This window comes from Trabulsiella odontotermitis, from assembly GCF_001297775.1.
Taxonomy (GTDB): Bacteria; Pseudomonadota; Gammaproteobacteria; order Enterobacterales; family Enterobacteriaceae; genus Trabulsiella; species Trabulsiella odontotermitis.
The window spans coordinates 1-230,686 of record NZ_LIFX01000003.1 but is presented as its reverse complement, the minus strand read 5'-3'; the positions used below and the strand labels follow the sequence as shown (position 1 = coordinate 230,686).

Annotated in this window: 201 protein-coding genes, 3 tRNA genes, 1 other RNA gene and 1 pseudogene (1 of these 206 cut by a window edge); 68 read left to right on the top strand and 138 right to left on the bottom strand. The window is 55.5% G+C overall.

The window, feature by feature from the left end:
* The 4 genes in view from AOY23_RS04595 to AOY23_RS04580 are tightly spaced (at most 12 nt apart) and all read right to left on the bottom strand, a layout consistent with a single transcriptional unit that may run on beyond the window.
* Positions 1-882, bottom strand: the 5' portion of a protein-coding gene (locus AOY23_RS04595) for a hydrogenase 4 subunit D (RefSeq protein ID WP_054177650.1). It extends 561 nt beyond the left edge of the window; only the first 882 of its 1,443 coding nucleotides appear in the window; it begins with the start codon at positions 880-882; its stop codon lies off the left edge, out of view.
* 12 nt (positions 883-894) lie between these two features.
* A complete protein-coding gene (locus AOY23_RS04590) occupies positions 895-1,845 on the bottom strand; it encodes a respiratory chain complex I subunit 1 family protein (RefSeq protein WP_054177649.1) in 951 nt (316 codons plus the stop codon).
* Positions 1,846-1,855: 10 nt separating this feature from the next.
* Positions 1,856-3,871: a hydrogenase 4 subunit B gene (hyfB, locus tag AOY23_RS04585; RefSeq protein ID WP_054177648.1), complete on the bottom strand. Its 2,016-nt coding sequence runs from the start codon at positions 3,869-3,871 to the stop codon at positions 1,856-1,858.
* A complete protein-coding gene (locus AOY23_RS04580) occupies positions 3,871-4,491 on the bottom strand; it encodes a 4Fe-4S dicluster domain-containing protein (protein WP_054177647.1) in 621 nt (206 codons plus the stop codon). The genes hyfB and AOY23_RS04580 overlap by 1 nt, the downstream gene beginning before the upstream one ends.
* Before the next feature lie 305 nt (positions 4,492-4,796).
* Here AOY23_RS04580 and hypA point away from each other — a divergent pair, with 305 nt between their 5' ends.
* The 6 genes from hypA (at position 4,797) to flhA (ending at position 10,576) form a co-directional block, all read left to right on the top strand.
* A complete protein-coding gene (gene hypA, locus AOY23_RS04575; RefSeq protein WP_054177646.1) occupies positions 4,797-5,147 on the top strand; it encodes a hydrogenase maturation nickel metallochaperone HypA in 351 nt (116 codons plus the stop codon).
* A 3-nt stretch (positions 5,148-5,150) separates the two neighbouring features.
* The gene (gene hypB / locus AOY23_RS04570; RefSeq protein ID WP_054177645.1) at positions 5,151-6,023 is read left to right on the top strand and encodes a hydrogenase nickel incorporation protein HypB; all 873 of its coding nucleotides are present in this window, start codon (positions 5,151-5,153) and stop codon (positions 6,021-6,023) included.
* The gene (locus AOY23_RS04565) at positions 6,014-6,286 is read left to right on the top strand and encodes a HypC/HybG/HupF family hydrogenase formation chaperone (RefSeq protein ID WP_038157553.1); all 273 of its coding nucleotides are present in this window, start codon (positions 6,014-6,016) and stop codon (positions 6,284-6,286) included. The genes hypB and AOY23_RS04565 overlap by 10 nt, the downstream gene beginning before the upstream one ends.
* The gene (hypD, locus tag AOY23_RS04560; RefSeq protein WP_054177644.1) at positions 6,286-7,407 is read left to right on the top strand and encodes a hydrogenase formation protein HypD; all 1,122 of its coding nucleotides are present in this window, start codon (positions 6,286-6,288) and stop codon (positions 7,405-7,407) included. Before AOY23_RS04565 ends, hypD begins: the two co-directional genes overlap by 1 nt.
* The gene (gene hypE, locus AOY23_RS04555) at positions 7,404-8,414 is read left to right on the top strand and encodes a hydrogenase expression/formation protein HypE (protein ID WP_054177643.1); all 1,011 of its coding nucleotides are present in this window, start codon (positions 7,404-7,406) and stop codon (positions 8,412-8,414) included. The genes hypD and hypE overlap by 4 nt, the downstream gene beginning before the upstream one ends.
* Positions 8,415-8,497: 83 nt before the next feature.
* Positions 8,498-10,576 (top strand): formate hydrogenlyase transcriptional activator FlhA, encoded by a 2,079-nt coding sequence (gene flhA, locus AOY23_RS04550; RefSeq protein ID WP_054177642.1) that lies wholly within the window; start codon positions 8,498-8,500, stop codon positions 10,574-10,576.
* Positions 10,577-10,585: 9 nt separating this feature from the next.
* Here the strand turns inward: flhA and AOY23_RS04545 are convergent, their stop codons facing one another.
* On the bottom strand, positions 10,586-10,957 hold the full coding sequence (locus AOY23_RS04545; protein WP_054177641.1) for a nitrous oxide-stimulated promoter family protein: 372 nt from the start codon (positions 10,955-10,957) through the stop codon (positions 10,586-10,588).
* Positions 10,958-11,137: 180 nt separating this feature from the next.
* Between AOY23_RS04545 and AOY23_RS04540 the strand changes: the two genes are divergently transcribed.
* The 3 genes from AOY23_RS04540 to mutS all read left to right on the top strand — a co-directional run bounded on the left by AOY23_RS04540 (position 11,138) and on the right by mutS (position 14,740).
* Positions 11,138-11,659: an NlpC/P60 family protein gene (locus tag AOY23_RS04540; RefSeq protein ID WP_054177640.1), complete on the top strand. Its 522-nt coding sequence runs from the start codon at positions 11,138-11,140 to the stop codon at positions 11,657-11,659.
* 140 nt (positions 11,660-11,799) lie between these two features.
* Positions 11,800-12,051 carry a SymE family type I addiction module toxin gene (locus AOY23_RS04535; RefSeq protein WP_054177639.1) on the top strand — a complete coding sequence of 84 codons (252 nt, stop codon included), beginning with the start codon at positions 11,800-11,802 and terminating at the stop codon, positions 12,049-12,051.
* A 127-nt stretch (positions 12,052-12,178) separates the two neighbouring features.
* Entirely contained in the window at positions 12,179-14,740 is a 2,562-nt protein-coding gene (gene mutS / locus AOY23_RS04530) for a DNA mismatch repair protein MutS (protein WP_054177638.1), read from the top strand.
* Positions 14,741-14,811: 71 nt separating this feature from the next.
* On the opposite strand, the gene rpoS is transcribed toward mutS, so the two are convergent.
* The 12 genes from rpoS to cysD all read right to left on the bottom strand — a co-directional run bounded on the left by rpoS (position 14,812) and on the right by cysD (position 24,516).
* Positions 14,812-15,804: an RNA polymerase sigma factor RpoS gene (gene rpoS, locus AOY23_RS04525; RefSeq protein ID WP_038157575.1), complete on the bottom strand. Its 993-nt coding sequence runs from the start codon at positions 15,802-15,804 to the stop codon at positions 14,812-14,814.
* Positions 15,805-15,865: 61 nt separating this feature from the next.
* A complete protein-coding gene (gene nlpD / locus AOY23_RS04520) occupies positions 15,866-16,996 on the bottom strand; it encodes a murein hydrolase activator NlpD (protein ID WP_054177637.1) in 1,131 nt (376 codons plus the stop codon).
* A gap of 125 nt (positions 16,997-17,121) precedes the next feature.
* Entirely contained in the window at positions 17,122-17,748 is a 627-nt protein-coding gene (locus tag AOY23_RS04515; RefSeq protein WP_054177636.1) for a protein-L-isoaspartate(D-aspartate) O-methyltransferase, read from the bottom strand.
* Entirely contained in the window at positions 17,742-18,503 is a 762-nt protein-coding gene (surE, locus tag AOY23_RS04510) for a 5'/3'-nucleotidase SurE (RefSeq protein WP_054177635.1), read from the bottom strand. The genes AOY23_RS04515 and surE overlap by 7 nt, the downstream gene beginning before the upstream one ends.
* Positions 18,484-19,533 (bottom strand): tRNA pseudouridine(13) synthase TruD, encoded by a 1,050-nt coding sequence (gene truD, locus AOY23_RS04505; RefSeq protein WP_054177634.1) that lies wholly within the window; start codon positions 19,531-19,533, stop codon positions 18,484-18,486. The genes surE and truD overlap by 20 nt, the downstream gene beginning before the upstream one ends.
* A complete protein-coding gene (ispF, locus tag AOY23_RS04500) occupies positions 19,530-20,009 on the bottom strand; it encodes a 2-C-methyl-D-erythritol 2,4-cyclodiphosphate synthase (protein ID WP_054177633.1) in 480 nt (159 codons plus the stop codon). The genes truD and ispF overlap by 4 nt, the downstream gene beginning before the upstream one ends.
* Entirely contained in the window at positions 20,009-20,719 is a 711-nt protein-coding gene (gene ispD / locus AOY23_RS04495) for a 2-C-methyl-D-erythritol 4-phosphate cytidylyltransferase (RefSeq protein ID WP_054177632.1), read from the bottom strand. Before ispD ends, ispF begins: the two co-directional genes overlap by 1 nt.
* 19 nt (positions 20,720-20,738) lie before the next feature.
* Positions 20,739-21,050: a cell division protein FtsB gene (ftsB, locus tag AOY23_RS04490; RefSeq protein ID WP_054177631.1), complete on the bottom strand. Its 312-nt coding sequence runs from the start codon at positions 21,048-21,050 to the stop codon at positions 20,739-20,741.
* 140 nt (positions 21,051-21,190) lie between these two features.
* A complete protein-coding gene (locus tag AOY23_RS04485) occupies positions 21,191-21,514 on the bottom strand; it encodes a DUF3561 family protein (RefSeq protein WP_054177630.1) in 324 nt (107 codons plus the stop codon).
* A 51-nt stretch (positions 21,515-21,565) separates the two neighbouring features.
* Positions 21,566-22,171 (bottom strand): adenylyl-sulfate kinase, encoded by a 606-nt coding sequence (gene cysC, locus AOY23_RS04480; protein ID WP_054177629.1) that lies wholly within the window; start codon positions 22,169-22,171, stop codon positions 21,566-21,568.
* Positions 22,171-23,598, bottom strand: coding sequence for a sulfate adenylyltransferase subunit CysN (gene cysN / locus AOY23_RS04475; RefSeq protein WP_054177628.1), 1,428 nt, complete (start codon positions 23,596-23,598; stop codon positions 22,171-22,173). The genes cysC and cysN overlap by 1 nt, the downstream gene beginning before the upstream one ends.
* Positions 23,599-23,607: 9 nt before the next feature.
* Positions 23,608-24,516, bottom strand: a complete 909-nt coding sequence (cysD, locus tag AOY23_RS04470; RefSeq protein ID WP_054177627.1) for a sulfate adenylyltransferase subunit CysD — start codon at positions 24,514-24,516, stop codon at positions 23,608-23,610.
* Positions 24,517-24,761: 245 nt separating this feature from the next.
* Between cysD and AOY23_RS04465 the strand changes: the two genes are divergently transcribed.
* Positions 24,762-25,796, top strand: coding sequence for an aminopeptidase (locus tag AOY23_RS04465; RefSeq protein WP_054177626.1), 1,035 nt, complete (start codon positions 24,762-24,764; stop codon positions 25,794-25,796).
* Positions 25,797-25,832: 36 nt separating this feature from the next.
* On the opposite strand, the gene cysH is transcribed toward AOY23_RS04465, so the two are convergent.
* The 3 genes from cysH to cysJ all read right to left on the bottom strand — a co-directional run bounded on the left by cysH (position 25,833) and on the right by cysJ (position 30,177).
* Positions 25,833-26,567, bottom strand: coding sequence for a phosphoadenosine phosphosulfate reductase (gene cysH / locus AOY23_RS04460; protein ID WP_054177625.1), 735 nt, complete (start codon positions 26,565-26,567; stop codon positions 25,833-25,835).
* A gap of 92 nt (positions 26,568-26,659) precedes the next feature.
* On the bottom strand, positions 26,660-28,372 hold the full coding sequence (cysI, locus tag AOY23_RS04455; RefSeq protein WP_054177624.1) for an assimilatory sulfite reductase (NADPH) hemoprotein subunit: 1,713 nt from the start codon (positions 28,370-28,372) through the stop codon (positions 26,660-26,662).
* Positions 28,372-30,177 carry an NADPH-dependent assimilatory sulfite reductase flavoprotein subunit gene (gene cysJ / locus AOY23_RS04450; RefSeq protein WP_054177623.1) on the bottom strand — a complete coding sequence of 602 codons (1,806 nt, stop codon included), beginning with the start codon at positions 30,175-30,177 and terminating at the stop codon, positions 28,372-28,374. Before cysJ ends, cysI begins: the two co-directional genes overlap by 1 nt.
* 307 nt (positions 30,178-30,484) lie before the next feature.
* Here cysJ and queD point away from each other — a divergent pair, with 307 nt between their 5' ends.
* Positions 30,485-30,847: a 6-carboxytetrahydropterin synthase QueD gene (gene queD / locus AOY23_RS04445; protein ID WP_054177622.1), complete on the top strand. Its 363-nt coding sequence runs from the start codon at positions 30,485-30,487 to the stop codon at positions 30,845-30,847.
* 44 nt (positions 30,848-30,891) lie between these two features.
* On the opposite strand, the gene queE is transcribed toward queD, so the two are convergent.
* Both queE and AOY23_RS04435 read right to left on the bottom strand, forming a co-directional pair.
* Positions 30,892-31,563, bottom strand: a complete 672-nt coding sequence (gene queE / locus AOY23_RS04440; protein WP_054177813.1) for a 7-carboxy-7-deazaguanine synthase QueE — start codon at positions 31,561-31,563, stop codon at positions 30,892-30,894.
* 54 nt (positions 31,564-31,617) lie between these two features.
* Complete coding sequence (locus AOY23_RS04435) at positions 31,618-32,325, bottom strand: N-acetylmannosamine-6-phosphate 2-epimerase (protein ID WP_054177621.1); 708 nt, start codon at positions 32,323-32,325, stop codon at positions 31,618-31,620.
* A 176-nt stretch (positions 32,326-32,501) separates the two neighbouring features.
* On the opposite strand from AOY23_RS04435, the gene AOY23_RS04430 reads away from it, so the two are divergent.
* Positions 32,502-33,326 (top strand): MurR/RpiR family transcriptional regulator, encoded by an 825-nt coding sequence (locus AOY23_RS04430; protein ID WP_054177620.1) that lies wholly within the window; start codon positions 32,502-32,504, stop codon positions 33,324-33,326.
* A gap of 56 nt (positions 33,327-33,382) precedes the next feature.
* On the opposite strand, the gene eno is transcribed toward AOY23_RS04430, so the two are convergent.
* The 7 genes from eno to rlmD all read right to left on the bottom strand — a co-directional run bounded on the left by eno (position 33,383) and on the right by rlmD (position 42,372).
* Positions 33,383-34,681 (bottom strand): phosphopyruvate hydratase, encoded by a 1,299-nt coding sequence (eno, locus tag AOY23_RS04425; protein ID WP_038157623.1) that lies wholly within the window; start codon positions 34,679-34,681, stop codon positions 33,383-33,385.
* Between the two features lie 81 nt (positions 34,682-34,762).
* Positions 34,763-36,400 carry a glutamine hydrolyzing CTP synthase gene (gene pyrG, locus AOY23_RS04420; protein WP_049850489.1) on the bottom strand — a complete coding sequence of 546 codons (1,638 nt, stop codon included), beginning with the start codon at positions 36,398-36,400 and terminating at the stop codon, positions 34,763-34,765.
* A gap of 226 nt (positions 36,401-36,626) precedes the next feature.
* Positions 36,627-37,430, bottom strand: a complete 804-nt coding sequence (mazG, locus tag AOY23_RS04415; protein WP_054177619.1) for a nucleoside triphosphate pyrophosphohydrolase — start codon at positions 37,428-37,430, stop codon at positions 36,627-36,629.
* 58 nt (positions 37,431-37,488) lie between these two features.
* Positions 37,489-37,812 carry a hypothetical protein gene (locus AOY23_RS04410; protein WP_054177618.1) on the bottom strand — a complete coding sequence of 108 codons (324 nt, stop codon included), beginning with the start codon at positions 37,810-37,812 and terminating at the stop codon, positions 37,489-37,491.
* A gap of 9 nt (positions 37,813-37,821) precedes the next feature.
* Entirely contained in the window at positions 37,822-38,580 is a 759-nt protein-coding gene (locus tag AOY23_RS04405) for a DUF4225 domain-containing protein (RefSeq protein WP_054177617.1), read from the bottom strand.
* 202 nt (positions 38,581-38,782) lie between these two features.
* Positions 38,783-41,014, bottom strand: a complete 2,232-nt coding sequence (gene relA / locus AOY23_RS04400; RefSeq protein ID WP_054177616.1) for a GTP diphosphokinase — start codon at positions 41,012-41,014, stop codon at positions 38,783-38,785.
* Positions 41,015-41,073: 59 nt separating this feature from the next.
* Entirely contained in the window at positions 41,074-42,372 is a 1,299-nt protein-coding gene (rlmD, locus tag AOY23_RS04395; RefSeq protein WP_054177615.1) for a 23S rRNA (uracil(1939)-C(5))-methyltransferase RlmD, read from the bottom strand.
* Positions 42,373-42,429: 57 nt separating this feature from the next.
* On the opposite strand from rlmD, the gene barA reads away from it, so the two are divergent.
* Entirely contained in the window at positions 42,430-45,183 is a 2,754-nt protein-coding gene (barA, locus tag AOY23_RS04390; protein WP_054177614.1) for a two-component sensor histidine kinase BarA, read from the top strand.
* Positions 45,184-45,226: 43 nt separating this feature from the next.
* Here the strand turns inward: barA and AOY23_RS04385 are convergent, their stop codons facing one another.
* From AOY23_RS04385 to syd, 8 genes are all read right to left on the bottom strand, one after another.
* Positions 45,227-46,372 carry a glycerate kinase gene (locus AOY23_RS04385; protein WP_054177613.1) on the bottom strand — a complete coding sequence of 382 codons (1,146 nt, stop codon included), beginning with the start codon at positions 46,370-46,372 and terminating at the stop codon, positions 45,227-45,229.
* 60 nt (positions 46,373-46,432) lie between these two features.
* The gene (gene gudD / locus AOY23_RS04380; RefSeq protein ID WP_054177612.1) at positions 46,433-47,773 is read right to left on the bottom strand and encodes a glucarate dehydratase; all 1,341 of its coding nucleotides are present in this window, start codon (positions 47,771-47,773) and stop codon (positions 46,433-46,435) included.
* A gap of 15 nt (positions 47,774-47,788) precedes the next feature.
* On the bottom strand, positions 47,789-49,129 hold the full coding sequence (locus tag AOY23_RS04375) for an enolase C-terminal domain-like protein (protein WP_054177611.1): 1,341 nt from the start codon (positions 49,127-49,129) through the stop codon (positions 47,789-47,791).
* Positions 49,129-50,484 (bottom strand): MFS transporter, encoded by a 1,356-nt coding sequence (locus tag AOY23_RS04370; RefSeq protein ID WP_054177610.1) that lies wholly within the window; start codon positions 50,482-50,484, stop codon positions 49,129-49,131. Before AOY23_RS04370 ends, AOY23_RS04375 begins: the two co-directional genes overlap by 1 nt.
* 297 nt (positions 50,485-50,781) lie before the next feature.
* A complete protein-coding gene (locus tag AOY23_RS04365) occupies positions 50,782-51,225 on the bottom strand; it encodes a flavodoxin (RefSeq protein WP_054177609.1) in 444 nt (147 codons plus the stop codon).
* 2 nt (positions 51,226-51,227) lie between these two features.
* Positions 51,228-52,022, bottom strand: a complete 795-nt coding sequence (truC, locus tag AOY23_RS04360) for a tRNA pseudouridine(65) synthase TruC (RefSeq protein WP_054177608.1) — start codon at positions 52,020-52,022, stop codon at positions 51,228-51,230.
* Positions 52,022-52,351, bottom strand: a complete 330-nt coding sequence (locus tag AOY23_RS04355) for a YqcC family protein (RefSeq protein ID WP_054177607.1) — start codon at positions 52,349-52,351, stop codon at positions 52,022-52,024. Before AOY23_RS04355 ends, truC begins: the two co-directional genes overlap by 1 nt.
* Before the next feature lie 635 nt (positions 52,352-52,986).
* Positions 52,987-53,532, bottom strand: coding sequence for a SecY-interacting protein (gene syd / locus AOY23_RS04345; RefSeq protein ID WP_054177812.1), 546 nt, complete (start codon positions 53,530-53,532; stop codon positions 52,987-52,989).
* Between the two features lie 68 nt (positions 53,533-53,600).
* Here syd and queF point away from each other — a divergent pair, with 68 nt between their 5' ends.
* The 5 genes from queF (at position 53,601) to xni (ending at position 59,976) form a co-directional block, all read left to right on the top strand.
* Complete coding sequence (queF, locus tag AOY23_RS04340) at positions 53,601-54,446, top strand: NADPH-dependent 7-cyano-7-deazaguanine reductase QueF (RefSeq protein WP_054177606.1); 846 nt, start codon at positions 53,601-53,603, stop codon at positions 54,444-54,446.
* A 114-nt stretch (positions 54,447-54,560) separates the two neighbouring features.
* Positions 54,561-55,925, top strand: coding sequence for a nucleotide 5'-monophosphate nucleosidase PpnN (gene ppnN / locus AOY23_RS04335; RefSeq protein ID WP_054177605.1), 1,365 nt, complete (start codon positions 54,561-54,563; stop codon positions 55,923-55,925).
* Positions 55,926-56,367: 442 nt separating this feature from the next.
* The gene (locus AOY23_RS04330; protein ID WP_054177604.1) at positions 56,368-57,657 is read left to right on the top strand and encodes an HAAAP family serine/threonine permease; all 1,290 of its coding nucleotides are present in this window, start codon (positions 56,368-56,370) and stop codon (positions 57,655-57,657) included.
* A 51-nt stretch (positions 57,658-57,708) separates the two neighbouring features.
* The gene (locus tag AOY23_RS04325) at positions 57,709-59,076 is read left to right on the top strand and encodes an L-serine ammonia-lyase (RefSeq protein WP_054177603.1); all 1,368 of its coding nucleotides are present in this window, start codon (positions 57,709-57,711) and stop codon (positions 59,074-59,076) included.
* Positions 59,077-59,187: 111 nt separating this feature from the next.
* Positions 59,188-59,976: a flap endonuclease Xni gene (gene xni / locus AOY23_RS04320; protein ID WP_054177602.1), complete on the top strand. Its 789-nt coding sequence runs from the start codon at positions 59,188-59,190 to the stop codon at positions 59,974-59,976.
* Here xni and rlmM read toward each other — a convergent pair.
* The 4 genes from rlmM to AOY23_RS04300 all read right to left on the bottom strand — a co-directional run bounded on the left by rlmM (position 59,973) and on the right by AOY23_RS04300 (position 63,022).
* Positions 59,973-61,073, bottom strand: coding sequence for a 23S rRNA (cytidine(2498)-2'-O)-methyltransferase RlmM (rlmM, locus tag AOY23_RS04315; protein ID WP_054177601.1), 1,101 nt, complete (start codon positions 61,071-61,073; stop codon positions 59,973-59,975). The genes xni and rlmM overlap by 4 nt on opposite strands.
* Positions 61,066-61,461 carry a DUF423 domain-containing protein gene (locus tag AOY23_RS04310; protein WP_049850475.1) on the bottom strand — a complete coding sequence of 132 codons (396 nt, stop codon included), beginning with the start codon at positions 61,459-61,461 and terminating at the stop codon, positions 61,066-61,068. Before AOY23_RS04310 ends, rlmM begins: the two co-directional genes overlap by 8 nt.
* A gap of 71 nt (positions 61,462-61,532) precedes the next feature.
* Positions 61,533-62,447: a glycine cleavage system transcriptional regulator GcvA gene (gcvA, locus tag AOY23_RS04305; protein WP_038157671.1), complete on the bottom strand. Its 915-nt coding sequence runs from the start codon at positions 62,445-62,447 to the stop codon at positions 61,533-61,535.
* 347 nt (positions 62,448-62,794) lie between these two features.
* The gene (locus AOY23_RS04300; protein ID WP_038157673.1) at positions 62,795-63,022 is read right to left on the bottom strand and encodes a YgdI/YgdR family lipoprotein; all 228 of its coding nucleotides are present in this window, start codon (positions 63,020-63,022) and stop codon (positions 62,795-62,797) included.
* Between the two features lie 193 nt (positions 63,023-63,215).
* Here AOY23_RS04300 and csdA point away from each other — a divergent pair, with 193 nt between their 5' ends.
* On the top strand, positions 63,216-64,424 hold the full coding sequence (gene csdA, locus AOY23_RS04295; RefSeq protein WP_054177600.1) for a cysteine desulfurase CsdA: 1,209 nt from the start codon (positions 63,216-63,218) through the stop codon (positions 64,422-64,424).
* Positions 64,421-64,870, top strand: coding sequence for a cysteine desulfurase sulfur acceptor subunit CsdE (csdE, locus tag AOY23_RS04290; protein ID WP_054177599.1), 450 nt, complete (start codon positions 64,421-64,423; stop codon positions 64,868-64,870). Before csdA ends, csdE begins: the two co-directional genes overlap by 4 nt.
* On the opposite strand, the gene tcdA is transcribed toward csdE, so the two are convergent.
* Positions 64,861-65,667 (bottom strand): tRNA cyclic N6-threonylcarbamoyladenosine(37) synthase TcdA, encoded by an 807-nt coding sequence (tcdA, locus tag AOY23_RS04285; protein WP_038157676.1) that lies wholly within the window; start codon positions 65,665-65,667, stop codon positions 64,861-64,863. The genes csdE and tcdA overlap by 10 nt on opposite strands.
* Before the next feature lie 10 nt (positions 65,668-65,677).
* Positions 65,678-66,775 (bottom strand): murein transglycosylase A, encoded by a 1,098-nt coding sequence (gene mltA / locus AOY23_RS04280; RefSeq protein WP_054177598.1) that lies wholly within the window; start codon positions 66,773-66,775, stop codon positions 65,678-65,680.
* Between the two features lie 207 nt (positions 66,776-66,982).
* On the opposite strand from mltA, the gene AOY23_RS04275 reads away from it, so the two are divergent.
* Positions 66,983-67,059, top strand: a tRNA-Met gene (locus AOY23_RS04275).
* A 152-nt stretch (positions 67,060-67,211) separates the two neighbouring features.
* Positions 67,212-67,288, top strand: a tRNA-Met gene (locus AOY23_RS04270).
* A 99-nt stretch (positions 67,289-67,387) separates the two neighbouring features.
* Here AOY23_RS04270 and amiC read toward each other — a convergent pair.
* Complete coding sequence (gene amiC, locus AOY23_RS04265) at positions 67,388-68,641, bottom strand: N-acetylmuramoyl-L-alanine amidase AmiC (protein ID WP_054177597.1); 1,254 nt, start codon at positions 68,639-68,641, stop codon at positions 67,388-67,390.
* 229 nt (positions 68,642-68,870) lie between these two features.
* On the opposite strand from amiC, the gene argA reads away from it, so the two are divergent.
* Complete coding sequence (gene argA / locus AOY23_RS04260) at positions 68,871-70,202, top strand: amino-acid N-acetyltransferase (protein ID WP_054177596.1); 1,332 nt, start codon at positions 68,871-68,873, stop codon at positions 70,200-70,202.
* 24 nt (positions 70,203-70,226) lie between these two features.
* On the opposite strand, the gene recD is transcribed toward argA, so the two are convergent.
* The 12 genes from recD to rppH all read right to left on the bottom strand — a co-directional run bounded on the left by recD (position 70,227) and on the right by rppH (position 88,558).
* Positions 70,227-72,062, bottom strand: a complete 1,836-nt coding sequence (gene recD / locus AOY23_RS04255; RefSeq protein WP_054177595.1) for an exodeoxyribonuclease V subunit alpha — start codon at positions 72,060-72,062, stop codon at positions 70,227-70,229.
* Complete coding sequence (gene recB / locus AOY23_RS04250) at positions 72,059-75,604, bottom strand: exodeoxyribonuclease V subunit beta (RefSeq protein ID WP_054177594.1); 3,546 nt, start codon at positions 75,602-75,604, stop codon at positions 72,059-72,061. Before recB ends, recD begins: the two co-directional genes overlap by 4 nt.
* On the bottom strand, positions 75,601-78,486 hold the full coding sequence (gene ptrA / locus AOY23_RS04245; protein WP_054177593.1) for a pitrilysin: 2,886 nt from the start codon (positions 78,484-78,486) through the stop codon (positions 75,601-75,603). The genes recB and ptrA overlap by 4 nt, the downstream gene beginning before the upstream one ends.
* A 123-nt stretch (positions 78,487-78,609) precedes the next feature.
* Complete coding sequence (recC, locus tag AOY23_RS04240; protein ID WP_054177592.1) at positions 78,610-81,978, bottom strand: exodeoxyribonuclease V subunit gamma; 3,369 nt, start codon at positions 81,976-81,978, stop codon at positions 78,610-78,612.
* 12 nt (positions 81,979-81,990) lie between these two features.
* Positions 81,991-82,314, bottom strand: a complete 324-nt coding sequence (locus AOY23_RS04235; protein WP_054177591.1) for a prepilin-type N-terminal cleavage/methylation domain-containing protein — start codon at positions 82,312-82,314, stop codon at positions 81,991-81,993.
* Positions 82,299-82,706, bottom strand: a complete 408-nt coding sequence (locus tag AOY23_RS04230) for a DUF2509 family protein (protein WP_054177590.1) — start codon at positions 82,704-82,706, stop codon at positions 82,299-82,301. The genes AOY23_RS04235 and AOY23_RS04230 overlap by 16 nt, the downstream gene beginning before the upstream one ends.
* On the bottom strand, positions 82,703-83,266 hold the full coding sequence (locus AOY23_RS04225) for a prepilin peptidase-dependent protein (RefSeq protein ID WP_054177589.1): 564 nt from the start codon (positions 83,264-83,266) through the stop codon (positions 82,703-82,705). Before AOY23_RS04225 ends, AOY23_RS04230 begins: the two co-directional genes overlap by 4 nt.
* On the bottom strand, positions 83,257-83,727 hold the full coding sequence (locus tag AOY23_RS04220; protein ID WP_054177588.1) for a prepilin peptidase-dependent protein: 471 nt from the start codon (positions 83,725-83,727) through the stop codon (positions 83,257-83,259). The genes AOY23_RS04225 and AOY23_RS04220 overlap by 10 nt, the downstream gene beginning before the upstream one ends.
* Positions 83,728-83,897: 170 nt before the next feature.
* On the bottom strand, positions 83,898-84,692 hold the full coding sequence (gene thyA / locus AOY23_RS04215) for a thymidylate synthase (protein WP_054177587.1): 795 nt from the start codon (positions 84,690-84,692) through the stop codon (positions 83,898-83,900).
* 7 nt (positions 84,693-84,699) lie between these two features.
* The gene (gene lgt / locus AOY23_RS04210; RefSeq protein WP_054177586.1) at positions 84,700-85,575 is read right to left on the bottom strand and encodes a prolipoprotein diacylglyceryl transferase; all 876 of its coding nucleotides are present in this window, start codon (positions 85,573-85,575) and stop codon (positions 84,700-84,702) included.
* 193 nt (positions 85,576-85,768) lie between these two features.
* Positions 85,769-88,015, bottom strand: a complete 2,247-nt coding sequence (ptsP, locus tag AOY23_RS04205; RefSeq protein ID WP_054177585.1) for a phosphoenolpyruvate--protein phosphotransferase — start codon at positions 88,013-88,015, stop codon at positions 85,769-85,771.
* A gap of 12 nt (positions 88,016-88,027) precedes the next feature.
* Positions 88,028-88,558 carry an RNA pyrophosphohydrolase gene (gene rppH / locus AOY23_RS04200; protein WP_054177584.1) on the bottom strand — a complete coding sequence of 177 codons (531 nt, stop codon included), beginning with the start codon at positions 88,556-88,558 and terminating at the stop codon, positions 88,028-88,030.
* A 684-nt stretch (positions 88,559-89,242) separates the two neighbouring features.
* Between rppH and mutH the strand changes: the two genes are divergently transcribed.
* From mutH to AOY23_RS04180, 4 genes are all read left to right on the top strand, one after another.
* Complete coding sequence (gene mutH, locus AOY23_RS04195; RefSeq protein WP_054177583.1) at positions 89,243-89,932, top strand: DNA mismatch repair endonuclease MutH; 690 nt, start codon at positions 89,243-89,245, stop codon at positions 89,930-89,932.
* A 44-nt stretch (positions 89,933-89,976) separates the two neighbouring features.
* Complete coding sequence (locus tag AOY23_RS04190) at positions 89,977-90,690, top strand: TerC family protein (RefSeq protein ID WP_054177582.1); 714 nt, start codon at positions 89,977-89,979, stop codon at positions 90,688-90,690.
* A gap of 122 nt (positions 90,691-90,812) precedes the next feature.
* A complete protein-coding gene (locus AOY23_RS04185) occupies positions 90,813-91,031 on the top strand; it encodes a YgdI/YgdR family lipoprotein (protein ID WP_038157816.1) in 219 nt (72 codons plus the stop codon).
* Between the two features lie 110 nt (positions 91,032-91,141).
* Positions 91,142-92,182, top strand: coding sequence for an NADP(H)-dependent aldo-keto reductase (locus AOY23_RS04180; RefSeq protein ID WP_054177581.1), 1,041 nt, complete (start codon positions 91,142-91,144; stop codon positions 92,180-92,182).
* A 38-nt stretch (positions 92,183-92,220) separates the two neighbouring features.
* On the opposite strand, the gene lplT is transcribed toward AOY23_RS04180, so the two are convergent.
* Together lplT and aas are read right to left on the bottom strand one after the other, a co-directional pair.
* Positions 92,221-93,414 (bottom strand): lysophospholipid transporter LplT, encoded by a 1,194-nt coding sequence (gene lplT, locus AOY23_RS04175; RefSeq protein WP_054177580.1) that lies wholly within the window; start codon positions 93,412-93,414, stop codon positions 92,221-92,223.
* Positions 93,407-95,566, bottom strand: a complete 2,160-nt coding sequence (gene aas / locus AOY23_RS04170; RefSeq protein ID WP_054177579.1) for a bifunctional acyl-ACP--phospholipid O-acyltransferase/long-chain-fatty-acid--ACP ligase — start codon at positions 95,564-95,566, stop codon at positions 93,407-93,409. The genes lplT and aas overlap by 8 nt, the downstream gene beginning before the upstream one ends.
* Before the next feature lie 423 nt (positions 95,567-95,989).
* Between aas and galR the strand changes: the two genes are divergently transcribed.
* Positions 95,990-97,006, top strand: coding sequence for an HTH-type transcriptional regulator GalR (gene galR, locus AOY23_RS04165; protein WP_054177578.1), 1,017 nt, complete (start codon positions 95,990-95,992; stop codon positions 97,004-97,006).
* Here galR and AOY23_RS04160 read toward each other — a convergent pair.
* Positions 96,967-97,443 carry a GNAT family N-acetyltransferase gene (locus AOY23_RS04160; RefSeq protein ID WP_054177577.1) on the bottom strand — a complete coding sequence of 159 codons (477 nt, stop codon included), beginning with the start codon at positions 97,441-97,443 and terminating at the stop codon, positions 96,967-96,969. The two genes, galR and AOY23_RS04160, sit on opposite strands and share 40 nt — an antisense overlap.
* 203 nt (positions 97,444-97,646) lie before the next feature.
* On the opposite strand from AOY23_RS04160, the gene AOY23_RS04155 reads away from it, so the two are divergent.
* Positions 97,647-98,675 (top strand): LacI family DNA-binding transcriptional regulator, encoded by a 1,029-nt coding sequence (locus AOY23_RS04155; protein ID WP_054177576.1) that lies wholly within the window; start codon positions 97,647-97,649, stop codon positions 98,673-98,675.
* On the opposite strand, the gene lysA is transcribed toward AOY23_RS04155, so the two are convergent.
* The gene (gene lysA, locus AOY23_RS04150) at positions 98,645-99,907 is read right to left on the bottom strand and encodes a diaminopimelate decarboxylase (RefSeq protein WP_054177575.1); all 1,263 of its coding nucleotides are present in this window, start codon (positions 99,905-99,907) and stop codon (positions 98,645-98,647) included. The genes AOY23_RS04155 and lysA overlap by 31 nt on opposite strands.
* 129 nt (positions 99,908-100,036) lie before the next feature.
* Here lysA and AOY23_RS04145 point away from each other — a divergent pair, with 129 nt between their 5' ends.
* On the top strand, positions 100,037-100,972 hold the full coding sequence (locus AOY23_RS04145) for a LysR family transcriptional regulator (RefSeq protein WP_054177574.1): 936 nt from the start codon (positions 100,037-100,039) through the stop codon (positions 100,970-100,972).
* Here the strand turns inward: AOY23_RS04145 and AOY23_RS04140 are convergent.
* From AOY23_RS04140 to AOY23_RS04115, 6 genes are all read right to left on the bottom strand, one after another.
* The gene (locus tag AOY23_RS04140; protein WP_054177573.1) at positions 100,959-101,651 is read right to left on the bottom strand and encodes an aspartate/glutamate racemase; all 693 of its coding nucleotides are present in this window, start codon (positions 101,649-101,651) and stop codon (positions 100,959-100,961) included. The two genes, AOY23_RS04145 and AOY23_RS04140, sit on opposite strands and share 14 nt — an antisense overlap.
* A gap of 512 nt (positions 101,652-102,163) precedes the next feature.
* Complete coding sequence (gene wzz(fepE), locus AOY23_RS04135; RefSeq protein WP_054177572.1) at positions 102,164-103,282, bottom strand: LPS O-antigen length regulator Wzz(fepE); 1,119 nt, start codon at positions 103,280-103,282, stop codon at positions 102,164-102,166.
* A 445-nt stretch (positions 103,283-103,727) separates the two neighbouring features.
* Positions 103,728-104,489 (bottom strand): 2-dehydro-3-deoxy-D-gluconate 5-dehydrogenase KduD, encoded by a 762-nt coding sequence (gene kduD / locus AOY23_RS04130; protein WP_054177571.1) that lies wholly within the window; start codon positions 104,487-104,489, stop codon positions 103,728-103,730.
* A gap of 64 nt (positions 104,490-104,553) precedes the next feature.
* The gene (gene kduI / locus AOY23_RS04125; protein ID WP_054177570.1) at positions 104,554-105,390 is read right to left on the bottom strand and encodes a 5-dehydro-4-deoxy-D-glucuronate isomerase; all 837 of its coding nucleotides are present in this window, start codon (positions 105,388-105,390) and stop codon (positions 104,554-104,556) included.
* A 450-nt stretch (positions 105,391-105,840) separates the two neighbouring features.
* The gene (locus AOY23_RS04120; protein ID WP_054177569.1) at positions 105,841-107,022 is read right to left on the bottom strand and encodes an acetyl-CoA C-acetyltransferase; all 1,182 of its coding nucleotides are present in this window, start codon (positions 107,020-107,022) and stop codon (positions 105,841-105,843) included.
* A gap of 98 nt (positions 107,023-107,120) precedes the next feature.
* The gene (locus AOY23_RS04115) at positions 107,121-108,005 is read right to left on the bottom strand and encodes a LysR family transcriptional regulator (protein ID WP_054177568.1); all 885 of its coding nucleotides are present in this window, start codon (positions 108,003-108,005) and stop codon (positions 107,121-107,123) included.
* A 107-nt stretch (positions 108,006-108,112) separates the two neighbouring features.
* Between AOY23_RS04115 and AOY23_RS04110 the strand changes: the two genes are divergently transcribed.
* The 3 genes from AOY23_RS04110 (at position 108,113) to AOY23_RS04100 (ending at position 110,931) form a co-directional block, all read left to right on the top strand.
* Positions 108,113-108,574 carry a multidrug/biocide efflux PACE transporter gene (locus AOY23_RS04110; RefSeq protein WP_054177567.1) on the top strand — a complete coding sequence of 154 codons (462 nt, stop codon included), beginning with the start codon at positions 108,113-108,115 and terminating at the stop codon, positions 108,572-108,574.
* Between the two features lie 135 nt (positions 108,575-108,709).
* Positions 108,710-109,939, top strand: a complete 1,230-nt coding sequence (locus AOY23_RS04105) for an amino acid permease (RefSeq protein WP_054177566.1) — start codon at positions 108,710-108,712, stop codon at positions 109,937-109,939.
* 125 nt (positions 109,940-110,064) lie between these two features.
* The gene (locus AOY23_RS04100) at positions 110,065-110,931 is read left to right on the top strand and encodes an aldo/keto reductase family oxidoreductase (RefSeq protein ID WP_054177565.1); all 867 of its coding nucleotides are present in this window, start codon (positions 110,065-110,067) and stop codon (positions 110,929-110,931) included.
* A gap of 12 nt (positions 110,932-110,943) precedes the next feature.
* On the opposite strand, the gene AOY23_RS04095 is transcribed toward AOY23_RS04100, so the two are convergent.
* Positions 110,944-111,546, bottom strand: coding sequence for a helix-turn-helix transcriptional regulator (locus AOY23_RS04095; protein ID WP_054177564.1), 603 nt, complete (start codon positions 111,544-111,546; stop codon positions 110,944-110,946).
* 39 nt (positions 111,547-111,585) lie between these two features.
* Complete coding sequence (locus AOY23_RS04090) at positions 111,586-112,287, bottom strand: flagellar brake protein (RefSeq protein WP_054177563.1); 702 nt, start codon at positions 112,285-112,287, stop codon at positions 111,586-111,588.
* 492 nt (positions 112,288-112,779) lie between these two features.
* Here AOY23_RS04090 and AOY23_RS04085 point away from each other — a divergent pair, with 492 nt between their 5' ends.
* The 5 genes from AOY23_RS04085 to AOY23_RS04065 are packed head-to-tail and all read left to right on the top strand — an operon-like array spanning position 112,780 to position 118,511.
* Positions 112,780-113,313, top strand: coding sequence for a fimbrial protein (locus AOY23_RS04085; protein WP_054177562.1), 534 nt, complete (start codon positions 112,780-112,782; stop codon positions 113,311-113,313).
* Between the two features lie 58 nt (positions 113,314-113,371).
* Positions 113,372-114,058 (top strand): fimbrial biogenesis chaperone, encoded by a 687-nt coding sequence (locus AOY23_RS04080; RefSeq protein WP_054177561.1) that lies wholly within the window; start codon positions 113,372-113,374, stop codon positions 114,056-114,058.
* Positions 114,059-114,079: 21 nt separating this feature from the next.
* Complete coding sequence (locus AOY23_RS04075; RefSeq protein ID WP_054177560.1) at positions 114,080-116,683, top strand: fimbria/pilus outer membrane usher protein; 2,604 nt, start codon at positions 114,080-114,082, stop codon at positions 116,681-116,683.
* Between the two features lie 13 nt (positions 116,684-116,696).
* Positions 116,697-117,737 (top strand): fimbrial protein, encoded by a 1,041-nt coding sequence (locus tag AOY23_RS04070; RefSeq protein WP_054177811.1) that lies wholly within the window; start codon positions 116,697-116,699, stop codon positions 117,735-117,737.
* Positions 117,738-117,761: 24 nt separating this feature from the next.
* Positions 117,762-118,511 carry an EAL domain-containing protein gene (locus AOY23_RS04065; RefSeq protein ID WP_072170916.1) on the top strand — a complete coding sequence of 250 codons (750 nt, stop codon included), beginning with the start codon at positions 117,762-117,764 and terminating at the stop codon, positions 118,509-118,511.
* On the opposite strand, the gene AOY23_RS04060 is transcribed toward AOY23_RS04065, so the two are convergent.
* The 9 genes from AOY23_RS04060 to cadC all read right to left on the bottom strand — a co-directional run bounded on the left by AOY23_RS04060 (position 118,481) and on the right by cadC (position 131,389).
* Positions 118,481-120,418 carry a heparinase II/III domain-containing protein gene (locus AOY23_RS04060; protein WP_054177558.1) on the bottom strand — a complete coding sequence of 646 codons (1,938 nt, stop codon included), beginning with the start codon at positions 120,416-120,418 and terminating at the stop codon, positions 118,481-118,483. The two genes, AOY23_RS04065 and AOY23_RS04060, sit on opposite strands and share 31 nt — an antisense overlap.
* A 10-nt stretch (positions 120,419-120,428) precedes the next feature.
* Entirely contained in the window at positions 120,429-121,637 is a 1,209-nt protein-coding gene (locus AOY23_RS04055; RefSeq protein ID WP_054177557.1) for an alginate lyase family protein, read from the bottom strand.
* Positions 121,638-121,651: 14 nt separating this feature from the next.
* Positions 121,652-122,350: an oligogalacturonate-specific porin KdgM family protein gene (locus AOY23_RS04050; RefSeq protein ID WP_054177556.1), complete on the bottom strand. Its 699-nt coding sequence runs from the start codon at positions 122,348-122,350 to the stop codon at positions 121,652-121,654.
* Between the two features lie 29 nt (positions 122,351-122,379).
* Positions 122,380-123,636, bottom strand: coding sequence for an MFS transporter (locus tag AOY23_RS04045; protein ID WP_054177555.1), 1,257 nt, complete (start codon positions 123,634-123,636; stop codon positions 122,380-122,382).
* Positions 123,637-123,848: 212 nt separating this feature from the next.
* Positions 123,849-124,169 (bottom strand): cupin domain-containing protein, encoded by a 321-nt coding sequence (locus AOY23_RS04040; RefSeq protein WP_054177554.1) that lies wholly within the window; start codon positions 124,167-124,169, stop codon positions 123,849-123,851.
* A 146-nt stretch (positions 124,170-124,315) separates the two neighbouring features.
* Positions 124,316-125,785, bottom strand: a complete 1,470-nt coding sequence (gene dtpD / locus AOY23_RS04035; protein WP_054177553.1) for a dipeptide permease DtpD — start codon at positions 125,783-125,785, stop codon at positions 124,316-124,318.
* A gap of 143 nt (positions 125,786-125,928) precedes the next feature.
* The gene (cadA, locus tag AOY23_RS04030; RefSeq protein ID WP_054177552.1) at positions 125,929-128,073 is read right to left on the bottom strand and encodes a lysine decarboxylase CadA; all 2,145 of its coding nucleotides are present in this window, start codon (positions 128,071-128,073) and stop codon (positions 125,929-125,931) included.
* A gap of 80 nt (positions 128,074-128,153) precedes the next feature.
* Positions 128,154-129,491 carry a cadaverine/lysine antiporter gene (gene cadB / locus AOY23_RS04025; protein WP_054177551.1) on the bottom strand — a complete coding sequence of 446 codons (1,338 nt, stop codon included), beginning with the start codon at positions 129,489-129,491 and terminating at the stop codon, positions 128,154-128,156.
* Between the two features lie 365 nt (positions 129,492-129,856).
* On the bottom strand, positions 129,857-131,389 hold the full coding sequence (cadC, locus tag AOY23_RS04020; RefSeq protein ID WP_054177810.1) for a lysine decarboxylation/transport transcriptional activator CadC: 1,533 nt from the start codon (positions 131,387-131,389) through the stop codon (positions 129,857-129,859).
* 240 nt (positions 131,390-131,629) lie between these two features.
* Here cadC and AOY23_RS04015 point away from each other — a divergent pair, with 240 nt between their 5' ends.
* From AOY23_RS04015 to AOY23_RS22785, 8 genes are all read left to right on the top strand, one after another.
* Complete coding sequence (locus AOY23_RS04015) at positions 131,630-131,842, top strand: YdgH/BhsA/McbA-like domain containing protein (RefSeq protein WP_054177550.1); 213 nt, start codon at positions 131,630-131,632, stop codon at positions 131,840-131,842.
* 58 nt (positions 131,843-131,900) lie between these two features.
* Entirely contained in the window at positions 131,901-133,007 is a 1,107-nt protein-coding gene (locus AOY23_RS04010; RefSeq protein WP_054177549.1) for an alkene reductase, read from the top strand.
* 398 nt (positions 133,008-133,405) lie between these two features.
* A complete protein-coding gene (locus AOY23_RS04005; RefSeq protein WP_054177548.1) occupies positions 133,406-135,835 on the top strand; it encodes a DMSO/selenate family reductase complex A subunit in 2,430 nt (809 codons plus the stop codon).
* 13 nt (positions 135,836-135,848) lie between these two features.
* Entirely contained in the window at positions 135,849-136,475 is a 627-nt protein-coding gene (locus AOY23_RS04000) for a DMSO/selenate family reductase complex B subunit (RefSeq protein WP_054177547.1), read from the top strand.
* Positions 136,468-137,244, top strand: coding sequence for a dimethyl sulfoxide reductase anchor subunit family protein (locus AOY23_RS03995; RefSeq protein WP_054177546.1), 777 nt, complete (start codon positions 136,468-136,470; stop codon positions 137,242-137,244). The genes AOY23_RS04000 and AOY23_RS03995 overlap by 8 nt, the downstream gene beginning before the upstream one ends.
* A 68-nt stretch (positions 137,245-137,312) precedes the next feature.
* Entirely contained in the window at positions 137,313-137,906 is a 594-nt protein-coding gene (locus AOY23_RS03990) for a molecular chaperone TorD family protein (protein WP_054177545.1), read from the top strand.
* Positions 137,906-138,451, top strand: a complete 546-nt coding sequence (locus AOY23_RS21510) for a 4Fe-4S binding protein (protein WP_072170915.1) — start codon at positions 137,906-137,908, stop codon at positions 138,449-138,451. The genes AOY23_RS03990 and AOY23_RS21510 overlap by 1 nt, the downstream gene beginning before the upstream one ends.
* 181 nt (positions 138,452-138,632) lie before the next feature.
* Positions 138,633-138,788: a hypothetical protein gene (locus tag AOY23_RS22785; RefSeq protein WP_155483930.1), complete on the top strand. Its 156-nt coding sequence runs from the start codon at positions 138,633-138,635 to the stop codon at positions 138,786-138,788.
* Between the two features lie 208 nt (positions 138,789-138,996).
* Here AOY23_RS22785 and AOY23_RS03980 read toward each other — a convergent pair whose 3' ends face one another.
* The 7 genes from AOY23_RS03980 to yihU all read right to left on the bottom strand — a co-directional run bounded on the left by AOY23_RS03980 (position 138,997) and on the right by yihU (position 146,167).
* The gene (locus tag AOY23_RS03980) at positions 138,997-139,281 is read right to left on the bottom strand and encodes a DUF5339 domain-containing protein (RefSeq protein WP_054177544.1); all 285 of its coding nucleotides are present in this window, start codon (positions 139,279-139,281) and stop codon (positions 138,997-138,999) included.
* Between the two features lie 254 nt (positions 139,282-139,535).
* On the bottom strand, positions 139,536-140,417 hold the full coding sequence (locus AOY23_RS03975; protein WP_054177543.1) for an aldose epimerase family protein: 882 nt from the start codon (positions 140,415-140,417) through the stop codon (positions 139,536-139,538).
* Entirely contained in the window at positions 140,414-141,760 is a 1,347-nt protein-coding gene (locus AOY23_RS03970; protein ID WP_054177542.1) for an MFS transporter, read from the bottom strand. The genes AOY23_RS03975 and AOY23_RS03970 overlap by 4 nt, the downstream gene beginning before the upstream one ends.
* Positions 141,761-141,826: 66 nt before the next feature.
* Positions 141,827-143,254 carry an MFS transporter gene (locus AOY23_RS03965; protein WP_054177541.1) on the bottom strand — a complete coding sequence of 476 codons (1,428 nt, stop codon included), beginning with the start codon at positions 143,252-143,254 and terminating at the stop codon, positions 141,827-141,829.
* A 59-nt stretch (positions 143,255-143,313) separates the two neighbouring features.
* Positions 143,314-144,330: a zinc-dependent alcohol dehydrogenase gene (locus tag AOY23_RS03960; RefSeq protein ID WP_054177540.1), complete on the bottom strand. Its 1,017-nt coding sequence runs from the start codon at positions 144,328-144,330 to the stop codon at positions 143,314-143,316.
* A gap of 33 nt (positions 144,331-144,363) precedes the next feature.
* Positions 144,364-145,251, bottom strand: a complete 888-nt coding sequence (locus tag AOY23_RS03955; RefSeq protein WP_054177539.1) for an aldolase — start codon at positions 145,249-145,251, stop codon at positions 144,364-144,366.
* Positions 145,252-145,276: 25 nt separating this feature from the next.
* Positions 145,277-146,167 carry a sulfolactaldehyde 3-reductase gene (gene yihU / locus AOY23_RS03950; protein WP_054177538.1) on the bottom strand — a complete coding sequence of 297 codons (891 nt, stop codon included), beginning with the start codon at positions 146,165-146,167 and terminating at the stop codon, positions 145,277-145,279.
* Between the two features lie 171 nt (positions 146,168-146,338).
* Here yihU and AOY23_RS03945 point away from each other — a divergent pair, with 171 nt between their 5' ends.
* Together AOY23_RS03945 and AOY23_RS03940 are read left to right on the top strand one after the other, a co-directional pair.
* On the top strand, positions 146,339-147,235 hold the full coding sequence (locus AOY23_RS03945) for a sugar kinase (protein WP_054177537.1): 897 nt from the start codon (positions 146,339-146,341) through the stop codon (positions 147,233-147,235).
* Between the two features lie 39 nt (positions 147,236-147,274).
* Positions 147,275-148,063 (top strand): DeoR/GlpR family DNA-binding transcription regulator, encoded by a 789-nt coding sequence (locus AOY23_RS03940; RefSeq protein WP_054177536.1) that lies wholly within the window; start codon positions 147,275-147,277, stop codon positions 148,061-148,063.
* A 52-nt stretch (positions 148,064-148,115) separates the two neighbouring features.
* Here AOY23_RS03940 and AOY23_RS03935 read toward each other — a convergent pair whose 3' ends face one another.
* The 5 genes from AOY23_RS03935 to AOY23_RS03915 form a co-directional block, all read right to left on the bottom strand.
* Positions 148,116-149,339 carry an MFS transporter gene (locus AOY23_RS03935; protein WP_054177535.1) on the bottom strand — a complete coding sequence of 408 codons (1,224 nt, stop codon included), beginning with the start codon at positions 149,337-149,339 and terminating at the stop codon, positions 148,116-148,118.
* 13 nt (positions 149,340-149,352) lie between these two features.
* Positions 149,353-150,417 (bottom strand): mandelate racemase/muconate lactonizing enzyme family protein, encoded by a 1,065-nt coding sequence (locus tag AOY23_RS03930; protein WP_160316730.1) that lies wholly within the window; start codon positions 150,415-150,417, stop codon positions 149,353-149,355.
* A 76-nt stretch (positions 150,418-150,493) separates the two neighbouring features.
* Positions 150,494-151,504 carry a LacI family DNA-binding transcriptional regulator gene (locus AOY23_RS03925; protein WP_054177533.1) on the bottom strand — a complete coding sequence of 337 codons (1,011 nt, stop codon included), beginning with the start codon at positions 151,502-151,504 and terminating at the stop codon, positions 150,494-150,496.
* Positions 151,505-151,652: 148 nt separating this feature from the next.
* Positions 151,653-152,150 carry a 2-thiouracil desulfurase family protein gene (locus AOY23_RS03920; RefSeq protein ID WP_054177532.1) on the bottom strand — a complete coding sequence of 166 codons (498 nt, stop codon included), beginning with the start codon at positions 152,148-152,150 and terminating at the stop codon, positions 151,653-151,655.
* 13 nt (positions 152,151-152,163) lie between these two features.
* Positions 152,164-152,751: a hypothetical protein gene (locus AOY23_RS03915; protein ID WP_054177531.1), complete on the bottom strand. Its 588-nt coding sequence runs from the start codon at positions 152,749-152,751 to the stop codon at positions 152,164-152,166.
* Positions 152,752-152,986: 235 nt separating this feature from the next.
* On the opposite strand from AOY23_RS03915, the gene AOY23_RS03910 reads away from it, so the two are divergent.
* Positions 152,987-153,238, top strand: coding sequence for a DUF4282 domain-containing protein (locus AOY23_RS03910; RefSeq protein ID WP_054177530.1), 252 nt, complete (start codon positions 152,987-152,989; stop codon positions 153,236-153,238).
* A gap of 101 nt (positions 153,239-153,339) precedes the next feature.
* On the opposite strand, the gene fbpC is transcribed toward AOY23_RS03910, so the two are convergent.
* From fbpC to AOY23_RS03855, 11 genes are all read right to left on the bottom strand, one after another.
* Positions 153,340-154,386, bottom strand: a complete 1,047-nt coding sequence (gene fbpC, locus AOY23_RS03905) for a ferric ABC transporter ATP-binding protein (protein ID WP_054177529.1) — start codon at positions 154,384-154,386, stop codon at positions 153,340-153,342.
* Positions 154,387-154,397: 11 nt separating this feature from the next.
* On the bottom strand, positions 154,398-156,476 hold the full coding sequence (locus AOY23_RS03900) for an ABC transporter permease (protein ID WP_054177528.1): 2,079 nt from the start codon (positions 156,474-156,476) through the stop codon (positions 154,398-154,400).
* A gap of 71 nt (positions 156,477-156,547) precedes the next feature.
* Positions 156,548-157,579, bottom strand: coding sequence for an ABC transporter substrate-binding protein (locus AOY23_RS03895; RefSeq protein WP_054177527.1), 1,032 nt, complete (start codon positions 157,577-157,579; stop codon positions 156,548-156,550).
* Positions 157,576-158,904 (bottom strand): MFS transporter family glucose-6-phosphate receptor UhpC, encoded by a 1,329-nt coding sequence (uhpC, locus tag AOY23_RS03890; RefSeq protein WP_268807185.1) that lies wholly within the window; start codon positions 158,902-158,904, stop codon positions 157,576-157,578. Before uhpC ends, AOY23_RS03895 begins: the two co-directional genes overlap by 4 nt.
* Before the next feature lie 60 nt (positions 158,905-158,964).
* Positions 158,965-160,506: an MASE1 domain-containing sensor histidine kinase gene (locus tag AOY23_RS03885; RefSeq protein ID WP_054177525.1), complete on the bottom strand. Its 1,542-nt coding sequence runs from the start codon at positions 160,504-160,506 to the stop codon at positions 158,965-158,967.
* On the bottom strand, positions 160,506-161,135 hold the full coding sequence (locus AOY23_RS03880; RefSeq protein ID WP_054177524.1) for a response regulator transcription factor: 630 nt from the start codon (positions 161,133-161,135) through the stop codon (positions 160,506-160,508). Before AOY23_RS03880 ends, AOY23_RS03885 begins: the two co-directional genes overlap by 1 nt.
* Before the next feature lie 170 nt (positions 161,136-161,305).
* On the bottom strand, positions 161,306-162,793 hold the full coding sequence (locus AOY23_RS03875) for a tryptophan halogenase family protein (protein WP_054177523.1): 1,488 nt from the start codon (positions 162,791-162,793) through the stop codon (positions 161,306-161,308).
* Between the two features lie 358 nt (positions 162,794-163,151).
* The gene (ompC, locus tag AOY23_RS03870; protein WP_054177522.1) at positions 163,152-164,270 is read right to left on the bottom strand and encodes a porin OmpC; all 1,119 of its coding nucleotides are present in this window, start codon (positions 164,268-164,270) and stop codon (positions 163,152-163,154) included.
* A 175-nt stretch (positions 164,271-164,445) separates the two neighbouring features.
* Entirely contained in the window at positions 164,446-165,894 is a 1,449-nt protein-coding gene (gene ascF / locus AOY23_RS03865; RefSeq protein ID WP_054177521.1) for a PTS cellobiose/arbutin/salicin transporter subunit IIBC, read from the bottom strand.
* Positions 165,895-166,276: 382 nt separating this feature from the next.
* A complete protein-coding gene (locus tag AOY23_RS03860; RefSeq protein ID WP_054177520.1) occupies positions 166,277-167,047 on the bottom strand; it encodes an SGNH/GDSL hydrolase family protein in 771 nt (256 codons plus the stop codon).
* A gap of 10 nt (positions 167,048-167,057) precedes the next feature.
* Entirely contained in the window at positions 167,058-168,098 is a 1,041-nt protein-coding gene (locus AOY23_RS03855) for a porin (RefSeq protein ID WP_054177519.1), read from the bottom strand.
* Positions 168,099-168,510: 412 nt separating this feature from the next.
* Here AOY23_RS03855 and AOY23_RS03850 point away from each other — a divergent pair, with 412 nt between their 5' ends.
* Positions 168,511-169,881 (top strand): class-II fumarase/aspartase family protein, encoded by a 1,371-nt coding sequence (locus AOY23_RS03850; RefSeq protein ID WP_054177518.1) that lies wholly within the window; start codon positions 168,511-168,513, stop codon positions 169,879-169,881.
* 30 nt (positions 169,882-169,911) lie between these two features.
* Here AOY23_RS03850 and AOY23_RS03845 read toward each other — a convergent pair whose 3' ends face one another.
* Positions 169,912-170,796: a MurR/RpiR family transcriptional regulator gene (locus tag AOY23_RS03845; RefSeq protein ID WP_054177517.1), complete on the bottom strand. Its 885-nt coding sequence runs from the start codon at positions 170,794-170,796 to the stop codon at positions 169,912-169,914.
* Positions 170,797-171,062: 266 nt separating this feature from the next.
* Here AOY23_RS03845 and dcuC point away from each other — a divergent pair, with 266 nt between their 5' ends.
* Positions 171,063-172,430, top strand: coding sequence for a C4-dicarboxylate transporter DcuC (gene dcuC, locus AOY23_RS03840; RefSeq protein WP_054177516.1), 1,368 nt, complete (start codon positions 171,063-171,065; stop codon positions 172,428-172,430).
* Positions 172,431-172,446: 16 nt separating this feature from the next.
* A complete protein-coding gene (locus AOY23_RS03835) occupies positions 172,447-174,141 on the top strand; it encodes an NAD-dependent malic enzyme (RefSeq protein ID WP_054177515.1) in 1,695 nt (564 codons plus the stop codon).
* Between the two features lie 63 nt (positions 174,142-174,204).
* Here the strand turns inward: AOY23_RS03835 and AOY23_RS03830 are convergent, their stop codons facing one another.
* The 5 genes from AOY23_RS03830 to mhbT are packed head-to-tail and all read right to left on the bottom strand — an operon-like array spanning position 174,205 to position 179,189.
* The gene (locus tag AOY23_RS03830) at positions 174,205-175,398 is read right to left on the bottom strand and encodes a 3-hydroxybenzoate 6-monooxygenase (RefSeq protein ID WP_054177514.1); all 1,194 of its coding nucleotides are present in this window, start codon (positions 175,396-175,398) and stop codon (positions 174,205-174,207) included.
* A gap of 14 nt (positions 175,399-175,412) precedes the next feature.
* Positions 175,413-176,057, bottom strand: coding sequence for a maleylacetoacetate isomerase (gene maiA / locus AOY23_RS03825; protein WP_054177513.1), 645 nt, complete (start codon positions 176,055-176,057; stop codon positions 175,413-175,415).
* An 8-nt stretch (positions 176,058-176,065) separates the two neighbouring features.
* Positions 176,066-176,767 carry a fumarylacetoacetate hydrolase family protein gene (locus AOY23_RS03820; RefSeq protein WP_054177512.1) on the bottom strand — a complete coding sequence of 234 codons (702 nt, stop codon included), beginning with the start codon at positions 176,765-176,767 and terminating at the stop codon, positions 176,066-176,068.
* A 14-nt stretch (positions 176,768-176,781) separates the two neighbouring features.
* Positions 176,782-177,819 (bottom strand): gentisate 1,2-dioxygenase, encoded by a 1,038-nt coding sequence (gtdA, locus tag AOY23_RS03815; protein ID WP_054177511.1) that lies wholly within the window; start codon positions 177,817-177,819, stop codon positions 176,782-176,784.
* Positions 177,820-177,830: 11 nt separating this feature from the next.
* Positions 177,831-179,189, bottom strand: coding sequence for a 3-hydroxybenzoate transporter MhbT (gene mhbT, locus AOY23_RS03810; protein ID WP_054177510.1), 1,359 nt, complete (start codon positions 179,187-179,189; stop codon positions 177,831-177,833).
* 126 nt (positions 179,190-179,315) lie between these two features.
* On the opposite strand from mhbT, the gene AOY23_RS03805 reads away from it, so the two are divergent.
* Complete coding sequence (locus tag AOY23_RS03805; protein WP_054177509.1) at positions 179,316-180,224, top strand: LysR family transcriptional regulator; 909 nt, start codon at positions 179,316-179,318, stop codon at positions 180,222-180,224.
* A 49-nt stretch (positions 180,225-180,273) separates the two neighbouring features.
* On the opposite strand, the gene AOY23_RS03800 is transcribed toward AOY23_RS03805, so the two are convergent.
* Together AOY23_RS03800 and AOY23_RS03795 are read right to left on the bottom strand one after the other, a co-directional pair.
* Positions 180,274-180,873, bottom strand: a complete 600-nt coding sequence (locus tag AOY23_RS03800) for an NADPH-dependent F420 reductase (protein WP_054177508.1) — start codon at positions 180,871-180,873, stop codon at positions 180,274-180,276.
* Between the two features lie 25 nt (positions 180,874-180,898).
* A complete protein-coding gene (locus AOY23_RS03795) occupies positions 180,899-181,633 on the bottom strand; it encodes an SDR family NAD(P)-dependent oxidoreductase (protein WP_054177507.1) in 735 nt (244 codons plus the stop codon).
* Between the two features lie 107 nt (positions 181,634-181,740).
* Here AOY23_RS03795 and AOY23_RS03790 point away from each other — a divergent pair, with 107 nt between their 5' ends.
* The gene (locus tag AOY23_RS03790; protein WP_200906031.1) at positions 181,741-182,313 is read left to right on the top strand and encodes a TetR/AcrR family transcriptional regulator; all 573 of its coding nucleotides are present in this window, start codon (positions 181,741-181,743) and stop codon (positions 182,311-182,313) included.
* On the opposite strand, the gene AOY23_RS03785 is transcribed toward AOY23_RS03790, so the two are convergent.
* Complete coding sequence (locus AOY23_RS03785; protein WP_054177505.1) at positions 182,276-182,641, bottom strand: helix-turn-helix domain-containing protein; 366 nt, start codon at positions 182,639-182,641, stop codon at positions 182,276-182,278. The two genes, AOY23_RS03790 and AOY23_RS03785, sit on opposite strands and share 38 nt — an antisense overlap.
* A gap of 333 nt (positions 182,642-182,974) precedes the next feature.
* Between AOY23_RS03785 and AOY23_RS03780 the strand changes: the two genes are divergently transcribed.
* Positions 182,975-184,153: a multidrug efflux RND transporter periplasmic adaptor subunit OqxA gene (locus AOY23_RS03780; protein ID WP_054177504.1), complete on the top strand. Its 1,179-nt coding sequence runs from the start codon at positions 182,975-182,977 to the stop codon at positions 184,151-184,153.
* Between the two features lie 23 nt (positions 184,154-184,176).
* A complete protein-coding gene (oqxB, locus tag AOY23_RS03775) occupies positions 184,177-187,329 on the top strand; it encodes a multidrug efflux RND transporter permease subunit OqxB (protein WP_054177503.1) in 3,153 nt (1,050 codons plus the stop codon).
* Positions 187,330-187,396: 67 nt separating this feature from the next.
* Here oqxB and AOY23_RS03770 read toward each other — a convergent pair whose 3' ends face one another.
* On the bottom strand, positions 187,397-187,876 hold the full coding sequence (locus AOY23_RS03770; RefSeq protein WP_054177502.1) for an efflux pump transcriptional repressor OqxR: 480 nt from the start codon (positions 187,874-187,876) through the stop codon (positions 187,397-187,399).
* Positions 187,877-188,178: 302 nt separating this feature from the next.
* On the opposite strand from AOY23_RS03770, the gene AOY23_RS03765 reads away from it, so the two are divergent.
* From AOY23_RS03765 to AOY23_RS03755, 3 genes and pseudogenes are all read left to right on the top strand, one after another.
* Complete coding sequence (locus AOY23_RS03765) at positions 188,179-189,033, top strand: AraC family transcriptional regulator (RefSeq protein ID WP_054177501.1); 855 nt, start codon at positions 188,179-188,181, stop codon at positions 189,031-189,033.
* A 55-nt stretch (positions 189,034-189,088) separates the two neighbouring features.
* Entirely contained in the window at positions 189,089-189,499 is a 411-nt protein-coding gene (locus AOY23_RS03760; RefSeq protein WP_054177500.1) for a DUF2000 domain-containing protein, read from the top strand.
* 155 nt (positions 189,500-189,654) lie between these two features.
* Positions 189,655-189,789: pseudogene (locus AOY23_RS03755) on the top strand (transposase); the annotation flags it as partial.
* 67 nt (positions 189,790-189,856) lie between these two features.
* On the opposite strand, the gene AOY23_RS03750 reads toward AOY23_RS03755, so the two are convergent.
* The 7 genes from AOY23_RS03750 to xerD all read right to left on the bottom strand — a co-directional run bounded on the left by AOY23_RS03750 (position 189,857) and on the right by xerD (position 197,006).
* Positions 189,857-189,930 (bottom strand) — tRNA-Gly (locus AOY23_RS03750).
* A gap of 80 nt (positions 189,931-190,010) precedes the next feature.
* A complete protein-coding gene (gene actS / locus AOY23_RS03745; protein WP_054177499.1) occupies positions 190,011-190,757 on the bottom strand; it encodes an amidase activator ActS in 747 nt (248 codons plus the stop codon).
* Positions 190,758-190,916: 159 nt separating this feature from the next.
* Positions 190,917-192,437, bottom strand: coding sequence for a lysine--tRNA ligase (lysS, locus tag AOY23_RS03740; RefSeq protein ID WP_054177498.1), 1,521 nt, complete (start codon positions 192,435-192,437; stop codon positions 190,917-190,919).
* A gap of 9 nt (positions 192,438-192,446) precedes the next feature.
* Positions 192,447-193,545, bottom strand: a protein-coding gene (gene prfB / locus AOY23_RS03735) for a peptide chain release factor 2 (protein WP_152958428.1) whose coding sequence is annotated in 2 segments (ribosomal slippage) — positions 192,447-193,469 and positions 193,471-193,545 — 1,098 coding nt in all. Because the reading frame shifts where the segments join, the coding sequence is not laid out codon by codon here.
* An 89-nt stretch (positions 193,546-193,634) separates the two neighbouring features.
* On the bottom strand, positions 193,635-195,368 hold the full coding sequence (gene recJ, locus AOY23_RS03730) for a single-stranded-DNA-specific exonuclease RecJ (protein WP_054177496.1): 1,734 nt from the start codon (positions 195,366-195,368) through the stop codon (positions 193,635-193,637).
* Between the two features lie 5 nt (positions 195,369-195,373).
* Entirely contained in the window at positions 195,374-196,087 is a 714-nt protein-coding gene (gene dsbC / locus AOY23_RS03725; protein WP_054177495.1) for a bifunctional protein-disulfide isomerase/oxidoreductase DsbC, read from the bottom strand.
* A 22-nt stretch (positions 196,088-196,109) separates the two neighbouring features.
* On the bottom strand, positions 196,110-197,006 hold the full coding sequence (gene xerD / locus AOY23_RS03720) for a site-specific tyrosine recombinase XerD (protein ID WP_054177494.1): 897 nt from the start codon (positions 197,004-197,006) through the stop codon (positions 196,110-196,112).
* A gap of 101 nt (positions 197,007-197,107) precedes the next feature.
* Between xerD and fldB the strand changes: the two genes are divergently transcribed.
* Entirely contained in the window at positions 197,108-197,629 is a 522-nt protein-coding gene (fldB, locus tag AOY23_RS03715; RefSeq protein ID WP_054177493.1) for a flavodoxin FldB, read from the top strand.
* 9 nt (positions 197,630-197,638) lie between these two features.
* Here fldB and AOY23_RS03710 read toward each other — a convergent pair whose 3' ends face one another.
* Complete coding sequence (locus AOY23_RS03710; protein WP_054177492.1) at positions 197,639-198,049, bottom strand: protein YgfX; 411 nt, start codon at positions 198,047-198,049, stop codon at positions 197,639-197,641.
* Complete coding sequence (sdhE, locus tag AOY23_RS03705) at positions 198,030-198,296, bottom strand: FAD assembly factor SdhE (protein ID WP_054177491.1); 267 nt, start codon at positions 198,294-198,296, stop codon at positions 198,030-198,032. Before sdhE ends, AOY23_RS03710 begins: the two co-directional genes overlap by 20 nt.
* A gap of 246 nt (positions 198,297-198,542) precedes the next feature.
* On the opposite strand from sdhE, the gene ygfZ reads away from it, so the two are divergent.
* A complete protein-coding gene (ygfZ, locus tag AOY23_RS03700; protein ID WP_054177490.1) occupies positions 198,543-199,523 on the top strand; it encodes a tRNA-modifying protein YgfZ in 981 nt (326 codons plus the stop codon).
* Between the two features lie 55 nt (positions 199,524-199,578).
* Here ygfZ and trhA read toward each other — a convergent pair whose 3' ends face one another.
* The 8 genes from trhA to AOY23_RS03660 form a co-directional block, all read right to left on the bottom strand.
* Positions 199,579-200,244 (bottom strand): PAQR family membrane homeostasis protein TrhA, encoded by a 666-nt coding sequence (trhA, locus tag AOY23_RS03695; RefSeq protein ID WP_054177489.1) that lies wholly within the window; start codon positions 200,242-200,244, stop codon positions 199,579-199,581.
* Positions 200,245-200,484: 240 nt separating this feature from the next.
* The gene (gcvP, locus tag AOY23_RS03690; RefSeq protein WP_054177488.1) at positions 200,485-203,358 is read right to left on the bottom strand and encodes an aminomethyl-transferring glycine dehydrogenase; all 2,874 of its coding nucleotides are present in this window, start codon (positions 203,356-203,358) and stop codon (positions 200,485-200,487) included.
* 132 nt (positions 203,359-203,490) lie between these two features.
* A complete protein-coding gene (gcvH, locus tag AOY23_RS03685) occupies positions 203,491-203,880 on the bottom strand; it encodes a glycine cleavage system protein GcvH (RefSeq protein WP_054177487.1) in 390 nt (129 codons plus the stop codon).
* Between the two features lie 27 nt (positions 203,881-203,907).
* Entirely contained in the window at positions 203,908-205,002 is a 1,095-nt protein-coding gene (gene gcvT, locus AOY23_RS03680) for a glycine cleavage system aminomethyltransferase GcvT (protein ID WP_054177486.1), read from the bottom strand.
* A 421-nt stretch (positions 205,003-205,423) separates the two neighbouring features.
* Entirely contained in the window at positions 205,424-206,626 is a 1,203-nt protein-coding gene (ubiI, locus tag AOY23_RS03675; RefSeq protein WP_054177485.1) for an FAD-dependent 2-octaprenylphenol hydroxylase, read from the bottom strand.
* Positions 206,627-206,637: 11 nt separating this feature from the next.
* Complete coding sequence (gene ubiH / locus AOY23_RS03670) at positions 206,638-207,804, bottom strand: 2-octaprenyl-6-methoxyphenyl hydroxylase (RefSeq protein ID WP_054177484.1); 1,167 nt, start codon at positions 207,802-207,804, stop codon at positions 206,638-206,640.
* On the bottom strand, positions 207,801-209,117 hold the full coding sequence (pepP, locus tag AOY23_RS03665) for a Xaa-Pro aminopeptidase (protein WP_054177483.1): 1,317 nt from the start codon (positions 209,115-209,117) through the stop codon (positions 207,801-207,803). The genes ubiH and pepP overlap by 4 nt, the downstream gene beginning before the upstream one ends.
* Positions 209,118-209,140: 23 nt before the next feature.
* Positions 209,141-209,719, bottom strand: coding sequence for a YecA/YgfB family protein (locus AOY23_RS03660; RefSeq protein WP_152958380.1), 579 nt, complete (start codon positions 209,717-209,719; stop codon positions 209,141-209,143).
* Positions 209,720-209,885: 166 nt separating this feature from the next.
* Here AOY23_RS03660 and zapA point away from each other — a divergent pair, with 166 nt between their 5' ends.
* From zapA to AOY23_RS03650, 3 genes are all read left to right on the top strand, one after another.
* Positions 209,886-210,215, top strand: coding sequence for a cell division protein ZapA (gene zapA, locus AOY23_RS03655; protein ID WP_038158105.1), 330 nt, complete (start codon positions 209,886-209,888; stop codon positions 210,213-210,215).
* A 42-nt stretch (positions 210,216-210,257) separates the two neighbouring features.
* Positions 210,258-210,441: non-coding RNA, 6S RNA (gene ssrS / locus AOY23_RS21500), on the top strand.
* Between the two features lie 17 nt (positions 210,442-210,458).
* Positions 210,459-211,064, top strand: coding sequence for a 5-formyltetrahydrofolate cyclo-ligase (locus AOY23_RS03650; protein ID WP_054177481.1), 606 nt, complete (start codon positions 210,459-210,461; stop codon positions 211,062-211,064).
* A 4-nt stretch (positions 211,065-211,068) separates the two neighbouring features.
* Here the strand turns inward: AOY23_RS03650 and AOY23_RS03645 are convergent, their stop codons facing one another.
* The 3 genes from AOY23_RS03645 to rpiA all read right to left on the bottom strand — a co-directional run bounded on the left by AOY23_RS03645 (position 211,069) and on the right by rpiA (position 213,883).
* Positions 211,069-211,677, bottom strand: coding sequence for a DUF2238 domain-containing protein (locus AOY23_RS03645; RefSeq protein ID WP_054177480.1), 609 nt, complete (start codon positions 211,675-211,677; stop codon positions 211,069-211,071).
* 37 nt (positions 211,678-211,714) lie between these two features.
* Entirely contained in the window at positions 211,715-212,947 is a 1,233-nt protein-coding gene (gene serA / locus AOY23_RS03640; RefSeq protein WP_054177479.1) for a phosphoglycerate dehydrogenase, read from the bottom strand.
* Between the two features lie 276 nt (positions 212,948-213,223).
* On the bottom strand, positions 213,224-213,883 hold the full coding sequence (rpiA, locus tag AOY23_RS03635; RefSeq protein WP_038158141.1) for a ribose-5-phosphate isomerase RpiA: 660 nt from the start codon (positions 213,881-213,883) through the stop codon (positions 213,224-213,226).
* Positions 213,884-214,029: 146 nt separating this feature from the next.
* Between rpiA and argP the strand changes: the two genes are divergently transcribed.
* A complete protein-coding gene (argP, locus tag AOY23_RS03630; RefSeq protein WP_054177478.1) occupies positions 214,030-214,923 on the top strand; it encodes a DNA-binding transcriptional regulator ArgP in 894 nt (297 codons plus the stop codon).
* 39 nt (positions 214,924-214,962) lie between these two features.
* Here the strand turns inward: argP and AOY23_RS03625 are convergent, their stop codons facing one another.
* The 8 genes from AOY23_RS03625 to AOY23_RS03595 all read right to left on the bottom strand — a co-directional run bounded on the left by AOY23_RS03625 (position 214,963) and on the right by AOY23_RS03595 (position 223,525).
* A complete protein-coding gene (locus AOY23_RS03625) occupies positions 214,963-215,706 on the bottom strand; it encodes an oxidative stress defense protein (RefSeq protein WP_054177477.1) in 744 nt (247 codons plus the stop codon).
* Between the two features lie 91 nt (positions 215,707-215,797).
* On the bottom strand, positions 215,798-216,433 hold the full coding sequence (gene argO / locus AOY23_RS03620; RefSeq protein ID WP_054177476.1) for an arginine exporter ArgO: 636 nt from the start codon (positions 216,431-216,433) through the stop codon (positions 215,798-215,800).
* Positions 216,434-216,574: 141 nt separating this feature from the next.
* Entirely contained in the window at positions 216,575-217,435 is an 861-nt protein-coding gene (locus AOY23_RS03615) for a small-conductance mechanosensitive channel MscS (RefSeq protein ID WP_054177475.1), read from the bottom strand.
* Positions 217,436-217,581: 146 nt separating this feature from the next.
* Positions 217,582-218,511: an HTH-type transcriptional activator AllS gene (allS, locus tag AOY23_RS03610; RefSeq protein WP_054177474.1), complete on the bottom strand. Its 930-nt coding sequence runs from the start codon at positions 218,509-218,511 to the stop codon at positions 217,582-217,584.
* A complete protein-coding gene (locus AOY23_RS21495; RefSeq protein ID WP_072170913.1) occupies positions 218,411-219,301 on the bottom strand; it encodes an oxamate carbamoyltransferase subunit AllH family protein in 891 nt (296 codons plus the stop codon). Before AOY23_RS21495 ends, allS begins: the two co-directional genes overlap by 101 nt.
* Before the next feature lie 40 nt (positions 219,302-219,341).
* On the bottom strand, positions 219,342-220,604 hold the full coding sequence (locus AOY23_RS03605; RefSeq protein ID WP_054177473.1) for a YlbE family protein: 1,263 nt from the start codon (positions 220,602-220,604) through the stop codon (positions 219,342-219,344).
* A gap of 16 nt (positions 220,605-220,620) precedes the next feature.
* Positions 220,621-222,288 carry an acyl-CoA synthetase FdrA gene (locus AOY23_RS03600; RefSeq protein ID WP_054177472.1) on the bottom strand — a complete coding sequence of 556 codons (1,668 nt, stop codon included), beginning with the start codon at positions 222,286-222,288 and terminating at the stop codon, positions 220,621-220,623.
* A gap of 13 nt (positions 222,289-222,301) precedes the next feature.
* The gene (locus AOY23_RS03595) at positions 222,302-223,525 is read right to left on the bottom strand and encodes an MFS transporter (RefSeq protein ID WP_054177471.1); all 1,224 of its coding nucleotides are present in this window, start codon (positions 223,523-223,525) and stop codon (positions 222,302-222,304) included.
* Positions 223,526-223,852: 327 nt separating this feature from the next.
* Between AOY23_RS03595 and AOY23_RS03590 the strand changes: the two genes are divergently transcribed.
* From AOY23_RS03590 to AOY23_RS03580, 3 genes are all read left to right on the top strand, one after another.
* Positions 223,853-224,755 (top strand): carbamate kinase, encoded by a 903-nt coding sequence (locus AOY23_RS03590; RefSeq protein ID WP_054177470.1) that lies wholly within the window; start codon positions 223,853-223,855, stop codon positions 224,753-224,755.
* 265 nt (positions 224,756-225,020) lie between these two features.
* A complete protein-coding gene (locus AOY23_RS03585) occupies positions 225,021-227,138 on the top strand; it encodes a type VI secretion system Vgr family protein (protein WP_054181222.1) in 2,118 nt (705 codons plus the stop codon).
* Positions 227,139-227,206: 68 nt separating this feature from the next.
* Positions 227,207-230,686, top strand: a 3,480-nt coding sequence (locus tag AOY23_RS03580) for a DUF6531 domain-containing protein (RefSeq protein ID WP_054181314.1), incomplete at its 3' end; no start/stop codon positions are given.

Genomic DNA, 230,686 nt, shown 5'->3' with positions numbered 1-230,686 from the left:
CTGCGGCAGGTACATCATGAAGCCGTAGATCAGCGTGATGGTGGCCATGACGATCCCGACCCAGCCAATCACGTGCGGCACATTGCCACCTTCGATAATGGCGCGGGCGAAGATATACACCCCGACTTTCACCATGGATGCGGCGTGCAGGTAAGCACTCACTGGCGTGGGTGCTTCCATCGCATCTGGCAGCCAGGCCTGCAACGGCAGTTGCGCCGATTTGCCCCACGCGGCGAACAGGATCCCACCGTAGACGATATAGCTGGCACTACCCGAAAGCTGGCTCAGCGCACTCAGTTCAAAGGTGCCGGTGTTGAGGAACAACGTGGCGGCAGCCAGATACAGCCCCAGCGACGCAACGTGCGTGATCAGCAACGCTTTCATCGCCGAACGCTGAGATTTTGGCGTCTGGTAGTAGCCAATCAGCGCCCACGAACAACCGCCGGTAATTTCGAAGAACAGCAGTTGCCCGAGCAGCGTGGATGAGAGCACCAGCCCCGCCATCGCGCCAATAAAGATCAGCAGAAACGCGTAGTAACGGTTGCCGCCATCATGCGGATGTTCACGGTTGCCAGTGGTCAGATAGCCGGTGGAGTACAGGCTCACCAGCAGGCCAAGGAACACGACCGCGAAAACAATCAGCGTGCTTATCCGGTCAATGGTGAAGCCAAAGAGCGCCACACCGTGATAGCTCACCAGCGTTAAGGTTTGTGCAACTTTTCCACCAGCCAGAAACTGCCAGCCGAGCGCCACCGTGCCAAGCGTCGCCAGCAACGCAAATAAAGTACAGACGATGCGCGCCCGGCGCTGCGGCAGGCAGGCCGTCAGCAGTGCGCCGATAAACGGCAGCAGCAGGGTCGTCAGCGCTATTTTTTCCATCATTAGCGGCGCTCCTTACAGACCGGTAAAGTAAAAGACGAAGGCCAGCACCGCGATGCCGAAGACAAGCCAGGTCACGCGATGGGTCAGCAGGAAGCGTCCGCGCGCCAGTGAGTTCTCAATGATGGAGGCCAGCACAAAGACCACCACCAGCTTGATAATCATCACCACCAGCGCCAGTAACAGCGCCGATGCCGAGAGGCTCGCCGCTTTACCAAACGGAATGAACACTGCGAGAAACATCTCGGCGACCACTACCTGCTTGAGGCCAATCCCCCACTTCACCAGCGCAAAGTCTGCGCCGGAATATTCGGTGAGCGGCCCTTCCTGCAATTCCTGCTCGGCTTCCGCCACGTCGAAGGGGATTTTGCCCATCTCGATAAACGCGGCGAAACCGCAGGCCAGGAACGCCATAAAGATAGCCAGCGGCGAGGACCAGCCCTCTGACAGCACCGCACTGATGGTGCCAATGTTGGTGGAGCCGACGATCAGCGCCACCACCAGCAGGCCGAGGATCAGAATCGGCTCAACCAGAATGCCGAGGGTTAACTCGCGGCTGGCGCCAATCCCGGCGAAGGTACTGCTGCTGTCGAGCCCTGAGAGCGAAAAGAAGAAGCGGAACAGGGCGAACAGATACAACAGGGTGATCAGGTCTCCCGCGCCGCCGAACGGCGAGGTACGGGTAAAGACCGGCAGCGCCATCGCCACCAGCAACATGCTGCTGAGCAGCACCCACGGCATGATGCGGAACATAGCGCCGGATTGTTGCGGACCCACGGGCTGACGCTTCATCAGCTTGCTGAGGTCCCGATAGTCCTGAAGAATGCCCGGGCCACGTCGCGACTGCATCCGCGCACGGATCTGGCGGGAAATACCGGTCATCAGCGGCGTCAGCGCCAGCAATACTGCCGCCTGACAGAGCGCAAACAGCCCCATTCCCCACTCTGGCGTTTGTTGGATTAACATCTCATTCTCCTCACAGGGCCACGGTCAGTAACAGAATGACCAGCGCCACCACCACGTACAGGCAGTAGAGGCGGAAGTCCCCGCTCTGCATCCGCTGGATACCGGCCCCCATCCGCTGAACCAGACGCACCAGCGGCCAGATAATACGGTCGTCCCAGAACGGTTCGACCGCCGCGGCCCCTTCAGTCACTTTCGTCAGGCTGCGGTTCAACGCTGCCGACGGATCAAGCTGCTTACGCATGCGGTACAGCGGCGCGAACATCACCCGCAGCGGCTGAGTAAAGCTGCCTGCGGAAGCGGACATTGCCTCTTCCCACGCATAACCACAGGCCCACGGCTCTCCGCGACGACGAAATGCACCGCGATCGCCACGCAACACCCACCACACCGCGAGCGGCAGCACCGGCAGCGCAATCAACAACAGGAAAGAGATCGCCGGAGAGAGCATCGCCTGCGCGCTGTCGCCCGGCTGGAGCAGCATGTTGCTCGCCACGGTCACGTCAGTGCCATGAGTCAGCGAGGTCGCCACCTGCGCCAGCACCGGAGCGACAACAGAAGCACCCACACCCAGCGCGATGCACAGCAGCGCCATCACGATCATCGCCGCCGTCATCGGCCACGGCACCTCGCGCGCATGTTCCGCCTGCTCGCTGCGCGCCCCGCCGCAGAAGCTGATGCCGTAAACTTTTACGAAGCACATCGCCGCCAGCGCACCGGTGATCGCCAGCATGACGATCGCCACCGGTCCCGCCAGACGCATGGCGAAATCACCGTCGTGACTCATGGTGAAAAGAGACTGATAGGTAAACCACTCGCTGACGAAACCGTTCAGCGGCGGCAGCGCAGAAATGGACATACAGCCGATGAGAAAAGCGGTGCCGGTGAGCGGCATCAGCTTCGCCAGACCGCCCATTTTTTCCATATCGCGAGTATGGACGCGGAAGATCACCGCCCCGGCGCCAAGGAACAGCAGCCCTTTGAACAGCGCATGGTTTAAGAGGTGGAACAGCGCGCCGAGCAGACCGATGACCGCCAGCAGCGGATGATGGCTGGCAATGCCGACCATCCCCACCCCGACACCCATCAGGATGATGCCAATGTTCTCGACCGTGTGCCACGCCAGCAGACGTTTGATATCGTGCTCGGCAAGTGCGTACAGCACGCCCAGCACAGAGGAAACGGCGCCAAAGGCCAGCACCAGAATGCCCCACCAGCTCTGGCTCGCGCCGAGCAGGTCAACACCCACTTTGATGATACCGAAGATCCCCACCTTCACCATTACCCCGGACATTAACGCGGAAGCATGCGAAGGTGCCGCCGGGTGCGCTTTCGGCAGCCAGCTGTGCAACGGCAACATACCGGCTTTGGCGCCGAAGCCGAGGAAGGCAAGAATAAAGACGACGGAGGCCATCAGCGGAGTCAGGCTCAGGTGGCGAAACGACTCAAACTCCAGACTGCCGCTTTCGCGCCACATCAGGAAGAAGGCCACCATGATCAACACTGAACCGGCGTGAGCGATGAAGAAGTAGAGCAGACCGGCTTTGATGGACTCTTCGCTCTGGTCGGCGATCACCAGGAACCACGACGCCAGCGACATCATTTCAAACAGGATGATGAACCAGAAGCCGTTGTCCATCACCATCAGGCCCACCATCGAGGCGATGAACAGATTCATAAAGAAGCCCATCGACGCGGCGCCTTTACCGAGATACTCCTCCATATAGGAGAGCGAATAGAGCGCGCAGAGGGTCACCAGCAGTGAAATCACCGTCACCATGAAAGCCGCGAGGCTGTCCATGCGCACGCTGAAGGGGGCAAACGAGAACGGCCCCGTGGCGCTCCAGGTCAGCACCTCTCCACCAAGCAGAACCGGCAGCGCGCTACAAAGCCCGAGGATGCCCCCGGCGATGGCGCACAGCCCGGCGATGCGGATAGCACCCCGCTCGTTATTCTGCAGCAGCAGCGAAATCACCCCACCGATGACATACAGCACTACAGACCACATCAGTAATTGCAGTGAATCCATCAGTTTTGCTCCCCTGTGAGGTAATCCATACCCGGCAGCGCATCCGGCATCGACAGTGCCGTGAGCGCCCTGCGCTGCTGCATTTGCGCGTTGACTGACTCAGGTTCGATAAGATGCAGCGCGTGCGTTGGGCAGGAGCGAATGCAGGCGGGCCCTTCCGGCAGGAAGTGGCACAGGTCGCACTTCACCGCGACGGTGCGGATACCGGCGTTCCAGCTCAGGAAGGGGTTCATCCCCTCCGGGCTTGCCGGGACATCACCGAGCACCCCGGCGGGCACGACGTGTTCATACTGTGCGGGCGCATCCACCGGCGTACTGCCTGACGGCGTAATCGCGCCAAAGGGGCAGACCAGGCCGCACAGCTTGCAACCGATGCACAGGCTTTCGTTAAGCAGAACGCCGCCGTCCTCAAAGGCGATGGCGTTCACCGGGCACACCTGTTTACAGGGCGCGTCTTCGCAATGACGACAGAGCACCGGCGCAGTGCTGCTTTCGGTTCGCGTCATCGCAAGCCTGGGGTGTTGCTGTAACCCCTGCGCTTTGTGGACATCAGTGCAGGCTGCGAGGCAGGTATTGCATCCGATACACCACTGAGGATCCGCAATCACAAAGCGGTTCATGTGTATTCCTCTGAAGCTGAAGAAAATGATCTCGCTTGATTAGCAAATCCCATGCCAGTTACGAATTAACATTAAAATCAAGAAGATAAACAAAAATAAACGCCGGAGCGGCGTGTCATCGACAGTATGACGACGTTTCTGACGATCGCCGTTTGTAGCCGACTGGCGGCCACCGTCATTCGTGGCGACAGATCGTCATAAGTGTCATTTCTGCACTGTCACTCTTGCTCTTCGTTTTAAAAATCAATGTGATAAAAGGTGGTCTGCATTTTGCATTTCTGCGGCGAATGAAAGACGGAGGCACTATGCACGAAATCACGCTTTGCCAGCGGGCGATTGAAATCGTCGAACAGCAGGCCGCGGCGAATGGCGCGAAACGCGTAATTGCGGTCTGGATCAAAATTGGGGCTTTTTCTTGCGTAGAAAGCAGCTCACTTCGCTTCTGTTTTGATCTGGTTTGTCGCGGCACGCTTGCGGAAGGCTGTAAACTGCATATTGAAGAGCAGCAGGCCGAGTGCTGGTGCGAACATTGTCAGCAATACGTTCAACTGCTGTCACAACACGTTCGCCGCTGCCCGCAGTGTCAGAGTGACGCGCTGCAGATCGTGGCGGATGACGGGATGCAGATCCAGCGAATTGAAATTGATCAGGAGTAAGTTATGTGTACCACTTGCGGTTGCGGAGAAGGCAACCTCTATATTGAAGGTGACGAACACAATCCTCATTCGGCGTTTCGTGGCGCCCCGTTCGCCCCTGCTGCGCGCCCTGCGCTAAGCATCACCGGGATCAAAACGCAGGATTTCGCCCCCACACAATCTGAACACGGTGACCTGCATTACGGTCATGGCGAAGCAGGCACCCATGCGCCGGGCATGAGCCAGCGCCGGATGCTGGAAGTGGAAATCGACGTGCTGGATAAAAACAACCAGCTCGCCGCCCGCAACCGTGCACGTTTTGCCGCGCATCAACAACTGGTGCTGAATCTGGTTTCCAGCCCCGGCTCCGGTAAAACCACCCTGCTGACTGAAACCCTACAACGGCTGAACGGTCACGTGCCCTGCGCCGTCATCGAAGGCGATCAGCAAACCGTCAACGACGCCGCGCGTATCCGCGCCACCGGCACGCCCGCCATTCAGGTGAACACCGGGAAAGGCTGCCATCTGGATGCGCAAATGATTGCCGATGCCGCGCCGCGTCTGCCGCTCGACGATGGCGGCATTCTGTTTATTGAAAACGTCGGCAACCTCGTCTGCCCGGCGGGGTTTGATCTCGGCGAACGTCATAAAGTGGCGGTGCTGTCAGTTACCGAAGGCGAAGACAAGCCGCTAAAATACCCGCATATGTTCGCTGCCGCCTCGCTGATGCTGCTCAACAAAGTCGATTTGCTGCCGTACCTCAATTTCGACGTGGAAAAATGTATGGCGTATGCGCGGGAAGTGAACCCGAACATTGAAATCATTCTTATCTCCGCCACCAGCGGCGAAGGGATGGAACACTGGCTACACTGGCTGGAGGCGCAGCGATGTGCATAGGCATTCCCGGCCAGATTTGCGCCATTGACGGCAGCATGGCGAAAGTTGACGTCAATGGCATTCGCCGCGATGTCGATCTCACGCTGGTCGGTCACGTTGATGACACCGGTGCATCGCGCCTCGGCCAGTGGGTGCTGGTGCACGTCGGTTTTGCCATGAGCGTGATTAATGAAACGGAAGCCCGCGACACGCTGGCGGCGCTACAGAACATGTACGAGGTGGAGCCGGATGTCGGCGCGCTGCTGTACGGCGAGGAGAGATAATGCGCTTTGTGGATGAATACCGTGCGCCCGAACAGGTGATGAAGCTTATTGCACACCTCAGCGCGCGCGCCGGACTTCTCGATTACACCGCCGCGCGACCGCTGCGCATCATGGAAGTGTGTGGCGGGCATACGCACGCCATCTTTAAATTCGGTCTCGACCAGCTGTTGCCGGAAAACATCGAATTCATCCACGGCCCGGGCTGCCCGGTATGCGTGCTGCCGATGGGCCGTATCGATACCTGTACCGAAATCGCCAGCCACCCGGAAGTCATTTTCTGCACCTTTGGCGACGCGATGCGCGTGCCGGGCAAAAACGGCTCGCTGATGCAGGCAAAAGCGCGTGGCGCGGATATCCGCATCGTCTATTCGCCGATGGATGCGCTGAAACTGGCGCAACAAAACCCGCAACGCAAAGTGGTGTTCTTCGGTCTGGGGTTTGAAACCACCATGCCCACCACCGCCATCACCCTGAAACAGGCGCGCGAGCAGAATGTCGATAACTTCTTCTTTTTCTGCCAGCACATCACCTTAATTCCTACCCTGCGCAGTCTGCTGGAGCAACCGGATAACGGCATCGACGCGTTCCTCGCGCCGGGGCACGTCAGCATGGTAATTGGCACCGACGCCTACGGGTTTATCGCCAGCCAGTATCACCGGCCATTAGTGGTCGCCGGGTTTGAGCCGATGGATCTGCTGCAGGGCGTCTGCATGCTGGTCGAGCAGAAAATTGCCGCGAAAAGCGAGGTGGAAAACCAGTACCGGCGCGTGGTGCCGGACAGCGGCAACCCGCTCGCACAGGCCGCCATCGCCGAGGTGTTTACCGTCAGAGGCGACAGCGAATGGCGCGGACTGGGGCTGATTAACGACTCCGGCGTCCGCTTAACCGACGACTACCAGCGTTTTGATGCCGAAGCGCATTTCCAGCCAGCACCGCAGAAAGTGTATGACGATCCGCGCGCCCGTTGCGGCGAAGTGTTGACGGGCCGTTGCAAACCGCATCAGTGCCCGTTGTTTGGCAATACCTGTAACCCACAGAGCGCATTTGGCGCGCTGATGGTCTCTTCCGAAGGGGCGTGCGCCGCGTGGTATCAATATCGAAGTCAGGAATGTGAAGCATGAAAAGCGTCCAGATAGCGCACGGCAGCGGCGGCCAGGCGATGCAGCAGTTAATCAACGATCTGTTTATGCAGGCGTTTAACAATCCGTGGCTGGCGGAGCAGGAAGATCAGGCGCGGCTTGATCTGGCACAGTTCACCGCCCAGGGCGACCGGCTGGCGTTTTCTACCGACAGCTATGTTATCGATCCGCTGTTTTTCCCTGGCGGCAACATCGGCAAGCTGGCGGTTTGCGGAACGGCCAATGACGTTGCCGTCAGCGGCGCCATCCCCCGTTTTCTCTCCTGCGGGTTCATCCTTGAAGAAGGGCTGGAGATGGCGACGCTGGAAGCGGTGGTCAACAGCATGGCGCAAACGGCCAAAGCGGCAGACATTGCCATCGTCACCGGTGACACCAAAGTGGTGCAGCACGGTGCGGCGGACAAACTGTTTATCAATACTGCCGGGCTGGGCGCCATTCCGGCGGATATTCACTGGGGCGCACAGACGCTGACGCCCGGTGACGTGCTGCTGGTCAGCGGTACGCTGGGTGATCATGGCGCGACCATCCTTAACCTGCGCGAACAACTGGGGCTCGACGGCGAGCTGGTCAGCGACTGCGCGGTACTGACGCCGCTTATCCAGTCGCTGCGCGACATCACCGGCGTCAAAGCCCTGCGCGATGCCACCCGTGGCGGCGTGAATGCGGTGGTGCATGAATTTGCCGCCGCCAGCGGCTGCGGTATCGAACTCAACGAACAGCAGTTGCCGGTCAATGCCGCGGTGCGCGGCGTCTGCGAACTGCTCGGTCTGGAAGCCCTCAACTTCGCCAACGAAGGCAAACTGGTGATCGCGGTCGCCCGCGATGCCGCCGAAAATGTGCTGGCGCAGTTGCGTTCTCACCCGCTCGGCCAGCATGCGGCGATGATTGGTGAAGTGGTGGAACGCCGTGGTGTTCGCCTGACGGGCCTGTACGGCGTGAAGCGTACGCTGGATTTACCGCATGCGGAGCCGTTACCCAGAATCTGTTAATGCTTTTATTCAAAAAACCGATATTAATCATTAAGTCACAATAAAATTCGTCGGTTTCCCGCGTCATTTTTTGGATGAGTGCAATGTCATATACCCCCATGGGGGATCTCGGGCAGCAAGGTCTGTTCGATATCACCCGCACGTTACTACAGCAGCCGGATCTTACCGCGGTCAGCGAAGCGCTGTTGCGGCTGGTAAAGCAGTCCGCGCTGGCGGATCGGGCAGCCATTGTGCTCTGGCACCCCGGCAATCACCGGGTCTGCTACTATGCCACGCCGGTGGCGGGAAACCCCATCGCTTACGAAGATGAAACCGTGCTGGCGCATGGGCCGGTGCGTCGTCTGTTGTCGCGACCGGATGCGCTGCAATGCAGTTATCAGGAATTCAGCGACACCTGGCCCCAGCTGGCGGCAGAGCCGCTCTATCCGGCGTTCGGTCGTTACTGCCTGTTGCCGCTGGCGGCAGAAGGTCACATTTTTGGCGGTTGCGAATTTATTCGCGACGATGACAGACCGTGGACGGAACAGGAGTATCAGCGTCTGCACGTTTTTACCCAGATTGTCGCCGTCGTCACCGAGCAGATCCAGAGCCGGGTCACCAATAACGTCGATTACGACATGCTGTGCCACGAGCGCGATAACTTCCGCATTCTGGTGGCGATTACCAACGCCGTGCTGTCGCGTCTCGACATGGACGAGCTGGTCAGCGAAGTGGCGAAAGAGATCCACCACTATTTCCGTATCGATGCCATCAGCGTGGTGCTGCGCAGCAACCGCAAAGGCAAGCTCAACATCTACTCCACCCATTACCTCGACGACCACCATCCCGTTCACAATCAGAGTGAAACCGACGAAGCGGGAACGCTGACGGAGCGGGTGTTTAAAAGCAAAGAGATGTTGCTGCTCAACCTGCATGAGCGCGACCCGTTCGCGCCCTACGAGCGTATGCTGTTTGAGATCTGGGATAACAAAATCCAGACGCTGTGCCTGCTGCCGCTGATGTCCGGCAATACCATGCTGGGCGTGCTGAAGCTGGCGCAGTGTGATGAAAAGGTGTTTACCACCACCAACCTGAAGTTGTTGCGCCAGATTGCCGAGCGTATCTCCATCGCCGTGGATAACGCGCTCGCTTACCAGGAAATTCATCGTCTGAAAGAGCGGCTGATGAATGAAAACCTGGCGCTCACTGAACAGCTCAATAATGTCGAAAACGAATCTGGCGAGATCATCGGTCGCAGCGACGCCATGTACAGCGTGCTGAAGCAGGTCGAAATGGTGGCGCAAAGCGACAGCACGGTGCTGATCCTCGGCGAAACCGGCACCGGCAAAGAGCTGATTGCGCGCGCGATCCATAATCTCAGCAGTCGCAATGGTCGCCGGATGGTGAAAATGAACTGTGCTGCGATGCCTGCCGGGCTGCTGGAAAGCGACCTGTTCGGCCATGAGCGCGGCGCGTTTACCGGTGCCAGCGCACAGCGGATCGGGCGATTCGAGCTGGCGGACAAAAGCTCGTTGTTTCTTGATGAAGTCGGCGACATGCCGCTGGAGCTGCAGCCAAAACTGCTGCGGGTGCTACAGGAGCAGGAGTTTGAGCGTCTCGGCAGCAACAAACTGATTCAGACCGATGTCAGGCTGATTGCCGCCACCAACCGTGACCTGAAGCAGATGGTGACCGACCGCGAGTTTCGCAGCGATCTTTACTATCGTCTGAACGTGTTTCCAATCCACCTGCCGCCGCTGCGCGAGCGTCCGGAAGATATTCCCCTGCTGGTCAAAGCCTTTACCACCAAAATCTCTCGACGCATGGGGCGCAACATCGACAGCATTCCGGCAGAAACGCTGCGCGCACTCAGCCGCATGGAGTGGCCGGGGAACGTGCGCGAGCTGGAGAATGTGATCGAGCGCGCCGTGCTGCTGACGCACGGCAACGTGCTGCAACTGTCGCTGCCCGAACTGACCACCGGGATACCCGCTATGCCACTGACCGCCACAGATCAGGCGCAGGATGGCGAAGATGAATATCAGTTAATTGTGCGGGTGCTGAAAGAGTCGAACGGCGTGGTGGCCGGGCCGCGAGGTGCGGCGCAAAAATTGGGGCTGAAACGCACCACGCTGCTCTCACGAATGAAGCGACTTGGCATAGACAAAGATGCGCTGGCGTAGGCGTGCGGATTACTTTTTCGGGCGGTATTTTTCAGGCAGTTCCGGCACCGGACGACGATCATCAATCAGATGACGGATGGTCAGAACCGGATGGCGCCACAGCATCCGCGGCCCCGCCCAGCGCATAATCTGCTTCATCTCTTCCCGTTTTGCCGGTTGATAGCAATGCACCGGGCATTGCTTGCAGGCAGGCTTCTCTTCGCCAAAGACACACTTATCAAGGCGCTTATCGGCATAGTCATTTAGCACCTGATAGTGCCCGGGCTCCGCAGAGGCGTCAGGGCAACGGCGTTCATAGAGCGCAATCATTCTGCGAATAGTCAGCTTCTCACGATCAAGACGTTCACCCACTGCTGTGTCCTCGCAAACAATAAGTTGCATCAATAATACCACTTTGAAATTTTACGCACCAGCCGAGAAAGATTCTGAGAGTCGGCATTCAGGCCGCCTTTTCCTTGAACAAATAATAACCAGAACTTATTATTCTCTCACTTTCCGACAGAACCGATGATTATCGTGTAAGGAATCCCTTTTTCTTCTTTTCTATATTGATGGTTTGTTATGTATTTTAAAAAAATGATCCCTGCAATGGTTGTTATTGCGACATCCATGCTGGCAGGCAATGCCTGCGCTTTTAATTTACCTGCCGAATTAGCATCTATGGATCAATACGTTCCATCGATGTATACACTGCCGTCGCCGAAGGGAAATATTAAAAGCAAAATCCTGTCCCAATATGCAAAATGGAAAGGGACGCAATATCGCTGGGGCGGTCAGTCGAAGAGTGGAATTGATTGCTCTGCCCTGATGCAGAAAATTTTCCGCGGCTCCCTGCAGATGGAACTGCCACGCACCACCGGCGAGCAGATCAAAGGCGGCTACCACATCACGCAGCACGAGCTGAAACCGGGCGATCTGGTGTTCTTCAGAACCTCGCCGGAAGAGCGCCATGTGGGCGTGTACATTGGTCACGATAAGTTTATCCACGCGTCAAAAAGCCAGGGTGTGACGGTGTCTGTTCTTTCTGACAGCTACTGGCAAGACCATTATGAAACCGCACGACGTATTACTGAAAATGTTTAATTCCTGATCCACCCTCTTTTCTTTTTATAAGAGGGTGAAATTCTGGAAAGCGCCTCGCATTTATTCTCCTGAATTTTTCCTTATTTTATTCGACGTTATAAGATTCCCCGGCAATAATTCTGAAATACGCCGGAGAAAATATGCATAATATGAACGTCACCACCAACAACCCTGTTCCGAACCCCCTCCGCCGGTTAACCGTCAGCTATGTCCGTAAACGCCATATCGATCTCGACAGCGGGCGAGCCACCCGTTTGTCATGCAGCCCAAGTCTGGTACTGAGCGGTAAATGGCTGGAAGAAGCCGGCTTTTCCACCGGCACATCGGTCAGCGTTGCCGTGGAGTCCGGTATGCTGGTCATCCGCTCGCTGCCGCAAAAAGAGAGTCGTTAACCGATGTGAATGTGGGGCGACTTTTTAATGCGCCCCACCATTTATTCATGCGACAATACCGGTCATTACGCACAGGTGAACTGAACAGATCTTTTTGATTTTCAATGAAAATGGACATCCGGATTCCATGACCACTATCGACAATTTCGACGCTCACACCCCGATGATGCAGCAGTACCTGAAGCTTAAGGCTCAGCATCCCGAGATCCTGCTGTTCTACCGCATGGGCGACTTTTACGAGTTGTTTTATGACGATGCGAAGCGCGCCTCGCAGTTACTCGATATTTCGCTGACGAAGCGTGGCGCATCGGCAGGCGAGCCGATACCGATGGCGGGCGTTCCGCACCATGCCGTGGAAAACTACCTGGCGAAGCTGGTGAATCTCGGCGAGTCGGTGGCGATTTGCGAACAAATTGGCGATCCCGCGACCACCAAAGGCCCGGTCGAACGAAAAGTCGTCCGCATCGTAACGCCTGGCACCATCAGCGATGAAGCGCTGTTGCAGGAACGCCAGGACAACCTGCTGGCAGCGCTGTGGCAGGACAGCAAAGGCTACGGCTACGCCACGCTCGACATCAGCTCCGGGCGTTTTCGTCTCAGCGAACCCGCCGATCGCGAAACCATGGCCGCCGAACTGCAACGGACCAATCCCGCAGAGCTGTTGTATGCGGAAGATTTCGCCGAAATGGCGCTGATTGAAGGCCGTCGCGGCCTGCGTCGTCGCCCGCTGTGGGAGTTCGAAATTGACACTGCGCGCCAGCAACTGAACCTGCAATTTGGCACCCGTGACCTGGTGGGTTTCGGCGTCGAAAACGCGCCGCGTGGCCTGTGTGCCGCCGGTTGCCTGCTGCAGTATGTGAAAGACACGCAGCGCACCGCGTTGCCGCATATTCGTTCCATCACCATGGAGCGCCAGCAGGACAGCATCATCATGGATGCCGCCACCCGCCGTAACCTCGAAATTACCCAGAATCTGGCGGGCGGTACGGAAAACACGCTGGCCTCGGTGCTGGATCGCACCGTGACGCCGATGGGCAGCCGCATGCTGAAGCGCTGGCTGCATATGCCGGTGCGTGATACCGGGGTACTGGAAGAGCGTCAGCAAACTATCGCCGCATTGCAGGATCACTACAGTGAGCTGCAACCAGTGTTGCGTCAGGTGGGTGATCTGGAACGTATTCTGGCACGCCTGGCGCTACGCACCGCCCGCCCGCGCGATCTCGCCCGCATGCGCTATGCCTTCCAGCAGTTGCCGGAACTGCGCGCGCAACTGGCTGATGTCAACAGCGTGCCGGTACAGCGCCTGCGCGAACAGATGGGTGAATTTACTGAACTGCGCGAACTGCTCGAACGTGCCGTGATTGAATCTCCCCCGGTGCTGGTGCGTGATGGCGGCGTGATCGCCCCTGGCTACAATGCCGAACTGGATGAATGGCGCGGGCTGGCAGACGGCGCGACGGATTATCTCGACAGGCTGGAGATCCGCGAACGTGAGCGTCTGGGGCTCGACACCCTGAAAGTGGGCTATAACGCCGTTCACGGTTATTACATTCAGATCAGCCGCGGGCAAAGCCACCTCGCGCCGATCCACTACGTACGCCGCCAGACGCTGAAAAACGCTGAACGCTACATCATTCCAGAGCTGAAAGAGTATGAAGACAAAGTGCTCACCTCGAAAGGCAAGGCGCTGGCGCTGGAAAAACAGCTGTATGACGAGCTGTTCGACCTGCTGTTACCGCACCTCGCCGATCTGCAGTCGAGCGCTTCGGCGCTGGCGGAGCTGGACGTGCTGGTCAACCTGGCTGAGCGGGCTTACACGCTTAACTACAGTTGCCCGGTATTTAGCGACAAACCGGGCATTCGCATCGAAGAAGGCCGCCATCCGGTGGTGGAACAGGTGCTGAACGAACCGTTTATTGCCAATCCGCTGAACCTGTCGCCGCAGCGCCGGATGCTTATCATCACCGGTCCGAACATGGGCGGTAAAAGTACCTATATGCGTCAGACCGCGCTCATTGCGCTGCTGGCGTATATCGGCAGCTACGTCCCGGCGCAGAGAGTGGAAATCGGCCCCATCGACCGTATTTTTACCCGTGTCGGTGCCGCCGACGATCTGGCCAGCGGGCGTTCTACCTTCATGGTGGAGATGACCGAAACCGCCAATATCCTCCACAACGCCACCGAGTACAGTCTGGTGCTGATGGACGAAATCGGCCGTGGTACGTCGACTTATGATGGTCTGTCGCTGGCCTGGGCCTGCGCGGAAAATCTGGCGAATCGCATCAAAGCGCTAACGCTGTTTGCGACCCACTATTTCGAACTGACGCAGTTGCCGGAAAAAATGGAAGGCGTGGCGAACGTTCACCTTGATGCGCTGGAGCATGGCGACACTATTGCTTTCATGCACAGCGTGCAGGACGGCGCGGCCAGCAAAAGTTATGGTCTGGCGGTTGCCGCGCTGGCGGGAGTGCCAAAAGAGGTGATCAAGCGCGCACGTCAGAAGTTGCGCGAGCTGGAAAGCATTACGCCAAACGCCGCTGCCACGCAGGTTGACGGGTCGCAGATGTCGCTGCTGTCGGTGCCTGAAGAGACATCGCCAGCGGTTGAAGCGCTGGAGAATCTTGATCCTGACTCACTGACGCCGCGCCAGGCGCTGGAGTGGATCTACCGTCTGAAGAATCTGCTGTAAATCATCAGTTACAGCGAAACCAAAGAAAAAGGCCAGTCACAATGACTGGCCTTTTTTTGATGAAAACTCGCTTATTCGCGGAACAGCGCTTCGATGTTCAGCCCTTGCCCCTGCAGGATTTCGCGCAGGCGACGCAGACCTTCTACCTGAATCTGGCGAACGCGTTCACGCGTCAGACCAATTTCACGACCCACATCTTCAAGCGTTGCGGCTTCATACCCCAGCAACCCGAAACGTCGCGCCAGTACCTCACGCTGTTTGGCGTTCAGTTCGAACAGCCATTTGACGATGCTCTGTTTCATGTCATCGTCCTGCGTGGTGTCTTCCGGACCGTTCTCTTTTTCATCGGCCAGGATATCCAGCAGCGCTTTTTCGGAATCGCCACCCAGCGGGGTGTCGACCGAGGTGATGCGCTCGTTGAGACGCAGCATACGACTGACGTCATCAACCGGTTTATCAAGCTGCTCGGCAATCTCTTCCGCGCTCGGCTCGTGATCCAGCTTATGGGACAACTCACGCGCGGTACGCAGATAAACGTTCAGCTCTTTAACGATGTGAATCGGTAAACGAATGGTACGGGTTTGATTCATGATCGCCCGTTCAATCGTCTGGCGGATCCACCAGGTCGCGTAGGTCGAGAAGCGGAATCCGCGCTCCGGGTCAAATTTCTCCACGGCACGAATCAACCCCAGATTACCCTCTTCAATCAGATCCAGCAGCGCCAGACCACGATTGCTGTAACGACGGGCAATCTTCACCACCAGACGCAGGTTACTTTCTATCATCCGACGGCGGGAAGCGACATCTCCACGCAGTGCACGACGTGCAAAATAGACTTCTTCTTCGGCTGTTAACAGAGGAGAGTATCCAATCTCCCCAAGGTAAAGCTGAGTCGCGTCCAGTACACGCTGTGTGGCACCCTGCGATAACAGCTCTTCCTCAGCCAGGTCGTTATCACTGGGTTCCTCTTCATTCAAGGTTTTCTCGTCGAAAACCTCCATTCCGTTCTCATCAAATTCCGCGTCTTCATTTAAATCATGAACTTTCAGCGTATTCTGACTCATAAGGTGGCTCCTACCCGTGATCCCCTGACGGAACATGCAAGCAAAGCCATATTCCGTCGAATTATCGCTGCGGCAAATACTGCAGCGGGTTTACGGATTTCCCCTTGTAACGAATTTCAAAATGCAAGCGTGTTGAACTGGTTCCGGTGCTACCCATGGTAGCGATTTTCTGCCCCGCCTTAACTTCTTGTTGTTCCCGGACCAGCATAGTGTCGTTATGGGCGTAGGCGCTCAGGTAATCATCGTTATGTTTGATGATGATAAGATTACCGTAACCGCGCAGTGCGTTACCGGCATAGACGACGCGCCCATCTGCGGTCGCGGCGATAGCCTGTCCCTTACTGCCTGCGATATCGATACCTTTATTCCCGTTGTCAGAGAATTTCTCGATAATGTTGCCATCAGTCGGCCAGCGCCATGAGGAAATCGGCGAACTGGTAGACATACTGCTTGCAGTCGGTTCGGTAGTGCTTGCAACAGGTGCCGTAACAGGCGCTGTGACCGGGGTCGCAGGCTTATTGTTAGGCAACATTTTGTTAGCACTTTGTTCACCTGAATCTTCAGAATACGTAATTGTTGGTTTAGAAGCAACCACCGAGCCGGAATTTTGTGCAGGTTTTGAGATAAGTCCTTGTGAACCGCTACTGGCCTGTACGCTTGCTTGCGCAACAGGATTGTTGCCTGTGATGGGCTGTCCCGCTGAGTTTCCGATCTGTAACGTCTGGCCTACATTCAAACCGTAAGGTGCAGAAATGTTGTTACGTTGTGCAAGATCGCGGAAATCGTTGCCGGTGATCCAGGCGATGTAAAACAGCGTATCGCCGCGCTTCACGGTATAGGTGCTGCCACCCGTGTAACTGCCTTTGGGAATGTCACCGTATTTACGGTTGTAGACGATATGGCCTTCCGCGTTGGTTTGCACCGGCTGCGACAGCGTTTGTGTCTGCGCAGGCTGCGTCTGTACCGGCTGTACAGACTGAATTTGCGGTTGCGACGGCTGTGCCGTCGAATTTCCCATCTTCGGCGGTGGGGTGATCAACATACCGGAATCGGTGCCGGAAGAGGCACTTCCGCCCACCGAGCTCACTGGGGCTGGTGCGTTATTAGAACTTGTACAACCTGCAAGCCAGACGGAGACCAGCGATAGCGCCGCAATACGGCTTAAGGTAAATTTTGGGCTTCCCGCGCTCATTTATCCCCCAGGAATGTGTTAACTGCCAGTGATTTCATTACCGCGCAACGCGCTGGCTCAGGCACCGAAAATGTGCCTACCCTACGCCCGAACACGCGCCGAATAAACCAGGAAAAGTCCTGTTATTACGCCAGTTCCCCTTTGACCAAAGGCACAAAGCGGACCGCTTCCACGGTATCGATAATAAATTCGCTTCCCCGCCGACGAACCCGTTTTAACCACTGGTGCTCATCACCCACGGGCAAAACGAGAATGCCGCCTTCATCCAGTTGCGACATCAGCGCAGCCGGAATTTCCGGCGGTGCAGCGGTGACAATAATGGCGTCGAACGGCGCACGCGCCTGCCATCCCTGCCAGCCATCGCCGTGACGGGTAGAAACATTGTGTAAATCCAGTTGCTTGAGGCGACGACGAGCGTGCCATTGCAGGCCTTTTATACGTTCCACCGAACAAACATGATGGACTAAATGTGCCAGAATTGCCGTCTGATATCCGGATCCGGTGCCAATCTCCAGCACCCGCGACGCCTCGGTGAGTTCAAGAAGCTCGGTCATTCGCGCAACCATATATGGCTGCGAAATGGTTTGCCCCTGACCTATTGGCAATGCGACGTTCTCCCACGCTTTGTGTTCAAACGCCTCATCAATAAATTTTTCACGCGGTACCTGAGCTATCGCTTCAAGCACATGCTCATTCTTAATACCCTGAGCACGCAGTTGATCAAGAAGGCTTTGTACGCGTTTGCTTACCATTGCGCATCGACTCCCACGCGTTCTAACCAGCCGGACACCACTTCATGCGCGTTATGGGCGGTTAAATCGACATGCAGCGGCGTGAGCGACACGTAGCCTTCATCCACCGCAGCAAAATCGGTGTCCGGCCCCGCATCGCATTTTTCGCCCGGCGGGCCAATCCAGTACAGCGTGTTTCCGCGTGGATCCTGCTGCGGGATGACTTTGTCCGCCGGATGACGACTGCCGCAGCGCGTCACGCGGATCCCCTTGATTTGATCAAGCGGGAGGTCAGGAACATTGATGTTGAGAATGCGCCCGGTACGCAGCGGTTCGCGCGACAGCGCGCGCAGGATCGAGCAGGTCACCGCCGCGGCGGTCTCATAATGCTGATGGCCGTCCAGTGAAACGGCGAGAGCCGGGTAACCGAGATGGCGCCCTTCCATGGCGGCCGCGACAGTGCCGGAATAGATAACGTCGTCACCGAGATTCGGCCCGGCATTGATGCCCGACACGACGACATCCGGCTGCGGACGCATCAGCGCATTGACGCCAAGATAGACGCAATCCGTTGGCGTGCCCATCTGCACGGCAATATCGCCATTTTCAAACGTAAAGGTACGAAGTGAAGATTCCAGCGTCAGGGAATTTGACGCTCCGCTGCGGTTACGATCAGGCGCGACAACCTGCACCACGGCGAATTCCCGCAGGGCTTTCGCCAGCGTCTGAATGCCTGGGGCATGGATCCCGTCATCGTTACTCAGCAATATTCGCATAATCACCTGTTGTCTTGATCAGTTCCCTTACCACACTGGTGGCAAAACTGCCCGCAGGCAGCCAGAAACGTAGCTCAACGGTTACATCATCCCACCAGTTCCAGCGTAGCTGTTGCGGATACAGCAGCATCGCACGGCGCGCCGCCTCCACTTTTTCCCGCACCAGCAGTGACTGTAGCAGCGTCTCCTGCGCCAGCGTATTTTCCTCGAAGGCCAGCGCGGCACGCTGGGTTCCCCAGTCGCCGCTGCCGGGCAAGGCTGCGGTGATCATCAGCTCCCGGTTATCGACGCGCGTCTGTAGTTCGTCGCGCTCGTCTTCCGTCGCCACAAACCAACTGCCACGCCCCGCTAATTGTAGCGCATCGCCGTCAACAACTTGATTAAAGTCTGGTTTTTTTAATTTATCGCTGACAATCTGATTAAACAAGGCACTCCGCGCCGCAGAGAGCCAAAAACTGCGTTTGTTGCGATCACGCACCGGCCCGCCGTTTTCCGCCCAGCGCAGCGCGCCTTGCAGATTGCTGCCGCCGAGACCAAAGCGCTGTGCGCCAAAATAGTTCGGTACGCCGCGCGCCGCGATAGCCTGCAAACGGGCCTCAACGTCATCGCGATGCGAAATCTCACGTAGAATAAGCGTGAAAGCATTCCCTTTCAGCGCGCCCGGTCGCAGCTTGCGTTTATGGCGGGCATATTCCAGTACCTGGCAGCCTTCCAGCACGAATTTGCTGAGATCCGGCATCTCTTTGCCGGGCACGCGGGCGCAGAGCCATTGCTCGGTGACTGCATGCTTGTCTTTTTGCCCGGCGAAACTGACTTCACGGGCGTGGATCTTAAGAAATTTCGCCAGCGCATCAGCGACAAAACGAGTGTTGCAGCCGTTCTTGAGGATCCGCACGAGGATATGCTCGCCCTCGCCGTCCGGCTCAAAACCCAAATCTTCCACTACCAGAAAATCTTCCGGGCTGGCTTTCAGCAGGCCCTGGCCCTGCGGTTGACCGTGCAGGTAAGTCAGGTCGTCAAACGCAATCATGGTTTGACCTTGTGCAGCAACGCCACCGCTTCACAGGCAATCCCTTCGCCACGACCGGTGAAACCCAGTTTTTCCGTGGTGGTTGCCTTCACGTTGACGTCATCCATATGACAGCCGAGATCTTCGGCGATGAACACCCGCATTTGCGGAATGTGCGGCAGCATTTTGGGGGCCTGCGCGATGATAGTGACGTCGACGTTGCCGAGAGTGTAGCCTTTGGCCTGAATACGACGCCAGGCTTCGCGCAGCAGCGCGCGGCTGTCAGCGCCTTTAAAGGCCGGATCGGTATCCGGGAAAAGCTTGCCGATATCGCCCAGCGCCGCCGCGCCCAGCAGGGCATCGGTCAGGGCATGCAACGCGACATCGCCGTCAGAATGGGCCAGCAGCCCCTTTTCGTAAGGGATACGTACGCCGCCAATAATAATGGGGCCTTCGCCGCCAAAGGCATGCACGTCAAAACCGTGTCCAATTCGCATTACGCCTTCTCCTGATAGTCAGATCGGGTGAGGTAAAATTCCGCCAGCGCCAGGTCTTCCGGGCGCGTGACTTTAATATTATCCGCGCGACCCGCCACCAGCTCAGGATGGAAGCCGCAATACTCCAGCGCAGACGCTTCATCCGTCATGGTCGCGCCGTCGTTGAGCGCGCGGGTCAGGCAGTCAATCAGCAATTCGCGGGGGAAAAACTGCGGGGTCAGCGCGTGCCAGAGATCGTTTCTGTCGACGGTATGGGCAATGGCGGTGCCGCCAGGCTCGGCGCGCTTCATGGTGTCACGCACCGGTGCGGCCAGAATGCCGCCCACGCGGCTGGTTTCGCTGAGCGCCAGCAAACGTTCGAGATCGTCCTGATGCAGACAGGGGCGTGCGGCATCGTGTACCAGCACCCATTCGCTGCCTGTGGCGGCGTTGAGCCCGGCAAGCACGGAATCAGCGCGCTCGGCGCCGCCTTCGACAACGGTAATCTGCGGATGCGAGGCCAGCGGTAATGACTGGAAACGGTCATCACCGGGGCTGACGGCAATGATTACACGCTGGACGCGGGCATTGGCCAGCAGCGCGTCCACCGCATGTTCGAGAATCGTTTTGTTACCGATTGAGAGATATTGTTTTGGGCATTCCGTTTGCATGCGGCGGCCAAATCCGGCTGCCGGGACCACGGCGCAAACGCCCGGAGTAGTTGCTGCCATGTTTTAATCCTGGGAGTGTCTATCGATTATTCTGCCCTGAACCCTGATTGCGTTTTGACGCATCCGGAACCAGACGATAGAACGTTTCGCCCGGGCGGGTCATGCTAAGTTCGTTGCGCGCGCGTTCCTCGATCGCTTCCTGACCGCCATTGAGATCGTCAATTTCGGCGAAAAGCTGATCGTTTCGCGCTTTGAGTTTGGCGTTCGTCGCCTGCTGTGCGGCGACATCTTCGCTGACCCGGCTGTAGTCATGAATACCATTCTTGCCGAACCACAGCGAATATTGTAGCCAGACCAGCAAAGCCAGCAATAGCAGCGTTAGTTTACCCATCCTGCCCCCTGAAAAACGGCATCATCATCCCATATCTTGACCGGGTACTCCACCCCGGCGCGGACGATGCCGCGTCATCGCGGGAAATGTACCACATTTTCCCCGCAAATACGTACGCCTCGTTGCCGCAGAGCCGCGGATCACCCCATCAACCACAGGAAAAGCAGGCCGAAAAGCGCCATCACCGTAAGCACGGTAACAGGTAGACTATAGAGCAGTTTGCTGTCGAGCAGTGAGTGCAGCGCCACACCGATTAATACAGCGACCGGCATCAGCGCCAGAAAGAAGGGCCATGTGTAGAGCAGAAAAAACAGCGTATTGCTGCCGTAGATCAGAAACGGGATGCCCAGTGCCAGCAGCCATGCCATGAAACCCACCGCCGCGCCCGGCAGCGTCCATGTGGTTTCCTCACTTTCAGCAAGCGATTTGGTGGAAGTGAGGCTCATGTTTTGGGTATCACGCATATCAAATCCTGTTACCTGACCGGCCGGAAGATGAACGCTTCCGGCGCTGTCTTAGGATCTGATGATATCGTCCCGCCTGAGGAGATCTAATAATTGGTTAACCAAATTTGTTACCAATTGTTCGCCCTTAAGGTGAATCTCAGGCGCTTCGGGGGATTCGTACGCTGAATCAATACCGGTGAAGTTTCGCAGCTCACCGGCGCGGGCCTTTTTATACAACCCTTTAGGATCGCGCGCTTCGCAAATCGCTAACGGCGTGTCGACATGGACTTCATAAAAGCGTCCGTCGCCGATCAATTCGCGTGCCATCTGCCGCTCAGCGCGGTGCGGAGAGATAAACGCCGTCAATACAACCAGCCCGGCATCGACCATCAGTTTCGCCACTTCGCCGACGCGGCGAATATTCTCTTTGCGATCGGCATCGCTGAAACCTAAATCGCGACACAACCCGTGGCGCACGTTGTCGCCATCCAGCAAGTACGTGCTCACGCCAAGCTCATGCAGCGCCTCTTCCAGCGCGCCAGCGACGGTGGATTTTCCGGAACCGGACAGCCCGGTAAACCACAGCACAACGCCACGGTGACCGTGACGTTGTTCGCGTTGTTCCCGGGTAACCGGATGGGGGTGCCAGACGACGTTTTCGTCATGCTGCGCCATTACCGGCCTCCCAGCAAATCACGCGCGCCCCAGTGCGGGAAATGTTTACGTACCAGCGCATTCAGCTCCAGTTCAAACGCGCTGAACTCAGATGTCTGTACCGTGGCTTCGGTCTGCGGTTCATGCACCAGCCCCGCACCCACGGTGACGTTCGACAGTCTGTCGATGAATATCAGCCCGCCTGTTACCGGGTTATCCTGATATTTGTCGAGCACCAGCGGTTCGTCGAAGGTCAGATCCACCAGCCCGATACCGTTCAGCGGCAGCGACTCCACCTCGCTGTGGGTCAGATTGTTGATATCAACCTGATACTGGATGGCATCGACGCGCGCACGGGTTTTCTTACCGGCGATTTTGATGTCGTAGCTCTGACCCGGCTGTAGCGCCTGCTCAGACATCCACACCACATTCACACTGGCGCTCTGCACGGCAGGCAGCGATGCGCTCGCCTTCACCAGCAGGTCGCCGCGGCTGATATCGATTTCATCTTTCAGCACCAGGGTGATCGCTTCGCCCGCCTGCGCCTGCGGCAGATCGCCGTCAAAGGTGACGATGCGAGCGACGGTCGATTCCACGCCTGACGGCAGGACTTTGACCCGCTGCCCGACGCTCACGGTACCGGACGCCAGCGTCCCGGCATAACCCCGAAAATCGAGGTTTGGCCGGTTGACATACTGCACCGGAAAACGCATCGGCTGGCTATCCACCGTACGCAGGATCTCCACCGTTTCCAGCACTTCCAGCAGCGTCGGGCCGCTGTACCACGGCATATTTTCACTCTGGCTGGCGACGTTATCGCCCTCCAGCGCCGACAGCGGCACAAAGCGAATGTCGAGGTTTCCCGGCAGTTGCTGAGCGAACGTCAGGTAATCTTCGCGGATGTCGTTGAAGCGCGCTTCGCTGAAATCCACCAGATCCATTTTATTCACCGCCACCACCAGATGTTTAATACCCAGCAGTGTGGAGATAAAGCTGTGGCGACGGGTCTGGTCGAGCACGCCTTTACGCGCGTCAATCAGCAGGATCGCCAGATCGCAGGTAGACGCCCCGGTCGCCATGTTGCGGGTGTACTGCTCATGTCCGGGGGTATCGGCGATGATAAATTTGCGTTTTTCGGTCGAGAAATAGCGATACGCCACGTCGATGGTAATACCCTGCTCGCGCTCTGCCTGCAGGCCATCCACCAGCAGCGCCAGATCCAACTTCTCGCCCTGGGTGCCGTGACGTTTACTGTCATTGTGCAGTGAAGAGAGCTGATCTTCGTAAATCTGGCGGGTATCGTGCAGCAGGCGACCGATCAGCGTACTTTTCCCATCGTCGACGCTGCCACAGGTCAGAAAACGCAGCAGGCTTTTGTGTTGCTGGGCGTGCAGATACGCCTCAACGCCGCCTTCATCGGCAATTTGTTGTGCAATGGTGGTGTTCATGGCGGCTCCTTAGAAATAACCCTGACGTTTCTTCAGCTCCATCGAGCCTGCCTGATCGCGATCGATAACGCGCCCCTGCCGTTCACTGGTCGTGGAAACCAGCATCTCTTCGATGATCTCCGGCAGCGTCTGCGCCTCAGATTCCACCGCGCCGGTCAGCGGCCAGCAGCCAAGTGTACGGAAACGCACCATCCGTTTTTTGATCACCTCGCCCGGCTGCAGATCGATACGGTTGTCGTCGATCATCATCAGCATGCCATCGCGCTCCAGCACCGGACGCTCCGCCGCCAGATACAGCGGAACAATGTCGATATTTTCCAGATAGATGTACTGCCAGATATCCAGCTCGGTCCAGTTGGAGAGCGGGAACACGCGGATGCTTTCGCCTTTGTTGATCTGGCCGTTGTAGTTGTGCCACAGTTCCGGGCGCTGGTTTTTCGGGTCCCAGCGGTGGAAGCGGTCGCGGAAGGAGTAGATGCGCTCTTTCGCCCGCGATTTCTCTTCATCACGACGCGCACCGCCAAACGCGGCGTCAAAGCCGTATTTGTTCAGCGCCTGCTTCAGCCCTTCGGTTTTCATGATATCGGTGTGTTTGGCGCTGCCGTGGACAAACGGGTTAATCCCCATCGCCACCCCTTCCGGGTTTTTATGCACCAGCAACTCACAGCCGTACGCTTTGGCGGTCCGGTCACGGAACTCATACATTTCGCGGAATTTCCAGCCGGTATCGACATGCAGCAGCGGGAACGGCAGCGTCCCCGGGTAAAACGCCTTACGCGCCAGGTGCAGCATGACGCTGGAGTCTTTGCCGATGGAATAGAGCATCACCGGATTCGAAAATTCGGCGGCGACTTCACGGATAATATGAATGCTTTCCGCCTCCAGTTGCCGCAAATGAGTGAGTCGTTTTTGATCCATTACCGTTCCTTAAGCCTGTCTTTACGTACTTTGCGTATAAAGAGGGACTATAGGGTGCGGCTTAGATCAAATGAAATTACGAAATGGAATGACTAGTTCCTCAAAGGAATAACCCGCCAGGAATACAAATATCAAAAAGTGCTTAACGCCAGCCTTTTCGGGGATTTAAGCGCAAATGAAATTGTGTAAGCCGGGTCACAGTTTCATACTAGTGCGTCGTTTTTTTGCATGTGTAAGGACACGTTATGTTTTCCGCGTTGCACTGCTCTCTGATTTCACTGACGCTCGGTGCATGTTTTGCTTTTCCGGCGCAGGGCGCAGCGTCACCCGCCGGTGATATCGCCAGTGCGCAGGCCCGCCATATCGCGACCTATTTTCCTGGTCGTATGACAGGAACGCCCGCCGAAATGCTGTCAGCGGATTACCTGCGCCAGCAATTCGCACAAATGGGTTACCAGAGCGACATCCGCACCTTCAACAGCCGCTACATCTATACCGCGAAAGACAACCGCCGGAACTGGCATAACGTGACCGGCAGTACGGTGATCGCCGCGCATGAAGGCCAGTCCCGCCAGCAGATTATCGTCATGGCGCACCTGGATACCTACGCGCCGCGCAGCGATGCCGACAACGAAAACAATCTCGGCGGCCTGACACTACAGGGCATAGACGACAACGCGCTGGGGCTCGGTGTGATGCTGGAGCTGGCGGACAACTTGAAAGACACCGCCACGCAATACGGCATTCGTTTTATCGCTACCAGCGGCGAGGAAGAAGGCAAGCTCGGCGCAGAGAATCTGCTCAAACGCATGAGCGCAGAAGAGCGTAAAAACACGCTGCTGGTGATTAACCTCGATAACCTCGTGGTTGGCGACAAACTCTATTTCAACAGCGGCAAACTGACGCCCGCCTCGGTACGCAAATTAACCCGCGACCGGGCGCTGACCATCGCCCGCCGCCACGGCATTAACGCCGCGATGAATCCCGGTCTGAATCCGGATTATCCCAAAGGCACAGGCTGCTGCAACGACGCCGAGGTGTTTGATAAGGCCGGTATTCCGGTGCTCTCCATCGAGGCGACCAACTGGACATTAGGGAAGAAAGACGGTTATCAGCAACGCGCGAAATCCCGCGCCTTCCCGAACGGCGTGAGCTGGCATGACGTGCGGCTGGATAATCAACAGTATATTGATAAAGCGCTGCCGGGCCGCATTGAGCGCCGCAGCCGCGACGTGATGCGGGTTTTACTGCCGCTGATGAAAGAGCTGGCGAAAGCATAAGCGAACCCACTCCCGGACGGGAGTGGGATAACATCACTACCCTTCGTGCAATCCGCACTCGCGTTTCAGGCCAAAGAAACGTGTTTCTTCTTCTGCCATGCCCGGTTCCCATTTGCGCGTGGTATGGGTATCGCCCACCGACAAATAGCCCTGATCCCACAGCGGATGGTATTTCAGGCCGTGTTTTTGCAGATACTGGTAAACCGTGCGGTTATCCCAGTCGATAATCGGCAATACTTTGAACACGCCGCGCTGTATAGCGAGCACCGGCAATGTCGCCCGGCTGCCGGACTGTTCGCGGCGCAGACCGGCAAACCAGGTTTGCGCGTTCAGTTCGCGCAGCGCCCGGTTCATCGGCTCGACTTTGTTGATGTCGTTGTACTTCTCAATCCCTTCAACGCCCTGCTCCCACAGCTTGCCATAGCGCGCTTCCTGCCAGGCCGGACTGGTTTCGGCGCGATAGACTTTCAGGTTCAGGTTGAGCTTCTCCGTCAGCTCATCAATGAACTGATACGTTTCCGGGAACAGATAGCCGGTATCGGTCAGGATCACCGGGATATCCGGGCGGATCTGATTCACCAGATGCAGGCTCACCGCCGCCTGAATACCAAAACTTGAGGAAAGGACGTAGTCGCCGGGCAGGTTTTCCAGCGCCCAGGCGACGCGCTCTTCCGCGCTCAGTTTTTCCAGCTGCCCGTTGGTTTCCGCCAGTGCCAGCACACGTTCGACTTTCGGTAATTCATTGAGCGCATTGAGATCGAGTCTGGACATATATTCCTCACTTTTTTGCCGGGCGGCACGTTGTTTGCCCGGCCTACAAAGCCGTAGGCCCGGTAAGCGCAGCGCCACCGGGCAATATCAGGTTATTCCCAGAAATCCCGGGCGGGATCGAGTACCGGGCGAATGATGCCCGTACGCACGGTGAAGTCGCCGAAGCCTTCCCCTGCTTCGCGCTCCTTCGCCCAGCGCCCGACCAGTTCGTCGATATTGTCGAGAATTTCTGACTCGGTAATATTTTCCCGATACATGCGCGGGATCCGGGTTCCCGCACGGTTACCGCCAATATGCAGGTTGTAACGGCCCGGCGCTTTACCCACCAGGCCAATTTCCGCCAGCATCGCGCGGCCGCAGCCGTTCGGGCAGCCGGTCACGCGCAGGACGATATGATCATCGCCAACGCCATGCTTGCCCATCACTGCTTCAACTTTGTCGACGAATGACGGCAGGAAGCGCTCGGCTTCGGCCATCGCCAGCGGACAGGTCGGGAACGATACGCAGGCCATTGAGTTTTCACGCTGCGGCTTGACCGCATCCATCAACCCGTGCGCACGCGCCAGCTTTTCGATCTTCGCTTTCTGGCTTTCCGGCACGCCCGCGACGATCAGATTCTGATTGGCCGTCAGACGAAAATCGCCTTTGTGAACCTTCGCGATCTCCAGCAGGCCGGTTTTCAGCGGTCGCCCCGGGTAATCCAGTATACGGCCGTTTTCGATAAACAGCGTCAGATGCCATTTGTCATCGATGCCTTTTACCCAACCGATGCGATCGCCACGCCCGGTAAATTCATACGGGCGGATCGGTTCGAATTTGATCCCCGCGCGGCGCTCAACTTCGGCTTTGAAGGTGTCGACACCGACACGCTCCAGCGTATATTTGGTTTTCGCGTTTTTACGGTCGGTACGGTTACCCCAGTCGCGCTGAGTCGTGACCACCGCTTCCGCCACCGCCAGCGTATGCTCCAGCGGCAGATAACCAAACTCGCTCGCGGTGCGGGCATAGGTTTTCTTGTTGCCATGCTCGATGGACAGACCGCCACCCACCAGCAGGTTAAAGCCCACCAGCTTACCGTTTTCCGCAATCGCCACGAAGTTCATGTCATTGGCGTGCAGATCGATATCGTTCTGCGGCGGGATCACCACCGTGGTTTTGAATTTACGCGGCAAATAGGTTTTGCCGAGAATGGGCTCTTCGTCAGTGGTCGCCACTTTTTCCTGATCGAGCCAGATCTCCGCATAGGCACGGGTGCGCGGCAGCAGGTGCTCAGAAATTTTCTTCGCCCACTCATAGGCTTCCGCGTGCAGCTGCGACTCAACCGGGTTAGAGGTACAGAGCACGTTGCGGTTCATGTCATTGGCGGTTGCCAGCGCGTCCAGCCCCACCTCGTGCAGCATCTGATGCGCCGGTTTGACGTTTTTCTTCAGCAGGCCGTGATACTGGAACGTCTGGCGGTTGGTCAGACGAATGCTGCCGTAAATCGTGTTCTCACCGGCAAACTTGTCGATCGCCTTCCACTGTTTCGTGGTGATCACCCCGCCCGGCAGGCGGCAGCGCAGCATCATCGCGATGCGTGGTTCCAGTTTCTGCTCAGCGCGTTCGGCGCGAATGTCGCGATCATCCTGCTGGTACATGCCATGAAAACGGATCAGCAAAAAGTTGTCGCCGTTAAACCCGCCGGTCAGGCCGTCATTTAAATCTTCCGCAATCGTCCCGCGCAGATAATTGCTTTCGGCTTTCATGCGCTCGGCATCGGTCAGTTTGCCTTCGACCACTAAAGGGCCTGGGTGTTTTTCGCTCATTAGTAGACATCTCGCTGATAACGGCGCTCAACGCGCAGCTCACTTAAATATTCATCCGCCGCTTCGGCATCCATCGCGCCAAATTCGGCAATTACGTCCAGTAAAGCCTGTTCGACATCTTTCGCCATGCGATTAGCGTCGCCACAGACATAAATGTGCGCACCGTCGTTGATCCAGCGCCACAGCTCTGCGCCCTGTGCGCGCAGTTTGTCTTGTACGTAGATTTTTTCTTTCTGGTCTCTCGACCAGGCGAGATCGATACGGCTCAGTACGCCCTCTTTGACGTAGCGCTGCCATTCCACCTGATAGAGGAAATCATCCACAAAATGCGGGTTGCCAAAGAACAACCAGTTTTTCCCTTCCGCGCCATCGGCAGCACGTTGCTGCATGAACGCGCGGAACGGCGCAATGCCGGTGCCGGGGCCAATCATGATCACCGGCGTCTGCGGGTTAGCAGGCAGGCGGAAGTTATCGTTGTGCTCGATGAACACGCGCACTTCCCCGTCTTCTTCCACGCGATCAGCAAGGAAGCCCGACGCGCCGCCACTGCGGGTGCGGCCTTCAATGTCATAGCGCACGACGCCCACGGTGACATGCACTTCGCTTTCCACTTCCGCCTGCGCAGAGGCGATGGAATAGAGGCGCGGCGTCAGCGGGCGCAGCAGCCCGATCAGCGCGTCGGCATCCAGTTGTGCTGGCGAAAAACGCACCATGTCGACAATCGGCGTGGTAGCGGCGTAATGCTGAAGCTGGGCTTTATCGCCCACCAGCGGCAGCAGGCTTTCGCTGCGGGTCAGCGTCGCGTAGTTTTCCACGATGTTGCCGGTGTTGACCGTCAGCTCAAAGTGCCACTGCAGCGCCTCGGCCAGCGGCAGCGTTTTACCCTCGACCATTACCGGTTCATCGCCTTTCAGCCACAGCAGTTCAACCAGCTCGTTGACCAGCGCTGGATCGTTCTGATACCAGACGCCGAGCGCGTCGCCAGGCTGGTAGCGTAGGCCGGAATCGCCAAGATCGATTTCGATATGACGCACATCTTTTTCCGAATCGCGGCTGGTGATTTTCTGGTTCACCGACAACGTCGCAGTCAGCGGCGCTTCTTTGCTGTACGGGCTGGTGTGGACTTCATTGACCGCACCGGTCGCCGCAACGGCAGTCTGCGTTGCCGGGGCGACAGGCGCACGCGCTTTCAGAACTTCCACCACGCGAGCGCGCCACTGGGTAGCCGCAGTCTGGTACTCCACATCGCAATCAACGCGATCAAGCAGACGTTCGCCGCCGAGTTCCGCCAGTTTGCTGTCAAAGTCTTTGCCAGACTGGCAGAAAAATTCGTAAGAGGTATCGCCAAGACCAAAGACCGCAAAGGCGGTACCGTTCAGTTTCGGCGCTTTTTTCGAGAACAGGAACTTATGCAGCGCAACGGCCTCTTCCGGCGGTTCGCCCTCTCCCTGCGTTGAGGTGACGACAACCAGCAGTTTTTCTGCCGCGATTTGCTTGAATTTATAATCCCCGGCGTTAACCAGGTTGACGTTCAGTTTTTCCGCCAGCAGATCATCGCGAAGTTGCTCTGCCACGCGACGCGCATTGCCGGTTTGAGAAGCTGAAATCAACGTAATTGTCGGTGCGTCGGCGACGACGGGCGCGGCCGTTGTCACCGTGCCGGGATGCTGATTGAGCATGCCCCAGAAATAGCCGGAAACCCAGGCCAGCTGGGTCGGAGAAAAATCGGTGGTTGCCGCCTGCAGGCGGGCCAGTTGCTCCGGATTAAGCGGAAGCAGACTGGAAGGTGGGGCCTGTGTCGTCATGCGTTGTTATGTTCCAGTATTAAAGCCATCATTTTGCGGAAAAACCCAAACTGAAGGTAAGGTTAACGGCGAGGATAATAACAATTAAAGAAGGGATGGAAATAATAAATAACCAAATCGACTAACCTGTTTTATTCATACCTGTTAACAGGAAAATCGATTAATTAACTGTTTGAATATTATAACGAAAAACATGCTTTCCGCCGTATCATTACCCGACCACGGGGAAGGGGTGTTTTAGTTAATGAGAAAAAATGTGCTTTCCGGTATGATTTTCCGGTTTTTTCGTCTTATTTGAGAGTTCACCATGTCCACCACGTTGTTTAAAGATTTCACCTTCGAAGCCGCTCACCACCTGCCGCACGTGCCGGAAGGTCATAAGTGCGGGCGTCTTCATGGTCACTCCTTCATGGTTCGTCTGGAGATCACCGGTGACGTCGATCCGCATACCGGCTGGATTATGGATTTTGCCGATCTGAAAGCGGCATTTAAGCCGACGTACGATCGCCTCGACCACTACTATCTGAACGAGATCCCCGGTCTGGAAAACCCGACCAGTGAAGTGCTGGCAAAATGGATTTGGGATCAGGTTAAGCCGGTTGTCCCGCTGCTGAGCGCGGTGATGGTAAAAGAGACCTGCACAGCGGGCTGCGTTTATCGCGGCGAGTAAGCTTACGCTGCCGGGTGGGGGTGTTACCCGGCATCATCGATTCGTCAGGCGATATTTAAATATTTGTGCGTCTGCATCGACAGGCGCCAGTTGCGGGCGATGCAGGTTTCGATACACAGTCGTGTAGCGTCGTCTTTCTGGCTGATCGGCTGAAGCGCAATCACCCGTTGCTTATCATCGGTCAGCGTTGCCAGTAACTCATCCAGCGCTTCGATGTCGCGCACGCGACCTACCGGGTGTTTGATCTCATCGGCCCGTTGCAGCGCCTGCGACAGCACGTCATAGCCGCCACGCATATTCACTTTTGGCGATACCGTCACCCAGGTAGTGTGAGAGCAGCGCACTTCATGCGTGCCGCTGGTTTCGATCTGGCAGCTAAAGCCGTTATGCTCCAGTAGCGTCGTCAGTGGGGTAAGATCATGAATGCACGGCTCACCGCCGGTGATCACCACGTGGCGCGCGGTCCAGCCCTGGCGGCCGATGATCGCCAGTAAATCTTCTGCGCTCGCCGCGCCCCATTTATCGCTCTCTTTGGTTTTCGCCAGAATACTGAACAGCGACACTTCCCGATCGGCGAGCTTATCCCAGGTATGTTTGGTGTCACACCACGCACACCCGACCGGGCATCCCTGTAAGCGAATAAAAATAGCGGGAACGCCGGTGAAATAACCCTCGCCTTGCAGGGTCTGGAACATCTCGTTAATCGGGTACTGCATAATCATCTCAGTAAAAGGGGTAAACGATAAGTATCGCAGATCCTGCCGGGAGGATCATGCGCCATCGGTGCTTTGCGCGTGAATTGCCGCCACGAACCGCGCGGTGATCTGCTGCGGACGGGTGATCGCTCCGCCAACCACCACGGCATGCGCCCCCAATGCAAAGCAACGAGCGGCCAACTCCGGCGTCTCGACGTTGCCTTCTGCAATCACCGGTACCGAGACGGCGGCGATCACCTCACGCAGCAGACGGCAATCCTCTTCCGGCAACCGGTGCCCCGCCGTTGCTGGTGTGTAACCGTAGAGTGTTGTACCCACGCAATCAAAACCAAGCGCCTGTGCGGCTTTTGCTTCAGCGACAGTAGAAACGTCCGCCATCAGCAACACTGACGGATAGCGGGCACGGATTTGCGCTACCAGTTCGCTAAGCGTCAGCCCACCGGGGCGCATTCTGTCCGTCGCATCAAGGGCGATAATCTCCGGCGCAACGCGCATCAGTTCATCCACTTCACGCAAGGTGGGCGTGATGTACACCTCGCTGTCGGGGTAATCGCGCTTGATGATGCCAATCACCGGCAACGAAACTTGCTGTTTTATCGCTTCGATATCCACTACGCTGTTGGCGCGGATCCCGGACGCGCCACCCTGCGCCGCCGCGACGGCCATTCGCGACATAATAAATGCGCTGTGCAGCGGTTCATCCTCCAGCGCCTGACACGACACCACCAGCTTACCTTTAAGTCTGTTCAATATTGTTTGCATCCGCGTCGCCTTCCTCTTTTTGAGTTTCATCCATCCGCTTTATTTGAAAATATTTATCACAAATAAAATTTAAGATGAAAATTATCACCAAAAAGGAAGATATTGATCAAACTTTTTCAACAGGGCTGGTATTCTGTTGTGGCTTTCACGATGGCCATTACTCATAAGGATCCTGCATGTCAGAAAAACAAAATCTGCTGCTAAGACTGCGGCAGAGCGTTTCCGGATATAGCCCCACGCAGCAAAAACTAGGGGAGTTTGTGCTGCGCGATCCTGCGAATGTGCTTTATATGACCATCACCGAACTGGCGAGAGAAAGCGGAACCAGCGAAGCCAGCGTGACGCGGCTGTGCCGTGCGCTAGGCTGTAAGGGCTACAACGAATTCAAAATGGCGCTGGCACTGGATACACAACAGCCTTCTTCAGGCCAGCCACCTGCCGATGAGATTGATCATATCGTGAATGAATCGGTGCAGGCGCTACAGGATACGGCGAAACTGCTGGATCGCACGCTGCTCACTTCAGCGGTAGAAGCGTTGCATCAGGCACGTTCAGTGCAAATCTATGGCGTCGCGGCCAGCGCGATCCTGGGTGAGTATTTACATTACAAGCTGCTGCGGCTCGGGAAACCGGCGCAGTTGTTCAGCGACATGCACCGCGCGGCAATGAACGCCAGCACGCTGTCAGAGGAGGATCTGGTGGTCGCCATTTCCAGTTCTGGCTCAACCCGCGACCTGCTTCATGTGGTCAAGCAGGCACGCAAACACGGTGTGAGTGTGCTGACGCTCAGCAACACCCCCAGCAGCCCACTTGCTTCCCTGAGTGATATCCTGCTGGTGGCCGCAAAACCGGAAGGCCCGCTCAGCGCTGGTGCACTGAATGCCAAAGTTGGGGTGATGCTGCTGGTGGAACTGATGACCACCACGCTGGTGGCGCGCGACCCGCGGTATGCTGAGACGAACCAGCTGACGGCCAGTGCGACATTGCCGCTTCTGTTATAAATAGCAGACACAAAAAAACCCGCCGAAGCGGGTTTTTTTCAGAACGAAGAGCAGGATTATGCCTGGCCTTTGATCTCTTTACGACCGTTGTACGGTGCTTTTTCGCCCAGCGCTTCTTCGATACGAATCAGCTGGTTGTATTTAGCAACGCGGTCAGAACGGCTCATAGAGCCAGTTTTGATCTGGCCTGCTGCAGTACCTACCGCCAGGTCAGCGATGGTTGCATCTTCAGTCTCGCCTGAACGGTGAGAGATAACAGCGGTGTAGCCAGCATCTTTCGCCATCTTGATAGCAGCCAGCGTTTCGGTCAGAGAACCAATCTGGTTGAATTTAATCAGGATGGAGTTAGCGATACCTTTTTCGATACCTTCTTTCAGGATCTTGGTGTTGGTTACGAACAGATCGTCACCAACCAGCTGGATTTTGTTGCCCAGCACTTTGGTCTGGTAAGCAAAACCGTCCCAGTCAGACTCGTCCAGGCCATCTTCGATGGAGACGATCGGGTACTGTTTGGTCAGCTCTTCCAGGAAGTGAGTGAATTCTTCAGAGGTGAACGCTTTGTTGCCTTCGCCAGCCAGAACGTATTTACCGTCTTTGTAGAATTCAGATGCTGCGCAGTCCATCGCCAGAGTGATGTCCTGACCCAGTACGTAGCCTGCTGCTTTAACCGCTTCAGCGATAACAGCCAGTGCTTCGGCGTTGGAGCCCAGGTTCGGCGCATAGCCGCCTTCGTCACCCACCGCCGTGTTCATGCCTTTGGATTTCAGTACTTTAGCCAGGTGATGGAACACTTCAGAACCCATACGTACGGCTTCTTTCAGGGTTTTCGCGCCAACCGGCTGAATCATGAATTCCTGAATATCAACGTTGTTGTCTGCGTGCTCACCACCGTTGATGATGTTCATCATCGGAACCGGCATGGAGAATTTGCCCGCGGTGCCGTTCAGCTCAGCGATGTGCTCATACAGCGGCTGACCTTTAGACGCAGCTGCTGCTTTGGCGTTAGCCAGAGAGACCGCCAGGATTGCGTTCGCACCGAAGTTAGATTTGTTTTCAGTACCGTCCAGGTCGATCATGATCTTATCGATACCAGCCTGGTCTTTAGCATCTTTGCCCAGAACTGCCTGAGCGATCGGGCCGTTAACCGCTGCAACAGCTTTGGTTACGCCTTTACCCAGGAAGCGGGATTTGTCGCCATCGCGCAGTTCCAGCGCTTCGCGGGAACCCGTAGAAGCACCTGACGGCGCTGCTGCCATACCGACGAAACCACCTTCCAGGTGTACTTCGGCTTCAACAGTCGGGTTACCACGGGAGTCGATGATTTCACGACCGATGACTTTAACGATTTTGGACATTAGGTTTTCCTCAGTACAAGTTAAACTAAAACTCCAGACAAACAATGCACCCCGTAGGGTGCACTGCTGTTCTAACTTTTCTTACTTCTCCTGACGCTTCTGGTACTCGCCAGCGGCTTTCACAAAGCCGGCAAATAGCGGGTGCCCATCACGCGGCGTAGAAGTAAACTCCGGGTGGAACTGACAAGCCACGAACCACGGATGGTTCGGCACTTCGATGATCTCGACCAACTGATCATCCCCGGAACGGCCCGCAACACGCAGGCCCGCAGCTTCGATTTGTTTCAGCAGCATGTTGTTAACTTCGTAACGATGACGATGGCGTTCGGTGATGACCGGCGTACCGTACAGCTTGCGAACCAGGCTGTCATCAACCAGCTGACAAGCCTGCGCGCCCAGGCGCATGGTGCCGCCGAGATCGCTTTTCTCTGTACGGACTTCAACGTTACCGTCTTCGTCACGCCACTCGGTAATGAGCGCCACAACCGGGTATTTACAGTCTGGCACAAATTCCGTTGAGTTGGCGTTTTCCATACCTGCTACGTTGCGCGCAAACTCCATCAGCGCAACCTGCATACCCAGGCAAATACCCAGATACGGGATATTGTTTTCACGCGCATAGCGTGCGGTAGCCACTTTGCCTTCTACACCGCGGTAGCCAAAGCCACCCGGGATCAGAATCGCGTCCAGACCTTTCAGAATATCAACGCCGCGGGTTTCTACATCCTGCGAATCGATAAGTTTGATGTTGACGGTCAGACGGTTCTTCAGGCCACCGTGTTTCAGCGCTTCAATCACTGATTTGTAGGCGTCCGGCAGTTCAATGTACTTGCCGACCATACCAATAGTGACTTCACCTGCCGGATTGGCTTCTTCGTAGATAACCTGTTCCCATTCGGCCAGGTTTGCTTCCGGACAGCTCAAGCTGAATCGTTTACAAATATAATCGTCCAGACCCTGTGATTTCAACAGGCCCGGGATTTTATAAATAGAATCGACGTCTTTCAGAGAAATAACGGCTTTTTCAGGAACGTTACAGAACAAAGCAATCTTGGCGCGTTCGTTAGCAGGAACAGCGCGATCGGAACGGCAGATCAGAATATCCGGCTGAATACCGATGGAGAGCAGCTCTTTAACAGAGTGTTGCGTCGGTTTAGTTTTGACTTCACCCGCCGCGGCCATGTACGGCACCAGCGTCAGGTGCATATACAGCGTGTGCTCGCGGCCCACTTCAACCGCCATCTGCCGAATCGCTTCAAGGAATGGTAATGACTCGATATCGCCCACCGTACCGCCGATTTCGACCAGCACCACGTCATGGCCTTCGCCACCGGCAAGAATGCGTTCTTTAATGGCATTGGTGATGTGCGGAATAACCTGAACGGTCGCGCCCAGGTAATCACCACGGCGCTCTTTGCGCAGAACGTCTGAGTAGATACGACCCGTGGTGAAGTTGTTGCGGCGCGTCATTTTGGTACGAATGAAGCGCTCGTAGTGACCCAGGTCCAGGTCGGTTTCAGCGCCGTCTTCAGTAACGAACACTTCCCCGTGCTGGATTGGGCTCATGGTACCCGGATCGACGTTGATGTACGGATCGAGTTTCATGATGGTCACGTTGAGGCCACGGGCTTCGAGAATGGCTGCGAGGGAGGCTGCGGCAATGCCTTTACCCAGAGAGGAAACTACCCCGCCGGTCACAAAAATATAGTTCGTTGTCATGCTGAACCTGAGAAGTTAGGTTTAAAAGACGATGGAATAACCAGGACGGGAAAGTAGTATACCCGAACATGGCAGGCGCCACAAACTTTCATTCTCCCTCCTTTTCCTCAGGTTCACACGATACGGGGAGGGAGAAAATAGCTGCTTTTGGCGAAATGTTTTTGACGCAAATCAAGCGCTTGTCATTTTAAAAATCACACAAATTGCGCTTGATAGCGAAAAGTCTTTAGAGATCAGTTTCCTGTTGTTTTACCTGTTGCCAGACGGCTTCCATGATATCGAGATCAACCCCGGTCATTTCCAGGCCACGTTCGGCAACAATCCTTTCCACTTCACGGAAACGACGCTCAAATTTGAGGTTCGCTTTTTGCAGCGCCACTTCGGCTTTTACGCCAAGATGACGGGAGAGATTCACCGTGGCGAACAACAGATCGCCCACTTCTTCTTCCAGTTTTGCCTCATCGATGACGGCCTGCTGCGCTTCGTGCATCACTTCGTCAATCTCTTCATACACTTTATCCAGCACCGGACCAAGCGTGGTCCAGTCAAACCCCACTGCCGAGCAGCGGCGCTGAATTTTATGGGCGCGCATCAGCGCAGGCAGACTTTGAGGAATGTCGTCCAGCGCCGAATGCTGGGCTTTTTCGGCACGCTCCGCGCTTTTGATCTGCTCCCAACGGGCCAGCACTTCCGTACTGTTGCCAGCAGTGGCGTCACCGAAAATATGCGGGTGACGGCGCTCCAGTTTGTCGCTGATGGCAGCGCAAATGTCATTAAAATCAAAGCGCCCTTCTTCCTGAGCCATTTGCGCGTAAAACACCACCTGGAACAGCAGATCGCCCAGCTCACCGCGCAGATCGTCAAAATCCTCACGGTTGATGGCGTCCAGCACTTCATACGTTTCTTCGAGGGTGTAAGGCGCGATAGTGGCAAACGTCTGCTCTTTGTCCCACGGACAACCGTTTTCCGGGTCGCGCAGGCGCTGCATAATGCCGAGCAGGCGGTCGATATTTTTACCCTGGGAGGTCATTTGCAATATCTCCTGACAATGTATGACTGCATGGGGAAGAGTCTGCTCACCCTCGGACTCATAAGCGCCAGACTAATAAACTTTGCAGAATGACAAATATAAGCGCTCCATATTGTACTGAAATATAGCGAGCTAGCCCCATGGATCTTATGAGTTCTATACCATGCCAATGGTAACGCGTTACATCATAAAAAACCACAGTGATTTGCATTACCGACAACATAGCAATCAATAAAATGAATAAAACCCAGAAAAGGTTGTTATTAAGCGAAATAACAATGCGTCGAATATGATATAAACCCAAAAGAATTAAAATTGAGCACAAAAAAAACAAGAAAACTGGCAACCAGTTATTTTGTGGAAACAAAAGGTTATCAATCATAGGACAACCTTATTTATCGACCTGAATAGCAGGCAACACAGATATTACTGTGGTGACATCGCTGACCACCTCGAGTAATAAAGCTGGTTTACTCATTTCTTGTATACCTCGTATGTAATCAGTCTGATGTGATTTTATACCAAAGAGACTCCATGATTTTTCTCTGGGTGTTGGTATATGCCTTGCCAGCCCATACCCGGAAAAAACAAGATCGGCTACCCCATAGGCTGCATCCGCATAAGGGTCTAATCCCATTTTATTAAAAGAATATCGGTATGCTTCTCTTAACGGGCCTGACGCCTCTTCATAAGCCACCAGATAATAACCATTTTCATAAATATTATTGATACCCTGGATAATCATTGCTGTCCCTGTTGCGGCTCCCATGCCTTCAGAGATAATACAAATGCCTGTTCCCGTGGCTGTCTGGCCAAAACCGGCCAGAAACCCGACTATTTTTGTAAATAGCGTCTGAAGTTCTTTCTTCCTTTCCTCTTTGTATGCCAGTTCAGCAAGATGCCTTGAATATATTTTGTTATTAACGACCATTCCTTTTTGGTAACGCAAAACTTGAGCTTTATATTTCAAGACGTTAACCCCACCAGCCAATGAGAAACAATTTCGATGAATATCCTCTTCGACAGATCTAATAACCTCTCTGACCTTTATCATCATCTTTGCTTTTTCAAAGAGAAATGGGTCACTCCCCCATAATTCCATCGAGGCACGTAGATACTCTTTTTTTACTTGCTCAAAATTTTCTTTCATAACATCCCACCTTACGAACCGCCTATTCATAGGAGTAATAATTACGCAACAAATATTTCATTCAGCAATAATAAAAAGACATACCAAATGCATATATCGGATTGTTATACTCTTCATGAAAGAAATTTTAAATATGTATATTCTGGAGCAAGAAATAAAAGTGAACTCTGGTAAAAAATTACCAGAGTTCACTTTTTAATTATCAACCGCCGTGCAAACGGCGGGCGTCGATAACATCTGATACCTGATTCAGTTTACCGAGCACGCGGCCCAGCACCTGCAGGTTGTAGATTTCGATGGTCATGTCGATGGTCGCCAGTTGCTGTTTGGTGTCGCTGCGGCTGGCAACGCCAAGCACATTGACCTTTTCGTTGGCGAGAATGGTGGTGATGTCGCGCAGCAGGCCGCTGCGGTCGTTGGCGATAACCCGGACCACCAGCGAATACCCGGCAGAATAGCTTTCTCCCCACACCGCGTCGACGATGCGTTCCGGTGCGTGGGATTGCAGCTCCGCCAGCTGGTCGCAGTCTGCCCGGTGCACGGAAATCCCGCGCCCCTGGGTGATAAAACCGACAATCTCATCACCGGGGATCGGCTGGCAGCAACGGGCGATATGGTGCATCAGATTACCGACGCCCTCGACCACTACCCGCCCGTTATCTTTACTGCGGGCCTGCGGCGTGTACGTTTTCTGCTGAAGCTGTTTCAGCGCGGCGGCATCCTCTTCCGCCGCACTCGGTTTGTTGAATTGCGACTGCAGGAAGTTGACCATCTGGTTGAGACGAATATCGCCGCCGCCAATGGCCGCCAGCAGTTCGTCAACCTCGTTGAAGTTGTAGCGCGGCAGCAGATGTTTTTCCGCTTCTTTCAGGCTGATACCCAGGCGTTCCAGCTCTTCGTCGAGGATCTGACGACCCGCGAGGATGTTTTTATCGCGATCCTGTTTGCGGAACCAGGCGTGAATTTTCGAGCGCCCGCGGCTGGTCGTGACATAGCCCAGGTTCGGGTTCAGCCAGTCGCGGCTCGGGTTCGGCTGCTTCTGGGTAATGATTTCGATCTGATCGCCCATCTGCAACTGATAGGTAAACGGCACGATGCGCCCACCAATTTTCGCCCCGATACAACGGTGCCCCACATCGCTGTGGATATGGTAAGCAAAATCGAGCGGCGTTGAGCCCGCCGGAAGATCCACCACGTCGCCTTTTGGCGTAAAGACGTACACCCGATCGTCGAAGACCTGGCTGCGAACTTCGTCCAGCATTTCGCCGGAATCGGCCATCTCTTCCTGCCAGGCGATCAGCTTACGCAGCCACGCAATGCGATCCTCATAGCCCGTGCGTGCACCGGCGACCGCGCCTTCTTTGTACTTCCAGTGTGCCGCCACGCCGAGCTCGGCGTCTTCATGCATCTGTTTGGTGCGGATCTGAATTTCGACGGTTTTACCGCCAGGCCCCAGCACCACGGTATGAATGGACTGATAGCCGTTTGGCTTCGGGTTAGCAACGTAATCGTCGAACTCATCAGGCAGGTGGCGGAAGTGAGTATGCACTATCCCCAGCGCGGCGTAGCAGTCCTGCAGACGCTCTGCCACGATGCGCACCGCGCGGACGTCAAACAGTTCGTCGAAGGCGAGGTGTTTTTTCTGCATTTTGCGCCAGATGCTGTAAATATGCTTCGGACGCCCGTACACCTCAGCCTTGACCCCCTCTTCTTTGATAGAGGAGCGCAACTGGCCGACGAATTCGTCGATGTAATGTTCCCTGTCGATACGGCGTTCATGCAGCAGTTTGGCGATGCGTTTGTATTCCGCCGGGTGGAGATAACGGAAGCAGTAATCTTCCAGCTCCCATTTCAACTGGCCGATACCCAGACGGTTCGCCAGTGGCGCATAGATATTGGTACACTCTTTCGCCGCCAGTACGCGTTCATCTTCCGGCGCGTCTTTGACTTCCCGCAGATGCGCGATACGCTCGGCGATCTTAATGACCACGCAACGGAAATCATCCACCATCGCCAGCAGCATCCGGCGCACGTTATCAACCTGCTCTGAGGAAACAGCGTCGGTGTGAGTGGCTTTTAGCTGGCGGATCGCGGCCATATCGCGGACGCCGTGGATCAAATCCACCACCGATTTCCCGACGCTCTCGGTCAACACCTCTTCGCTGACCACATCGCTGTCGACCAGCGGGAAGAGCAACGCCGCGCGCAGGGTATCGATATCCATACTGAGCGTGGAGAGAATTTCCGCCATCTCAACACCGCGCCACAGCAGCAGATCCGCATTCGTCTGTCCCTCGGTGTGTTCACGACAATATGTCCATGTCTCGGCTAAGCGCTCACATGACTGCGGGCTGGTGATCCCCAGACTTGCGATCCACTTCTGTGGATCAAATTCCCCAGCCTTATTTAGATGTGCACTTCGTACCGCAACCATTGTCCTCTCCTTTTGGGACCGGGCCTGACGAATTCGACAAGCCGTAAACTGTCTGTCAGTTATCCACGCACAAACAGCACCATGGATTCCAGGTGCCCGGTGTGCGGGAACATGTCGAGCATTGCCAGGCGCTGGATCTGATAGCCGGCCTGTAACAACGCGTCGCTATCCCGCGCAAGCGTCGCAGGATTACATGAAACATAGACCACGCGCGTCGGCGCAAGTTTGATAATGTGCGCCATTACGCCGGGTGCGCCCGCGCGGGCCGGGTCGAGCAGCACTTTATCAACGCCATGTTTTGCCCACGCCTGGCGGGTGACATCTTCCTCCAGATTTTCATGAAAGAAGGTCACATTCTGTAAATGATTTAACGCGGCGTTTTCACGCCCTTTTTCCACCAGCGCGGGAACCCCTTCCACGCCGATAACCTCTGCCGCATGGTGCGCCAGAGGCAGGGTAAAATTGCCCATACCGCAAAACAGGTCAAGCACGCGATCCTCCGGCTGAACGTCCAGCCAGGCCAGCGCCGTCGCCACCATTTTCTGGTTTACGCCGTCATTCACCTGAATGAAATCACGCGGACTGAACGTTAAGCGTAGACCGTTTGACGTATACCAGGGCGCCTCGCCAGTCACGTGTTCCAGTATCTCGCTTTGCGGTGCCAGATAGAACGCAACGTCATGCGTATGCGAAAAGCATTCCAGTTTTTCTTTATCTGCTACCGGTAATGCAGCCGTATGGCGCAGCACCATCAGCGGGCCGTTATCGGCCAGTACCAGTTCAATGTGCCCCAACTGGCGCGCAGATTTCAGATGACTCAGACAATCGTGCAACGCCGGAAGCAGCGCCTCAAGACGGGGCACCAGAACAGGGCACTGCCGGATATCGACGATATCGCTGGCGTTCGCCTTGCGAAAACCCATCTGTAATTGTTGGGTCTTCGGTTGATAATTCAAGCTCAGGCGCGCACGACGGCGATAGCCCCACGGCGTACCGTCGATAACCTCGTCCACCTCATGCTTCATCATCCGCTGTAACGCGGCGCGTTTACTGCGTTGCTGCAGCGCGACAGAAGCATGTTGCTGCTGGCAACCACCGCAGACGCCAAAGTACGGGCAGCGCGGGGTTTCACGTTCCGGGCTATCATTGAGTCGACGTTTGACCTTGCCGCGGGCATACTGTTTTTTATCCTCGGTGAGCGTGATTTCCGCGCTCTCCTGCGGCAGTAAGCCATTCACAAATAGCGCTTTTCCGTTATGTCGGGCAACGCCCTGACCAAAGGGATCGAGGTCATTGACTGTCACGGTTATGATCTCACGCGTCGTCACGCGTCGTTTTGCAGAGTAGAATTGCGCCATTGTAGAGATTTGTCTCATACGAACATATTGACTCTCATTCTCCCATAACGGAACTCCATGACCAACTACAGCCTGCGTGCTCGCATGATGATTCTGATCCTGGCGCCGACCGTACTGATTGGCCTGCTGCTCAGTATTTTCTTTGTCGTCCACCGCTATAACGATCTGCAGCGTCAACTGGAAGACGCCGGAGCCAGTATTATTGAACCGCTCGCGGTCTCCAGCGAATACGGCATGAATCTGCAAAACCGCGAATCCATTGGTCAGCTCATCAGCGTGCTGCATCGCCGCCATTCGGACATTGTCCGCGCCATTTCGGTCTACGATGAACAGAACCGTCTGTTTGTCACCTCAAACTATCAGCTCGATCCTAGCGAACTCAGATTGCCGAAAGGGGCGCCGCTTCCCCGTAGCCTTAGCGTCTCACGACGCGGCGATATCATGATCCTGCGAACACCGATCGTTTCGGAGAGTTATTCGCCGGATGAATCTCCCGGTGCAGAAGCTAAGCCGCCGTTGAATATGCTTGGTTATGTGGCGCTGGAATTGGATCTCAAATCGGTGCGCCTGCAACAGTACAAAGAAATTTTTATCTCCAGTGTGATGATGCTGTTCTGCATCGGCATTGCACTGATCTTCGGCTGGCGGCTGATGCGCGACGTCACCGGCCCTATCCGCAACATGGTAAATACCGTGGATCGCATCCGCCGCGGGCAGCTCGACAGCCGCGTGGAAGGCTTTATGCTCGGTGAGCTGGATATGCTGAAAAACGGCATTAACTCCATGGCGATGTCGCTCGCCGCTTACCATGAAGAGATGCAGCATAACGTCGATCAGGCAACGTCTGATCTGCGCGAAACGCTGGAGCAGATGGAAATCCAGAACGTTGAGCTGGATCTGGCGAAAAAGCGCGCCCAGGAAGCGGCGCGAATTAAATCCGAGTTCCTGGCGAACATGTCGCACGAACTGCGCACGCCACTCAATGGCGTGATCGGCTTCACCCGACTGACGCTGAAAACCGATCTGACCACCACCCAGCGCGATCACCTGAATACCATCGAACGGTCGGCCAATAATCTGCTGGCGATTATTAACGATGTGCTCGACTTCTCGAAGCTGGAAGCCGGAAAACTGCTCCTCGAAAGCATTCCGTTCCCGTTACGCAGCACGCTGGATGAAGTCGTGACGCTGCTGGCGCATTCGGCTCACGACAAAAGTCTTGAACTGACGCTGAATATCAAAAGCGACGTGCCGGATAACGTGATTGGCGATCCGCTGCGTCTGCAACAGGTGATCACCAATCTGGTGGGTAACGCCATCAAGTTTACCGAGAGCGGCAACATCGATGTGCTGGTGGAGAAGCGCGCCATCAGCAATACCAAAGTGCAGATTGAAGTGCAGATCCGCGATACTGGCATCGGCATTCCTGAGCGCGATCAGTCGCGTCTGTTCCAGGCGTTTCGTCAGGCGGATGCCAGTATTTCACGTCGCCACGGCGGCACCGGGCTTGGGCTGGTCATCACGCAAAAGCTGGTGAAAGAGATGGGCGGGGATATCTCCTTCCACAGCCAGCCGAATCGCGGCTCAACCTTCTGGTTCCATATTAATCTCGACCTCAACCCGAATGTGATTTCCGATACCCCGGTGATGGACAGCCTGGCGGGTAAACGTCTTGCCTACGTTGAGGCTAACGCCGCCGCCGCGCAATGTACGCTGGATCTGCTGGCGACCACGCCGCTGGAAGTGGTCTACAGCCCGACCTTCTCCGCCCTGCCGCAGGATCATTACGATATTCTGCTGGTGGCGATCCCGGTGTCGATGCGGGAACTGAACCTGCATCACGACAGGTTTGAACAGGCCTGCGCAATGACCGATTACCTGCTGCTGGCGTTGCCGTGCCATATCCAGGTCAATGCGGAAGCGCTCAAGCGTAACGGTGCGGCAGCCTGTCTGCTTAAACCACTGACCGCAACGCGTCTGCTCCCGGCGCTAACCGAGTACTGCCGTTTGAACCAACCGGCAGTGCCGCACCTGGTCGATGACAGCAAACTGCCGATGACGGTGATGGCGGTTGACGATAACCCGGCTAACCTGAAACTGATCGGCGCGCTGCTGGAAGATCAGGTGCAACAGGTGGAGTTGTGCGAGAACGGGCAACAGGCGATTGATCGCGCCAAACAGCTACAGCTCGATCTCATTCTGATGGACATTCAGATGCCGGAAATGGACGGCATTCGCGCCTGCGAGTTGATCCGCCAGTTGCCGCATCAACAACTGACGCCGGTAATTGCCGTGACGGCACATGCGATGGCCGGGCAAAAAGAGAAACTGCTCAGCGCCGGGATGAACGATTATCTGGCGAAGCCCATCGAAGAGAGCAAGCTGCGGAGTCTGTTGCTGCGCTACAAGCCCGGTCTGGCGGCACCGGTGACCACTGCGCCGCCGGAACTGCCGGAACCACCCGTCAACCTGAACGTCACCCTCGACTGGCAACTGGCGTTGCGTCAGGCGGCGGGCAAAACCGATCTGGCGCGCGAAATGCTGCAGATGCTGATCGCCTTCCTGCCGGAGATCCGCAACAAGGTGGAAGAACAACTGGTGGGTGAAAACCCGGAAGGGCTGGTGGATGCTATCCATAAGCTGCACGGCAGTTGCGGTTACAGCGGCGTGCCACGGCTGAAAAACCTGTGCCATCTGCTTGAAGGCCAGTTGCGTAGCGGCACGTCGGTGGAAGAGCTCGAACCTGAGTTTCTGGAACTGCTTGATGAGATGGATAACGTGACCCGCGAAGCACGGAAAATGATTGGTTAACACGTATCGGCCTGGCGCCCGCCGGGCCGATAATGTTCAGCATTCAGCCACGCTGCGTTGCGCCGATTTTCACCACCGCGGCAATGTTTCGTGCCGCCATGCGCACGTTGTCACCCGCCTGAGCCAGCGCCTCTTCCAGCGTGCAAATGGTATAGATGACGCTGAACACCGCGTCGATCCCGTGCTGATGCACGACGCCAACGTCCGCCGTCAGACTGCCCGCAATCCCTATTACCGGCACATTATGCCGCTTCGCAATTCTGGCGACGCCCACCGGCACTTTACCGTGGATCGTCTGGCTGTCGATGCGCCCTTCGCCGGTGATCACCAGATCCGCGTCGGCGACCTGCTCATCAAGTTTCAGCGCATCCGTGACGATCTCAATCCCCTGGCGTAAGCGCGCACCGCAAAATGCATACAGCGCCGCGCCCATCCCGCCTGCCGCGCCGCCACCTTCCAGATCCAGCACGTCAATGTCCAGATCACGGGCGATGATCCGGGCATAGCGTTCCAGCGCCCGATCCAGCTGAGCAATCATCACCTCCGTCGCCCCTTTTTGCGGGCCGAACACCGCAGTGGCACCTTCCGGGCCAGTGAGGGGATTGGTGACATCGCAGGCGACATCAATCCTGCAGGTCGCCAGACGACGATCAAGATGGCGAATATCAATGCGATCGAGCTTTTCCAGCGCACCGCCGCCGTGAGCAATTTGCTGCCCGTCAACGGTCAGCAACTGTGCGCCCAGCGCCTGCATCATGCCAGCGCCGCCATCGTTAGTCGCGCTGCCGCCAATGCCGATAATGATTTGTTCAACGCCCGCATCCAGCGCATGACCGATTAATTCACCAGTGCCCCACGAGGTGGTTTTTAGCGGATCGCGTCGGGCGACCGGCACCTGTTCGAGACCGCTCGCGGCAGCCATTTCAATAAACGCGCATTTTCCGTCACCGGAAACGCCGTAAAACCCGTGTACCGTGTCGCCAAGCGGGCCTGTCACATCAACGTCTACCCGCCGCCCCTGCGTCGCGGCAATCATCACGTCCACCGTACCTTCCCCGCCATCTGCCATCGGCAATTTGACGTATTCCGCGTCCGGATAAATCTCCCTGAAACCCTGTTCAATCGCGGTAGCGACTGCCAGCGCACTCAGGCTTTCCTTGTATGAATCCGGTGCGATAACTATCTTCATAGGCTGTCCTTACGGGTCTGTACGGCATACTGCCGCCCCGCCCGGGGCGGCTATTACTGATTAACGCACCATGCACGGGCGTTTGTTATCAAACTTCCAGTTCGGGATCAGATACTGCATTCCCATCGCGTCATCGCGCGCGCCGAGGCCGTGTTTTTTATACAACTCGTTGGCCTGCATGACGCGATCCATATCCAGTTCAACGCCAAGCCCTGGCGTCGTCGGCACCTGCACCATGCCGCCTTTGATTTCAAACGGCTGCTTCGTGAGACGCTGGTTGCCTTCCTGCCAGATCCAGTGCGTATCAATGGCGGTGATATGCCCCGGTGCCGCGGCGGCAACATGGGTAAACATCGCCAGCGAGATGTCAAAGTGGTTGTTGGAGTGAGAGCCCCACGTCAGACCAAAATCATGACACATCTGCGCGACGCGAACCGAACCCTGCATGGTCCAGAAATGCGGGTCAGCCAGCGGAATATCAACCGATTGTAATGACAAAGTATGGCCCATCTGACGCCAGTCGGTAGCAATCATGTTGGTGGCCGTCGGCAGTCCCGTCGCGCGACGGAATTCCGCCATCACTTCACGGCCCGAGAAACCCTGTTCGGCACCGCAAGGATCTTCAGCATACGCCAGGACACCTTTAAGCTGTTTACCTATTTTAATGGCTTCATCCAGCAGCCAGGCACCGTTCGGATCAAGCGTTACGCGCGCCTGCGGGAAACGCGTCGCCAGTGCGGTGATGGCCTCGGCTTCTTCTTCACCCGCCAGCACGCCGCCTTTCAGTTTGAAATCGTTAAAGCCATATTTTTCATACGCGGCTTCCGCCAGACGCACTACAGCCTGCGGAGTCATGGCTCCCTCATGACGCAGGCGATACCAGTCGCAGGCGTCGTCAGGCTGACTCTGGTACGCCAGCGGCGTTTGCTTCCGGTTGCCGACAAAGAACAGATAGCCAAGCATTTCCACTTCGCTGCGCTGTTGACCATCGCCGAGCAGCGAGGCGACGTTCACGCCCAGATGCTGGCCGAGCAGATCGAGCAGCGCGGCTTCGATACCGGTCACCACATGGATCGTGGTTCGTAAATCAAAGGTTTGTAGTCCACGCCCACCGGCATCGCGATCAGCGAAAGTATTGCGCACGGTGGTGAGGACGTTTTTGTATTCGCCCAGCGTTTTACCCATCACCAGCGGCGCGGCGTCTTCCAGCGTCTGGCGGATCTTCTCGCCACCCGGAATTTCACCCACGCCGGTATGGCCCGAATTATCTTTAATGATCACGATATTACGCGTGAAAAACGGCGCATGCGCGCCGCTCAGGTTCATCAACATACTGTCGAAACCGGCCACCGGGATCACCTGCATCGAAGTCACAACCGGTGTGGAATGTAGCGTTGTCATGAGTCAGTCCTTTAATTAATTACGGCCAAAAACCGGGCGTTTGCGATCAAACGTCCAGCCGGGGATCAGGTATTGCATCGGGCCTGCGTCATTGCGCGCGCCGCCTGGCAGACGTTTATATGTGTCGTGAGCCTTATGCACCTGATCCCAGTCCAGCTCGATGCCAAGCCCTGGCGCATCGGGAACGGCAATCTTGCCGTCTTTAATTTGCAGCGGATTTTTCGTCAGGCGCGCATCCCCTTCCTGCCAGATCCAGTGCGTATCAATGGCGGTTGGCGTGCCTGGCGCCGCGGCGCCAACGTGGGTAAACATCGCCAGCGAAATATCGAAATGGTTATTGGAGTGACAGCCCCAGGTCAGCCCCCAGTCGTCGCACAACTGCGCGACACGCACCGCGCCGGACAGCGTCCAGAAATGCGGGTCGGCCAGCGGAATATCGACGGCATTGAGCATCACCGCGTGGCCCATTTCCCGCCAGTTGGTGGCAATCATGTTGGTGGCGACCGGCAGCCCTGTCGCGCGGCGGAATTCCGCCATCACCTCACGGCCTGAAAAACCCTGCTCGGCACCACAGGGATCTTCGGCATAGGTCAGCACATCCTGCAGCCCTTTACATAACGCAATGGCTTCATCAAGCAGCCAGGCGCCATTGGGATCAACGGTGATCCGCGCGTTCGGGAAACGCTTTTTCAGCGCCCGCACAGTGTCGATTTCCTGCTCGCCGGACAGCACGCCGCCTTTCAGTTTGAAATCTTTAAAACCATAGCGATCCTGCGCCGCTTCCGCGAGCCGTACCACCGCGTCGCTGTTCATCGCTTCCTGATGGCGCAGGCGATACCAGTCATGCGAACCTGGTGTGGCGTCGAGATACGGCAGATCGGTTTTGGTCCGATCGCCGATGTAAAAGAGATAGCCGAGAACCGTCACCGCATCGCGCTGTTTGCCCGGACCGAGCAATTCGCACACCGGCACATTGAGCGCTTTGCCGAGCAGATCCAGCAGCGCTGCTTCGAGAGCCGCGACGGCGTTGACGCGCAGTTCAAACGTCCACGCGCCTTTGCCGAAGGTATCAAAATCCGCCGCCTGGTTGCCTTTGTGGACGCGCTGCACCACGCGATTCAGGCGCGCCACTTCCTGACCGATGACCATCGGAATGGCATCGACCAGCGTCTGGTAAATCACCTCGCCGCCCGGCGCTTCCCCTATGCCGGTATTCCCGGCATTGTCGCTCAGCACCACGATATTACGCGTAAAGTACGCGTTATGCGCCCCGCCGATATTCAGCAGCATGCTGTCGTGACCGGCGACCGGGATCACTTTCATCTCAGTAATTACGGGGCTGGATTGTGTGCTCATCATTCACGTCCTGTCACAGGTTTCAGTTCAATACGTTTGATATCGCCGACCACCACCAGGTAGCTCAGTACCGCCACCAGCGCGTGGATCCCGACGTAAATCAGCGCGCCGTTAAAGGAGCCGGACACCCCGACAATGTAGCCAATCGCAATCGGCGTCACGATGCCGGAAATGTTGCCGAACATGTTGAACAGCCCGCCGGAGAGACCGCTGATCTCTTTCGGCGCGGTGTCTGCCATTACCGCCCAGCCCAGTGCGCCAATGCCTTTACCGAAGAACGCCATCGCCATGAAACCGATGATCATCCATTCCGTATCGACGTAGTTACAGAACACCATCGTCATGGAAAGCAGCATGCCGAGCACAATGGGTGTTTTACGGGCGACATTGAGCGACCCGGTGCGACGCATCAGCCAGTCTGAAATGATCCCGCCCAGTACACCGCCGACGAATCCACACACCGCCGGAATAGAGGCGACAAACCCGGCTTTCAGAATCGACATGCCGCGCGCCTGCACCAGATAAACCGGGAACCAGGTGATGAAGAAGTAGGTCAGCGCGTTAATGCAGTACTGTCCGATATAAACGCCGATCATCATGCGTGAGCTAATCAGCTGTTTGATTTGCCCCCATTTTTCACTCATCGGCACGTGCGGCTTCGCGTTTTTCTGATCCATGTTGATCAGCGCCCCGCCCTGCGCAATGTACTCCAGCTCTTTTTTGTTCACGCCGGGGTGTTGATTGGGTTCGTGGATCACTTTCAGCCAGATAAAGCTGATGATGATCCCAAGCCCGCCCATAAAGAAGAACACATGCGACCAGCCCACTTCGTGTGTCAGCCAACCCATGATCGGTGCGAAAATGACGGTCGCGAAATACTGCGCCGAGTTAAAAATCGCCACCGCGGTTCCCCTCTCCTGCGCCGGGAACCAGGCCGCGACGATGCGACTGTTGCCGGGGAAAGACGGAGATTCCGCCAGGCCGACGAGGAAACGCAGGGTAAACAGCGCCACAATTATGCCAAAGCCGCTGAACACATCGACGAAGCCCTGCAACAGCGTAAAGAGTGACCAGATAAAGATCGACCAGAAATAGACCCGTTTCGAACCAAAGCGGTCAAGCAGCCAGCCACCGGGGATTTGACCGATGACATAGGCCCATGAAAACGCGGAGAAAACATAACCCATGCCAACCGGATCAAGACCAATTTGTTTGGCCATTTCCGAACCGGCAATCGACAGCGTGGCGCGGTCACCATAGTTGAAGGAGGTGACGATAAACAGCATCACCACTATCCAGTAGCGGGCGTTAGTGCGTTTTTCGACGGCACTCGCCTCGTGACTTAATGAACTCATTGTTGTACTCCTGAATCATAGCTTTGCTTTGAGCTACATCCATTCTGAACAGCACAACCTGTAGGGTAATCAGAATGACGTTTTATGTTTTTTTATTGCAGCGCCGCGCGATGACAGGCTGCTTTATGAACTGGCAGCAAAAAGTATAAAAACAGGTGGTCGGGTGCTCACCGTGCAATAACACAGCATTAACAAGTCTGGTTAAGGAGATTTGTGGCTTATGCCCAACCGCATGGGGGCTGGTTCACGGAAATCAGAGGAAATGTGAGATGTGCCCTTCCGCAGAAGGGCGAATGATCAGTTGAGCAGCGTAGCCCAGTGTTCAACCCACGGGTTGGAGAGGCTTTCAGGTTCGGGATCTTCACTGGCGTCGATCATCAGCATCTCGCCGATGCGCTGCGCGCCCTGTTCCTGCAGGCGCTCATCGAATTTCTTGCCGCCGCCGCAGAAGTTGGCGTAGGTGCTGTCGCCGAGCGCAACAATGCCGTAGCGCATGTGCGGCTGGTACATGTCTTTCATCCCTTCAAACAGCGGGACGATGCTGTCCGGCAGATCGCCCTGTCCGGTAGTCGAAGTGACAACCAGCGCGTATTTTCCGGTATACGCTTCCCAGTCACTGATTTCGGGATCTTCAAAAACGGTGGCTTTATGCCCCAGCCCGGTCAGGATGGTTTCTGCTTCTTCTGCGACCAGCAACGCGTTTCCATACATGGTGCCGACAAAAATACCCACTTCTGCCATGTTTAACTCCCTGATGTTGTATCGATAACGCCATCCTGACCGCTGCCGCCCGCAAACTCAACCCTTTCGTTTATCGGGAGAAGACCGCGCCAGCCGAATTGCGTCAGTGCCTGCATCCAGACCTCGTCAAAGCCCGCATGCAGCGTTAAGGGTTCGCCGGTAAACGGGTGCGTCAGCGATAACGTGCTGGCATGCAGCATCAGCCGGTGGCAGCCAAAATGGTCAGCGGCGCTGCGGTTCTGACGTAAATCGCCATGCTTGCTGTCGCCAATGATCGGATGACGAAGATGTTTAAGATGGCGGCGCAGCTGGTGCTTGCGGCCGGTTTTCGGCTCCAGCTCGACCAGACCGTAGCGCGTGGTCGGGTATCGCCCGGTGGCGACGGGCATTTCCACCGTCGCCAGCCCGCGGTAGTGCGTCACGGCAGGCTGCGGGCCTTTGTCGTCGCGGGCAAATTTATCGGCAATTTTGTCCAGCTCTTCCACCAGCGGGTAATCCAGCAGATCGTCGCCGGTCAGCCAGCCGCGGACAATGGCGTGATAGCGTTTCTGGATCTGATGCTGTTCAAACTGTTGCGCCAGCAGACGACCCGCCTCGCTGGACAGGCCCATCAGCAGTACGCCGGAGGTCGGGCGATCGAGACGATGCGCGGTAAAGACGTGCTGGCCGATTTGATCGCGCACGGTCTGCATCACCACCACTTTTTCATCGCGATCGAGCCAGCTGCGGTGTACCAGCCAGCCGGACGGTTTATTCACCGCCACCAGCCATTCGTCCTGGTAAATGATTTCCAGCATCAGGCGTGGTCGTCCGCAAACAGGGCGTCAAGAGCCAGTAACTCCGGCAGCACACGCTCGCGCAGTGGATGGCTGGCGTCGAGGGCCACTTCATAATAGGGCGCGATGGCAAAATTTTGCGGCAGCGGCTGGCCGTTGTCGAGCAACTGATGCATCCGTGGGATCAATACCCATTGCAGCCATTCCAGCGGCGCCAGGGTGTCCATGCAGAAAGGCTGATCGCTGTTGAACGCGCTGGCGTCGGGTGCGTCGCTCTGCCAGTGCTGATGCAGCCGCATCACGGTTTCAATGGCACGCAGCTGCGCACGTACGTTGTCGTGAAGAGTCATGAGAACCTCGGTGCAAAAAAACGGTGACGCAGGATACCACTGGCGGCGGAAAAACAAAAAAAGGGAGCACTGTCGAAACAGTGCTCCCGGTTCGTTTCGCAGCAATCCGGCTACTCAACGTGCTCCCTGCTCATCCTTGACAACTTTTCCTGGGGTCTCCTGACCCATGTTCATCCGTAAACTTGTGCATCCTGCTCCACACCACCCCGATGTGAATGTACTCATCCTTAAGCATTCCTTGATCTTCCTGATCCACCGAACATCCCGACCGGCTCTCGTTCTCCCTCCTGGAGGTGTCCTTTAACGCGTTCCTGCGCTCTCCTTTTGCTTCATCCTGAAGCCTTTCCCTGCAGCACCGTCCTGGTGTATTCCCTGAAGCGTCATCATCCTGATGTTCGCTTCTTTTGTCTGACTCCCTGTCGACGTACATAGGATCTCTTATTCCGCTTCGTCTTACAACCCCGCCATAAGACAAATCCGTAAGCCTTGTTTCATATGAAAGTACGCAGTGAGGATTATAACGTATTGATATTTATAGAAACGTGTTCTTTTTTTAAGCCAGTCTCTCACCTGTCTCAAGGCGATCTCTCACAGCGCGTGTAAGAGATGTCTCACAAGTCCTGTAGTAGTCTGGATTACAAAAGCGGTTCGAGTTGATTGAGAAAACTCGCAAGAGAGGAAGAAAGTACCGTACGCTGCGGCGTACCGAGGGTTTCTTTAATGACCTCGCCGGTCAGATTACACACCGAAATGACGTCCAGTTCGCTGTCCAGCGTCGCGATAAATAATGTCGGCGACAGCTTCAGACGTTTCTGCGTGACCAGGTGACCAATCAGGTTTTCCTGAACGCGCCGGAAGTCATCCGCGCTCCAGGTTTGTAGCAACAACAGGGGTTCACCCATAAACGTTGCTGACATATCACCGGCATATTGGGTGGTGTAATACGAATGAAGCGGCTGTTGTATCACAATGTCCAGCGCGCGTTCAACCGCGTTTACATTCGGCGTCAGATCAAACGATTGCGGCTGCCAGAAGACCGCCTCATCGGTGGTGGATACCGTGCAGGGAGACGGCACGCCGTAGAGATCCTCGCTGCGGGGCCAGCTGTTATATTCACGCCGCCATGCGTCGCAATACCGTTGGGTAAACGCCTGAAGCGCTTCTGCAGTCTGGTTATCCACCGATTTCTCTCTTTTCATCAGCCGGTATAGAATTGGGCCATAGTGTACCTGCTTTATCACGGTGAAACATGTCTTCTTATGAAAATCATCAGGCGCTGGCTGGCCTGACGCTCGGCAAAACGACCGACTACCGCGACACCTACGACGCCTCGCTGTTGCAGGGTGTTCCACGCAGTCTGAATCGCGATCCTCTCGGCCTGCATGCCGACAGCCTGCCCTTCCACGGCGCGGACATCTGGACGCTGTACGAACTGTCATGGCTCAATGCGAAAGGGCTGCCCCAGGTGGCGGTAGGCCATGTCGAACTCGACGATACAACGGTCAATCTGGTGGAGTCGAAAAGCTTTAAGCTCTATCTCAACAGCTTTAACCAGACGCGTTTTGCCGACCGGGACGCGGTACGTGCGACGCTGGAGCGCGACCTCAGCGCCTGCGCGCAGGGCAAGGTTTCCGTGGCGTTGTACCGTCTGGATGAAATCGAAGGGCAGCCTGTCGCCCACTTTAACGGCACCTGCATTGACGATCAGGATATCGACATCGACAACTACCAGTTCAGTGCCGACTATCTGCAGGATGCCGCCAGCGGCAAGCGCGTGGAGGAGACACTGGTCAGCCATCTGCTGAAATCCAACTGCCTCATCACTCATCAGCCGGACTGGGGTTCGGTGCAAATCCAGTATCGCGGCGCGAAAATCGACCGGGAAAAGCTGCTGCGTTATCTGGTTTCCTTCCGCCATCACAACGAATTTCATGAACAGTGCGTGGAGCGTATCTTTAACGACATCATGCGCTTCTGCCAGCCTGAAACGCTGAGCGTCTATGCCCGCTACACCCGCCGCGGTGGTCTGGATATCAACCCCTGGCGTTCGAATACCGACTTTGCCCCCGCCACCGGACGACTGGCTCGTCAATAAGAAATATTTACGTAAAATGCGCGGACATTTCCGCGCATTACCTTGTGAAAACAGAACCGACGAGGCTATTGTAATTCATAGGGAAAACTTATTATGGTCCCGTAAGGAGTTCACTTGATTACACACATTAGCCCATTGGGCTCTATGGACATGTTGTCGCAGCTGGAAGTCGACATGCTGAAACGCACGGCCAGCAGCGACCTGTATCAACTGTTTCGTAACTGTTCCCTGGCTGTACTTAACTCCGGCAGTCTGACCGACAGCAGCCAGGAGCTGCTTTCTCGCTTCGAGAGCTTTGACATCAACGTGCTGCGCCGCGAGCGTGGCGTTAAGCTTGAACTGATTAACCCACCGGAAGAGGCTTTCGTCGACGGGCGTATCATCCGCGCGTTACAGGCCAACCTGTTTGCCGTTCTGCGCGACATCCTGTTCGTCTACGGGCAAATCCACAACACCGTGCGTTTTCCGAATCTGGATCTGGCCAGCTCGACCCACATCACCAACCTGGTGTTTTCGATCCTGCGTAACGCCCGCGCGCTTCATGTTGGCGAAGCGCCAGGCATGGTGGTGTGCTGGGGCGGTCACTCGATCAACGAAACCGAATACCTGTACGCCCGTCGCGTCGGTACCCAGCTTGGTCTGCGCGAACTGAACATTTGTACCGGCTGCGGCCCTGGCGCGATGGAAGCGCCGATGAAAGGCGCGGCGGTCGGTCACGCACAACAGCGCTACAAAGAAGGACGTTTTATCGGCATGACCGAGCCGTCAATCATCGCTGCTGAGCCACCAAACCCGCTGGTGAACGAACTGATCATCATGCCGGACATCGAAAAACGTCTGGAAGCGTTTGTGCGCCTCGCACACGGCATCATCATCTTCCCGGGCGGCGTGGGTACGGCGGAAGAGTTGCTCTACCTGCTCGGCATCCTGATGAATCCGGCCAACAAAAATCAGGTGCTGCCGTTGATCCTGACCGGGCCGAAAGAGAGCGCCGATTACTTCCGCGTGCTGGATGAGTTTATCGTTCATACGCTGGGTGAAAACGCGCGCCGCCATTATCGCATCATCATTGACGATGCCGCCGAAGTGGCCCGTCAGATGAAAAAGGCCATGCCGCTGGTGAAAGAAAACCGCCGCGACACGGGGGATGCCTACAGCTTCAACTGGTCGATTCGTATTGCACCGGATCTGCAAGTCCCGTTTGAGCCGACCCACGAGAACATGGCAAACCTGAAACTCTATCCGGATCAACCCGTCGAAGTGCTGGCGGCAGACCTGCGCCGCGCCTTCTCCGGTATCGTCGCGGGTAACGTGAAGGAAGTAGGCATTCGCGCCATCGAACAATATGGCCCGTACAAGATCCACGGTGACAGCGACATGATGCGCCGGATGGACGATCTGCTGCAGGGTTTTGTGGCCCAGCACCGCATGAAACTTCCGGGTTCCGCCTACATTCCCTGCTACGAAATTTGCGCATAATCTCCCGGGCGGTGTCAGCGCCGCCCATTTCTTTTTCTTACCTAAACTTTCCAGAATCCGCTTTTCCGCCACAGGTTAAGCTACGTTAATCGCTTAAAATTTTGATAAGTCATCAGAAACCGCTATTTCTGCAATTTTTTGCAGATGAAAACGCGGTATTACGCCTGCGTGCTTTTCCTGTATATCCTGCCGGTGCTAGCCTTTGCGCCAATAAAATTCTGGCATGACAAAAAAGACAGAGCGATGGTCTGAGAACTGTCATTTCTGAAGCTGATTATTGCAATTGGGATCGGGATCACTGATACATCGATAACTTAAATGTATCGTTCCGGCCCCATAAGATTGACGATAAAAAATCATTCAAAAACCGTCATTGAACGAATTTCGAACCAGTTATTTTTGTTTTTTTATTATATTTTATTGATTCTTCCAGGAGATACAGATGGAAAGCACTCAAACCAGCACTATTGCTTCGATTGAAAAAAGAAGCACATGGCGTAAAACGGACACCATGTGGATGCTGGGTCTTTACGGCACGGCTATCGGCGCAGGCGTTTTATTCCTGCCGATCAACGCCGGCGTTGGCGGGATGATCCCGCTGATTATCATGGCAATCCTCGCCTTCCCAATGACGTTCTTTGCTCACCGCGGGATGACCCGCTTCGTACTGTCCGGTAAAAATCCTGGCGAAGACATCACCGAAGTGGTTGAAGAACACTTTGGTATCGGCGCAGGTAAGATCATTACCCTGCTCTACTTTTTCGCTATCTACCCGATTCTGCTGGTGTATAGCGTGGCGATCACCAACACCGTCGACAGCTTCATTACTCACCAGTTGGGTATGACCGCGCCACCGCGTGCGATTCTGTCGCTGATCCTGATCATCGGTATGATGACCATCGTTCGCTTTGGTGAGCAGATGATTGTTAAAGCGATGAGCATCCTGGTATTCCCGTTCGTGGCCGCGCTGATGCTGCTGGCTCTGTACCTGATCCCGCAATGGAGCGGTGCGGCGCTGGAAACCCTGTCGCTGAGCAGCGCCACGTCTACCGGTAACGGCCTGTGGATGACCCTGTGGCTGGCTATTCCGGTCATGGTTTTCTCCTTCAACCACTCACCGATCATCTCCTCTTTCGCTGTGGCGAAACGTGAAGAATACGGTGATGGCGCAGAGAAAAAATGCTCCAGCATCCTGGCGCGTGCGCACATCATGATGGTGATTACCGTGATGTTCTTCGTTTTCAGCTGTGTACTGAGCCTGTCTCCGGCAGACCTGGCCGCGGCGAAAGAGCAGAACATTTCTATCCTGTCTTACCTGGCGAACCACTTTAACGCACCGCTGATTGCCTGGATGGCGCCGATCATCGCGATGATCGCCATCACCAAATCCTTCCTCGGCCACTATCTGGGTGCGCGTGAAGGCTTCAACGGGATGGTGATCAAGTCTCTGCGCAGCAAAGGCAAAACTATTGAACTCAGCCGTCTGAACAAAATCACTGCACTGTTCATGCTGTTGACCACCTGGGCGGTGGCAACGCTGAACCCGAGCATTCTGGGGATGATTGAAACCCTGGGCGGCCCGGTTATCGCGATGATTCTGTTCCTGATGCCGATGTACGCGATTCAGAAAGTCCCGGCAATGCGCAAATACAGCGGCCACATCAGCAACGTCTTCGTTGTCATCATGGGCCTTATCGCCATCTCCGCGATTTTCTTCTCCCTGTTCAGTTAATCCCCCGCGCCACCTCCGGGTGGCGCACTTCCTTTCAGCCATGGATGCATCATGATCAGCGTTTTCGATATTTTCAAAATCGGCATTGGTCCTTCCAGTTCACATACTGTCGGGCCAATGAAAGCGGGCAAACAATTCACGGACGACCTGATTGCACGCGGGATCCTCAATGATATTACCCGCGTGGTCGTCGATGTGTACGGCTCGCTCTCCCTGACCGGTAAAGGTCACCACACTGATATCGCCATTATTATGGGACTGGCGGGAAATCTGCCGGATACCATCGATATCGATTCTATTCCTGGTTTTATTCAGGATGTGAATACCCACGGCCGTCTGCTGCTGGCAAACGGTGAGCACGAAGTCGAATTTCCTGTCGATCAGTGCATGAATTTCCATACCGATAATCTCTCTCTGCACGAGAACGGTATGCGCATCACCGCCCTGAGCGGCAGCACCGTGATGCACAGCAACACGTATTACTCTATCGGCGGCGGGTTTATCGTTGACGAAGAACATTTCGGCCAGACCAACAGCGCGCCGGTACAGGTGCCTTACCCGTACAAATCCGCGGCAGATCTTCAGCGTCACTGCCAGGAATCCGGGCTGTCGCTCTCCGGTCTGATGATGAAAAACGAACTGGCGCTGCACAGCAAAGAGGCGCTTGAGCAGCACTTCGCTAACGTCTGGGAGGTCATGCGCAGCGGCATTGAGCGCGGCATCACCACCGAAGGCGTTCTGCCGGGCAAACTGCGGGTTCCGCGTCGTGCGGCGGCACTACGCCGTATGCTGGTAAGCCAGGATAAAACCACCAGCGATCCGATGGCGGTGGTTGACTGGATCAACATGTTCGCGCTGGCGGTAAATGAAGAAAATGCGGCCGGTGGCCGCGTGGTCACCGCACCAACCAACGGCGCCTGCGGGATTGTCCCGGCGGTGCTGGCCTACTACGACAAGTTCATCCGTGAAGTGAATGCGAACTCGCTGGCGCGATATATGCTGGTCGCCAGCGCCATTGGCTCGCTCTACAAGATGAACGCGTCTATTTCTGGCGCCGAAGTGGGCTGTCAGGGTGAGGTCGGCGTGGCCTGCTCCATGGCGGCGGCAGGGCTGGCGGAACTGCTGGGCGGTAGCCCGACGCAAGTGTGTATCGCCGCGGAAATCGGCATGGAACACAACCTCGGACTGACCTGCGATCCGGTCGCCGGACAGGTTCAGGTGCCGTGCATCGAGCGTAACGCGATTGCCGCAGTGAAAGCGGTCAACGCGGCACGAATGGCGCTGCGTCGCACCAGCGAACCACGCGTCTGTCTCGACAAGGTTATCGAAACCATGTACGAAACCGGCAAAGACATGAACGCCAAATACCGCGAAACCTCACGCGGCGGTCTGGCGATGAAAATTGTCACCTGCGATTGATCGTCCCTCAGATGCCTCGTTTTGCGAGGCATCTTCCTGAATTATTCTTCGTAAATAGCCTCACAGACATCACGATGTTACCCTTAGCGCTCTTGCTCAAGGAGGATTTCCGTGGCTGTTCATCTGCTGATCGTTGACGCGCTTAACCTGATTCGTCGCATTCATGCCGTACAGGGGTCGCCCTGCGCGGAAACCTGCCTGCACGCGCTGGAACAGCTGCTGGTTCACAGCCAGCCGACGCACGCGGTGGCCGTGTTCGATGATGAAGCCCGCAACCAGGGCTGGCGGCATCAGCTGTTGCCGGATTACAAAGCCGGACGCCCGCCAATGCCGGACGATCTGCATGCTGAAATGCCCGCACTGCGGGCTGCGTTTGAAGGCCGTGGCGTACGTTGCTGGGAGTCAGCCGGGAACGAGGCCGATGATCTGGCGGCCACGCTGGCGGTAAAAGTGGCGCAGGTCGGGCATCAGGCCACAATTGTCTCGACCGATAAAGGCTATTGTCAGTTGCTGTCCCCCACCATTCATATCCGCGATTATTTTCAGAAACGCTGGCTCGACGCGCCGTTTATCGCCAGTGAATTTGGCGTCACGCCGCAGCAGTTGCCGGATTACTGGGGGCTGGCGGGCATCAGCAGCTCGAAAGTGCCGGGCGTGGCGGGGATTGGCCCGAAGAGCGCCACGCAGCTGTTAACGGAGTTTGAAAATCTGGATGGGATTTACGCCCGCCTGAATGAAGTGCCGGAGAAATGGCGCAAAAAACTGGAAGCACATAAAGAAATGGCGTTTATTTGCCGGGATGTGGCGCGGTTACAGACGGATTTACAGTTAGACGGGAATTTGCAGCAGTTGCGTGTAGGCCCGGTAAGCGTAGCGCCACCGGGCAATCATACAGACTAGCGTTCGTCGCGACGACCACCGACGGCGGCCCAGATACGACGGATATGCACGGTCACCTCTTCGCGATCGTGATACAGCTGCCGCGCCTGAATCTGCGCATTAATGCCATGCTCGCTCAGTTGCTCCTGAATGTACGCCAGATTCTGCGACACCTCTTCGTAGCGCTTTTTCATCGGCAACTTGAGGTTGAAAATGGTTTCGCGACACCAGCCGTTCACCAGCCACTGCGCCATCAGCGCCGCCACTTTCGCCGGTTTCTCCACCATATCGCAGACCATCCACGAAATGTTGTTGCGGTTGGGGCGATAGCGGAAACCATCTTCACGCAGCCAGGTGACCTGCCCGGTATCCATCAGGCTTTGCGCCATCGGGCCGTTATCCACCGAGTAAACCCACATGTTGCGTTTCACCAGCTGATACGTCCAGCCGCCAGGGCACGCGCCAAGATCGACCGCGTACATGCCGTTAGCCAGACGCTCATCCCATTCATCGGCGGGAATAAACACGTGCAGCGCTTCTTCCAGTTTCAGCGTGGAGCGGCTCGGCGCATCGGCAGGGAATTTCAGGCGCGGAATGCCCATATAGAACGGGGAATTGTTGTTCGGGTACGAATACCCGACGTAACAGCAGCCCGGCGCAATGAAAAAGACATGCACCACCGGGCGCTTCGGCGTTTCATAGTTAGTGAGAATTTTTGCGTCGCGCAATGCCGCGCGCAACGGCACGGTAAATTTGCGGCAAAACTTCATCAGCTCTTTGCTTTCGTTGGTATCAGCCACTTCGACGCGCAGGTCGCCGCCTTTTTCCACCACACCCTGCAACATGCCGACGATCGGCGTGATGCGATCTTCCGGGGGAAGATTCTGCAACAGCTCGCCTGCCACCAACATCTGGCGGGCAAAGATCAACGAGCTGTAAGGCAGCTCGCGGGCCAGCTTGTCCGCCTCTTCCTGCTGATAACATTCAAAAATGACATAACCCGCGTTCTCTTTCACGCGGGCAAACCCGTACACCTCAAGGCGCGCGGCCTTGTCGGTAATTTCTGCAGCACACTCTTTCTCAAAGCCCGGGCGGCAATAGAGAACAACCTTATTCATGAACGACGCCCTTACGCTTCAGACGAATTGCACCAATTAACATTAATACCCACCCTGCGAGGAAGCTGACGCCTCCCACTGGCGTGACGAACGCCCACAGACGAAGGTGAGAGAGGGCGAGGCAGTACAAGCTGCCACTGAACAGCACGGTTCCCAGCGCCAGAAACACGCTGCTCCAGTAAAACCAGATGCTGATGCGGCGCTGCATCGCGACCGCGAGCCCAAAAATCGCCAGCGTGTGGAATGCCTGATACTCAAGGCCGGTCTGGATCCACCCCATTTCCACTACACCCAAAGATTTACTTAAAACGTGCGCGCCAAACGCACCTAACGCCACAAAAATAAAACCGCTAATGGCGGCAAAAATCAGCATAAAACGACTAGTCATGTTCTTACCCTAAACTGATTTACACGTCGTCGTTCAGGCCGCCCCCCATTGCCGCCTGCACGATCGCGTGTTTATTGTTCATAACGAAAGCGGAATTTCTCTTGTTCACTTGCAGCTTTCGCCAGGATCCATTGCCGGAAGGCGGCTATTTTACCCAGTTCCGCCTGACTGTCATGGCAAACCAGATAAAAAGCGTTTTTACTGACCAGTACATCATTAAAAGGGCAGACCAGACGGCCTGCTTCGATTTCAGACTGCGCCATCACATTGTTGGCGAGTGCGATGCCCTGTCCATGGATTGCCGCCTGCAGCACCATCGCGCTGTGGCTGAATATCGGTCCCTGTTGAACGTTAAGATTGAGGCCCAGCTGACGCGTGTACGTCTGCCAGTCACGGCGCGAGGCGTCGTGCAATAGCGTATGTTGCGCCAGATCGGCAGGGGTTTTCAATGGCTTCTCGCCAGTGAGCAACAGCGGCGAGCAGACCGGAATCAGATATTCCGCATACAGTTTTTCCACACGCAGCCCTGGCCAGTTGCCGCGCCCGTAGAAAATCGCCACGTCGACATCGTCCGCCAGCTTATCTTCCTGACGGTCCACCGCCTGGATCCTGACGTCGATTCCCGGATAAGCTGAGTTAAAGCTGGAGAGTCTCGGCACCATCCACTGAATGGCAAAACTGGGCAGTAAACTGACCGTCAGCGCCCCTTTCGCACTGCGCGCCTGCAGTTTACGCGTCGCTTCGGTTAATTGCGAAAAGATCTCTTTGATGTCCTGGAAATAGCTCTGGCCTTCTTCGGTCAGGAGAAGAGAACGATTGCGTCGGCGGAATAGCTTCAGCCCCAGAAAATCCTCCAGGGACTTGATTTGATGGCTTACTGCGGCCTGCGTCACAAAAAGCTCATCGGCAGCGCGAGTGAAGCTTAAATGCCGTGCTGCTGCGTCAAAAACACGTAATGCATTCAGAGGTGGTAATCGCTTTGACATGGTTCTCTGGCTTAGATGTTAACTCGATTTAACAAACAGGAAACAACGTTTAACCTATTAGTTTTTTTTATCTGAGCCATTATAATTTGTCCGTTGAGGAACTACCAGCAAATACCTATAGTGGCGGCACTTCCTGAGCCGGAACGAAGAGCTTTTTTCGGAATGCGTGTTCTGATGGGCTTTTGGCTTACGGTTGTGATGTTGTGTTGTTGTGTTTGCAATTGGTCTGCGATTCAGACCACGGTAGGAAAGCTACCCTTTTCACTTCCTGTACATTTACCCTGTCTGTCCATAGTGATTAATGTAGCACCGCAAGCTGCGGTGCTTTTTTTTCGCGACATCAACCGTTACTTCTCAAGCGCGACCATCTCTTTCACGTCACTACGGTTGATCTGCTGTTTGTTGCCGTTAGCGTCTTTATACGAAATCATGCCCGTCTCATCATCGGTTTTTGGTTTACCGTCAGAAACGATGGCCCGTCCATCCGTTGTGTGCATTACGTAGTTCGGACCGGAGCAGGCGCTCAGGGCAAAAGTCAGCATACAGGCAGAGATAATGGCAGTAGTCTTGTTCATGTTCTTCTCCTTCTGGCTATTTATGCTATATAAATCGACTTTCCTGACAGGCTAAAACATTCGCCTAACACTCTATAGCATAACGTACTATTTTTACCCTGCCAGAATTACCGGACTATTCCGAGGGACATTAGCTCCCCTTGCCCTCACCCGCAAATTGCGCGACGATCCAGAGATCGTAATGAGGAATTCCATGAACGCATTTAATCCCGCACAGTTTCGCGCCCGGTTTCCCGCACTGAGCGATGCCGGTGTCTATCTCGACAGCGCCGCGACCGCGCTGAAACCGCAGGCCGTGATTGACGCCACGACCCAGTTTTACAGCCTGAGCGCTGGCAACGTGCATCGCAGCCAGTTTGCTGAAGCGCAACGCCTGACCGCGCGCTATGAAGCGGCCCGCGAGCGGGTCGCCGAATGGCTTAACGCGCCGGACAGCAAAAACATCATCTGGACACGCGGCACCACCGAAGCCATCAATATGGTGGCGCAAAGCTATGCGCGACCACGCCTGCAACCGGGCGATGAAATTATCGTCAGTGAAGCCGAGCATCATGCCAATTTTGTGCCATGGCTGATGGTGGCGGAGCAGACCGGCGCCCGCATCGTCAAACTGCCGCTGGGCAGCGATAACCTGCCGGATGTCTCCCTTTTGCCCACACTTATCACGCCGCGCAGCCGCATTCTGGCACTGGGGCAAATGTCGAATGTCACCGGCGGCTGCCCCGATCTCGCGCAGGCCATTCGCCATGCACATGCCGCCGGAATGGTGGTGATGGTGGATGGCGCGCAGGGCGCGGTGCATTTCCCGGCGGATGTGCAGCTACTGGATATCGATTTCTACGCCTTTTCCGGGCACAAGCTGTATGGCCCGACCGGCATCGGCGTGCTGTACGGTAAAAGCGAGCTGCTGGAAGGCGTGTCGCCGTGGCTTGGCGGCGGCAAGATGATCACTGAAGTGACCTTCGACGGTTTCAAAACCCAGGCGCTGCCTTACCGACTGGAAGCAGGCACGCCGAATGTTGCCGGGGTGATTGGCCTCAGCGCCGCGCTGGAATGGCTGGCGGAGGTGGATCTGGTGCAGGCCGAAAGCTGGAGCCGCGGGCTGGCGACACTGGCCGAAGCCGAACTGGCAAAGCGCCCCGGTTTCCGCTCATTTCGCTGTCAGGATTCCAGCCTGCTGGCGTTTGATTTCGACGGCGTCCATCACAGCGACATGGTCACCCTTCTCGCCGAATATGGCATCGCGCTGCGGGCCGGACAGCACTGCGCGCAACCGCTGCTGGCAGCGCTCGGCGTCAGCGGCACGCTACGTGCGTCATTCGCGCCCTATAATACACAGGATGATGTCCATGCGCTGGTCGCCGCTGTTGACCGCGCCCTTGAACTACTGGTGGATGAATGACAAACCCGCTCTACGCCGGACACCCGTTCGGCACAACCGTCACCGCAGCGTCGTTGCGTCAGCTTTTCACGCCACTACAGGCGTGGGAAGACAAATATCGCCAGCTGATTTTACTGGGTAAGCAGTTGCCCGCCCTTTCAGATGAACTGAAAGCGCAGGCGAAAGAGATTGCCGGTTGTGAAAACCGCGTCTGGCTGGGCACTGTCGTGACGAATGACGGCAAACTGCATTTCTTTGGCGACAGCGAAGGGAGAATTGTGCGCGGCTTACTGGCGGTATTGCTGACGGCGGTGGAAGGGAAAAGCGCGACGGAACTGCTGGCGCAGGATCCGCTCACGCTGTTCGACGAACTGGGACTCCGCGCTCAGCTCAGCGCCTCACGCAGTCAGGGGCTGGCTGCGCTGGGCGAGGCCGTGAGCGATGCAGCGCGTCAGCGTCAGGCCTGACGTGCCGCTTTTGCCATCATTTTTTTGAGGGCATGGGAGACCGCGACAAAACCAAAGGTGGCGGTCACCATCGTTGCCGCGCCGAAGCCTGAGGCGCAGTCCATCCGTTTTGGCCCTTCCGCGGTGCTCTTCATGGCGCAAACGCTACCGTCTGCCTGCGGATAGACCAGCGCTTCCGTTGAAAATACGCAGTCCACGCCCAGTTTGCCTTTGCTGTTTTTCACCACGCCATACTCGCTTTTCAGCCGTTCGCGCAGTTTGGCTGCCAGCGGATCCTGGATCGTTTTCGCCAGATCGGCGACCTGGATCTGCGTCGGGTCTGTCTGCCCGCCAGCCCCGCCAGTAGTCACCAGCGGTACTTTATAGCGACGGCAGTACGCAATCAGCGCCGCTTTTGGCCGCACGCTGTCGATGGCGTCGATAACATAACTGTACCCGGCGCTCATATACTGCGCCACGTTGTCAGGGGTGACAAAATCGTCAATGACATTCACCCGGCACTCCGGGTTGATCTGGCGAATGCGGTCGGCCATCACCTCGGCTTTGGCGAGCCCCACATTGCCGCCGAGCGCGTGGATCTGGCGATTGGTGTTGGTGACGCACACGTCATCCATATCAATCAGCGTGATCGCGCCGATGCCGGTACGCGCCAGCGCTTCCGCCGCCCAGGATCCGACACCGCCAATGCCCACGACGCAGACGTGCGCATCGGCAAACCACTGCAGTGCATTTTCACCGTACAAACGTGCCGTGCCGCCAAAGCGCTGGCGCCAGGCATCGCTGATTACCACAGACATAAGACCTCAATTAACCGCTAAAGACGTTGCCGGCTCCCGGGGCGTTTTTCAGCACCCAGACACGACCATAGTGATTGTACCATCCTGCGCGGTGTCCGGCATCCGGGCCAATGCCCTGGTAGATATCAAAGTGCTGGCCTTTAATCGCTCCGCCGACATCCAGCGCCACCATCAGGCGCAGTTCGTACTGGCCGTTGAATTTACCGTTGTTATCGAGCAGCGGCACTTCCGCCAGCAGCGTGGTTCCCGCCGGAATAATACTGCGGTCAGACGCCACCGACGCGCGACCGATCAGCGGGACAGCGCTGGCACCTTTCACTGGCGCGAAGGATTGCGGTTTAAAGAAGACGAAAGAAGGATTCTGCTCCAGCAACTCGCGCACTTCCGCTTCGCTGTGCGTTTCGCCCCAATGGCGGATGGCCTGCATCGACATATCTTCTTTCTTCACTTCGCCACGATCGATAAGCACTTTACCGATGCTGCGATACGACCAGCCGTTTTTCCCGCCATAGCTAAAGAAATTGAGCGGCGAGCCGTCGCCGAAATCGATATAGCCGCTGCCCTGTACATCCATAATAAAGTTGTCCATCAGCGAGTTGCTGTAAGCGAGAACGTAGGTATCGCTCAGCGCGCCAGCGTAGATCTCGGCGCGGGACGGCAGGCGACCGCGCTTCGGTGGCATGCGGTAGATGGGATATCTGAACTCCCCTTGCGGCGTATGGCGAGCCTGCACAACCGGCGTGTAGTAACCAGTGAACTGCACGTTGCCGTAGTTATCAGCGCCCTGCATCTGCCAGGCGTCGATGCCATACTGACGCAGCGTGCGGGTATCGCCACCGGAACGGAGCCATTGCTGCACGGCGTTATAGACGTTGCTTTGACTGCCATAAAGACGTGGCGAGGCGTCGCGGACCTGATTCACCTGCTCGGCGAAATCGCCAGCGTTGATTGGCGCACCAATGGCGTCAGGCTGGTTAACCAGTGAGAAAGGCTGCGTGAATTTCCCGTCACTGTACTGCTGACCGCGGTCGGTCGGTTTAGAACTACAGGCTGCCAGTAGTGTCAGCAGCGTTCCCGTTACCAGATATTTTGCCCAACGTCCTTTCATGATGTCTCATCTTTTACTTAAGCCGAATCCGTGATGAAGATAACAAACCGTCAGGGGTAAAGAAATGCGCTGGCGCGGTCAAAACGGAATTCCGCGCACAAAACAGACAATCTGACAGGTTTTTGCGCAATTACCTGCAAACTTAACCGTTTAGTTAAAAAAAAGGTTGCAACAGAAAGTCAGCAGAGTATAGTGCGCATCCACGGACGCGGGGTGGAGCAGCCTGGTAGCTCGTCGGGCTCATAACCCGAAGGTCGTCGGTTCAAATCCGGCCCCCGCAACCAATTAAAATGTGAAGGAAAGTTTATACGAAGTAGTTCGAATCACAGGAAGGCGGCGACGCAGTGAATCCTTAGGAGCTTACCCCAGTAAGTGACTAAGGTGAACGAGGAAAGCCAACGCACATGTGATTTGAAATACGAAGTATAAAGACGGACGCGGGGTGGAGCAGCCTGGTAGCTCGTCGGGCTCATAACCCGAAGGTCGTCGGTTCAAATCCGGCCCCCGCAACCAACATTTTAATCGCAATGTTCCAGATACAACGAACACCCTGACGGGTGTTTTTTTGTTTCTGCATCCTGCAAATAAATAGCGCCTTTCGGCGCCATTCCGTTACCCGCGTCTTGCCAGCGTCGCGCCATCGGCGAAGTAGGCTTTAATTCCCGCCAGAATCGACTCTGCCACCTGCTGCTGGAAAGCGGCAGTTTTCAGCTTACGCTCTTCTTCGATATTACTGATAAACGCCGTCTCAACCAGAATCGACGGAATGTCCGGCGCTTTCAGTACCGCAAAGCCCGCCTGCTCGACCTGGTTTTTATGCAGATCATTCACCCTTCCGAGCTTTTGCAGCACCGCCTTGCCAAATTTCAGGCTATCGGAGATGGTCAGGGATTGCACCATATCAAACATCGTATGATCGACATAACGATCACCGCTCTTACTCACGCCACCAATGAGATCCGAGGCGTTCTGCGTTTCCGCCAGATATTTCGCCGCGGTACTGGTCGCGCCTTTGGTGGAGAGCGCAAACACCGATGAGCCGCTCGGCTGACGACTGGTGAACGCATCCGCGTGAATGGAGACAAACAGGTCGGCGCGCTGCTTTTGCGCTTTCGCCACACGCACCTTCAGCGGAATGAATATGTCCTCGTTGCGGGTCATAAACACCTTCATGTTGCCCTCTTTCTCGATGAGCGCCCGAAGGCGGCGGGCAATCTGCAACACCACATCTTTTTCGCGGGTGCGGTATTTCCCCACCGCACCGGAATCTTCACCGCCATGACCGGGATCGAGCATGATGACAATCGGGCGATCACGCCCCGCTTTACCCGGCTGTGGACCGCTCTGCGCGGGCGGCACCTGTTTTTCCAGATCGCCCTTATTGTAATCTTCGAGCAGCGCCAGCAACGGATCCTGAATATCCTGAGCATTGGCCGGATAGAGATCCATCACCAGACGTTCTTTGAATCCGGCGACGGGTGCCAGTGCGAACAACTGCGGTTTAACGTTCTGCTTGAGCTCAAACACCATCCGCACCGTTTGCGGATCAAACTGCCCCACGCGCGCGGATTTTATGTACGGATCGTCAGCACGGATCTGCGCGCCCATGCCTTTCAGCACCGAGTTCAGATTGACCCCTTCGATATCCACCACCACGCGCTCAGGGTTACTCAGCGCAAACTGGCGATATTTCAGCACCTGCGAGGATTCCACCGTCACTCGTGTATACGTGGACGATGGCCAGACACGCACCGCCACCACCTGACTGACAGCGGCAAGGCCAAGTTGACTCACACTTAATAACCACATGGCGCCAGCCCCCTTTAATAAACGGCGGCGGCTTAATGCTGACTGACTTCCCGACATGCTTCTCCCGAGCAAAGCAAACGAATTTAAACGATAAAACGTCCAGTTTGACCGAAAACTTTAACCAAACGTGTATAAGCTGTCATCCAGAAAAGGGTAAACATTCTTATGTTTTGCGCATACAAACTCAAAAATTTCTTAGACCCGGGAAAATTTTAGACTTGCGCGCGCGGCCAAAACAGAATAAAAATACACTAATTTCGAATAATCATGCACTGAGGGTTTTGCCGTGGTGAAGGAACGTAGAACCGAACTGGTTGAAGGATTCCGCCATTCCGTCCCCTATATTAATGCACATCGGGGGAAAACGTTTGTCATCATGCTGGGCGGGGAAGCCATCGAGCATGAAAATTTTTCCAGCATAGTCAATGACATCGGCCTGCTTCATAGCCTCGGGATCCGGCTGGTGGTGGTGTATGGCGCACGTCCGCAGATTGACGCCAACCTGATCACCCATCACTACGAACCGATGTATCACAAGCATATTCGTGTGACGGATGACACCACCCTGGAACTGGTTAAGCAGGCGGCAGGCACTCTGCAGCTCGATATCACTGCGCGTCTGTCGATGAGCCTCAACAATACCCCGCTCCAGGGGGCGCATATTAACGTGGTGAGCGGAAACTTTATCATCGCGCAGCCGCTGGGCGTGGATGACGGTGTGGATTATTGCCACAGCGGACGCATTCGCCGCATTGATGAAGAAGCCATTCATCGCCAACTGGATAACGGCGCTATCGTGCTGATGGGGCCGGTGGCGGTCTCGGTCACCGGTGAAAGCTTTAACCTGACGTCGGAAGAGATTGCCACGCAACTGGCCATCAAACTGAAAGCAGAGAAGATGATTGGTTTCTGCTCTTCGCAGGGCGTTTACGGTGATGATGGCGAAATCCTGCCGGAGCTTTTCCCGAACGAAGCCCAGGCGCGGCTTGAGGCGCTGGAAGCCGATGGCGACTACCACTCCGGTACCGTACGATTCCTGCGTGGAGCGGTAAGAGCCTGCCGTAGTGGCGTACGCCGCAGCCATCTGATCAGCTATCAGGAAGATGGCGCGCTGTTGCAGGAGCTCTTCTCCCGCGATGGTATCGGGACGCAAATTGTCATGGAAAGCGCCGAGCAAATTCGTCGCGCAACCATCAACGACATTGGCGGCATTCTTGAGCTAATCCGCCCGCTGGAGCAGCAGGGCATTCTGGTGCGCCGTTCGCGGGAGCAACTGGAAATGGAGATCGACAAATTTACTATTATCCAGCGCGATAACACCACCATCGCCTGCGCCGCGCTCTACCCGTTCCCGGAAGAGAAAATTGGCGAAATGGCCTGCGTGGCGGTGCATCCGGACTACCGCAGCTCGTCGCGCGGTGAGGTGCTGCTTAACCGCATTGCCAGCCAGGCGAAACAGATGGGGCTCAGCAAGCTGTTTGTACTGACCACGCGCAGCATTCACTGGTTCCAGGAGCGCGGCTTTACGCCAGTGGATATTGAACTGCTGCCGGACAGCAAAAAAGAGATGTACAACTATCAGCGCCGTTCAAAAGTGCTGATGGCCGATTTGCGCTGAAGCGCTCTGCGCCGGGTAGCCTGACTACCCGGCAAAAAACGCGGCCAGACCGCTGCGCCGTTCGGTACGCGCCACAATCGCCTGTGCCAGCAGGTTTTCATCGGCATATAACGACAACCGTTGACGGGCGCGAGTGATCGCGGTGTAGACCAGCTCACGGGTCAGCAATGGTGTGGGTTGCGCGGGCAGGATCAGCGCCGCATGATCAAACTCCGATCCCTGCGATTTATGCACCGTCATCACCCATGCGGTTTCATGTTCCGGCAGGCGACTGGGCTGGAAGGATTTCACCGTGCCGTCCGGCATCATAAACCAGACGCGAAGCCCCTGACCGCGATCGAGCGCCACGCCAATATCGCCGTTAAACAGCCCCAGCGCACTGTCGTTGCGCGAAATCATCACCGGACGCCCGTCATACCAGCGGGAATGTTTCGGCAGCGTGACCCAGCGCTGACGCGCCAGCACCCGCTCAAGCTGCTCATTCAGACCGCTGACACCGTACGGCCCTTCACGCAGCGCTGACAGTAACTGAAATTCACCAAACGCGGCGAGGATAACCTCCGGGCTCGCGTTTTCCCTCAGACACTGCAGATAGTGCGCGTATCCGGTCTGCGCATCACTGAGCATGGTTTCATACTCGTCACTGGTGCGCAGCGGTTTAAGGACGATATCGTCAAAGCCCTGGCGAAACACCTGGCTGACGGCCGATTTGTCGCCTTTATTGACCGCCTGCGCCAGTTGCCCGATACCGGAATGGCTGCCGAAACGGTAGCTCTTTTGCAGCAGACAGAGGCTGTCGCGCAATTTGCCTGCGTGCGTTCCTTCCCCGGCCGGAATTACCGCACCGGTCAGTCTGCTGAGCTCTGCCGCGCGATCGGCTGTGTATCCGGCATTGACCCATGCGCAGATATCGCCCAGCACCGCACCCGCTTCCACGGACGCCAGTTGATCGCGATCGCCGAGAAAAATCACCCGGCCATGCGGCGGCAGCGCGTCAATCAGGCGCGACATCATTGGCAGATCGATCATTGAGGCTTCGTCGACCACCAGCACGTCCAGATGCAGCGGGTTATCGGCGTGATAGCGCATGCGCTGGCTGCCCGGTTGCGCACCCAGCAGGCGATGCAGCGTGCTGGCGTCGGTGGGGAACAGCGCTTTTTGTTCTTCACTTAACGGGAGTTTACGCAGCGCGCTGCCGAGAGACTCAGTCAGTCGTGCCGCCGCTTTTCCGGTCGGCGCCGCCAGACGGATCCGACAGCGTTCGTCTCCTGACATCTGAATAAGCGCCGCCAGCAGTCTCGCCACGGTGGTGGTTTTGCCGGTTCCCGGCCCGCCGGAGATGACAGAAATGCGCCGGGTCAGCGCCACCGCCGCTGCCACTTTTTGCCAGTCCACACCGTCAACTGGCGTAAACAACCCCGCCAGCGTCTCGCTCAGACGCGTTTCATCGACCGCGATCGGCTGATTTTGTTCGCTAAAGAAACGGGCTACCGTCAGCTCGTTACGCCACATGCGGTTCAGGTACAGACGATCACCAGAGAGAATCAGCGGCGTGGGCGCGTCGCCCTGGCTGACCGCCGGAGTCTCCAGCAGCAGATCCTGCCATTGCTGCGGCTCCCCGGCTTTCGCAAACAGTTGTGTCCAGATCTCCCGCGCAGTGTCGCTGAGCTTGTCATCCACACACAGGCGGGACAGCGGCAGACAGACGTGCCCTTCCCCGGCGTCACGGCTGAGGATCGCCGCAGCCAGCGCCAGCGCCGGGTTCTCCTCCGGCGAGGTCAGCATCATGGCAAACTGAACGTCCAGATGGCGCAGTTGTTTATGTTCTACCGCACTCAGTAACAGTTCGGTCATTTTCATTGTGCCACCTCCGGCGTCGTACCGGCAAACAGGTTATCCATGCCATCAACAAGCGCACGTTCCGGGCGAGTGGTAAAAATGCCCTGCCCGGGTTCACGGCTGTCCACGCCGCGCAGGAACAGATAGATCACACCGCCAAAGTGACGATCGTAGTCGTAATCCGCAATACGGTGGCGCAGATAACGGTGCAGTGCGAGGCAGTACAGTTGATACTGCAGGTCATAGCGGTGCGACTGCATCGCCTGCGCCATCGCCTGCTGCGTATAGGCTTCACCGCTGTCACCCAGCCAGTTTGATTTGTAATCCAGCAGGTAGTAGCGCCCGTCATGACGGAAAACCAGGTCGATAAAGCCTTTCAGCATGCCACGCACCTGGCGAAAATCCAGTGGCGGGCAGCCCGCCGACAACGGGTCGTAACGGCGGATCAACGCATCCAGCGCCTGCGGTTCGAGCATCTGCTCAATCGGCAGATAAAACTCCAGTTCCACCTGTTTTTGCCTGGCGCTCAGTTCCCGTAGCGCAATCTCAGCGCCCGGTAACGGCGTCTGCAGTACGGTGTCCAGCCATTGCGTGAGCACCGGCGTCCAGCTCTCATCATAGCCGCCTGACTGGAGTTGTTCCCGCATCCACTCCGCAGAGACAGGTTGGGTAAAATCGAGTTCTTCAAACAGGCTGTGCAGGAACGTCCCCGGTGACGCGCCGCGTGGAAACTGGTGCGGCGTTAATTGCGGGGCGTCGGGAATATCACCTGTGCCTGCGGCGTCGATATCCAGCCGGGGCAGCAGATCCTGCGCCACGCTGTGGCCGTGTTGCTGCAGACCAGAATAGCTGGTCACCCGCCAGTCGTCGCTGACGCGGCGCGTGATCTCGCGGGCAGAAAGCGCTGTCAGCGCTGTTTCAGGCGCCTGCCAGCGCGTGTTATCCACCACGCCAGGCTGCACCAGCGCAATATGTTCGTTACAGAGCGCACGCAGGCTCGCTTCCAGCCCGGCGGCATCCATCGCGTCGCCCTTCTGTACCAGCCGCCCCAGCGCGCTATGATGAACATCCGTCTCGCCGGGTTTATCACTACGGCGGCTGGTCAACGGCGCGATGCCTAGGCTGCAATGCCAGACAGCGCGGGTTAACGCGACGTAGAGGAGACGCAAATCTTCCGCCAGCCGCTCGGCCTCCGCCAGTTCGAGGCTCTCTTCGCCCTCGCGTAAATCGAGCACCGCCTCAAAGGAGTGTCGGTCATGATAAAACGCCTGATCCTGCTTGCGGAAACGGGCAATAAAAGGCAGCCAGACCAGCGGATACTCCAGCCCTTTCGATTTGTGGATCGTGACGATCTGCACCAGATGCTTATCACTTTCCAGCCGCATCTGCTGGCTGGCGGCATTGGTATCCGGCTCGGCGATATGCTGGGCCAGCCAGCGCACCAGCGCATGCTCGCTTTCCAGTTGTGATGCGGCTTCCTGCAACAACTCGCTGATGTGCAGAATGTCTGTTAAGCGGCGCTCACCTCCCGGCGTCGCCAGCAGGTTTTCCGCGATATGACGCGCGCTCATTAACGCACGCAGCATCGGCATAACGCCACGCTGCTGCCATAGCAGACGCCAGGCGGCGAACTCTTCCACCAGCGCATCCCAGGCGAGCTCATCCTGATTCAACTGGTCGATATCCTGCGCGTTCAGACCGAACAGCGACGTTGCCAGCGCGCTGCGCAACAGGCTTTCGCGCTCCGGCGCCAGGACCGCCTGCAGTACCCAGAGCATCTCCTGCGCTTCCGGGGTTTCGAACACGCTATCGCGATTCGACAGATAAACCGAAGGGATCGCCAGCAGATTGAGCGCATCGCGGATAAGCGCCGCTTCCTGGCGGTTTCGTACCAGCACAGTGATATCCGACGCTTTCACTGGCGCCGACGTCTCTCCACGCCACAACCGCGCTTTACCCTGCTGCCCCGCGGTCAGCCAGTCACGGATTTGTGTGGCGCAGAGTTGCGCCATCAGCGTCTGATAATCGCCCGCGCCGACACCATTCCCCGGCATCAGCCACAGGTTCATGGCAGGCTGGTTTTCTCCGTCGATGTCAAAACGCAGCGTATGGTTTTTCTCCGCGGCTCTCACCGCCTGAAACGGGATCTCGCGGAACATGAAAGGGTTGTCCATCTGACTGAACAGGCGATTCACGCTCTCCACCATACCCGGCGCCGAACGCCAGTTGGTGTCCAGCGTATAATGCGCGATCACGTCGCTGCGCGCTTTCATGTAAGTGAAAATATCCGCACCGCGAAACGCGTAAATAGCCTGCTTAGGATCGCCTATCAGCAACAGCGCAGTGCCGGGCTGTTTTCGCCAGATACGGCGGAAAATGCGGTACTGCTGTGGATCGGTATCCTGAAACTCATCGATCATCGCTACCGGGAATCGCTGGCGAATGGCGGCAGCCAGCGCATCGCCACTTTCGCTGCGCAACGCGTCATCCAGACGGCTCAGCATATCGTCAAAACCCAGTTCGCCACGGCGGCGTTTTTCACGAGCAACGGCGTCGCGGATCTCAACCATCGCCTGGGTGATCACCAGATCGTTCAACGTCAGCGGTTGCGACAGCAGGGTTTCAATGGCGGTAAACAGCGGGTGAACCGGCACGTCGCCCTCTGGCTTCGTGCGCTCGCGCAGGAACGATTGCGAAAACTTCTCCAGCGCCTCCGGCAGCGCGTAGCTGGTCGTTTCTTCCGCCGCCCAGGCATTCACCCTTTCAATGTATTTCGCCTGATTGGTGCGATTCAATTTTTGCCGGTTGATGCCCGACCGCTCGATAATGTCGCCGATGTCGGCAACCGCGGCCTGCCATTGCGCTTTGACGTCGTTGATTTGCGTCAGGATACGCTGATGGCGGGAGGTCAGCGTTTCGTCGCGGTCAGGGGGAGTTTTAATCTGCGGCGCTTCACCCTGCAGATAACGGTCGATGGACTTCAGCAGTTCATTCGGCCCTTTCCACGACGCGTGGATCACCCCGGCGATATCCCGTGAGAGCGGGTAACAATGGCGACGCCAGAAATCGGCGCAGGCCTGGTAACGTAGCCGGGATTCATCTTCGATGAGCTGCTGTTCAAACAGCATGCCGGATTCAAACGCGTTCAGGCTCAGCATCCGCTGACAGAAGCCGTGAATGGTAAACACGGCGGCTTCGTCCATCTGACGCTCTGCCAGCATCAATACATCAGCCGCGTGCTGCCGGTCATCAATCTCGTCCAGCAGCCGTGCGTAAAGGGGATTATCAGAACGCCCGCGCAGGCAGGCGATGCGCAATTCATGAATATTACTGCGGATACGGCCTCGCAGCTCTTCGGTGGCCGCTTCTGTAAAGGTGACCACCAGCAGCTCTTCAACGTTGACCGGGCGGGGGAAAGCATTTTCCTCACCCAGCCCGAGCAACAGCCGCAGATAGAGTGCTGCGATGGTAAAGGTTTTTCCGGTGCCCGCAGAGGCTTCAATCAGGCGCTCGCCGGTGAGCGGCAAGCGCAGGGGATCAAGGGACTCGGCGGTATCGGTCATTCATTCGCTCTCATCAGAGGTAAGGTTTGCTGCAATGTGCTGACGTTTTCCCAGACCTTCCAGCCCTGCGGGTGAACATAGTCCACTTTCCCGTTCTGGCTGCCGGAGACCTGAGAGAGTATCGCCATACCCTGCGGCTCAACCACCGTCTGATGGAAGAAATCGGCAAGTTTTTGCGGCGTCAGCAGTTTAATCTGAGCCACTACTTTATCACGTGAATCGAAACGCATATTACCGCGATCGAAATCTTTGCTGAGCTGCGACGCTTCATCGCCCAGCGTTTGCGGTGCCTGCGTCATCTGGGCGATCACCGCCTGCTGGATTTGCACAAACTCCTCCGGCTTCATCGCCCGCAGTTTCGCTTCTGCCGTCGGGAAGAACGCTTTATAGCGCTCCCACAAATACGCGGGTTGCTTGTCGCTGCTTTGCAGCAGGAAGCCCATCCCCCACTGACGCCCGACGTTCATCGGGAATGCAAAGACGGCGTAGCCGAGCTGTTCTTCCGTGCGCAACTGATTGTAGAACCAGGGTTGCACAATTTGCCCCAACAGCGACGCCGCTGCCGAACTGCTGTATTCGTCTACATTCGGCGGCGCGAAAACGGCAGCCAGTGCGGAATCTGTGCTGCTTCCGGCTTTTTCAAAAATGACGGATTGTTTTTTATCCACCACGACATCCTGATTGCGGCACCACTCGTTGCCGTGGGCGCCAAGCTCAGTCTGCACCGCGCTGGCCAGCGTTTTCGACTGCGCAGTGGTCATGTTGCCCACCACCATAAATTCCGGTCGTCCGTTGGCTTTCAGGGTGTCGCGGTAACGCATCACCTCATCAAGCGTGATGGATGGCAGCAGCTCGCGGCGCGTTTCCCGTGAGAAATAAGGTACCTGCGACAGCATCTGAACCGGCATAATGGCCTGGTCGTACGCTTTGCCCTTCTCGGCGGAATCCATCATCTGTACATACCAGGATTTGGCCTGATCCAGCTGTTCCTGAGTTGGCGTGTAGCTGAAATACTCTTTCAGCAGTTCCTGGAAAAGCTGCGGCAGCCGCTGAGTGTAACCGTTGGCGTTGAGCATCAGGCCATTATTGGCGCCGGTGGAGAAGCTGATCCCGCCGACAGCTGCCTGATTCGCCAGTTGATCGAGCGCGATCCCGGCGAGATAGTCGTTCAGCGCGAAAATGACCTGGTTGCGGGCGCTGTCCATCGCTTTCGGATTACGCAGGATCATCGTGATGTCCGCTTTCGGTTCATCGGGGAAATAGCGGCTCGGCATATACACCACGCGTAACGAGGGCTGATTTTCGATGAGCTGCGGACGATCGTATTTTTCCGCCGGGGTATTCAGCGTGAAATCGTCAGGAATATAGGGGTTGAGCTCCGGCAGGCTCAGTGCAAGCTGGTTGCTTTTCTTCTGCCAGATGTCGAATTGCTCCGTGCTGATCTTATCGACCTGATACGGCGCATCGACGAAATAAGCGGTTTTGTTGTGCGGCTCTGCCGGGCTGATATACCAGACGCGGGCGTTTTGCGGCGTCATCATCGCCAGACGCGCTTTTACCGCGTCGGCATCATATTTGTCAGCGATATTCACCGCATCCAGCGTGTGTTCCACTGGCACGCGGATCATGGTGTCCGCCAGCCATTCGACGTAATCCATATCGCGGTTGATGGAAGGATAACGGAAATCAAGATCCAGCAAGTGCGCCAGTTCATCGAAATAGCGTTTATCGACGCCCTTTTCACGCAGCAGATTGAGGTAGCTGAAAATCGCCGCCACCACATCGTTACGGTGCGCGAGCCCTTTGTCAGTCAGCGTGGCGGAGATCGCCAGCACACCGCTGTTACCATTCACGACCGGGTCGGAATCTGCGCGAATACCTTCAACCAGGCCCTGTTTTTGCAGCCAGTCCGAGAGGGTTCCCGGGCTGCGGTTGCCGATCAGGTAGGTCACCAGTTCGTCGGTTTTACTGCGGAACTGCGCGGTATTGTTATCAATGCGGAATTCAACGCGCAGCACCTTGCGGGGCAGCGCGGGAACGTAGTGGATGATGATCCCCTTCTGGGCATCGGTCACCACCGGCACCGTGATTTCTGGCCTTTCAATGTTTTTGTTCGGCACGCGGCCGTAGGTTTCTGCCGCGAGTTGCGCCAGTTCCGGCAGCGGCTTATTGCTGTAAATCACCGCTTTCATCAGATTCGCCGAGTAGAATTTGTCACGAAACGCGAGCAGCGCGTCGTGCACCGGGCTACCGGGTTTGTCACTGAGCGTTTCGAGGTTGCCGCCGGAGAAACGCGCGCCAGGGTGCGCCGGGTTGATGGTTTCGGCACTGACCTGCGCCATGCGCATCCCGTCACGGGTACGCGCCATCGTCAGCTCTGAGTTCACCGCGTTGCGTTCACGTTCGGCGTATTTTTTATCCAGTACAGGCGCGGCAATGGCATCCGCCAGCCGATCGACGGCGCCTTCCAGCGCGTCGTTTTCAACTTCGAGATAAAACGCAGTGCGATAAGGCGCGGTACTGGCGTTATGGCTGCCACCGTGCATTTTGAGAAATTCGGCGAGGCTGTCCGGCTGCGGGTATTTTTGGGAGCCCATCAGCGTCATGTGTTCGAGATAGTGTGCCAGGCCCGGATGCGCCTCAGGATCTTCCAGCGACCCCACCGGCACCACCAGCGCAGAAAGTGATTTCACTGCCTGCTTATCAGACACCAGCAGCACAACCATGCCGTTATCAAGCTTCACGGCCTGATACTGGCGGGTATCTTTGTCACTTTTGCGGATGGTTTCCTGTACCGGTTGCCATCCTGTGTCTGCCTGACTGACGGGCGCCCAGAGGGCAAAAAACAGAACAAAAACGCTAAACCAGGTGTTGCGGGGCATTCACGGACCTCATCATTAACATTTGGTGCCATCAATCGCGGCATCTTTTTTGTACCACATCAGTCCGTGACAAGTTGCGCATGATAGAGGAAACCTTTCATGTGCGCAATTTTTATACAGCACTTACGACTGATTGAATCGAAAAACCGGCAGCAGATAACGCGTCGTCTGTTCAAGAATGGCATCGTAGTTTTCTGGCTCCAGGGTGCGCCAGAGGCGTTGATACCAGACATCAGCACCTTCGCCGCGCGTTACCATGTTGCCTTCATACGCCTGTAAGAACTTACTGCGCGCTTTTTGTTGCGTCTCTTCGTCCTGCAAAATCGTGTCGTTTTCAGCGTCGTAGCAGGCTTTAAGCCAGGCGCCGCCGCTTTCGGGCATAAACAACAGGGGCGAGCACATTCCCTGACGGTATCCTGCCACTAATTCTGCCAGATACCCCATGGCCAGTTCTGCGGGCAATGCAGCAAAACGCCACTCGCCCTCTTTACGCAAGAACAGACGACTTTCCCCCGTTCCGCCACTGGCACAGTAGACAAGATGCTCCAGCCAAAGTTGCATGCCTTGTGAAACGCTAATTAAAGATGGTCGCCAGCGCAACAGCCCGTCCGGCTGAACCTGCGACAACCATCCCGTTATATTGACACCCGCACATTGCAGATCGATTTCTCTGTTTTGACCCGGCTGGCGGCAGGCAATCACCCGCTCTGCCAGCGTCTGCATTTCCTGGCGCTGCGTATCCCAGGCAATTTCACCGAACGCGCCATAGGGCAGTTCGCCCGCGGCACGGTAGCGGCGGTACATGCTGTCGGCATCCTGTTGTTCAATCAGCACATTCAGTAATTGTTGATTGAGTTGATAGCGGTTGAGCCCTTCGAGGGTGAACGGTTCCTCCTCGGGAATTTCGCTCTCTTCGGCACGGAAATTCACCCGCAGCCGCATCTGGAAAAAGGCGCGCACCGGATGCTGCCAGAAGCGCTGTAGCTGCTCGAAGGGAATCGACTCTATCTCCTGTGCCGCCAGTGGCTGGATAAACGCCGAATGCGCCACCCCCTGCTGACTCGCCGCCGCCAGCCATTCCCGCGCATAACTCTGCTGTTCATCGTGCCGGTAGTTTTCCGGGTCGAAAGGCATTCGCGTATGCAGGTGCGTAATGTGCGCTTTCACACGCTGCTCGCTCTCATCGCAATCAAGTTGCTCGTCACCTTTCAGATAATGACTTTGCCCGATGTAGTCCACCAACTCCTGTACCAGCACAGAGGGATAGCGCTCGCTGTTATCCTGCACAGAGCGGCCGATATAGCTGATATAGAGCTTTTGCTCCGCGGACATGAGCGCTTCGAGGAACAGATAGCGGTCATCGTCACGTCGACTGCGATCGCCGCGCAGCGGTTTCTGGCTCATCAAATCAAAGCCGAGCGGCGCCAGCGTGCGCGGGTAAACGCCGTCGTTCATGCCCAACAGGCAAACGACTTTGAAAGGTATGGAGCGCATCGGCATCAGCGTACAGATATTGACCGGCCCGGCGAGGAATCGCTGGCTGATACGTTGCTGATCCAGACGTTGTGCGAGTTCGTCACGCAGCAGCGACAGCGGTACATTTTCACCATACTGCGCCAGAACACCCTCAGAAATGATGGCCTGCCATTGTTGTTCGATGAGCGTGATCGCCGCTTCGGTATCCGCATCCGGCAGGAAAAAGTCGTTGAGCATTTCACGACAAACCGGCAGCCACTCTTCCAGTGGTCGCTCCTGCGCCAGACCACGTCGCCACAGGTTGAGCTGCATGAGCAATGACGCCAGATGCCCCACCAGTTCAGCAATCAGCCCGCTGGACTCATCATAAGGCAGTACATCGCGCCACTCCCCTTCGCGGCTCTCCATGGCGTAGCCGAGCAGCATACGCGTCAGGCCAAAGCGCCAGGTATGCTGCCCCGTCGCCGGAAGCTCAAGCTCGCGGACGTTGTCATCGTCCATTCCCCAGCGCACGCCGGACTCCTTCACCCACTGACGCAAATAACGCAGCCCTTCTTCGTCAATATTGAAACGGGCCGCCAGTACGGGAACATCCAGCAGCGCGAGAACGTCCTCGCTCACAAAGCGGCTGTCCGGTAGAGAGAGCAGTGTGATGAAAGCCTGCAACGCCGGGTGTGACTGGCGGGCACGACGGTCAGAAATGGCGTAGGGCAGATAGCGGTCACCGGTGGCGCTGCCAAACACCGCCTGAATAAACGGGCTGTAGCTGTCGATATCCGCCACCATGACGATAATATCGCGTGGCGTCAGCGACGGATCCTCTTCAAGCATCGCCAGCAAACGATCATGCAGCACTTCCACTTCGCGTTGCGGGCTGTGGCACACCTGCACCGTCAGGCTGCGATCGGCAGGATCCAGCGCCCGTTTGTCTGTACTGGTGGAAAACTCGTCTTCGGTTCGCCCGGCGACCTGCGCGTTTCGCAGTTCAAGGACATCTGACTGCAGGTTATGCAGCAGGTTATCAGGGGGAATATCAACAAACGCGTCGAGTTCTTCGTAACGTTCCAGTCCGGCAAGCAGATATAAGTAGTCACGCCCGAGTTTGCCCCAGGAAGCCAGCAGCGGGTTGCCAACGTCTTGTTCGCCCTCAGCGTTAAACAAGCCAGGCGCCTGACCCGGATCGCGAAACAGCGGCAGTTCGCGGGATTCGCGATGGTGACGGCGCTGGCGCGCCATTAAACGCGCCAGAAACGCGGGATCTTTAATATCGCCCCAGTAGTAGCGACAAGGGTTGGTGAACAGCACGTAAATATCAACATGTTTGCCCAGCGCCTGCAACGCCTGCAAATAGACGGGCGGCAACGCCGAGATACCGCAGATGAACACCCGTGGAGGCAGCCCGGCAGGCGGTTCAGCGGCGTTTTCCAGCGTATCGATAAAGCGCTGGTAAAGGCTGGCGCGGTGCCAGAGCGGTTGCCCCAGCTCGGCGGTGTAATTTACCAGCGCTTTCCACAGCGGCGCCTGCCACTGCTGTGCGTCGCCCAGCCCGTCAACGCGTTTATCCGCTTCCCATTGCGTTAACCATTCCGGGCGGTAAACCAGATACTGGTCATAGAGATCGGCGACCCGGGAGGCTAACTGAAACAGCTTACGTTTATCGGCGTCATCGGAAAGGTAATGGCGCAGCGGGGCGAATGCCTCCTGCTCTACCATGTCAGGCAGCAGCGCCATTAACTTCCAGCTCATGCCTGATTTATTGAATGCACTTTCTTTGGGAACATCCGGCAGGACGCGAACGAACATATCCCAGATAAAACTGGCAGGCAGGGGAAAGGCGATATTAGCGGCGATACCAAAGCGTTTTGCCAGCGTCATCTGCAGCCATTGCGCCATGCCGGTACTTTGTACCAGTACCATTTCAGGCTCAAACGGATCGTCGAGGCGATCCTGTTCGACAATAAACTCCATCAACGCTTCCAGCACATCGAGGCGGTTGGAATGGTACACCCTTAACATATTCGCTCCTGATTACTGACCTGCCGGACAATGTAAGCGCGTCATCTGACTCTGCCTGCCCACTGGACTGGTGATTGTAACCGAGATGCTGACACATCTTTGTGCGGATGTCTGCACACGGTTCACCGTCCATCCCTCCGGCATTTCACCGGGTACCCACTGCGTTTGCTGCCATGCATTGCGCCACAGTTGCCGGTATTGCGCAAGCTGGACAAATCCGCTGGCAAGGCCGCGCTGGTAACCTGCTAATGCGCTGACAACGGTTATCATCAGCGCCATCGCCAGTATCACCTCCGGCAGACTAAATCCCCGCTGGCGACTCAGGGTATCTGGCATAACGCAGACTCCTTACGCGGGCAATAATCGCTCCAGCCATGCGGCGGAAAGCGGATAACGCCCTGTTCAAGCGTAGCGGATTGCCAGTAGCTGAAATCGCCGCTGCGGGCGATCAACAGCCCGGTGTTGTCATCCGCAAACCGCAGACAGACCGTGGCGGTAAACGCGGGCACCGGCTGGCACTGTGTCTTCGGTATTGCTTGCCACGATTGCATGCGCCCCCACTGCAGTGCCGATTGCGCGCGGGCGCTGTCCCGTAGCGCCACCTGTTCAAGCGTGACCTGGGCAAGCGTCGTCTGATGCTGACGATTCAACCCCTGCAACAGCAGAGTTCCCAGTACCAGTGTGAGCAGCACCAGCGCCAGCGACGACATTCCGTTTTCACGATTCACAGATTAAACCCCGTCACGCTGTATTGCGCGGAAACCGCGGTCTGCGAATCGGCCGTTAAAGATGCCGTCATGATCACTGTCAGTTGTGGCGCAAACCCGGAATGCGCCGTGCGGGTGACAGCAAAACGGCTGATGTTGAATACGCCGGGGTCGGTCATCTTCTCCCAGCCTTTTCCCGTACAGGTGGTTGCGCCACGTAATGTTTCAAGTGCGCCATTGTTCAGGCGAAACCCGGTGCTGTCGGCGTCTGTCACGGGCGAGCCATCCCAGATGCCGTTGCTGTTGGCGTCCCAGCGGACGATGAGACATTCGCCGCTCTTTTCCAGCTGTAGCGGCTCGCCCTGACAACTCCCGTTGCAGTACCCGGCGCGTTGCAGATGTTTCGCCACCACGTAAAGTCGTTGCCAGATCTCTTCTTCGAGCGCCTGCTGTCGGGTTTGCCGGAGCACCGCTCCTTGTAAAGCAGGAAGAAACCGGGATGTGGCGAGCAATAAGACACTACTGATAGCCATCGCGATCAACACTTCCATCAACGAAAATCCCTGCGATTTTACTGGCATGACATTCCCCCTGTTCGCTGGCACAGCCGGATCCTTCCCCATGCCGACACCGTGACGACCCACTCTCCCGCCGGGTTTTCCAGCACGATATGCCCGGCCCAGGCGGTACTGCGCAAACCGTAAAAACCGAGCGCTGGCGTGATCTCTTTCAGCATGATCTCCGGCCAGGCGGGTCGCAGCGTGAAAGGATCATCAGCCGCGCAGGTTCCGCCATTTCGTCTACTGCTGACCAGACACCAGCGCGCGTTTTCACGCTGGACGTTGAGGGTGTGATCCTGGTTGTGCCAGTTAGCGTCATTGCGCAGGAAAATCAGGTAGTCCCGCACCTGTGCAGCGGTCTGCCACAGCCGTTGCTGCTGTTGCCAGGACTGCCAGCCATACAGCCCGGCGGCGCTGAGGATCAACATCAGTGTCGTGGCGACCAGCGTTTCAATGAGGGTATAGCCCTGTTCTCGTTTCATGGCGGGAGTATGTGGAGCGAGCGGAAGTAATGCGAACAGCGATGTTCTGTTTTACGAGGCGTTATCCGCGATATCTGCGGTGTTGCACAGCGTTGCAGGAAAAGTGGAAGCCGCTTTCAGCGGATAAAAAAAACCGGCACACACAGGTACCGGTTTTCTGGCGGTAGGGGTTAAATGGCGACAGGCGCCTTGATACCCGGATGCGGATCGTAGCCTTCGATGTCGAAATCGTCGAAACGATAATCGAAGATGGATGCGGGCTTACGTTTGATGACCAGCTTCGGCAGCGCGCGCGGTTCGCGGCTCAGTTGCAGGTGCGTTTGTTCCATGTGGTTGCTGTACAGATGCGTGTCGCCGCCGGTCCAGACAAAATCGCCCACGTCGAGATCGCACTGCTGCGCCATCATATGCACCAGCAGCGCATAGCTGGCGATGTTAAACGGCAGGCCGAGGAAGACATCACAGGAACGCTGGTACAGCTGGCAGGAGAGCTTGCCATCGGCAACGTAGAACTGGAAAAACGCGTGGCATGGCGCCAGCGCCATTTTGTCCAGCTCGCCGACGTTCCAGGCGGAGACGATAATACGGCGGGAGTCCGGGTCGTTTTTGAGCTGGTTCATCACCGTGGTGATCTGATCGATATGGCGACCATCCGGCGTCGGCCAGGCGCGCCACTGTTTGCCATAAACCGGCCCTAAGTTGCCCTGCTCATCGGCCCATTCGTCCCAGATCGAGACGTTGTTTTCATGCAGGTAAGCGACGTTGGTGTCCCCCTGCAGGAACCACAGCAGCTCATGAATAATTGAACGCAGGTGGCAACGCTTGGTGGTAACCAGCGGAAAGCCTTCCTGCAGGTTAAAACGCATCTGGTGACCAAAAATGGAAAGTGTACCGGTGCCGGTACGGTCATTCTTCGGGGTGCCTTCATCAAGCACCTTCTGCATGAGTTCGAGATACTGTTTCATGTTTCCCTCAGGAGACGTGTTGCTGCGGGCGACGGCGGTACGCCCAGACCATCATGATGATACCCGCCAGCACCATTGGGATCGAGAGAATCTGCCCCATACTGATGTATTGCACCCACTCGCCAGTAAACTGCGCGTCTGGCTGGCGGAAGAACTCCACGATGATGCGGAACGCGCCATAGCCAATTAAAAACAGGCCGGAAACCGCCCCGGTCGGGCGTGGTTTGCGGATAAACAGGTTGAGGATGATAAACAGGACAACCCCTTCCAGCGCCAGCTCATACAGCTGAGACGCGTGACGCGGCAGCACGCCATAGGTATCGAAGGTCGACTGCCATTCCGGGTGAGACGGCAGCAGCGCGAGATCTTCAGCGCGGGAGCCCGGGAACAGCATTGAGAAACGGAAGTTCGGATCGACACGACCCCACAATTCGCCATTGATAAAGTTGCCAAGGCGACCACAGCCGAGCCCGAACGGGATCAACGGAGCAATGAAATCAGAGACCTGGAAAAAGGTGCGTTTGGTACGACGGGCAAAGACGATCATCACAATGATGACGCCAATCAGGCCGCCGTGGAACGACATACCGCCATCCCAGACGCGGAACAGATAGAGCGGATCTTCAAGGAACAGCGGGAGATTATAGAAAAAGACGTAGCCGATGCGCCCACCGAGGAAAACCCCCAGGAAGCCTGCGTACAGCAGGTTCTCGACTTCGTTTTTCGTCCAGCCGCTGCCCGGGCGATTGGCCCGACGCGTCGCCAGCCACATCGCGAAGACAAAACCGACCAGGTACATCAACCCATACCAGTGCAGGGAGACCGGTCCAATGGAAAAAATCACCGGATCAAATTCCGGGAAATGCAGATAGCCACTATTCATCTGTCACCACAAGTGCTTGTTATTCCGCCAAAAGTGGGTAGCGGTAGATGCGCGCAGCCGCACGGGTCGGCTGCTCCAAAGGTGCGAATAATAGCACAGGGCAATGCCGGGCGATGCGGCTAAGATGTAAAAGATATGTATAGTCTTGCGATGTAATGCCCTCTCCCGCAAAGGAAAGGGCACAACACAGCGGCTAGCGACCGCCGCGGATCAGACCGCCGAGACCGCGACGCTCCATAAACGCCGCAACCTGATGGCGCACCTCTGCCGTTTGTAACGCTTCCAGACCGCGCTGCGCGAGTACCTGCGCCTCTTCCAGCTCGATATGCCGCAGCAGATATTTCACGCGGGCAACGGAACGACCGTTCATCGACAGATGCCGGAACCCCATGCCGAGGAGGATCGTCACACACATCGGATCCCCCGCCATTTCACCGCAGAGACGTAAATCGATGCCGTACTGCTCGGCGTCGCGGGCAATAATAGACAGCGCCCGCAGCACCGCCGGGTGGAGACTGTCGTAGATACTTGCCACGCGGGTGTTGTTGCGATCAACCGCCAGAATGTACTGGGTCAGATCGTTGGTGCCGACAGAGATAAAATCGACGCGGCTCGCCAGATTCGGCAGCATAAACACCATCGACGGCACTTCCAGCATCACACCGACACGCGGCTTAGGAATGGCGTAGCCGATCATTTCTTCGACTTCGCGCCCGGCGCGGTCGATCAGACGTCGTGCTTCGTCCACTTCTTCAATGCTGGTTATCATCGGCAACAGGATGCTGAGATTACCGGAGGCGGCATTGGCGCGCAGCATAGCGCGCACCTGCACCAGGAATATCTCCGGCTGATCGAGCGTCACGCGGATCCCGCGCCAGCCGAGACAGGGGTTTTCTTCGCTGATGGGCATATAAGGCAGTTGTTTGTCCGCACCGATATCCAGCGTACGCAGTGTGACGGGCTTGTCGTTGAACATCTGCAACATGCCCTGATACTGCGCCACCTGCTCTTCTTCGGACGGGAAACCGCTTTGCAGCATGAAGGGAATTTCCGTGCGATACAGACCGATGCCGTCAATGCGGCTGCCGAGTTTCTGCTCATGTTCCGGGCTCAGACCGGCGTTGAGCATGACCTTGATGCGCTCGCCGCTTTTCAGCTCTGCCGGACGATCAACATCATCTTCCGCGATCCGGCTCAGTTCATTCTCTTCGGTGATGAGGCGTTGATACTCCTGCTGCAACACCTGTTCAGGGTCGACCAGTAGTTCACCGCGATAGCCATCAACGATCAACATACGACCGTGCAGCACCGAAGGCTGAATATCCGCCCCCATTACGGTGGGAATGCCAAGCGCGCGGACCATAATGGCGGCATGGGAGTTGGCCGCGCCGTCGCGAACCACCACCCCGGCTAAACGATCCTGCGGCACTTCGGCAAGCGTGGTGGCCGACAGTTCATCCGCCACCAGCACAAAACGCTCGGGCCAGGCATTCGGCCCCTGAATGGAATCATCAAGATGGAAGAGGATCCGCTGCCCGAGCGTGCGAAGATCCCCGGCACGCTCCTTGAGATAACCGTCACTCAGCGCGGCAAACTGCTCAGCAAATCTTTCGATGATCGTTTTAACGGCCCATTCGGCCACTGACCCGTTATCGACTTCCGCGAACAACTCACGGCGCAGACGGGCGTCGGACAACAAGTGGGAATAGAGATCAAAAATCGCCGCGGTTTCTTTTTGCGCGCCCGCCGCATAGCGTTTGCTGTAGCGACGAAACTCGTTCGCCGCCTCTTCCAGCGCCCCGGTCAGCCTCTCACGCTCAAGCGCCGTGTCGAGCGTCGAGGCCTGGTAAACCTGCTCCATCAACGGCAGCGTCGCGTCCATCCAGCCGGAGGCTATTGCCACACCAGGCGCGGCCGGTAAGGCGCGGATCCGCGTCTGACGATACTGGCCAAAGAGCGCGGTTAACTGCGATTGCGACAGAATAGCCGCCATCTGGGTGGCGAGTGTGACCAGGAACGACTCTTCGCTTTCATCGTACTGACGCAGCTCACGCTGCTGCACGACTAGTACGCCGAGCAGTTGTCGCCGTTGAATAATCGGCACGCCAAGAAACGCGCGGAAACGCTCTTCTTTGACCGAGGGAATATATTTAAAGCTGGGGTGCTTATGGGCATCAGCAAGGTTGATGGGCTCAGCCAGTCGCCCGACCAATCCGACAATACCTTCATCAAATGCCAGCGTGATGGTGCGCCCGCGCGGTTTTTTTAACCCGCGGGTCGCCATTAGGTAGTAACAGCGCCGGTCGTGGTCGGCCAGATAAACCGAGCACACTTCAGTTTCCATTGCCTGACAGATATCCGTCACCAGAATATCCAGCGCCTCGTTCAGGCGTGGAGCACTGGCAACCTTCTCAACGATCTCTCGCAACCGGGTGAGCATAATCTGCGTCGCTTAACCTCTTTTACGTCGAAAAGCAGGCGCATTTTGCGGCTTCGGCGTACTTTCCGACAGCGACATTACAACGCTTGCGAATTCCTTCATGACCCGGCGGTATACGTCGCGTTTAAACGATACCACCTGACGTACAGGATACCAGTAACTCACCCAGCGCCAGCCGTCGAATTCCGGCGTGCTGCTGGTTTGCATATTGACGTCCGCGTCACTGCTGATCAACTGCAAGAGAAACCACTTCTGTTTCTGGCCGATACATACCGGCTTTGTGTCCCAACGCACCAAACGTTTAGGTAATTTGTAACGCAACCAGTTGCGTGTCGAAGCGAGAATGCGCACATCTTTACGGCTCAGACCAACTTCTTCAAACAGTTCCCGGTACATCGCCTGTTCAGCGGACTCCCCCGGGTTGATTCCACCTTGCGGGAATTGCCAGGAGTGCTGACCAAAACGCCTGGCCCACATGACCTGGCCCTGGCGATTGCAGATTACAATTCCAACGTTTGGGCGGTAGCCATCGTCATCAATCACCGGACTACCTCAAAATAAGCTTCAATATGAATGATTGTTTCATACTACCCGGAAACGGTAAACCACTCTGTTAGTGCCTGCGCACCGGATAACAATTGAATAACTCACAGTAAATGTCAGAGTTATGAACAGCGGGCACGCCGACTAGCGCATTTTATTCACTTTTTCTGTGGATAGAGTTGTGAAGAAGTACGGAATTAACCCGGGAAAACCCGGAGTTATCCGAAGAAGTCATTATGCCCCCTTGATAATAAAATTATTATATTCATCATGTTAAATGTATCAAATAACGATTTGCACCGCGTAACGTGACGATCATCACACCGGCGATCCTTTGGTTGATGAAAGATCGAGCAGCGTCGTTTTTATCCACAGATTGTGCCAATAAGTTAGGCACATTTTATGCGAAAATTCGATTTTCGTCGCACGTCAAGGCTGTAAATCGAAACAGTAGTGGGTGTTTTTCCCAGTTATCCCATTTTTCTGTGGATAACTGGGTGTAAGATCCTGTTCATTGTCAGTGACCAGTTTAGGAAAACTTCTTTTGCTGTTTCAGACTGCGTGCCAGAAAACGTGAAAAAAGTCATATAAATCATTGTATTGGTCTGTTTATCCAAAAACAGGTAAACTCTGGCCACAGCGACAAAAAGTGTCGTCTATTTTTTCGCCAAAAAGGTTTTCGTTATGTCCCAGCCGGTTCCACTCGTTACGCCGCCGCAATCAGAAGCCCAGTTACTCGCCCAGGCACAGCAGCTGGCGGGCTTAACCCTGGGCGAGCTGGCGACCCGCGCAGGCCTGCCGACGCCGCGGGATTTGAAGCGGGATAAGGGCTGGATCGGCGTTCTGCTGGAACGCTGGCTCGGCGCCAGCGCGGGCAGTAAACCCGAGCAGGATTTCGCGGCCCTCGGCGTGGAGCTGAAAACCATCCCGGTGGACAGGCGCGGCCGCCCGCTGGAAACCACGTTTGTCTGCGTCGCCCCGCTTACCGGCAACAGCGGCGTGAGCTGGGAAACCAGTCATGTCCGGCACAAGCTCAACCGCGTGCTGTGGGTGCCGGTCGAAGGCGAGCGGGAAATCCCGTTGGCGGAACGGCGCGTCGGTACGCCGCTGCTCTGGAGCCCGAGCGCAGAAGAAGACCAGCAGTTGCGAATGGACTGGGAAGAACTGATGGATTTGATTGTTCTCGGTCAGGTGGAACGCATCACCGCCCGCCATGGCGAGGTGTTGCAGTTGCGCCCGAAAGCCGCGAACAGCAAAGCGCTCACCGAGGCCATCGGCGCGCACGGTGAACTCATTTTTACCCTGCCGCGTGGCTTTTACCTTAAGAAGAATTTCACCGCCGCGCTCCTCGCCCGTCATTTCCTTTTGGGTTAGAGGCGCGTGTATAATGCGCTTTTCGTTTTGGCAGGACTTAATAGATGTTGTTTGCATGGATAACCGATCCCAACGCCTGGCTGGCGCTGGGTACGCTGACGCTACTGGAAATCGTACTTGGGATCGATAACATTATTTTTCTCTCTCTGGTGGTGGCGAAGCTGCCAACCGCACAGCGGAACCACGCGCGCCGACTGGGTTTAATGGCGGCGATGATCATGCGTCTGGCGCTGCTGGCGTCGATCGCCTGGGTGGCAAAACTGACGAATCCTTTATTCACTGTATTCAGTCAGGCGATTTCCGCCCGTGATCTCATTCTGTTGCTCGGGGGGCTCTTTCTTATCTGGAAAGCCAGTAAAGAGATCCACGAATCGATCGAAGGTGAAGAAGAAGGGCTTAAGACCAACGTCCATTCCTTCCTCGGCGCCATCGTGCAGATTATGTTACTGGATATTATCTTCAGCCTTGATTCCGTAATCACGGCGATAGGTCTGTCGGATCACCTGTTTATTATGATGGCGGCAGTGGTGATTGCCGTTGGCGTCATGATGTTCGCCGCGCGGCCGATTGGTGAGTTTGTTGATCGCCATCCGTCCGTCAAAATGCTGGCGCTCTCTTTCCTGATCCTGGTGGGCTTCACGCTGATTCTGGAAAGTTTCGACGTGCATGTGCCGAAAGGATATATCTATTTCGCGATGTTCTTTTCGATTGCCGTGGAAAGTCTCAATCTCATGCGAAATAAGAAAAACCCACTTTAGGCAGCATTTATGCCCCCGAAATGGGGGCTTACATCCATTTTTAAGATTTTACCGCTTTTTACTGACCGTTAATCAGGTTATTACTAGACTAACAGGAGTGCGGTCATATAAAGGGGTCAAGAATGAAAAAATGGGCGGTTTTGATTTCTGCGGTAGGAATAGCGTTTGCCGTTTCAGGTTGCAGCAGTGATTACGTGATGGCGACCAAAGATGGTAGAATGATCCTGACGGATGGAAAACCTGAAGTTGACGACGACACGGGCTTGATCAGTTATGAAGATCAGCAAGGCAACAGAATGCAAATCAACCGCGACGACGTCTCCCAAATTATTAAGCGCTAACAGAAAAGAGGTCAGCACTGCTGGCCTTTTTTGATCTTTTTACTTCCACTTTTTCTCCCCCTCTGCCATGTTTATATACCCTAAATAATTCGAGTTACAGGAAAGCGGCTATGCATTATCACCGTATCCCCCACAGCTCCCTGGAAGTCAGCACGCTGGGGCTGGGCACTATGACGTTTGGTGAACAAAACAGCGAAGCCGACGCCCATGCACAGCTCGATTATGCCGTCAGCCAGGGCATTAACCTGATTGATGTCGCAGAGATTTACCCCGTTCCTCCGCGCCCGGAAACGCAGGGGCTGACGGAAACCTTCGTCGGCAACTGGCTGGCAAAACACGGCAGCCGTGAAAAGCTGGTGCTGGCCTCGAAAGTCGCGGGTCCGACGCGCAACAACGACAGCGCCGTACGTCCCAACCAGGCGCTGGATCGTAAAAATATTCGTGACGCGCTGCATGACAGCCTGAAGCGACTGCAAACCGATTACCTTGATCTCTACCAGCTCCACTGGCCGCAGCGCCCGACCAACTGTTTCGGCAAACTCGGCTATGAGTGGACTGAAACGCAGCCGGTCATCACTCTGCTGGAAACGCTGGAAGCGCTGAGCGAATTTCAGCGTGCCGGTAAGATCCGCTACATCGGCGTCTCCAACGAAACACCGTTTGGCGTGATGCGTTATCTGCACCTGGCCGACAAGCACGATCTGCCGCGCATCGTCACCATTCAGAACCCCTACAGCCTGTTGAACCGCAGCTTTGAAGTGGGTCTGGCGGAAGTGACCCAGTACGAAGGCGTTGAACTGCTGGCGTACTCAAGCCTCGCGTTTGGCACGCTGACGGGCAAATACCTGAACGGTGCGAAACCTGCGGGTGCGCGCAACACGCTGTTCAGCCGTTTTACCCGTTACAGCGGCGAGCAGGCACAAAACGCGGTGGCGGCGTATGTCGATATCGCGAAGCGGCATCAGCTTGATCCGGCGCAGATGGCGCTGGCATTTGTGCGTCGTCAGCCGTTTGTCGCCAGCACGTTGCTGGGCGCCACGACGATGGAGCAACTGAGAACCAACGTTGAAAGCCTGCATGTTGAGTTAAGCGAAGAAGTCCTGGCGGACATTGAAGCCGTGCATAAGGTGTATACCTATCCGGCACCGTAAGCGAGCGTTACCCGGCTTGCGGGCCGGGTAATGTGACATTAGCGACGACGCCCCCAGACCCACAACGCGGCAATCGCCAGCGCAAACAGCACGCCAAACCCGATACCGACACCAACGACCGGGATCCCCACCTTTACCGCCAGCGAGTACAGGCCAAGCATAATCAGCATTGCGCCGTTTTCGCCGAGATTTTGTACGGCAATCGCATTGCCTGCGCCGACAGTCTGTTTGCCCCGCTCCTGCAACAGCGCATTCAACGGTACGACAAAGAAACCGCCAAACACGCCAATCAACAGCAGCAAGGCATACGCGGGCAACAGCGCATGCTGGAGTGAAAAGACCGCCACCACGATGCCAATCAGGATCCCGGCAGGCATACAGCGGGAGACGGTCTCCAGCGTCACCAGTTTTGCCGCCGCACCGGCACCGACCACAATCCCCACTGCCACCATCGCGTTGAGATACGTTGGCGTGGCGTTATCGACGATGCCCAGTGCTACAGGCACCCACAGCACCAGCAAAAAGCGTAACGTGACGCCTGCGCCCCAGAACATGCTGGTGCCGACGAGGGAAAAACGGGTTTCGCGATTGCGCCACAAAGAGGTTGTGGCGGAAAAGAAGCTCGCGGTCATCGCGTTAAAGCGCCACGACTGCCCCGGACGCGCCGCAGGCAGACGAGTGATAAACAGGTTTGCCACCACCGCGCCCGCATAAACCAGCGCACAGGCGCCCAGCGCCGCCAGTACGTGCCAGTCCGCCAGAATCCCCCCGGTGACGGAGCCGAGCAGGATCGCGGCAATGGTTGAGGATTCCATCAGCCCGTTCGCTTTGACCAGTTTGTCGCCGGTGGTTAGTTCGCCCAAAATGCCGTATTTGGCGGGCGAGTACGCCGCCGCGCCGACGCCCACCAGCGTGTAGCCAATAAACGGATTCACGCCGAAGCAGATGCTGGCCGCGCCGACCAGTTTCAGGCCGTTGGCGAACATCATCACCCGGCCTTTGGCGAAGCTGTCGGCTACCTGACCGACAAAGGGCGCAAACAGAATGTAAGCACCCACAAACACCATTTGCAGCACCGGCTGGCTCCAGTCGGGGTAGAGCTGTTCCTTCATCAGCGCCAGCGTGGCAAAAAGCAGTGCGTTATCACCAAATGCCGAAAGAAACTGTGCGCAAATGACGGCCATCATCCCTTTCGACCACAGCGAGGTGTTAGTGTGCACTGACTCACTCATCGTGTTGTTCCGCCTCTTCAACCCTGGTTTTAAGCGTGACAAAATCCGGCTTGCCGCTGCCCAGCACTGGCAACTGTTTCATGAAACGAATGTCGCGCGGCACCGCCAGTTCCGGGATGCCATGCGCGCGGGCATACTGCTGGAGTTTGTCGCGGCTCAGTTCATTATCGGTGGTAAACAGCACCAGCGCTTCGCCTTTGCTGGCATCGGTCTTGATGACCGTGGCATGCATTTTGTCAGGCGAGACCGCCAGCGCCATCTGTTCAACCACTTCCAGGGAAACCATCTCCCCGGCAATTTTGGCAAAGCGCTTCGCCCGCCCCTGGATCTGCACAAACCCTTGCTCATCAAAGGTGACGATATCACCGGTGTCATACCAGCCGGTTTCCACTTCCCCGTGCTGATTTTCCGCTGACGGCGCTTCCAGCACGCCCGGATTTTCGACCCGCAGATAGCCGTTCATGATGTTGGGCCCTTTCAACTGCAAACGACCGCCCTCGTCGATTCCCGGCACCGCCAGCAACCGAGCGTCCATACCAGGCAGAATGCGGCCCACGGTATGCGGTTTTGCCGCCATCGGTACGTTGATGGACACCACCGGCGCACATTCGGTCACGCCGTAACCTTCAAGTACCCGCAAGCCGAACTTGTCCTGCCACAACTGACGCGTACTCTCCTGCAACTTCTCCGCACCAGCCACTACGTAACGAATGCGGAAGAAATCATATGGATTGGCGAAACGCGCATAGTTGCCGAGGAACGTTGAGGTGCCAAACATTACGGTGCAGTTGCGGTCGTACACCAGCTCCGGCACCACGCGATAGTGCAGCGGGCTGGGGTAGAGAAACACTTCGGCGCCGGTCAGCAGCGGGGTAAACAACCCGACAGTCAGGCCGAAGGAGTGAAACAGCGGCAGCGCTGACATAAAGCGGTCTTTCGCCGTAAAGTCGGCGATGGCTTTGATCTGCTCAACGTTCGCCAGAATGCTTTTGTGGCTGTGCACCACGCCTTTGGGGTGCCCTTCCGAGCCGGAGGTAAACAGGATGATCGCCGCATCTTCCGGCTGTTGTTTCACCTGCGCCAGCCGTGGCATCAGCAGCCGCGAGAAGATCCACAGTTTGTCCGCTGTAGTGACATCCCCTTTCAGATCTTCAAGGAACACCCAGCGCACCTGCGTCAGTTGCTCCGTCAGCGGCCACAGTTTGCCCTTATCAAGGAACATCCGGGAGGTAAAAATGGTTTTGATTTCGGCGGCGGTAATCGCGCTGGTGAGCCCTTTCACCCCCGCGGTGTAGTTCATCATCGCCGGAATACGCCCGCGCGCCACCGCACCGAAAATCACCGCCGCGCTGATACCTGCGTTGGGCAACATCAGGCCGATTCGCTCCCCCGGCGCGCTGTACTTTTCGAGGATACGGCCAACGAACAGCGTTTTGGTCAGCAGCTTGCGGTAGGTATCGGGCTGAAAATTGATATCTTCCACGCAGTTTTTGCGGGCGCCAAAACGGGACTGCGCCGACAGCAGCGCGTCATACAGCGTTTCGCGCGGGCGCACCGCCATCCGGGCTTCCATCATGATCTGATGCAACATTTCGCCAGCGATTTTGCGGCGGTCGCGGGCTCGCGGCGCGTCCGGCATCGGAATGCGGGTCGGCGGCAGAATATGCAACTGAATACGCGGGAACAGGCGCTGTTTCACCAGCCCTTTCAGGCGGCTGAAATGAGTTAGCTCAGCGCCTTCAATGCGCACCGGTACAATGGTCGCATTTGATTTTGCGGCCACGAACGCCGCGCCATCGTAGATTTTCATCAACGAGCCGGTGACGGAAATACGCCCTTCCGGGAAAATCACCACCGGACGGCCCTGCTCGATCAGGCGCACCAGATGCTTGATAGTCATTGGTTTCGTCGGGTCGAGGGGAACAAAGTCGATAATCGGCTTCAGCCAGCGCATAAACCACTTTTCGCTGATCGAGGTATAGACAGCAAATACCGGGCGGATCGGGAGAAATAACGCCAGCAAAATGCCATCAATAAACGAGACATGGTTAGGCGTGATTAACACTTTATACTGGTAAAGCGCGTCGGTATTGCCCGTCATCCTGACGCGGAAGAGCAGCCGACACAGCAGCCGAAAAAATCCAAAAAGCATATCAACTCCATTTGCCTGACGATGATTTCAATGAAGGTTACACGAGAAGGCCGGGGAAATGCAGCGGACGAGCGAATTTTTGGGCAAAAAAAACCTGCGCGTCTGCGCAGGTCGGTGCAAGAATAAAGTACGAAACGTGTACTGAAGAATCTCACCAATCAATACCTCTGGGACGATCAGAGTAACAATCTGTCCGGTGAGACCTCCAGAGAACATTCGCAACAGCCCTTCGCAAAGTGTAACTAAAGGTTTGAATTCACTTTTCCCGGTTTCAATTACCGCCGACGAGCCGTGTAACGCTTACACCGATGAGACCGCGACGGCGTCACATTTGTACAAGGGTTCCGCCCCTTTCCCTTGAACCCTGCCCCTTTTTCCGTAACACTGTGTAGGTGTAAACGTTTTCCCACTAGAAGGCATACTATGGCGACAATAAAGGATGTAGCCAGGCTCGCAGGTGTTTCTGTCGCCACCGTTTCCCGCGTCATCAACCACTCTCCCAAAGCCAGCGACAGTTCACGGCAGGCCGTGCTGTCGGCGATGGAAGAGCTCAGTTATCACCCGAACGCCAATGCTCGCGCGCTGGCTCAGCAGTCGACAGAAACGGTTGGGCTGGTCGTAGGCGACGTCTCCGATCCGTTTTTTGGCGCGATGGTCAAAGCCGTCGAACAGGTGGCTTACAACACGGGCAACTTTTTGCTGATCGGCAACGGTTATCATAATGAGCAGAAAGAGCGTCAGGCCATTGAGCAACTCATTCGCCACCGCTGCGCCGCGCTGGTCGTGCATGCCAAAATGATCCCTGATGACGAGCTGATCGGGCTGATGAAACAGATCCCCGGCATGGTGCTGATCAACCGCATTCTGCCTGGCTTTGAAAAGCGCTGCGTCGCGCTCGACGACCGCTACGGCGCCCATCTCGCTACCCGCCATTTGATTCAGCAGGGGCATACCCACATCGGTTATATTTGCTCCAACCACCCGATTTCAGATGCGGAAGATCGCCTGCAGGGTTACTACGACGCGCTCAAAGAGAGCGGACTGCCGTGTCAGGATCGGCTGGTGACCTTCGGCGAGCCGGACGAAAGCGGCGGCGAACAGGCGATGATGGAGTTGTTAGGTCGTGGCAGAAACTTCACCGCCATCGCCTGCTACAACGACTCAATGGCCGCAGGCGCGATGGGTGTGCTGAACGATAACGGCATCGAGGTGCCCGGTGATATTTCGCTGATTGGTTTCGATGACGTATTAGTGTCTCGCTATGTCCGCCCGCGTCTGACTACCGTGCGCTACCCGATCGTCACCATGGCGACGCAGGCGGCAGAACTGGCGCTGGCGCTGGCCGAAAAACGCCCGCTACCGGAAGTGACGCACCTGTTCAATCCGACGCTGGTGCGCCGTCACTCAGTGCTGGCGCCTGCCGACAGCGAAAGATCGTAACGATAAAGATGCACGGCGGTGTCCGGGTAATCCAGGCCATCGCCGATGTAGTGCCAGCCAAAACGTTCGTAAAAATCCCGACAGGCCGAGTAGAGATGCAGTTGCGCGTAGCCTTTCTCGCGGGCATAGTCGATAACGTAACGCTGGAGTTTCCCCGCCAGCCCCGCACCGCGCGCCGTCTCAGCGACATACAATGCCGCCATCCACGGCCATAAATCCTGACGGCTGATTAAATCGCAGCGCCATAGCCCCACGGTACCGAGCAGCGTGTCGCCATCGGTGGCGATGAACGTCAGCGGCAGCGCGTCCGGCGTCTGGCTGTGATGAATAATGCTGGCGAAAAATTCCCGCGGCAGCGGATCGCCAAAGGCCTGCCAGAGCCAGTCGGTCACCTGCTCAGCATGGTGGGGCGCGTTATACAGCGGCTGGATTTTCACGTCATCTCCAGGGGAAACGCGGGGTTGAGAGCGGTTATTCTAGCAAATTTTCTGAAACCATCATCGCGACGTTTAGCGACGCATCGCCGTGATTTCACAGCAAAAAGCGTGATCTTAGTCGTTTTTTAACACTTGAGGAATGGCTTATACGCCGGGCAGCCTGTGATAAACTATCCATCATTTCGTGTAATCAGGGATCTACAATGGCAACAATGCTGGATGTCTCACTGCGCGCAGGCGTATCAAAAGCGACTGTTTCCCGCGTACTGAACGGCACAGGTCAGGTTAAAGAGAGCACCCGTCAGCAGGTCTTTCAAGCGATGGAAGAGCTGGGCTATCGCCCCAACTTTCTGGCACGATCTCTCGCCAACCGCACCAGCAACAGCATTGGCCTGGTGGTCTCCACCTTCGACGGCTTCTATTTTGGCCGTCTGCTGCAACAGGCGTCGCGGCAGACGGAATCCCACGGCAAACAGCTGATTGTCACCGACGGTCACGACACCCCGGAGCGGGAAGAGCAGGCAGTACAGATACTTGCCGACCGGCAGTGCGACGCCATTATTCTCTACACCCGCTATATGAGCGAAAAAGCGATCATGGCGCTGGTGGACTCGATCCCGATGCCGCTGGTGGTGATCAACCGCGATGTGGCGCAGGCCCGGGATCGCTGCGTGTTCTTCGAACAACAGGATGCCGCGTTCCAGGTGGTGGAATACCTCATCTCGCAGGGCCATCGCGACATCGCCTGCATCACCGTGCCAATCCACACCCCGACCGGGAAAGCGCGTCTGGAAGGTTATCGCAACGCACTGAAAAAACACGGCATTCCGTGGGATGCGGCAAAAGTGAAATACGGTGATTCCAGCATGACGCGCGGTTATGAACTGTGCCGCGAATTGCTGGAGGATAACACCCGCTTCAGCGCTCTCTTCGCCTGTAACGACGACATGGCGTTGGGAGCGTCAAAAGCGCTGCATCAGGCCGGGCTGCACATTCCACAGGACATTTCCCTGTTCGGTTTCGACGATGCGCCGAGCGCAAAATGGCTGGAGCCGGGGTTGTCGACGGTCTATTTACCCATCGACAACATGATTGTGACGGCCATTGAACAGGCGATTAAGCTGGCAAATCACCAGCCGATCGAAACGATCCCGCCGTTCACCGGTACGCTGGTATTGCGGGATTCGGTAACCGTCGGGCCTTACAGCAGCTCCAGCGCGATCAATTCCTGAATGGTCTGACGACGGCGAATCAGCCGCGCTTTACCACCATCAAACAGCACTTCCGGCAGCAGCGGACGGCTGTTGTAGTTGGATGACATCGACGCGCCATACGCTCCGGTATCGTGCAGCACCAGGTAATCTCCCGGCACGACCGCTGGCAGCGGTCGGGTTTCCACTTTACCACCTTCCTGTTGCGTAAAGACGTCCCCCGATTCGCATAACGGGCCTGCCACCACCGTGTCGATCAGCGGCGCATGGCTCAGATCACGCCCGTCCGCCGGTAACGCCGAAATGTGGTGATAACTGCCGTACATCGCCGGTCGCATCAGATCGTTAAAGCCCGCGTCGATCAGCACAAAGTGACGACGCCCCATCGTTTTTACGCTGCGAACCTGCGCCACCAGCACACCGGCTTCCGCCACCAGGAAACGCCCCGGTTCAATCTCCAGCTTCACCGGGTGACCGAGATGCTTCGCGATTTTCTCCCGCGCGGCATTCCACAGACCGTAGTAGTGCTGCGTGTCGATGGTTTCGTCCCCTTCACGATAAGGGATGGAAAGCCCGCCACCGGCGGAGATGGCGTCCAGATCCTGCCCAAAGGCAAGCACTTGTTCCACCATTGCGCCGCACACCTGCTCAAGATGCGCATAATCCACGCCGGAACCGATATGCATGTGAATGCCCACCAGCTTCAGTTGATAGCGTTGGATCGCCGCCAGCGCCAGCGGCAGATCGCTGTGCCAGATCCCGTGTTTGCTGTTCTCGCCGCCGGTATTGGTTTTCTGGCTGTGACCGTGCCCGAAGCCTGGGTTGATGCGTAACCAGACGCGATGACCCGGCGACGCGGCACCCAGTTGTTCGAGCATATCCACCGAACCGGCATTAACCGGGATCCCCAGTTCCGCCACCCGCGCCTGGGTTTCGTTGTCCAGCACGTCAGCAGTAAAGACGATGTCATCCGGACGGGTTTTCGGATCAAATCCCGCCACCAGCGCACGTTCGATTTCGCCCAGCGACACGGAATCCACCTTCACGCCCTGCTCGCGCATCAGTTGCAGAATATGCACGTTGGAGCAGGCTTTCTGCGCAAAACGGACCACGTCAAACTGGCTGAGCTGGGCGATTTGCTGACGAATAATCTGCGCGTCATACACCCAGACCGGACAGCCAAATTCCGCAGGCAGGCGCAGCAGGTTTTCGGCGTTGAGGCTGGTATCAGTATTGTGCAGCGGGCGTGGCATGGCGGACTCCGGGTATTAATAAATCATCAATTCTCCCGATTACGCCATAAAACGAAGGCAATAAAAAATATCGTTTTATCGCCAGTCTATGCAAAAATGATATGGATTACGTTCTCACAGGAGCTTCCCATGGCGACGGTAAACCTGCGTCATATTGAAATCTTTCACGCGGTGATGACCGCGGGCAATCTGACCGAGGCGGCACGTCTGCTGAATACCTCGCAGCCCACCGTCAGCCGTGAACTGGCGCGTTTTGAGAAGGTGCTGGGATTAACCCTGTTTGAGCGTTCACGAGGCCGTCTGCACCCGACGGTACAGGGGCTACGGTTGTTCGAGGAAGTGCAACGGTCGTGGTACGGGCTCGACAGGATCATCAGCGCCGCAGAAGGGCTGCGCGAATTTCGCCAGGGTGAGCTTTCCGTGGTCTGCCTGCCGGTCTTTTCGCAGTCCTTTTTACCCGCACTATTACAGCCTTTTCTGGCACGATACCCCGAAGTGAGCCTGCAGATTGTGCCGCAGGAATCGCCGTTGCTGGAGGAGTGGCTTTCCGCCCAGCGTCACGACCTGGGCTTAACGGAGACCTTACAGACGCCCGCCGGAACGGAACGCACGCCGCTACTGACGCTCAATGAGGTTTGTGTACTGCCGCACGATCATCCGCTGGCAGCCAAAACCGAGCTGACACCTGCGGATTTTCACGGTGAGAACTACATCAGCCTGTCGCGCACCGACAGCTATCGCCAACTGCTGGACACGCTGTTTACGGAACATCAGGTGAAACGGCGAATGGTGGTGGAAACGCACAGCGCGGCATCGGTGTGCTCGCTGGTACGGGCGGGTGCCGGGATTTCAGTGGTCAACCCGATGACCGCCCTCGACTATGCCGCCAGCGGCGTGGTGGTACGCCGCTTCAGCGTGGCGGTGCCGTTTACGGTGAGCCTGATTCGCCCGCTCCATCGACCCGCATCGGCGCTGGTCGAGGCTTTTTCTCAGCATTTACAGGCTCACCTGTCGTTGATCACGCAGCCGCTGGAAGCGGTGCTGAAACGCACTACGACAGCATAAATTCGACGGCATCCGTGGCATGGATCGCCGCGGTATCAAAGACCGGCACCGGGCTTTGTTCCACCGGCACCAGCAGGCCAATCTCGGTGCAACCGAAGATCACCCCTTCCGCGCCCTGCTGCGCCAGCCGTTCAATCACGTTCAGGTACATATCGCGTGATGGCTGCGTGAAGCTGCCGAGGCAAAGCTCTTCAAAAATGATGCGGTTGATCTGCTCGCGCTCGCTGGCGTCGGGAATCAACGTTTCCAGTCCGAATTCGGATTCCAGCCGCCCACGGTAGAAATCCTGCTCCATGGTGTAGCGGGTGCCGAGCAGCGCCACGCGCGTCATCCCCTGTCTGGCAATAGCCCGCCCGGTCGCGTCAGCGATATGCAAAAAAGGCACGGCGCAGCGGGATTCAATGGCACCAGCGACTTTGTGCATGGTATTGGTACAAAGCACAATTCCTTCCGCCCCCGCCTTTACCAGCCCCTGTGCGGCATCGGCCAGCATCTCGCCAGCTTTATCCCACTGATTGTTCGACTGGCAGAATTCAATCTCATGGAAATCGACGCTGTGCAGCAGGATTTTCGCCGAATGCAGCCCGCCGAGGTGCTGCTTGATACCTTCGTTAATCAGTCGGTAATAGGGGATGGTTGATTCCCAGCTCATGCCGCCCAGTAATCCAATTGTTTTCATCCACAAACCTCAGAGTGTCATTTCATTCAGTGAAACAAAATGAGGGGGGATTTTCCAGCGAATAAAATGTTGAGGCGGGATTATGGAGTTTTGAGAATATGTCAGTTCGGTGAGGGGTTCCGTTCACCTCCAGTGCATTGCTACTCTGAAACCGCAATACTGGTGAACGTGTTAAGGGTGCTCGTCGCCGCACCCTTAACAATCCCGGCTCCCGGCAGGAAAATTGCCGCTTCGCGGTTCCCTCCGCTTATTCCTCCAGGCGGCCGGGCCGGGCGTGAGCCTGCATCCATGCAGGCCACACCCTAAGCCCGCATCCCTGCGGGCTTTCCCTGCCTTACGGAAACACGTCGGCAATTTTCGGCCGGACCCGCCACACTTCGGCATCGGTGCGATTAATGATTTTTTCTTTTAGCGAATCTTCCTGGCATTAATGAGCAGTGTGGTCCCAGAGAAGCAGAGCAATTGAGGTGAACGGAACCCTTCTCCATACCCTCATGTACGCATAACAAAAATCAAACCACCTTCAGCGATGGTTCGCGCGTTCTTATCGCCTGACGCAGCAGAATGCCACCACAGGCTACCATCCCGCCGAGCAGGGCGGCGAGCAGCACTACGAGCGATTTACCCGGGCCGTCTTTTTTCACTGGCAGTGACGCGGAAAGCTGATATTTGAAAACCGGAAAAGTTACGTTTTCGATGTTCAGTTTTTCCAGCTGTCCCAGCACATATTCCCGGTTACGCAGATTGCCGTTCAGCTCAGACACGTCAGCAATCGATTTTTCGATTTCCAGTTTACGGGCGATGCCGTCCGCGCCGAGCGATACGGAGAAATCGGGGTCATCTTTTACTGCCTGGCCGTTGCTGTAAACCGGCTTCGCAATGCCCGCCGCTTTTGCCACTTCCAGCGAGTAGTTCAGACGCTTAATTTTCGCGTCATGAAGATTGGCGAGCTTTGCCCGCTCGAGATCGAGCGCCTCTTTTTCGGTTTTGGTTTTCAGCGCCAGCGTGTTGCGCACATCGTCCATCGTCTGCTCAACCACCTGCTTCGCGACGAACTGGATATAACCGTCGAGGATACTCTGCGCTTCCTGCGGGTCAGGTGCGGTAAAGCTCAGCGTCCAGGAACTGTAGGGTTGCGGATCATTCTTTTTGTTACTGCTGTCATCGACCGCTTTCATTTTCTCGGAGATCGCCACAATCGCCCGGTGCAGTTCCATTGGGTCGACCTGCGTGTTCTCAAACTGCTCCATGAGCGCCGGCGTGGACTTGATGTACTCTTCCAGCAGCAACTGGGAACGGAATTTTTTGATAAACAGGCTGAATGCCTCGCCACGGTCGATGTGGGTATTCACATCAAGCACCTGCAGATTAACCAGCGTCTGGCGCAGGGTGTTCCACTGCGAGGATTCCGCAGGGGTAATCACCGCATTACTGGTCCATTTTTGCGGCAGCAGGAAAGAGACCAGAAGCCCGGCAAAGGCGAATCCGAGGACACAGGCCAGAATATGCCGCTTCGCACACCATAACGTATCAAGGAGAGAGAGAAGATCGATCTCCCCGCCACGCGAGGCTGCAGGCGGATAATGTGCAAATTCTGAAACGCTGCTTGATTTGATTTCCAGTGAAGACATGGCAGACAAAAGCTCTGATTAATTCCCTTAAGATGGGGATAATATCTCATTGTAGGAATAATCTGAAACGGTTTTTAATTCAAATTTCAGTGCTACAAAAAATAGTAGTTATTAAAAAGATGTGATCAAGGGTCTTAGAAAAGGGAAATGATTTTTGTTAGGAGAATGAACATGGAAATATTAATTTTAATAAAATCAATAAATTAGAAATACCTCATTAATGTTTAGTCTTTTTATCGTCCGGTAGCGATGTATGGTTACGGACAATTCTAAATATGATCGTCAGATAATCCCATATCTCAGGTGAATATATCTTCTGTATTTGATTTAACCAAAATCCATGACATTTAGCATTACTAAACCGTATTAATCATGCGCCTTCCGGGTAAGAAACAGGCAAAAAAAACCCCCGCCGCTGGCGAGGGTTGATGAGGCAGACAGGAGATTAGCGGGCCAGCCAGCCACCATCCACCGCGATGGTATAGCCGTTGATATAGTCAGAAGCCGGAGAGGCTAAAAAGACAATCGGCCCTTTCAGATCACTCGGCAGCCCCCAACGTCCGGCCGGAATACGGTCAAGGATTTCTGCGCTACGCTGCTCATCCGAACGCAGCTGCTGCGTGTTGTTGGTCGCCATATAGCCCGGCGCAATCGCGTTAACATTGATGCCGTGCTTCGCCCACTCGTTCGCCAGCAGACGGGTTACCCCCATCACCGCGCTCTTCGAGGCCGTGTAAGACGGAACGCGGATGCCGCCCTGGAAGGAGAGCATGGAGGCGATGTTAATGATTTTGCCGCCTTTGCCCTGCGCGATGAACTGCTTCGCCACCGCCTGAGACATGAAGAACACCGTTTTGATGTTCAGGTTCATGACGTCATCCCAGTCTTTTTCGCTGAAATCGATGGAGTCGGTACGACGGATCAGACCAGCGTTGTTGACCAGAATGTCGACGTGACCAAATTCAGCCACCGCACGTTCCAGCAGTTCAGGCACGCGATCGATAGTGCGCAGATCCGCGGTCAGGCTCAGGAAGCGACGCCCCAGCGCAGTAACGCGCTCAATGGTGTCGGTCGGCTCAACCACGTTAATCCCGACGATGTCACAGCCTGCTTCCGCCAGACCCAGCGCCATCCCCTGACCCAGACCCGTATCACAACCGGTCACGATGGCCACTTTCCCCTGCAGGGAGAAGTCATTCAAAATCATGTTATTCCTCACTCTTACTGCGCCTGCATTGCTCAGGCATGATTAAAACGTATCCTGCCTGCGACTAGCGCAGATCTTTTACCGCGACGTGGTCCATATCATCAAAGACCTGATTTTCGCCTACCATCCCCCAGATGAAGGTGTAAGCGCGGGTGCCCACGCCGGAATGGATTGACCAGCTCGGGGAAATCACCGCCTGCTCGTTGTGCATCACAATGTGACGCGTCTCCTGCGGCTGACCCATCATGTGGAATACGCAGGCGTCATCGTCCATGTTGAAGTACAGATACACTTCCATACGGCGTTCGTGGGTATGGCAGGGCATGGTGTTCCACAGGTTGCCCGGCTCAAGTACCGTCAGGCCCATGCTGAGCTGGCAGGTTTCCAGCACGTCCGGCACGAAATATTTGTTGATGGTGCGACGGTTGCTGGTGAGATTGTCGCCAAGCGTGACGGGCGCGACATCTGCTGGCGTCACTTTTTTGGTGGGATAGGTCATGTGCGCCGGCGCGCAGTTGTAGTAAAACTTCGCGGGTTTTGCGCGATCAACGCTGGCGAATACCACTTCTTTGGCGCCTTTGCCGACGTACAGCGCATCGCGATGGCCGATCTCGTAGCACTTGCCGTCAACGGTAATGGTGCCCGGGCCGCCGATGTTGATCACGCCCAGCTCGCGGCGCTCAAGAAAATAACTGACGCCTAATTGCTTACCGACTTCGCCGCCGACAGAGACGGTTTTGCTGACCGGCATAATCCCACCGACGATGATACGGTCGATGTGGCTGTAAACCATGGTGTATTCATCCGCGACAAATACTTTCTCAACTAAAAACTCATCGCGCAGCCCCTGAGTATCAAGCGTTTTTGCATGCGCACTATGGATGCTTTGTCTGACGTCCACGTTCACCTCCAGAAAAGTGTTTTGTGATCGGGTAAGCGGATTAAAACAGAGTTCCGCTTTGGATATGTCGCCATCCTACCCCTCCTGAAATGGGTTTTCAATTATAAATAAAACAACGTTTCAATTTTAAAGGTGAAGATTGTCAGAAATGCTGCATTGATCACGCCGCCGCGCGGCAGCGTGAACGTAATATCATAAAATACAATGCGTTAGAATATCTTTGAAAAAAAGCGGCAGTAACGAAAAAGGGAGTTTAAAAACAAAGATGGAATGCAGAATGCGATGAATTAGTGAGAGTTTGTCAGGAATTTGCGCCGGTCATCACACAAAATGAAACAGCGTTTTGATACGTTTCGGGCTGATTGATTCCGCAGAGTACATCGCGGAGACATCGTTGAGTAAGTGTTTCTGTAACTGGCCTTGCCCTCCTTCTGGAGGGCTTTTTTTTGATTATTCGCGCTCAACCGCCAGCGCCACGCCCTGCCCGCCGCCGATACATAGCGTAGCGAGACCTTTGCGCGCATCCCGTTTCACCATTTCATGTACCAGCGAGACCAGAATGCGGCAGCCGGAGGCGCCAATCGGGTGGCCCAGCGCAATAGCGCCGCCGTTCACATTCACCCGCCGTTCGTCCCATTCCAGCATTCTGCCGACGGAGATCGCCTGCGCGGCGAAGGCTTCGTTGGCTTCGATCAGATCGACATCATTGAGGTGCCAGCCTGCGCGTTCGAGGCAGCGGCGGGTGGCATGGACGGGGGCGATCCCCATCAGGGCGGGATCAACACCGACGCTGGCAAACGCGCGGATCCGCGCCAGCACCGGCAGATTCAGCTCCTGGGCTTTGCTTTCGCTCATCATCAGCACCGCCGCCGCGCCGTCGTTAATTGACGAGGCGTTGCCTGCGGTCACCGAACCACATTGTTCGAAGGCCGGTAACAGCCGCGCCAGCCCTTCCGCGCTGGCATCGGTCTGTGGCTGTTCGTCGGTATCAACCACCCGCGGCGCGCCACGCTCCGGCGTGATCACCACTGGCACGATCTCATCGCGAAAACGGCCTGAGTCGATCGCCAGCCGGGCTTTTTGTTGTGAGCTGAGCGCCCAGGCGTCCTGCAGTTCGCGGCTGATGCCATATTCGCGGGCGAGGTTTTCCGCCGTGACGCCCATATGGTAGTCGTTGAACGCATCCCACAGGCCGTCATGCACCAGACTGTCGATAAGCTGGCTGTTGCCGAGTTGCGCGCCGGTCCGGCTGTCGGTAAGCACGTGCGGCGCGCGGCTCATGTTCTCCTGCCCGCCCGCGATCACCACATCGGCTTCGCCGCACTGAATCGCCTGCGTCGCCAGGTGCAGTGCTTTCAGCCCTGAACCGCAGACGTCGTTGATGGTGATGGCGGAGACCGTATTCGGCAGCCCGCCTTTGATGGCAGACTGACGCGCAGGGTTCTGCCCGGTACCGGCCGTCAGGACCTGTCCCAGGATCACTTCATCGATTGTCGTGGGGGCGATTCCGGTTCGCTCAACCAGCGCTTTCACCACCACGCTGCCCAGTTCAACGGCGGAATGGCGCGACAACGCGCCCTGAAAACAGCCGATGGGCGTTCGCAGCGCACCGACGATAACGACATCTTTCATCTCGACCTCAGCGCAAAAAACCTCCACCATAGTAGATGATTGTTATCAACTATTTTCGCAATTGTTTAAAAAAAGTGAGATTTATCACAAGTCATCGATCAGTCGGCCACCGATACCGACGGCAACCGCTGAAAATAGTCCCGCAGCCAGCTTCCCGCCACCCCCAACGGTGACTTCTTATTCCACAGCAGATCGACCGACACCGCCCGTGGCCAGCCGGTGATGTTCAGCTCGGTCAGCTTTTTGGTGGTATCAAACTCCTCCACCAGCGCACAGGGCAGCGCGCACCAGCCGAAGCCCTGCTCCGCCATACTCAGCAGCATCAGGTAGTTGGGCGCAGACCATACCGGGCCGCGCGCGGGTTGCGGGTTATCTTCGAGATAGGTATTCAGGCGCAGTTCCCGCCAGGTGTGCAGCTCATCCCATTCAACGTGTGGTTTCCCGGCCAGCGGATGCGATGGCGCGACATAAATCGCCATTCGGGACTGCACCGGCACCCGCGACATGCCGATGTCGGTGGGATACTGTCCGCGCGCCTCGATAAGCCCGATATGCGCCCGCCCCTTTTCCAGCAGATCGATAACGTCCGCATCTTCGCCCACCAGACATTCAAATTCAGTGTGCGGAAAACGCTGATCAAACTGCGACAGCAGCTCAGCGAGGACGGCAGGGTGCAGCGTATCCGAGAGAACAAAAGTGAGCCGCACTTCGGTCTCCCCCGTCAGCGACACCGCCAGTTCATCGAGCCGATCGCTGGCGGAGAGGATCGCCTGCACATAGCTCAGCACCCGTCGACCCGGTTCGGTCAGCACAGGCTGGCGGGACGAGCGATCAAACAGCATGACGCCGAGATCCGCCTCCAGATGAGCAATGGCGGTACTGATGGTCGACTGGCTTTTTCGCAGCCGACGGGCCGCCGCAGAAAACGATCCACACGAGACGGTTTCCACAAAGGCGGTGAGAGCTTCCGGTGAGTAGCGCATGATCTATCTGTTTTATCGATGGTATCTATCTTTCATTTATCACATTTATCAATAAAAATCACTGCCAACGCCGTACCATTCATATTGAAATAATGAGGTTTAACACAATGCAACATGATGCTCTGCACCGCAGAACGTTACTGGAGCGTATCTTCCATGCCGTTTGCTTTGAAGGTATTGCGACGGCAATTCTGGCTCCCACCGCGGCCTGGCTGATGCAGCGTTCAGTCGTAGAAATGGGTGGCCTGAGTATTCTGCTCGCCACCCTCGCGATGGTCTGGAACATTATCTATAACGCGGTCTTTGACCAACTGTGGCCGGTGACCCGCGTCGTTCGTACCGCACGCGTCCGTGCGCTGCATGCGCTGGGCTTCGAATGCGGGTTTATTATCATCGGTGTAAGCGTGGTGGCGCTGGTGCTCGGCGTGTCGCTGGTACAGGCATTCATGCTGGAAATGGGTTTCTTCCTGTTCTTCCTGCCCTACACCATGCTGTACAACTGGACGTATGACGCGCTGCGCCTGCGGGTGATTAAGCGCCGTCAGCGTCGCATCCCCGTTCAGAATTAAGTGGTTAGCGGATCGGCAGCGCCCGTTGCCGATCCGCTGGCTGCGTTTTAAACGAAACTATCCGCCCATTCACCCGCTCAATTATGGTAAATTGCACTCCGTTTTTTTTGGTTTGATGGTTGATACGTTCAAATAATGTCTAAGATTTGGTCTAAAGAAGAGACGCTCTGGAGTTTTGCCTTATATGGCACTGCTGTGGGAGCCGGTACGCTTTTCCTGCCCATTCAGCTCGGTTCCGCCGGGAGCCTTGTCCTGCTGATTACCGCGCTTGTCGCCTGGCCGCTGACATACTGGCCGCACCGCGCGCTGTGTCAGTTTATTCTCGCCTCAAACACGCCTGTCAATGTCGGGATCACCGGGGCGGTGAGCCACTATTACGGCAAAAAGATCGGCAGCCTGATTACGGCGCTTTATTTCATCGCTTTTTTTGTGGTGGTGCTGATTTACGCCGTGGCAATCACCAACTCGCTCATCGAACAACTGGCCAAGCATCAGCTGGTCACTCCTGCCGTGCGGGTAATGGTGAGCGCAGGCGTGGTACTGGTGCTGAATCTGATCTTCCTGATGGGCCGCCACATCACACTGAAAGTGATGGGTTTTCTGGTGTTTCCGTTAATCGCTTATTTTCTGTTTCTGTCGCTCTGGCTGACCGGTAGCTGGCAGCCGGAACTGCTGGCGGGGCAGATGGAATTCAGTGCGCATACCCTGCACCAGGTCTGGATCTCAATTCCCGTGATGGTTTTTGCTTTTAGCCATACGCCCATTATTTCCACCTTCGCTATCGACCGGCGGGAAAAATATGGCGATCAGGCCATGGGTAAATGCAAAAAAATCATGAAAGTGGCGTACCTGATTATCTGCCTGAGCGTGCTGTTTTTCGTGGTGAGTTGCCTGCTATCGATTCCGGTGAATTATATCGAGTCGGCAAAACATGAAGGGGTGACGATCCTCTCCGCGCTGTCGATGATGCCGGATTCCCCCGGCTGGCTGGCGCTGTCGGGGATCATCGTGGCGGTGGTAGCGATGTCGAAATCGTTCCTCGGCACCTACTTTGGCGTGATTGAAGGCGCCAGCGAAATCGTCAAAACGTCACTGAACCAGCTTGGCGTGCATAAAAGCCGGGCGTTTAACCGTGCGGTTTCAATATTGCTGGTTTCAGGGATCACGTTCGTGGTGTGCTGCATCAATCCGAACGCTATCTCGATGATTTACGCCATCAGCGGGCCGCTTATCGCCATGATCCTGTTTATCATGCCAACACTTTCGACGTACCTGATCCCGTCGCTGAAGCCTTACCGCTCCGCAGGCAGCCTGATGACGCTTATCGTCGGCATCCTCTGCGTGTCGGTGATGTTCTTCGGTTAACCTCGTCGTGGCGGCGTTCTGCCGCCACGCACATCTTCGGTTACACTCCCTGTACCCTTTCCGGCCATCGGCGCGTTACACTGTCAGCCAGCCGTCTGTCGGTTCACATCCTGAGAGGAGTTACCATGTCGAGCGTGAAAAAATCCGGTACGTATATTTTGGGCGATCGTGAAGTGTATCGCCTGGGCTATGGCGCGATGCAACTGGCAGGGCCAGGCGTATTTGGTCCGCCGAAAGATCCGGAAATGGCGGTGAAAGTTTTACAGGCGGCGGTGGAGGCCGGTGTTAATCATATCGATACCTCTGACTTTTATGGGCCGCACGTCACCAACCAGCTGATTCGCAAGGCACTGCATCCCTATCCGGCGTCGCTGTGTATCGTCACCAAAGTCAGCGCCCGCCGTAATGAAAAAGGCGACTGGATCCCCGCCATGTCACCGGCCGAACTGACGCAGGCCGTGGAAGATAACCTGCGCAATCTGGGTCTTGAGGCACTGGAAGTGGTGAATCTGCGCAGTATGCTTGATGTTCACGGCCCGGCGGAGGGACCGCTGGAAGAGCCGCTTGAGACACTGATTACCCTGAAAAAACGCGGGCTGATTCGCCATATCGGGCTCAGCAACGTGACGGCAAAACAGGTGGCGGATGCGCAGAAAATGACGCCCGTCGCTTGTGTACAGAATTTCTATAACGTCGCCAATCGTCAGGACGACGCGCTGATTGATGCGCTGGCCGCGCAGAATATTCCGTACGTGCCGTTCTTCCCGCTCGGCGGCTTTACGCCGTTGCAGTCCGGGGAACTGAATGATGTGGCAGAAAAGCTGGGCGCAACGCCGATGCAGGTCGCGCTGGCGTGGCTGTTGCAGCGTTCACCTAACATCCTGCTGATTCCGGGGACCTCGTCGCTGGGGCATCTGCAGGAAAACCTGGCGGCAGCGGATCTCCAGTTGCCGGACTGGGCGTTAACCGCACTGGAAAACATCAAACCGTAAACCCGCGGGCGCTCAACTGGCGAGCGCCCGAAACCCGTTCAGGTTTTTATAGAGTTGCGCGCTGTTACGAAAGCCGAGCTTGCGGATAGCGCTCATCTTATGGCCCTGAGCGGTTTTATAGTTAATCGCTAACTGTTGCGAGGCCCGGCGAATATCCGCGCCCTGCAACAGCAACCGCAGCAGGCTTTTTTCCATTTGCGTGAGGCGCCCGCGTTCTGTCGTCGGGGCGTCACCGCGCGGTCGGTACTGATTCACCACCAGTTGCAGCAGCGTTTCATGCAACTGCACCACGCGCACGTTATCCGCCACAGTCAAACAATTTTCCAGCGACAACAGTTCCGGCACCAGCGCTTCATGCTGGCGTCTGAGCAGCAGCGCAACCTGCCTTTCAGCAACGCTGTCGACATGATGATTCAGCCAGAGGATCTTGTCGGTGGGCGTATAATCGCTACCCAAAAGATTAATCATCAGCGGCGCCGCCGGGTAAACCTTTAACGCCTGGTGCAGTTCAGCCATTGAACGGGCAAATACCGGTTCGAGACCACAATCGGCAATAGCAGCCTGGAGACCGGCGCCAGTAAAATCCATGGCACTCCAGACGATAATCTGTTTCATCAATATCATTTCTAACGACGCGAAGCCGTCGCACAGCGTTTACAACCGACGCAGACGCTTCTGTTCAAGGAGTAATTTGACGATGATATTGTCCAGCTTGCGCAGCATATTCTCGTTCATACGCTTAAACTGGCACGAGAGATGAATATAAAATCGCTCAGTCTCATCGTCGGCTATTTCTTTAATGCGTTTGACGTTAATCACATGGAGATCGGACACTATCGTGCCGATATCACCAAAATCAAACGCGGCATTGCGTAATGTGCTGCCGCACAATGAAACGACACGCTCGTCATCTTCGACAATAAGCGCACAACCACCGTGAGAAATGTCCTTAATATGATAATGGTATTGCAATCCATTATTTAACCGGCCGCTGCAGTAAAACTGATGTTTATTGGCCAGAGACAGGCGTAAATGTTTTCGCCGTTGGGTGATATTTACCTCATCGGGAAACGCGAGGTATAAGTAATTGACGCCATTACTGGTCATCGTTTTCGCTTTACCGGTTTTGAAATCATATCTGGCGTTATCATCATGAATCACAAAATGCAGTGCGCGCCCCTCTTTGACCAGATCGTCGCTCCAGGGGATTAAAAATCCTGCCGGGTCTAAGCGCAGAATACGGGTGGCGAGAGTCCGCGCCTTTGTACGGACATCAACGCGACTGCCCTTTTTCACGGCTTCGCGCAATATCGCAATAATTTCAAACAGACCCTGCTTAACCCAGGCATCATCCATATTGTCATTATCCTTTAGATACAAATATCCAGCACTGCTCAGCTGTTTGTGTCATGGAGCAAAAAAGAGGCAATTACAGATTCTAAAAAAAGAAAATAATTTCCGCAGAGGAAATAAAAAATCGGCGAGCGGCAATCTGGCATCACGTATTAAGTAGTGGCGGCATAGTAGCAGAAAATATCTGTCGTCATGATTGCTTGTGCCTATCGATCAATGAACTACGATTGATATCAATCGATTAGCAACATAACCAATCGTTATTCATTCCCGCTGCGACGAAAAATAAACTGCAAATAAATGTCCGGAATGTGCATAAAGTAAAAAACATGTTTCATGCCAGGCACAAATCAACAACAGCATTCATTGTATCGAGCGATTAATTTTTGAAAATCAAATCGTCAAAACAATCAATCTAAGAAAATTCTTAATGTAAATTCCTCCCGCCTAATCAGTCCATGCGGACATTTTTCTAAACCAGTACATGGAGTCAAAATGAATAAGATTTTGCTGCCCGCTGCTGCGCTGATCCTGTCAGCAACAGCGATGAATGCCTATGCAGCCAATGGTAAGGTTGAATTCACCGGTGAGATCGTGAAATCCACCTGCAATGTGATTTCCGGCGATCAGGATAAACAAGTTTTCATCGGTAAATACCCGACCTCCGCTTTTGCCAACGTGGGCGACGTGACGGCGTCTAAAGCCTTCACCATCAGTCTGGAAAAATGCGAACAGGGCAATTATTCCCTGCGTTTTGACGGCCCGACTGTCGCGGGCAACCCGAACCTGCTGTCGGTGGATCAGGCGAAAGGCGTCGGTATCGAGATCCTCGACAACAACGAGAAAATCATCCCGATCAACCAGACCGCGGGCGACGACAGTGCGTGGGTCGCTATCACCCCGTCCGGCCAGGACGCCAGCGATGGCACCGCGACCTTTAACCTTAAAGCACGCTACAAATCTTTCGACAAAGTCGTCGAAGCGGGCACCGCAAACGCCAACGCCAACTTTACCATCGAATACAAATAAGCCACGGAACTGTGTATTCAGACCAGGGATGGTCTGCGCTTTTAACGGAATTGAGTCAATGAAAAAGCTACTGGCATCACTCTTATTTTTCGTCTCTTTACAGGCCCTGGCAGGTATTCAGGTCGACGAAACCCGGGTTATTTATAACGGCAATGAAAAATCGGCAGCCCTGTCTATTCACAATGACACGGACGAAACCTGGATGGTGCAAACCTGGCTTGATACCGGTGATGCCAGCAAAACACCGAATAATTTACCGATGCAGGTGGTTCCGCCGATCCTGAAACTGGCCGGAAATAAAGACGCGATCCTGCGCTTTATCTATTCCGGTAGCGGATTGCCGACCGATCGCGAAAGCGTTTACTGGATTAACGTTCAGGAAATTCCGCCGTCAGCAAAACAAGAAAATGTGCTGCAAATTGCCGTCAGAACCCGCGTCAAATTGTTTTATCGCCCGGCGTCCATTAACACCACGCTGCTGAAAGAGGCACAGGCGCTGCGCTGGCACAAACAGGGAAATACGCTGCGCGTGACCAATAACGGCCCGCTGCATGTGACCTTCGGCGTGGTGACGCTGAAAGGGAATGGCAATAAAACCTGGAAAGTGGATGCGGATATGATCAAGCCAAACGACACACTGAGTATTCCGCTGCCAGCCGGTGCCAGCGCGGCCACCGGTCTGTCGTTCACCTTCATCAACGATTACGGCGGTCATACCGACGTTAACGACGCACGCATTCAATAATTCAGCTTAGGGATGAACTCAATGGCACGCGCTCAAAAAATGGCGACGTCACCACGACGTCTGGCTTCCCGCATCCGTTGTACGCTGTATGTTTCAGCGATGCCATTGCTGGTGACGCCCTTTTCTTACGCGGAAGAACAGTTCAATACCTCGTTTATTCACGGTGAAGATAACGTTGCGCTGGTGAAAGATCTGGCCAATGGCGACGATATTTTGCCGGGACGCTACCCGTTCGATATCTATATCAATAAAAAACGCGTCGACCACCGTGAGATTGAATTTAAGAAACGCCAGCCAGAGGTGCCGGGAACGTTTTGCCTGAGCGCAGAAGATTACCGCGAATATGGCGTTCTGTTGCCGGACACCGCTGGCAGCAACGCCTGCTATGACATCATTAAACATATTCCCGGCAGTACGCTCAGCTGGAACGCCGGTTTGCAGGAGCTGGATATTTCCGTTCCGCAAACCCATATGGAGCCGCGTCCACAGGGCGCTATTTCGCCACGCATGTATGACGACGGTATTAACGCCGCCTATGTGAATTACAGCTTCAGCGGCGATCACAGCCGTTATACCGATGGCGGCAGCACCCACCAGGGTGATTACGCGTTTCTCTCCCTGAACAACGGTGCGAACCTCGGCGCGTGGCGTTTTCGCAATAACTCGACGCTCTCTAAACAACCGGGGCAAAACGAAGAGTGGCACTCCGTCTCCAGTTGGGCGGAAACGGACATCGTGCCGTGGCGCAGCCGTCTGCAGATTGGTCAGAGCAATACCAGCAACAATGTGTTCGACAGTTTCCAGTTCCGTGGCGTGCAGATCGCCAGTATTCCCGAAATGCTACCAGACAGCCTGCGCGGCTATGCGCCGGTAGTGCGTGGCGTGGCGAACACCAACGCGCGTGTCGAAGTGCGCCAGAACGGTTACACGGTATACAGCACCATGGTGCCGCCTGGCCCGTTTGCCCTCACTGATATCTATCCGAGCACGCTGAGCGGCGATCTGGCGGTGACGGTGATCGAAGCGGACGGCGCGCGCCATAGCTTTTCTGTGCCGTATTCGTCGGTGCCCAACATGCTGCGCGAAGGGATTTGGGAGTATCAGTTCACCGCCGGAAAATACCACGATGGCACCAGCCGCTATCAGCCGCAATTTGTGCAGGGTACCTTCTCTCATGGCATGCGCTATGACCTGACGCCGTATGGCGGCCTGCTGTTTGCCGAACATTACCGCTCCGGCGTACTCGGCGTCGGCACTAATCTCGGCGTGCTGGGCGCCGCATCAGTGGATGCCGCCTGGTCAGATACCGATCTGGCCTCTGGCGACAGCAAGCGCGGCGCAAGTTTCCGTTTCCTCTACGCCAAAGCGCTGAACGAACTGGGGACCGAATTCCAGCTTGCCGGTTACCGCTATTCCACTTCCGGTTATTACGACTTTTCGGACGCCATTGCTGAGCGCGCAAGCTGGGCCAACGGCTTCTACCGCACTCAGTATTACGATCCGGATAACAACCCGAACGGCCAGCCGGACTGGGCAAACCAGCAACGCAAGTATTACGACACGCTGCGCTATAACAACAAGCGCCAGCGTATTCAGTTATCGGTGAACCAGCACATCGCCGGTGCTTCGTTGTACGCCATTCTGAGCCGCCAGAACTACTGGGGCACGTCGGCCTACGACCGCACCGTGCAGACCGGCTTCAGTAGCACCTGGAACCGCATCAGCTACAGCGTGTTTTACCAGAACAGCCGCAGCAACTACGGCTACAGCGACAACAGCGTGAACGTGAATCTGTCGATTCCGTTCAGCGTCTTTGACCATAACCGCGACATGACCCTGAGCGCCAACGTCACTCACAGCAAACAGAGCGGTGACGGTTACAGCACTGGCCTCAGCGGTACGCTGCTGGATGACAATCGCATGAATTATTTCCTCCAGACCGGGCATACGCAGAACGGCGGCGACACCAGCCTGGCGAATCTCGGTTATCAGGGCAGCGCGGGCAATATCGAGGTCGGACACAGCTACAACTCGCGCTATCAGCAGACCTCGCTGAACGTGGCGGGTGGCGTGGTGATGCACGCGGGGGGCGTTACCCTGTCGCAGCCGTTGCAGAACACCTTCGTGCTGGTTGAAGCCAAAAACGCGCAGGGCGTGCGTCTGGAAAACCAGCCGGGTGCGACCATCGACCGCTTCGGTTATGCCGTGCAGACCTCCGCGATGCCGTACCGCCACAACCGTGTCGCGCTACGCACTTCGGACATCGGCAATGGGCTCGACATCCCGCTGGCGGCGAAAGATGTCGTCCCGACGCAGCGCGCGATCGGCAAAGTGGTGTTTGAAACGCATACCGGCCAGAGCCTGCTCATTCACAGTACGCTCGATAACGGCGAGTCGCCGCTGATTGGCGCGACCATTTTCAATGCCCAGGGCAGCAGCATCGGCGTCGTCGGTACTCAGGGGAAAGCGTATGTCTCCGGCGTTGAAAGCGGTGAAAAACTGCGGATGAAATGGGGCGATGACGCCGGGCAGTCCTGCCTGATGATCGTGCCGCCACTGCCGCCTGTGGATACGAATAAACCGGGTGGTTATCAGGAAGTCACCCTGACCTGCAGCACACAATAAAGGAACCTTGATGATGCGATTCACGCAAAAACTCTCCCGGGCAGGGCTTGCCCTGTTAACCCTGCTCGCCACCTCGCTGCCGCTGAAAAGCTTTGCGCTCTCCTGCAAAGAAGCGGGGACCAACAGCGTGAAGCAGATTATTACGCTGGATAAACCGATTGTGGTGTCCACCGCCAGCCTGACGGCAGGATCGCTGCTGTGGCGTTCGCAAACTTTTACGTCCACCTTCAAGTGCGAAGATACCGACGGCTTTCCGCGAGGCGAAGATGCGTATCTGTACTGGGACCCGACGCGGCTGATGCAGTCGATCCACAACTCGCTGGAAGTGGGTGTGACCTTCCAGAGCGTTGACCACAAACCGTCGTCGTCGGCGAAATCGCTGGTTGGCCCTGGCACCACCTGCCGCCCTGATGGCCGCGGTGGCTGTCGTTCACCTGCCCAATCGCAGACGGTCACGGTGGAGTATTCGGTGTATATCAAAGCGACCGGCCAGCAGCCGCCGCAAAACGGGCAGATCACCGATAACTCGCAGTATGCGCTGTTCCAGGTTGATGGCGTTGGTGGGCTCAACAGCCGCCCGAACAGTAACTTCCGCGCTTACATTGCCGGGCTGGGGAATATCCGTTTTATCTCCTGCAACCCGCAGGTGACGGTGGTCGCTAACAACGGCACGGTGGTGAATTTCGGCAAGATCCCGGCGCGTAATGCGGTGAGCGGGAAAATCGAAAAACAGGTGCCGTTTTCGGTGCAGGCGAACCTGACCGGCGCCGGGCAGGACTGCCAGGGGCAGACGCTGATGGCAAGTTTCAGCACCACTTACCCGACGCAGGACACCACCACCATTCTGCCGACCACCAACAGCGGTTTCGGGATCCTGATTTCACCAGCGGATAACCCCACCCGTTGGATCCCGCTGAAAACGCCGGTACCGCTGGGTTACGTCAATGGCAGCGTGATGAGCACTAACTTTCTGGCCAGTCTGAAATGGCTGAGCGCGACGCCGAAAGAAGGGGTGTTCAACGCCTCCGCCAGTATCGACGTGACGTTCAAATAACCGGGAACGCGCCAGGAAATTATCATGATGATCAGTAAACCCACCGGGATGCGCTACGTTTTTCAGCCGATGTTTAATCGTGAGGGAAAGCTGATCGCTGTGGAGTGTCTTTCGCGGCTCGATCCCCTGAAACACCACGGTTTTGCCCAGGTCGAGCAGTTTTTCAGCACGGCCTCTCCCCGCCTGCGTCAGGACATCTTGCTGGAGCAAATCGCGCTGGTTCGCCGACATCAGACGTGGTTCCGGCATCACGACGTGATGGTGACGCTGAACATCGATGAACAAACGCTGATGGTACTGGATAACGAATTTGTCGCCGAATGCGTGAGTGATCTGCATTTCCTGCACTTTGAGATCAACGAGTTCTCCGGCACGCTGATCAAGCACAGCCCGGCCACCCGGGCGATCAGCGAAAAATACTCGTTCTGGCTGGATGATTTCGGTGCCGGTTATGCCGGGTTCAGCGCGCTGGCGGTGCAACCCTTCCGCTTTATCAAAACCGACAAATGCCTGCTGTGGAGCCTGTTTGAGAAAAAGAACGGTCAGGAGTTGATGTCCTCTCTGTTGCGTTTTTTCAGCGCCAATCAGCATCAGGTGATTGTGGAGGGCGTCGAAACGCCCGCCCATCGCCAGTGGCTTGAAGCGATGCCCTGGTTTGCCCTGCAGGGAATGCTATGGCGGGAGAGCAGCATTGAAACGCTGATGTCACGCATGCCCGCCCCGCCGCCACCGCAATGCGTCGGTTACGCTTTTACCCCCAGCGTACAGGAATAGCCCGAACGCGCTTCTTCAACGCGCAGCGTACCGTTTGCCCACTCCACGCAAATTTCCCCGCTGCCGGTAAAGTCAAACACGCAGACGTGAACGATGCGCTGCTGCGTGGTCCGCAGGATCACATACGCCAGATCCGAGGTTGACGGGTTATCAGGACCGCGCGCCTCAATCAACGTCGTCTCGCCGCCGGAAAAACAGTGCAGGTGCAGCGGCGTGGCGGCGGTGTAAAAGAGATCGGCGGCGTGCGCCAGCGGCGTCTGGCGGATCGCATGAACATGCGGAAAACAGCACGTTGCCGAACGGTCGCCCGCAGGCGTCGCGTTGAGATGCCACACCGAATCCACCTGCTGCTGATGCGGGTTATCCACCTCATGCACGTCAATCAGCCAGCGATCGGTCACCACCACATGGCGGCGAAAGCTGACATCCTGATACGCCGCATCATCCCATTCGACGCGGGTTTTGCTGTCCGGCATGGCGATGGGCTGCCGCCAGTTCACCTCCGCCACCAGACGGGCGTCCGCGCAGGTTTCTGACCAACTGACCACCTGCGGATTCGACGGCGGCTGATTGCGCCCGTTCACGCAGAGCGTGCTGTGGGAAAAGGTGTTTTTGTAATAACCGTAATGCAACGGTGCGCCGTAGCCGGTGGTGCCGAGATCGGGCAACAGCGGTTTACCATCACGATAAACGATCAGATCCAGGCTGGCGTAATGATCGTGCTCGCCACCGTACGGCAGATGGTTGATGCACACCGCATCCCCCGGCGTAGTACGGATGAGGGTTAAACCGAGATCCGGCGCATGCAGATGCCCTTCCGGCGGCTGCAAATGTTGCTCCGGCAGCGCCACGCCGTAAAACAGCGCGTCGATGTTGTCGCGCGGGCGGGTGCTGTACAGCCACGACAGCAGCGCGCCATATTCCGGTTCGCGATAAACCTGCCAGGCGAATTCATAGATATCCGGGTGACCGGGCCGCTCCTGCCCTTTCACGCAGTCGTTGATGGCCGGGAACGTCATATCGGGCAACAACAGTTGTAACGGCACGCTCAGCATCCGGCGATACCAGGGCTTATCCAGCAGACTGTAGCGGCTTCCCTGCGCCACTTTTTCGAAAGCAAAAAAGGCTTCCAGCGCGTAGTAGTGGTAATGAACCGATCCCTCAAACCACAACCCGCCCGCCGACAGAGCATGCTCCAGTTGATACTGCAGGCCGTACGGGCTGCTGACGGCGAAATCGAGATAACGATCGTTTCCCAGCACCGCGCCAATGATGCCGATGGTGGCGCCGATCTTCACCTCGTGGTTGTGGATCTGGTTGCAGCGATGAGCCATCAGAAATTCCGCGCCGCAACACAGCAGCCGTTCGGCAATATAGCGCTCCTGCGTCCGGGTCAGTTGCGCGCGGATGATGTCAAACCCGCGGGCAAAATCAGCGTGACAGTTCGCCTCGCACAACGTCTGGGCATTGGCCTTGCCCGGCCCGTTATACGGAATACCGCCATGCTCTTCGTAGTCCGGGTAATACTGCGCATAGCGCATCAGGATCCCCACCACTTTCTCCAGCCAGCGGGGATCATCGGTTAGCAGCCAGAGCACCGCCAGCTCGTAGCAGGCTCTGGCGTTAAGCCCGTTCAGCCAGCGCCACCAGGCGCCGTCATATGGTTCGCCTGCAAACGTCGCGCCGTCGATGGGGCAGCGATGCCGCCCCGGTGAATGACGATCCCAGATCAGCCGGACACTGTGGTCCGGGCAGAAAAAGTAGTGATTCCAGGTGGCGCAGCCCGTTTCCGGAACCAGAATGTCGTTATCAATCACCTCCCGGTTGCGGGCGATCAGCGCGTTGACTACCTCCGGGGTTACGCGCTGACGCGCCATCTGGATCTGCGCATCGGTAAATTGTTTCATCCCTGACCGCCTATTTCACCAGTACCGATCCGGGGATCAGCAGATTGATATTCTGCGGATCCGTCTCCGCCAGCAGGCGGGCGCTGTCGACAAACGTCGCATCCTTATACGCTCTCGCCGCCGCCAGCATCGGGCCTGTCGCTTCGGACGGCATATAACGCAGTTCTTTATACGGCCAGGCTTGCGGCGATTTCCCGGTCTGATCGCTTATCAACGCGAAGGCTTTTTTCATCGTGCGCCCGTCGAGTTCAAATCCCCAGACATCGGTGTTGAGCTTCTCGCCGTAGCGCCCCATCCGCGCATACGCTGCCAGTGCAAAGTTGCTGTAATGGAAAGAGCGGGTACGTTCCAGCTCCGAAGTGATCTCACCCTTGCTGTTCACCTGCGACGCCAGGTGGCGCAGGGTGAAGATGTCGATCTGCGTCGCCGCGCTGGCGTTATCACCGGTAAACAGGGAAAACGCCGTCACCTGCGCGTCATACCACGCGCCGTGATTGTTGTACCAGTTCGCCTCTTCAAAGCCGTTGCGGCTGGTTTTCAGCCACGCGGTGTAGTCGGTATACCATTTCTGATACCCCGCCAGTTCAGCGGACGGGATCTGCCCTGCCGTGGCGAGCAGCGCAATGCTGTCCGCCACGTCGATCAGCACGCGGGTATCAATGATGCCGATACCGCGCCCGTCAACGATCCCCGGAATCGCCTGCGCGTATTTCAGGTGCGGGTTCATGCGGGTGTTGCTGTCAAGGAACCACGCGCGCAGCATCTGCTGTGCTTTCTGCGCATATTTCGCCTCGCCGCTGTAATACCAGGCAAGCGTCAGCGCGCGCACATCATCAGAAAACTGCACCATTCGTTTGCTGTCGGTGGCGCTGGTTTTCGAATCCGGGTTGATTTGACCGTCTTTGCGGATGTACGGCAGACCATCCTTGCGGTCCGGGTCCGGCCACCAGTAGGGGCCGAAGCTGAAATAGTCGTGCTTATCACCCGACGCCGGAGTCAGGGTCTTATCCGTCACCGACCAGCGCGAATGCGCCAGTGCGGCATCGGCCTGTTTTTGCAGCGCCTGCCAGGCCGCCGTATAGCGGCCATCGTGATGGGCGATCTGTGTTTTGATGTCCTGCATCTGTTGGCAGTCCCAGGTCAGGCAGTCGGCGCTGGCGTTCGCCGCGAACGCGCTGCTCCAGACAGCCAACGCAAGATATGCGATTTTAGCTTTCATGATATGCCCGTCCCTTAGATATTAATGGAAATACCGACGCGGTAGCGGTTTTCGGTCAGCCCTTTACGCCCCTGATAACTGCCCTGCTGGCCCATGTAATCCCACTCGATATACGGCTGCCAGACTTTGCTCAGCTTATATTTAATGACCAGATCGTTTTCCCAGGCCGACTGTTCTTTATTGTTGTAATTAAAGTCATTTACGTAGCGATAAAAGACCGGGTTATCCTGGATATACCATTTATCGTTTTGCCAGCCGAAATAGAGATCCATTCGCCCGACACTGGCTTTATCTTTATTCCCTGACAGGTCGGTGGAATCATACTGGTTCCAGTCATAACGAAAGCGGATGCCGCTCCAGGTGGCTGGCGTCATATTCCAGATAAACTTCACGTAGGGGCGGATCTGCGCTCCGTCGCCACCCCAGTGGTACACCATGCCGGGCTGCATGGTGACCGTTTTCGCCAGCTTATATTTGTAATTCCCTTCGATTTCGTTGTAATCGGTGGAGGACTGGTCGAAACCGTCAACGCCCTGCTTATTATCGGTTTCCATACTGAGCCAGAAACCATTGCTCCACGCCTGGCTCATTTTGAAGCGCGATTCATATTTATGGCTGCCTTCACGATAACCACCACGAATATCAAGCGTGACCGCCTGGCTGACCAGCGGGCAAAAGGCGGCCGCCAGCAACAGTGTTGCTAATTTTTTCATACGTTTTCCCTTAATAAATGTCTGGCGAGTTATGCCGCCACGGTTTGCATTTTTTGTTGTGGATTTTTAATTAACAGCCACAGGAACATCGCGCCGATTAAATCGAAAATGCCTAAGCCGACAAAAAAGACGTTGTAGCCCACCACCGCGACCATCGCGCCGAGGAACAGGCCGAACAGGAAGTTGCCCATGCTGCCGGTAAAGGCCGCAAAACCGGTAGCGGTCGCCACTTCATGTTTTGAGAACAAGTCAGAGGACATGCTGATGATCGTGATCGACAGGCACTGATGAGCAAACCCGGCGACGCAGAACAGCGCAATAGCGACGTAGACGTTCGTCACGAAGCCGACACCCGCCATGGAGAGCATTAACAGCGCGGCAAAAGTGAAAGTAATGCGTTTGGAATTGAGCACGCTGACGCCGCGGTTGACCAGTATCCGCGACATAAACCCGGCGCACAGGCAGCCGAGATCCGCCGTCAGGAATGGCAGCCAGGCAAACATGGCGATCTCCTGCAGATTCATGTGACGCACGGTGACCAGGTACAGCGGCATCCAGTAATGCAGCGTTCCCCACGCCGGGTCAGCCATAAAGCGCGGCAGCGAAATCGCCCACAGCGACTTGTTTTTGATGATGGAGCGCAGCGAAGCTTTTTCTTTCACCACTTCGATCTGATCGGCCAGCACGGCGTCATATTCTGAGGCGATCATCGCCGGGTGTTTTTCTGGCGGGCGATAGCAAACCAGCCACAGCACGCACCAGATAAGCCCGACGCCGCCGGTCACCACGAACGACATTTCCCAGTTGTAATTGACGATGGCCCACACCACCAGCGGCGGCGCCAGCATTGCCCCCAGCGAGGTGCCGAGACTGTAAACACCGCAGGCCAGCCCGCGCTCTTTCGCCGGAAACCACTCTGCTGTCACTTTCATCCCTGCCGGGTTGAAGGCCGCTTCGGTGATCCCAAGCCCGCCGCGTAACCAGGCAATGGGCAGCCAGGTGCTGCACAGGCCGGTCAGCATATTGAAAATCGACCACAACGCCGCCAGAATGGCGAAGCTCAGACGCAGGCCGTAGCGATCAATCACAAACCCGCAGAGGATCCCGCCGATGGCGTAGGTGAAGGGAAAGACGGAGACAATCCACGAATATTGCTCACTGGATAATCCCAGCGTTTTCATCATTTCAGGCGCCGCAACGCCGAGGGTACTTCGTGCCAGGTAGTTGGTGACGGTACCCAGCATGACAAGTATGATAATGTACCACCGTAAGTTTTTTATCTTCATAGCATCCCTTATCCGTAATATTATTAACAGATCACATAAAACAACGTTTGAATAAAATTGAAATAACGTTTTAATTTATGTTAGGAGTTCACCGGAAGGTCTTTCAGTGATCATTCTCACAATTAAAAATGATCACACCCGTCAGTAAAAAATAAATTTTATGACGGGCGTTTTTATTAAAAACAAAAAATACATTCACCACGAATATTTAATTACAGGAAATCTTCACGCACCGGCGTAAACGTATCCAGTAATACCCCGGCCTGCAGACACACGCAGCCGTGCGGGATGTCAGGCCGCTTGTAGAGCGTGTCTCCGGCGGTGACTTTCCGCGTTTCATTACCGATAGTGAACTCGAATTCTCCTGACAGAATATAGGTTAATTGCTCATGAGGATGGCTGTGCATTGCGCCCACCGCGCCGGTGGCAAAATGCACTTCAACGGCCATTAATTGACCAGCATGCGCCAGTATTTTCCGGCTTACGCCATTTCCTAAAATTTCCAGTTTTGTGTCATTGTAGAATGTAAACATTATGCCTCCGCGTAAAATGAAACGTTATTTCACATTAAAGAAAAGAGGCACGGAGAATAAAAAAAGGCAGGAGAAAAAAACAGAGGCGGCGCACAAAATGTCTCTTTTCGCTGCCCGCCGGAGGATGACCGGCAGCGAAAGGCCGGTTAATCGTGACGCGATTCCTGCAGGCGGGGCGTTGAAGAGCTAAACAGCAGGCGTGCGCAGATGACCAGCGCGACAATCAGCGCCACGCAGACCAGCGTCCATTCGCCCATTTGTGAGAAAAAGTGGCCGTAGGCGGCGATTGCCGAATCACTGATTTGCGATTCGGTGGTCTGTTGCGCCACCACGCCCGCCAGCCAGTTTGCCACCGCGCCGGTCGCCAGCATGTAGATCCCGGTCAGTACGCCGGTCACGCCTGGCATGTTAAGCCGGGTGATCTGCGCCATCGCCACCGGATCAATAAACAGCTCGGCAAAACCCATCAGCGCCAGTCCGGCAATCATCATGCCCATCGACGCCTGACCGTGCAGTTCGCCCTGCCGCGCGTTCAGCGCCAGCAGCATAAAACCGGCGCCCATCAGCGCCAGACCGGCGGCGAACTTCATCCACACGCGCAGTACCGAGCGCACGCTGCCTTCCGGGCGGATAAGCCATGCCAGCACCACGCCCGCCACCATCACCGCGATGGCATTAACCGACTGGAACAGCGCGGTCGGCACTTCCGTGCTGAACCAGTGACGATTAACGAAGCGGTCGATAAACAGGCTGATCGAGCTGCCGCCCTGTTGCGCCAGCACCCAGAACAGCGTGCCCGCGGTCATCAGCAGGACGATTTGCCACAACGCACGACGGTGTTCCGGCGATTTAATCATGATCCGCGCCACCATCTGCGCGGCAAAGACGCAGACCAGCGCCAGCAGATAGCCCGACCAGTCATTCTCCAGCAGCAGCGTGAAGAAGAGCGGCGCCACACACAACATCGCCACCAGCCAGCCCCAGGTTGGCAGCACAAAGGTGACGCGTTGCAGGGCGGCTTTGTCTACGCCGCGCGTACCGCGGAAGTGACGATGGCCGCTTAAGAAGATCATCAGACCGATGAACATCCCGACGCCCGCCAGCGCGAAGCCGACGTGCCAGCCGTACCACTGTGCCGTCAGCCCACAGGCGACAGGGGCGACGATCGAACCGACATTCCCCGCCGCGTACAGCAACGAAAAACCGCCGTCACGACGATGATCGTCATGCGCGTACAGTTCGCCCAGCAGACAGCTGATATTCGATTTAAACAGGCCATAGCCGCAAATGATGATCGCCAGCGCAAGGTAGAGACTCCATGTCGTGTCAGATTCCACGCCCAGCACCACGTGGCCGAGCGTCATTAACAGCGCACCGGCAACGATCGCCATGCGGTTGCCGAGCAGGCGGTCGGCAATCCAGCCGCCAAGAATGGGGGTAACGTAGACCAGAGAAGCGTAAGCACTGAACAGGCTGATGGCGCGACGGTCATCGAAACCAAGCTGGTGAGTGAGATAGAGGATGAGTAAGGCACGCATGCCGTAGAAGCTGAAATATTCCCAGATTTGAATCGCCACGATGTAATAGATCGCGCGCGGTTGTGAGAGTGTTTTCATGCGGTCTCCCTGCGGTCTGTCAAATTTGCCCGGCGGCGCGTCGCTTGCGCGGGCCTACATGCGGATCGTAGGCCGGGTAAGCGCAGTGCCACCCGGCAATGAAAAAAGGGAAGTGGCAAAACCACTTCCCTCAGTTACCTCAGTTACTTGGTGTTTTCTTTCAGCACTTTCACAGTGTAACGACCGTCTGCCTGGCGATAGGCGCCGTGGATATCGGTTTCGAAGCCCGGATAGTGAGCACCGATTTCGCACAGCATCTGCAGGAATTCCAGCACCGGACGGCTCTCTTCAGTGATCATCTCACCCGGCATGACCAGCGGAACTCCCGGAGGATACGGCAGGATCATGTTGGCGTTGACGCGGCCCACCATCTCTTCGAGGTACACCTCTTCCACTTCGCTGTGCAGCTCTTTCTGGAACGCTTTGTACGGCGTCATAACCATTGCCGGCAGCACTTCGAACGCGCGGAACATCAGGTCCGGCAGGTTGTGATGTTCAACCAGTTTGTGAATGTTCTGCGCCAGATCCTGAATACGCATGTTTTCATAGAACTCAGGATCTTCGCGGTACAGCGACGGCAGCATGTTTTTCACCCGCAGGTTCAGGTCGAACGCGCGTTTGAAGTCGGTCAGCGCACGCAGCAGGCTCAGCGCTTTGGTTTTGTCGATACCGATGCTGAACAGGAACAGCAGGTTGTACGGACCGGTTTTCTCAACAATGATACCGTGCTCATCAAGGTATTTCGCCACGATGCTGGCCGGAATACCGAAGTCGTCCATGGTACCGTCTTTCTTCATCCCCGGGGTCAGAATGGTGACTTTGATCGGGTCGAGGTACATGTGTTCGTTATCGATGTTTTTGAAACCGTGCCATGCGCTGTCAGAACGCAGCGGCCAGCATTCCGGTGAATCGATATGTTCCGGCTGCCATACGTCGAAGAACCAGCCATCGGATTCCCCTTTCAGGCGCTTGATCTCTTTACGGAACTTGATCGCACGCTGAATGGAACCGCTGATCATGCGCTTACCGGCATTGCCTTTCATCATCGCCGCCGCGGTTTCGGTGGACGCCACGATACCGTAGTGCGGCGACGTGGTGGTGTGCATCATGTAGGCTTCGTTGAAGGTTTCTTCGTTAACGTCACCTTTCACATGGATCATGGACGCCTGCGAGAATGCCGCCAGCAGTTTGTGCGTGGACTGGGTTTCATAGATCACTTTACCTTCCACACGGCCACCGCTCATACCGCATTTGCCTTCGTAAATCGGCGAGAAGTTGGTGTAAGGCACCCAGGCGGAGTCAAAGTGGATGGATTTCACATCCAGCGTTTTCTTGATGTAATCGGTGTTGTACAGCAGGCCGTCATACGTGGAGTTGGTAATCACGGCGTGTACCGGCCAGCTGGCGTTCGGCGTTTCTTTTACGCGTTTAGCGATAGTGGCATGCTGGAATTCACTCTGCGGAATGCCGCCGAGGATGCCGTACGCGTTACGGGTCGGACGGAAGTAGATCGGCGTGATATCGCTCATCATCATCAGATGAGTCAGCGATTTATGGCAGTTACGGTCAATCAGCACGGTGCTGCCTGCCGGTGCGGAGTACATCCCGACGATTTTGTTCGCGGTAGACGTCCCGTTGGTCACCATATAGCTGCGTTCAGCGTTAAACACGCGTGCAATATACTCTTCGGCTTCTTTATGCGGACCGCTGTGGTCGAGCAGAGAACCCAGTTCAGACACAGAAATAGAGATGTCTGATTTCATGGTGTTCGGGCCAAAGAAATCGTAGAAGATGCTACCGACCGGGCTTTTCTGGAAGGCGGTGCCACCCATGTGGCCTGGGGTACAGAACGTGTATTTGCCTTCACGAACATATTTGAACAGTGCTTTGGTCAGCGGCGGCAGAATGGCGTCGATGTATTCATCGGTATTCTGTTTGATTTTTGCCGCGATATCGTCAGCCGCGCCCAGCGCATATTCAAAGAAACGGACCTGCATACGGAGGTCGTTGAGACTCACATCGAGCGTGGAGTAGGTATTAGCGAAGGCGTACAGCGGCATGTACTCATTCATTTCGCTGATTTCTTCGCACAGTTCGAGGTTGTATTTATCCCAGTCGAAAATCACACCGCACAACTGCGCATTGTTTTCGATAAGTTTCAGTAAATCTTCGCGGTCGTTCGGATAAACAATGCGGAAGTCCAGGCGTTCCAGGGCGCGATGCAGCTCACGGATAGGTTCTTCTTTAAAGTAGACACCCATGTGATTCATGATTGCGATAACGTTCATACTCGTATCTCCAGGTGTAGAAGGCCCCTCCCGTCACGGTGTGACAGGGGTAAGGAGGGGCACAGAGAAAGGGTTAAGAATTAATGCGCGTCAGCGGTCTGTGTTTCAGTAGCAACTTTGTTTTGCTGACGTTGGGACATTTTGCGGCCGTAGAACATCAGGATGACCAGGCTGATGATAAAGGTGCCGGAAAGTTCGAAAGAGCCTGCACCCATCAGCGCGATGAAGCAGAAGCCACAGCCGAGGACAGAGCAAACCAGGCTTGCGAGGTTACGAATGTTGATGCCTTCGAAACGAATCAGGTCAACGCAAGAGTAGAAGTAAGGCAGCATGGTCAGCAGTACCGCGATACCGGTCAGCTCACCGAACAGGTCAGAGGCTTTACCACCGCTGGAGTTCATGACGGTGATGAGAACCATCAGCGCGGTCATTTTCACTGCGGCCAGCAGCAAGCCTTTTTTCGGAATACCGTTGCTGTCGACTTCGCCATACACTTTCGGGAAGTTGCCATCGTTAGCGGCACGCATACCGGCCTGGCCAACCAGCATCATCCATGAGCCCAGCGACGTCAGGCACGCAAAGGCGGTGAAGGCGGAAACCACCGGCGCAGCCCAGCCGCCCAGAATGGTGGAAGCACTGATGGCGAACGGCGCACCAGAGGCCGCCATCTGCGATGCCGGATACATACCTACCAGCACCTGCGTTGCGGCGATGTAGACCAGACCGGCCATCGCGGTACCCAGCATGGTTGCCAGCGGCACAGTGCGTTTCGGGTTGTTGACCATACCGGTACTTACCGCGGCGGATTCAACACCGATGAACGCCCACAGGCAGAGCAGAATACTTTTCACCACCGCGTGGCTGTCAGTGGTCTGCGAGGTGTTCCAGTTAGCCTGATAAGTGGCAGCATCGAACCAGTGCCAGCCGACAACTGCGGTCATCACAACCGGGATCAGCACCAGCACCAGGCCAATAGTGGTCAGACGGCTTACCCAGGTACCACCGAGCATATTCACGAAGGTGAAGATCCACACGATGGCAATACAGGCAATACCGGCCGGAACCGGGTTATTTAACACCGGGAAGAAGGTAGAAAGATAAGAGACGGCAGTAATACCGATGGCAAGGTTACCAATCCAGTTTGCGTGATAATAAAGCACGCCGGTCTGGAAACCGAATGCCGGAGATAATTCCCCTGCATACGCAATTGGACCACCCTGTTGTGGGTTTTTGGTGGCCAGCCGGGCATAAACATATGCCAGAGACATTGCACCAATAATAGATATAACCCATCCCCAAATAGCAATACCACCAATGCTTGCGAGGTTCGCAGGTAATAACGCAATCCCGCTCCCCATCATATTACCAGCGACAACGCCGGTACAGGCAAATAGCCCGATCTTCTTGGCAGAACTCATGTTTCTTTTTCTCCTGAGCTTTACTTTGGAGGTGCGGACCATGATGCAAATTATTTATTGATCCGACCGACTGCCAACAAGATTAAGGATTCTTATGAGAGAAGTCCTAAGGATTAAATGAATTAATGGCAAACATCAGACAAATGACATCCTGAGCTTTTTGCGTTAACACATCAACAAGACAAGTTGACATCATAAAAAGATAAACATCGTTGTTTTACAGCAGGTTGTGAGCATCAGAAGGTGTTAAAAAGCGGTTGTAGATCGCCGTCAGATCGGTGAATTTTAGTAACAAATCGAATATTGTTGATATACATAAAATTAACCTCATCATGCCCTTAAAAAGCAGCATGATGAGAGTTTACTTATTCTGAAGAGAGGAAATTGTCGAGATATGGAACAACGCGGGTAACGGAAGTCTGGAATACGCCGTTTTCAATCCAGTACAAGGTGTTTTCACCGGGGCGCAAATTAAACGCGGTAAGATAGGCATCCGCAGCCTGACGGTTGGCGCCTTTCATTTCATATACTTTGCCGAGCAACACATAATTCAGCCAGGACATTTCCAGATCGATACCAGTATTAATGGCTTCGAACGCTTCATTAACGTTGCCTTTGCCCAACTGATCAATCGTTCGTATTTGATAAACGATCGACTCATCTTTCATGCCGGGAATATTTTCCACCCGGTTAATTTCTTCATACATCGCCGCCAGTTGTGCGCCATTCAGCGGCTGCTGTGAATGACGTAATACATCCACCAGCACTTTCTCTGCATACGCATAGGTAAATTCCGGCGACTGCTTCGTGATGTCATTGAGAATATCACTGGCTTTGCCTAACGAATCGACATCACCGTTCATTAAGAATTGATGCGCCTGATAGAAGCGCGACAGCGAGGTACTTTGCAGCGGCTGATACTGCCGGAGCATCTCCTGCATTTTTTCCGGCCACGGCTGTTTCAGCGCTTCGGAAAGGCTGCTCAACAGGTCATTCTGAATTGCCAGCTGGTTGCCGTCGGTAATGAAGTAGCGCTTGTCGAGCATGCTCGACCCGTCGGCGTTATCCACCAGTTGTACTGACATAAAACATTGCTGCGCGCGGTAGTGACGCTGATTGACGAACTCAATCGACAGCGTTTTTCCGGAACTGCTGGGTTCATTGACGTTGTAGTTCGTTTTGTCATGCACCATAAAGGTGGAGTAGGTGTTGAGCGAGGTAGTCACCAGGCTGCCAAGCCCGACGGCGTACGAACGCTGCGACATCCAGTTATTGCAGGAGTTACCGTTCTCCAGACGAATGTCGATATCACGCGGGTTGAGCAGCAGCCGCGTTTTGGTGACTGCCGGGTGCGATTTGAGCGTCGACATCGTCACCAGCGCGACACAAGTACCGAGCGCCAGCAGGAACAGACACCATACCCAGAAGGTCGCGAGGCGTTTGCGTTTTTCAGGTTTCACCACGGGCGGGGCGGCTGGCGCGGCGGGGTTCGCGGCGACAGGCATCTGAGCGGATTCAACCGGCGCCTGAACCTCAGCGGCTGGCGCTGCTGGCGTGAGTTCCTCGCCCTCTTCCGTACACCACATCACCGGAGCCGTCAGCTTGTAGCCCCGTTTAGGCACGGTAACAATGTATTCCGGGCTGTTATCATCACCATCTTTCAGCGATTTACGCAGCTCAGAAACGCTCTGCGTGACAACATGGCTGGTGACGACGTTTCGCGTCCAGACATTATCAATGAGCTCATCACGGCTCAGTACTTCGTCGGGATGGCGGGCAAAAAAAACCAGAAGGTCAATCAAACGCGGTTCTAATGTGAGCTGGCGTCCCTGACGGCTGATTTGATTGACGGAGGGTATAACCAGCCACTCTCCGACACGCACAACAGATTGTTGCATAAAAAAAAGCCCAAAAAGCAAAAAGGGAAACGCGGATTATATCATATTTGGCCCCCTCAATTTTGATGAGCCTCACTACCTCTGCGACGTAACCGTGTCCTGGCGGATTATTACTTAATACGCAATAGTCTATTGCCACTATTGGCATTTATCTCACTAATCAGCGGGAATATCCTGTGCCCCATCGTGTTGTTGACCACAGCACTCGTTAATTGAAAAAACAAACTCAGGAATATCCCAATGAAAACTATCACGACATTTATTACTGCTGCGGCTTTCTCTCTGCTGGCCTTTGGCGCTTCTGCTCATACCATCTCTGCAACCGGTAATACCCTGGACTCAGCTGAAGCGGCGCTGGCGGCAAAAGCCAAAGCCGAAGGGAAAAGCGACTACAAAATCACCAGCGCCCGCATGGGTAACTTTGTCATGATGACTGCCGAGCTGGATAAATAACATCGGCTGTATTGCCAGTACCGGAGATCGTCTCCCGTTTAAGTGAGGAAAAAATTCTATGTTATTCGATCAGTATTCACTTAACGCATTGCCGCTGAAAAGCCGCATTGTCATGCCGCCGATGACCCGCTCTCGCGCTGGCGCTGGCGATGTCGCGACCGACGACATGGCGGAATACTACGCACAGCGTGCCAGTGCCGGGCTTATCATCAGCGAAGGCACGCAGATCAGCCAGCAGGGCCAGGGCTATGCCTGGACGCCGGGTATCTATAACGACCCGCAGATTGCAGGCTGGAAAAAAGTGACTGACGCCGTGCACCACGCGGGCGGCAAAATCTTTGCGCAACTGTGGCACGTAGGCCGCGTTTCACATACCGTTCTGCAGCCAGGCAATGCCGCGCCGGTCTCTTCTTCCGCCATTCAGGCGGAAGGCGTGAAAGTGTTCGTTGACATAGAAGGCCGCGGTCCGGAAAACGGCGTGGGTGAGATGGTGCAGCACTCCATGCCGCGTGCGCTGACGCTGGAAGAGATCCCCGGCATTATTGCTGATTACGCACAGGCGGCCCGTAACGCCATTGCCGCCGGTTTCGACGGCGTTGAGTTGCACGGCGCTAACGGCTACCTGATCAACCAGTTTATTGATTCGCGTGAAAACCTGCGCGACGACCAGTACGGCGGCTCGCTGCAAAACCGTCTGCGTTTTCTCAAAGAAGTGGCAGAAGCGGTTTCCGCCGCCATCGGGAAAGAGAAGCTCGGCATTCGCCTGGCGCCACTGACCACGCTGATGGGCTCGAAAGATGACACGCCGGAAGCGACGTACCTCGCAGCGGCAAGCGTGCTCAATGAGATTGGCATTGCGTATATTCATATTGCGGAAGCCGACTGGGAAGATGCGCCGGTGATGCCTGCGGCCTTCAAAGAAGCGCTGCGTATTATCTTCCACGGCACGCTGATCTACTCCGGCAAATACACCGTGGAACGCGCGGAAGAAGCGCTGGCAAAAGGCTGGGCGGATCTGATTGGTTTCGGCCGTCCGTTTATTGCCAACCCGGATTTGCCGTATCGTTTGCAGCATAATTTACCGCTGAACCAGCCGGTTCGTGAGCAGTTCTTCGGCGGTGGTAAAGCCGGTTACCTCGATTACCCGACGGTGAACAGTAAGTAAGTCCTTGCTCCCGTTGATTCTGAAAGCCCCGCAATAAACGCGGGGCTTTTGTTTTTGGCTAACGGAAATTTAAGAATGAATTACCTGGCGAAAAGTCTTCGCGCATAACCCGTGAAACAAACAACCGCAAACGGTCATTACAATTAACAAATCGATAGCATCCTGATCCTGTATATCACATCCCTGTGGCGATATTTCACATACACCAAAGGAGTAATGAGAATAAATTGCACCCAGGAATTTCTGTCAGTCAGAAAATGAATTTCACAGTCACGGTCAGATTCATCACAAAAGCCAGCATCCATCGGGCTTCAGCCATATTCGCTTGATCGACATCAATTAACGTTCCCCGCTAACAACTTATCGTTAAACACTGGACATACTGGGGATAGTGAATAATGAAAAATAAAATTAGCGAGATTTTAAATAAAGAAATCTCACGACGGGAAGCGATGACGACAGCCGCCAAAATTGGCTCTGCCGTTGCGCTGAGCAATGCCGTTACCTTGCCGTTTTCATCCGTAGCACAAGCCGCAACACCCGCCGACGCCACCACCGGTGAGACCGTACGCCACAGTGCGTGCCTGGTAAACTGTGGCAGCCGCTGCCCGCTGAAAGTTATCGTGAAGGACGATCGCATCGTGCGTATCGAGCCTGAAGATGCCCGCGACGATGCGGTATTTGGCGAGCACCAGATCCGCCCTTGCCTGCGCGGACGCTCCAGCCGCTGGCGCGTATACAGCCCGGACCGAATTAAGTATCCGATGAAACGCGTCGGTAAACGTGGCGAAGGAAAATTCAAACGCATCAGCTGGGAAGAAGCGACGAAATTCATTGCCGATGAGCTGACACGTATTACCGAAAAATATGGTCGTGAAGCTATTTATTATAACTATCAATCCGGGGCCTATTATCACACCCAGGGAACGCCAGCCTGGAAACGTTTACTAAACATTTCCGGCGGCTATTTGAATTACCACAATACCTATTCCACCGCCCAAATTGCGACCGCGACACCTTATACGCACGGCAAATATGCTGGTAGCCATTTTACCGAAATCGCCCATTCTGATTTGGTGGTTTTCTTCGGTCTGAATCTGTCGGAAACGCGTATGTCCGGCGGCGGCCAGGTGGAGGAAATTCGCCGCGCGCTGGAAACCTCCAATGCCAAAGTGGTGATTATCGACCCTCGTTATACCGACTCGGTGATTGCAGAACATGCGGAATGGCTGCCCATTCGCCCGACCACCGACGCCGCACTGGTCGCCGGGATCGCCTGGACGCTGATCAGCGAAAACCTGATCGACGAAGCGGAAATTAATAAATACTGCGTCGGCTACGACAGCACCACCCTGCCTGCGCAGGCCGCGCCGAACGCCAGCTATAAAGATTACATTCTCGGCACCGGCCCGGACGGGATCGCCAAGACGCCGGAATGGGCCGCGGCAATCACCGGGCTTCCGGCAGTGCGCATCAAACAACTGGCACGGGAAATCGCCGGCGCGAAAGCCTGTTATATCTGCCAGGGCTGGGGACCGCAGCGCCACGCCAACGGCGAGCAAACCGTCCGCGCCATCCAGATGCTGCCCGCGCTGACCGGCCACTTTGGTCTGCCTGGCACCAACAACGGCAACTGGCCTTACGGTACACCGTACGGCGTTCCGCTGCTGCCGACCGAGACCAATCCGATTACCACGTCGATCCCCTGCTATCTGTGGACCGATGCGATTCTGAATCCGGAAAAAATGACCGCCAACACCATGGGCGTGAAAGGCACGGATAAGCTGAAAACCGGGATCAAACTGGTAGTCAATCAGGCGGGGAACGCGCTGATAAACCAGCATGGCAACATCAAACGTACACGCGAAATCCTGGCGGATGAAACGCTGTGCGAAACGATCATCGTGATTGAAAACCACATGACACCCAGCGCGAAATTTGCCGATATTCTGCTGCCGGAAACCAGCTACCTTGAAGCCGACGATCTGGTCGACAGCTCCTACGCGGCGGGTTCGCACAACTATATGATCGCGCTGCAGAAGACCATCACACCGATGTGGGAAGTACGCAGTACTTACGATATCTGCGCCGACATCGCCGGGCATCTCGGTCTGCGGGAGAAATTCACCCTCGGCAGAACGCAGGCGCAATGGGCCGAGTTCCATTATCAGCAGATCAAAGAGAAACGCGATTATTTGCCTGAATGGAACGTCGCTAAAACCAAAGGGGTCATCGACCAGCAAATAGCGACCGACAAACAGAGCCTGGTGTTCGCGGATTTCCGCACGGACCCGGTTGCCAACCCGCTCACCACGCCATCAGGTAAGATTGAGATCTACTCGCAGGCGCTGGCGGATCTGGCGCAGAAATGGACGCTGCTGGAAGGCGATCGCATCCCGGCGGTACCGGAATTCTGCGTGGTGAAAGAGTCACACCTCAACAAGACGTTGACGGAGAAATACCCGCTGCAACTGAGCGGATTCCATACCAAAGGGCATACCCACTCCACGTACACCAACATTCTGGCGCTTCACGAAGCGGTGCCAGACGAAGTGTGGATCAACCCGATCGATGCCCGCGCGCGGCAACTGGAAAACGGCGATCTGGTGCGTGTGTTTAATGATCGCGGGGTGGTTGAGATCCCCTGCAAGGTGACAAACCGCATTATCCCGGGCGTGGCCGCCATGCCGCAGGGCGCATGGACTCGTCTTGATAATGACGGGGTTGATGTCGGTCGCTGTATCAACTCGCTGACCAACCATCTGCCCTCACCGCTGGCGAAAGGCAACCCGCAACACACGAACCTGGTTGAGATTAAACGCGCTTAAGGAGTGATCTGATATGAAACAATATGGCTTTTACGTTGACTCCTCGCGCTGTTCAGGCTGCAAAACCTGCCAGGTCAGTTGTAAGGACAATAAAGATTTAGATGTCGGACCGAAACTGCGCCGCGTATACGAATACGGCGGCGGCGAGTGGGTAAAGGAAGGCGACAGCTGGCACAACGACACGTTCGCCTACTATCTCTCCATCGCCTGTAACCACTGCGATGAACCCACCTGCACCGCAGGCTGCCCGACGGGCGCGATGCACAAGCGTGAAGAAGATGGTCTGGTCGTGGTCGACGACACCATTTGCGTCGGCTGCCGCTACTGTGAAATGCGCTGCCCGTACGGTGCGCCGCAATTTGATGCGAAAGCGAAAGTGATGCGCAAATGCGACGGTTGCCTGGATCGGCTGGCGCAAAACCTGCGCCCGATCTGCGTCGATTCCTGCCCGCAGCGCGCGCTGGATTTCGGCCCGATTGACGAGCTGCGCGCAAAATATGGCAGCGAAAACGAGATTGCGCCGCTGCCGTCTGCCTCATTCACTCGCCCTAACCTGATCGTCAAACCGCATCCGAAGGCGAAAGCCAGCGGTGATAAGGCAGGCGCCATTCAGAATCTGCAGGAGACTCGCCATGCATGAGTTACCTCTGGTGTTTTTCACCGTCTTTACGCAGTGCGCCGTGGGCGCGTTTATCCTGTTGCTGATCGGTGGCGCGCTGAAGCAGATTGACGCGCGACGAATGGCCATTGGGCTGTTCACGGCGATGTGCCTGTTTGGTCTTGGCGTGGTGATGGGTATTTTCCACGTCGGGCAACCGGCGCGGGCGCTGAATATGCTGTTCCGCGTCGGGGAATCGCCAATGAGCAACGAAATCGCGCTCTCAGCGGTGTTCGGCACGCTCGGCGGCCTTAGTGCGCTTGGGCTGCTGTTGAAACGCGGTGCGTCATCGCTGTTTGTCTCCCTCGCCTGGCTGGCGGCGGCGGTCGGCGTAATCTTTGTGCTCGCCATTCCGCGCATTTACCAGTTGCCAACCGTCGCGACCTGGAGCTCGCACTACACCACCGCCATCATGGTGCTGACACCGTTCATCGGCGGTGGCGCGCTGGCCGCCTTCTTTGGTGCGCGCCGCGTGGGACTGTGGGTTTGCATCATCGCCATTCTCGCCAGTTTCTGCTTGTTGCCTGGATATATGTCGACTATCACAAATGCAGACAGCGCGTTGGCATCGGCGCAAACAACGTGGTTCACTGCTCAGGGAGTCCTGTTAGCACTCGGGTTGATCTGCGCAATGGCATACGCACGACGAAATTCCGGGCAACCGGTACTGGCGACCGCGGTGCTGGTGATCGTCGCAGCGGAGCTGGCAGGTCGGGTCGCTTTCTATAACTTATGGACGTTACCGATGTAATCAGTGGGCAGCCAGCGGATGACTGGCTGCCGTTTTCGTCTGGCCGGGTCACAACAGGAGTGAATGACATGTCAGCCCATGCAGTAATGACGCGAATCCTCGGTGCTTTGTTTTACTATTCACCTGAGCGTAGCGAAACCCGGGAGCTGTTGCAGTGCCTCCCGACATTACCTTCCCTTTATTCATGGAACGATCCTGAACGAATCGCCGCGCTTTGCGAGCAATGGCCACAACCTGATGACGAGGCGTTGATCTGGCAATTTTCAACGCTTTTTGAAGGTCAGGGTGAAATGGTCGCCCCGCCGTGGGGTTCCGTTTATCTGGAAAGAGATAACCTGTTGATGGGGGAATCTACTGCCCTGTACCGCGCGTTTTTGCGCCGTCACGGCATTGCTTTTGATGGTAAAGACAATGAGCCTGAAGACCAGTTCGGCCTGATGCTGCTCGCCTGGAGCGCCCTGCTGGAGCGCGGAAACCCGAACGCGGCCGCCACGCTGCTGGAAGTACATTTGCTGCCGTGGGCGCATCGCTATCTCGAACTGCTCAAGCGCAATGAGATTAGCCCGTTCTACGCCCGTCTCGCCAGAGTCGCGACACTGTTTCTTAATGATATTCAGCAGCGAAAAGCGCTGCGACCAGAGACCAGAAGGTTGTTTTTCTGATGAGCAAATCCGAGCGGTATTATCAGGAGTACCTCTCACATCGTCACGTCAGTCGGCGCGGGCTGTTCCGCGCCGTCGTCAGCGCCGCCCGTCAGGTTGCGCCGGAAACGCCGTCCGCGTATCCCGCGATCCCGCTGCCGCCCGGCGCGCTACCTGTTGCCGAATTCCATGCGCAATGCACTCAGTGTCATCTCTGTATTGACGCCTGCCCGATGGGAATTCTGGATAAACACGAAAGCGGGCTGCCGCAGCTCAATATTCAGTACGCCAGTTGCGATGGCTGTGGACGGTGCATTGAGGCCTGCGATGTCGGCGCATTGTTGCCGCAGGCACAGTTCGACACCGGCCTGCGCCCCGTTTTCAACGCCAGTTGCATCAACCCGGTTCGCCGCTGCAATCAGTGTGTGGATAGTTGTCCCTCGCAGGCCTGTACTCCTGGAGAAACATGGCTGCCAGAACTGGACAGCGAACGCTGCACAGGCTGTGGCGAATGCCTGGTTCAGTGCAATTACGACGCCGTGACCCTTGTCCCCTCTGCCTTTTGAAAAACAACAGAATATTCCCCTGGACTTTCCTCAAATTGTCACTTGCCTTGCAGAAAACTTCAGTTACAATACCCAACATGTAGTACCATTTGTGACGTAATGACGCTACATCTAGCATTTCCTTGTTAAACATGTGCTTATATCGCGCTCGCGCATATTTTCACATTGAGGAGGTACTGCCATGCGTACAGATGTCATTTCACACGGCAAGAACGATCAAATGATGAGGCTCGCGCTTGAGCTTGTCAGTACTGAGCTGAAACGGAAAGTGACCATCCCGGCGCTGACCGGCTCAGAACTGAAACAGTTAATGATGTGGCTTAAAGCGCTCAAGTAATTCCGGCGCTTGCGGAGCCCTCATTTTTCGGGGTCGCCAGACTCCCGTGCCCTCGTCGCCCCGCTACATTCGTGGTTCCACCCCAGCCCAGGTACCTATAAGCATTTAATAATGTATAAAAACAAAAAAACAGAGAACCATTACGGCTCTCTGTGTGTTTTAGCGCTGGGGTATTTTCCCCATTCCCTGACGCTTTCTGTCAGCTAAATTATTTCGCTGCTTTCAGCTGAGCAGTCACCTGCTCCATTGCATCCAGAGCCGGTTTGCATGCCTGCTCCTGAGATTCAGCCGGAAGTGCGGTAATTTGTGTTTTACTTTGCTCAAACTGCGTTTTCAACGTCTCAATTTGTGCTTTCGCTTCCGGGTGCGCTTTCGCCATTTCAATAAAGTTTTCAACGGAGTCAAAGTACTTCTGGCAAGTCGGACTCACATCAGCTGCATAAGAAGCCGACGCAGCAGAAACGAACAACATTGCTAATAATGCTTTTTTCATAGTTCCCTCAATGATAAATGTAGTGAGTCAGAACACGTCATCCTGACAAATAAAATTTTATTTATAGCGACCTGTTATTTCCTTGTCGCATGTCACATTCCCCAGGGATATAAAAAAGCTGAAACAATAAGGTCATTTTGGGATTTTCGATCAAAATAAATCTTTTAAATAAATAATAAAAACGGATTATTCATAAAAGATGGTAAATAATCCGAGCTCATCATTCATTCTGATTTAAATTTTCGGCTTTTTTCTTACTGCGGGTCTGTTGCAAACTGCCAGCGGGTTTCCAGGACCAGCGGCGTATCAGGCGTCACGCAGTCAGGATCACGGTTGATACCATCGGGTGCCTGCGTCAGCGGGTTCACGCAGGCTGCATCAGGTTGCTTATCAAACACCACCAGGCTGTGCGCCGGAGAAGTCATATGCATCTGCAGACGTCCGGGCCAGCGCAGCGTAACATCCACGCCCTTATGGAAGCCGAATGCATCGTCCCAGGGCCCCGGACGCGGTGGGATCCGCCTGCCGGTTGGCAGTTCGTTATCGCCCGGTTCTTCCTGCCAGTCCGACGAAAATTCAATCTGCAACGCTTCCCCGCCAACGATTTTATTAAACCACGGATGCCAGCCTGCAGATGCCGGGAAACGCCCCTGCGCGGAGCGGATCACCAGCCGCAGACATACGGCGTCGTTATCAAGCGCGATGGTTTGCAGCACGTCACCCGCCCACGGCCACGGGTGTCCGAGCGTCATGCGTAGCGTTACCTGACTGGTGCTTCGCTCTACCACTTCCCACGCGGTGTAGCAGGCCATACCGTGTAGCGCATGCGGCGATTTATTGGCCGGTAATGGATGCGCATGTCCATCGAAAACCAGCGTGGCGTTACCGAGTCGCCCGGCCCACGGAACCATCGGGAAACAGCCATACTGGAAGGCGCGTCGCTCTGAATGCCACTGACGCAACACCTCCATACCAAACGCCTGAAGCGAGGTGATGCGCGCGCCATCCTGCGCATTAATGTGCAGCAACAGATGACCTTGCTGAAGAACGATTATGTCACCCTGCGGGCCCGGCCATAGCGCGTCAAATGCCTGTTGCAGCGCCTGTCGGTGATCGGTCGAAAAGTCTTTATTCATAGTGTGGTTCCCTGGTGTTGTGATAACGGCTTATCCTGCCCGGCGTAATCCGCAGTCTGATGTGGCGTAATGAGCCAGACGCAAACAAACGACAGCACCGAGATAAGAAACAGGAACAGCGCGACATACCACGGCTCGCCATCGCCCAACGCCAGCAAACTGGAGGCAATCAGCGGGCTCATTCCGCCGAGAATAGCGGAGAACTGGTAGGCAAATGACAGCCCGGTGTAGCGCACATGGGTGCCGAACATGCGGGTAAATAGCGTCGGTTGCACAGCGAACATCATCGTCGGCCCGAGGTTGTAGCCGACAATCATGCTGCACCAGATAATCAGCGTGCTTTTAGTGCCGAGTAGCAGAAAGAACGGAAAGGCGAACAGAACGCAGAACCCGGCTCCCAGCAGGTAGATTTTTCGCTGACCGACGCGGTCTGAAATCCAGCCCATCAACGGGCAACACAGAATGCCGATGGTGGAGGCGATCAGCATCCCGGTCAGCGGGATATCCCGTGACAATGCCAGCTGGCTGGATATATAGACAATGCCGAATGCGTTGATGATGTTTGACGACACGCTCTCCGCCAGCCGCGCGCCCAGCGCCAGCAAAATGTTGCGCGGGTGATGGCGAAACAGCTCGAACAGCGGCAGGTGGGATTTCCCCGGCACGACCAGTTTCCGTCGTTTCTGGAAATCGAGCGTCTCTTCCGTGTGCAGGCGAATAAACATCCCCACCGCCAGCATCACCGCCGACAGCCAGAACGGAATACGCCAGCCCCAGGAAAGGAACTGTTCCTGGGTCAGGAAGTGGTTACAAAGTGCAAATACCCCCGTTGCCAGCATGATCCCCGCCGAGGCCGCGGTCTGTGGCAACGAGCCGAGAAAACCGCGCTTCGATTCCGGCGCGGATTCAATGGTCATTAACGCCGCACCGCCGTATTCACCCCCCAGGCCAAAGCCCTGGATCAGGCGCAGCGCCATCAGCGTCAGCGGCGCCCAGACACCAATCTCTTTATAGGTCGGGATAAAGCCAATCAGAAAAGTTGAAACACCAACGATACCGAGCGTCCAGATGAGGGTTATTTTCCGACCGACTTTATCACCGAAATGACCGAAGACGATGCCACCCAACGGGCGCGTCAGAAACCCCACGCCGAAGGTGGCAAAGGCGGCGATCAGTCCAATCCAGGGATCGCTGTCGGGGAAAAAGAGCGGGGCAAACACCAGGCCAGCAGCCGTACCGAAGATAAAAAAGTCGTACCACTCCAGTAATGCGCCAGCAAAGCTGCCCATCACGACGCGCCGCATCGCTTTACCGCTCAGCCCGCTGTGGGTTATTTCAGACATCGTATTCTCCTCCGTGTCGGCGAGAAGCAGACGAAGCGCGTTGATACCTGCCAACGCGCCTTATTATTATTTTTCCAGCTCAGCGAGTACCTGGGCGTCTTCCGCATCGACGTTGGCGCCCAGCGGTTCCCATTTGATCAGCACACAGGTGATGAACCCGATGAATGGCACCAGAGCCAGCCAGTAGAAGGCATCGGTATTCAGGCTTCCCCACAGCATGGGCCAGAATATCAACCCGGCGATCGCCCCGGTACGCATGATGGCACGTGCGAAGCCAACGCCAGTTGGGCGAATAGACGGCGGATAAGAAAGCGTGGAGATGGTCATGCCCAGTCCGCCCGGCCCTGCTGAGTGGAAGAAAATAATCGCTCCCAGCAGCCCGAGCGACAGCCACGGGTTAGTCGTCGCCAGCGCGCCCAGCGCCAGCAATGCCAGGGTGACAAAGGCGAAACCGTACATGGACTGCAAACGGGTACCAAAACGTTGAAGGATTAACGAACCGATAAGTCCGCCGGTGATCCCGCACAATGCGTTCACTACCGCCGATCCTGACAGCGCGCCCGCCAGCCCGCCGCTGAGAATACCCGCCAGCGTTAATGGCAAATAAACCCCTACCGCGTTGTACTGCCACGCCTGCATGGTGGCGACCACGCAGCCCAGAATGGTGCGTTTACGGTAGCGATTATTAAAGAGAATACCGTAACCGCCGCGGATTTTGGCCTCCGGTTTCTGCGCCGCATCAACGACTGATTCTGCGACCACCCGAGCCTGTACGCCATAACGTTTCTGCAGGATCGCACACGCCTCTTCATAGCGCCCGACACGCGCCGCCCACATTGCTGATTCGCCAATAAAGACATAGCGCAGCACCATAAAGATGACCGCGAAGATGGCACCGACAAAGATACCGTAGCGCCACAATTGTTCTTCGGCCACGCCCGCAAACAGTAGCGGCAGCAACACCAGATAGACGACTGTCGTGGAAACATACCAGGCCATCTGCCAGAGATTGACCGAGGTGCCGGTTTTCTTCGATGTGGAACCACGCAACTCCGCGACGGCGTTCGTCGCCAGCGGGAAATCGATCCCCAGACCAAAGCCCATAATGACGCGGCATACCAGCACCCACCAGATGTTCGGCGCGACCGCCACCAGCGCGGCGCCCAGCGTACAGAGCGCCATGCCGATGAGAAATGCGCGACGCTGACCAAAGCGGTTAATCACCCGGTTAGCGAGCAGCCCGCCGATAAGCGCAGCCACCAGCACCGAGGCGTTGATCGTTGCGGCAAGGCCCGGCGAAATGCCGAACTGCGCGGCGATGTATTTATTGCCAAACCCCACCATTGCCGCCTGATAGGCGTCAATCAGGATCCCGCCCAGGGCGATAAAAATGATCCAGATGTTGGCGTTTACCGCGCTGTTTTTATTGACGATATCAATAACATCCTGCGGTCTGCTGACCGGGTAAGACACTGGACTGGTGATGTGACTCATCGCAGCCTCCTGTTGCAAAAATTGTAGGGCGGCACCGCGTGGGGCGGTGCCCGCAGAGGTCAAAAATCAATGTCTTCAAACTGCAGCATGACTTTTATTGAGTCATTTTGCTGCGCGCGCGCAAAGGCGCTTTCGGCTTCGCTGACCGGGAAAAGATCGGTTACCAGCTCGCGAGTATCGAAACGTCCGTCGGCCAGCCATTCGATGACGGCGTCGAAATCCGCCGGAATGTACATGCCAGAGTTGAGTAGATCGCGCTCGAAACGCTGCATCATCGGCAGCGGAATTTCACGCGGGCCGCTCGGGACACCCATGCACACCACCGTGCCGCCAGCGTAAACACGGGTGCAGGCTTCATTCAGCGTGGCCTGCGCCGCGACAACGTCGATAACACCGGTGAAGCGGGCATCGGCATCCAGCTCGCCTGGCGCCCATACCGCCGCCGCGCCCAGTTTCAGCGCCAGCGCACGTTTGGCGATATCCGGCTCAATGACCGTTATACGTCCGGCGCCCATAATGCGCAGCGCCTGCACAATCGACAGCCCGATGGTGCCTGCGCCAATCACCAGAACATCTTCCCGAGCGGCGTCCGGCATCCGGTTAACGCAGTGGCGCGCACAGGCGGCAGGTTCGGCGAACGCCAGCACCTTCAGGGGTAATGATGGCGGCGCAACATGGCAGTTACGCGCCGGAACGATATGTTGTGAGCGGGCAAAACCCGGCGCGCGGAATCCGGCAACTTGTGGCGGCTCGCAGAGGTTGAAGCGCCCAGCTTTACAGGCCCGGCATTCCATACAGGCCATGATCGGGTCAACCACCACATGGTCGCCTGGTCTGACGTTGCTCACGGCGTCGCCTACTTCCAGCACCCGGGCGGCAATTTCATGCCCCGGCACAACGGGCGGTTTAGCGAAAGGATGACCACCTTTCAGGACGTGAAGATCGGAACCGCAGATGCCATAAAACACAGGCGCGATGCGCACTTCGTTCGGCTTAAGCGCCTGGTGCGGTCGTTCAATATACTGAGTCGTGACCTTCCCGATGTCGGAAAAGAGCACTTGCGTAATTTTATCCATGGTTATTCTCCAGGAGCGCTGACATCGCGAGGATTAGCGCTGAGCCATACCTTCATCAACGATTTCTGCCAGACGCTGCAGGCGCGGCACGGAAACATCGCGAAGCATTGTTTGTGGATCCTGCGCACCGATAACCGACGCCCATACCGCACGACCGGCGAGGAAACCGGAGGCGCCACTCTGCATCGCAATACGCACCGCGCGACCAAAAATGTCGGCATCCACACCGGACGAGAGAATGACCCACGGCATTTTCATGCGATCGTTCAACTTCTGGCAGGCCGCCAGCAAAGTGCTCGCCTCACCTTTACCGCCCAACGGCATCTCGGCTTTATAGAGATCGGCTCCGGTGTCACCCAGTTCCGCCGCCGCTGCAATAATGGCCGCTTCCCGATCAAACGCCGCGCCGCGACGTGGCGGACGCACCACCGGCTCGATAATGCTGACCAGCCCGGCGCTCCGGCAGCGCTCAACGAAGGTATCGACCATCGCCAGGCGCTGCTCCGCCGGTTCGTCCTGACGCCACAGCACCAGTAGTTTCATGGCTTTTGCACCCATTGCCCGCGCGGCATGCGGATCGATGTCCATGTCGATGTCGACGCTATCCACTGGAATGCCGTTGCCCGGCAGGAAACGGTCAGCCGCAACGATCAGCCCGCAGGTTTCAGCCACTGCGCCCTGGGCGACAATCTCATCAAGGCAAAACTGTTTGTCCGCCAGCACGGCTGAGGCCCACGGCGACAGAATACGCGTCGCCGCCACTTTAAATTCAGTCAGTACGCTGTCGGCAACCGGCGTCGGCTGGCCTGCGGCCTGGAACATCAGGCGCATGGCTTCACGCTGATCCACCGCCAGCATGGCAAAACCGCCACCCGGTCGGGCGATATCGTTCAGGCTGTAAGGACTCTTCTGGTTAGACATATTTACTCCCGTTGTAGACTAAAAATTACTGTACGTCCGTGCGCCCCGCCAGATGGCGGACCTGCGACAGCAGCGCGCTCCAGTCCTGACGGCCACGTCCGTCTTCACTGGCGGAACGATAATAAAGTTCGGCGACTTTCCCCATACCGAGCGGCGCGCCTGTCTGTTGCGCGACATCCACCGCGATGCGTAAATCTTTGAGCGCCAGATCAACCATAAACGCCGGGGAGAGATCGCCCTTCAACACTTTGCCCGGCCAGGTGGTGGTGAAATGCCCCTTCCCTGCGGCGGTACCGCTCATCACCCTGATGGCAACGTCGAGCGACAACCCCAGCGATTCACACAACACCGCTGCTTCGGCAGAGAGCGCGTTGAGCGCGATACTCATATAGTTGTTAATCAGCTTCACGCGGATCCCCATACCCGGGCCGCCCGCTTCCACCAGCTCCGACCCCATGCACATCAGTACCGGACGCGCGCGTTCAACCTGCGCTGCCGTACCACCCGCCAGGATCAGCAGGGTGCCGTCTTTGGCGTTATCCGAGGTGCGCCCCACCGGCGCGTCCATCATGGCGATGCCACGATCATGCAACTCTGCAATGAGCGCGTCCGTTTGCAACGGGTGAATGGTGGACATGTCGATCACCAGCGACTGTGCTGAGGCGGTATCGCAAACACCATCAGCGCCGGTCAGTACCTGGCGCACGATGTCGCCGTTCGGCAGCATAGTGATAATGAACTCCGCCCCTTTTGCCGCTTCTGCGGGCGTGCGTGCCGCCGTTGCGCCGTTATCTACCAGCTGACGCACCGCGTCCGGGTTCAGGTCGAATACCCGCAACTGATGGCCTTTCGCCAGTAAATTACTGGCCATGGGGCTTCCCATCTGACCCAGCCCAAGAAACGCGATCGTTGTCATAACGCTCTCCTGCTAATGAGTGGTAAAAAAGTCACAAATAAGGAATCACTCTCGTCTGTTTTTGAGCATATTTGTAATTTCTGGTTAAAAACATGACATCCATCACCAATCTGATCATTTGTGTCATTAAAATGAGCATTAACAAACAAAAAACTAATGGAGTTAACAGAGATGACCAGAATTGCATGTGTTGGTATCGCCGTGCAGGACAGGATTTACAGCCTTGCCAGCCTGCCCGCAGACGCCGGGAAATATCAGGCGAATGAATACCTGGAGACAGGCGGCGGCCCGGCAGCGACAGCGGCGGTGGCTATTGCCCGACTGGGTGCGGAGGTGGATTTCATCGGCCGCGTGGGTGATGACAGCTGCGGTCAGACATTGCGGCACGAGCTGGCGCAGTGGGGCGTGAATACGCGCCACTGTCGGGTATTTCCCGGCGCACGTTCCTCACAGTCCGCCATCTTTGTTGACCAACATGGCGAACGCATTATTGTCAACTACCCGAGCCCCGACCTCCCACAGGACGCAGACTGGCTGGAGGACATTGATTTTTCCCGTTACGACATGGTGCTGGCCGACGTGCGCTGGCATGACGGCACAGCGCGGGCGTTTACGCTGGCGCGCAAGGCGGGCGTACCCACTCTGCTGGATGCCGACGTCACACCGCAGGACATTACCCCGCTGGTCGCGCTGGCCGATTACGCCGTCTTCTCAACGCCAGGTCTGACGCGCATGAGCGGAAACAAGGAACCGCGCCCGGGCCTGAAACACGCCGCACAGCAGACCGATGGAGCAGTGTGCGTGACGCAAGGCCAGGAAGGAACACTGTGGCTGAACGGTGATCATTTCTGTCATCTGCCCTCCTTTTCTGTCAATGTCGTTGACACCACCGGCGCGGGGGATGTCTTTCACGGCGCGATGGCGCTGGCATTAGCAGAAAAAATGCCGCTGGAACAGGCTGTTCGGTTCTCATCGGCAGTGGCGGCACTGAAGTGTACACAACCCGGCGGACGCGCGGGCATCCCTAATCGTGATCAAACAGAGTCATTTTTGTCACTTTACAGGTAAAATAAACACGTCCTTTTACGGAAGACTACAGGAGAGCGCATGAGTATTACCGAACTGACCGGGAATCCTCGACACGATCAGCTCGTTCATTACATTTCTGAACGTGGTTATATGAATATTGAGGATCTGGCGCAACTGCTGGAGGTTTCGACGCAAACTGTGCGTCGGGATATCCGCAAGCTCAGTGAACAGGGACTGATTACCCGGCACCACGGTGGCGCTGGACGAGTTTCCAGCGTAATGAATATTGCGTTCGAACAGCGCGAGCTGTCGTTGACACAGGAGAAGCGCGCGATGGCGGAAGCGGTTGTCGATTGTCTTCCTGAACGTTGTACTGTTTTCATCACCATCGGTACGACTGTTGAAGCAGTCGCCAGAGCGTTGTTGTCACGGCATGACATGCGCATCATTACCAACAGCCTGCGGGTTGCCCAGATCCTTTATAAGAACCCGGATCTGGAAGTAATGGTGCCCGGCGGCACATTGCGCGCCCATAACGGCGGCATTGTCGGCCCGGCGGCGGTGAATTTTATTGAGGATTTCCGTGCCGACTATCTGATCACCAGCATCGGTGCTATTGAGAGCGACGGAACGTTGCTGGAATTTGACGTCAACGAAGCCACCATCGCGAAAACGATGATCGCTAATGCGCGTCATACGCTGCTGGTAGCCGATCACACTAAGTTTCAGGCCTCAGCGGCTGTTTCCATCGGCAACGCGCGCAAGGTAAAAGCCTTTATTACCGATGCGCGTCCGCCAGCGGCATTCAGTCAGTTGCTGGAGCAGGAAAAAATCGAAGTGATTGTTGCTGAACCGGATGAGTCCTGAAGATAAAAAACGGCAGCCGTGATGCCACGGCTGCCGCGTTGTGTTCCGGCGATTATGCGGTGACCGGACGCGCCGCCATAATCCGGCTGTAGGTGTAAACGCTGAGCCCGCCGAGAATAGCGACAACGCCGAGTACCGTGAAACCTGGCACATACGAGCCGCTCCAGGATTGCAGGTACTGCACCACAAACCCGGCAGTCGTTCCCCCGAGACCGGCGCCCACGCCATTAATCACCCCGGCCGCAGGCCCGACCGCCGATTTTTTCACGCTGGAAGTAATGATCGACCAGATATTGGTGGTGTAGCAGCTGGTAAACCAGGCGATGGCTAACGTAATCAGCGCCAGTTTGCCGAACGGGCTGTCGATGAACGGCAGCGCGATTAAAAACAGCCCCGCCGAGCCAAGTCCGCAGGCGGCGATAAGCCCGCGTTTTTGCGTTTTATCGCTGTACCACGACACCGGGATTGCCAGCAGAATCGCTAAGAAATAGGGTAACGCGCTCGCCGCGCCCTGTGAAAATCCGCTGAAACCCAGTGACAGCACAGCCATCGGGATAAACAGCGTGATCCCCCAGAACAGCATGCCGTTCGCAAAGTAGCTGAACACCAGCAGCAGGAACGGTGCGCCGCCGAGATCACTGAAGCTGATTTTGCCGCCAGCAGGTTCCGGCTCTGCCGCTGGTTCATCCGGTGCAGAGGCTTTGTCCGGGCTGTTTTTCAGGAACGCGAGGAACATCGGCACCACGATAAAGACACCCATGCCACCGGTAATGTAGAACACCCATTTCCAGCCGAGGTGATCGAAGATTGGCGTCAGGATGATAAAGCCCAGGCTCAACGCCAGGAACTGACCGTAAAACTGGATCAGGTTGGTGCCACGGGTAATTTCATCTTTATTAAACCAGGCTCTGGCGAAACGGAATTGTTGCGGCCAGTAAATGCCTTCGGCAATACCCAGAATGATGCGAAACGCAATCAGCAACGCCGCCGAGGTGATCCACGCCGTCATGATCTGGACGACCGACCACAGGAACACCATGGTGACGATGGTGATTTTAGGATTCAGGCGGTTCGCCAGGAAGCCGCCAAAGAAGTTCGCCAGCGCGTAACCAATCAGAAAACCGGTCAGTGCCAGGCTTTTTGTTGCCGCGCCATCGATGCCGAGCTCTTTCTCCATGCCGGGCAGCGCGATAGAGAGGTTGGAACGATCAAGGTAGGCAACAAACAGCCCCACCATCAACGTGACGCCAATTCTGAACCATTTCGATGTAAACATTTTTCTCTACCTTTTATTTCAGCGCGTAATGGTCAAGCATGTCAGGATCGACCTCAATGCCCAGTCCGGGTTTATGCGGTACCGTCATCACCGGACCGATATCCAGATCGGTTAACTTGTCGCGGAAGATATTGGGCGCACGATCAAGCTCCAGCCGCGCTGGCTCTTTCGCCATCCGCGGTACCGCCGCCGGAAGCGACGCCATCACGTGCAGCGTGGCTGCCAGCGAGATGCCCGAGCCCCACTGATGCGGATAGCACTCCACACCATAAGCAGTAGAAAGCGCGGCGATGTTGAGGATTTCACTGATACCGCCGCAGGCGGCGACATCCGGCTGGGCGATGTCCACGCAGTCGGCTTCGAGGAAACGACGGAAACCAAAGCGGGTGAACTCCGATTCCCCGGCCGCGAGCTTCATCGGGAACTGCTGCTTAAGCTGGTGATAGGCCGCCGTGTCGTCTGGCAGAATGGGCTCTTCAAACCAGCTAATGTCGTATTGCTCAATCGCCTGGGCGAATTTCAGCGCTTCGTGGGTGGTGTAGGCGCGGTTAGCGTCCACGGCAAGCGTGGCGTCAGGGCCAATCAATTCACGCACGCGTGCCACGCGCTTAATATCTTCCGCTAGCGTCAGGGCGCCGACTTTCATTTTGAAATGGTGATAGCCTTCATCCAGCCCGTTTTTGGCGTCGATGTCGATTTGCCGGAAATCATCCGTCGGCGAGTAATAAAAACTGGAAGCGTACGCGGTAATTGGCGTTTCAAGGTCAGCACCCAGCAATTCGGCAATTGGCTTGCCGGTGGCTTTGCCAAAAATATCCCACAACGCGATATCAATGCCTGACAGCGCGGTAATGGCAATGCCTTTTCTGCCAAATTCCCGCGTCCGGTTATACATTTCTTCCCATATCACCCGACGCTGTAACGGGTTTTTGCCTTTCAGTAATGGTGCAAACAGTTCGTTAATCAACGCGGCATTCGCCTGTGCCGGACCAAAACATTCGCCCCAGCCAGTAATACCTGCATCGGTTTCCACTTCCACGATGCAAATTGCCCGTTTATTCCAGAACCATTGTGACATGCCAAATTTCTCTGGCAGCTCGTCTGTTATTACCCTGGTATTGATGGATTTAATTTTCATAATATCCTCTCGTCCGTCAGGCGGTTTCCCTGACAATCAGTGAAAATGGCAAGAGAGTGATCCGCGCTTCATGGCTCTCATTTTCTTTTCTGAGCGTTGTGATGATTTCCTTCGCAGCGGTACAGCCAATGTCATAAGTGGGTTGCGCCACGACAGTCAGCGGATTTTTGAGGATCTCTGACCATTCCGTTTCATCAAAACCGATCAAGGAGAAATCCTCCGGGATCCGCTTATTCAGCGCTTTCGCCGCCTGTACCACATGCAGCGACAGCAGCCCGTTCCCGGTAATAATGGTGTGGTTTTGCGAAGAACGGGCGGTCAGTGTTTCCAGTGTATCCATCACATGCGCGCGATCGATCACCTCGAATTTGATGCATTCAAAGGAAATATGCGAACAGGCGCTTAACGCGGCAAAATGTTCGAAGGTCTCGACTCTTTCAATACGTGGTGAAACATTCCCTGGTGCTGGCGTTAAATAACTGATACGCCGACAATTCGTTTTCAACAGATGTTCAATGGCAAGCTTAACGCCCTGGGCGTTATCGGCCGCGACACTGCTGATGTTGCTGTTTTTAATCTTTCTGCCGATCAACACGACGGGGTGTTCTAAGGAAATGCCCTTAATAAACAGATCGTTTTCGCCGGTGGTGTTGAGAATAAACCCATCAACGCCGCGGTTAACCATCTCTTCAATATAGTTACGTTCTCTGGCCCCGGAGTTTTTCGCATCGCATATAAAAATCTTGTACCCTTCCTGCGAGCAATATTCCTCTATACCCCGCAAGACATCCATAGAGTACGGGTTAAAAATATCCGCCATAATAACAGCGATAGTTTTACTTTCCTGGCTGCGTAATGACCTGGCAATGTTATTTGGCTGATAACCGAGACTCTCAATGGTACTGGCAATCTTCTGGCGCGTCGTTTCGCTCATAGACTGATATTTCCCGTTCAGAAAGCGGGAAATTGTTGCTGTCGATACACCAGCCATGTTCGCAACATCTTTAATTAGCAGTTTCTTTTTCATGATTTTCATTTTAGGTAATCGATTACCTAAATATACAGCGCGGCGGAAAAGCGTCTGTGATTTTGATCGCAGATCGGGGAATGGTGAGGATGAGGCGGTTTACGCTAATCAGCGTCCGCACTGGAGGATATGCATTACTGGAGGGAAGTTACACCCGCTCTATCTCAACAAGCCGCTGCGCCAGCGCGGCAATCTGATGCTCCGCAAAGACCTCTATGCCATGCTGACGCAGCAACGCCGCCGCGACGCCTTCGCCAGCGATCGTTTTGCCCTGAAAGGTGCCATCATAGATGCGGCTGCTGCCACAGGTGGGGCTGCCATCAGTCATGATGGCGAAACGACAGTGGTTTTCCTGCGCGGTTTTTAGGGCCAACCAGGCCGCCAGAAGATAATGAGGGGTGACATCACTGCCGTCCGTCTCGCGAATTTTCGCCAGGCCAGTAAAAGCGTCTGCTCCCTGGCCGCCCGTCAACTCGGCGGGAAGCCGCGGCGTTGCCAGCCCGGCAGAGAGTTCCGGACAGTGAACGATCAATCTCTCTTCCTGCTGCCAGCGCGCGAGCAATGCTGAACGTAACGGTTTGTCACTCTGGTTATAGCGCACCGGAAATCCCATCAGGCAGGCGCTTACGAGGATTCTCTCTTTCAACCCGCCGCTTCCCTTATACTTTGCCGGTCACTAAGCGCACCGGTTCGCCAAGCTCTTTCGCAAAGGCGGCGAGAAAATCGTCACTGAAGCGGGCATTGATATTCCAGAACTGGAAGCTCAAATTGCTGAATCCCCAGACAGGTTCCGATCTGAACGCCGGAAGCGGCGAAGGTTGCTGGCACGCGGGACAAATGACGTCCTCATTCCCTTCGGCATTCCACCAGGTCTCAATGAGATCGTAATACTGCTCGCCGATATCCTGCCCACAACCCGGGCAGACAGCTGACGTTATCCCGCCCTGCCCGCTGTGATGCACGACTTTTAGCTCATCAGCAACATCAATGGCCAGATAACCATAGACTTGCTGATCGCAGTGGTCGGCGACCCAGGTAAAGAGCGACAAATCCTCAGGCAAAATAATCTCTGCCGCATTTTTAGTGAGCCGGTATCCCAGTTCCCGGGTCAGAATGCAGCCCGGAAGCGGGTTTCCCACCCACGCTTTTTCCCGCAACCAGGTAAGCATTCGTTTGCCCAGCGCACGCGCTTCTTCTTCCGGGATCATCACGCGTTCAGGAACAATGATGGTGAAACTATCGCTCATAGTCACTCCGTTCAGCCTGCTTTAAATTCAGGATCGCGTCCTGGCGAAAGAAATATTCTTATTTTTACTCATTATGCCATTGCCATATTGGTAAAAATGCCAAAATAGCCACATAAAAAGCGATGTTAGCGTGTCTGGTACCGCTTAGTCACACATATTTACATTCTGACAAACCTATTTTATAGTTCGAATGCCGCTCGTTGCTGGCACATCTCTTTTTTCTAAGGATAAGAAAATGAAACAAATTCTGGGTTTTGATTACCTGTTGACGCCGAAACTGATGGTATTTTTATACTGGCTGTTTATGGTTCTGATCGTGGTGGGCGGCGTTTTCGCTATGATTAACGGTGAACTGCTTCGGGGCATCGGTTCCATTATCTTTGGCCTGATCGGCTGCCGGGTAATGTTCGAACTGATTATGATCGCATTTAAAAATAATGAATATCTGCGTCGTATCGCGGAAAATTCTGATAAAGCGGCACAGTAAGAATATCGATCACTGCAGAGAGCTAACTGCGGAATATATAAAAATAAATCATGAGTAAGCGGCCATAAAATATTGCCGGGCTGGCAAGGCCCGGCAATTTATTATGCGGCATCAGACAGTACAAACATTCCATACGGGTGGATTTCAAGATAATACTGTTCGCCAACATCTGGTTGCAGACGCGTAGCGTTAACCTGCAATAAAATATCCTGATCGTGCCATTTCACCGTCACTTCATACTGCGGCCCCATGTAAGCCACGTGCTGTATCACACAACGCTGACTTTCCTCGCCGCGTTCGCTTAACGTGATGGCTTCAGGGCGTACTCCAACAGTGCCCGTCCCTCCAGCGGTAAAGTGCGCCGGGCGCGGCAAACGGTAACCGAATATATCGACAGACTCCTGGCTAAAGGTGGCCGGGAAGAGGTTGGCATCGCCCATAAAACTCGCCATAAAACGCGACGCAGGCTGGCGGTAGAGATCCTGCGGGGAGCCTATCTGCATAATATGCCCCTTGTTCATCACCAGCACGGTGTCGGACACCGCAAACGCTTCGCTCTGATCGTGGGTAACATACAGCGAGGTGATATCAAACTGCTTTTGCAACTCGCGGATCTTGTCGCGCATGCTGCGCCTGAGGTTGGCATCAAGGTTACTTAAGGGTTCATCAAACAGCAGCACCTTCGGCTTGAGGATCAGCGCACGGGCCAGCGCCACACGCTGCTGTTGACCACCGGAGATCTGATCAACATAGCGGTCTTCGAATCCCTCCAGATCCACCATCGCCAGCGCCTCTTTCACGCGGTTTTTTACATCGCTGCGCGACACGCCGAGCATCTTCAGACCATAGCCGACGTTTTCCCCCAGCGACATATGCGGGAACAGGGCGTAAGACTGAAAGACCATACAGATATCGCGCTGCTGAATAGAGCGATGCGTGACATCCTCGCCATCAATGAAAATCTGCCCTTCACTCGGTTTTTCCAGCCCGGCCACCAGACGTAAAATGGTCGTTTTTCCGCAACCGGACGGACCGAGCAGCGTCACCATCTGCCCCTGCGGGATGGTGAGATTGATGTTGTCGATAACCGTGTTGCTGCCGAACCGTTTGGTGACGTTGCGCAGTTCAACGAAATTTTTCTGACTCATAGTGCGCTCCATTACGCCTGGTTTTTGGCTTTTGAACGGGAGATACGCGCTTCCCCGATCAGCCAGTCAAAGATGAAAATAATCGCCAGCATCACCACGATCAAAATCGAGCCGTAAGCGATCGCCACCCCATATTCACCGTCTTCCACGCGGTTCAAAATATAGGCTGTCGCGACGCGGGTATCCGGCGTCACCAGGAACACGATGGCGCTGACAGTGGTAATGGCGCGCACAAAGCTGTAGATCAGCGCCGACAGGATCGCCGGGCGTAGCAATGGCAGCAGAATGTGCGTGATGGTACGCAGTGAACCGGCACGCAGGCTGAGCGAGGCTTCATCCAGTGATTTATCGATCTGGCCTAACCCGGCGATCCCGGCGCGGATCCCCACCGGTACGTTACGCATGACCATGGAGATGATCACAATCGCCGCCGTTCCGGTGAGATACACCGGTGCGCTGTTAAACGCGAGAATATAGGAGACGCCCGCCACCGTACCCGGTACGGCGAAGCACAACATGGTGGTGAATTCGATGGTCTTTTTGCCTCTGAACTGCTGGCGCACCACGACCCAGGCGATCAACAGGCCGAAAGCGGCAGTGATCGGCGCGGCAATCCCGGCATACAGCAGCGTATCGAGCAGTGACGGCCATGCGCCATCGCTCATCCCCTGACCAAACAGCTTGATGAAGTTATCCAGCGTCAGGGTGTAGTCCACGCCCCAGTTAACAGTAAAGCTACCGTAGAAAATGCTGCCATAAAGCAAGGCGTTGAAGGCTATCCACACCGCCAGAATGGCGATCACACTCCATACCAGCGTCACCGGTAACGGCTGGACATCGCCACGGTATGATTTGCCGGACACCGTGACGTAAGAGCGTTTGCCGATCCACATATACTGAATGCAGAACACCAGCAGCGAGAACAGCAACAGGAAGGCGCCCAGGGTACTGGCGGCCTGATAATCGAGCTGCGAACCGGTAATGTAGAAGTAAATTTGCGTCGCCAGGACGTCAAAGTTACCGCCAAGCACCAGTGGGTTACTGAAGTCGGCCAGCGACTGCACGATGACAATTAAAAACGCGTTCGCCAGCGCGGGTTTCAGCAGTGGCACAAACACACCATTAAAGGTTTGCCAGCGGCTGGCACGCAGTGTGTAGGACGCCTCTTCCAGCGACGGATGAATGGTTTTTATCGCGCCGTCGAGGATCATAAACGCCATCGGAGTGAACGCCAGGACCTGCGCCAGCCAGATCCCCGTAAAGCCATACAACCAGTTGGTGTTGGTCAGCCCGAACCACTCCACCAGAAACTCGGTGACGTAACCGGAACGGCCCATCATCAGCGTAACGCCTAACCCCACCACAAACGGCGGCGTGACAATCGGCAGAATCGAGAAGATGCGCCCGATGATGGCGCTGCGTCTGGCGATGCGGGTGGTATAAATCGCCAGTACCAGACCAAAGAAAGTACACCCTACACCCACTGCAATCGACAGCGCGATGGAGTTAAGGATGACCTGAATAATATGCGCCTGCGACAGCACCGCCATGAATGCCAGCGGCGCAAACTCACCGGCGTCGTTGGTGAACATCGGGATGAAAATCGCGATGCTCGGCCAGACGATAAAGATACCGATCAACGCCACAATCGTCACCAGCGAACCAATGACAAAACGGTCACCGCCCAGCCACTCGAGACGGGTCAGCGCCAGCGTCATAATCGCGCCCAGCGCGACAAACAGCACTATCGTGGCATAGCCCAGACCGCGGCCTTCAACGGTCGCGCTGATGACGATAAACGCCATGCATAAAAACGCCCAGCCTGCATCGAGATAGTGGCGGCGACGCTGCTCCCGTCGGGCTTCCTGCAAAGGGCGAATAAGAAGCAGCCCCGGCAACAAATACCACAGCCAGCTGACCGTAAACTGCGACCAGCCGTACGCCTCTAAAATCTCGTCGCTCGTCGATTCCAGCAGGCCATAATCCAGGCTCCAGCTCGGCAACAGTGCGAATGCCAGCAAGCCCAGTAAAACCCACAGGAATATCGCATCCCGCTTTTTCACGGGATGGAGTGCAATTGTGTGTGACATACGTTTTCCGGTGTCGTAGGCCGGGTAAAGGCGTTAACGCCGCCACCCGGCAAATGAACACAAATGTGGGCTTATTTGCCCATCTTCACATCACTGACCCACTTATTGATCAGTGCCTTACGGACATCGGTCGAGCCGTATTTATCCATGTCGTAGTTGATGAGCTTCAGACCATCGAGCTTCAGCGAGTTCGGCGAGGTTTCTGCGGTGGTGTTGGTCAGGATCTGATAGGACTTACCTTTCTTCCAGGCCAGTTCCTGCGCCTCTTTCGACAGGACCCAGTCCACGAACAATTTCGCGTTGTCGAGGTTACGCGCGCCTTTCAGGATACTGACGCCGCCGATTTCATAGCCGGTGCCTTCGCACGGGGAAATCAGTTCCAGTGGTGCGCCCTGCTCTTTTTCCAGCGAGTAATCATGCAGGAAACCGATGCCGATGGCCGTTTCGCCACGAGCCGCGTTGCGCGCCGGTGCGATCCCGGATTTGGTGTACTGGGAGACGTTAGCGTTCAGCTGTTTCAGGTAATCAAAAGCCTGATCTTCTCCCCACAACTGGGCGAAGGTTGCCAGTGCCGTGTATGCCGTACCGGAGCTTTGCGGGTCAGCGATCTGGATTTCACCTTTGTATTCCGGCTTCGTCAGATCTTTCCAGCACGTCGGGACGGGCAGATTTTTCTCTTTCAGGCGCTGAGTGTTGACGCCGAAGCCGAGAATGCCGACATACACCGCGGACGAGTAGTTGCCTTTCAGCTTCGCCGGATCGCGGAATTTCTCCATTATCTGCTCGAGATTAGGGGATTTGTACGGTTGCAGCAGGCCCATTTCACCGGCCTGAGATTGCGGATCGAGCGTGCCGCCGTACCAGACATCCGCCTGCGGGTTTTTCTTCTCCGCATCGACCTTCGCCAGCGTGCTGCCGGAACCGTTACGGATAAACGACGTTTTCACATCATATTTATCGCCGAAGGCTTTCGTTTCGGCTTCACACATTTCGTTAGTCGCACTGCAATACACCACCAGACGACCTTTTGCCTGCGCCGCGCCGCTCAGGGTGGCCAGCGCAATACCAGAAGCAACCAGGGTAGTAATCAGCGTTTTTTTCATTGTTTTATCCTTTGACCGGGAGAGGTGGTAATGCCCGCCATCAATAGCGGCATCAGCAATAAACCCATGAGTACTGCAGCGACCGAGAGCAAACTAAACATCCCCGACCAGCCGCTACGTTCAATGACCAGCGACAGAGGCCAGCCCGCCAGCGCTGCCCCCAGGTAGGCGAACAGGCCGAGAAAACCGGTGATTGAACCCGCTGCCGCTTTGTGTCCGCATTCGACAGCAGCAAGGCCAATCAACATTTGCGGGCCAAAGACAAAGAAGCCCACCGTAAAGAAACAGACTGTCAATAACGGGTAATGATGAACCGGCGCCAGCCACAGCGCGGCGACAGAAACCATCAACCCCAGCGTGAACAGCAAAATCATCGGCGCCCGCTGACCGCTGAACAGCAGATCCGATCCCCATCCGGCAAACAGCGCACCGAACAAACCGCCCACTTCAAACAGCATTACCGTAGAGTTGGCGCCTATCAGGTTGACGCCATGGCTTTCCGTCAGCCAGATATTGCCCCAGTCGTTGAGCGCAATACGGATCACATACACCAGCACATAAGAGACACCCAGCAGCCAGATCATCGGGTTCTTTAGTATCGTGGCGCGTAACATCTGCCACGATCCCATAAGCGGACTTTGCTGCTCCTGCCTCAGCTCCAGCGGATCGTTACGCCAGGTGCCGACGGTCGGTAACCCCTCTTCCGCAGGCGTGCCGGTGAGTTGCAGCGTTAACCAGACGCCCAATGCCATGCTGATAATTCCCGGCGCCAGCATCGCCGCCTGCCAGCCCCACCAGTGAGCGGCAAAGGCGCTGATCAGTGGTATGAACGCGCCGCCGATGTTGATCGACATATTCCAGCATCCCCACCAGAAACCGCGCTCATTGCGCGAGTACCAGTGAGTCAGCAGCCGGGCGCAGGGAGGCCATCCCCAACCCTGAAAAAAACCGTTCAGCGTCCAGACTGTCAGCAGCAATGTCAGTGACTCGCCAAAGGCGAACACCACGTTCAACAGGCCGGTGGCGAACAGACCCGCGCCCATAAACCAGCGCTGACCGCGACTGTCATGCCACAACCCGGCGGCAAATTTCGACAGGCCATAGGACAGATAAAACAGCGACCCCATCAAACCGATATCGCCTTTATCCAGCCCCAAATCTGTTTGCAGTGCCGGGAGTACGTAATTCACACTTTTACGCGTCAGGTAAAACGCGGCATAACCGATGACCATGCACATCAGCAGGCGCGGACGCAGCGCCCGGTAACGTTGATTAACTTCAGTGGCTGAAGGTGCGTGCATAGCCGTCTCCGTTTTGCTGACTATAAGAAAGTGAAACCGAAAGGAGATGAGAGAAAGTCCAGAACCACTAAGACTTTTTCCTGGTCAGAAGCGGATTTGCTGCAAATTTGTGGGCAGGTTAACAGTTACCCGCGTGCCGCTCTGCGATTCCAGCGTCAGTTCACCACCGAGGGCGCTGATCCGTTCGCGCATTCCCTGGATACCGAATCCGGTAATTTTGCCAGGGTTAATCCCCACGCCGTTGTCTTTCACCTCCAGATGCAGAAAATCCCCCTGCTGGCGCAACTGAATGACAACAGCACTGGCTTGCGCATGTTTGCTGACGTTGTTGAGCAACTCCTGCAACAGCCGGTAGAGCGTGAAACGGACCGTTTCGCTTTCAGGCGTGATGGTCAACAGATAGTCGAACTGGCAATGAATGCCGCGTTCAGCAAAGGCGAACTCGGTCAGCAGATGATGCAGCGCCTCTTTAAACGACATCTCATCAAGGGCGGGTGGACGCAACTGACGCAACAACTGGCGGGTGGAGTGATGAATGCGGCGGGCAAGATCGTTGATTTGCCCGGCGGCGGCCTGAATCTGGGCGGGATCATGCGCCCGTTTCACTAACTGCGACTGGATTTGGATCGCGGTGATGTTCTGACCGATTTCGTCGTGCAGCTCGCGCGCCAGGTTTTTACGCGAGTCCTCTTCGGTGTGGATCAGCTTTTCGGTCAGCGCCCGCCGTGCCGCCAGTTCCGCCTCCAGCCGCTGGCGATAGTGATGCAGGTTCTGCGCCAGATGCTGCTGACGACTGATGGCGATCCCAAGGCCGATGCCGAGTAATGCCTGAACAGCAAGGAAGATTTCCAGCTCAATCAGGTTACTGAATCCCCCACCGACCTGCCGGGCGATGGTGATCATCATGCTGCCCAGCAGGCCAGAGAGCACGCCGCCCTGCCAGCCAAATTTCCACGCCATCACCACGTTGGGCAGGAACACCACAATCAGCAACAGGCGTTCAATCTCCGGTGACAGCACCATCTGGGTACCGATGCCGATAACAAAGAACAGGCTGCACCAGATAATTAACGATGTCCGCAACGGCGGATTGCTGGTATCCAGCCCCAGCAGATGATAGCGATGCTGCTGACGCAGGAACTCGAAAATCAGATAGACGAACGGCGTCAGTAGCACGCCACCGGTAAATGACGCCAGACCGAGCAACATCGCCGGGCTTTTCACAAATGGCGAAAGCAGCGCCGTGTTCAGTAGCGATGTGGCGGTGATTATCGCCAGTAGCAGCGTCAGCCGCTGCCAGTAAAGCGGAAAGCGATGCCAGAAACTCTGCGCCACGCTCGCCGGGATCAGGCTAATCAATGGCGCGGCCAGCAGGATATAACCATTCAGCAACTGTTCGCTGTGCAACCAGAACAGCATGAATACGGGCGGCAGCACCAGCGCAGGCCAGTAACGACGGGAAAGCAGGATCAACAGCGCAAGATAGACGCCGTGTGGAAGAAACAGCGCCGCCTGCTGACCGTTACGGGTGAGATAAAAACCGAGCGTCCACAGCATCAGCCAGCCGGGTCCCCAGGCCAGCACAATAAACAATGAGATCACCCAGTGGCGGAGACTTCGCGACATCAATGCCCCGCCAGCAACTGGTGGTTAAGGGCGAAATGTACCAGGTCGATAGTGCTGTGACATTGCAGTTTGCCCAGCACGTTGGCGCGATGCACATGCACCGTTTTATGGCTGAGGTCGAGCTTAAAGGCGATCTCTTTTACGCTGTCCCCTTTGACCAGTAATTCAAACACTTCACGTTCGCGTGGGGTGAGAACTTCCAGAACCTGCGCCGGTTGTTTCCCGCCACGCAATGCCCGTAACGCATCAGCACACAGATAATGGCCGCCCATACCGACCGAGCGTACCGCCTGCACTAACTCTTCCGGCCCGCAACGTTTGGTCAGATAACCGCTGGCACCGGCATCCAGCGCGCTCTGGACAAACGTTGGCGTGTCATAAATGCTGAGAATAATGGCGCGAAACTGCGGCTTTTGTGTACGTAGTCGTTTCAACAGACTCAGGCCGTTTTCGTCCGGCATGGCGATGTCCAGCACGGCAACGTTGACATCGTTGCGCAGTAACGCAGGCCACGCCTCCGCCGCGCTGCTGTACTGGCCTGCAACGTCGATATCGTCTTCAAGGCTCAGCAATTGCGCGAAACCGGAACGTACCACCACATGGTCATCGACCAGCACCACACGAATCATGTTTATCTTCTCTTACCGATGAATGTTTCTATGATGCCTGCCGTCGCAGTGCTGGCAACCGGTCCGTTGTATTTATGGAATGAATGTAACAAAACGGTAATGGCGGAAAAATGGCGGGGGTTTTTGAAGAAAAAAAGTCGCTGCAACCTTCGTCGCAGCGACTTTCCCTTTTACCGGTTCAGTGAATTAAGGAAATCCACTACCGCTTGTTTCTTCTCTGGCGCGATAGCCATCAGGTCGTTAACCACCGCCCCCGGCGGGATCAGCCCCAACCCGGCAGCGACAAACATCCAGTTCACGACGTGGAACATACCGCGGCGGCCGTAGAGCATGTAGCTTTCAATGTCGAGCAAACGCGGCGCACGAACCTGCATACACTCTTTAAAGGCGCGATAGTTCTCAGTGAGCGGCGTTTTAGCGACGTCCTGCCAGAACTCGGTATCGCGGCGCGGGCAGTCATAGTGCATGCGCAGGAAATCCAGAATCTCCATCCACGACGCAAAGTTGGATTCGTTAAACTCGCGAATCGCGTTATCAGACACCACACCCTGACTGGTGACCAGCACGCGAGTGAAATTACGCACTACTTCAATCATCTGGCCGATCGACGTCGCTTCCAGTGGCTCGACGAAACCGGAGGCCAGACCAACGGTTAACACGTTGCCCACCCAAACCTGACGGTAGCAGCCTGGCTCGAACTTGATCACGTTCTGCTGCGGCGTCACCTCATAGCCCAGATAGTCTTTAATTTCCTGCAACGCATCGTCGTCAGAAATATGTTTGCTGCTGTAAACATAGCCCGCGCCGACTCTGTCGATCAGCGGGATCTGCCACATCCAGCCAGATTTCATCGCGATGGCGCGACTGACCAGATAGGGGTTTTTCAGCGGATGCGGCATGTAGAACGGTAATGCGCGATCCAGCAGCAGGTGTTCCTTAAACGAGTACCACTCGCTGGGCACCACTTTGCCGATGACCTTGCGCGCCAGCCCGGTCGCATCCACGAGGAAATCCAGCTCGATCTTTTCCTGTTCTTTGGTGATTAAGGCCGTGACGTGACCTTTCTCATCCGTCTCAACATGGTCAACAATCACATCCTGGTGAATGATGTTACGCGACAACGCCACCTTTTTAAGGTATTTGGCGATTTTGTAACTATCGAAATGGAAGGAGTTAATAATATCGACGGCCTGATTATTCAGCGCGTTTCTGGCCTCTTCCTGACTGGCATTATTAACGATCAGATCGAAACCTTTGAGATACGAGGTCAGCGGAATACTGTTATTAATCATCGCGGAGAATAACGGGAAATGCCCCAGTTCTTCCCATTTTGATGCTGAGCCATTGGCAGAGGCGAACGGATGGTAGTATTTATCGTCTCTTTCGCCAGTGCGCCACCCTTCGTAGCAAAAACCCCATTTGAAGGTCGCGTTGGTTTCCCGTGCAAATTCATTAAAATCAATATCAACGGACTGTAACGCCGTCTGGAAATTCAACAGGCCGCCTTCGCCAACGCCAACAATGCCTATTTCGGTGGATTCCATGACACGGATTTCCACGTTCGTACTGAATAACTTGCGTAATGTTAATGCCGTATACCAACCGGCAGTTCCACCGCCAAGAACAACAACGCGCTTAATACCTTTTAAACTCAGCATAACTCCTCCATGACAAAAACGGTCGAAACGACGTACGTATCATCTTGTCTCTGAGTATATAATGTTTTTACTCAGCGTGACGCCGACTATAACGTAACATCTGGAGAATTGTTAAAATCCGGGCAACGGTATTCTGACTATTTACCGGGACGATGCTAAGTAATCGCCATCTCTTATCACCACGCATCCCTTTGATTTTATTATTGCACTGGAGAGTTAAAATTTTCCTACCTGAAAGAAAAGAGAAAATCACCAGGATTATTAAGGAAAAATAAGTATTGCGTAAGTAAAAACAACCCAGCTCAATATTTCCACGCACGAGCATCGTGGCGAAAATATTGAGTGGGTTTTCAGATTATCAGAACACGTACTTCATGCTGACGGCCGCTACGTTGTCCGTCATGATACCGGCATTTTGGGTAAAGGTGTTGTCATCCAGCAGGTTAACTTTATAGTCGAGATACGCCTGCATATTTTTGTTGAAGTTATAGGTAAAACCTAAGTCAACAAATTTAACCAGATCCTGACTGTCGTAAGTATTGCCCTGACGATCGGTACCTAAATCTTTACCACGCGTCTGGTTATAGGCGATGAACGGCACCAGGCCGAATTCGAACGCGTAACCGGCATACAGCTCAACCGCCTCAGATGAGTTGGCAAACCCGTATGCGGTGGCGCTCGGTGAACCGAATTTCGCGGCGTTGTACGCCTGGGTATACATCGCCGCCAGGTAGAGTTTGCTGTTGTCGTATTTAATCGCCGTGGTGTAGCCTTCGGCATTACTACCGCCACCCATGATGCCCGGTGCCGCATTTTGTTCATCAGTACGGTTAGAATTAAAGAAGGCGCCCGCGATGCTGATCCCGGCATCAAACTCATAGCTTAAAGAGGCACCAAAACCATCGCCGTTCTGGGTTAATACACTGCGGGTTCCCGCTTCAGCCGCACCGCTGTCATTTTTACCCTGGTACTGTAATGCAAATTTCAGCCCATCAACCAGACCAAAGAAATCCGTGTTGCGGTAGGTGGCAATGCCGTTGCCGCGCTTGTACATAAACTGGTCTGAGCCGTAGGTTGAGGCATCGAACTCTGGCTGCATGTCGGTATATGCCGCGGCATCATACAAGATCCCCGTATTACGGCCGTAATCGATGGAGTTATATTGCGCAAAGCGCAGACCGGCAAACGCGTAACGGGTAAAGGCTGTGTTGGTGTTTTCAGCCTGGTTACCCTGCACCTGATATTCCCAGCGACCAAAACCAACCAGGTCATCGGAAACTTGCGTCTGACCTTTGAAGCCAAAGCGCATAAAGGTTTTGTCGCCATTCGAGCCTTTATCGTCAGAAAAATAATGCAGCCCGTTGATAAAACCATATAAATCTAATTTATTACCGTCTTTATTATAAATTTCCGCTGCATGAGAGGCTGCAGAAAAAAGCATGACTGGAATTAAAAGTGTAAGAGCACGGGTTTTCATTTAAATATCCTTCACCAAAGTTCATATTAATGATTATTAAAGACGCTCACTGCCAGACGTATTTCAGCGATATAAGGCATGCAAAATGACAGGCGCAAGGCGATGACCTTTCGCGCCAGGCATTTATTCTTATATCAGCCGGAATATTTATTTATTACTACAATGACCTGTTACATTACGAGGCGCTCTGTTGAGTCTGTGCCGCCCCGACAGGCTCCGCTATTTGACGTTGTTCTTCCTCGACGGGAATATCTTCAAATCCCAGCATCAGCGTCAATATAAAAGAGAGCACGATGGAAAGCGCCATCACACCGACAACCCACACAATGGACATCGGGTTCGCCGGGTCGAAGAACTGCACGCTGGTGAAAAGCCCAGGCGCCGCCATGGAATGGCTGGCAAGCCCGGCGATACCGGCTACCGCGCCACAAATGAAACCACTGATAAGGCTGGCGATAAGCGGACGCTTCAGGCGTAATGCCACACCATACAGCGCGGGTTCGGAAATCCCGGCCATGATGGCGGATGCGGCAGCGGCCAGCGCTGTCTGGCGCAGTTCAGGGTTTTTCGTGCGCCATGCCACCGCCAGTGATGAACCGCCAAGTGACAGGTTTGCGCCGATTTCCGACGGCATGACCATGCCCTCTTTACCCGTTTCAGCGATAGTCTGAATAATGGTCGGCGTAAAGACGCGGTGCATCCCGGTCATGACCAGTAACGGCCAGATGGCGCCCATGATGGCAACGGCCAGCCAGCCCAGATAATTGTGGATGGTATACACCAGAGCCGAAATAGAGCTCCCGATCCAGATACCAATGGGACCAATTAACAGGATCGCCAGCGGCGCGGCAATCAGCACAATCAGCATCGGCTTAAGGAAGTTTTTGGTCACGGCAGGCGTAATACTGTCCACCCAGCGTTCGATATACGACAGACACCATGTCATCACCAGGGCCGGAATGACGGTGTAGGTATATTTCACCGCCGTTAACGGAATAAACGCGAATGCCATGTGCTCGCCCTGTGCAGCTTTCGCCATCAGGTCGATAAACGCGGGATGCACCAGAACACCGGCTATGGCAATCGCCAGCGACATATTGGTTTTAAATTTCAGTGCTGCGGAAGCCGCCACCATTAATGGCAGGAAGAAAAACGCGCCATCACCAATCACAGTCAGGATAATTAACGTCGGTGCGTTTTTCGGTAATACGCCACTCATTTCCAGCACCATGGCTAACAGCTTAACCATCGAGCCACCAATAATGGCCGGAATAAGCGGTGACATGGTGCCAATAAGCGCATCGAGAATACCGGCGCCGATACGTCTGAAGGTTATTTTTCTTTTTCCGCTCTCCTGCGAGACCCCAGCCATTTCCGGTAACAGTTTCACCACCTCGGCATAAGCCTGTGAAACAGTATTGCCAATGATCACCTGACACTGGTTCTCGTTTTTTACCACGCCCATGACGCCGCTGATGGTTTTCAGTGCAGCGGTATCCACCACGCTTTCATCGCGAACTACAAAACGCAAACGTGTCATACAGTGGGTAATCGCCGCAATGTTGTCGCGGCCTCCGAGGGCACCGAGGATCTTTTGTGCTGCTTCGGCGTAATTTTTTGCCATTCGTTATTGCTCTCTGGATATGCCGTGCGTGTATTTTTTATGCCACTGATTAAATTACCTTTTTACAGGCAATAGCAGGCCCCAACGCACGTTCATGTCGTCGCTAAAAACTGATCCCGCTCCAGTTGTGACAAAAATGATGTCGCTATCACGCATAAGAAACGGTGATAGGTAACCGGTTCCACACGAAACTCTCAGTAATTCACATCAACGTCAATAAAATTATTTTTTAGCGAAAAGATTTGTGATCGACATAACTTTAAACCGACCAGTTTCACTTAAATCGAGGGCATATTCAGAGGTAACGGCATGCCAACAGAAGTCAGCATGCCGGGCGATAAAGGAGGTGGGGTTGAGTTGTTACGCTATTTTAGCGTGTGGGTTATTTCTGAAATTCAGTCACCGTTTCCCATGCAACCTGCTGTAAGGCTTTTGCCGTTGCAGGGGTCATGTCGGTGTCGATGGGCAGTGCGCCTCCTACCGGGGACTGGTTATACAACGTTGAAAAGAACACGCAGGCGGCTAAATAGGTGCCTGCCATTGACGGGTGCATGCCGTCATGGAAGTACAGGTTAATTTCCGGGTGCGTCTTGCGGGCCTTTTCAAAAGCCAGTCCGACGGGCGCAACGTAGCCCCCGGTTTTTTGCGCAACAGACAAATAAGCATCGGCAAGTTTCTGGGTTTCTTCCGGTTTATCGCGCTTTGCCCAGGTCATAAAGTAAACCACTTTTGCGCCCGCCTTATGCGCCATATCCGCCATTTTGGTTGCTGATTCGACGAAGTTCTGCCGGGAACTCTCTTTCTTCGTGACAGGCTCGGTAGAGTTACCTTGCAGGATCACCACATCCCATTTCTGCAGGCTGTTCTGATACTCAAGGTTGGGAATATGCCAGCCTAAGCGACCACTGGAGATGGTGATCCCACGATACTGATAGCCTTTGGCCTGATCCGGCAATAACGATTTTGTCAGATCCCGCAGCCGGGTATTAATATTGTTGTTATAAAACGTGTATGAATTACCATACAGGGCGATAATTTTATTATCCCCATCCATTTTAGCGTGTGGCGAAGGCGCAATTAATGTATCCGCATAACTGCTTACGCTGCCAAACGTCAGTATTACCGCAGTGGCGAGCAGAGCGAGCCTTTTCATGGGTAGCCTCTCAGAAATCATAACGAAGCCCGACGATGAGCGCATCATCGTTGGTTTTTTGGTTTTTATTGGCGAGCGATTTATCGTAAGTAAAAGATAACCAGGTATCTTTTGCCAGCGTTAATTGCGTTTCCACGCGCCAGTCTTCTTTTTCAGCAATATCTTTATCATCTTCATTTAAAACACTATAACCACCCAGGAGTTTCACCTTGCCAAAGTTATAGGAAAGGAGTGAGTCGAATCCGTTATAGTTATTGTCGCTTTTATTATCGCGAGAAATAGAGGTGCGTAATGCCGTGACTGCCAGCTCCCAGGCGTCGTAATTAAGCTGGAGTCCCCCCATGATTTGATCGTGCTGATTACGGCCATCCGTGGTCACAATACCGTCCTGACGTTTGTAACGGCTGACGGCAACCGCAGGCGTAATTCTGACGTCGCCCACCCGGAATAACTTCCGGTAGCTCGCCATTGCACCATAGTCCATGGTCTCATTGTCGCTGTTACCATTACCGGTAACCCATGCCATCTGGATTTCGTTACCGGCAAATTTGGCGTTCCATTGCACAGTGCCGTCCTGGCGGTTGAACTGGTAAGAATCGTCAATCGTCGTAATGCCGTAGTTGTAGACGTTGGGAGTGAAATTCTTATATTTATCCGTCATTCGCATGACCTGATAGAGCGGGTTTTTCGTTCTGCCCGCGATCACTTCACCCCAGGTTTTGTTCGACAAACCGATGTATGAGTAGCGGGCTTCCAGGTCGCTGTCACCGGTATTGTTGTCGTTTTTCTCGGTACGAACCTGCCATTCCAGGCGACCAACAACTTTGGTGTCAGGCAGGAACGTTAAATCTTTAGTGATATAAACGCCCAGACGACCGCCGAGATCGCTGCGCGTTTCGCTTCCTGCGAATGAGTTGTCACCGCTGGCAATAGTTCCTTCGACACGCCCATAGATATCCAGTGTATTACCGTCTTTATCATAGACATTTAAGGCAAATGCAGAGGAGCTCATACCCATCAGTAATATTAGTGAATAGTGTTTTATTTTCATATTATCCCTCAAGCAACCCTCAAGGAAGCATTCACTTCCTGGTCATAAAAAGTTAACTGCGAGATAATTGTTCGTGAGAATGAATTAAGTCCGATATGGGAATTGTTTTTTCTCGTAATAAAATGTGATTATTCACGCATAAATATACCGAAGCGCTTTCCTGTATTAATTATTCCGCTATTTGCGGGCACAATCCGGTCGGATTTTATTTTTACTTTAAAGATAATTTAAAAAATACTGTGAAACATATCGCAATTTTACAGTCAAACAAACTTGATATTGGGAATATCACATTCCCATGTTCTCTTTTGCGATGGGAATTGTATTTTCCCCTATAAATTGCAACGCAGATCCCGCAAAATCTGTTAATCACACTATTATTACGATGCTTTCATTACCGGAGAGGTACTGTATGTACGGTAAGCAAACAACCGTATTTGATTCTGATCTCTATTCTCCCCTGTTCACCGACGACCGGATGCGGGAAATATGGTCTGACGAAAATCTGATTCGCTGCTGGCTGCGCTTTGAAGCGACGGTCGCGCGCGTGCAAAGCGAACTGGGGGTCATCCCGAAGCAGGCGGCAGTTGAAATTGATCACGCCTGTCGTGATTTAACGCTGGACTGGCCAGCACTAGCGCAGGGAACCCAATCCGTGGGCATGGCGATTAAACCGTTGATCGATCAGATCGCACGTTCCGGCACGCCGCTGGTGAGCCAGTATCTCCATTGGGGATGTACCACCCAGGACTTACTGGATTCCGGCCTGGCGATGCGGTTACAGCAGACCCTGCAGCGAATCTACCAGCAGCTGATTGCCGTTGGCGAAGCGATGAAGGCGATGGCGGTGAAGCACGCCCGCACCGTGATGGTGGCGCGAACCAATTCGGTAGACGCTTCCGCCACCACCTGGGGGTTACATGTTTCCGGTTATCTGGCTGAGGTGAACCGCCATCTTATCCGGCTTCAGCAGCTCTATCCCCGCGCCATCACCGGTCTGTTTGGCGGCGCGGTGGGGAATCTTGCCTCTGTGGGTGCGCAGGGGATGGCGACACGTGAACGTCTCATGCAGGCGCTGGGGCTGAATGTTCCCTGTGGCATCAATAATGCCAGCCAGGACGCCATCGTCGAGGTGGTGCAGTGCTTTGCGCTCATTCACGGTACGCTGTGTCGTCTGGCAAATGATGTCGAAACCATGGGCCGCACTCCCATTGCGGAGGTGATGGAGGGAGAAGGCGGCGGCGGTTCCAGCACCATGCCGCATAAGGCTAACCCTCGCGCCAGCAATATGATCCAGACGCTGGCAAGAATGGGATGGATGTACGCCTCCGGCGCGCCCGCGATGCTCGATCAACAGGATGTTCGCGCGGCCTCAATGAGAGTGTTGAACTGGACGATTCTCCCTGAAGCATCGAATGCGTTATCGGTCAGCCTGACGCGGGCGGAAAAACTCCTTGCGCATCTTATTGTTAATGAAGAGAAGATGCGTGCCAATTTTGCCTGCTCAAAGCATTTCATTATGTCCGAATCACTGACGATGAAGCTTGCCGCGAAAATCGGCCGGGAGCCAGCGTATGACCTGGTAAAAGCACTGTTAATGCATGCGGATGGCGAGCAAAGTTTTATGGCGATCGTGCAGTCCAGCCCGGAGATTGTGGCCTCTTTGTCGCAGCAGGAGATTTCTGATGCCTGCGAACCGCTTTCTTATATCGGCTGTAATGACGAATTGATCGCTGAAACCGTTGGCAGGTTTGAAAGCATCAAAACGACAGACATTGCCTGAAGGTAACCCGTCCTGATACCCAATCGGGTATCAGGACGACGCCGAGAAAGTCTCAAAGAAATCAAACAATTCTTCCAGTTGGGCAAAATTGCCCTCACTGTCCCCTTTCTCGTAGGCGAGATGCAAAATCAGTTCGATAAAAAAGAAGCCAATAATCCGGCTTTGAAAAATGGACTGCGCATCGCTTGGAACCACAAATTGCAGTTCGCAAAATTTTCCATAAGGATTAGCTTCGGAATTGGTAATCAGCACGACGTTGGCATTTTTCTTTCTGAACCATTTTGCGATATTGAGCGCGACACGGTTAAAACGGTAGTAGGAAAAAACAACCAGCACATCATCTTCTTTGATATCTGTCAGGCATTTAGGCAGTTCGCTAATATCGGTGGGCAACAGCGTGATGTTGCTGCGAAAGTACTTGAGCAGCGTACAAAAGTGAATCGCCATCGCATGAGACGATGACGGCCCTACCGCATAAATGTGCCGTTTGTCATTCAGCACCAGTGTAATAAAGTCGTTTAGATTGTTTATATTGATGCTATTTTTAAACCCGGCAAAAAGTGAGGAGACCCGGTGAGTGAACTCGCCCACAATATGCTCCGTCGTAATGGTGCCCTTGTTCCGCTGACGGATGTTTTTTTCAAACGGCGCCGAGATTTTATTCTCAGACAGGGTGGTGTCGAGCGCCCTTCTGAAGGCCGCGTAGCCGGTAAACCCGGCTTTATTCAGAAAGCGGCCGATTGTCGCTTTACTCACCGCCGCATTTTGCGAAAGATCGACAATGCCATGATAGGGTAGCTCATTAAAATGTTTGTTAATATATTTATTGAGCCGACATTCTGATTCTGTTAACTCACCAATACTTTCTGTTAACGAATTATACTCATCCAGACTAAGCGTTCTTTTTCTGTACATATATGCTACCCAGAGACTGTTTATATCAGCGTTGTTATAAGGTAATCCCCTGCGAACGTCAATTACGTCATCGGCGGTAATATAAACTGTTTTCCAGAATTTCTTCGCCCCTTCACCCGGATGCAGATAAGATGCGATCCTTCTCACAAAAAATACTGGGAAATGACCTTTCCCGTATTTTGCCTCAGTACCAGTGATTAGAATTGAATCTCCACGTTAAAACGCTTAACTCAGTGATTATCGCGCATTCATTAGGGATTTCTATTATGACAGCGTTTATTATAGCAATAGTGATAACAGTAATTGCCGCCTGGCTCATTGTTAAAAATTATCAGCCGCAAACGGTTTTATTACTCGCGGGGTTAGCATTACTCACCGTGACGGTTCTGTTTTTTCCTGAAAATAGTATTCTGTACGACAAAGCAAAATCAACAGGATCCACCTGGCTGGATATCTTCAGCTTTGCCAAAGAATCGCTGACCACCCAAATTGCGGGCATTGGTTTGATCATCATGGCCGCCGGGGGGTTCGCCAGTTATATGGATCACATTAAAGCGTCGAATGCGATGGTGAATATGTGCATTCGTCCGTTAAAAGTGATCAAAGCGCCTTATCTTATCCTCGCGCTGGGTTATATCTGTGCGCAATTATTGCATGTGGCGATCTCCAGCGCTGCCGGGTTAGCCATGTTATTGCTGGTTACCTTCTTCCCCGTACTGGTGCGTCTGGGTGTGAGCAAAGCCTCTGCGGCTGCCATGATCGGTCTGTGCGCGTTTATGGATCTTGGCCCGGCCGTCGGCACGGCTAACCTGGCCGCGAAGCATGCCGGAATGGAAAGCGCGATTTACTTTGCCCATTATCAAATGCCCGTAGCGGCAGTCGTCATGCTGGCCGTGGCAGTGGTGATTTTCTTCACGGCGAAATATTTCGATAAAAAAGACGGCTTTGTGCCTGGCGAGTATGAAGTTGCCGTGGAGGAAGAAGAAGGACGTAAGGCTCCGGTGTTATATGCGCTTCTCCCTGTTTTACCTGTAATACTTGTGCTGGTGTTCAGCCCGCTGCTGATCACATCAGTCAAAATTGATGTGGTCACAGCGATGATTTTAGGCGCCATCGTCGCCTTCTTCTTTGAGCTGGTTACTACACGTGATTTCCGCACCTGCTGCAAAGGGTTACAGGCATTCTTCAAAGGCATGGGTAGCATGTTTACCAGCATCGTGTCTCTGTTGGTCTGTGCGGACATCTACGCCCAGGGGCTGCAAAAAATCGGTGCTGTGGATTATCTCCTGCAATCGGTACAAAACGCAGGCTTAGGCTTTACCAGCATGACTCTGGTGATGACCGCGCTGGTGGGTATTACCGCGGTTCTGACCGGCTCCGGCGTGGCGGCATTCTTCTCCTTTTCCGGGCTGGCGCCGTCGATTGCGGCAAAATTTGGTGAAAGCGCAGTCAATATGATCCTGCCAATGCAATTGATGGCGGGAATGGGTCGCGCCATTTCACCGGTTGCCGGCATCATCATCGCCGTCAGTAAAGCGGGGGAATGTTCACCGTTTATGATCGTCAGAAGAACCTTGCTTCCGGCGCTGGCAGGTATTGTCGCCATGTTAATTGCCAACTACGTCCTGATTTAAATTTCCGCTGATAACAATGGATAGCAACGTGAGAGACGATGTGCTGTACGTCCCGTTTACGGGCAAGTTGTTACTGGAATCACCTCTCCTGAATAAGGGAAGCAGTTTTACCCGCCAGGAGAGGAACGATTTTAATCTCAATGGATTACTGCCCAGCGCCATTGAAAATATCGATGAGCAAGCCGAACGTGCTTATCAACAGTACCAGGATGCCGACTCAGATAACGCCCGGCATATTTACCTGAGAAATATTCAGGATACGAACGAGACACTGTTTTACCATCTCCTGAAAAAACATCTTCCGGAGATGTTGCCGATAGTTTATACCCCGGTGGTGGGCGCAGCCTGCGAAAAATTTTCCGGGATCTACCGTCGGGCCAGAGGCGTGTTTATCTCATGGCCTGATCGTGACCGTATTGACGATATTCTGCATGACATCCCGCGACACGATGTCAGCGTTATCGTGGTCACGGACGGAGAGCGAATTCTCGGTCTGGGTGATCTGGGGGTCGGCGGGATGGGTATTCCCATTGGTAAACTGTCGCTCTACACCGTCTGCGGCGGCGTGAATCCGGCGCAGACGCTCCCCATCATGCTGGATGTCGGCACCAACAATCCGCAGTTACTGGACGATCCCCGTTACATCGGCTGGCGACATCCGCGTATTACGGGTGAGGAATATTTCGCCTTTATCGACATGTTCATCGCTGCCGTTAAGCGTCGCTGGCCGAATGTGTTATTGCAGTTTGAGGATTTTGCCCAGCACACCGCGGTTCCTTTGCTGCATCGTTATCGGGATGCACTGTGCTGCTTTAATGATGATATTCAGGGAACCGCCTCCGTTGCTCTGGCGACGATTCTAGCGGCGTGTCGCGGTAGTCAGCGCGATTTCAGTCAGCAGCCGATCGTGATTGTCGGCGCTGGCGCGGCGGGCTGTGGCATCGCCCGGCATATCATCGCCTGCCGGGTGGCTGAAGGAATGCACGTTGATGAAGCCAGTAAAACCATTTTTATGGTGGATCGTGATGGGCTGGTGATGACGACAGCGCCGTCACTGGCTGATTTTCAGATTCCGCTGGCGCAACCTCCCGAATGGCTGGCTGACTGGAAATACACTGGCGCAGCACCGTCATTACTGGAGGTGATTCACCATGCAAAACCCACCATCATGTTGGGCGTTTCGGGGCAGGCAGGGTTGTTTACCGAAGAGGTGATACGCACGATGTACCGCCACTGCGAACGCCCGATCATTCTGCCGCTGTCTAACCCAACGTCCAGAATGGAGGCTCACCCGGAAGATATTCTTCGCTGGACCGGAGGACAGGCGATCGTTGCCACGGGTAGTCCTTGTGAACCTGTTGATTATGCCGGGCGGACTATCCCGATATCGCAATGCAATAACGTATACATCTTCCCGGCGATAGGGCTTGGCGCGCTGGCCAGTGGCGCGAAAAGGGTAACCGAAGCGATGCTGATGGCGGCGAGCCGTGCGCTTGCAGAGGTTTCGCCACTGGTGTGTCATGGCACGGGCGGGCTACTGCCGGAAATCAGTACGATCTGTGACGTCACCCGCCATATCGCTTTTGCGGTAGGCAAAGCTGCGCAGCAGTCTGGCGTGGCAGATGAGATGAATGATGATGCCCTGCACCAGCGTATTACCGCGCATTTCTGGTTACCGGAGTATCGGCCGTATAAACGACGGGCAATATAGATCCCGCTGGCGCACACGATGCCGGATGGCGCTAACGCCTGTCCGGCATTCATGTTTGCTCCCTCAGCGAGGCAGTAGGCAGTTATCTTCTTTCCAGCCGTACAGCCATTCCATGCTGCGATAAAACTCCGCCTGCGATTTGCCTTTCCACAGCAGGTTTCTTACCTGACGCTCAACGCCTGCCGCGTGGTAAACGCGCCCCATTTCACGGGTCGACCAGACAATACGCGCGGTGCGCGGAATACGTACGGATTCATACAGCGCAAATGCTTTTGCCGCATCACCGTCGCACTTCTCCAGCGCTTTGCCGAGTGTCACCGCATCTTCCAGCGCCATGCAGGCGCCCTGCGCCATATACTGCGCTACCGGGTGCGCCGCATCGCCCACCAGCGTGATGCGATCAGTGCCCCACTTGCCGACCGGCTCACGGTCCGCGGTTGACCAGCGACGCCATGAGGTCGGTTTGTCCAGCATCTGGCGCGGGCGCGGATGGATCCCCTCAAAATACGAGAGCACCTCTTCTTTACTGCCGTCCTTAACGCCCCACTCTTCCTGCTGGCGACTGTGGAAGGTCACCACCAGGTTGTACTGCTTACCGCCGCGCAGCGGATAGTGCACAAGGTGGCAGTGCGGCCCGGCCCATAACACCGGCGCGTTGATGCGCAGATCTTCCGGCATATTCTCAGCGTCAATGACAGCGCGGTAGACCACATGCCCGGTGACACGCGGGGAATCACCGAGCAGACTCTGGCGCACCACGGATTTCACACCGTCGCAGCCAACAAGAATATCCGCTGTCCAACTGTTGCCCATATCGTCAAATACCGTCACATCGTCCGCGGTCTGGCGAATATCAACGACGTTGGTGGACGTCCGGTATTCAACATTGGGATGCGTCAGCACCGTTTCCCAGACCGAGGCGTGAATATCCACCCGGTGAATAACCGCGTACGGCCCACCGAAATGATCGCGAAACGCCTGCCCGGTTTCGATGCGTACCACTTCTTCAGCATTCACCGCATCCATCATGGTGATATGATCGGTAAATACCGCCCGCTGGCGCGCTACTTCCCCGACGCCGAGGCTGTCCAGGGCGGAAAAAGCATTAGGACCAAGCTGGATGCCCGCGCCAATCTCACCGATCTCATGGGCTTTTTCCAGCAACATCACTTTGATTCCCTGACGCGCCAGTGAAAGCGCGGTCGCGGCCCCGCCGATTCCGCCGCCGACGATAATTGCGTTCGTCACTTTAGCCATTGTCGTTCTCCTTCTCAGGCTGAGAGTTTGTCTTGTTGATTTTCGGGTGCCGCGGCAATAAACGCCGGAAGCTGCGTGCAGGCGTCGTACACCGCTTTACAACGTGGATAGGCACTCAGATCACATTGCATGCGCAGTGCGTTTGCCCACTGGGGGATCAGGCAACAGTCGGCAAGCGTTGGGGTATCCCCGACGCAATAAGATTGTGACTGACTCTCCTGCAACAACTGCTCGACTGCGCTAAGCCCCTGCTGGATCCAGTGTGCGTACCAGCGTTTTTTCTCTTCTTCACTGACTTTTAATTCTTCGCTCAGATAGCGCAGCACGCGCATGTTATTCACTGGATGAATATCACAAGCGATGGCGTACACGATCTCCAGCACTTTGCTGCGCGCCGGGTCGCTGTCCGGCAGCAGGCGCGACGGCGGAAAATGCCGGTCCAGCCAGTCGATAATCGCCAGCGACTGACCGAGCGCTTCGCCGTCATCGTTCACCAGCGTCGGCACCAGGCCAATCGGGTTCATGCGACGGTAGGACGGCGCATTTTGTTGCCCGATGCGGATGTTGACGCCCACGGTCTGGTAGTCGATCCCCTTTAACGCCAGCGCGATGCGTACGCGGTACGACGCTGAGCTATTAAAAAAACTGTACAGCTTCATGGATCACCTCAGACTATCTTCACGGCGATCGGGGTTAACCCGTCCACGTTGCCGGTGATCACATCCCCTTTCACCACGGCGCCCACGCCTTCCGGCGTGCCGGTGAAGATCAGATCCCCCGGTTGCAGTTCAAAGAAGCCGGACAGGTAGCTGATGGTTTCGTTAACCGACCAGATCAGGTGGCCGATGTCGCTGCGTTGATGATCAACGCCGTTCACCTGTAACCAGACCGGCGCGCTGTTAATATCAGCCGTTCCGCTGGCTTTATGCAGCGGCGCAATCGGGGCAGAGAGATCGAACGCTTTACCGATTTCCCACGGACGCCCCATCTGGCGCATCTCCATCTGGCGGTCGCGACGGGTCATATCCAGCCCGGTGGCGTACCCCCATACGTACTCGTGAGCTTTTTCCAGGGGAATATCACTCCCCTTTTTGCCGATGGCGACCACCAGTTCAATTTCATAATGGTAATTGTCGGTCTGTGACGGATAAGGCAGTTCGAGCGTTTCACCTGCTGCGACCGGCACCACCGCATCGGCAGGTTTACAGAAGAAGAACGGCGGCTCGCGATCAGGATCAAAGCCCATTTCGCGGGCATGCGCGGCATAGTTGCGCCCGACGCAGTAAACACGGCGGACGGGGTACTGTTCATCACTGCCGACCACCGGGATAGTGACCGGCGCCTGTGGTTCAAAAACATACTTAGTCATTGCTCTCTCCCTAATTAATAGCGTGCTTCACGGAACAACCCGAGGGCTTCCTGTACCGGTCTGTCCGAAAAACTGAATAAAACGGTGTCATCCGTGGTGTTGAACGACACGCCGTGCCACGTCGGCACCACGAAAACGTCTTTTGCTGAAAAGGTGAAGGTCTCGTTGCCGATAGTGACTTCACCGCGGCCTTCCACAACGTGATAGATGGTGCTGTCAGTCGTGCGTGCCCTGCGCGAGGTAAAGCCTTTTGGCAGCAGTTGCAGGAAGGTGCCCATCGATGGCATCGGGTAACCCCCGGTAACCGGGTTGACGTAGCGCATCTTGTAGCCGTCCCACGCGTCAGCTTCGCCGAGGCGTGTCAGGTCGTGCAGCGCTTCGCGGCTGCGGTCATAGCGGTAGTTGAAAATCGGTGACGAATTCCCTTTCTGGTAGCGCAGCGGTAGCATGTTGGCGGCGTAACGCGGCAGGTAATCGCCCTCCTGGCGCGACACCGGTTGCTGGTCTTCCGGGTAATCCTCTGCGAAGCCACAGCCAAGAATATTCACCAGCGGCAGATCCAGACCGTCCAGCCAGACCACCGGCTCATCGCCCGGGTTACCGTGGTCGTGCCATTGCCATTGCGGCGTCAGGATAAAATCGCCCTCGTGCATTTGCGTACGCTCGCCGTCAACGGCGGTAAACGCCCCTTTTCCTTCGACGATAAAGCGCAAGGCCGACTGGTTATGACGATGGCTGGGGGCGACTTCGCCTGGCATGATCAACTGCAACCCCGCATAGAGCGTTGACGTAATGGAGGATTGCCCGCGCAGCATGGGGTTTTCCAGCACCAGCACACGACGCACGGCCTCTTTGGCGCCAATCAGGTTGCCGCTTTCCAGCAGCAGCGGGCGAATTTCCTGATAGTTCCAGTACGCCGGAGCGCAGTTGGCATTCGGCGTTTGCGGCACCAGATGATGCAGCGATTCCCACAGCGGCGTGAGGTTCTGCCCTGAAATGCGCTGGTAATACTGCTGACGGTTGTTTTTAACTTCCTGATTATATTCAGACATAGGGATTCTCCTTATTCGTTCACGACGCCTGCACGCGGCAAGGCATCAGGGACAGAGGCTGACGGGCGGACAATTATCATCAGCAGGGCTAACAACACCGCGTTGATGACCGCCGGAACAGCGATAATGAAAAACAACGTATTGAAAGAGAAATTCATCGCTATCATCACGCCGCCGGACAGCGAGCCGACAATCGCCCCGCAGCGACCGACAGCGTTGGACCAACTGACGCCGGTTGCGCGGCTTTGCGTGGGATAGAGCACGGCGGTTAAGGCGTTCAGGCCAACCTGCGATCCGCTGATACCCACTCCGGTACCCAGAATCGCCAGCGCCATCAGCCATAAGCCGTTTTCACTCAGGCCAATCATGACGATGCACACCGCGCCCAGCGCATAGCTCACCGCCAGTACGAAAAACGGATTGTGTTTGTCCATCAGCAGGCCCAGCGCCAGCGCGCCCAGCGTCCCGCCGACCTGAAACGCGGCCGTCACCCAGGAAGCCTGTTGCAGGTCAATGCCGCGATGGTTTAACAGCGTCGGCATCCAGCTTGAGAGCAGGTAAATAATCAGCAGGCTCATGAAAAAGACGACCCATAACATCAGCGTAACGGGCAACTGGCGACCGGCGAAAAGCTGACGGATGCTGCCTTTGGCGATCGCCGCCGTTTCATTAAGGTAGAAATGGGTATTGTCGTGGCGCTCGCCGGTGATGGCGTGGACGGTACGGGCAATGATCGCCTGCGGTAACTGACGGCGCACCTGCCAGCGCGGTGATTCCGGCAACACCACCAGCAGTGCAAAGAACAGCATCAGCGGTAATACGCCGCCGAGCACCAGGATCCCATGCCAGCCAATCACCGACACCAGTTGCGCACTGACAATCCCTCCCAGCGCCGAGCCGAGGGTAAAGCCGCAGAACATCAGGGTGACCAGCGCGCCACGGCGACGGGTCGGCAGGTATTCTGAAGTCATGGTGATGGTGTTCGGCATGGCGCCGCCGAGCCCAAGTCCGGTCAGAAAGCGCAGAATCACCAGTGTCTGTAAATCTGGCGAAAATGCGGACAGCAGACTCAGCGCGCCAAACAGCGCGACGCAAAGTTCAATCACCCGTTTACGGCCGAAGCGGTCGGAGAGCGGCCCGCAAAGCAGCGCGCCGCCGGTCAAGCCTAATAAGCCCGCGCCAAACAGCGGCGCCAGATCGTTCACCGTCAATTGCCAGTGAGCGCGGATATCGGGTGCGATGAAGCCAATGGCCGCGGTATCAAAACCATCCAGCATGACCACCAGAAAACAGCAGATGATCACGTGCCACTGAACCTTGCCGACAGGAGCGGCATCGATCAGAGCTTGTAGTTCACGTCGTTGAGTCATAGTGAATGCCTCAGTGCAGGTAAGGTAAGAGGTCGTTTTGTTCTTGATATGTTACGAGTTTGTGGATTGGGCGATAAAATGTACAATGGCATTTCATGCAGAGACATAACCTGGAGGTTATAGCTAATGGCAAACTGGACGCAGAAACTGAAACTCCATCACCTGCAAATGCTGGTGGCACTGGGCGAACAGGGCAATCTGACCCACGTCGCCAGAATGATGAATATCACCCAACCGGCGCTGTCAAAATGGCTGTCACAGCTTGAAGATGAGATTGGGATCACACTCTTCGAACGGCACAGCAAAGGCTTGCGTCCCTCCGAAGGCGGGAAATTGTTGCTGCAACATGCTCAGCGGTTAATCAACGATATGGAGCGCTCGCAGTATGAAATGGCACGCTTTAAGGCGGGTGGGCTGGTCGGCAGCCTGAAAATCGGCTGTTCGCCAGTGGCGACCGACTGCGTCTCTCAGGCGATCCTCAGTCTGCTCAATGAGATGCCGATGCTGCATCTGAATATCGAAGAAAAGGTGATGACCCCGCTGCTGCATGATCTGCTGGCCGGGTCGGTTGATGTCGTGGTTGGCCGTGTCGGTGGCCGGGCGCTGCAACTGCCGCTGAACTATCAGGTGCTGTACACCGAACCTGTCTGCTTTGTCGCGCGTCCTCACCATCCGTTAGCCGGGCATGCCACGCTGACCTGGAATGATCTCGCCGACTGGCGCTGGATTGTCTGGCCGACAGGAACGCCAATCCGCATCAGCATTGATAACGCGCTGGTAGATAACGGCGTCATGCTGCCAGAGAACACCATCGAATCGGCATCGATGAACGTCAGCACCAACCTGCTGCAAAGCAGCGATATGATCTCCATTCTTTCTTTACGTTTGGCACAGCGCTATGCCAGCCAGGGGCAACTGGTGATCCTTAACCTGCCGAAAATAGAGCAGAAAGGAAGTGTCGGTGTTTTCTGGCGCAATAATGAAACCCCTTCCGCCGCGCTGAACCGCTTTTTGTATTTTCTGACGCAGGTTTAGCGCGGCGAAAAGGAATACAGCCTGAAAGACCGGCAGTCTGTTTTGCCTGTCACTTATCGAACGCGACCAGGTCCTGGAATATCAGATGCCCCCATTTTTTTCCGCGCGCATGCACAAGCAAGCCCCCTTCGGACAGGCCACCCAGCGGAACGGGTGAGAAACCGAGTGTTTCCGCAAGGACACCGACTTCCGCCAGGGCGCTGTCATCGTCACTCGCCAGGAATACGACTCTCCTGCCACCCTGCACGGCCGGATCCTGGTCAAGGACGGCAGCGACCAGATGATTGAAGCCTTTCACCAGCCTGGCGCCGGTAAACACCGTGGCGATGAAAGCAGAGGACGGGAGGCCGCCCAGTTCTTCTGGCGGGGCCAGCGTGTTCATTGCGTCGATGACGGTTTTCCCCTTCCAGCTCGGCAGTGCTTTTGCGACCTCGGGGTGCGATTCGAAACGGACCGCCAGGAAAATAGTGTCAGCCTTCAGGGCTTCCGCCAGGGTTTTGGGAATGATCGTCGGGCCAATTGCAGCCGCCTCGGCGGCAAAGCTTTCAGGATCGCGGGTGGTTGCCACGGCGACGTCGATGCCTTTGCGGGCGAACGCCCTGGCAAGCGCGTGGCCAATCTTGCCGAAACCAATAATTGCGTAGCTCATCTGTTTCTCCTTTGTTTTTTTACTCTCAGAGTTGCGCCAGTCCGCCATCGACGGCTATCTCGCTGGCAGTCATGTAGCTACTGTCTGACGATGCGAGGAAGGCGGCGGCGGCCCCTATTTCAGACGGGTCGCCCATGCGCTGGAGCGGGGTCATCGCGCCGTAGGCCTTCTGCCCCTCCTCGCCCAGCGCCTCCCTCGCGAGTTCAGTCGCCGTTGGCCCAGGCGACAGCACATTTACCCGGATACCGGTACCTTTAAGCTCCTCCGCCCAGGTACGTGCGAAATTCCGTATTGCCGCCTTGCTTGCACTATAAGCAGTGAACCCCGGCGCACCCGTGGTGCCAGCGCTCGATCCGGTCAGGATGATAGACCCGCCCTCATGCATCAACGGGAGTGCCTTCTGGACCGTGAAGATCGTGCCTTTCACATTGGTATCAAAGGTTTCGTCAATATGTTCAGCAGTGATCTGCCCGAGCGGAAGTGGGCTTCCCGCCCCTGCGTTGGCAAATACGATATCGAGGGTTCCGCGCTCCGCTTTCACCGCTGCGTAGAGACGATCGAGGTCGGCTTCACTGGAAACCGACCCTTTCACCGCGCGGGAATGGGGGCCGAGAACGGCCACAGCGGCGTCGAGGGCATCCTGTCGACGACCGAAGATAAACACGAAAGCGCCTTCCTCAATGAAACGCTTTGCCGCAGCGAGGCCGATGCCTGTCGCACCGCCAGTGACTACGGCGGTCTTTTCTTTCAATCTGTTCATGCACGTGCCCTTTCGTTTACGTTGCGTTGTTACTGGAGAAATGCCCAGGGGCGCTGTATAATGTGGATCACCGATCCAGATAATGAATATATGGAGCACTGATCCACTTGTCAACAAAACCAATGCGTGCTGACGCCCAAAAAAATCGTAACCAGATCCTCACCGTCGCGCGTGATGTTGTTGCCGAACATGGTGCTGATGTGTCGATGCGAGATATTGCCCGTCGGGCTAACGTAGGACTGGCTACCCTGCTGCGTCATTTCCCGACGCGGGAAGCCCTGTTTGAGGCGCTGCTGTGTACTCATCTGGACGCGCTGACGCAAAGGGCAACCGAACTCGAAACTTCGGTTTCAGCTGATAAGGCGCTTCTTGCCTGGTTCAAGGAACTGGTGGTGTTCACACAAAGCTACAGAGGTGTGGTCGCTATGATGGCCGCCGCGCATACGGATAAGGAGTCCGCACTTTATGCTTCATGTGCCGAAGTGCATTCAGCAGGCGCGCAATTGCTACAACACGCCCAGGCTGAGGGTATGGCGCGCACAGATATGAATGGCGATGACCTGTTCGCGCTAATAACGGCGCTGGGCTGGGCAGTTGACCAGCCATCATTCGCCTCGCGGGCAGATCATCTTGTTCAATTAATTACGAGCGCCATCCTGATAAGTCGGCCTGGTGATTAGGGCTGCCGATACTGCGGCGCCATGCCCCTGGTGCCTGGCCAAACTGACGCTTGAAGCTGCGGTTGAAGGACTGCTGGGAGTCAAAGCCCAGCGCGATCGCCACGCTCAAAATCGGTTCGTCGCTGTGGGTTAAGCGCTCGACCGATTTTTGCAGCTTTTGCACGCGGATATACTCGGCGAGAGGATACCCCGTATGTTCTTTGAATATCCGCTGGAGGTGCCATTTCGAATAACCGGCTCGCCTGGAAACGGTGTTAATGTCCAGACGGTTTTCAAGGTTGTTGTCGATCCAGTCGAGCAAATCGTGAATAAATGCGCCAGTGTTCATCTTGTCCCCCCACGCAGCGTATTAAAAAGCATCTTTGTCTGTTGCATTTAAAGGTGACCCGTTTTTGAATTAATTGCAAGTTTTATTGTTGCATTTAAATCCCTGCCGGAAACGCGTCTTTTGCTGCTGGCTGAAATAGCACATAAAGTGTATCAATTATTCTTGCACTAAATTTAGCGCCTCCCTACAATCCCCGCGATAGTGTATTCCCAACTCATACAGTTTTGTGGCGATGAACGACACAAATGGCCTTAAGCCAGCCCGGACAAAGGAAGTGGCGCGGCGTCCCCCGTTGCGTCTTGCCCGGCGGCTACAATTACCGGAATAAAAATAATGAGCCTGCAAAAACCCTGGGTTAACTTTCAGTTGCATGCACTGGGAGCGATGTTGCTCTCCGTACTGCTCGTCGGGTGCGACGACGGTGTCGCGCAAAACGCCGCGCCACAAGCGCCCGCCGTCAGCGCCGCTGATGTGGTAGTGAAATCCATTAGCCAGTGGGATAGCTTTAACGGTCGGATCGAAGCGGTGGAAAGCGTTCAGCTCCGCCCCCGCGTCTCCGGTTACATTGATAAAGTGAATTACACCGACGGCCAGGAGGTGAAAAAAGGCGAAGTGCTGTTCACTATCGATGACAGAACCTATCGCGCCGCGCTGGAACAGGCGCAGGCGACGTTGACGAGAGCCAAAACACAGGCCAGCCTGGCGCAAAGTGAGGCTAACCGTACCAATAAATTAATCAATACCAACCTGGTATCCCGTGAAGAATGGGAGCAGCGTCGTTCGGCTGCCGCTCAGGCGCAGGCCGACATTCGCGCTGCGCAGGCGGCCGTTGACGCCGCGCAACTTAACCTGGATTTCACCAAAGTGACCGCGCCTATCGAGGGCCGCGCCAGCCGTGCGTTGATCACCAGCGGTAATCTGGTCACCGCGGGTGACAGCGCCAGTGTGCTCACCACGCTGGTATCGCAGAAGACAGTTTACGTCTACTTTGACGTGGATGAGTCGACCTACCTTCACTATCAAAATCTCGCCCGCAGCGGGCAAGGGGCGTCCAGTAATCACCTGGCGCTACCGGTTGAGATTGGTCTCGTTGGCGAGGATGGCTACCCCCATCAGGGCAAAGTGGATTTTCTTGATAATCAGTTAACGCCGAGTACCGGCACGATCCGTATGCGCGCGCTGTTGGATAACGCACAGCGTCAGTTCACGCCGGGGCTCTTTGCCCGCGTACGCCTGCCGGGCAGCGCTGAATTCAAAGCCACGCTTATCGACGACAAAGCGGTACTGACCGATCAGGATCGCAAATATGTGTATATCGTTGATAAAGAAGGGAAAGCGCAGCGTCGCGATATCACGCCGGGGCGTCTGGCTGCCGGTTTACGCATCGTTCAGCAGGGGCTGAACCCTGGCGATAAAGTCATCGTCGATGGTTTACAAAAAGTGTTTATGCCGGGTATGCCGGTTAACGCGAAAACCGTTGCCATGACCGCCAGCACCACCGCCCTCAACTGATCCCTTACCTGAGAATCCGACACATGGACTTTTCCCGCTTTTTTATCGACAGGCCGATTTTCGCCGCGGTGCTGTCGATACTGATTTTTACCACAGGATTAATCGCCATCCCGCTATTGCCGGTCAGCGAATATCCTGACGTCGTACCGCCAAGCGTGCAGGTGCGCGCGGAGTATCCAGGCGCCAACCCGAAAGTGATTGCAGAGACCGTGGCGACGCCGCTGGAAGAAGCGATCAACGGCGTTGAAAACATGATGTACATGAAATCGGTCGCAGGCTCCGACGGCGTACTGGTGACCACCGTCACGTTCCGTCCGGGTACCGACCCCGATCAGGCGCAGGTTCAGGTGCAAAACCGGGTGTCACAGGCCGAAGCGCGTCTGCCGGAAGATGTGCGGCGTTTGGGTATCACCACCCAGAAACAATCGCCGACGCTCACGCTGGTGGTGCATCTGTTTTCGCCCGGCGGTAAATACGATTCACTGTATATGCGTAACTACGCCACACTAAAAGTGAAGGATGAACTGGCGCGTCTGCCCGGTGTCGGCCAGATTCAGATTTTTGGCTCGGGTGAATACGCGATGCGTATCTGGCTGGATCCCAATAAGGTGGCGGCGCGCGGGTTGACTGCCTCGGATGTGGTGACGGCGATGCAGGAGCAAAACGTGCAGGTTTCCGCCGGGCAGCTTGGCGCCGAGCCGCTGCCGAAAGAGAGCGATTTCCTGATCTCCATTAACGCCCAGGGTCGTCTGCACACGGAAGAAGAGTTTGGCAATATTATTCTGAAAACGGCGCAGGACGGCTCGCTGGTGCGCCTGCGCGATGTGGCGCGGATAGAAATGGGTTCTGGCAGCTATGCGCTGCGCTCCCAGTTGAACAATAAAGACGCGGTCGGGATTGGTATCTTCCAGTCTCCGGGGGCGAACGCCATCGATTTGTCTAACGCGGTGCGCGCCAAAATGGACGAACTGTCCACCCGTTTCCCGGACGATATGAAATGGGCGGCACCTTACGATCCAACGGTGTTTGTTCGTGATTCTATTCGCGCGGTCGTGCAAACGCTGCTGGAAGCGGTGGTGCTGGTTGTCCTGGTAGTGATTCTGTTCCTGCAAACCTGGCGCGCGTCGATTATTCCGCTGATCGCGGTGCCAGTATCGGTTGTGGGCACGTTCAGCATTCTCTACCTGCTTGGCTTCTCGCTGAATACCCTGAGTTTGTTCGGGCTGGTGCTGGCTATCGGTATCGTGGTGGATGACGCCATCGTGGTGGTGGAAAACGTTGAGCGAAATATCGAAGAGGGGCTGGCACCGCTTGCGGCGGCGCATCAGGCGATGCGTGAGGTTTCCGGGCCGATTATCGCGATTGCACTGGTGCTGTGCGCGGTGTTTGTGCCAATGGCGTTTCTCTCGGGGGTTACCGGGCAGTTCTACAAACAGTTTGCGGTGACTATCGCGATTTCAACGGTGATCTCGGCCATCAACTCGCTGACGCTCTCTCCGGCGCTGGCGGCCCTGCTGTTAAAGCCGTATGGCGCACCGAAAGACGTCCCTACCCGGATTATTGATCGTCTGTTCGGCTGGATTTTCCGTCCGTTTAACCGCTTTTTCCACCGTAGCTCGAGCGGCTATCAGGGGCTGGTGGGCAAAACGCTCGGCCGACGTGGTGCGGTGTTTGCTGTTTATGTGCTGCTGCTCTGTGCCGCTGGCGTCATGTTTAAAGCCGTACCCGGCGGGTTTATTCCTACACAGGATAAGCTGTATTTGATTGGTGGCGTGAAAATGCCGGAAGGCTCTTCGCTGGCTCGCACCGATGCGGTGATCCGTAAAATGAGCGAAATCGGTATGAATACCGAGGGCGTGGATTATGCGGTCGCCTTTCCGGGGCTGAATGCGCTGCAGTTCACCAACACGCCGAATACCGGGACGGTCTTTTTTGGCCTGAAACCGTTCGACCAGCGTAAACATTCTGCGGCGGAGATTAACGCTGAGATCAACGCTAAAATCGCACAAATCCAGCAGGGCTTTGGTTTCTCCATTCTGCCACCGCCGATTTTAGGGCTGGGTCAGGGGTCTGGCTATTCGCTGTATATTCAGGATCGCGCTGGTCTTGGCTATGGCGCGCTGCAAAACGCGGTAAACACGATGTCCGGTGCGATTATGCAGACGCCGGGAATGCATTTCCCCATCTCAACCTACCAGGCTAACGTTCCGCAGCTGGATGTGCAGGTTGATCGTGATAAGGCGAAAGCGCAGGGCGTGTCGCTGACCGATCTTTTCGGGACGCTGCAAACCTATCTGGGATCGTCTTATGTGAATGATTTTAACCAGTTCGGGCGTACCTGGCGCGTGATGGCGCAGGCCGACGGGCCGTTCCGCGACAGCGTGGAAGATATCGCTAATTTGCGTACCCGTAATAATCAGGGCGAAATGGTGCCGATCGGCAGTATGGTGAATATCAGTACCACGTACGGGCCGGATCCGGTGATTCGCTACAATGGTTATCCGGCGGCGGATCTCATTGGCGATGCCGATCCCCGCATCCTCTCTTCCACGCAGGCGATGACGCAACTGGGCGAGATGTCTCAACAGATACTGCCGAATGGGATGAATATTGAATGGACGGATCTGAGCTTCCAGCAGGCCACGCAGGGTAATACGGCGCTGATCGTCTTCCCGGTCGCGGTTCTGCTGGCGTTCCTGGTGCTGGCGGCGCTGTATGAAAGCTGGACGCTGCCGCTGGCGGTGATCCTTATCGTCCCGATGACAATGCTGTCCGCGCTGTTTGGCGTCTGGCTGACTGGTGGCGATAACAACGTGTTCGTGCAGGTGGGTCTGGTCGTCCTCATGGGGCTGGCCTGTAAAAACGCGATTCTGATCGTTGAGTTTGCCCGCGAGCTGGAAATCCAGGGGAAAGGTATTATGGAAGCGGCGCTGAACGCTTGTCGCCTGCGTTTACGCCCGATTATCATGACCTCCATCGCCTTTATTGCCGGGACGATCCCGCTGATCCTCGGCCACGGCGCGGGTGCAGAAGTGCGCGGCGTCACCGGGATCACGGTGTTCTCCGGTATGCTGGGAGTGACGCTGTTTGGTCTGTTCCTGACACCGGTGTTTTACGTTACGCTGCGTAAACTGGTGACGCGCGGCAAACCGGTAAGCGACGTTTTACCGGCGTAGGTTGTTGCAGATAATAAAAAACCGCCTTCAGTGTGAAGGCGGTTTTTTTTTCGTTATAAGGAGATAATTAAAGCGCTTTTTTATACCGGGCATTAATTTCAGGCACCGGATCGCACCCACTGGTATCCGCTTTTTTGACCTTTTCCAGCGCGCTTGCCACGGTATGGCGAGCTAATACCTCTAACGACGCCTGCTCTGCTTCATCAGCGATAGATTTGAAGTACCAGCAAGCGTTGGCACTGACCACGCAGCGAGCCGGTATGTCAGGACGCGACGCCCACAGCTTTTTATCTTCTATGACGGAAATGTAGATATCGCGCAGGGTTATCTTATCCGCCGGACGACCAAGATGAATGGAACCGTTGCGGCCAAGCGTTGAGACGATAATGCCGTCACGCGTGAGTGGAACCATTAATTTGCGGATAAAGCTCGGATTAGCTTCCAGACCGTAGGCCAGAATCGCACTCGTCGAACGTTCACCCGATTGCTCCGCCATCGCTACGCTGAGAACCATCTGCAAAGCTGTCGGGAAGCGGTAATCTAACATTTTATTGTCCTGGGTTGCGGTGAATCTTGTTCTTTTTGGCACCGCAGAGGTGAGTAATCAATGAGCAATAATATAACAAATACGGTAATTTTTTTGAAGCAATCTACGATTAACCTGACATGTCGTCCATCACACCACCGCTGACCACAGGAAAACCAGGCATATTGTCTTCTGCCTCTCCAGACGCAATTTGCGTACCAATTGGATAAACCTTTTGTTCTGTCATATCGCGCTCATAAAAAGCTGTATTGTTGTTTAATGTATACTAATTTAATGTCCTGCTGAATTGTTCAGAGTGGTTTATGTCTGTAATGACTGAAACGCCTGCGTCTGGTGACTGGATTGATTTTCGTCGTGATACAGAGACGGGTATTGAAAGTGTTAGCGCACATTTTAAAGGCCATGCGTATGACAGTCATGACCACGAAGAGTTACTTCTGGGCGTTACGCTTCAGGGAAGTCAAAGGTTTAACTGTCATCGCGCGCTGCATACCAGCACGCCGGGAAAGGCCATTCTCATTGAGCCGGGCGCCGTTCATGATGGTTATGCGGCACAGGAAAATGGATTCACTTATTCCATGTTGTATATTCCCCAACAATGGGTATCAGACAACCTGCAAAAGCGCAGTGGGGAAGATATCTCTATAGTACAGGCAGCTTTTCGCAATACCCTCACGGATGACAGGGTATTAATCATGTCGATTGTGCGGGCTTTTAATGCTCTGCATAACGGCGAAGGAAGGCTTGCGCGTGACGAAAGCCTGGACTTACTGCTTTCACATCTTATGCCTCATGTCGACCTGAAGCCCGCGGACAAATTAACCGACTCTCTCATTCGAATGAACAGAGTCAGGGATTACCTGATTGCTCATCTTGACACTAATCCAGGGCTCGATGAGCTGGCCAGTATAAGTGGTGTTGACCGGTTCAGACTGAGCAGACAATTCAAATCCGCCTTCGGTCAGTCCCCTCACGCTTATCTTGTCAGATTACGCCTTCGCACGGCGCGGCAACTCCTGGCCAGTGGTATTTCTCCATCAATGGTTGCATTGCAAACAGGTTTTGCTGATCAAAGCCATCTGGGACGCTGGTTCAGGCGTGCTTATCGTCTGTCTCCTGCCGCTTATCAGAAATACTGCTCAAACGTTCTATATTGATATTCCGTCAGCATGCGACCATGCATTATTCGCATCGCAGACAGGACTATGTTTTATGACGTTTGATACTAAGATTGCATTTATCGTGAGAGATGACTTACCCACCTGGCAACGACTGAACGTTGTCGCATTTCTGGCGACAGGCATCGCCTCAGCCGCGCCTGAAATTTTGGGTAGTCCTTACATTGATTCACTGGGCCGGACTTATGGCAATATGTCCGGGCAGCCCATGCTGATTTTTGAGGCAGGACTTGAAAAATTGCAGGCGGTTCACCGCAAAGCGCTGGAGCGGGAATTGATTGTTATTCCTTACATTCATGCCATGTTCTCCACCGGGCATGATGAGGCTAACCGCGAAGTATTTGCGGCGGCTGACGCAAACAACCTGGATTTGGTAGGGCTCGGTATCCGGGGTTCCAAAAAAGCCGTTGATAAGGCCATTAAGGGGTTATCCCTTCACAGTTAGATTAATTACTACCGTCAGCCATTGTTGGCATAAAGCCGTCTGTCAGGCACTCGCCAAATTAATGAATATGTAAGTATCCCGCATAATCGAGCTGAATCGCCACGGGTTTAACAGACACCTCAGAGTCATTTAAGATGACTTAAAGAGAGGTGCCCATGAGCGGTAAGCGTTATCCCGAAGAGTTCAAAATTGAAGCCGTCAAACAGGTTGTTGATCGCGGCCATTCTGTTTCCAGCGTTGCAACACGTCTCGATATCACCACCCACAGTCTTTACGCCTGGATAAAGAAATAGAATGCTATAACCGCTGATTTATCAAGGAAAAATTGACTTTGGTAGACTTCAGGAGACTTGAGTTTGGAGCGGGCGAAGGGAATCGAACCCTCGTATAGAGCTTGGGAAGCTCTCGTTCTACCATTGAACTACGCCCGCGGAGAGGTGCGTGGGACATTATAAACGTTACGTCCTGCCTGACAAGACTCGCCCACGCTAACTGGTGAGAAAATAATCTTTTAGCACTTAGGCTTACTGCCCTGCGGTGGCAGATAACGCAGTGGATCGATGGCCGTTGCGCGATAGCGGATCTGGAAGTGCAGCCGCACTCCGTCAGCATCGCTGCTGCCCATGGTCGCGATCTGTTGACCAATCTTCACGCTCTGACCGTTGTTCACCATCAGCTTGTCGTTATGCGCATAGGCGGTGATGTAGTCTTCACTGTGCTTAATCATTACCAGATTGCCGTAGCCGCGCAGTTGATTGCCGACGTAGACCACCTTCCCTGCGCCCGCCGCATATACCGGCTGACCACGTTGACCAGCGATATCAATGCCTTTATTACCGCCATCACGCGTTGAATACGGCAGTACCACTTTTCCGCTGGCAGGCCAGCGCCAGCAGCGTTGCCCGACTGGCGGCCATGAGGATGTCGGCACGGCGGAAGACGGCGTGACTTTTGCGGTTCGGGTGGATTTACTGCTCGCTTTCTTCGAAGAGCCTGACGTGCCATTCACTTTCAGCCGCTGCCCTACTTCGATGGTATAAGGCGGTGAAATGCCGTTAAGCCGCGCCAGATCTTTCACGCTGGTGCCGGTGAGACGTGAAATACGGTACAGCGTATCACCGCGCTTCACGGTATACGTCGCGCCGCTGTAGCTACCGTCAGAGCCCGATTTACTGCCAGAACAGCCAGCCAGCAGCAACCCGGCCAGCAGGCAAAGCATCAGACAAAACGGGGAGCGATTCAGGCGTCCTGCACGCAAAGCAAATCCTCAAACGGCGACAATCGGATGGCCTATGATAGCAGCATGAAGCAGGATGCCAATGCCTTGCAGGGCTTAAAATCACCCGATATAGCTAATCTGCAACCAAAAAAAAGCCCCTTTGCTCTCACGAGCCAGGGGCTTTTCACCGTCAGACGATTATTTCTGTGGGCGCAGGGCCGGGAACAGAATAACGTCGCGAATGGTGTGGCTGTTGGTAAACAGCATGATCATACGGTCGATACCGATACCCAGACCGGCAGTCGGCGGCAAACCGTGTTCCAGCGCGGTGACGTAGTCTTCGTCGTAGAACATGGCTTCGTCGTCGCCAGCATCTTTCGCAGCAACCTGATCTTTAAAGCGCTGCGCCTGATCCTGCGCATCGTTCAGTTCGCTGAAGCCGTTACCAATTTCACGGCCGCCGATGAAGAATTCAAAGCGGTCAGTGATTTCCGGGTTTGTGTCATTACGACGCGCCAGCGGAGACACTTCAGCCGGGTATTCGGTGATGAAGGTCGGCTGAATCAGGTGCGCTTCTGCCACTTCGTCGAAGATCTCAGTGACGATACGGCCCAGACCCCAGCTCTTCTCAACATGAATGCCGACAGATTCCGCGATGGCTTTCGCAGAGTCGAAGTTATCGAGATCCGCCATGTTGGTTTCCGGACGGTATTTCTTGATAGCTTCACGCATGGTCAGTTTGATGAACGGCTTGCCAAAGTCGAACGTGTGTTCGCCGTAAGGCACTTCCGTTTTACCCAGCACGGTTTCGGCCAGCGTACGGAACAGCGATTCGGTCAGCTCGATCAGATCTTTGTAATCAGCGTAAGCCATGTAGAGTTCCATCATGGTGAACTCAGGGTTATGGCGAACGGAGATACCTTCGTTACGGAAGTTACGGTTGATTTCGAAAACGCGTTCGAAGCCGCCAACAACCAGACGTTTCAGGTACAGTTCCGGCGCGATACGCAGGTACATGTCCATATCCAGCGCGTTGTGGTGCGTGATGAACGGACGTGCAGACGCACCACCCGGGATCACCTGCAGCATCGGGGTTTCTACTTCCATGAAGCCGCGCTCAACCATGAATTTGCGCATGCCAGCGAGGATTTGAGAACGCACTTTAAAGGTACGACGGGATTCATCATTCGCGATGAGATCCAGGTAACGCTGACGATAACGGGCTTCCTGATCCTGCAGGCCGTGGAACTTATCCGGCAGCGGGCGCAGGGCTTTGGTCAGCAGACGCAGTTCAGTACAGTGAATGGAAAGCTCACCCGTCTGCGTTTTGAACAGTTTACCGCGGGCACCAACGATGTCTCCGAGATCCCATTTTTTGAACTGCTCGTTGTAAATGCCTTCCGGCAAATCGTCACGTGACACATACAGCTGAATGCGGCCACCAACGTCCTGCAGCGTGACGAAGGACGCTTTACCCATGATTCGACGGGTCATCATACGGCCAGCAACAGAGACTTCAACGTTCAGGGAGGCGAGTTCTTCGTTTTCCTTTCCATCGAATTCAGAGTGCAACTGGTCAGAGGTATGATCGCGACGGAAATCATTCGGGAAAGCAACAGCCTGCTCTGCACGCAGCGCGGCCAGCTTTTCACGGCGGGATTTCAGTTCATTATTAAGGTCAATTGCCTCGTCGGCACCTTGTGCTTGTTGTTCAGACATTTTGGTTCCTCATAACCCTGCTTTCAAACTTGCTTCGATAAATTGATCCAGGCTGCCATCCAGCACGGCCTGGGTATTGCGGGTCTCTACACCAGTACGCAAATCTTTAATGCGCGAGTCGTCCAGGACGTAAGAGCGGATCTGGCTCCCCCAGCCGATGTCGGATTTAGTGTCTTCCATCGCCTGCTTCTCGGCATTCTTCTTCTGCATTTCCAGTTCATAAAGCTTCGCTTTCAACTGCTTCATGGCCTGGTCTTTGTTCTTGTGCTGTGAACGGTCATTCTGACACTGCGTCACCAGCCCGGTCGGAATATGGGTAATACGTACCGCTGATTCCGTACGGTTAACGTGCTGCCCGCCCGCGCCTGACGCGCGATAGACGTCGATACGCAAATCAGCCGGGTTGATATCGATGTCGATATCGTCATCCACTTCCGGGTAGACAAACGCGGAGCTGAACGAGGTATGGCGGCGGCCACCGGAGTCAAACGGGCTCTTACGTACCAGACGGTGAACACCGGTTTCCGTGCGCAACCAGCCATAGGCGTAGTCACCGGAAATTTTGATGGTGGCGGATTTCAGGCCCGCAACTTCACCTTCTGACTCTTCGATGACTTCGGTTTTGAATCCGCGCGCTTCGGCCCAGCGCAGGTACATACGCAACAGCATGCTCGCCCAGTCCTGCGCTTCCGTACCACCGGAACCGGCCTGAATATCGAGATAGCAGTCAGCACTGTCGTATTCACCAGAGAACATGCGACGGAATTCTAACTGAGCCAGCTTCTCTTCCAGTTGATCAAGCTCAGCTACCGCTTCATTGAAGGTTTCTTCGTCGTCGGCCTCAACGGCCAGCTCCAGTAAGCCGGAAACATCTTCCAGCCCCTGGGTCATTTGATCCAGCGTTTCCACGATGGCTTCGAGGGAGGAACGTTCTTTGCCCAGCGCCTGTGCGCGTTCGGGTTCATTCCAGACATCCGGCTGTTCCAGCTCGGCGTTTACTTCTTCGAGACGCTCTTTCTTGGCATCATAGTCAAAGATACCCCCTAAGAACGTCGGAACGTTCGGTGAGATCCTGAATGCGGTTTTTTACCGGATTAATTTCAAACATGGTCTGTTTTCTTTAATGGACTTGTAAAATGCGGCGATAAAGTCGGAATTTTAACGGATTTCCGCCTTTTTTTATAGCGAATATCACGGTTATCCGGGCCAGATATTGTCAATGATAAGCTGTACGCTTCGGTTGCCACGAAACTCATTGATATCCAGCTTATATGCCAGCTCCACTTCACGCACGCCGTTATCGGGCCAGCAGGTGGTGTCGATATTAAAAGCGATGCCATCCAGCAGCGGCCCGCCGCCGACAGGCTCCACCATCACCTTCAGATGCCGCTCACCCACGATGCGCTGTTGCAACAGGCGAAAGCGTCCGTCGAACAGCGGCTCTGGAAACATTTGTCCCCACGGACCGGCATCGCGCAACATCTGCGCCACTTCCAGCGTCATTTCCGCCGGAGAGAGCGGGCCATCGGAGACCACTTCGCCCTGCAACAGCGAGGGGTCGAGCCATTCGGTCACCAGTTCGCCAAAGCGCCGCTGGAACTCGTCGAAACGCGCCTCTTCAAGCGACAGCCCCGCCGCCATGGCATGACCGCCGAATTTGATCATCAGCCCCGGATGCAGCGTATCCAGCCGCTCCAGCGCATCACGCATGTGCAGCCCCTGAATGGAGCGCCCGGAGCCTTTCAGCGTGCCATCACCCGCAGGGGCGAAAGCAATCACCGGGCGGTGAAAACGTTCTTTGATCCGCGACGCCAGAATGCCCACCACGCCCTGATGCCATTCGGGGTGATACATCGCCAGCCCGCCCGGCAGCGTTGCCCGGCTGCGTTCCAGTTTTTCACACAGGGTCAGCGCTTCCGCCTGCATCCCCTGCTCTATCTCTTTACGCGTCTGGTTGAGCGCATCAAGCTCGTTCGCCAGCACCCGCGCTTCACCGGGGTTGTCGCACAACAACAGCGCCACGCCGACAGACATATCATCCAGCCGCCCCGCCGCATTCAGCCGCGGGCCCAGCGCAAAGCCGAGATCGCTTGCCGCCAGTTTCTGCGCGTCACGATTAGACACTTCCAGTAAGGCTTTGATCCCCGGACGGCATTTGCCCGCACGGATGCGGCTCAGCCCCTGCCAGGTAAGAATGCGGTTGTTGGCATCAAGCGGCACCACGTCAGCGACGGTTCCCAGTGCCACCAAATCCAGCAGTTCCGCCAGATTCGGCACCGCGATGCCGCGCGTCTCAAACCAGCCGTTATCACGCAAGTGCGTGCGCAACGCCAGCATCAGGTAAAACGCAACACCGACTCCCGCCAGTGATTTCGACGGGAAATCGCAGTCGCGCAGATTAGGGTTGATGATCGCCTCAGCGGCAGGGAGCGTGTCACCCGGCAGGTGGTGATCCGTGACCAGCACCGGAATGCCCAGCGCATGCGCGCGTTCCACACCGGCATGGGAAGAAATGCCGTTATCGACAGTGACGATCAGTTGCGCGCCACGCGCATGCGCCTGTTCAACCACTTCCGGGCTGAGGCCGTAGCCGTCCTCGAAACGGTTAGGCACCAGATAGGAGACGTTTTCACAGCCCAGCGCACGCATAGCCAGCACGCTCAGCGCCGTACTGGTGGCGCCATCGGCGTCGAAATCGCCCACCACCATGATCCGCACTCCTTCGCGGAAGGCGTTGTAGAGGATCTCTACGGCTTTCTCCACGCCGCTGAGCTGTTGCCAGGGCAGCATCCCTTTGACGCTTCGTTCGAGATCGTCGGCGCTTTTTACACCGCGGCTGGCGTACAGACGGCGCAACAGAGCGGGAAGATCCCCGGGAAGCTGCACCGTGTCGTCGACTTCACGACGACGAAGTTGAATCTGTGCTTTCACGCGAATCAGTTACCGCTGGTCTGTTTCTGGTGTGCGTCCAGGAAGGCTTTCATCTCTTTTGGCCCCTGGTAACCCGGTACGACATAGCCATTGTTCAGCACAATCGCTGGCGTGCCGTTCACGCCAAACTGCACGCCGAGCGCATAGTGTTTAGCGATATCAATGTCGCAGCTTGCCGGTTGTACATCTTTACCGCCCATCGCGTCATCAAAGGCTTTGTTACGATCCTTCGCACACCAGATGGCTTTCATATCCTGCTCCGCCTGGCTCTGGATACCCTGACGCGGGAACGCCAGATAACGCACGGTAATGCCCAGCGCGTTGTAGTCTTTCATCTCTTCATGCAGCTTGTGGCAGTAGCCGCAGGTAATGTCGGTGAAAACCGTAATGACGTGTTTTTCCTGCGGCGCTTTGTAGACGATCATCTCTTTTTGCAGCGCATCCAGGCGAGTCATCAACAGTTGATTGGTGACGTTAACCGGCTGCGCGCCGCTGACGTCGTACATTGGTCCCTGAATAATGTGTTTGCCGTCTTCGGTCACATACAACACGCCGCTGTCGGTCAGCACGGTTTTCATGCCCGCCACTGGCGCGGACTGAATATCCGGATTCTGAACGCCAAGTTTGGTCAGCGACTGTTTGATGGCGGCATCATCCGCATGAGCCATTCCGGACAGCGAGGCGGCCAGCAGAGTGAACATCAGTAAACCTTTTTTCATACCTTTTCCTTTTTATCAGCACTCACGCTCGCGGGTGATGCTGTTGATGAAGTTGCCGCAGGCGTTCGGTGGCGACATGGGTGTAAATCTGCGTCGTTGAAAGATCGCTGTGCCCCAGTAACATCTGCACCACGCGGAGATCCGCGCCGTGGTTCAGCAGATGTGTCGCGAACGCATGTCGTAACACGTGCGGCGATAGTTTTTCGCTGTCTATGCCTGCCAGTTGGGCATAGTGTTTAATTCGGTGCCAGAAGGTCTGACGCGTCATCTGTTGCGCGCGCTGGCTGGGAAACAGGACGTCAAGGGAGACGCCGTTCAGCAGCCAGGGGCGACCATACTCAAGGTAATTCTCCAGCCAGTAAATGGCCTCTTCGCCCAGCGGCACCAGCCGCTCTTTGTTGCCTTTACCAATGACGCGCACCACGCCCTGTCGCAAACTGATATCGCTCATCGTCAGGCTTACCAGCTCGGTCACGCGAAGCCCTGTGGCATACAACACCTCCAGCATGGCTTTATCGCGTAACTCCAGCGGCTGGTCAACCAGCGGCGCCTGTAAAAGCCGGTCAACCTGCGCCTCGCTGAGATCTTTCGGCAGCCGCTGCGGCAGTTTTGGCGACGCCAGACGCGCGCTCGGATCATCAGTGCGGATTTTTTCGCGATACAGATGCTGGAAAAGCCGACGCATGGCACTCAACAACCGTGCAGAGCTGGTGGCTTTATAACCGCCCGCCTGCCGCTCCGCCAGCAACGACTGGAGATCTTCGTTCGTCACCGTCTCAAGCGTTAACCCGCGATGCTGCAACCATTCAACCAGCATGGACAGATCCCGACGATAGGCGTTGAGCGTATTTTCCGCCAGATTTTTCTCAAGCCACAACGCATCAAGAAACTGTTCGATAAGTGCGAGATCCTTTTCCACATCGGCCCCTCTGAGTTTGCAACCCGTGCCATTATGCCTGAACAGACCGCATTTCTGTTACACTAGCGCGAAGTCATAGCAAGAAATGAGATGTTCAGGCGATGAAGATTGGTCTTTTCTACGGTTCCAGTACCTGCTACACCGAAATGGCGGCGGAGAAAATTCGTGACATTATCGGTAGCGAACTGGTCACGCTGCATAATGTGAAGGATGACTCACCAGCACTCATGGAGCAGTACGATGTGCTCATCCTCGGCATCCCTACCTGGGATTTCGGTGAAATTCAGGAAGACTGGGAGGCCGTCTGGGACCAGCTTGATACGCTGAACCTGCAGGGCAAAATCGTCGCGCTGTACGGAATGGGTGATCAACTGGGTTATGGCGAATGGTTCCTTGACGCGCTTGGCATGCTGCACGACAAGCTGGCGACGAAAGGTGTGACATTCATTGGCTACTGGCCAACAGAAGGTTACGAGTTCACCAGCCCGAAACCGACCATTGCTGACGGGCAGTTGTTCGTCGGCCTCGCGCTGGATGAAACCAATCAGTACGATCTGAGCGACGAACGCATTCAGACCTGGTGCGAGCAAATTCTCGGCGAGATGGCCGAGCAATTCGCCTGACGTCACACACTATTCCTGCGCCGGTCTTTGCAGAATGACCCGGCGCAAATCGCGCCACTCTTTGTTATCCATGCTGTCTGCCGCCAGCCACAAATGCTGGCTGCGACGTTGCCCCATCCGACGCAAACGCAGCAACATACCAAAACTCAGCATCCACGGTGTGCCGAGGATTTCCCACTCCTGATTTTGCCAGCGAAGCCGCCCGTCCATCAGCAATTTGATTTCACCCTGCCGGGCGTTAATTCGCCGCTGGCTGCGTACGCTGTCGAACACCACCAGCGACAGCAGCAACAGCCACAACGGGGTGTAACTGAGGGGCCAGGGCATCAGCAATACTACCGCCGCCACAACACCATGCAGCAGCAGAGAAATCCATTGCGAGCGCCACGAGACGCGAAGATCAGATTGCCACAGGACCACGTTCCCGATTCCGTGTCTGAATTAAGAGCACCATGCGCTGTAACCCGGCATCGTCGGGTTTTCCGTGATTCATCAGCCAGTTAAACAGATCCGGGTCGTCGCACTCCAGCAGACGAATAAAAAGGCGCTTGTCGTCGTCAGTCAGCGTGTCGTACTCATGCTCAAAAAACGGCATGATGGAAATATCAAGTTCACGCATACCACGACGGCATGCCCAGTGGATGCGAGATTTATTATTAATGTCCATGTTGTCCTTCCTGCATAACAATACAGAATAGTTTAACGCGTTTTCCGCCCTTACTTTACAGTAATATTAAACTGTGCGGCGCTGATCCAGCAAAAAACCCTTTGATGTGCAAGGTTTTCAGTTTTTTCCGTAACGCTACGCAGAACCGTAAAACGGCACAAATGGCCTGTTGAAAGCGCTTGCATTAGGCACTGTCTCTTTTACCATTAGTCATTATTCAAGCGTTAAGCAATTCAGGACATTATTATGGCTTTTACTCCGTTTCCTCCGCGCCAGCCTTCCGCCTCCGCACGTCTGCCGCTGACGCTGATTACCCTTGATGACTGGGCGCTGGCGACGATCACCGGCGCGGACAGCCAGAAATACCTGCAGGGTCAGGTTACTGCTGATGTCGATCACATGACGGAAAGCCAGCACCTGCTGGCCGCGCACTGTGACGGAAAAGGCAAAATGTGGAGTAATCTGCGCCTGTTCCGTTCCGGTGAAGGTTTTACGTGGATCGAGCGCCGCAGCCTGCGTGACACCCAACTGACTGAGCTGAAGAAATACGCCGTTTTCTCTAAAGTCGTGATTGCCCCGGATGATGAACGCGTTCTGTTGGGCGTGGCAGGGTTCCAGGCCCGCGCGGCGCTGGCAAATCTGTTTTCAGCACTGCCGGACGCCGATAGTCAGGTCATCCGGGACGGCGACACCACCGTGCTGTGGTTCGAACAGCCTGCCGAACGTTTCCTGTTGGTCACCGATGCCGCTACGGCACAGCGCGTCACTGACGCCCTGCGCGGTGAAGCGCAGCTCAACAACAGCCCACAATGGCTGGCGCTGGACATCGAAGCCGGGCTACCGGTTATTGACAGCGCCAACAGCGGCCAGTTTATCCCGCAAGCGACGAACCTGCAGGCACTGGGCGGCATCAGCTTTAAGAAAGGTTGCTACACCGGGCAGGAGATGGTTGCCCGGGCGAAATTCCGCGGCGCTAACAAGCGTGCAATGTGGTATCTGGCGGGCACAGCCAGCCGCGTACCGGAAGCGGGTGAAGATCTTGAACTGAAGATGGGTGAAAACTGGCGCCGCACCGGTACCGTGCTCGCCGCGGTTCAACTCGACGACGGACGTTTACTGGCGCAGGTAGTGATGAACAATGACATGGAGCCGGACAGCGTGTTCCGTGTGCGTGACGATGCCAACACGTTAAGCATCGAGCCGCTGCCTTATTCGCTCGAAGAGTAAATCGCCGGGTGGCGGCTTCGCCTTACCCGTCCTGCTGATTTTGTATGTGGGGCAATTACGGTGACACCTGCCCCACATACAAATAAATTGCCAGGAAATGGCAGATACTGCCGCCGAGCACGAATCCGTGCCAGATAGCATGATTGTACGGGATGCGTTTACTGACGTAAAAAATCACCCCCAGCGAATAGACCACCCCGCCGACCGCCAGCAGCGTCACGCCGCCAACCGCCAGCTTAGTCGCCAGTTGATAAACCACGATCAGCGACAGCCACCCCATCGTCAGATAGGTGATTAACGACAGCACCTTAAAGCGGTGCGCGATAGTCAGTTTGAAGAGGATCCCCAGCAGCGCCAGGCTCCAGATAACAATCATCAGACCACGCGCCAGCGGTGAATCGAGACCCACCAACAAGAACGGCGTGTAGGTACCGGCAATCAACAAATAGATGGCGCAGTGGTCGAATTTTTTCAGCCAGATTTTTGCCCGCTGATGCGGAATGGCGTGGTATAGCGTTGAGGCGAGAAACAGCAGGATCATGCTGCCGCCGTACAGGCTGTAGCTGGTTATCGCCATCGCGCTGGCTTTCGCATCAACCGCCTGCACCAGCAGCAACACCAGACCGACGATGCCAAACACCAGCCCGATACCATGGCTGATGCTGTTGGCAATTTCCTCTGCCAGTGAGTAACCCTGTGTGATTAATGGTTTGCGAACCATGATGAGCTCCGGGAAAACGAATCTACTTTTAACACCTACATAGCGTAACTGAGAATAATTCCAGTGAACACCTGTTAGCTAAAATAAAACCGTTATCATTTGTAACCACTATAAAATCATAATGTTACAATCAGATTTCAACGCACACACGTTCCTTTTTCTTAAAACGTTTAATTTCAACGACATAAAAAAAGCCGGGTAACCTTTACGATTACCCGGCTCACAGTCAGTACGTCGTAATTACTGGTATTCGCTCATCGGTACGCAGGAGCAGAACAGATTGCGGTCGCCGTAAACATCGTCCAGACGTTTTACCGTCGGCCAGTATTTGTTGGCGAAACCTGCCGGGAACACCGCCTGCTCGCGGGTGTAACCGTGATCCCACTCGGCTACCAGTTCGCGCTGAATGTGCGGCGCGTTAACCAGCGGGTTATCTTCCAGCGTCCACTCGCCCTGTTTCACGCGATCGATTTCGCTGCGAATGGCCAGCATCGCGTCGATAAAGCGGTCCAGTTCGATTTTGCTTTCTGATTCCGTCGGCTCCACCATCAGCGTTCCCGCGACCGGGAAAGACATGGTCGGCGCGTGGAAACCGTAGTCGATCAGGCGCTTGGCGATATCCAGTTCGCTGATGCCGGTCTCTTCTTTCAGCGGACGAATATCAAGGATACACTCGTGCGCCACGCGACCATCACGACCGGTGTACAGCACCGGGAACGCGTCTTTCAGGCGGCTGGCGATGTAGTTGGCGTTGAGGATCGCCATCTGGCTCGCCTGCTTCAGCCCTTCCGCGCCCATCATGCGGATGTACATCCAACTGATCGGCAGAATCGAGGCGCTACCGAACGGTGCGGCAGAAACCGCGCCCTGACGGGTCAGCATGCCTTCAATCTGCACCACGCTGTGGCCTGGAACAAACGGTGCAAGGTGCGATTTCACGCCGATCGGCCCCATACCCGGGCCGCCACCGCCGTGCGGAATGCAGAAGGTTTTGTGCAGGTTCAGGTGCGAGACGTCCGCGCCGATGAAGCCTGGCGAGGTGATGCCCACCTGGGCGTTCATGTTTGCGCCATCGAGGTACACCTGACCACCGAACTGATGCACGATCTCGCACACTTCACGGATGGTCTCTTCGTACACCCCGTGGGTGGACGGGTAGGTCACCATGATGCAGGAGAGGTTTTCACCCGCTTGCTCCGCTTTCGCGCGCAGATCCGCCAGATCGATGTTGCCGTTTTTATCGCAGGCCACGACCACCACCTGCATGCCCGCCATTTGCGCGGAAGCCGGGTTGGTGCCGTGCGCTGAGCTTGGGATCAGACAGATGTCGCGATGCCCCTCGTTACGGCTTTCGTGATAATGGCGAATCGCCAGCAAACCTGCGTATTCGCCCTGTGCGCCGGAGTTCGGCTGCATGCAAATCGCGTCGTAACCGGTCAGTTTCACCAGCCAGTCTGACAACTGGCTAATCATCTGCTGGTAGCCTTCCGCCTGCTCCGTTGGACAGAACGGGTGCAGTTCGGCAAATTCCGGCCAGGTGATCGGTAACATTTCGGCGGCGGCGTTGAGCTTCATGGTGCAGGAGCCCAGCGGGATCATCGCCTGGTTCAGCGCCAGATCTTTACGCTCCAGCGAATGCATGTAGCGCATCATCTCGGTTTCGCTGTGATAGCGGTTAAACACCGGATGCGTCAGGATCGCATCGTTGCGCAGCATCGCTTCCGGAATCGAGCGGCTGTCGTGCGCCACGTCTTTATCCAGCGCGTCGATATCCAGACCGTGGTTATCGCCGAGAATGACGCTGAACAATGTCTGAATGTCTTCGCGGGTGGTGGTTTCGTCGAGCGTGATGCCTACCGCGCCGACGATGTCGCTGCGCAGGTTGATTTCAGCGGCTTCCGCACGGGCCAGCACCGCAGCCTTGTCGGCCACTTCCACACACAGGGTGTCAAAGAAGTGGGCAAAACGCAGTTTCTGACCTTTCTGTCGCAGGCCCGCGGCCAGAATGTCGGCCAGCCGATGAATGCGACCCGCAATGCGCTTCAGCCCTGCCGGACCATGGAACACGGCGTACAGGCTGGCGATGTTAGCCAGCAGTACCTGAGAGGTACAAATGTTGGAGTTCGCTTTCTCGCGGCGGATGTGCTGCTCGCGGGTCTGCATCGCCATGCGCAGCGCGGTGTTGCCGGCAGCATCTTTCGACACGCCGATAATACGGCCTGGCATAGAGCGTTTGAATTCGTCTTTTGCAGCAAAGAAGGCCGCATGCGGACCACCGTAGCCCATCGGCACGCCGAAACGCTGGGCGGAGCCGAACACAATGTCCGCGCCCTGTTTTCCCGGCGCAGTCAGCAGCACCAGCGCCATCAGGTCGGCAGCGACACTGACCACCACTTTGCGGGATTTCAGCTCCGCAATCAGCGCGCTGTAATCGTGAACTTCCCCGGTCGTACCGACCTGCTGCAACAGCACGCCAAATACATCCTGGTGATCCAGCACTTTGTCGGCATCATCAACAATCACGTCGAAACCAAAGGTTTCCGCGCGGGTACGCACCACGTCCAGTGTCTGCGGGTGCACGTCGGCGGCAACGAAAAAGCGGTTGGCGTTTTTCAGTTTACTGACGCGTTTGGCCATCGCCATCGCTTCTGCCGCGGCGGTGGCTTCATCGAGCAGCGAGGCGGAAGCGATATCCAGCCCGGTCAGATCCAGCGTGACCTGCTGGAAGTTGAGCAGCGCTTCCAGGCGGCCCTGCGACACTTCCGGCTGATACGGGGTGTAGGCGGTATACCAGCCCGGATTCTCCAGCATATTACGCAGGATCACCGGCGGCAGTTGTACTGCGGTGTAGCCCATGCCGATGTAAGACTTAAAGCGCTTGTTGCGACCGGCGATGGCTTTCAGTTCTGCCAGCGCCGCGAATTCGGTTGTCGACTCACCCACCTGCGGCGGCGTGGCGAGCTGGATGTCTTTTGGCACGATCTGGCTGATGAGATCGTTTAACGAGTCGGCGCCAACGGTTTTCAGCATTTCCTGCTGTTGCTGAGGATCCGGGCCAATGTGACGTTCAATAAATGCGCCGCGGTTTTCAAGCTGGCCTAAAGTCTGTGTCATGAGCGATGGTCCTGAAACGTGCAGTGAATCGTAATTGTCTGTAACAGAATTGCCCGGTGGCGCTGACGCTTACCGGGCCTACGTTCGTGCAGTAGGCCGGATAAACGCAGTGCCATCCGGCAAGAAAAGGTGTTACTCGTCTTCCAGTAAAGCTTCGTACGCGGTGGCGTCCAGCAGATCGGCAATCTGGGATTCGTCGCTGGCTTTGATTTTGAAAATCCAGCCTGCGGTATACGGCTCGCTGTTCACCAGTTCCGGCGCGTCGTTCAGCTCGTCGTTAACGGCAATGATTTCACCGCTGATCGGCGCATAGATGTCAGATGCCGCTTTGACCGATTCGGCCACGGCGCAGTCATCGCCCGCGTCAACCGTCTTGCCGACGTCCGGCAGGTCGACGAAAACCATATCGCCCAGCAGTTCCTGCGCATGTTCGGTGATACCAACGGTGTAGGTGCCATCCGCTTCTTTACGCAGCCATTCGTGTTCTTTGCTGTATTTCAGTTCTGCAGGTACATTGCTCATTCACATTTCTCCAGAAAAAATAAGGGATTACACAACAGCTTTACCATTGCGTACAAAAACAGGTTTCGTCACTTTGACCGGCATTTCGCGGTTACGAATTTGCACCACGGCGGTGTCGCCAATGCCCTGCGGCACGCGAGCCAGCGCAATACTGTAGCCCAGCGTTGGTGAGAAAGTGCCGCTGGTGATCACGCCTTCTTGCTGATTGCCCTGAGTGTCGGTAAAGCGTACCGGCAGTTCGCCGCGCAGCACGCCTTTCTCAGTCATTACCAGACCGACCAGTTGTTCGGTGCCTTTTTCACGCTGTGCTTCCAGCGCTTCACGACCGATGAAGTCGCGATCAGCCGGTTCCCAGGCGATGGTCCAGCCCATGTTGGCGGCCAGCGGAGAGACGCCTTCGTCCATCTCCTGACCGTATAAATTCATACCGGCTTCCAGACGCAGCGTATCGCGCGCGCCAAGACCACACGGCTTCACGCCTGCTTCCACCAGCGCACGCCAGAAATCTGCGGCTTTCTCATTCGGCATGGCAATTTCATAACCCGCTTCACCGGTGTAGCCGGTGGTGGCGATGAACAGATCGCCCGCCTGCACGCCAAAGAACGGCTTCATGCCCTCAACGGCTTTACGTTGTTCGTCGTTAAACAGGCTGGCGGCTTTCGCCTTCGCGTTCGGCCCTTGCACGGCGATCAGCGACAGATCATCACGCACGGTGATGTCGATAGCGTAAGGTTCAGCGTGTTGGGTGATCCAGGCGAGGTCTTTTTCGCGGGTCGCGGAGTTAACAACAAGGCGGAAAAAATCTTCCGTAAAGAAGTAAACGATCAGGTCATCAATGACGCCAGCGGAGGCATTGAGCATGCCGGTGTACAGCGCTTTGCCGGGGGTAGTGAGTTTGGCGACGTCGTTCGCCAGCAGGTGGCGCAGAAATTCCCGGGTCCGGCTGCCGTGAAAATCGACGATGGTCATGTGGGATACATCGAACATACCGGCATCGTTACGTACGGCGTGGTGCTCGTCAATCTGGGAGCCGTAGTGCAGCGGCATCATCCAGCCATGGAAATCCACCATGCGGGCGCCACACTGCGTGTGTTGATCATATAAAGGCGTCTGTTGAACCATCTTTTCCTCGTTGAATAAGCAAGGTCAGCCTGCTTCTACGGTGTATTTTTTCACCGCAAAACCCGTCGTCGACGCCACTCCCGCGCATCGACGCAAACGTTCTCTTTCACCCGAAGTTACCACTGAACCCAGTGGTAAACCATAAGGTAAAACGGGTCATCACATTAGCTTATGACCAAAATGAGCGAAAAACTCTACAGAGTTATCCACTGGGAAAATGCGATTAGTGCCACATAAAATTAACATTTAGCGTCTGACACAAGGACAAGCTGACAGTTTATGCGGAAATGCGGGCCAAATTCGCGCAGCGTAAAATTTGCCGCATTACAAAAACTAATGCGAAAAAAAGCGTCAAATTAGATTATTTCAAACGAGGGAGAAATGTCCCGGCGCGATGGCCGGGGAGAGAAGTGTGACGGAGTTAACGTAACCAGTCCGGGAGATCGTTCAACCCCATCGCCTGGCGAATCAGCTGTGGTTTGACGCCGGGAAGGGTGTCGGCCAGTTTAAGGCCGATATCGCGCAACAGTTTCTTCGCCGGATTCTCGCCCGCGAACAGTTCGCGGAAACCCTGCATCCCCGCCAGCATCAGCGCGGCGCTGTGCTTACGGCTGCGCTCATAGCGGCGCAGATAAAAATGCTGCCCCACGTCTTTGCCTTCACGATGTAACCGCTTCAGCTCATCAATCAGTTCCGCCGCATCCATAAAGCCGAGGTTAACCCCCTGCCCGGCCAGCGGATGGATGGTGTGCGCCGCGTCGCCGACCAGCGCCAGGCGATGCGCCGCAAACTGGCGGGCATAACGTCCGGTCAACGGGAACACCAGCCTCTCGCTTTCCAGCTGGCATAATCCCAGACGGTTATCGAAGGCGATCGACAGTGCCTGATTGAATTCCGCTTCACTCGCCTGCTGCATGCGCTCTGCATCCTGCGGCGACAACGACCAGACGATCGAACATAAATGCGGATCGCGCAGCGGCAGGAACGCCAGAATGCCTTCGCCGTGGAAAATCTGCCGGGCGATGGCCTGATGCGGCTCTGCCGTGCGGATCGTGGCGACCAGCGCGTGATGACGATAATCCCAGGACGCCAGCGGAATGTCAGCGTTGTTGCGTAACCAGGAGTTCGCGCCATCCGCGCCCACTACCAGCCGTGCCGTCAGCATGCTGGCGTCTTTCAGGGTAATAAAGGCTTCGTTTTCACCCCATGCCACCTGCTTCACTTCAGCGGGCGCCAGCAGAGTGACATCGCTGCACTGCTGCGCTTTTTGCCACAGAGCATGGTGAATGACCGTGTTTTCAATGATATGCCCGAGATGGGTAAAGCCCATGCTTTCATCATCAAACTCAATGCGACCAAAGCTGTCTTTGTCCCACACTTCCATGCCGTGATAGCGACTGACTCGCGTCGCCTGAATGGTCGACCACACGCCCAAGTGTGAAAGCAACTTTTCGCTGGCGGCATTAATGGCGGAGACGCGCAGCGCAGGCGGCGCATCGGCGTTCAACGGCTGCGGCGCATTCTGTTCCAACACCGCCACGCGCAGGCCACTGCCCTGTAAACCACAGGCGACTGCCAGCCCGACCATGCCACCGCCGACGATAGCAACATCAACACTTTGCACTTTATGACTCCTTATCTCGCCACCATGCCAAGGGTACGCTGAGCCAGCGCATCACGCGCCGGGGTGAATAATTCCATCGCCATCAGCCCGATATTTCGCCCGACCACCAGCGGCGCCCAGCGATTGGCAAACAGATGCACTAACCCGTCGGTGACGCCAATGGTGGCCGATTTGTCTTCGCCACGCCGCGTCTGATAGCGGCAAAGCAGTGAATAATCGCCCGGATCGGCGGATGGCGCGACCATTTCCGCCAGCGTCATCACGTCGCGCAAACCGAGGTTGAACCCCTGCCCCGCGATGGGGTGCAGCGTCTGCGCGGCGTTTCCGACCAGCGCGAGACGGTGCGAAATGGCGCGATCTGCCGTCGTGAGTGTGAGCGGATAACCGGTGCGCTGCCCGGCGTGGGTGATTCGCCCCAGTCGCCAGCCAAACGCGCTCTGTAATTCATCGCAGAAACGGGTGTCTGACCAGCCGAGCACCTCGTCGCGTTTGTCGAGCGAATGGCACCACACCAGGGAACAGCGGCCTTCGGACATCGGCAGCATGGCGAGTGGACCCGATGCGGTAAAGCGTTCAAAAGCGCGACCGTCATGGGCGAGCGCGGTATTGACGTTGGCGATCACCGCCAGTTGTTCGTAGGGTTGCTGTTGCCAGTGAATGCCGCACTGCTCGCCCAGCGCCGACCGTGAACCATCGGCAGCGACCAGCAGTTTTCCCTGCAGAGTTTCGCCGGTATCAAGCGTCACGCTCACGCCCGTTTCGCTGCGGGTAAACTGCTCAACGCGTGCCGGGCAGTGCAACGTGACGCCGCGCGCTTTGCGCAGCAGGGCAAACAGCCGCAGCCCGACATCATGCAGTTCGACCACCTGGCCAAGCGCCGGAAGGGAGTAATCCGCCGCATCCAGCGTGACGAAACCCGCGTGCCCGCGATCACTGACATGAACAGTGTTGATCGCCGTGGCGCAATCGCGCAGCGCCTGCCAGATACCTACTCGATCCAGTTGCTGACAGGTACCAGCCGCCAGCGCAATCGCGCGGGCGTCAAAACCCGGGTGCTGCTGGCTTTCCGGGGTGACCGCTTCCACCAGATGCACCGGCATGTTGCCGCCGCTGAGCTGTGAGATTGCCAGCGCCAGCGTGGCACCGTTCATTCCACCGCCAACAATGATGATGCTCATGATTTTCTCGCCGCCGCCATTAGCGCCTCGATGTCATCGGCTTTTTTGATCACACTGGCGGTCAGATTCTCATTGCCATTTTCGGTTATCACGATGTCATCCTCGATACGAATGCCAATACCGCGATACTCCGCCGGGACGTCAGCGTCCGGCGCGATATACAACCCCGGTTCAACGGTCAGCACCATGCCGGGCTCCAGCAGCCGTGAGCGATCAGTGCCGTAGACACCCACATCGTGAACGTCCAGTCCCAGCCAGTGGCTCAGGCCGTGCATGAAGAATTTGCGGTGCGCGTTTTCAGTGATCAGCGTCTCGACATCGCCTTTGAGAATACCCAGTTTCACCAGTCCGCGGATCATGATGCGCACCACTTCGCCGGTCACTTCCTGCATGGAAGTCCCCGGGCGGTAGAGCGTCAGCGCCGTCTCCAGCGATTCCAGGACAATGTCGTAAATCGCCCGCTGGGCAGGCGTAAATTTGCCGTTTACCGGGAACGTACGGGTGATATCGCCTGCGTAACCTTTGTATTCGCAACCGGCGTCAATCAGCACCAGATCGCCATCGCGCAGCTCCGATTCGTTTTCGGTGTAGTGGAGAATGCAGCCATTGTCGCCGCCGCCCACGATGGTGTTGTAGGACGGGTAACGCGCGCCGTGGCGGGTAAATTCGTGGTGAATCTCGCCTTCCAGCTGATATTCGAACATTCCCGGGCGGCATTTTTCCATCGCCCGACGATGGGCCAGCGCGGTGATCTCTCCTGCGCGACGCATCACGGCAATCTCTTCTGGCGACTTGAACAGTCGCATTTCATGCACCAGCGGACGCCAGTCGATGACAGACGCCGGGGCGCTCAGATTCTGGCGTGAGCCTTTGCGGAGTTTATCAAGCGCGGTGAAGACGATGCCGTCCGCATACGCGTATTCGCCCTGGGCGTGGTAAATCGCGTCCAGGCCGTTCAGCAGTTGATACAGGTGCTGATTGATTTCGCTGAACGCCAGCGCGCGGTCAACACCGAGTTTTGCCGGAGCCGCGTCCTGGCCAAGACGACGACCAAACCAGATTTCAGCGGTGAGGTCGCGTACGCGATTGAACAGCACGCTGTGGTTGTGGGTGTCATCACTTTTAATCAGCACCAGTACCGCTTCCGGCTCGTTGAAACCGGTGAAATACCAGAAATCGCTGCTCTGACGGTACGGATATTCGCTGTCCGCGCTGCGCGTCGCTTCCGGCGCGGCGAAAATCAGCGCCGCGCTGCCCGGCTGCATTTGCGCTAACAATGCCTGACGGCGGCGATCAAACTCTTGCTGTGTCATGACAACCTCCTGGGCATGGTGTGTTAGTGCAGTGTGGGTTTACGAACTTCCGGTGCGGTCGGTTGCGGATGCGTGAACGTGTCGTGGCACAGCAGCGCGGCAACACGGACATACTCCACAATCTCTTCGAGCGACATCTCCAGCTCTTCCTGGTCTTCATCTTCGTCGTAACCGAGCTGGGCAATGTTGCGCAGATCGTCAATCGCCTCGCCGGTCTCGCCTTTTATCTTATCGAGACGCGGCTGCGTGACGCCGAGACCCAGCAAAAAATGGTTAACCCATCCGGCCAGCGCATCGGCGCGATCGAACACCGACACGTCATCGCCATCAGGCAGATAAAGTTGAAAAAGGAAGCCTTCGTCTTCCAGCGCATCGCTGGTGGCGGAGTGTAAATTACGCAGCGCCTGTGACAGATCATGGCTGAACGCCAGACCTTCGTTGGTCAGATCATGGATGAGCGGCTGCCAGCTGCTGTCCTTGGTTCCGCCACAGAGTATCCCGCTGATGAGACCGTGCATTTCGGCGGGAGTCAGGCCCACTCCCTGTTGGTTCAGTAACTGGTTAACGTCGTTGTAACCAGGCATTTCGTTCTGTATAGACATGCGCATTCATCGTCGTTGGGAGGAATATCATGTTATGCTACCACTTTGGACCCTGGTGATACCAGAAAAGGGCTTGTATCATCACACCAGGGTAGCTATAGTGTCGCCCCTTCACAGACCCGGGTTTGGGTGTGAAGGCCGCGCAGTTAATTAGCAGGAAGGTGGCATGTCTGCACAACCCGTCGATATCCAAATTTTTGGCCGTTCACTGCGAGTGAATTGCCCGCCTGAACAAAGGGATGCCCTGAATCAGGCTGCGGACGATCTAAATCAGCGGTTGCACGATCTGAAAGAACGCACTAGAGTCACAAATACTGAACAGCTGGTTTTCATTGCCGCATTGAACATCAGCTATGAGTTAACGCAGGAAAAAGCAAAGACCCGTGACTACGCCGCCAGCATGGAGCAGCGTATTCGGATGCTACAACAGACCATTGAACAGGCATTGCTTGACCAGGGTCGCATAACCGAAAGAACGGGGCAAAAGTTTGAATAACACTTCATGGTTAACTGTGGTAGAGTGACCCTGAAGACAAAAATTTCTCTGAGATGTTCGCAAGCGGGCCAGTCCCCTGAGCCGATATTTGAAACAACAAGAATGCGACGCTCCATGGTCGGTGCGCATGCTCGGTTAGTCCGAGAAGCCTTAAGACTGTGACGACGTATTCACCTTGAACCACGGGTTCAAGGGTTACAGCCTGCGGCGGCATCTCGGAGATTCCCTCTCTTCTCAACGCCCATGACCCAACTTCCTGAAACACCCTTATCCAGACAAGACATTCGCCAGCACATCCGGCAACGTCGTCGCGCATTAACTTCACATCAGCAACAGCATTTCGCCCAACAGGCCGCCGCCCGCATGATGGCGTATTCGCCCGTGGTGATGGCGCACACTGTTGCGCTGTTTCTCTCTTTTGATGGCGAACTGGATACGCAACCACTGATTGAACAACTCTGGCGCGCCGGGAAACGCGTATACCTTCCGGTGCTCCATCCGTTCAGTCCGGGCAATCTGCTGTTCCTGCACTACCATCCGCACAGCGAACTGGTGGTCAATCGTCTGAAAATTCAGGAGCCGAAACTCGACGTGCGCGACGTGTTGCCCCTGAATCGTCTTGATGTGTTGATAACCCCACTGGTGGCGTTTGATGCCGAAGGCCAGCGCCTTGGTATGGGTGGTGGATTTTATGATCGCACGCTGCAACGCTGGCAGCAGCATGGCCTGCACCCGGTGGGTTACGCCCATGATTGTCAGCAGGTCGATGCCTTGCCGACGGCGCAGTGGGATATTCCCCTGCCCGCCGTCGTCACGCCGTCAAAACTGTGGCTGTGGCCTGGATCGTAAACGGCTAACTGCCGATTTTCCGCAATTGTCTGGTATGCCAGCCGCCGAGAAATAGCACCGTTGTCAGCGCACCCAGCAGCGCACAGAACATATCCGACTGTGTATCCCACGGGTCGCCCTGCGTTCCGAGGAAATCATCCGCTCCCTGCCCTAAAGCCAGCGCCGCCCACCACTCGATAAGCTCGTAGGTCGCGCTGATTGCCATCGCAATGCAGCACACCACAAACGCGAGCATTTTACGCCCCCGAACGTAGCCGCCACGAGTGAGGATTTCTCGTGCCGCCAGCGCGGGCACCAGCCCCTGGAAAAAGTGGCCGAGCTTGTCATACGGGTTGCGGCTTAGATCCAGCCATGCCTGTACGTCGAAACCAATCGGCACTTTGGCGTAGGTATACATTCCTCCCACCATCAAGATAATTGCGTGAAAGAAAATGAGCGTGTAGAGCAACGGCGTCAACGGATAGCGCACATGCGTGGCGAGCAACAACGGAACAATGATGATGACTGGCGTGACCTCCATCAACCATGTGAGGAGATCGTGCGTACCGAGGCCGGTCCAGATAAGGCTCAGAAGCAGGAGCAGCGCTCCGACAAAAAGTTGAGTTTTATTCATAAGTAGCAGGGACCCGCGACGGGGTCCCTTTTTTCTGTCAAAAAAGTAAACGTGCGCGGATGGTGCCCGGAATGGCCTTCATACTCTGCAACGCTTTTTCCGCCACGTCTTCATCGGCTTCGATGTCGATTACCACGTAGCCCATCTGCGGCGTGGTTTGCAGATACTGCGCCGCAATGTTCACGCCCTGCTCAGCGAAAATCTGGTTCAGCGCGGTCAGCACGCCCGGACGGTTTTCGTGGATGTGCAGCAGACGACGACCGCCATGCAGCGGCAAAGACACTTCCGGGAAGTTGACCGCTGACAGCGTGGAGCCATTGTCAGAGTACTTCGTCAGTTTGCCCGCGACTTCCAGACCGATGTTTTCCTGCGCTTCCTGGGTGGAGCCGCCGATGTGCGGCGTCAGGATCACGTTATCGAACTCGCTCAGCGGCGATACGAATGGATCGTTGTTGGTGGCAGGTTCCGTCGGGAAGACGTCAATCGCCGCTCCGGCCAGATGCTTGCTCGCCAGCGCCTCGCACAGCGCCGGAATGTCAACCACGGTGCCGCGTGCGGCGTTGATCAGCAGCGAGCCAGGTTTCATCAGCGCCAGCTCTTTTTGCCCCATCATGTTTTTGGTGGAGGCGTTTTCCGGCACGTGCAGCGTGACCACGTCGCTCATATTCAGCAGATCAGAGAGATGCTGAACCTGCGTGGCGTTACCCAGCGGCAGTTTGTTTTCAATGTCATAAAAGTAGACGTGCATTCCCAGCGATTCCGCCAGAATGCCCAGTTGCGTACCAATATGGCCGTAGCCGATGATGCCGAGTTTTTTCCCGCGCGCTTCAAAGCTACCGACGGCCTGTTTGTTCCACATGCCGCGATGCGCTTTCGCGTTCGCTTCCGGCACGCCGCGCAGCAGCAGCAGCAACTCGCCAATCACCAGTTCCGCCACGGAACGGGTATTCGAGAACGGCGCGTTAAACACCGGAATACCGCGTTTTGCCGCCGCGTTGAGATCAACCTGGTTGGTGCCGATACAGAAACAACCCACAGCGACCAGTTTTTCTGCCGCCTGGATAATCTCTTCCGTCAGGTGCGTACGGGATCGCAGGCCGATGAAATGCGCATCACGGATCGACGCTTTCAGTTGCTCGTTATCGAGCGCGCCTTTATGAAATTCGATATTGGTGTAACCAGCCGCACGCAGGCTGTCCAGCGCTTTCTGGTGCACCCCTTCGACCAACAGAAATTTAATCTTGTCTTTTTCCAGTGATACCTTAGCCATTTCCTCGTCCTGTCTTTTTCTTTCTGATGTTGCTTTGTGATGTTGTGTTGGACAAAAGTCCATCTAAGCAACATATCAAAAATAATTATCGCGGCAATATGAACGTTTGCGTCGGCAATTTGAAGAAATGTCATGCAGTCGGAAAAGGCAGGACAAAATGCTGGTGCTGAGAAATATGGCAGAACGATTAACAGACACGAAGGAAAAACGTGACACAAGTCACTAAAATAGCGCTGTGGAAATTTTTTTACGGGAGGACGTTTGCCTCCCGTCAGATCATTTCACGATGGTTTTAACGCCATCGGCGGTGCCGATCAACGCTACATCCGCGCCACGGTTGGCAAACAGCCCGACCGTCACCACGCCAGGAATGCCGTTAATGGCGTTTTCCAGCGCGACCGGGTCGAGGATTTCCAGGCCGTGCACATCGAGGATCACATTGCCGTTATCCGTTAACACACCCTGACGATATTCCGGGCGACCACCCAGTTTGACCAGCGCACGCGCGACGGCGCTACGGGCCATCGGGATCACTTCCACCGGCAGCGGGAAATTACCGAGGATCGCCACCTGTTTGGATGCATCGGCAATACAGATAAATTTATCCGCCACCGAGGCGATGATCTTTTCGCGGGTCAGCGCCGCGCCGCCGCCTTTGATCATCTGCATATGGTCGTTGATTTCGTCCGCGCCATCCACGTAGATGCCGAGTCTGTCCACTTCGTTGAGATCAAAAACGGTGATCCCGAGGCTTTTCAGCTTTTCGGTTGAAGCGTCCGAGCTGGAAACCGCGCCTTCAATCTGCCCTTTCATGGTGCCAAGCGCATCAATAAAATGCGCGGCCGTCGAGCCAGTGCCCACGCCCACGATAGTGCCCGGTTGTACGTACTGAAGGGCTGCCCAGCCTACTGCTTTTTTCAGTTCATCCTGCGTCATGATGTTACCCAAGGAGTGAGTGGTGCGCGCATTATAGATCATCAGCAAACGCCTTGTGATCTGCGAGGTCACCAATTTGGTCTGTATCAAAAACAAAATTATGTCATAGTGCAAGATAAAGACTTCACAGGAGTTAGCCAGATCCGATGAAACGACCTGACTACAGAACACTACAGGCGCTGGATGCCGTCATCCGGGAACGTGGCTTTGAGCGCGCAGCGCAGAAGCTGTGCATCACACAATCGGCTGTCTCTCAGCGCATTAAGCAGCTTGAAAATATGTTCGGGCAGCCGTTGCTGGTGCGCACCGTGCCGCCACGTCCGACCGAGCAGGGACAAAAGCTGCTGGCGCTGTTGCGTCAGGTCGAATTGCTGGAAGAGGAATGGCTGGGCGATGAGCAAATCGGCTCTACGCCGCTGCTGCTGTCGCTGGCGGTGAACGCCGACAGTCTGGCGACCTGGCTGCTGCCCGCGCTGGCGAGTGTACTGTCTGATTCGCCGATCCGCCTGAATCTGCAGGTGGAAGACGAAACCCGCACCCAGGAACGCCTGCGTCGGGGTGAGGTGGTGGGCGCGGTGAGTATTCAGCCGCAGGCGCTGCCGAGTTGTCTCGTCGATCAACTGGGCGCGCTGGACTATCTGTTTGTCGCCTCGAAGCCGTTTGCGCAACGCTATTTCCCGAACGGCGTAACGCGCTCAGCACTGCTGAAAGCGCCCGCCGTGGCGTTTGATCATCTCGACGATATGCATCAGGCGTTCCTGCAGCAGCATTTCGATCTGCCGCCGGGCAGCGTACCGTGCCACATCGTGAATTCATCGGAAGCCTTCGTGCAACTGGCGCGTCAGAGCACCACCTGCTGTATGATCCCGCATCTGCAGATCGAAAAAGAGCTGGCGAGCGGCGAGCTTATCGATCTGACACCCGGCCTGTTCCAGCGCCGGATGCTCTACTGGCACCGTTTTGCGCCTGAAAGCCGCATGATGCGTCGGGTCACCGATGCGCTGATCGATTACGGGCATAAGGTGTTGCGACAGGATTAAAAAAGGCCGGGATTCCCGGCCTTGTTCATTTCAGGGGTTTTATTGTGCTGCGGGCTGCTGCGTTGCAGTGGTTTCCCCGGCAGGCTCCAGTTGGAAGACCACATCCACCTGGTCGTCGAACTGGATTGTCGGCTGCTCGTAAGTTTCCTGAGCGGACACCGGCGCGGCATCGGCTTTCATCATCCGTACCATTGGGCTCGGTTGATAGTTGGAAACGTGGTAGCGGATGCTGTAAACCGGGCCCAGCTTGCCGTTAAAACCAGAGGCCAGTTGCTGCGCCTGATGCACCGCGTCATCAATTGCCGCTTTACGTGCTTTGTCTTTATAGGCTTCCGGTTGCGCAACGCCCAGCGATACGGAACGGATCTCGTTCAGCCCCGCTTTCAGCGCGCCATCCAGCAGCGCATTCAGCTTGTCGAGCTGGCGCAGCGTCACTTCGACGGTACGTACCGCACGGTAGCCTTTGAGAATGCTTTTGCCGTTCTGATAGTCGTAATCGGGTTGTGTCCGCAGGTTAGCGGAGTTGATATCCTTTTTCGCGACCCCGTTCTGTTCGAGGAAGGAGAGATATTGCGCAACACGGTCGTCAGCCTGCTTCTTCGCCGTTGCGGCGTCTTTTGCCGCAATGTTGACTTCAATCGCCAGGGTGGCGATGTCCGGCACTGCGTCTACGCTTGCCGTCCCTGAAGTGACGATGTGCGGGCCGTCCGGCAATTCAGTTGCCTGTACCGACATGCCACTTAAACCAATGAATGCCGCAAGGGCCATCACGTTGAACTTCACTGTCGTTCCTCCATGTTACGTTGTTCACCCAAAAACAGGGCGCATGCCAGCAAGCTTAGCGGCAGATAAACAAATGTCCATCAGATAAGCCTTAGTTGAACAGCGTATGAACGTGCGTAACACCTTCTTTTGCCAGTTGAAACGCGATGAACCACATTATCAGCCCGACCAGCATATTGATGATGCGCTGCGCTTTTGCCGTCCGCAGTCGTGGCGCCAGCCAGGCCGCCAGCAGCGCCAGTCCGAAGAACCACAGGAACGAGGCGCTGACAGTGCCCATCGCAAACCAGCGTCTGGGGATGGCCTCAAGCTGCCCGCCCAGGCTGCCCAGCACCACGAAGGTATCCAGATAGACGTGCGGATTGAGCCAGGTGACCGCCAGCATGGTGGCAATAATCTTCCAGCGCCCCTGCTTCATCACCTCCGCGCTGGCCAGTTCAAGGTTGCTGCTCATCGCGGTTCTCAGCGCGCCAAAACCGTACCACAGCAGAAACGCCACGCCACCCCAGGTGACCAGCGCCAGCAGCCAGGGCGACTGCATCAGCAACGCGCTGCCGCCAAAAATACCGGCGCAAATCAGCAGCAGATCGCTCAGTGCGCAGAGCAATGCAATCATGATGTGGTACTGGCGGCGGATCCCCTGGTTCATCACAAATGCGTTTTGCGGGCCGAGCGGCAGGATCATGGCAGCGCCAAGAGCAAGCCCTTGAAAATAATAAGATAACACGACAGTTTTCTCGTTCTGTTCAGTATGGATGCAAACTATATCGCGAGAACATCATTAGCGGAAATTGATAATATTAATCAGCAATAAGCATTGCTAATAGTAGCGGGTAAGAAAAAGGCCGGATGTCCGGCCTTTATGTCATTACTCTGCGGTGTCCTTTTTCGGACGTTTGAAATTCACGTCCATTTGCGGATACGGGAAGCTGATACCGTTGGCATCGAAGTCACGTTTGATGCGCTCCAGCACGTCCCAGTAAACCTCCTGCAGATCGCTGCTCTTGCTCCACGCGCGGATCACAAAATTCACCGACGACGCGCCCAGTTCATTCAGGCGCACCGTTCTTTCACGATCTTTGAGAATGCGATCGTCAGACTCAAGGATCTGCTGCACCAGTTGTTTAACCTGATCGATATCCGAGTCATATGCCACGCCAATAATGAACTCATTACGGCGCACCGGCTCGCGGGAGAAGTTGATTATGTTACCGGCAATGATTTTCCCGTTCGGGATCACCACGATTTTGCCGTCCACCGTGCGCATGGTAGTAGAGAAAATCTGCACGTTCAGCACTGTGCCCGCCACGCCGCCGAGATCGACATATTCCCCCGCGCGGAACGGACGGAACATCACCAGCAGCACGCCCGCTGCGAGGTTAGACAGTGACCCCTGCAACGCCAGACCCACGGCCAGACCCGCGGCACCGAGCACCGCGATCACCGAAGCGGTTTGCACCCCGACGCGTCCCAGCGCGGCAATCAGCGTGAAGGCGATAATTGCATAGCGTGCCAGCGCGGAGAGAAAGTCTGCGACCGTGGCATCAATTTTACGCGACACCATCAGGCGATTAACGGTGTTGGAGATAATCCGCGCTGCAATCATACCGACGATAATAATCGCCAGCGCCGCGACGATGTTGACAGCATAACTCAGCAGCAGCGCCTGGTTGCGCACCAGCCAGGAACCCGCATTATTGATGCTGTCGACAACATTTAAATCTTCCATTTACTCTTCCTTTAAAATAACCATGTAAACATCAATGAGATCGTGATCACGAAATGTTATTTTTAAAGGTAAACAAAAACGGCGGAATATGCCATTTTTCAAAATAGACGCACATGATGGACGAGCCTGAACCGCTCGCATGGTTATTAAATGAATGGCCTGTCGACCATGCGCAGAAAACCGTTAATCAGCACGTTTTTTGTCTCAAATAGTGCCGCAATCTCACTGACGACTTTCCCGCTTTCGGCCACTTTCCAGGCGACTGATAATGGCGATGGCCGTCGCGGGTTGATCACATCCCGCACCACCAGCGCGCCGGACTCCACATACGGTCGACACATCCGCTCAGGCAGAAAGCCCACACCCAGCCCACTTAAGTGGCAGGCCAGCTTGGTACTGAGATCCGGCACTTTGATCTCTTTTTGCCCGCTGAGCAGCCAGGCGACACGCCGCGTTAAGGTCCGCGAGGTATCTTCGATATTGATGGCCGGATAGCGCCGCAAAATATCGTCGGACAACACTGGCGCCGGATGTTGCGCCAGCGGATGAGACGCGGCAATGACAAATTGCCAGCCAATTTCCCCCAACGGTAATAATGAAATATTGTTGGAAAGAGATTCAGACCCCGTCACGCCAATCGCCAGATGAAAATCGTCATACAGAAGAGAATCCCACACTCCCATATATACCTGGCGGGAAATCTGAAAGCGGGTAAAGGGATATTGTTGATGTAACCAGGTGAGTAAATCTGCCGCGGCCTGTGGCTGATACAGCAGGTTATTAATCACAATATTGATCTGCCGTTCCACGCCTTCACTAATTTGCTGAAGCTCATCCGGCATGGCGTCCAGCCAGTTCAGCCACTGGCGGCAATGCTCGAGTAGATGCTGACCAGCCAGGGTCAGGCTGACCGATCGTGTGGTACGGAGAAACAACTGCGTACCTACCTGTTCTTCCAGCGTTTTGATCCGGTAGCTAATCGCGGCGGGCGTTTTGTGTAACGAGCTGGCGGCGCGGGAAAAGCTCTCTGTCTCCGCTACCCGAATAAATGTACGAATCGTTTCCTGATCGAGCATGCCTACTCCTGCGCGGACTCATCTGTAACCATTTCAGCGCAACCACCATTCCCACCAGCATATCCGCCCCCGAAGTATGCCCGACAGCCAGCAAACGCCGGATAGCAGGTAGCGGGTCGCGCCCGTGTTGTAAATGGCGCACGACGCGTAACACTGGAGAGGAAAACGCCCCAACGCGTGCACTGTTAAGATAGCTACAGCTTACCGACGTTGTTAATAATGCAAGTTGATCGGCAGAGGGTAAAAAGGGATGTTGCTGAATATATGATGAAAATTGTGAAGCAAACAGCACGGCCATTGCCCCCACTAACATGTCGTCGCCGCTGGGTGTTAAGCCAGGTCCGAGCCCTGTTAACGCTAGCCAGTCAGGTTTTTCTCCGCAAGACCATCGCTGCAACCCCTGCAGCAGGGACTGGCATGGCGGTGCGTTGAGAGATAGCTGATGCAGCGGACCACACAAGCCGCTGACAGCGCAGAACGAAGAGAGATCCGGAAGCACGAGGCAACCGGGTGTGATGGTCAGCGTCAGCACGCGTCGGGCGCTGAGCGGCATTCCATTGATGAATAACGTCTGTCCCTGTTTTTCAAACGCCGTCACCATGGAAAGCCGGGCGAAATCGTGCGTGGAAAGCAATATACCCACTGGTCCCATGCCTTTCCCGTAGCGGTAGAAGGTCAGCAGCGCTCCGCTGGCGTGACTGAAATTAACTGCCTGAGTGAAACGACTGTGCAGTGTCCATTGCCCTTCAGCAAGGCGATCCAGCCCTGCCGACGCCATTGCAATTCTCATCGTGATCGCTCCGGGGCGGCGATGCCGCCCCCTCTTACTGTCAGGCACTGATGTGATGCAGTTCCGCCAGCGCTTCTAAGGCTTTTTCGAAACACAGCAACGGCGCACGCACGGTACCGGCACCGACCTGGCCAATTCCGGCCTCGCGATGGGCAATCCCGGTATTAATGAGCGGTGTGATGCCCGTTTCCACCACACGGCGGATATCCAGCCCCAGACACGCGCCTTTGAAATCCCAGGACGGGATCTGGAACAGCGGGTTGTGGTCGAGGTAGATCTCCGCCATCTCTTCGGAGGTTTCCAGTGCCGCACCCATGCCGCCCGCGCCCACGAAGCGTGTAACACCGGGTGCCGCGATCATTGCCGCGCCGCCAATACCGAGCGTTTCGGTAATGGCGCTGTCGCCGATATCCGGGTTAGCGTCCTCCTGGCTGTAGCCTGTGAAGAACAGCCCTTGCGGAGTGTTAACCGGTGCGGTAAACCAGCGATCGCCTGTACCGCTGACGCGGATCCCAAACTCTCGGCCATTACGCGTCATCGCGGTCACCACCGAGCCGGCTTTGATTTCTGCCGCGGTATCCATCACCGCTTTGCTGTAGGCCATCGCCAGGTTGAGGAAGAACTGATCGGTCACGCTCAGGAACTGCAGCACATCGGCGATTTCGTTTTTATCGCGATTCAGTCGGGCGATAACCGGCGACAGCGCGCGCAGCAGCAGTGAAGAGGCCGCAATATTACGCTGGTGGAATTCATCCCCCATGGTGATGGCCTGCGCCATCATGGCGGTCAGATCGACACCATTTTCCATCTGGCTCAACGCATCCTGAAGCACCGGTGCCAGCGTATCGCGCATCCAGCGCAGGCGCTGCTGCACATCTTCGCCATAAGCACCAAAACGCATGACTTTGCCAATCCCTTCATTCAGGTTGCAGCAGGACTGGTTGCCGTGAACGACATCGCGCACCACCAGCACTGGCATGGTCGCTGAGGTGATCCCTCCCATCGGACCGACGGCACCCACGTGATGACACGGAATAAATTCGATTTCTCCCTTTTCCAGCAGTGTTACCGCATCTTCTTCACACGTAACCCATCCCTCAAACATCGCCGCGCCAATGCAGGCGCCACGCATCGGTCCCGTCATCTCTTGCCATACAATCGGTGGACCAGCGTGCAGCAACTTACGCCCCTGAGCCAGCACAGGCACTGCCTCTTTTGCCGGACGTACCGCAATCCAGTGTGGACGCGCCGCTTTGATTCTCTCAATAATGGCTTCATTAGCCTGTGCAATAGATGAATACATATCCGTACCTCTGAACTTAACGTAACTGTTTGAGTAAACTGGCGAGACGCGCATTGCCACCAGCAACAGGCGCCCATTGATAGTGCACCACCGGGGTGCCGCTGCTCTGTAGATCCAGTGCGAAACTGCGCAGACCAGCATTGATGACCTGCACGCCATCAAGCAGGGTAAAGTGTGCGTTGTCCTGCGGGTTTTGCGGCGGTTGGGTAAGGCTCACGGCCAACAGCACGGCCTCCTCCAGCGTTTCCACAACGGCAATCCCGGCAGCGCGCAGTTTTTCTGCCTGTCCGTTACGCCCCTGCGGATCCTGTTCAGTTCCGGTGAGCGTGGCGATAGTCACCAGCGGTGCCGTCGCGCCGCGCTTCGCATTGACCTTCTCAATAGCGTCCACCACCGCACCGGCAGGATCGTCACAAGCGCCATAGCCGAGCACCACGTCGAGCAGTAGCACGCCGATCTGCGGTGTGGCCGCCAGTTTTTCAATTTCGATGCTACGGGTGGTGGGATCGATCATCGGATGCGGGCGACCGAGGGTATAACTGTCATCCCCGAGATCAATGATCCGATGACCACCGTTTTCCAGCATCACGCCGTTCGGGTGTTCCGCACTTAACGGGATATTCAGGCTGGCAGAGAGCAGCATTGCCGCTTCGGCAGCCAGCGTACCGCCCGCATAAAGTCCACAAATGGTTTTTCCAGCAACCTCGGATTGCGCCTGCCGTTGTTGCGCCACACGAGACAACAGCACGGCCAGATGAGCCGCATCCGACAATGAGTTCGCCAGCCAGACATTGCCTTCACGACGATGTTCTGGCCTGGCACCAAGGAACAGCGCTACCACCGGTTTTTTCAGCTGCTGCATGGCGGTGAGAATACGTTCGCGCACGGCGGGCGCAGGAGGTTTAGAGACGAAAGCGATCACCTGTGTAGCGTCATCAGCCGCCAGCATCTCCAGCGCTGTCAGAGCGCTGATACCACCAACGTCAGCACTGAGGTCGCGTCCACCGAGACCGATAGCATGGGTGATCCCCTGCTGATGCAGTGCAATCTGCGAGGTGATTTCCTGAATCCCTGTCCCGGAGGCACCGATGACGCCAATGTCGCCGCAGGGCAACACGTTGGCAAACGCCAGTGGACTACCGGCAATCATCGCTGTGCCACAATCCGGCCCCATCACGATGAGCCCACGAGACTGTGCCAGTTTCTTAAGTTCCACTTCCTGCGCCAGTGGTACGTTGTCAGAGAACATCATGACGTTTTTGCCCGCCTGCAGCCCTTCCCGCGCCACGTCGGCGGCGTATTCACCGGCAACTGACACCAGCAGCAAATTGGCCTGTGGCAGTTTCTGGCACGCACTCTCCCAGCGTCGGGCTTTGATAAGCTGACGGGAATTGCCGGACGCGCTGGCAATCTCGCTCAGCTCTTTTTCAAGTTGCTCACGGATCAGCTCAAGGATCCCGGGTTGCTCCTGTTCAGTCCGCACAGCGACGCAGATGTCATTCGGCGTCGCCCCGGCAAAATCGTCGTGCCAGAAACCGGTGGAATCGAGCATCGACTTATTTGCCGGTGTTCCCATCATGACCGAAACCTGATCAACTTCCGGGCGTTCACTGAGTTTGCGGGAAATAATCATCAGGCTCACCGAGTCCTGAAAACTTCCCTTCTTAATAAAGGCGTAAATCATTACCGCTACCTCTTTATGAGCGTTTTTCTTTTAAAAACAGCATGCCGATAAGACCGACAACCAGCAGCGCCGCAGAGACATAAAAACTGGAAGCCAGACTTCCTGTAATATCCCTGGCCGCGCCAGCAATAATGGGAGCCAGAATTGAAGAACTCATGCCGATGAAATTAAACAGACCAAATGCGGTGCTGTAATTATTTTCATCCACACTGTCTGCCACCAGTGCAACCAGTACCGGATCGAGGGCCAGTTTACCGACCAGACCATAGACACAGAGAGCGACAATGACGCCAGTCATATTCGGCATCCAGACGATCGACAGCATACTGATAATGGCGACCGGCACGAGGAACATAATCAGCGGTTTACGTTTGCCTAATTTGTCAGAAAGGCTTGAGAACAACAGCGCACCAGGAATAGAAATCCATGCTACCAGCGATGAAATAAATCCTGTTTCGCTACCGGCAATTCCACGTTCGCTTTGTAAATAGTAAGGAAGCCAGGTCAGAATAACGAAGAATCCGAACAGACTGCAGAACACCATAATATAGGTGATAATCAGATTGCGGTTTTTCAGCAGGTCGCTAAATTTGCCTTTTTTCACCGCCTGACCGGTTTCATCCGTGGTGCGTTTTTTCTCTTTAACGAATAACCAGATAGCCACGCCGACGAGAACAGAAGGCACCGCCATGGCATAGAACGGCATCCGCCAGGAGTGGCCCTGATCATAGACCAGCCAGCTCGACGTCATCAGGCCGAGCGCAATACCAAACGCCATTCCGCTATTAATAATGGCGCTACCCAGCGAACGGAATTTTTTGGGGATCTGCTCAGACGACAGGCCATACTGCGGGCCATAGTAAGTGCCTTCCCCCGCCCCGGTCACCACCCGGGCAAACAGCAACGTATACCAGCTTTTCGCCCAACCTGTCACCGCCGTAAATACGCCAAACAGAATAAACCCTGGTACCAGCACTTTCTTTTTACCGATTTTATCGCCAAGAATTCCAGCGGGTACCTGAAGTAAAGCGTAGGAAAAATAAAACACGGAATTTAATATCCCTAACTGTGTTCCGGTTAAACCAAACTCTTTTTCCAGTTCCCCCATCACAGGGTTAAGTACGGTGCGATCGGCATACATAAAGATCCACCCCAGCCAGAACAGAAAAACGGTCACCCACCAGGCTGGGATCCCTTTTCGTTGTGTGACCTCTGTCACCTCGGATGTTTGAGACATAAGCACTCCCCGGTAATTACAACCGTATTAACGCCCCTGTTTACAGGGATTGATGTTTAAACTGTCTTTAACTTATCGGCCATGAACATCAATTCATTTGAGCAAAGTCACACTAAAATCATTGTTATAAATTTCTGCGAGTACGGCTCATTATTATTAAAAAAAATCTAACAATCATCTTTAAATAATTTTAAATAAAACGCCACCGCACCAAGATAATTCCTGAGTTATTTTTGATGGTATTTAAGTTGCCGAATAAATCACAAATAAAAGCGCTGAGGATATTATTTTGTCATCGAAATACTTTTTATATTTTTTGAGGCAACAATGAAAAAGAAACTGGTTATTGCCCTCGGCGGCAACGCATTACTTCAGCGTGGAGAAACGTTAAGCGCAGAAAACCAACAGCGCAGCATTCAACTCTTTGCCAGCATAGTCTCCGCGCTGGCGCGGGATTATCAACTGGTTATCGTGCACGGCAACGGGCCGCAGGTGGGTTTACTGGCATTACAGAATGCGGCATATAAAGAATCTCCGGCCTGGCCGCTGGATGTGTTAGTTGCCGAAAGTCAGGGCATGATTGGTTTTGCCATCACCGAAGGGTTGTCGCAGTACGCGGATGCACCGCCGGTCACCACGCTGCTCACCCGGGTGGAAGTGGATCCGCAGGATGCCGCCTTTTCTGCGCCAGGAAAATATATTGGCCCGGTGTATCCTGCCGATCAAAAAACCGCACTGGAGCAGCAACACGGCTGGCAGGTGAAAGCCGATGGCGAGTATGTTCGTCGCGTTGTTCCCTCGCCGACGCCGCTTAAAATTCTCGATTCAGACGCCATTAAGACCCTGATGGAAGCCGGACATCTGGTGATCTGTTGCGGTGGCGGTGGCATTCCGGTGGTGGCGCAACAGAACGGTTTCAAAGGGATTGAAGCGGTGATCGATAAAGATTTAACCGCGGCAGTGCTGGCGCAATCCATTGATGCGGATTATCTGCTGATCCTGACCGACGCTGATGCCGTTTATCAGGACTGGGGCACACCGCAGGCGCGGGCGATTCGCCATGCCACCGTCGAAGAGTTGATGCCATTCGCCGCCCCGGACGGTGCGATGGGGCCAAAAGCGGCGGCAGTGATCCAGTTTGTGAAACAAACTGGAAAACCAGCGTTTATTGGTGCGCTAAAAGATGCGCCTTACGTACTGACTGGCGAAAAAGGCACCTGCATTCGCTAAAATGATTTACAGATAGTTATAAGGTGCGAATACCAAACGGCAATAAGAGCGCTTATGTAATCATTATATAGCGCTCTTATTTTCTTATCTTTAACGCCCGCCTGCTTAATAACCACCTAAAACAAACTTTCTTTCCTGTGACACAGATCACATTCATCCACCCGGGCTCATGCAAACATCGCAGCGACGTAACGCATTGTTTTATATGTTTATTTTATAATTTCTCGTTATTCATCACGCTCATAAATAAGACAGGGACAAACACATGCCACAGCAGGGATTGCGCTTCACTCTCGAAGTGGATGGCCAGGAGCCGGATACTTTCGCTGTCATCAGCTTCGGCTTAAAACAGGACTATTCACTTCCGTTTGTCCTTGATGTCGACGTCGCCAGTGATTCCTTCAGGCAGACCGCAGAAACATTACTCGAAAAAAACGCCACCCTTACGGTCTGGCAGGGGCAGCAGGTGCTGCGCCATATCAGCGGTGTCATCGCCACCTTCGGCACAAAAGAGAATAATGGCTGGCAGATGCTGTACCGCTTCGTCATTCGCCCTCCCCTCTGGCGCTGCAGCCTGCGGCAGAATTTCCGCATATTCCAGCAACAGGATATCCTGGCTGTCTCCGACATCCTCCTCAGGGAAAACGGTGTCACTGACTGGACTGACGGGTTTAACGATGACCATCCGCCCCGTGAATTCTGTGTACAGTACGGTGAATCAGACCTCGCGTTCCTGACCCGTCTCTGGGCTGAGGAAGGTATCTTCTTTTTTGACAAATCTGCCCCGGATACACCGGAACAAAAACTGACGCTGTGCGATAACGTCGCCGGACTCAGATGCCTGACTGACCCCGTCGCCTTTAACCCGAACACCACAACGGACGTTTCAACAGAATGCATCAGCGTGTTCCGCTATGAAGCCACCGTCAGTCCCTCTTCTGTGCAGAGCCAGGACTACACCTTCAAGGTTCCCGACTGGCCGGGTATTTATGACCATGAAGCCGACAACCTGAACGGCCAGCGGGCACAGTACGAGATTTTTGATTATCCCGGCCGCTTCAAGGATGAGCAGCACGGAGAGAATTTCACCCGTTACAGAATGGAAGGCTGGCGCAGCGGTGCCGAAACGGCCACCGGTGTCAGTAATTCACCCGGACTGTGGCCGGGAACCCGCTTCACCCTTTCCGGACATCCGTCTGTCAGTCTCAACCGGGAATGGCAGGTGGTGAGCAGTTCCCTGACAGGCATACAACCTCAGGCTCAACACGGAAATCAGGGCGCCGGAACCTCACTCACCAACCATTTCACTGTCATCCCCGCAGAACGCACCTGGCGTGCCAGACCCCATCCAAAACCGAAAGTGGATGGTCCGCAGAGTGCGGTGGTCACCGGGCCGGCAGGGGAAGAGATTTTCTGTGACGAGCACGGACGGATACGGGTGAAATTCCTGTGGGACCGTTATCACGGCGGCACGGAAGACAGTTCCTGCTGGATCCGTGTCTCCCAGGCCTGGGCCGGGGCCGGTTTTGGCAACCTGGCCATTCCCCGCGTGGGTCAGGAGGTCATTGTGGATTTTCTCAATGGTGACCCTGACCAGCCCATCATTATGGGCCGCACCTACCATGAAGATAACCGCTCTCCCGGAGACCTGCCGGGCACAAAAACGAAGATGACCATTCGTTCCAAAACCTATAAAGGGGATGGGTTTAATGAGCTGAGTTTTGAGGACGCCACCGGCCAGGAGCAGGTTTATATCCATGCGCAGAAGAATATGGATACCGAAGTGCTGAATGACCGCACCACCGATGTGAAAGTGAACCATACCGAAACCATTGGCGGCAACCAGGTTATTACCGTGCAGCAGAACCAGGTGCAGACGGTGGTGCAGAACCAGAAAGAGACCGTGGGGCAGAACCAGAGTATTACTGTCGGCCTGAACCAGGCAGAAACGGTGGGGGTGGTCCGTGCACTGACGGTGGGTGTGGCGTACCAGACCACGGTAGGCGGTGTGATGAATACCTCGGTGGCGCTGACACAGTCCTCTCAAGTGGGGATACAGAAGTCGTTGCTGGTCGGTAAGGGTTATAACGTCAGCGTCGGGGAGAATGTCACCTTTACGGTGGGTAAAAGCAAAACCGAGAGTACCGGGAAGGTGGCCGTCTATTCCGCCGGGGAACATCTGGAGTTGCGTTGCGGGCAGGCCCGGCTGGTGCTGACGCAGGACGGCAAAATATTTCTTAACGGTACTGCGATTAACCTCCAGGGTATGCAGACCATCAGCGGCGACGCTCTGATGATCAACTGGAACTGCGGTATTGCAGAAGACCCACCGAAAGCGCCGCAAGAAAACGGCAGTTCGTCGCCGGATATGCGGCAGTACTGAGCCCGCGACAGTACAAAACGATAAATAAAAAATAAGCATTACATTCAGCAAAACAGAAGGACTGGAACATGATCGGAAAACCGGCAGCACGTCAGGGTGACGGCACCATGACAGGTGGCCCAATAATCCAGGGCTCGGCGGGGGTGATGATTGGCGCACCGACCGGCGTGGCCTGTTCGGTCTGTCCGGGCGGCATGACCTCCGGCAACCCGGTCAATCCGCTGCTGGGCGCAAAGGTACTGCCCGGCGAAACCGATATTGCCCTGCCCGGCCCGCTGCCGTTTGTACTCTCGCGTACCTACAGCAGCTACCAGACCAGAACACCTGCCCCGGTGGGTGTGTTCGGCCCCGGCTGGAAGGCGCCCTTTGATATTTGCCTGCAGATACATGATGCGGAACTGATACTCAACGACAATGGCGGGCGCAGTATTCATTTTCATCCGTTGTTTCCGGGGGAAACGGCCTTCAGCCACAGCGAGTCCTTCTGGCTGGCGCGGGGTGGCGTCCCGGCACTGCACGACAGTAACCCGCTGAGCACACTCTGGCAGACACTGCCGCAGGATATTCGCATCAGCCCGCATATTTATCTTGCAACCAACAGCCTTCAGGGTCCCTGGTGGATCCTGGGCTGGTCTGAGCGCATTGCCGGGCCGGAGGAAGCGCTGCCCGCCCCGTTGCCGCCGTACCGGGTGCTGACCGGTCTGGCGGACAGTTTCGGGCGGACAATGACTTTCCAGCGCGCCGCATCCGGCGCATTCTCCGGAAACATTACCGCCGTGACAGACGGTGCAGGCCGCCATTTCCGGCTGGTGCTGACCGCCTGTCAGGACGCGCCCCCCGCCACGGGTTATGGCGCAGACAGTGGCGTTCGCCTCGCCGAAGTGTGGCTGTCCCGCGACCCGGAATACCCGGATAACCTGCCCGCCGTTCCCCTGGTGCGTTATGAATATTCATCCCGGGGTGAACTGGCGAGGGTGTATGACCGCAGCGGTACTTCAGTTCACGACCTGACCTATGACATGCAGTATCCGGGACGGATGGTGGCACACCGCTATGCGGGCAGGCCGGAAACCAGCTACCGGTATGACGTTGCCGGGCGCGTGACGGCGCAGCATAATCCGGAAGGCTTAAGTTATTCCTATGTTTATGAACACAATCGCGTCACTGTCACCGACAGTCTGGGCCGCCGGGAGGTACTGCACACCGACGGCGACGGCGGGATGAAACGGGTGGTGAAAAAGGAGCATGCCGACGGCAGCATCACCCGCAACGACACTGACATCGCCGGCAGACTGCTGGCGCAGACGGATGCGGCGGGCCGGAAAACCGAATACCGGCACAGCCCCGCCTCAGGTCAACTGACGGCGCTCGTCACACCGGATGGCAGGCTGACGGAGTTTTGCTATAACGCCCGGCGCCAGCTGACCAGCACGGTCCACCCTGACGGGCTGCAGAGCCGGCAGGAATATGATGACCACGGCAGACTGACGGCTGAAACCCTGCGCAACGGCAGTACGACCCGTTATTTTTATGATAATCCGCGCAGCGAATATCCTTCTTCCACCGAAGATGCCACCGGCAGCCGGAAGCATATGACCTGGAGTCGCTACGGTCAGTTACTCACCTTTACCGACTGCTCCGGTTATGAAACCCGCTATGAATACGACCGCTTCGGGCAACTGACGGCAGTGCACCGGGAAGAAGGTGTCAGTCAGTTCCTTACGTATGACAGCCGGGGCCGTCTGACCTGTGTAAAAGATGCACAGGAACGCGAAACTCACTATGAATACAACGTGTCTGGCGATCTGACAGCGACCACACTCCCTGACGGTAGTCGCCGCGAAAACACGCATGACGCCCGGGGCCACATCCTCAGCAGCACACAGGACGGGCTGACGCGGCGGATGCAATACGACGCTGCAGGCCGGGTCACGCAGCTCACGAATGAAAACAACAGCCACACAACGTTCACTTATGATGTACTGGACAGGCTGACGCAGGAAACCGGTTTTGACGGCAGGACGCAGCGTTACGGCTACAGCGCCACCGGGCTGCTCATCCGCAGTGAAGATGACAGCCTCATTACCTGCTGGCACTATGACGCAGCAGACCGACTGACGCACCGCACGGTGAATGATGAACCGGCGGAGCAGTGGCGTTACAGTGAGCGCGGCTGGCTGGCTGAAATCAGCCACGTCAGTGACGGGCACCGCGTCACTGTGCAGTACGGGCACGACGACCAGGGCCGTACTGTCCACGAACGCCAGAGGGTGCATCACCCGGACACGGGTGAACTGGTGTGGCAGCATGACACCCGGTACGATTACAACGACAGCGCACTACTGAACCGCATCACACCGGATAACCTGCCCCCGCTGGAATGGCTGACGTATGGCAGCGGTTATCTGGCTGGCATGAAACTTGGTGATGAACCACTTCTCGACTTTACCCGTGACCGCCTGCACCGCGAGACGCAACGCAGCTTTGGTAATTACGAACTGACCACGGCATACACGCCGGGCGGCATGTTACAGAGCCACCACCTGAACATTCCCCGGCTTAACCGTGACTACATCTGGAGCGCTGACGGGCATCTTGTCCGCATCAGCGGGCTGAATGAACAGCGTGATTATCAGTACGGTCCCGCCGGTCGGCTGCGCAGTACGCATATTAAATCAGCGCATCATGACCTGACGCAGTGGACCCTGACCGACCCGGCGGGCAACCGGATAGCGGAGCGGGATGAATACCCGATGCTGCCGGATAACTTCCGGAATAACCGTACCGGTCAGGATGTGGATAATGTCTACCATTACGATGAACACGGCAGACTCACTGAAAAGGGTGAGCGTCGCCCCCGTCCGCGTGGCAGCCTTTCTCATCATTATGGCTATGATAACCAGCACCGGCTGACGCATTACCGTCAGTTGCAGCACGGCAGTCTGCTGACGGAAAGCCGGTATATCTATGACCCGACGGGCCGCCGCACGGGTAAGCGGATATGGGAATGTACGGTCTGTGACGATGGTTCGTGTACAAAGCCGGAACTGAAGGAAACCGTATGGTACGGCTGGGATGGCGACCGGCTGACCACCATGCAGACAGACACCGTCCGTATCCAGACGGTGTATCTGCCGGGCAGTTTTACACCATTAATCCGCATTGAAACCGCAACCGGAGAGCTGACGAAAGCCCGCCGCCGCACGCTGGCGGAAAAACACCAGCAGGAGGCGGGAATGGTGTTTGTACCGGAACTGGTGGCAATGCTGGATAATCTGGAGCGGGAACTGAAGGCGAACCAGGTCAGCGGGCAAAGCCGGCAATGGCTGACGCAGTGCGGGCTGACGCCGGAGCAGATGAAAAACCAGATAGAGCCAGAGTACAGTCCGCAACGGAAAATCCACCTGTATCACTGCGACCACCGAGGCCTGCCGCTGGCGCTGATTAACGCTAACGGGGAGATAGTCTGGAGCGCAGAATTTGATGAGTGGGGGAATATGTTGCGTGAGGATAACCCCGGCAATCTGCAACAACTTATCCGGTTGCCG

Excerpts from the sequence above, each read along its gene's own strand:
- AOY23_RS04100 (WP_054177565.1), top strand. The coding sequence starts at position 110,065 with ATGTCGAGCGTGAAAAAATCCGGTACGTATATTTTGGGCGATCGTGAA.
- pyrG (WP_049850489.1), bottom strand. The coding sequence starts at position 36,400 with ATGACAACGAACTATATTTTTGTGACCGGCGGGGTAGTTTCCTCTCTG.
- AOY23_RS04180 (WP_054177581.1), top strand. The coding sequence starts at position 91,142 with ATGCATTATCACCGTATCCCCCACAGCTCCCTGGAAGTCAGCACGCTG.
- recB (WP_054177594.1), bottom strand. The coding sequence starts at position 75,604 with ATGACCGATACCGCCGAGTCCCTTGATCCCCTGCGCTTGCCGCTCACC.
- AOY23_RS03880 (WP_054177524.1), bottom strand. The coding sequence starts at position 161,135 with ATGATTCGTGTGGTGCTGGTCGATGACCATGTGGTGGTACGTTCCGGT.
- lgt (WP_054177586.1), bottom strand. The coding sequence starts at position 85,575 with ATGAATAGTGGCTATCTGCATTTCCCGGAATTTGATCCGGTGATTTTT.
- AOY23_RS04430 (WP_054177620.1), top strand. The coding sequence starts at position 32,502 with ATGTCAGAAAAACAAAATCTGCTGCTAAGACTGCGGCAGAGCGTTTCC.
- mazG (WP_054177619.1), bottom strand. The coding sequence starts at position 37,430 with ATGACCTCCCAGGGTAAAAATATCGACCGCCTGCTCGGCATTATGCAG.
- AOY23_RS04060 (WP_054177558.1), bottom strand. The coding sequence starts at position 120,418 with ATGAAACAATTTACCGATGCGCAGATCCAGATGGCGCGTCAGCGCGTA.
- AOY23_RS04090 (WP_054177563.1), bottom strand. The coding sequence starts at position 112,287 with ATGGATGATGCCTGGGTTAAGCAGGGTCTGTTTGAAATTATTGCGATA.
- AOY23_RS04590 (WP_054177649.1), bottom strand. The coding sequence starts at position 1,845 with ATGTTAATCCAACAAACGCCAGAGTGGGGAATGGGGCTGTTTGCGCTC.
- ygfZ (WP_054177490.1), top strand. The coding sequence starts at position 198,543 with ATGGCTTTTACTCCGTTTCCTCCGCGCCAGCCTTCCGCCTCCGCACGT.
- amiC (WP_054177597.1), bottom strand. The coding sequence starts at position 68,641 with ATGTCGGGAAGTCAGTCAGCATTAAGCCGCCGCCGTTTATTAAAGGGG.
- AOY23_RS03585 (WP_054181222.1), top strand. The coding sequence starts at position 225,021 with ATGCCACAGCAGGGATTGCGCTTCACTCTCGAAGTGGATGGCCAGGAG.
- fldB (WP_054177493.1), top strand. The coding sequence starts at position 197,108 with ATGAAGATTGGTCTTTTCTACGGTTCCAGTACCTGCTACACCGAAATG.
- csdE (WP_054177599.1), top strand. The coding sequence starts at position 64,421 with ATGACAAACCCGCTCTACGCCGGACACCCGTTCGGCACAACCGTCACC.
- AOY23_RS03955 (WP_054177539.1), bottom strand. The coding sequence starts at position 145,251 with ATGTCTAACCAGAAGAGTCCTTACAGCCTGAACGATATCGCCCGACCG.
- AOY23_RS04005 (WP_054177548.1), top strand. The coding sequence starts at position 133,406 with ATGAAAAATAAAATTAGCGAGATTTTAAATAAAGAAATCTCACGACGG.
- flhA (WP_054177642.1), top strand. The coding sequence starts at position 8,498 with ATGTCATATACCCCCATGGGGGATCTCGGGCAGCAAGGTCTGTTCGAT.
- AOY23_RS04140 (WP_054177573.1), bottom strand. The coding sequence starts at position 101,651 with ATGAAAACAATTGGATTACTGGGCGGCATGAGCTGGGAATCAACCATC.
- AOY23_RS03770 (WP_054177502.1), bottom strand. The coding sequence starts at position 187,876 with ATGTTAGATTACCGCTTCCCGACAGCTTTGCAGATGGTTCTCAGCGTA.
- AOY23_RS03615 (WP_054177475.1), bottom strand. The coding sequence starts at position 217,435 with ATGGAAGATTTAAATGTTGTCGACAGCATCAATAATGCGGGTTCCTGG.
- AOY23_RS03850 (WP_054177518.1), top strand. The coding sequence starts at position 168,511 with ATGTACGGTAAGCAAACAACCGTATTTGATTCTGATCTCTATTCTCCC.
- surE (WP_054177635.1), bottom strand. The coding sequence starts at position 18,503 with ATGCGAATATTGCTGAGTAACGATGACGGGATCCATGCCCCAGGCATT.
- AOY23_RS03590 (WP_054177470.1), top strand. The coding sequence starts at position 223,853 with ATGAAAAAGAAACTGGTTATTGCCCTCGGCGGCAACGCATTACTTCAG.
- AOY23_RS03845 (WP_054177517.1), bottom strand. The coding sequence starts at position 170,796 with ATGTACAGAAAAAGAACGCTTAGTCTGGATGAGTATAATTCGTTAACA.
- cadC (WP_054177810.1), bottom strand. The coding sequence starts at position 131,389 with ATGCAACAATCTGTTGTGCGTGTCGGAGAGTGGCTGGTTATACCCTCC.
- yihU (WP_054177538.1), bottom strand. The coding sequence starts at position 146,167 with ATGACAACGATCGCGTTTCTTGGGCTGGGTCAGATGGGAAGCCCCATG.
- AOY23_RS03930 (WP_160316730.1), bottom strand. The coding sequence starts at position 150,417 with ATGTCACAATGGTTCTGGAATAAACGGGCAATTTGCATCGTGGAAGTG.
- ascF (WP_054177521.1), bottom strand. The coding sequence starts at position 165,894 with ATGGCAAAAAATTACGCCGAAGCAGCACAAAAGATCCTCGGTGCCCTC.
- AOY23_RS21510 (WP_072170915.1), top strand. The coding sequence starts at position 137,906 with ATGAGCAAATCCGAGCGGTATTATCAGGAGTACCTCTCACATCGTCAC.
- maiA (WP_054177513.1), bottom strand. The coding sequence starts at position 176,057 with ATGAAGCTGTACAGTTTTTTTAATAGCTCAGCGTCGTACCGCGTACGC.
- AOY23_RS22785 (WP_155483930.1), top strand. The coding sequence starts at position 138,633 with ATGCGTACAGATGTCATTTCACACGGCAAGAACGATCAAATGATGAGG.
- hyfB (WP_054177648.1), bottom strand. The coding sequence starts at position 3,871 with ATGGATTCACTGCAATTACTGATGTGGTCTGTAGTGCTGTATGTCATC.
- AOY23_RS04065 (WP_072170916.1), top strand. The coding sequence starts at position 117,762 with ATGATGATCAGTAAACCCACCGGGATGCGCTACGTTTTTCAGCCGATG.
- csdA (WP_054177600.1), top strand. The coding sequence starts at position 63,216 with ATGAACGCATTTAATCCCGCACAGTTTCGCGCCCGGTTTCCCGCACTG.
- ispF (WP_054177633.1), bottom strand. The coding sequence starts at position 20,009 with ATGCGAATTGGACACGGTTTTGACGTGCATGCCTTTGGCGGCGAAGGC.
- ompC (WP_054177522.1), bottom strand. The coding sequence starts at position 164,270 with ATGAAAACCCGTGCTCTTACACTTTTAATTCCAGTCATGCTTTTTTCT.
- mutH (WP_054177583.1), top strand. The coding sequence starts at position 89,243 with ATGTCCCAGCCGGTTCCACTCGTTACGCCGCCGCAATCAGAAGCCCAG.
- AOY23_RS03605 (WP_054177473.1), bottom strand. The coding sequence starts at position 220,604 with ATGTATTCATCTATTGCACAGGCTAATGAAGCCATTATTGAGAGAATC.
- recD (WP_054177595.1), bottom strand. The coding sequence starts at position 72,062 with ATGAAAATGACCGAACTGTTACTGAGTGCGGTAGAACATAAACAACTG.
- lplT (WP_054177580.1), bottom strand. The coding sequence starts at position 93,414 with ATGAGTGAGTCAGTGCACACTAACACCTCGCTGTGGTCGAAAGGGATG.
- AOY23_RS04185 (WP_038157816.1), top strand. The coding sequence starts at position 90,813 with ATGAAAAAATGGGCGGTTTTGATTTCTGCGGTAGGAATAGCGTTTGCC.
- AOY23_RS03830 (WP_054177514.1), bottom strand. The coding sequence starts at position 175,398 with ATGGCTAAAGTGACGAACGCAATTATCGTCGGCGGCGGAATCGGCGGG.
- truC (WP_054177608.1), bottom strand. The coding sequence starts at position 52,022 with ATGCTGGAAATCATTTACCAGGACGAATGGCTGGTGGCGGTGAATAAA.
- AOY23_RS04120 (WP_054177569.1), bottom strand. The coding sequence starts at position 107,022 with ATGAAAGATGTCGTTATCGTCGGTGCGCTGCGAACGCCCATCGGCTGT.
- AOY23_RS04410 (WP_054177618.1), bottom strand. The coding sequence starts at position 37,812 with ATGATTGATAACCTTTTGTTTCCACAAAATAACTGGTTGCCAGTTTTC.
- AOY23_RS04115 (WP_054177568.1), bottom strand. The coding sequence starts at position 108,005 with ATGCGCTACTCACCGGAAGCTCTCACCGCCTTTGTGGAAACCGTCTCG.
- AOY23_RS04465 (WP_054177626.1), top strand. The coding sequence starts at position 24,762 with ATGTTTTCCGCGTTGCACTGCTCTCTGATTTCACTGACGCTCGGTGCA.
- AOY23_RS04145 (WP_054177574.1), top strand. The coding sequence starts at position 100,037 with ATGGCGACGGTAAACCTGCGTCATATTGAAATCTTTCACGCGGTGATG.
- oqxB (WP_054177503.1), top strand. The coding sequence starts at position 184,177 with ATGGACTTTTCCCGCTTTTTTATCGACAGGCCGATTTTCGCCGCGGTG.
- AOY23_RS04435 (WP_054177621.1), bottom strand. The coding sequence starts at position 32,325 with ATGCAAACAATATTGAACAGACTTAAAGGTAAGCTGGTGGTGTCGTGT.
- AOY23_RS04365 (WP_054177609.1), bottom strand. The coding sequence starts at position 51,225 with ATGGCAGAAGTGGGTATTTTTGTCGGCACCATGTATGGAAACGCGTTG.
- truD (WP_054177634.1), bottom strand. The coding sequence starts at position 19,533 with ATGATTGCGTTTGACGACCTGACTTACCTGCACGGTCAACCGCAGGGC.
- hypE (WP_054177643.1), top strand. The coding sequence starts at position 7,404 with ATGAAAAGCGTCCAGATAGCGCACGGCAGCGGCGGCCAGGCGATGCAG.
- lysA (WP_054177575.1), bottom strand. The coding sequence starts at position 99,907 with ATGCCACGCCCGCTGCACAATACTGATACCAGCCTCAACGCCGAAAAC.
- AOY23_RS03895 (WP_054177527.1), bottom strand. The coding sequence starts at position 157,579 with ATGAAAAAAACGCTGATTACTACCCTGGTTGCTTCTGGTATTGCGCTG.
- AOY23_RS04015 (WP_054177550.1), top strand. The coding sequence starts at position 131,630 with ATGAAAACTATCACGACATTTATTACTGCTGCGGCTTTCTCTCTGCTG.
- AOY23_RS04190 (WP_054177582.1), top strand. The coding sequence starts at position 89,977 with ATGTTGTTTGCATGGATAACCGATCCCAACGCCTGGCTGGCGCTGGGT.
- AOY23_RS03945 (WP_054177537.1), top strand. The coding sequence starts at position 146,339 with ATGACCAGAATTGCATGTGTTGGTATCGCCGTGCAGGACAGGATTTAC.
- AOY23_RS03645 (WP_054177480.1), bottom strand. The coding sequence starts at position 211,677 with ATGAATAAAACTCAACTTTTTGTCGGAGCGCTGCTCCTGCTTCTGAGC.
- AOY23_RS04050 (WP_054177556.1), bottom strand. The coding sequence starts at position 122,350 with ATGAAAAAATTAGCAACACTGTTGCTGGCGGCCGCCTTTTGCCCGCTG.
- AOY23_RS03915 (WP_054177531.1), bottom strand. The coding sequence starts at position 152,751 with ATGAGCGATAGTTTCACCATCATTGTTCCTGAACGCGTGATGATCCCG.
- gcvP (WP_054177488.1), bottom strand. The coding sequence starts at position 203,358 with ATGACACAGACTTTAGGCCAGCTTGAAAACCGCGGCGCATTTATTGAA.
- dcuC (WP_054177516.1), top strand. The coding sequence starts at position 171,063 with ATGACAGCGTTTATTATAGCAATAGTGATAACAGTAATTGCCGCCTGG.
- lysS (WP_054177498.1), bottom strand. The coding sequence starts at position 192,437 with ATGTCTGAACAACAAGCACAAGGTGCCGACGAGGCAATTGACCTTAAT.
- AOY23_RS04545 (WP_054177641.1), bottom strand. The coding sequence starts at position 10,957 with ATGCAACTTATTGTTTGCGAGGACACAGCAGTGGGTGAACGTCTTGAT.
- AOY23_RS04080 (WP_054177561.1), top strand. The coding sequence starts at position 113,372 with ATGAAAAAGCTACTGGCATCACTCTTATTTTTCGTCTCTTTACAGGCC.
- eno (WP_038157623.1), bottom strand. The coding sequence starts at position 34,681 with ATGTCCAAAATCGTTAAAGTCATCGGTCGTGAAATCATCGACTCCCGT.
- AOY23_RS03660 (WP_152958380.1), bottom strand. The coding sequence starts at position 209,719 with ATGTCTATACAGAACGAAATGCCTGGTTACAACGACGTTAACCAGTTA.
- cysJ (WP_054177623.1), bottom strand. The coding sequence starts at position 30,177 with ATGACGACACAGGCCCCACCTTCCAGTCTGCTTCCGCTTAATCCGGAG.
- rlmD (WP_054177615.1), bottom strand. The coding sequence starts at position 42,372 with ATGGCGCAATTCTACTCTGCAAAACGACGCGTGACGACGCGTGAGATC.
- AOY23_RS04220 (WP_054177588.1), bottom strand. The coding sequence starts at position 83,727 with ATGAAACGAGAACAGGGCTATACCCTCATTGAAACGCTGGTCGCCACG.
- mutS (WP_054177638.1), top strand. The coding sequence starts at position 12,179 with ATGACCACTATCGACAATTTCGACGCTCACACCCCGATGATGCAGCAG.
- AOY23_RS04485 (WP_054177630.1), bottom strand. The coding sequence starts at position 21,514 with ATGCGTGATACCCAAAACATGAGCCTCACTTCCACCAAATCGCTTGCT.
- AOY23_RS04155 (WP_054177576.1), top strand. The coding sequence starts at position 97,647 with ATGGCAACAATGCTGGATGTCTCACTGCGCGCAGGCGTATCAAAAGCG.
- queF (WP_054177606.1), top strand. The coding sequence starts at position 53,601 with ATGTCTTCTTATGAAAATCATCAGGCGCTGGCTGGCCTGACGCTCGGC.
- kduD (WP_054177571.1), bottom strand. The coding sequence starts at position 104,489 with ATGATTTTGAATGACTTCTCCCTGCAGGGGAAAGTGGCCATCGTGACC.
- hypA (WP_054177646.1), top strand. The coding sequence starts at position 4,797 with ATGCACGAAATCACGCTTTGCCAGCGGGCGATTGAAATCGTCGAACAG.
- AOY23_RS03805 (WP_054177509.1), top strand. The coding sequence starts at position 179,316 with ATGGCAAACTGGACGCAGAAACTGAAACTCCATCACCTGCAAATGCTG.
- AOY23_RS03885 (WP_054177525.1), bottom strand. The coding sequence starts at position 160,506 with ATGTCGCGAAGTCTCCGCCACTGGGTGATCTCATTGTTTATTGTGCTG.
- AOY23_RS03765 (WP_054177501.1), top strand. The coding sequence starts at position 188,179 with ATGTCTGTAATGACTGAAACGCCTGCGTCTGGTGACTGGATTGATTTT.
- hypD (WP_054177644.1), top strand. The coding sequence starts at position 6,286 with ATGCGCTTTGTGGATGAATACCGTGCGCCCGAACAGGTGATGAAGCTT.
- dsbC (WP_054177495.1), bottom strand. The coding sequence starts at position 196,087 with ATGAAAAAAGGTTTACTGATGTTCACTCTGCTGGCCGCCTCGCTGTCC.
- AOY23_RS04535 (WP_054177639.1), top strand. The coding sequence starts at position 11,800 with ATGCATAATATGAACGTCACCACCAACAACCCTGTTCCGAACCCCCTC.
- cysN (WP_054177628.1), bottom strand. The coding sequence starts at position 23,598 with ATGAACACCACCATTGCACAACAAATTGCCGATGAAGGCGGCGTTGAG.
- AOY23_RS03960 (WP_054177540.1), bottom strand. The coding sequence starts at position 144,330 with ATGGATAAAATTACGCAAGTGCTCTTTTCCGACATCGGGAAGGTCACG.
- AOY23_RS21495 (WP_072170913.1), bottom strand. The coding sequence starts at position 219,301 with ATGAGAATTGCAATGGCGTCGGCAGGGCTGGATCGCCTTGCTGAAGGG.
- AOY23_RS04095 (WP_054177564.1), bottom strand. The coding sequence starts at position 111,546 with ATGAAACAGATTATCGTCTGGAGTGCCATGGATTTTACTGGCGCCGGT.
- cysD (WP_054177627.1), bottom strand. The coding sequence starts at position 24,516 with ATGGATCAAAAACGACTCACTCATTTGCGGCAACTGGAGGCGGAAAGC.
- serA (WP_054177479.1), bottom strand. The coding sequence starts at position 212,947 with ATGGCTAAGGTATCACTGGAAAAAGACAAGATTAAATTTCTGTTGGTC.
- cysH (WP_054177625.1), bottom strand. The coding sequence starts at position 26,567 with ATGTCCAGACTCGATCTCAATGCGCTCAATGAATTACCGAAAGTCGAA.
- AOY23_RS04075 (WP_054177560.1), top strand. The coding sequence starts at position 114,080 with ATGGCACGCGCTCAAAAAATGGCGACGTCACCACGACGTCTGGCTTCC.
- relA (WP_054177616.1), bottom strand. The coding sequence starts at position 41,014 with ATGGTTGCGGTACGAAGTGCACATCTAAATAAGGCTGGGGAATTTGAT.
- AOY23_RS03965 (WP_054177541.1), bottom strand. The coding sequence starts at position 143,254 with ATGAGTCACATCACCAGTCCAGTGTCTTACCCGGTCAGCAGACCGCAG.
- argP (WP_054177478.1), top strand. The coding sequence starts at position 214,030 with ATGAAACGACCTGACTACAGAACACTACAGGCGCTGGATGCCGTCATC.
- gtdA (WP_054177511.1), bottom strand. The coding sequence starts at position 177,819 with ATGTCTGAATATAATCAGGAAGTTAAAAACAACCGTCAGCAGTATTAC.
- AOY23_RS04405 (WP_054177617.1), bottom strand. The coding sequence starts at position 38,580 with ATGAAAGAAAATTTTGAGCAAGTAAAAAAAGAGTATCTACGTGCCTCG.
- ftsB (WP_054177631.1), bottom strand. The coding sequence starts at position 21,050 with ATGGGTAAACTAACGCTGCTATTGCTGGCTTTGCTGGTCTGGCTACAA.
- AOY23_RS03820 (WP_054177512.1), bottom strand. The coding sequence starts at position 176,767 with ATGACTAAGTATGTTTTTGAACCACAGGCGCCGGTCACTATCCCGGTG.
- cadB (WP_054177551.1), bottom strand. The coding sequence starts at position 129,491 with ATGAGTTCTGCCAAGAAGATCGGGCTATTTGCCTGTACCGGCGTTGTC.
- AOY23_RS04110 (WP_054177567.1), top strand. The coding sequence starts at position 108,113 with ATGCAACATGATGCTCTGCACCGCAGAACGTTACTGGAGCGTATCTTC.
- dtpD (WP_054177553.1), bottom strand. The coding sequence starts at position 125,785 with ATGAAAACACTCTCACAACCGCGCGCGATCTATTACATCGTGGCGATT.
- barA (WP_054177614.1), top strand. The coding sequence starts at position 42,430 with ATGACCAACTACAGCCTGCGTGCTCGCATGATGATTCTGATCCTGGCG.
- AOY23_RS04300 (WP_038157673.1), bottom strand. The coding sequence starts at position 63,022 with ATGAACAAGACTACTGCCATTATCTCTGCCTGTATGCTGACTTTTGCC.
- AOY23_RS04540 (WP_054177640.1), top strand. The coding sequence starts at position 11,138 with ATGTATTTTAAAAAAATGATCCCTGCAATGGTTGTTATTGCGACATCC.
- AOY23_RS04370 (WP_054177610.1), bottom strand. The coding sequence starts at position 50,484 with ATGAGTTCATTAAGTCACGAGGCGAGTGCCGTCGAAAAACGCACTAAC.
- AOY23_RS03970 (WP_054177542.1), bottom strand. The coding sequence starts at position 141,760 with ATGTCTGAAATAACCCACAGCGGGCTGAGCGGTAAAGCGATGCGGCGC.
- fbpC (WP_054177529.1), bottom strand. The coding sequence starts at position 154,386 with ATGAGTCAGAAAAATTTCGTTGAACTGCGCAACGTCACCAAACGGTTC.
- hypB (WP_054177645.1), top strand. The coding sequence starts at position 5,151 with ATGTGTACCACTTGCGGTTGCGGAGAAGGCAACCTCTATATTGAAGGT.
- ispD (WP_054177632.1), bottom strand. The coding sequence starts at position 20,719 with ATGGCAGCAACTACTCCGGGCGTTTGCGCCGTGGTCCCGGCAGCCGGA.
- AOY23_RS03900 (WP_054177528.1), bottom strand. The coding sequence starts at position 156,476 with ATGTCACACACAATTGCACTCCATCCCGTGAAAAAGCGGGATGCGATA.
- trhA (WP_054177489.1), bottom strand. The coding sequence starts at position 200,244 with ATGGTTCGCAAACCATTAATCACACAGGGTTACTCACTGGCAGAGGAA.
- gcvH (WP_054177487.1), bottom strand. The coding sequence starts at position 203,880 with ATGAGCAATGTACCTGCAGAACTGAAATACAGCAAAGAACACGAATGG.
- ubiH (WP_054177484.1), bottom strand. The coding sequence starts at position 207,804 with ATGAGCATCATCATTGTTGGCGGTGGAATGAACGGTGCCACGCTGGCG.
- rlmM (WP_054177601.1), bottom strand. The coding sequence starts at position 61,073 with ATGAATAAGGTTGTTCTCTATTGCCGCCCGGGCTTTGAGAAAGAGTGT.
- cadA (WP_054177552.1), bottom strand. The coding sequence starts at position 128,073 with ATGAACGTTATCGCAATCATGAATCACATGGGTGTCTACTTTAAAGAA.
- AOY23_RS04235 (WP_054177591.1), bottom strand. The coding sequence starts at position 82,314 with ATGCCAGATACCCTGAGTCGCCAGCGGGGATTTAGTCTGCCGGAGGTG.
- aas (WP_054177579.1), bottom strand. The coding sequence starts at position 95,566 with ATGCTTTTTGGATTTTTTCGGCTGCTGTGTCGGCTGCTCTTCCGCGTC.
- AOY23_RS04070 (WP_054177811.1), top strand. The coding sequence starts at position 116,697 with ATGCGATTCACGCAAAAACTCTCCCGGGCAGGGCTTGCCCTGTTAACC.
- tcdA (WP_038157676.1), bottom strand. The coding sequence starts at position 65,667 with ATGTCTGTGGTAATCAGCGATGCCTGGCGCCAGCGCTTTGGCGGCACG.
- AOY23_RS03795 (WP_054177507.1), bottom strand. The coding sequence starts at position 181,633 with ATGAACAGATTGAAAGAAAAGACCGCCGTAGTCACTGGCGGTGCGACA.
- AOY23_RS03595 (WP_054177471.1), bottom strand. The coding sequence starts at position 223,525 with ATGTCTCAAACATCCGAGGTGACAGAGGTCACACAACGAAAAGGGATC.
- zapA (WP_038158105.1), top strand. The coding sequence starts at position 209,886 with ATGTCTGCACAACCCGTCGATATCCAAATTTTTGGCCGTTCACTGCGA.
- AOY23_RS03925 (WP_054177533.1), bottom strand. The coding sequence starts at position 151,504 with ATGAAAAAGAAACTGCTAATTAAAGATGTTGCGAACATGGCTGGTGTA.
- AOY23_RS04565 (WP_038157553.1), top strand. The coding sequence starts at position 6,014 with ATGTGCATAGGCATTCCCGGCCAGATTTGCGCCATTGACGGCAGCATG.
- AOY23_RS03910 (WP_054177530.1), top strand. The coding sequence starts at position 152,987 with ATGAAACAAATTCTGGGTTTTGATTACCTGTTGACGCCGAAACTGATG.
- queD (WP_054177622.1), top strand. The coding sequence starts at position 30,485 with ATGTCCACCACGTTGTTTAAAGATTTCACCTTCGAAGCCGCTCACCAC.
- pepP (WP_054177483.1), bottom strand. The coding sequence starts at position 209,117 with ATGACACAGCAAGAGTTTGATCGCCGCCGTCAGGCATTGTTAGCGCAA.
- AOY23_RS04310 (WP_049850475.1), bottom strand. The coding sequence starts at position 61,461 with ATGACTAGTCGTTTTATGCTGATTTTTGCCGCCATTAGCGGTTTTATT.
- AOY23_RS04580 (WP_054177647.1), bottom strand. The coding sequence starts at position 4,491 with ATGAACCGCTTTGTGATTGCGGATCCTCAGTGGTGTATCGGATGCAAT.
- gcvT (WP_054177486.1), bottom strand. The coding sequence starts at position 205,002 with ATGGTTCAACAGACGCCTTTATATGATCAACACACGCAGTGTGGCGCC.
- AOY23_RS04385 (WP_054177613.1), bottom strand. The coding sequence starts at position 46,372 with ATGAAGATAGTTATCGCACCGGATTCATACAAGGAAAGCCTGAGTGCG.
- AOY23_RS03935 (WP_054177535.1), bottom strand. The coding sequence starts at position 149,339 with ATGTTTACATCGAAATGGTTCAGAATTGGCGTCACGTTGATGGTGGGG.
- AOY23_RS04515 (WP_054177636.1), bottom strand. The coding sequence starts at position 17,748 with ATGGTAAGCAAACGCGTACAAAGCCTTCTTGATCAACTGCGTGCTCAG.
- AOY23_RS04085 (WP_054177562.1), top strand. The coding sequence starts at position 112,780 with ATGAATAAGATTTTGCTGCCCGCTGCTGCGCTGATCCTGTCAGCAACA.
- queE (WP_054177813.1), bottom strand. The coding sequence starts at position 31,563 with ATGCAGTACCCGATTAACGAGATGTTCCAGACCCTGCAAGGCGAGGGT.
- AOY23_RS04105 (WP_054177566.1), top strand. The coding sequence starts at position 108,710 with ATGTCTAAGATTTGGTCTAAAGAAGAGACGCTCTGGAGTTTTGCCTTA.
- cysI (WP_054177624.1), bottom strand. The coding sequence starts at position 28,372 with ATGAGCGAAAAACACCCAGGCCCTTTAGTGGTCGAAGGCAAACTGACC.
- AOY23_RS03975 (WP_054177543.1), bottom strand. The coding sequence starts at position 140,417 with ATGAATAAAGACTTTTCGACCGATCACCGACAGGCGCTGCAACAGGCA.
- AOY23_RS03855 (WP_054177519.1), bottom strand. The coding sequence starts at position 168,098 with ATGAAAATAAAACACTATTCACTAATATTACTGATGGGTATGAGCTCC.
- AOY23_RS03980 (WP_054177544.1), bottom strand. The coding sequence starts at position 139,281 with ATGAAAAAAGCATTATTAGCAATGTTGTTCGTTTCTGCTGCGTCGGCT.
- ptrA (WP_054177593.1), bottom strand. The coding sequence starts at position 78,486 with ATGCCCCGCAACACCTGGTTTAGCGTTTTTGTTCTGTTTTTTGCCCTC.
- allS (WP_054177474.1), bottom strand. The coding sequence starts at position 218,511 with ATGCTCGATCAGGAAACGATTCGTACATTTATTCGGGTAGCGGAGACA.
- AOY23_RS04225 (WP_054177589.1), bottom strand. The coding sequence starts at position 83,266 with ATGCCAGTAAAATCGCAGGGATTTTCGTTGATGGAAGTGTTGATCGCG.
- AOY23_RS04330 (WP_054177604.1), top strand. The coding sequence starts at position 56,368 with ATGGAAAGCACTCAAACCAGCACTATTGCTTCGATTGAAAAAAGAAGC.
- AOY23_RS03990 (WP_054177545.1), top strand. The coding sequence starts at position 137,313 with ATGTCAGCCCATGCAGTAATGACGCGAATCCTCGGTGCTTTGTTTTAC.
- ptsP (WP_054177585.1), bottom strand. The coding sequence starts at position 88,015 with ATGCTCACCCGGTTGCGAGAGATCGTTGAGAAGGTTGCCAGTGCTCCA.
- AOY23_RS03800 (WP_054177508.1), bottom strand. The coding sequence starts at position 180,873 with ATGAGCTACGCAATTATTGGTTTCGGCAAGATTGGCCACGCGCTTGCC.
- AOY23_RS04325 (WP_054177603.1), top strand. The coding sequence starts at position 57,709 with ATGATCAGCGTTTTCGATATTTTCAAAATCGGCATTGGTCCTTCCAGT.
- AOY23_RS03995 (WP_054177546.1), top strand. The coding sequence starts at position 136,468 with ATGCATGAGTTACCTCTGGTGTTTTTCACCGTCTTTACGCAGTGCGCC.
- cysC (WP_054177629.1), bottom strand. The coding sequence starts at position 22,171 with ATGGCGCAGCATGACGAAAACGTCGTCTGGCACCCCCATCCGGTTACC.
- thyA (WP_054177587.1), bottom strand. The coding sequence starts at position 84,692 with ATGAAACAGTATCTCGAACTCATGCAGAAGGTGCTTGATGAAGGCACC.
- AOY23_RS04375 (WP_054177611.1), bottom strand. The coding sequence starts at position 49,129 with ATGAGCACACAATCCAGCCCCGTAATTACTGAGATGAAAGTGATCCCG.
- AOY23_RS04000 (WP_054177547.1), top strand. The coding sequence starts at position 135,849 with ATGAAACAATATGGCTTTTACGTTGACTCCTCGCGCTGTTCAGGCTGC.
- AOY23_RS04355 (WP_054177607.1), bottom strand. The coding sequence starts at position 52,351 with ATGACTCTTCACGACAACGTACGTGCGCAGCTGCGTGCCATTGAAACC.
- recC (WP_054177592.1), bottom strand. The coding sequence starts at position 81,978 with ATGTTAAGGGTGTACCATTCCAACCGCCTCGATGTGCTGGAAGCGTTG.
- AOY23_RS03860 (WP_054177520.1), bottom strand. The coding sequence starts at position 167,047 with ATGAAAAGGCTCGCTCTGCTCGCCACTGCGGTAATACTGACGTTTGGC.
- AOY23_RS03760 (WP_054177500.1), top strand. The coding sequence starts at position 189,089 with ATGACGTTTGATACTAAGATTGCATTTATCGTGAGAGATGACTTACCC.
- gudD (WP_054177612.1), bottom strand. The coding sequence starts at position 47,773 with ATGACAACGCTACATTCCACACCGGTTGTGACTTCGATGCAGGTGATC.
- AOY23_RS03650 (WP_054177481.1), top strand. The coding sequence starts at position 210,459 with ATGACCCAACTTCCTGAAACACCCTTATCCAGACAAGACATTCGCCAG.
- mltA (WP_054177598.1), bottom strand. The coding sequence starts at position 66,775 with ATGAAAGGACGTTGGGCAAAATATCTGGTAACGGGAACGCTGCTGACA.
- AOY23_RS03785 (WP_054177505.1), bottom strand. The coding sequence starts at position 182,641 with ATGAACACTGGCGCATTTATTCACGATTTGCTCGACTGGATCGACAAC.
- rpiA (WP_038158141.1), bottom strand. The coding sequence starts at position 213,883 with ATGACGCAGGATGAACTGAAAAAAGCAGTAGGCTGGGCAGCCCTTCAG.
- mhbT (WP_054177510.1), bottom strand. The coding sequence starts at position 179,189 with ATGACTCAACGACGTGAACTACAAGCTCTGATCGATGCCGCTCCTGTC.
- AOY23_RS03835 (WP_054177515.1), top strand. The coding sequence starts at position 172,447 with ATGGATAGCAACGTGAGAGACGATGTGCTGTACGTCCCGTTTACGGGC.
- AOY23_RS04040 (WP_054177554.1), bottom strand. The coding sequence starts at position 124,169 with ATGTTTACATTCTACAATGACACAAAACTGGAAATTTTAGGAAATGGC.
- gcvA (WP_038157671.1), bottom strand. The coding sequence starts at position 62,447 with ATGTCAAAGCGATTACCACCTCTGAATGCATTACGTGTTTTTGACGCA.
- AOY23_RS03600 (WP_054177472.1), bottom strand. The coding sequence starts at position 222,288 with ATGATTTACGCCTTTATTAAGAAGGGAAGTTTTCAGGACTCGGTGAGC.
- sdhE (WP_054177491.1), bottom strand. The coding sequence starts at position 198,296 with ATGGACATTAATAATAAATCTCGCATCCACTGGGCATGCCGTCGTGGT.
- AOY23_RS04010 (WP_054177549.1), top strand. The coding sequence starts at position 131,901 with ATGTTATTCGATCAGTATTCACTTAACGCATTGCCGCTGAAAAGCCGC.
- rpoS (WP_038157575.1), bottom strand. The coding sequence starts at position 15,804 with ATGAGTCAGAATACGCTGAAAGTTCATGATTTAAATGAAGACGCGGAA.
- AOY23_RS04055 (WP_054177557.1), bottom strand. The coding sequence starts at position 121,637 with ATGAAAGCTAAAATCGCATATCTTGCGTTGGCTGTCTGGAGCAGCGCG.
- nlpD (WP_054177637.1), bottom strand. The coding sequence starts at position 16,996 with ATGAGCGCGGGAAGCCCAAAATTTACCTTAAGCCGTATTGCGGCGCTA.
- AOY23_RS03780 (WP_054177504.1), top strand. The coding sequence starts at position 182,975 with ATGAGCCTGCAAAAACCCTGGGTTAACTTTCAGTTGCATGCACTGGGA.
- galR (WP_054177578.1), top strand. The coding sequence starts at position 95,990 with ATGGCGACAATAAAGGATGTAGCCAGGCTCGCAGGTGTTTCTGTCGCC.
- AOY23_RS03940 (WP_054177536.1), top strand. The coding sequence starts at position 147,275 with ATGAGTATTACCGAACTGACCGGGAATCCTCGACACGATCAGCTCGTT.
- AOY23_RS04045 (WP_054177555.1), bottom strand. The coding sequence starts at position 123,636 with ATGAAGATAAAAAACTTACGGTGGTACATTATCATACTTGTCATGCTG.
- AOY23_RS03875 (WP_054177523.1), bottom strand. The coding sequence starts at position 162,793 with ATGCTGAGTTTAAAAGGTATTAAGCGCGTTGTTGTTCTTGGCGGTGGA.